The 229,573-nt window shown below is 72.7% G+C and carries 189 protein-coding genes, 1 tRNA gene, 3 pseudogenes and 1 riboswitch (2 of these 194 cut by a window edge); of the genes and pseudogenes, 75 read left to right on the top strand and 118 right to left on the bottom strand.

Annotation, left to right across the window (positions count from 1 at the left end):
* From yvcK to ACGF4C_RS05765, 5 genes are all read right to left on the bottom strand, one after another.
* On the bottom strand, window positions 1–430 hold the beginning of the coding sequence (gene yvcK, locus ACGF4C_RS05745) for a uridine diphosphate-N-acetylglucosamine-binding protein YvcK (protein ID WP_030411881.1). 632 nt of this gene lie to the left of the window's left edge; the window shows 430 of its 1,062 coding nt (coding positions 1–430); it begins with the start codon at window positions 428–430; its stop codon lies off the left edge, out of view.
* The gene (rapZ, locus tag ACGF4C_RS05750; RefSeq protein WP_362141394.1) at window positions 427–1,380 is read right to left on the bottom strand and encodes an RNase adapter RapZ; all 954 of its coding nucleotides are present in this window, start codon (window positions 1,378–1,380) and stop codon (window positions 427–429) included. Before rapZ ends, yvcK begins: the two co-directional genes overlap by 4 nt.
* Window positions 1,377–3,476, bottom strand: coding sequence for an excinuclease ABC subunit UvrC (gene uvrC, locus ACGF4C_RS05755; protein WP_393563567.1), 2,100 nt, complete (start codon window positions 3,474–3,476; stop codon window positions 1,377–1,379). The genes rapZ and uvrC overlap by 4 nt, the downstream gene beginning before the upstream one ends.
* 102 nt (window positions 3,477–3,578) lie before the next feature.
* Complete coding sequence (locus ACGF4C_RS05760; RefSeq protein WP_393563568.1) at window positions 3,579–4,457, bottom strand: hypothetical protein; 879 nt, start codon at window positions 4,455–4,457, stop codon at window positions 3,579–3,581.
* Window positions 4,458–4,460: 3 nt separating this feature from the next.
* The gene (locus ACGF4C_RS05765; protein ID WP_393563570.1) at window positions 4,461–5,108 is read right to left on the bottom strand and encodes a papain-like cysteine protease family protein; all 648 of its coding nucleotides are present in this window, start codon (window positions 5,106–5,108) and stop codon (window positions 4,461–4,463) included.
* 237 nt (window positions 5,109–5,345) lie between these two features.
* Between ACGF4C_RS05765 and ACGF4C_RS05770 the strand changes: the two genes are divergently transcribed.
* Window positions 5,346–6,284 (top strand): hypothetical protein, encoded by a 939-nt coding sequence (locus ACGF4C_RS05770; protein ID WP_393563572.1) that lies wholly within the window; start codon window positions 5,346–5,348, stop codon window positions 6,282–6,284.
* Between the two features lie 83 nt (window positions 6,285–6,367).
* Here the strand turns inward: ACGF4C_RS05770 and ACGF4C_RS05775 are convergent, their stop codons facing one another.
* A complete protein-coding gene (locus tag ACGF4C_RS05775; RefSeq protein ID WP_393563574.1) occupies window positions 6,368–6,790 on the bottom strand; it encodes a Rieske (2Fe-2S) protein in 423 nt (140 codons plus the stop codon).
* 433 nt (window positions 6,791–7,223) lie between these two features.
* Here ACGF4C_RS05775 and ACGF4C_RS05780 point away from each other — a divergent pair, with 433 nt between their 5' ends.
* Both ACGF4C_RS05780 and ACGF4C_RS05785 read left to right on the top strand, forming a co-directional pair.
* Complete coding sequence (locus ACGF4C_RS05780) at window positions 7,224–8,390, top strand: LacI family DNA-binding transcriptional regulator (protein ID WP_393563576.1); 1,167 nt, start codon at window positions 7,224–7,226, stop codon at window positions 8,388–8,390.
* Entirely contained in the window at window positions 8,387–9,403 is a 1,017-nt protein-coding gene (locus tag ACGF4C_RS05785; RefSeq protein ID WP_393563578.1) for a carbohydrate kinase, read from the top strand. Before ACGF4C_RS05780 ends, ACGF4C_RS05785 begins: the two co-directional genes overlap by 4 nt.
* A 120-nt stretch (window positions 9,404–9,523) precedes the next feature.
* Here the strand turns inward: ACGF4C_RS05785 and uvrA are convergent, their stop codons facing one another.
* Window positions 9,524–12,565, bottom strand: a complete 3,042-nt coding sequence (uvrA, locus tag ACGF4C_RS05790) for an excinuclease ABC subunit UvrA (protein ID WP_393563580.1) — start codon at window positions 12,563–12,565, stop codon at window positions 9,524–9,526.
* 284 nt (window positions 12,566–12,849) lie between these two features.
* Entirely contained in the window at window positions 12,850–13,623 is a 774-nt protein-coding gene (locus tag ACGF4C_RS05795) for a TetR/AcrR family transcriptional regulator (protein ID WP_393563582.1), read from the bottom strand.
* Window positions 13,624–13,694: 71 nt separating this feature from the next.
* On the opposite strand from ACGF4C_RS05795, the gene ACGF4C_RS05800 reads away from it, so the two are divergent.
* From ACGF4C_RS05800 to ACGF4C_RS05810, 3 genes are all read left to right on the top strand, one after another.
* On the top strand, window positions 13,695–15,275 hold the full coding sequence (locus ACGF4C_RS05800) for an FAD-dependent oxidoreductase (RefSeq protein WP_393563584.1): 1,581 nt from the start codon (window positions 13,695–13,697) through the stop codon (window positions 15,273–15,275).
* 134 nt (window positions 15,276–15,409) lie between these two features.
* Complete coding sequence (locus tag ACGF4C_RS05805) at window positions 15,410–16,153, top strand: maleylpyruvate isomerase family mycothiol-dependent enzyme (RefSeq protein WP_393563586.1); 744 nt, start codon at window positions 15,410–15,412, stop codon at window positions 16,151–16,153.
* Window positions 16,154–16,163: 10 nt separating this feature from the next.
* Window positions 16,164–16,820, top strand: coding sequence for an MBL fold metallo-hydrolase (locus ACGF4C_RS05810; protein WP_393563588.1), 657 nt, complete (start codon window positions 16,164–16,166; stop codon window positions 16,818–16,820).
* An 85-nt stretch (window positions 16,821–16,905) separates the two neighbouring features.
* Here the strand turns inward: ACGF4C_RS05810 and ACGF4C_RS05815 are convergent, their stop codons facing one another.
* The 4 genes from ACGF4C_RS05815 to uvrB all read right to left on the bottom strand — a co-directional run bounded on the left by ACGF4C_RS05815 (window position 16,906) and on the right by uvrB (window position 23,060).
* Window positions 16,906–17,892, bottom strand: coding sequence for a TerC family protein (locus tag ACGF4C_RS05815; RefSeq protein ID WP_393563590.1), 987 nt, complete (start codon window positions 17,890–17,892; stop codon window positions 16,906–16,908).
* A gap of 216 nt (window positions 17,893–18,108) precedes the next feature.
* Window positions 18,109–20,079: a TerD family protein gene (locus ACGF4C_RS05820; protein WP_393563592.1), complete on the bottom strand. Its 1,971-nt coding sequence runs from the start codon at window positions 20,077–20,079 to the stop codon at window positions 18,109–18,111.
* 104 nt (window positions 20,080–20,183) lie between these two features.
* Window positions 20,184–20,762, bottom strand: coding sequence for a TerD family protein (locus tag ACGF4C_RS05825; RefSeq protein WP_393563594.1), 579 nt, complete (start codon window positions 20,760–20,762; stop codon window positions 20,184–20,186).
* Between the two features lie 165 nt (window positions 20,763–20,927).
* Window positions 20,928–23,060, bottom strand: a complete 2,133-nt coding sequence (gene uvrB / locus ACGF4C_RS05830) for an excinuclease ABC subunit UvrB (protein ID WP_393563596.1) — start codon at window positions 23,058–23,060, stop codon at window positions 20,928–20,930.
* 535 nt (window positions 23,061–23,595) lie between these two features.
* On the opposite strand from uvrB, the gene ACGF4C_RS05835 reads away from it, so the two are divergent.
* From ACGF4C_RS05835 to ACGF4C_RS05845, 3 genes are all read left to right on the top strand, one after another.
* On the top strand, window positions 23,596–24,486 hold the full coding sequence (locus tag ACGF4C_RS05835) for a glycerophosphodiester phosphodiesterase (RefSeq protein ID WP_393563598.1): 891 nt from the start codon (window positions 23,596–23,598) through the stop codon (window positions 24,484–24,486).
* Window positions 24,487–24,576: 90 nt separating this feature from the next.
* Window positions 24,577–25,176: a methylated-DNA--[protein]-cysteine S-methyltransferase gene (locus ACGF4C_RS05840; protein WP_393563600.1), complete on the top strand. Its 600-nt coding sequence runs from the start codon at window positions 24,577–24,579 to the stop codon at window positions 25,174–25,176.
* A gap of 78 nt (window positions 25,177–25,254) precedes the next feature.
* The gene (locus ACGF4C_RS05845) at window positions 25,255–25,797 is read left to right on the top strand and encodes a DUF1697 domain-containing protein (RefSeq protein ID WP_393563602.1); all 543 of its coding nucleotides are present in this window, start codon (window positions 25,255–25,257) and stop codon (window positions 25,795–25,797) included.
* 21 nt (window positions 25,798–25,818) lie between these two features.
* Here ACGF4C_RS05845 and ACGF4C_RS05850 read toward each other — a convergent pair whose 3' ends face one another.
* Window positions 25,819–26,289 carry a type II toxin-antitoxin system PemK/MazF family toxin gene (locus ACGF4C_RS05850; protein WP_201802071.1) on the bottom strand — a complete coding sequence of 157 codons (471 nt, stop codon included), beginning with the start codon at window positions 26,287–26,289 and terminating at the stop codon, window positions 25,819–25,821.
* A 137-nt stretch (window positions 26,290–26,426) separates the two neighbouring features.
* Between ACGF4C_RS05850 and ACGF4C_RS05855 the strand changes: the two genes are divergently transcribed.
* The gene (locus ACGF4C_RS05855) at window positions 26,427–27,857 is read left to right on the top strand and encodes a WGR domain-containing protein (protein ID WP_393563604.1); all 1,431 of its coding nucleotides are present in this window, start codon (window positions 26,427–26,429) and stop codon (window positions 27,855–27,857) included.
* Window positions 27,858–27,886: 29 nt separating this feature from the next.
* Here ACGF4C_RS05855 and ACGF4C_RS05860 read toward each other — a convergent pair whose 3' ends face one another.
* The 4 genes from ACGF4C_RS05860 to ACGF4C_RS05875 all read right to left on the bottom strand — a co-directional run bounded on the left by ACGF4C_RS05860 (window position 27,887) and on the right by ACGF4C_RS05875 (window position 31,105).
* Window positions 27,887–28,525: a uridine kinase gene (locus ACGF4C_RS05860; protein WP_393563606.1), complete on the bottom strand. Its 639-nt coding sequence runs from the start codon at window positions 28,523–28,525 to the stop codon at window positions 27,887–27,889.
* A 41-nt stretch (window positions 28,526–28,566) separates the two neighbouring features.
* A complete protein-coding gene (locus ACGF4C_RS05865) occupies window positions 28,567–29,019 on the bottom strand; it encodes a hypothetical protein (RefSeq protein ID WP_393563608.1) in 453 nt (150 codons plus the stop codon).
* Window positions 29,020–29,062: 43 nt separating this feature from the next.
* Entirely contained in the window at window positions 29,063–30,001 is a 939-nt protein-coding gene (locus ACGF4C_RS05870) for an IclR family transcriptional regulator C-terminal domain-containing protein (RefSeq protein WP_393563610.1), read from the bottom strand.
* A gap of 159 nt (window positions 30,002–30,160) precedes the next feature.
* Window positions 30,161–31,105 carry a zinc-binding alcohol dehydrogenase family protein gene (locus tag ACGF4C_RS05875; protein WP_393563612.1) on the bottom strand — a complete coding sequence of 315 codons (945 nt, stop codon included), beginning with the start codon at window positions 31,103–31,105 and terminating at the stop codon, window positions 30,161–30,163.
* A gap of 723 nt (window positions 31,106–31,828) precedes the next feature.
* On the opposite strand from ACGF4C_RS05875, the gene ACGF4C_RS05880 reads away from it, so the two are divergent.
* Entirely contained in the window at window positions 31,829–33,409 is a 1,581-nt protein-coding gene (locus tag ACGF4C_RS05880) for an FAD-dependent monooxygenase (protein ID WP_393563614.1), read from the top strand.
* Between the two features lie 485 nt (window positions 33,410–33,894).
* Here ACGF4C_RS05880 and ACGF4C_RS05885 read toward each other — a convergent pair whose 3' ends face one another.
* The 3 genes from ACGF4C_RS05885 to ACGF4C_RS05895 are packed head-to-tail and all read right to left on the bottom strand — an operon-like array spanning window position 33,895 to window position 40,093.
* Window positions 33,895–35,808, bottom strand: coding sequence for a helicase-associated domain-containing protein (locus tag ACGF4C_RS05885; RefSeq protein ID WP_393563616.1), 1,914 nt, complete (start codon window positions 35,806–35,808; stop codon window positions 33,895–33,897).
* A 14-nt stretch (window positions 35,809–35,822) separates the two neighbouring features.
* Window positions 35,823–37,244: an SWIM zinc finger family protein gene (locus ACGF4C_RS05890; RefSeq protein ID WP_393563618.1), complete on the bottom strand. Its 1,422-nt coding sequence runs from the start codon at window positions 37,242–37,244 to the stop codon at window positions 35,823–35,825.
* Window positions 37,241–40,093 (bottom strand): DEAD/DEAH box helicase, encoded by a 2,853-nt coding sequence (locus ACGF4C_RS05895; protein WP_393563620.1) that lies wholly within the window; start codon window positions 40,091–40,093, stop codon window positions 37,241–37,243. Before ACGF4C_RS05895 ends, ACGF4C_RS05890 begins: the two co-directional genes overlap by 4 nt.
* 262 nt (window positions 40,094–40,355) lie before the next feature.
* Between ACGF4C_RS05895 and ACGF4C_RS05900 the strand changes: the two are divergent.
* A pseudogene (locus ACGF4C_RS05900) lies at window positions 40,356–41,936 on the top strand (UvrD-helicase domain-containing protein).
* Window positions 41,937–41,987: 51 nt separating this feature from the next.
* The gene (locus ACGF4C_RS05905; RefSeq protein WP_393563622.1) at window positions 41,988–42,302 is read left to right on the top strand and encodes a DUF6343 family protein; all 315 of its coding nucleotides are present in this window, start codon (window positions 41,988–41,990) and stop codon (window positions 42,300–42,302) included.
* Between the two features lie 94 nt (window positions 42,303–42,396).
* On the opposite strand, the gene ACGF4C_RS05910 is transcribed toward ACGF4C_RS05905, so the two are convergent.
* The 4 genes from ACGF4C_RS05910 to ACGF4C_RS05925 all read right to left on the bottom strand — a co-directional run bounded on the left by ACGF4C_RS05910 (window position 42,397) and on the right by ACGF4C_RS05925 (window position 45,608).
* Window positions 42,397–42,861, bottom strand: coding sequence for a tetratricopeptide repeat protein (locus tag ACGF4C_RS05910; protein WP_393563624.1), 465 nt, complete (start codon window positions 42,859–42,861; stop codon window positions 42,397–42,399).
* 185 nt (window positions 42,862–43,046) lie between these two features.
* Window positions 43,047–43,499: a cupin domain-containing protein gene (locus ACGF4C_RS05915; protein ID WP_393563626.1), complete on the bottom strand. Its 453-nt coding sequence runs from the start codon at window positions 43,497–43,499 to the stop codon at window positions 43,047–43,049.
* A gap of 435 nt (window positions 43,500–43,934) precedes the next feature.
* Window positions 43,935–44,525: a dephospho-CoA kinase gene (gene coaE, locus ACGF4C_RS05920; protein WP_393563628.1), complete on the bottom strand. Its 591-nt coding sequence runs from the start codon at window positions 44,523–44,525 to the stop codon at window positions 43,935–43,937.
* 129 nt (window positions 44,526–44,654) lie between these two features.
* Window positions 44,655–45,608, bottom strand: coding sequence for a PAC2 family protein (locus ACGF4C_RS05925; RefSeq protein WP_078865953.1), 954 nt, complete (start codon window positions 45,606–45,608; stop codon window positions 44,655–44,657).
* Between the two features lie 474 nt (window positions 45,609–46,082).
* On the opposite strand from ACGF4C_RS05925, the pseudogene ACGF4C_RS05930 reads away from it, so the two are divergent.
* Window positions 46,083–47,038 (top strand): annotated as a pseudogene (locus ACGF4C_RS05930) (nitrous oxide reductase family maturation protein NosD).
* A 155-nt stretch (window positions 47,039–47,193) separates the two neighbouring features.
* Here ACGF4C_RS05930 and rpsA read toward each other — a convergent pair.
* A complete protein-coding gene (gene rpsA, locus ACGF4C_RS05935; protein WP_030411844.1) occupies window positions 47,194–48,711 on the bottom strand; it encodes a 30S ribosomal protein S1 in 1,518 nt (505 codons plus the stop codon).
* A 374-nt stretch (window positions 48,712–49,085) separates the two neighbouring features.
* Between rpsA and ACGF4C_RS05940 the strand changes: the two genes are divergently transcribed.
* The gene (locus tag ACGF4C_RS05940; protein WP_393563630.1) at window positions 49,086–49,910 is read left to right on the top strand and encodes a class I SAM-dependent methyltransferase; all 825 of its coding nucleotides are present in this window, start codon (window positions 49,086–49,088) and stop codon (window positions 49,908–49,910) included.
* Between the two features lie 91 nt (window positions 49,911–50,001).
* Window positions 50,002–52,560: an ATP-dependent helicase HrpB gene (hrpB, locus tag ACGF4C_RS05945; RefSeq protein WP_393563632.1), complete on the top strand. Its 2,559-nt coding sequence runs from the start codon at window positions 50,002–50,004 to the stop codon at window positions 52,558–52,560.
* Here the strand turns inward: hrpB and ACGF4C_RS05950 are convergent.
* From ACGF4C_RS05950 to ACGF4C_RS05960, 3 genes are all read right to left on the bottom strand, one after another.
* Window positions 52,547–53,533 (bottom strand): DUF3068 domain-containing protein, encoded by a 987-nt coding sequence (locus ACGF4C_RS05950; protein ID WP_393563634.1) that lies wholly within the window; start codon window positions 53,531–53,533, stop codon window positions 52,547–52,549. The two genes, hrpB and ACGF4C_RS05950, sit on opposite strands and share 14 nt — an antisense overlap.
* Window positions 53,534–53,551: 18 nt before the next feature.
* Window positions 53,552–53,686: an SPW_0924 family protein gene (locus tag ACGF4C_RS05955; RefSeq protein ID WP_107052680.1), complete on the bottom strand. Its 135-nt coding sequence runs from the start codon at window positions 53,684–53,686 to the stop codon at window positions 53,552–53,554.
* A gap of 199 nt (window positions 53,687–53,885) precedes the next feature.
* Window positions 53,886–55,694 carry a lytic transglycosylase gene (locus ACGF4C_RS05960; RefSeq protein ID WP_393563636.1) on the bottom strand — a complete coding sequence of 603 codons (1,809 nt, stop codon included), beginning with the start codon at window positions 55,692–55,694 and terminating at the stop codon, window positions 53,886–53,888.
* A gap of 151 nt (window positions 55,695–55,845) precedes the next feature.
* Here ACGF4C_RS05960 and ACGF4C_RS05965 point away from each other — a divergent pair, with 151 nt between their 5' ends.
* Window positions 55,846–56,763 (top strand): DUF4184 family protein, encoded by a 918-nt coding sequence (locus ACGF4C_RS05965; RefSeq protein WP_393563637.1) that lies wholly within the window; start codon window positions 55,846–55,848, stop codon window positions 56,761–56,763.
* A gap of 82 nt (window positions 56,764–56,845) precedes the next feature.
* On the opposite strand, the gene polA is transcribed toward ACGF4C_RS05965, so the two are convergent.
* On the bottom strand, window positions 56,846–59,563 hold the full coding sequence (gene polA, locus ACGF4C_RS05970; protein ID WP_393563639.1) for a DNA polymerase I: 2,718 nt from the start codon (window positions 59,561–59,563) through the stop codon (window positions 56,846–56,848).
* Window positions 59,564–59,814: 251 nt separating this feature from the next.
* Here polA and ACGF4C_RS05975 point away from each other — a divergent pair, with 251 nt between their 5' ends.
* The 7 genes from ACGF4C_RS05975 to ACGF4C_RS06005 all read left to right on the top strand — a co-directional run bounded on the left by ACGF4C_RS05975 (window position 59,815) and on the right by ACGF4C_RS06005 (window position 68,958).
* Window positions 59,815–62,100 (top strand): FdhF/YdeP family oxidoreductase, encoded by a 2,286-nt coding sequence (locus ACGF4C_RS05975; RefSeq protein WP_393563641.1) that lies wholly within the window; start codon window positions 59,815–59,817, stop codon window positions 62,098–62,100.
* Window positions 62,101–62,232: 132 nt separating this feature from the next.
* A complete protein-coding gene (locus tag ACGF4C_RS05980) occupies window positions 62,233–62,706 on the top strand; it encodes a PaaI family thioesterase (RefSeq protein ID WP_393563642.1) in 474 nt (157 codons plus the stop codon).
* 478 nt (window positions 62,707–63,184) lie between these two features.
* Window positions 63,185–64,405: a branched-chain amino acid ABC transporter substrate-binding protein gene (locus ACGF4C_RS05985; protein ID WP_393563931.1), complete on the top strand. Its 1,221-nt coding sequence runs from the start codon at window positions 63,185–63,187 to the stop codon at window positions 64,403–64,405.
* Between the two features lie 134 nt (window positions 64,406–64,539).
* Window positions 64,540–65,469 (top strand): branched-chain amino acid ABC transporter permease, encoded by a 930-nt coding sequence (locus ACGF4C_RS05990; RefSeq protein ID WP_393563644.1) that lies wholly within the window; start codon window positions 64,540–64,542, stop codon window positions 65,467–65,469.
* Window positions 65,470–65,474: 5 nt separating this feature from the next.
* Complete coding sequence (locus tag ACGF4C_RS05995; RefSeq protein WP_393563646.1) at window positions 65,475–67,268, top strand: branched-chain amino acid ABC transporter permease; 1,794 nt, start codon at window positions 65,475–65,477, stop codon at window positions 67,266–67,268.
* A 5-nt stretch (window positions 67,269–67,273) separates the two neighbouring features.
* Entirely contained in the window at window positions 67,274–68,245 is a 972-nt protein-coding gene (locus ACGF4C_RS06000; protein ID WP_393563648.1) for an ABC transporter ATP-binding protein, read from the top strand.
* Window positions 68,242–68,958: an ABC transporter ATP-binding protein gene (locus tag ACGF4C_RS06005; protein ID WP_393563650.1), complete on the top strand. Its 717-nt coding sequence runs from the start codon at window positions 68,242–68,244 to the stop codon at window positions 68,956–68,958. The genes ACGF4C_RS06000 and ACGF4C_RS06005 overlap by 4 nt, the downstream gene beginning before the upstream one ends.
* 73 nt (window positions 68,959–69,031) lie before the next feature.
* On the opposite strand, the gene ACGF4C_RS06010 is transcribed toward ACGF4C_RS06005, so the two are convergent.
* Window positions 69,032–69,688, bottom strand: a complete 657-nt coding sequence (locus ACGF4C_RS06010) for an ANTAR domain-containing response regulator (RefSeq protein ID WP_030816052.1) — start codon at window positions 69,686–69,688, stop codon at window positions 69,032–69,034.
* Window positions 69,689–69,777: 89 nt separating this feature from the next.
* On the opposite strand from ACGF4C_RS06010, the gene ACGF4C_RS06015 reads away from it, so the two are divergent.
* Both ACGF4C_RS06015 and ACGF4C_RS06020 read left to right on the top strand, forming a co-directional pair.
* Window positions 69,778–69,861 (top strand) — tRNA-Leu (locus ACGF4C_RS06015).
* Window positions 69,862–69,946: 85 nt separating this feature from the next.
* Window positions 69,947–70,735 carry a helix-turn-helix domain-containing protein gene (locus ACGF4C_RS06020; RefSeq protein WP_393563652.1) on the top strand — a complete coding sequence of 263 codons (789 nt, stop codon included), beginning with the start codon at window positions 69,947–69,949 and terminating at the stop codon, window positions 70,733–70,735.
* A gap of 51 nt (window positions 70,736–70,786) precedes the next feature.
* Here ACGF4C_RS06020 and pyk read toward each other — a convergent pair whose 3' ends face one another.
* Entirely contained in the window at window positions 70,787–72,223 is a 1,437-nt protein-coding gene (gene pyk, locus ACGF4C_RS06025; RefSeq protein ID WP_393563654.1) for a pyruvate kinase, read from the bottom strand.
* Between the two features lie 145 nt (window positions 72,224–72,368).
* Window positions 72,369–73,064, bottom strand: a complete 696-nt coding sequence (locus tag ACGF4C_RS06030; protein ID WP_393563655.1) for an SIMPL domain-containing protein — start codon at window positions 73,062–73,064, stop codon at window positions 72,369–72,371.
* Between the two features lie 179 nt (window positions 73,065–73,243).
* Between ACGF4C_RS06030 and ACGF4C_RS06035 the strand changes: the two genes are divergently transcribed.
* Window positions 73,244–75,049: a bifunctional metallophosphatase/5'-nucleotidase gene (locus tag ACGF4C_RS06035; protein ID WP_393563657.1), complete on the top strand. Its 1,806-nt coding sequence runs from the start codon at window positions 73,244–73,246 to the stop codon at window positions 75,047–75,049.
* 85 nt (window positions 75,050–75,134) lie between these two features.
* Here ACGF4C_RS06035 and ACGF4C_RS06040 read toward each other — a convergent pair whose 3' ends face one another.
* The 4 genes from ACGF4C_RS06040 to ACGF4C_RS06055 form a co-directional block, all read right to left on the bottom strand.
* A complete protein-coding gene (locus ACGF4C_RS06040; protein ID WP_393563658.1) occupies window positions 75,135–76,562 on the bottom strand; it encodes a lysine N(6)-hydroxylase/L-ornithine N(5)-oxygenase family protein in 1,428 nt (475 codons plus the stop codon).
* The gene (locus ACGF4C_RS06045) at window positions 76,559–77,977 is read right to left on the bottom strand and encodes a pyridoxal phosphate-dependent decarboxylase family protein (RefSeq protein WP_393563659.1); all 1,419 of its coding nucleotides are present in this window, start codon (window positions 77,975–77,977) and stop codon (window positions 76,559–76,561) included. Before ACGF4C_RS06045 ends, ACGF4C_RS06040 begins: the two co-directional genes overlap by 4 nt.
* 633 nt (window positions 77,978–78,610) lie before the next feature.
* Window positions 78,611–81,289: an aminopeptidase N gene (gene pepN / locus ACGF4C_RS06050; protein WP_393563661.1), complete on the bottom strand. Its 2,679-nt coding sequence runs from the start codon at window positions 81,287–81,289 to the stop codon at window positions 78,611–78,613.
* Between the two features lie 71 nt (window positions 81,290–81,360).
* A complete protein-coding gene (locus ACGF4C_RS06055; RefSeq protein WP_393563663.1) occupies window positions 81,361–82,236 on the bottom strand; it encodes a helix-turn-helix domain-containing protein in 876 nt (291 codons plus the stop codon).
* A gap of 265 nt (window positions 82,237–82,501) precedes the next feature.
* On the opposite strand from ACGF4C_RS06055, the gene ACGF4C_RS06060 reads away from it, so the two are divergent.
* Complete coding sequence (locus ACGF4C_RS06060; RefSeq protein ID WP_393563933.1) at window positions 82,502–84,301, top strand: beta-galactosidase; 1,800 nt, start codon at window positions 82,502–82,504, stop codon at window positions 84,299–84,301.
* 53 nt (window positions 84,302–84,354) lie between these two features.
* Here the strand turns inward: ACGF4C_RS06060 and ACGF4C_RS06065 are convergent, their stop codons facing one another.
* The 3 genes from ACGF4C_RS06065 to ACGF4C_RS06075 form a co-directional block, all read right to left on the bottom strand.
* Window positions 84,355–87,435: an endo-alpha-N-acetylgalactosaminidase family protein gene (locus ACGF4C_RS06065; protein WP_393563665.1), complete on the bottom strand. Its 3,081-nt coding sequence runs from the start codon at window positions 87,433–87,435 to the stop codon at window positions 84,355–84,357.
* A 142-nt stretch (window positions 87,436–87,577) separates the two neighbouring features.
* Window positions 87,578–87,757 (bottom strand): hypothetical protein, encoded by a 180-nt coding sequence (locus ACGF4C_RS06070; protein WP_030413668.1) that lies wholly within the window; start codon window positions 87,755–87,757, stop codon window positions 87,578–87,580.
* A 213-nt stretch (window positions 87,758–87,970) separates the two neighbouring features.
* Entirely contained in the window at window positions 87,971–88,780 is an 810-nt protein-coding gene (locus ACGF4C_RS06075) for a S1 family peptidase (protein ID WP_393563667.1), read from the bottom strand.
* Between the two features lie 264 nt (window positions 88,781–89,044).
* On the opposite strand from ACGF4C_RS06075, the gene ACGF4C_RS06080 reads away from it, so the two are divergent.
* Window positions 89,045–89,947 carry a hypothetical protein gene (locus tag ACGF4C_RS06080; protein WP_393563669.1) on the top strand — a complete coding sequence of 301 codons (903 nt, stop codon included), beginning with the start codon at window positions 89,045–89,047 and terminating at the stop codon, window positions 89,945–89,947.
* A gap of 25 nt (window positions 89,948–89,972) precedes the next feature.
* Here the strand turns inward: ACGF4C_RS06080 and ACGF4C_RS06085 are convergent, their stop codons facing one another.
* Window positions 89,973–90,668, bottom strand: a complete 696-nt coding sequence (locus ACGF4C_RS06085; protein WP_393563670.1) for an alpha/beta fold hydrolase — start codon at window positions 90,666–90,668, stop codon at window positions 89,973–89,975.
* 166 nt (window positions 90,669–90,834) lie between these two features.
* Here ACGF4C_RS06085 and ACGF4C_RS06090 point away from each other — a divergent pair, with 166 nt between their 5' ends.
* Window positions 90,835–91,878 carry a LacI family DNA-binding transcriptional regulator gene (locus ACGF4C_RS06090; protein ID WP_393563672.1) on the top strand — a complete coding sequence of 348 codons (1,044 nt, stop codon included), beginning with the start codon at window positions 90,835–90,837 and terminating at the stop codon, window positions 91,876–91,878.
* Window positions 91,879–91,958: 80 nt separating this feature from the next.
* Here the strand turns inward: ACGF4C_RS06090 and ACGF4C_RS06095 are convergent, their stop codons facing one another.
* Window positions 91,959–92,693: an MBL fold metallo-hydrolase gene (locus ACGF4C_RS06095; RefSeq protein WP_393563674.1), complete on the bottom strand. Its 735-nt coding sequence runs from the start codon at window positions 92,691–92,693 to the stop codon at window positions 91,959–91,961.
* 154 nt (window positions 92,694–92,847) lie between these two features.
* Here ACGF4C_RS06095 and ACGF4C_RS06100 point away from each other — a divergent pair, with 154 nt between their 5' ends.
* Window positions 92,848–93,342 (top strand): hypothetical protein, encoded by a 495-nt coding sequence (locus ACGF4C_RS06100; protein WP_393563676.1) that lies wholly within the window; start codon window positions 92,848–92,850, stop codon window positions 93,340–93,342.
* Window positions 93,343–93,494: 152 nt separating this feature from the next.
* Window positions 93,495–93,962: pseudogene (locus ACGF4C_RS06105) on the top strand (PPOX class F420-dependent oxidoreductase); the annotation flags it as partial.
* 108 nt (window positions 93,963–94,070) lie between these two features.
* Here the strand turns inward: ACGF4C_RS06105 and ACGF4C_RS06110 are convergent.
* Window positions 94,071–94,832: an ArsR/SmtB family transcription factor gene (locus ACGF4C_RS06110; RefSeq protein ID WP_393563678.1), complete on the bottom strand. Its 762-nt coding sequence runs from the start codon at window positions 94,830–94,832 to the stop codon at window positions 94,071–94,073.
* A gap of 67 nt (window positions 94,833–94,899) precedes the next feature.
* On the opposite strand from ACGF4C_RS06110, the gene ACGF4C_RS06115 reads away from it, so the two are divergent.
* Window positions 94,900–95,472, top strand: coding sequence for a hypothetical protein (locus ACGF4C_RS06115; RefSeq protein WP_393563680.1), 573 nt, complete (start codon window positions 94,900–94,902; stop codon window positions 95,470–95,472).
* Between the two features lie 89 nt (window positions 95,473–95,561).
* On the opposite strand, the gene ACGF4C_RS06120 is transcribed toward ACGF4C_RS06115, so the two are convergent.
* The 4 genes from ACGF4C_RS06120 to ACGF4C_RS06135 all read right to left on the bottom strand — a co-directional run bounded on the left by ACGF4C_RS06120 (window position 95,562) and on the right by ACGF4C_RS06135 (window position 103,584).
* Window positions 95,562–96,038: a hypothetical protein gene (locus ACGF4C_RS06120; protein WP_393563682.1), complete on the bottom strand. Its 477-nt coding sequence runs from the start codon at window positions 96,036–96,038 to the stop codon at window positions 95,562–95,564.
* Between the two features lie 470 nt (window positions 96,039–96,508).
* Window positions 96,509–97,969, bottom strand: a complete 1,461-nt coding sequence (locus ACGF4C_RS06125; protein ID WP_393563684.1) for a glutamate synthase subunit beta — start codon at window positions 97,967–97,969, stop codon at window positions 96,509–96,511.
* On the bottom strand, window positions 97,962–102,563 hold the full coding sequence (gene gltB, locus ACGF4C_RS06130) for a glutamate synthase large subunit (protein WP_393563685.1): 4,602 nt from the start codon (window positions 102,561–102,563) through the stop codon (window positions 97,962–97,964). Before gltB ends, ACGF4C_RS06125 begins: the two co-directional genes overlap by 8 nt.
* 289 nt (window positions 102,564–102,852) lie before the next feature.
* Complete coding sequence (locus ACGF4C_RS06135) at window positions 102,853–103,584, bottom strand: VIT1/CCC1 transporter family protein (RefSeq protein WP_201802189.1); 732 nt, start codon at window positions 103,582–103,584, stop codon at window positions 102,853–102,855.
* Between the two features lie 299 nt (window positions 103,585–103,883).
* Between ACGF4C_RS06135 and ACGF4C_RS06140 the strand changes: the two genes are divergently transcribed.
* From ACGF4C_RS06140 to ACGF4C_RS06165, 6 genes are all read left to right on the top strand, one after another.
* The gene (locus tag ACGF4C_RS06140) at window positions 103,884–105,086 is read left to right on the top strand and encodes an ADP-ribosylglycohydrolase family protein (RefSeq protein ID WP_393563686.1); all 1,203 of its coding nucleotides are present in this window, start codon (window positions 103,884–103,886) and stop codon (window positions 105,084–105,086) included.
* On the top strand, window positions 105,083–106,375 hold the full coding sequence (locus tag ACGF4C_RS06145; RefSeq protein WP_393563687.1) for an ADP-ribosylglycohydrolase family protein: 1,293 nt from the start codon (window positions 105,083–105,085) through the stop codon (window positions 106,373–106,375). Before ACGF4C_RS06140 ends, ACGF4C_RS06145 begins: the two co-directional genes overlap by 4 nt.
* Window positions 106,376–106,452: 77 nt before the next feature.
* Window positions 106,453–107,676: an ADP-ribosylglycohydrolase family protein gene (locus tag ACGF4C_RS06150; RefSeq protein ID WP_393563935.1), complete on the top strand. Its 1,224-nt coding sequence runs from the start codon at window positions 106,453–106,455 to the stop codon at window positions 107,674–107,676.
* On the top strand, window positions 107,673–109,220 hold the full coding sequence (locus tag ACGF4C_RS06155) for an ADP-ribosylglycohydrolase family protein (RefSeq protein ID WP_393563688.1): 1,548 nt from the start codon (window positions 107,673–107,675) through the stop codon (window positions 109,218–109,220). Before ACGF4C_RS06150 ends, ACGF4C_RS06155 begins: the two co-directional genes overlap by 4 nt.
* Entirely contained in the window at window positions 109,217–110,476 is a 1,260-nt protein-coding gene (locus ACGF4C_RS06160) for a CaiB/BaiF CoA transferase family protein (protein WP_393563690.1), read from the top strand. The genes ACGF4C_RS06155 and ACGF4C_RS06160 overlap by 4 nt, the downstream gene beginning before the upstream one ends.
* Window positions 110,477–110,490: 14 nt before the next feature.
* Window positions 110,491–111,540 (top strand): HpcH/HpaI aldolase/citrate lyase family protein, encoded by a 1,050-nt coding sequence (locus tag ACGF4C_RS06165; RefSeq protein WP_393563936.1) that lies wholly within the window; start codon window positions 110,491–110,493, stop codon window positions 111,538–111,540.
* Between the two features lie 70 nt (window positions 111,541–111,610).
* On the opposite strand, the gene lgt is transcribed toward ACGF4C_RS06165, so the two are convergent.
* The 11 genes from lgt to hisI form a co-directional block, all read right to left on the bottom strand.
* Complete coding sequence (gene lgt / locus ACGF4C_RS06170; protein WP_393563692.1) at window positions 111,611–112,732, bottom strand: prolipoprotein diacylglyceryl transferase; 1,122 nt, start codon at window positions 112,730–112,732, stop codon at window positions 111,611–111,613.
* Between the two features lie 96 nt (window positions 112,733–112,828).
* Complete coding sequence (locus ACGF4C_RS06175; protein ID WP_393563693.1) at window positions 112,829–113,812, bottom strand: DsbA family protein; 984 nt, start codon at window positions 113,810–113,812, stop codon at window positions 112,829–112,831.
* 141 nt (window positions 113,813–113,953) lie between these two features.
* Entirely contained in the window at window positions 113,954–114,772 is an 819-nt protein-coding gene (gene trpA / locus ACGF4C_RS06180; protein WP_393563695.1) for a tryptophan synthase subunit alpha, read from the bottom strand.
* The gene (trpB, locus tag ACGF4C_RS06185) at window positions 114,772–116,064 is read right to left on the bottom strand and encodes a tryptophan synthase subunit beta (protein ID WP_393563696.1); all 1,293 of its coding nucleotides are present in this window, start codon (window positions 116,062–116,064) and stop codon (window positions 114,772–114,774) included. The genes trpA and trpB overlap by 1 nt, the downstream gene beginning before the upstream one ends.
* Window positions 116,065–116,174: 110 nt before the next feature.
* Window positions 116,175–116,354 (bottom strand): tryptophan biosynthesis modulator TrpM, encoded by a 180-nt coding sequence (trpM, locus tag ACGF4C_RS06190; RefSeq protein ID WP_030413644.1) that lies wholly within the window; start codon window positions 116,352–116,354, stop codon window positions 116,175–116,177.
* A 20-nt stretch (window positions 116,355–116,374) separates the two neighbouring features.
* Window positions 116,375–117,184, bottom strand: coding sequence for an indole-3-glycerol phosphate synthase TrpC (trpC, locus tag ACGF4C_RS06195; RefSeq protein ID WP_393563699.1), 810 nt, complete (start codon window positions 117,182–117,184; stop codon window positions 116,375–116,377).
* A gap of 151 nt (window positions 117,185–117,335) precedes the next feature.
* Window positions 117,336–117,782 carry a DUF2752 domain-containing protein gene (locus ACGF4C_RS06200; protein WP_393563701.1) on the bottom strand — a complete coding sequence of 149 codons (447 nt, stop codon included), beginning with the start codon at window positions 117,780–117,782 and terminating at the stop codon, window positions 117,336–117,338.
* 156 nt (window positions 117,783–117,938) lie between these two features.
* Complete coding sequence (locus ACGF4C_RS06205; protein WP_310728534.1) at window positions 117,939–118,181, bottom strand: HGxxPAAW family protein; 243 nt, start codon at window positions 118,179–118,181, stop codon at window positions 117,939–117,941.
* Between the two features lie 85 nt (window positions 118,182–118,266).
* Window positions 118,267–118,983, bottom strand: coding sequence for a TIGR02234 family membrane protein (locus tag ACGF4C_RS06210; protein WP_393563703.1), 717 nt, complete (start codon window positions 118,981–118,983; stop codon window positions 118,267–118,269).
* A 115-nt stretch (window positions 118,984–119,098) separates the two neighbouring features.
* Window positions 119,099–120,634, bottom strand: a complete 1,536-nt coding sequence (locus ACGF4C_RS06215) for an anthranilate synthase component I (RefSeq protein WP_393563705.1) — start codon at window positions 120,632–120,634, stop codon at window positions 119,099–119,101.
* A gap of 11 nt (window positions 120,635–120,645) precedes the next feature.
* Window positions 120,646–121,032, bottom strand: a complete 387-nt coding sequence (gene hisI / locus ACGF4C_RS06220; protein ID WP_030413638.1) for a phosphoribosyl-AMP cyclohydrolase — start codon at window positions 121,030–121,032, stop codon at window positions 120,646–120,648.
* Window positions 121,033–121,071: 39 nt separating this feature from the next.
* On the opposite strand from hisI, the gene ACGF4C_RS06225 reads away from it, so the two are divergent.
* A complete protein-coding gene (locus ACGF4C_RS06225) occupies window positions 121,072–121,221 on the top strand; it encodes a hypothetical protein (protein WP_201802020.1) in 150 nt (49 codons plus the stop codon).
* Window positions 121,222–121,316: 95 nt separating this feature from the next.
* On the opposite strand, the gene ACGF4C_RS06230 is transcribed toward ACGF4C_RS06225, so the two are convergent.
* A complete protein-coding gene (locus ACGF4C_RS06230) occupies window positions 121,317–121,949 on the bottom strand; it encodes a TIGR03085 family metal-binding protein (RefSeq protein ID WP_362141604.1) in 633 nt (210 codons plus the stop codon).
* A gap of 26 nt (window positions 121,950–121,975) precedes the next feature.
* The gene (locus ACGF4C_RS06235; RefSeq protein ID WP_393563708.1) at window positions 121,976–122,932 is read right to left on the bottom strand and encodes a LysR family transcriptional regulator; all 957 of its coding nucleotides are present in this window, start codon (window positions 122,930–122,932) and stop codon (window positions 121,976–121,978) included.
* A gap of 94 nt (window positions 122,933–123,026) precedes the next feature.
* Between ACGF4C_RS06235 and ACGF4C_RS06240 the strand changes: the two genes are divergently transcribed.
* The 3 genes from ACGF4C_RS06240 to ACGF4C_RS06250 are packed head-to-tail and all read left to right on the top strand — an operon-like array spanning window position 123,027 to window position 126,519.
* The gene (locus tag ACGF4C_RS06240) at window positions 123,027–123,827 is read left to right on the top strand and encodes a succinate dehydrogenase (RefSeq protein WP_393563709.1); all 801 of its coding nucleotides are present in this window, start codon (window positions 123,027–123,029) and stop codon (window positions 123,825–123,827) included.
* Window positions 123,828–123,829: 2 nt separating this feature from the next.
* Window positions 123,830–125,779, top strand: coding sequence for a fumarate reductase/succinate dehydrogenase flavoprotein subunit (locus tag ACGF4C_RS06245; protein ID WP_393563710.1), 1,950 nt, complete (start codon window positions 123,830–123,832; stop codon window positions 125,777–125,779).
* Window positions 125,776–126,519, top strand: coding sequence for a succinate dehydrogenase/fumarate reductase iron-sulfur subunit (locus tag ACGF4C_RS06250; protein WP_393563711.1), 744 nt, complete (start codon window positions 125,776–125,778; stop codon window positions 126,517–126,519). Before ACGF4C_RS06245 ends, ACGF4C_RS06250 begins: the two co-directional genes overlap by 4 nt.
* 34 nt (window positions 126,520–126,553) lie before the next feature.
* Here the strand turns inward: ACGF4C_RS06250 and hisF are convergent, their stop codons facing one another.
* Genes hisF through hisD form a run of 8 tightly spaced genes read right to left on the bottom strand, consistent with a single transcriptional unit; the run spans window position 126,554 to window position 132,361 of the window.
* A complete protein-coding gene (gene hisF, locus ACGF4C_RS06255) occupies window positions 126,554–127,318 on the bottom strand; it encodes an imidazole glycerol phosphate synthase subunit HisF (protein ID WP_030413632.1) in 765 nt (254 codons plus the stop codon).
* Window positions 127,315–127,752, bottom strand: a complete 438-nt coding sequence (locus ACGF4C_RS06260) for a RidA family protein (protein WP_310728524.1) — start codon at window positions 127,750–127,752, stop codon at window positions 127,315–127,317. Before ACGF4C_RS06260 ends, hisF begins: the two co-directional genes overlap by 4 nt.
* Window positions 127,749–128,474 carry a bifunctional 1-(5-phosphoribosyl)-5-((5-phosphoribosylamino)methylideneamino)imidazole-4-carboxamide isomerase/phosphoribosylanthranilate isomerase PriA gene (gene priA, locus ACGF4C_RS06265; protein WP_201802014.1) on the bottom strand — a complete coding sequence of 242 codons (726 nt, stop codon included), beginning with the start codon at window positions 128,472–128,474 and terminating at the stop codon, window positions 127,749–127,751. The genes ACGF4C_RS06260 and priA overlap by 4 nt, the downstream gene beginning before the upstream one ends.
* A gap of 5 nt (window positions 128,475–128,479) precedes the next feature.
* Entirely contained in the window at window positions 128,480–129,130 is a 651-nt protein-coding gene (hisH, locus tag ACGF4C_RS06270) for an imidazole glycerol phosphate synthase subunit HisH (RefSeq protein ID WP_393563713.1), read from the bottom strand.
* On the bottom strand, window positions 129,127–129,291 hold the full coding sequence (locus ACGF4C_RS06275; RefSeq protein ID WP_030413628.1) for a hypothetical protein: 165 nt from the start codon (window positions 129,289–129,291) through the stop codon (window positions 129,127–129,129). The genes hisH and ACGF4C_RS06275 overlap by 4 nt, the downstream gene beginning before the upstream one ends.
* Before the next feature lie 3 nt (window positions 129,292–129,294).
* Entirely contained in the window at window positions 129,295–129,888 is a 594-nt protein-coding gene (hisB, locus tag ACGF4C_RS06280; RefSeq protein ID WP_030413627.1) for an imidazoleglycerol-phosphate dehydratase HisB, read from the bottom strand.
* Window positions 129,885–131,009: a histidinol-phosphate transaminase gene (locus tag ACGF4C_RS06285; RefSeq protein WP_393563715.1), complete on the bottom strand. Its 1,125-nt coding sequence runs from the start codon at window positions 131,007–131,009 to the stop codon at window positions 129,885–129,887. Before ACGF4C_RS06285 ends, hisB begins: the two co-directional genes overlap by 4 nt.
* Before the next feature lie 26 nt (window positions 131,010–131,035).
* Window positions 131,036–132,361 carry a histidinol dehydrogenase gene (hisD, locus tag ACGF4C_RS06290; RefSeq protein WP_393563717.1) on the bottom strand — a complete coding sequence of 442 codons (1,326 nt, stop codon included), beginning with the start codon at window positions 132,359–132,361 and terminating at the stop codon, window positions 131,036–131,038.
* 307 nt (window positions 132,362–132,668) lie between these two features.
* Here hisD and ACGF4C_RS06295 point away from each other — a divergent pair, with 307 nt between their 5' ends.
* The 3 genes from ACGF4C_RS06295 to ybaK all read left to right on the top strand — a co-directional run bounded on the left by ACGF4C_RS06295 (window position 132,669) and on the right by ybaK (window position 136,107).
* Window positions 132,669–134,270 (top strand): oxidoreductase, encoded by a 1,602-nt coding sequence (locus ACGF4C_RS06295; protein WP_393563719.1) that lies wholly within the window; start codon window positions 132,669–132,671, stop codon window positions 134,268–134,270.
* Between the two features lie 535 nt (window positions 134,271–134,805).
* Window positions 134,806–135,546 (top strand): LON peptidase substrate-binding domain-containing protein, encoded by a 741-nt coding sequence (locus ACGF4C_RS06300; RefSeq protein ID WP_393563720.1) that lies wholly within the window; start codon window positions 134,806–134,808, stop codon window positions 135,544–135,546.
* 66 nt (window positions 135,547–135,612) lie between these two features.
* Window positions 135,613–136,107, top strand: a complete 495-nt coding sequence (ybaK, locus tag ACGF4C_RS06305) for a Cys-tRNA(Pro) deacylase (protein WP_393563721.1) — start codon at window positions 135,613–135,615, stop codon at window positions 136,105–136,107.
* A gap of 42 nt (window positions 136,108–136,149) precedes the next feature.
* On the opposite strand, the gene ACGF4C_RS06310 is transcribed toward ybaK, so the two are convergent.
* The 4 genes from ACGF4C_RS06310 to ACGF4C_RS06325 all read right to left on the bottom strand — a co-directional run bounded on the left by ACGF4C_RS06310 (window position 136,150) and on the right by ACGF4C_RS06325 (window position 140,183).
* Window positions 136,150–136,821, bottom strand: a complete 672-nt coding sequence (locus ACGF4C_RS06310; RefSeq protein ID WP_393563723.1) for an ABC transporter permease — start codon at window positions 136,819–136,821, stop codon at window positions 136,150–136,152.
* A 68-nt stretch (window positions 136,822–136,889) separates the two neighbouring features.
* Window positions 136,890–137,711 (bottom strand): ABC transporter permease, encoded by an 822-nt coding sequence (locus ACGF4C_RS06315; protein WP_393563725.1) that lies wholly within the window; start codon window positions 137,709–137,711, stop codon window positions 136,890–136,892.
* A gap of 94 nt (window positions 137,712–137,805) precedes the next feature.
* On the bottom strand, window positions 137,806–138,816 hold the full coding sequence (locus ACGF4C_RS06320; RefSeq protein WP_393563727.1) for an ABC transporter ATP-binding protein: 1,011 nt from the start codon (window positions 138,814–138,816) through the stop codon (window positions 137,806–137,808).
* Between the two features lie 74 nt (window positions 138,817–138,890).
* On the bottom strand, window positions 138,891–140,183 hold the full coding sequence (locus ACGF4C_RS06325) for an NYN domain-containing protein (RefSeq protein ID WP_393563729.1): 1,293 nt from the start codon (window positions 140,181–140,183) through the stop codon (window positions 138,891–138,893).
* Window positions 140,184–140,459: 276 nt separating this feature from the next.
* Here ACGF4C_RS06325 and ACGF4C_RS06330 point away from each other — a divergent pair, with 276 nt between their 5' ends.
* Window positions 140,460–140,627 carry a hypothetical protein gene (locus tag ACGF4C_RS06330; protein WP_362141579.1) on the top strand — a complete coding sequence of 56 codons (168 nt, stop codon included), beginning with the start codon at window positions 140,460–140,462 and terminating at the stop codon, window positions 140,625–140,627.
* Window positions 140,628–140,696: 69 nt separating this feature from the next.
* Here ACGF4C_RS06330 and dnaE read toward each other — a convergent pair whose 3' ends face one another.
* The gene (dnaE, locus tag ACGF4C_RS06335; RefSeq protein WP_393563731.1) at window positions 140,697–144,239 is read right to left on the bottom strand and encodes a DNA polymerase III subunit alpha; all 3,543 of its coding nucleotides are present in this window, start codon (window positions 144,237–144,239) and stop codon (window positions 140,697–140,699) included.
* Window positions 144,240–144,459: 220 nt separating this feature from the next.
* Here dnaE and ACGF4C_RS06340 point away from each other — a divergent pair, with 220 nt between their 5' ends.
* The 6 genes from ACGF4C_RS06340 to ACGF4C_RS06365 all read left to right on the top strand — a co-directional run bounded on the left by ACGF4C_RS06340 (window position 144,460) and on the right by ACGF4C_RS06365 (window position 151,114).
* Entirely contained in the window at window positions 144,460–145,824 is a 1,365-nt protein-coding gene (locus ACGF4C_RS06340; RefSeq protein WP_393563732.1) for a DUF2252 domain-containing protein, read from the top strand.
* 102 nt (window positions 145,825–145,926) lie between these two features.
* Window positions 145,927–146,586: a hypothetical protein gene (locus ACGF4C_RS06345; RefSeq protein WP_393563733.1), complete on the top strand. Its 660-nt coding sequence runs from the start codon at window positions 145,927–145,929 to the stop codon at window positions 146,584–146,586.
* 116 nt (window positions 146,587–146,702) lie between these two features.
* Window positions 146,703–147,569: a thioredoxin domain-containing protein gene (locus ACGF4C_RS06350; RefSeq protein WP_393563735.1), complete on the top strand. Its 867-nt coding sequence runs from the start codon at window positions 146,703–146,705 to the stop codon at window positions 147,567–147,569.
* Window positions 147,570–147,671: 102 nt separating this feature from the next.
* On the top strand, window positions 147,672–148,385 hold the full coding sequence (locus ACGF4C_RS06355) for a hypothetical protein (RefSeq protein WP_393563737.1): 714 nt from the start codon (window positions 147,672–147,674) through the stop codon (window positions 148,383–148,385).
* Window positions 148,386–148,428: 43 nt separating this feature from the next.
* Entirely contained in the window at window positions 148,429–149,379 is a 951-nt protein-coding gene (locus ACGF4C_RS06360; protein WP_393563739.1) for a thioredoxin domain-containing protein, read from the top strand.
* A gap of 91 nt (window positions 149,380–149,470) precedes the next feature.
* Window positions 149,471–151,114 (top strand): alkaline phosphatase D family protein, encoded by a 1,644-nt coding sequence (locus tag ACGF4C_RS06365; RefSeq protein WP_393563741.1) that lies wholly within the window; start codon window positions 149,471–149,473, stop codon window positions 151,112–151,114.
* Between the two features lie 46 nt (window positions 151,115–151,160).
* Here the strand turns inward: ACGF4C_RS06365 and ACGF4C_RS06370 are convergent, their stop codons facing one another.
* Window positions 151,161–151,766: a dienelactone hydrolase family protein gene (locus tag ACGF4C_RS06370; RefSeq protein ID WP_030415205.1), complete on the bottom strand. Its 606-nt coding sequence runs from the start codon at window positions 151,764–151,766 to the stop codon at window positions 151,161–151,163.
* 110 nt (window positions 151,767–151,876) lie between these two features.
* Between ACGF4C_RS06370 and ACGF4C_RS06375 the strand changes: the two genes are divergently transcribed.
* Window positions 151,877–152,947, top strand: a complete 1,071-nt coding sequence (locus ACGF4C_RS06375) for a mechanosensitive ion channel family protein (protein WP_393563938.1) — start codon at window positions 151,877–151,879, stop codon at window positions 152,945–152,947.
* Window positions 152,948–152,977: 30 nt separating this feature from the next.
* On the opposite strand, the gene ACGF4C_RS06380 is transcribed toward ACGF4C_RS06375, so the two are convergent.
* The 4 genes from ACGF4C_RS06380 to ACGF4C_RS06395 all read right to left on the bottom strand — a co-directional run bounded on the left by ACGF4C_RS06380 (window position 152,978) and on the right by ACGF4C_RS06395 (window position 157,172).
* A complete protein-coding gene (locus tag ACGF4C_RS06380; RefSeq protein WP_362141562.1) occupies window positions 152,978–154,570 on the bottom strand; it encodes a Na+/H+ antiporter in 1,593 nt (530 codons plus the stop codon).
* Between the two features lie 130 nt (window positions 154,571–154,700).
* Complete coding sequence (locus ACGF4C_RS06385) at window positions 154,701–155,642, bottom strand: RluA family pseudouridine synthase (RefSeq protein WP_030415208.1); 942 nt, start codon at window positions 155,640–155,642, stop codon at window positions 154,701–154,703.
* A 73-nt stretch (window positions 155,643–155,715) separates the two neighbouring features.
* The gene (lspA, locus tag ACGF4C_RS06390) at window positions 155,716–156,330 is read right to left on the bottom strand and encodes a signal peptidase II (protein ID WP_393563743.1); all 615 of its coding nucleotides are present in this window, start codon (window positions 156,328–156,330) and stop codon (window positions 155,716–155,718) included.
* A 128-nt stretch (window positions 156,331–156,458) separates the two neighbouring features.
* Window positions 156,459–157,172 carry a TraR/DksA family transcriptional regulator gene (locus tag ACGF4C_RS06395; protein WP_393563744.1) on the bottom strand — a complete coding sequence of 238 codons (714 nt, stop codon included), beginning with the start codon at window positions 157,170–157,172 and terminating at the stop codon, window positions 156,459–156,461.
* 595 nt (window positions 157,173–157,767) lie between these two features.
* Here ACGF4C_RS06395 and ileS point away from each other — a divergent pair.
* Window positions 157,768–160,929, top strand: coding sequence for an isoleucine--tRNA ligase (gene ileS, locus ACGF4C_RS06400; RefSeq protein ID WP_393563745.1), 3,162 nt, complete (start codon window positions 157,768–157,770; stop codon window positions 160,927–160,929).
* 232 nt (window positions 160,930–161,161) lie between these two features.
* Here ileS and ACGF4C_RS06405 read toward each other — a convergent pair whose 3' ends face one another.
* From ACGF4C_RS06405 to rsmH, 16 genes are all read right to left on the bottom strand, one after another.
* Window positions 161,162–162,268 carry a DivIVA domain-containing protein gene (locus ACGF4C_RS06405; protein ID WP_030807681.1) on the bottom strand — a complete coding sequence of 369 codons (1,107 nt, stop codon included), beginning with the start codon at window positions 162,266–162,268 and terminating at the stop codon, window positions 161,162–161,164.
* A gap of 49 nt (window positions 162,269–162,317) precedes the next feature.
* Window positions 162,318–162,611: a YggT family protein gene (locus tag ACGF4C_RS06410; RefSeq protein ID WP_030415214.1), complete on the bottom strand. Its 294-nt coding sequence runs from the start codon at window positions 162,609–162,611 to the stop codon at window positions 162,318–162,320.
* Window positions 162,612–162,677: 66 nt separating this feature from the next.
* Window positions 162,678–163,298 carry a cell division protein SepF gene (gene sepF / locus ACGF4C_RS06415; protein ID WP_030415215.1) on the bottom strand — a complete coding sequence of 207 codons (621 nt, stop codon included), beginning with the start codon at window positions 163,296–163,298 and terminating at the stop codon, window positions 162,678–162,680.
* A gap of 122 nt (window positions 163,299–163,420) precedes the next feature.
* Entirely contained in the window at window positions 163,421–164,143 is a 723-nt protein-coding gene (locus ACGF4C_RS06420; RefSeq protein ID WP_393563746.1) for a YggS family pyridoxal phosphate-dependent enzyme, read from the bottom strand.
* Complete coding sequence (gene pgeF, locus ACGF4C_RS06425) at window positions 164,140–164,886, bottom strand: peptidoglycan editing factor PgeF (RefSeq protein ID WP_393563748.1); 747 nt, start codon at window positions 164,884–164,886, stop codon at window positions 164,140–164,142. Before pgeF ends, ACGF4C_RS06420 begins: the two co-directional genes overlap by 4 nt.
* A gap of 14 nt (window positions 164,887–164,900) precedes the next feature.
* Window positions 164,901–166,157: a cell division protein FtsZ gene (gene ftsZ, locus ACGF4C_RS06430; RefSeq protein ID WP_393563750.1), complete on the bottom strand. Its 1,257-nt coding sequence runs from the start codon at window positions 166,155–166,157 to the stop codon at window positions 164,901–164,903.
* Window positions 166,158–166,439: 282 nt separating this feature from the next.
* Window positions 166,440–167,255, bottom strand: coding sequence for a cell division protein FtsQ/DivIB (locus ACGF4C_RS06435; protein WP_393563751.1), 816 nt, complete (start codon window positions 167,253–167,255; stop codon window positions 166,440–166,442).
* A gap of 22 nt (window positions 167,256–167,277) precedes the next feature.
* Entirely contained in the window at window positions 167,278–168,369 is a 1,092-nt protein-coding gene (gene murG / locus ACGF4C_RS06440; RefSeq protein ID WP_030415220.1) for an undecaprenyldiphospho-muramoylpentapeptide beta-N-acetylglucosaminyltransferase, read from the bottom strand.
* A gap of 6 nt (window positions 168,370–168,375) precedes the next feature.
* The gene (ftsW, locus tag ACGF4C_RS06445) at window positions 168,376–169,827 is read right to left on the bottom strand and encodes a putative lipid II flippase FtsW (RefSeq protein ID WP_393563753.1); all 1,452 of its coding nucleotides are present in this window, start codon (window positions 169,825–169,827) and stop codon (window positions 168,376–168,378) included.
* A gap of 58 nt (window positions 169,828–169,885) precedes the next feature.
* Window positions 169,886–171,307, bottom strand: coding sequence for a UDP-N-acetylmuramoyl-L-alanine--D-glutamate ligase (gene murD / locus ACGF4C_RS06450; protein WP_393563941.1), 1,422 nt, complete (start codon window positions 171,305–171,307; stop codon window positions 169,886–169,888).
* Window positions 171,308–171,348: 41 nt separating this feature from the next.
* The gene (gene mraY, locus ACGF4C_RS06455; protein ID WP_030417128.1) at window positions 171,349–172,413 is read right to left on the bottom strand and encodes a phospho-N-acetylmuramoyl-pentapeptide-transferase; all 1,065 of its coding nucleotides are present in this window, start codon (window positions 172,411–172,413) and stop codon (window positions 171,349–171,351) included.
* A 5-nt stretch (window positions 172,414–172,418) separates the two neighbouring features.
* Window positions 172,419–173,870: a UDP-N-acetylmuramoyl-tripeptide--D-alanyl-D-alanine ligase gene (gene murF / locus ACGF4C_RS06460; protein WP_362141539.1), complete on the bottom strand. Its 1,452-nt coding sequence runs from the start codon at window positions 173,868–173,870 to the stop codon at window positions 172,419–172,421.
* Window positions 173,871–173,932: 62 nt separating this feature from the next.
* Window positions 173,933–175,708, bottom strand: a complete 1,776-nt coding sequence (locus tag ACGF4C_RS06465) for a UDP-N-acetylmuramoyl-L-alanyl-D-glutamate--2,6-diaminopimelate ligase (protein ID WP_393563755.1) — start codon at window positions 175,706–175,708, stop codon at window positions 173,933–173,935.
* A gap of 18 nt (window positions 175,709–175,726) precedes the next feature.
* The gene (locus ACGF4C_RS06470) at window positions 175,727–177,730 is read right to left on the bottom strand and encodes a peptidoglycan D,D-transpeptidase FtsI family protein (protein ID WP_393563756.1); all 2,004 of its coding nucleotides are present in this window, start codon (window positions 177,728–177,730) and stop codon (window positions 175,727–175,729) included.
* Between the two features lie 7 nt (window positions 177,731–177,737).
* On the bottom strand, window positions 177,738–178,433 hold the full coding sequence (locus ACGF4C_RS06475; RefSeq protein ID WP_393563758.1) for a septum formation initiator family protein: 696 nt from the start codon (window positions 178,431–178,433) through the stop codon (window positions 177,738–177,740).
* Window positions 178,430–179,431 (bottom strand): 16S rRNA (cytosine(1402)-N(4))-methyltransferase RsmH, encoded by a 1,002-nt coding sequence (gene rsmH, locus ACGF4C_RS06480; RefSeq protein ID WP_393563759.1) that lies wholly within the window; start codon window positions 179,429–179,431, stop codon window positions 178,430–178,432. Before rsmH ends, ACGF4C_RS06475 begins: the two co-directional genes overlap by 4 nt.
* A 426-nt stretch (window positions 179,432–179,857) precedes the next feature.
* Here rsmH and ACGF4C_RS06485 point away from each other — a divergent pair, with 426 nt between their 5' ends.
* From ACGF4C_RS06485 to ACGF4C_RS06500, 4 genes are all read left to right on the top strand, one after another.
* Complete coding sequence (locus ACGF4C_RS06485) at window positions 179,858–180,418, top strand: carbonic anhydrase (RefSeq protein ID WP_030415506.1); 561 nt, start codon at window positions 179,858–179,860, stop codon at window positions 180,416–180,418.
* Window positions 180,419–180,661: 243 nt separating this feature from the next.
* On the top strand, window positions 180,662–181,681 hold the full coding sequence (locus tag ACGF4C_RS06490) for an AAA family ATPase (RefSeq protein ID WP_393563760.1): 1,020 nt from the start codon (window positions 180,662–180,664) through the stop codon (window positions 181,679–181,681).
* Entirely contained in the window at window positions 181,681–183,069 is a 1,389-nt protein-coding gene (locus tag ACGF4C_RS06495) for a DUF58 domain-containing protein (protein WP_393563761.1), read from the top strand. Before ACGF4C_RS06490 ends, ACGF4C_RS06495 begins: the two co-directional genes overlap by 1 nt.
* Window positions 183,070–183,160: 91 nt before the next feature.
* A complete protein-coding gene (locus tag ACGF4C_RS06500; protein ID WP_393563763.1) occupies window positions 183,161–185,611 on the top strand; it encodes a transglutaminaseTgpA domain-containing protein in 2,451 nt (816 codons plus the stop codon).
* Window positions 185,612–186,406: 795 nt separating this feature from the next.
* Here the strand turns inward: ACGF4C_RS06500 and ACGF4C_RS06505 are convergent.
* The 3 genes from ACGF4C_RS06505 to ACGF4C_RS06515 all read right to left on the bottom strand — a co-directional run bounded on the left by ACGF4C_RS06505 (window position 186,407) and on the right by ACGF4C_RS06515 (window position 188,580).
* The gene (locus ACGF4C_RS06505; protein WP_030415502.1) at window positions 186,407–186,802 is read right to left on the bottom strand and encodes a DUF3040 domain-containing protein; all 396 of its coding nucleotides are present in this window, start codon (window positions 186,800–186,802) and stop codon (window positions 186,407–186,409) included.
* A gap of 259 nt (window positions 186,803–187,061) precedes the next feature.
* Window positions 187,062–187,817, bottom strand: coding sequence for a methyltransferase (locus tag ACGF4C_RS06510; RefSeq protein WP_393563765.1), 756 nt, complete (start codon window positions 187,815–187,817; stop codon window positions 187,062–187,064).
* 247 nt (window positions 187,818–188,064) lie between these two features.
* Complete coding sequence (locus tag ACGF4C_RS06515) at window positions 188,065–188,580, bottom strand: SAV_6107 family HEPN domain-containing protein (protein WP_393563767.1); 516 nt, start codon at window positions 188,578–188,580, stop codon at window positions 188,065–188,067.
* Between the two features lie 250 nt (window positions 188,581–188,830).
* Between ACGF4C_RS06515 and ACGF4C_RS06520 the strand changes: the two genes are divergently transcribed.
* The 5 genes from ACGF4C_RS06520 to ACGF4C_RS06540 all read left to right on the top strand — a co-directional run bounded on the left by ACGF4C_RS06520 (window position 188,831) and on the right by ACGF4C_RS06540 (window position 195,189).
* Window positions 188,831–189,721, top strand: a complete 891-nt coding sequence (locus tag ACGF4C_RS06520; protein ID WP_393563768.1) for an ATP-binding cassette domain-containing protein — start codon at window positions 188,831–188,833, stop codon at window positions 189,719–189,721.
* Window positions 189,693–191,900, top strand: coding sequence for a YhgE/Pip family protein (locus ACGF4C_RS06525; RefSeq protein WP_393563770.1), 2,208 nt, complete (start codon window positions 189,693–189,695; stop codon window positions 191,898–191,900). Before ACGF4C_RS06520 ends, ACGF4C_RS06525 begins: the two co-directional genes overlap by 29 nt.
* A gap of 35 nt (window positions 191,901–191,935) precedes the next feature.
* Window positions 191,936–192,559 (top strand): TetR/AcrR family transcriptional regulator, encoded by a 624-nt coding sequence (locus ACGF4C_RS06530; RefSeq protein ID WP_030415497.1) that lies wholly within the window; start codon window positions 191,936–191,938, stop codon window positions 192,557–192,559.
* A 416-nt stretch (window positions 192,560–192,975) separates the two neighbouring features.
* Complete coding sequence (locus ACGF4C_RS06535; RefSeq protein ID WP_393563771.1) at window positions 192,976–193,596, top strand: DUF4126 domain-containing protein; 621 nt, start codon at window positions 192,976–192,978, stop codon at window positions 193,594–193,596.
* Window positions 193,597–193,665: 69 nt separating this feature from the next.
* On the top strand, window positions 193,666–195,189 hold the full coding sequence (locus ACGF4C_RS06540; protein WP_393563772.1) for a phytoene desaturase family protein: 1,524 nt from the start codon (window positions 193,666–193,668) through the stop codon (window positions 195,187–195,189).
* 107 nt (window positions 195,190–195,296) lie between these two features.
* Here ACGF4C_RS06540 and ACGF4C_RS06545 read toward each other — a convergent pair whose 3' ends face one another.
* The 5 genes from ACGF4C_RS06545 to ACGF4C_RS06565 form a co-directional block, all read right to left on the bottom strand.
* Window positions 195,297–196,541, bottom strand: coding sequence for a hypothetical protein (locus tag ACGF4C_RS06545; protein WP_393563774.1), 1,245 nt, complete (start codon window positions 196,539–196,541; stop codon window positions 195,297–195,299).
* Between the two features lie 36 nt (window positions 196,542–196,577).
* A complete protein-coding gene (metF, locus tag ACGF4C_RS06550) occupies window positions 196,578–197,495 on the bottom strand; it encodes a methylenetetrahydrofolate reductase [NAD(P)H] (RefSeq protein WP_310727685.1) in 918 nt (305 codons plus the stop codon).
* 109 nt (window positions 197,496–197,604) lie between these two features.
* Entirely contained in the window at window positions 197,605–198,255 is a 651-nt protein-coding gene (gene thiE, locus ACGF4C_RS06555) for a thiamine phosphate synthase (RefSeq protein ID WP_351538958.1), read from the bottom strand.
* A 128-nt stretch (window positions 198,256–198,383) separates the two neighbouring features.
* Window positions 198,384–198,749, bottom strand: a complete 366-nt coding sequence (locus ACGF4C_RS06560; protein WP_030807602.1) for an Rv2175c family DNA-binding protein — start codon at window positions 198,747–198,749, stop codon at window positions 198,384–198,386.
* A gap of 161 nt (window positions 198,750–198,910) precedes the next feature.
* Window positions 198,911–200,194 (bottom strand): NAD(P)/FAD-dependent oxidoreductase, encoded by a 1,284-nt coding sequence (locus ACGF4C_RS06565; RefSeq protein WP_393563777.1) that lies wholly within the window; start codon window positions 200,192–200,194, stop codon window positions 198,911–198,913.
* A gap of 155 nt (window positions 200,195–200,349) precedes the next feature.
* A riboswitch (TPP riboswitch) is annotated at window positions 200,350–200,462 on the top strand.
* Between ACGF4C_RS06565 and thiO the strand changes: the two genes are divergently transcribed.
* The 5 genes from thiO to ACGF4C_RS06590 all read left to right on the top strand — a co-directional run bounded on the left by thiO (window position 200,460) and on the right by ACGF4C_RS06590 (window position 206,359).
* A complete protein-coding gene (thiO, locus tag ACGF4C_RS06570) occupies window positions 200,460–201,671 on the top strand; it encodes a glycine oxidase ThiO (protein ID WP_393563779.1) in 1,212 nt (403 codons plus the stop codon). It overlaps the preceding riboswitch by 3 nt.
* Window positions 201,668–201,889 carry a sulfur carrier protein ThiS gene (gene thiS, locus ACGF4C_RS06575; RefSeq protein ID WP_261951989.1) on the top strand — a complete coding sequence of 74 codons (222 nt, stop codon included), beginning with the start codon at window positions 201,668–201,670 and terminating at the stop codon, window positions 201,887–201,889. Before thiO ends, thiS begins: the two co-directional genes overlap by 4 nt.
* 6 nt (window positions 201,890–201,895) lie before the next feature.
* The gene (locus ACGF4C_RS06580) at window positions 201,896–202,738 is read left to right on the top strand and encodes a thiazole synthase (RefSeq protein ID WP_393563782.1); all 843 of its coding nucleotides are present in this window, start codon (window positions 201,896–201,898) and stop codon (window positions 202,736–202,738) included.
* Window positions 202,739–203,441: 703 nt separating this feature from the next.
* A complete protein-coding gene (pknB, locus tag ACGF4C_RS06585; RefSeq protein WP_393563784.1) occupies window positions 203,442–205,409 on the top strand; it encodes a Stk1 family PASTA domain-containing Ser/Thr kinase in 1,968 nt (655 codons plus the stop codon).
* Between the two features lie 50 nt (window positions 205,410–205,459).
* Window positions 205,460–206,359 carry a deoxyribonuclease IV gene (locus ACGF4C_RS06590; protein WP_393563786.1) on the top strand — a complete coding sequence of 300 codons (900 nt, stop codon included), beginning with the start codon at window positions 205,460–205,462 and terminating at the stop codon, window positions 206,357–206,359.
* Window positions 206,360–206,389: 30 nt separating this feature from the next.
* Here ACGF4C_RS06590 and ACGF4C_RS06595 read toward each other — a convergent pair whose 3' ends face one another.
* Complete coding sequence (locus tag ACGF4C_RS06595; RefSeq protein ID WP_030415484.1) at window positions 206,390–207,013, bottom strand: sulfite oxidase-like oxidoreductase; 624 nt, start codon at window positions 207,011–207,013, stop codon at window positions 206,390–206,392.
* 156 nt (window positions 207,014–207,169) lie between these two features.
* On the opposite strand from ACGF4C_RS06595, the gene bfr reads away from it, so the two are divergent.
* Window positions 207,170–207,646, top strand: coding sequence for a bacterioferritin (gene bfr, locus ACGF4C_RS06600; RefSeq protein ID WP_030415483.1), 477 nt, complete (start codon window positions 207,170–207,172; stop codon window positions 207,644–207,646).
* Between the two features lie 3 nt (window positions 207,647–207,649).
* Here bfr and ACGF4C_RS06605 read toward each other — a convergent pair whose 3' ends face one another.
* Window positions 207,650–207,955 carry a (2Fe-2S)-binding protein gene (locus tag ACGF4C_RS06605; protein ID WP_362142513.1) on the bottom strand — a complete coding sequence of 102 codons (306 nt, stop codon included), beginning with the start codon at window positions 207,953–207,955 and terminating at the stop codon, window positions 207,650–207,652.
* A gap of 205 nt (window positions 207,956–208,160) precedes the next feature.
* Entirely contained in the window at window positions 208,161–209,510 is a 1,350-nt protein-coding gene (locus ACGF4C_RS06610) for a class II 3-deoxy-7-phosphoheptulonate synthase (RefSeq protein WP_393563790.1), read from the bottom strand.
* A 265-nt stretch (window positions 209,511–209,775) separates the two neighbouring features.
* Between ACGF4C_RS06610 and ACGF4C_RS06615 the strand changes: the two genes are divergently transcribed.
* Window positions 209,776–211,731, top strand: coding sequence for an anthranilate synthase family protein (locus ACGF4C_RS06615; protein ID WP_393563792.1), 1,956 nt, complete (start codon window positions 209,776–209,778; stop codon window positions 211,729–211,731).
* Here ACGF4C_RS06615 and ACGF4C_RS06620 read toward each other — a convergent pair.
* The 5 genes from ACGF4C_RS06620 to ACGF4C_RS06640 form a co-directional block, all read right to left on the bottom strand.
* Complete coding sequence (locus ACGF4C_RS06620) at window positions 211,697–212,713, bottom strand: 2-hydroxyacid dehydrogenase (RefSeq protein ID WP_393563794.1); 1,017 nt, start codon at window positions 212,711–212,713, stop codon at window positions 211,697–211,699. The two genes, ACGF4C_RS06615 and ACGF4C_RS06620, sit on opposite strands and share 35 nt — an antisense overlap.
* Before the next feature lie 110 nt (window positions 212,714–212,823).
* A complete protein-coding gene (locus ACGF4C_RS06625) occupies window positions 212,824–213,852 on the bottom strand; it encodes a 6-phosphofructokinase (RefSeq protein ID WP_393563796.1) in 1,029 nt (342 codons plus the stop codon).
* A gap of 212 nt (window positions 213,853–214,064) precedes the next feature.
* Window positions 214,065–214,736 carry a response regulator gene (locus ACGF4C_RS06630; RefSeq protein ID WP_393563798.1) on the bottom strand — a complete coding sequence of 224 codons (672 nt, stop codon included), beginning with the start codon at window positions 214,734–214,736 and terminating at the stop codon, window positions 214,065–214,067.
* A complete protein-coding gene (gene macS / locus ACGF4C_RS06635) occupies window positions 214,733–215,986 on the bottom strand; it encodes a MacS family sensor histidine kinase (RefSeq protein ID WP_393563943.1) in 1,254 nt (417 codons plus the stop codon). Before macS ends, ACGF4C_RS06630 begins: the two co-directional genes overlap by 4 nt.
* A gap of 101 nt (window positions 215,987–216,087) precedes the next feature.
* A complete protein-coding gene (locus ACGF4C_RS06640; RefSeq protein ID WP_393563944.1) occupies window positions 216,088–216,822 on the bottom strand; it encodes a lysophospholipid acyltransferase family protein in 735 nt (244 codons plus the stop codon).
* A 207-nt stretch (window positions 216,823–217,029) separates the two neighbouring features.
* On the opposite strand from ACGF4C_RS06640, the gene ACGF4C_RS06645 reads away from it, so the two are divergent.
* A complete protein-coding gene (locus ACGF4C_RS06645) occupies window positions 217,030–217,836 on the top strand; it encodes an alpha/beta hydrolase (protein ID WP_393563800.1) in 807 nt (268 codons plus the stop codon).
* Entirely contained in the window at window positions 217,823–218,362 is a 540-nt protein-coding gene (locus tag ACGF4C_RS06650; protein WP_393563802.1) for a hypothetical protein, read from the top strand. Before ACGF4C_RS06645 ends, ACGF4C_RS06650 begins: the two co-directional genes overlap by 14 nt.
* A gap of 1 nt (window position 218,363) precedes the next feature.
* On the opposite strand, the gene ACGF4C_RS06655 is transcribed toward ACGF4C_RS06650, so the two are convergent.
* The 6 genes from ACGF4C_RS06655 to ACGF4C_RS06680 form a co-directional block, all read right to left on the bottom strand.
* A complete protein-coding gene (locus tag ACGF4C_RS06655) occupies window positions 218,364–219,122 on the bottom strand; it encodes an endonuclease/exonuclease/phosphatase family protein (RefSeq protein ID WP_393563804.1) in 759 nt (252 codons plus the stop codon).
* A 5-nt stretch (window positions 219,123–219,127) separates the two neighbouring features.
* A complete protein-coding gene (locus ACGF4C_RS06660) occupies window positions 219,128–220,069 on the bottom strand; it encodes an ROK family glucokinase (RefSeq protein ID WP_393563807.1) in 942 nt (313 codons plus the stop codon).
* 56 nt (window positions 220,070–220,125) lie between these two features.
* Window positions 220,126–220,602: a DUF5304 domain-containing protein gene (locus tag ACGF4C_RS06665; protein ID WP_393563809.1), complete on the bottom strand. Its 477-nt coding sequence runs from the start codon at window positions 220,600–220,602 to the stop codon at window positions 220,126–220,128.
* Window positions 220,603–220,709: 107 nt separating this feature from the next.
* Window positions 220,710–221,912, bottom strand: a complete 1,203-nt coding sequence (locus ACGF4C_RS06670) for an ArsA family ATPase (protein ID WP_393563811.1) — start codon at window positions 221,910–221,912, stop codon at window positions 220,710–220,712.
* Between the two features lie 2 nt (window positions 221,913–221,914).
* On the bottom strand, window positions 221,915–222,415 hold the full coding sequence (locus ACGF4C_RS06675; protein WP_393563813.1) for an SRPBCC family protein: 501 nt from the start codon (window positions 222,413–222,415) through the stop codon (window positions 221,915–221,917).
* A 186-nt stretch (window positions 222,416–222,601) separates the two neighbouring features.
* The gene (locus ACGF4C_RS06680) at window positions 222,602–223,378 is read right to left on the bottom strand and encodes a metallophosphoesterase (protein ID WP_030415467.1); all 777 of its coding nucleotides are present in this window, start codon (window positions 223,376–223,378) and stop codon (window positions 222,602–222,604) included.
* A 283-nt stretch (window positions 223,379–223,661) separates the two neighbouring features.
* Between ACGF4C_RS06680 and ACGF4C_RS06685 the strand changes: the two genes are divergently transcribed.
* A complete protein-coding gene (locus tag ACGF4C_RS06685) occupies window positions 223,662–225,458 on the top strand; it encodes an AMP-dependent synthetase/ligase (protein ID WP_393563816.1) in 1,797 nt (598 codons plus the stop codon).
* Between the two features lie 88 nt (window positions 225,459–225,546).
* Here ACGF4C_RS06685 and ACGF4C_RS06690 read toward each other — a convergent pair whose 3' ends face one another.
* Window positions 225,547–226,689, bottom strand: coding sequence for a glycosyltransferase family 4 protein (locus ACGF4C_RS06690; RefSeq protein ID WP_393563818.1), 1,143 nt, complete (start codon window positions 226,687–226,689; stop codon window positions 225,547–225,549).
* Between the two features lie 128 nt (window positions 226,690–226,817).
* On the opposite strand from ACGF4C_RS06690, the gene ACGF4C_RS06695 reads away from it, so the two are divergent.
* A complete protein-coding gene (locus tag ACGF4C_RS06695) occupies window positions 226,818–228,110 on the top strand; it encodes a glycosyltransferase 87 family protein (protein ID WP_393563820.1) in 1,293 nt (430 codons plus the stop codon).
* On the opposite strand, the gene ACGF4C_RS06700 is transcribed toward ACGF4C_RS06695, so the two are convergent.
* Window positions 228,064–229,449 carry a hypothetical protein gene (locus ACGF4C_RS06700; protein ID WP_393563822.1) on the bottom strand — a complete coding sequence of 462 codons (1,386 nt, stop codon included), beginning with the start codon at window positions 229,447–229,449 and terminating at the stop codon, window positions 228,064–228,066. The genes ACGF4C_RS06695 and ACGF4C_RS06700 overlap by 47 nt on opposite strands.
* Window positions 229,450–229,501: 52 nt before the next feature.
* On the bottom strand, window positions 229,502–229,573 hold the 3' portion of the coding sequence (locus ACGF4C_RS06705; protein WP_393563824.1) for an NlpC/P60 family protein. It continues 975 nt past the right edge of the window; the window shows 72 of its 1,047 coding nt (coding positions 976–1,047); its start codon lies off the right edge, out of view; its stop codon occupies window positions 229,502–229,504.

Below are 229,573 nucleotides of genomic sequence, written 5' to 3' on the forward strand. Positions count from 1 at the left end.
GTGCGCCGAGCAGCTTGCCGACCAGGTCGAGCGCCTGGACGTGGTCACCGAGCTGCTCCCACAGGGCGACGATGAGGAGGTTGCCGACGGCGTGGTCGTGCAGCTCGCCCTCGCTCTGGAAGCGGTGCTGGATCACCCGGGCCCAGGTCTGGCCCCAGTCGTCGTCGCCGCACAGCGCGGCCAGCGCCTTGCGCAGGTCGCCGGGCGGCAGCACGCCGAGCTCGTCGCGGAGCCGGCCGCTGGAGCCGCCGTCGTCGGCGACCGTGACGACGGCCGTGAGGTCACCGGTGATGCGGCGCAGCGCGGCGAGGGAGGCGGACAGGCCCATGCCGCCGCCGAGCGCCACCACCTTGGGGGTGGCGCCCTTCGTCGCACGGCCGCTGGGGACGAATCGGCGGACCCGGCGCAGCCGTGGGGTGCGGCCGGTCACTCGCGCCCCATGTCGCGGTGGACGACGACGGTTTCCACTCCCTCGGAGACCAGCCTCCGGGCGAGCTTCTCGGACATCGCGACGCTGCGGTGCTTGCCGCCGGTGCAGCCCACGGCGATGGTCACATAGCGCTTGCCCTCGCGGCGGTAGCCCTCGGCGACGATCCGCAGCAGCTCGGCGTAGCCGTCCAGGAACTCCTTGGAGCCGGGCTGGCTGAAGACGTAGTGGGAGACCTCGTCGTTGAGGCCGGTGAAGGGGCGCAGCTCGGGGACCCAGTGCGGGTTGGGGATGAAGCGGCAGTCGATGACCATGTCGGCGTCGACGGGCAGGCCGTACTTGAAGCCGAAGGACATGACGGTGGCGCGGAGCTCGGGGACCTCTTCGCCGGCGAACTGGGCGTCCATCTTGGCGCGTAGCTCGTGGACGTTGAGGCTGGAGGTGTCGATGACCAGGTCGGCGTCGCCGCGCAGCTCGCGCAGCAGGTCGCGTTCGGCGGCGATGCCGTCGACGATGCGGCCGTCGCCCTGGAGGGGGTGCGGGCGGCGCACGGACTCGAAGCGGCGCACCAGGGCCTCGTCGGAGGATTCCAGGAAGACGATGCGGCGCTTGACGTTCTGCGCGTCGAGGGTGGCCAGGGACTCCTTGAGGTTGGCGAAGAAGCGGCGGCCGCGGACGTCGACGACGACGGCGATGCGGGCGACGTTGCCCTGGGAGCGGGCGCCGAGCTCGACCATCGGGGGGATCAGCTCGGGCGGGATGTTGTCGACGACGAACCAGCCGAGGTCCTCCAGGCACTTGGCGGCGGTGCTGCGGCCGGCCCCGGACATCCCGGAGATGATCACCAGCTCGGGGATCGCGGCGCTCTCGCCCTGGTCGGACTCGCGCATCGTGCCCGTACTCACCTGTGCACCGTCTCTCTCGGTTTCCTGCGTCTCGTGCTCTGTGCTCATGGTTCCTGCCCCCGTTCTGCCGACAACGCGGCCGGTGGGGCCCCGTCATCCTCAATGATCTCTCCTGTGGCGGTGTTCACCGCGGGAGCGGTCGGTGCCGCTCCGGCCAGCGCCGCGGCGACCGTCTCGGCGGTCTTGCGGCCGACCCCCGGGACCGCGCAGATCTCGTCGATCGTCGCGGCCCGCAGCTTCTTCAACGAGCCGAAGTGCTTGAGCAGTGCGTGCCGGCGGGTGTCGCCGAGGCCGGGCACGGCGTCGAGCGGTGAGGCCTTCAGCCGCTTGGTCCGCTTGCTGCGCTGGTAGGTGATCGCGAAGCGGTGTGCCTCGTCGCGGACGCGCTGGAGGAGGTAGAGGCCCTCGCTGCTGCGCGGCAGGACGACCGGGTCGTCCTCGCCGGGCAGCCAGACCTCCTCCAGGCGCTTGGCCAGGCCGCAGACGGCGACGTCGTCGATGCCGAGCTCGTCCATGGCCCGGCGGGCGGCCGCGACCTGCGGGGCGCCGCCGTCGACGACGACGAGCTGGGGTGGGTAGGCGAACCGCTTGGGGCGGCCGTCGTCGTCGAGCGGGCCGTCGGTGGCGGGGGCGGTGTCCTCGGCAATGTCCCCGGCGGTGACCTCGGGAGCTTCGGAGGCTTCGGAGGCTTCGGGGGCTTCGCCGTCCGGCTGCCCGGGTTCCTCGGTCCACTCCCCCGACTTCTGCTTCTCCTGGAGGTAGCGGCGGAAGCGGCGGCCGATGACCTCGTGCATGGACCGGACGTCGTCCTGCCCGGCGAACCCTCTGATCTGGAAGCGGCGGTATTCGCTCTTACGGGCCAGGCCGTCCTCGAAGACCACCATGGAGGCGACCACGTCCTCGCCCTGGAGGTGGGAGATGTCGAAGCACTCGATGCGCAGCGGGACCGAGTCCAGGCCGAGGGCCTCGGCGATCTCCTCCAGGGCGCGCGAGCGGGTGGTCAGGTCGGAGGCGCGCTTGGTCTTGTGCAGGGCGAGGGCCTGCTGGGCGTTGCGGCCGACCGTGGCCATCAGGTCCTTCTTGTCGCCGCGCTGCGGGATGCGCAGGGAGACCTGGGAGCCGCGGCGCTGGGTGAGCCACTGGGCGACCGGTTCGACGGGGTCGGGCAGGGCGGGGACCAGCACTTCCTTGGGCACGGCGTCGCCCTGTTCGTCGCCGTAGAGCTGCTGGAGGGCGTGTTCGACGAGGTCGCCGGTGGTGACCGCCTCGACCTTGTCGGTGACCCAGCCGCGCTGGCCGCGGACCCGGCCGCCGCGGACGTGGAAGATCTGGACGGCGGCTTCGAGTTCGTCCTCGGCGACGGCGATCAGGTCGGCGTCGGTGGCGTCGGCGAGGACGACGGCGCTCTTCTCCATGGCCCGCTTGAGGGCGCCTATGTCGTCGCGGAGCCGGGCGGCGCGTTCGTACTCCATCTCCTCGGCGGCGTCCTGCATCTGCCGTTCCAGGCGGCGGATGTAGGCGCCGGTGCGGCCGGCCATGAAGTCGCAGAATTCCTCGGCGAGTTCGCGGTGGTCGGCTTCGGAGATCCGGCCGACGCAGGGGGCGGAGCACTTGCCGATGTAGCCGAGCAGGCAGGGGCGGCCGATCTGGGCGGAGCGCTTGAAGACGCCTGCGGAGCAGGTGCGGACGGGGAAGACCCGCAGCATCAGGTCGACGGTCTCGCGGATGGCCCAGGCGTGGGCGTACGGGCCGAAGTAGCGCACGCCCTTCTTCTTGGCGCCGCGCATGACCTGGGCGCGGGGGAAGTCCTCGTTGAGGGTCACCGCGAGGTACGGATAGCTCTTGTCGTCGCGGTATTTGACGTTGAAGCGGGGGTCGAACTCCTTGATCCAGCTGTATTCGAGCTGGAGCGCCTCGACCTCGGTGGAGACGACGGTCCATTCCACCGAGGCGGCGGTGGTGACCATCGTGCGGGTGCGCGGGTGGAGGCCGGCCAGGTCCTGGAAGTAGTTGGCCAGGCGCTGGCGCAGGCTCTTGGCCTTGCCGACGTAGATGACCCTGCCGTGCTCGTCGCGGAATTTGTAGACCCCCGGCGAGTCGGGGATCTGTCCCGGCTTGGGTCGGTAGCTGCTGGGGTCTGCCATGAACCCCACCCTACTGACCGCCACCGACAATCACGGTGTCCGGACCGCGGCCGGGGTGCCTGCCCGCCATGGGGGCGGCGGGCAGGCGGTCGGGCGCCCCGGTCAGCGGTGGCGGCGCCGGCGCAGGGCGGTCGCGGTGGACAGGCCCAGGGCGAGCAGCGCGGCGGCGCCGGCCGCGGTGGTGGCGGCGGTCACCGGGAGGTCGCCGTCGGGCACGGCGGACGCCTGGGCGGGCTGACCGGCGGCCGGTTCCGCGGCGGGCGCGGCCCGGCCCGCGGCCTTCGGGCCGTAGCCGCCGGCCTCGCCCCGCTTGTCGTACGCGGAGCCGGGGAGCTTGTCGCCGTAGGCCTTCGCCACCCGCTTGCGGTAGGCGGCGACGGTGGTGCCGTGGGCGCCGACGGCCTTCCGGGCGTCCGCGTCCAGCGGCTCGATGCGGTCGCCGCGCTGGAGGTACCAGGCGTCGATCTGCGGCTCGTGGAAGACGGTGCCGGCCGCGTCCCGGGCGGCGCCGGCCGCGGTGTAGCGGGTCTCGTCGTCGCCGCTGGCGATGTTGACGACCTTCCAGGTGGCGCCGTGCCGCACGGTCCACACCGAGGCGGTCCGGCCGTCGGCGGCGACGGCCTTGCTGGCGAGGAACTCCAGGCGGGCGACGGGGGCGTGGGCGGTGCCGCGGACGAAGTCCGGGGAGAGGGCGTAGACCGGGACGGCGGCGCCCTCGATGTGCGGCCGTACGGTGCCGGGCGCCACGGCCCGGGCGCCGTCGCGCTTCTGCTCGGCGGCGAAGAAGCGGGCCAGGGTCTCCAGGGTCGTGGGGGCGGTGGCCGCGTCGTGGGCCGCGGTGAGGCTCGCCCGGGCCGGTGCCTGCGGCGCGGGGACGGGTGCGGCGACCGCGGTGTACGGCGCGAGGCCGATCAGGGCGGTGGCCAGCGCTCCGGTGGCGACGGCGCGGACGACGGTGGGGGCGGCGGTGCGCTGCGTCATGCCTCAGGCTCCTATCCGGTAGAGGGAGTGCGTCCAGGAGAAGGAGCTGCCGTTGACGTAGTAGTCGAAATCCCCCCAGTTGTAACGGTAGTTGGAGGGCCAGGGATCGCCCCAGTAGATCCAGTTGTTGTCGGTGTCGTAGCCGTAGACGACGTGCATGTGGCCGCCGCCGGAGGACCACTGGATGCGGGTCTCGATGGGCCGGTTGGCGTTGATCTCGTTCTGGACGGTGCTGTAGCGGAGCCAACCGGTCACGTAGGAGCCGGAGTTGATGCCCATCCAGTCGAATGCGTTCTGCACGTTGCCGAGGGTGGCCTGGTTGTTGGGGCAGGTGGTGCCCTGCTGCCGGTCGAAGGCGGCGTTGCAGAACTGGTTCTGGCTGTAGTTCCTGCCGTACCAGGTGGCGATGGTGTTGCCGGAGCCGGCCCAGCACCAGTTGGTCTTCTCCTGGGCCTGCATGGAGATGTTGAGGCGGTTGGCGGTCAGGGGGCGCGCGGGGGCGGCCGCGGTGGCGGCCGCGGCGGCGGGGTGCGACGGACGGGCGGGCGGGGTGGCCGCCGCGGTGGTCGCGGTGGAGGAGGCGGTCAGTACGGCGGCGGTGAGCGCCGCGGCCGACAGCCATCTCCGGCGGGACAGGGGTGCACGTGGCATGGCGTTCCTCCCGATGGGGGGTGAGGGGGAGAGGAGCGCATCCGGATGCTTGCGATGGAGCATCGGGTGTTGTCGCAGGCAGGTCAACACGCTTCAATGCGGGATGACATGGGGGTGTGGACGGACGGGCCCGGATGTGAACGACCGGTGCCCGGCGTACTGCAGTGAACAGGCACGGAGAGCACGCGGCGCGCAATCCGGATGTGAACGTTCACCCGCGCGCCGGAGGAAGAGGACATGGCACAGAACACTCCCCAGTCGGCCGAGCTGGCCCAGCTCCTGCGGACCGGTCCGTTCCATCTCGCCCTGCGCTCCGCGCTCACCGCCCGGGGGCTGGCCCTCACCCGGGTCCAGCACAAGCTCGCCCAGCGCGGCATCACCATCGGGGTGACCAGCCTGAGCTACTGGCAGCAGGGCGCCCGGCGGCCGCAGCGGCCCGAATCGCTGCGGGCGGTCCGCGCCCTGGAGGAGGTCCTGGAGCTGCCCGCGCAGTCCCTGCACCGGCTGCTGGTGCCACAGGGCGGTGCCCACCGGGAGGCCGAGCGGCCGGTGGCCCGCACGTACCGCTCGCTGGTGGCGCCCGCCGACGCGTTGCAGCGGCTGTTCGCCGAGCTGGAGGCGCCCGCGGACGGCGGGCTGCACACCGTCGGCCACCACGAACGGGTCCGCATCGGGCCGCAGCGCCAGCTGGTCGAGCGGGAGTCCCACCAGGTGGTCCGGGCCCACCGGGACGGCGTGGACCGCTATGTCGCCATTCACCGCGGCGAGGCGGGCTGCGAACCCACCCGGGTGCGGGTGCACGCCGGGGAGAACTGCCGGCTGGGCCGGGTGCGCGGGCACCCCGAGGCCGGTGTGGTGGTCGCCGAGCTGCTCTTCGACACCCGGCTGCGGGCCGGCGACACCCATGTCTTCGGCTACGTCTTCGAGGACGGCAGCGGCGGTCCCAGCACCGAGTACCTGCGCGGTTTCAGCTTCGCCGGCTGCCAGTACGTGCTGCAGGTGCGGTTCGACGAGGCGGCGCTGCCGGTGCGCTGCCGCCGCTTCGCCCAGGCCTCGGCGGGCGCCCCGCGCAGTGCCCAGCAGGAGCTGACGCTCAGCGGCCGGTACCACGCCGTCCACCTCGTCGAGCAGGGGGTGCGGCCCGGAATACTGGGGATCGGGTGGGATTGGGGATAAGAGCAGCATCGGGTGGGATGGGGGATAAGAGCAGCATCGGGTGGGAGTGGGGATAAAGGCAGCATCGGGGCCGGGGGGCGGCCTCAGCTCGCCGTGCTCGGGCCCGCGATCAGCTTGCCGTGCTCGGCCCTGACCGGGACCTCGGGCAGCGGCTCGGACGCCGGGCCCTGGACGACCTTGCCGGTGGTGACGTCGAAGCGGCTGCCGTGGCAGGGGCAGCTGCCCTCCTTCTTCTCGACGTCGGACAGGATGCAGCCGGCGTGGGTGCACTTCGCGCTGAAGCACTTGTACGTGCCCTTGGCGGGCTGGGAGACGACGAGCCGGTCCTCGCGGTAGAGCTTGGCGCCGCCGACCGGGACGTCGGCGGCGGGCCCCAGCTCCACGGGCTTGTCGGGGATCGCCGAGTCGTCCGAGCTGTTGGGCGTGCAGGCCGCCAGCCCGAAGCCGGCGGCCCCGGCGAGCGCGGCACCCCGAAGTACGGTCCGGCGGGCGGGGGGCTGGCTCATGACGGCTCCAGGGATCACACGTTCACACGGTTCAGAGGCGGACGGATCCCGACGATACCGGCACGGCTTCCTCCGCTTCCGGCCGGGCCGGACGGCCCAGCGGCAGCTCCTGCCCGGTCTCCTCCCACTCCTCTCCCGCTCCTCTCCCACTCCTCTCCCGCTCCTCCGGGCTGCGGCTCTTGGTCGCCGGCTGGTCCGCGGTCGCTCTCCCGCCGTTCTCCGGTCGCTCTCCCGCCGCTCTCCGGCCGCTCTCCGGCCGCTCTCCGGCCGCAGCCGCTGCGAGAGGGCCAGTGCCACGGCACGTAAACGCTTACGCAAGCGTTTACGTTTGGGGGCGATGCTCGTAGGGTGAGGGACTCGCGGGACGAGGCCACCGTACGGACGCGGCCGTGGGCGCCGCCCTGGCGCCGTACTCGCGGGGAGGACGAGCCGGATGACGACGATGGTGGATGTGGCACGGCGGGCGGGGGTCTCCGTCGCCACGGTTTCGCATGTGCTGAACGGGACCCGGCCGGTGCGCCCGGGCACCCGGGCGGCGGTGCTCGGCGCCATCGAGGAGCTCGGTTACACCCACAACACCCTGGCCCGCTCGCTGGTGACCGCCCGCACCCGGTCGATCGGCCTGGCGGTCTCGGCGATCAGCAATCCGTACTTCACCGAGATCCTCCAGGGCGTCGAGGCCGGTGCGCTGGAGGCCGGCTACAGCCTGCTGATCGCCGATCCGCACGACGATCCGCAGCACGAGCGCAAGGTCGTCCAGCTGCTGCACGAACGCCGGGTGGACGGCATGATCGTCGCGCCGTCCGCGGAGCCCGCGGAGATGGCCGCCTATCTGGCCCGGCGCGCGGTGCCCACCGTCTTCCTGGACCGGCTGGTCGGTGAGGAACACGACCAGGTGTGCGCGGAGAGCACCGGCCCGGTGCGGCAGCTCGTCGAGCACCTCGCCGACGTGGGGCACACCCGGATCGGCCTGGTGGCCGGGCTGCCGGGGCTGAGCACGACCACCGAGCGCGTCCAGGGCTACCGCGAGGGCCTGCGCTCGCGCGGCCTTCCCTTCTCGCCCGAACTCCTGGCCGGCGGCAACTCCGAGGCGGAGGGCGCCGAGGACGCCACCCGGCAGCTGCTCGCCGCGCCCGCACCGCCCACCGCGCTGATCACCGCCAACAACGCGATGACCATCGGCGCCCTCCGTGCGCTGCGCGACCTGGGCCTCGACGTGCCCCGCGACATCGCGCTGGCCTGCTTCGACGACTTCTCCTGGGCCGACCTCTTCAGCCCCCGGCTGACCGCGATCGCCCAGCCCAGCAAGGAGATCGGGGCCAGCGCGGTCCGGCTGCTGCTGGAGCGGCTGGCGGAGCCCGGCCGGCCGCCGCGCACCGTCCGTCTGCCCTGCACCTTCGTGCACCGTACGTCGTGCGGCTGCCCGGAAACCGGCCCGGCGACCGCACCCGGCCCGACGACCGCACCCTGTCCGGCCGCTACCCCGGCCGACCGGACCACTGCCCCGGCCGAACAGGCTGCTCACCAGGCCGAACAGGCCGCCCGCCCGGCCGTTCCGGCCGCTGCCCAGGCCGCCCAGGAAAGGAACCCCAGCTCGTGATCGTCGTCGCCGGCGAGGCGCTCATCGACCTCGTCCCCAGCTCTCAAGGCCCTTGTCTGGACGGCCAGTTGCCCGCACTGCTGCCGCGGCGCGGCGGTGGCCCGTACAACACCGCGGTCGCCCTGGGGCGGCTGGGCTCGCCCACCGCGTTCTGCTCCCGGGTCTCGACCGACAGCTTCGGTGAGGCCCTGCTGAACGGGCTGCGCAGCGGCGGGGTGGACACCTCGCTGGTGCAGCGCGGCGCCGAGCCCACCACTCTCGCGGTGGCGGACATCAGCCCGGACGGCTCGGCGGGCTACGGCTTCTACGCCGACGGCACCGCCGACCGGCTCTTCACCCTGCCGCCGGAGCTGCCCGCCGCGGTCCGCGCGCTCTCGCTGGGCACCTGCTCGCTGGTGCTGGAACCGGGGGCGAGCGCCTACGAGTCCCTGCTGCGGCGCGAGGCCGCGCGCGGCGTCTTCACCGCCCTCGACCCCAATGTCCGTCCGGGCCTGATCCCCGACCCGGACGCCTATCGCGCCCGCTTCCGCTCCTGGCTGCCGCATGTCGCCCTGCTGAAGCTGTCGGAGGAGGACGCACTGTGGCTGGCGGGGCGGGACGCCGCTGCGGACGGCGGGCCGGGCTCCGGTGCGGGCGGGGACGCGACGCAGACCGGTACGGACGGCGGCCGGTCGGCGGTCCTCGCGGCGGCCCGGGAGTGGCTGGCCGCGGGGCCCGGGGCGATCGTGCTCACCCATGGCGGCGCGGGGCTGACGGTGCTGACCCGGGACGGCCGCGAACTCACCGTCCCCGGTGAGCGCGTCACCGTCGTCGACACCATCGGCGCCGGCGACACCGTCAACGCGGCGCTGCTGCACCGGCTCGACGCCCATGACGCGCTCTCGTACGCCGCGCTCGCCGCCCTCGGGGACAAGGACTGGGAGGACATCCTCCGCTTCGCCGCCCGCGCGGCCGCCATCACCTGCTCCCGAGCGGGCGCGGAGCCGCCGTACGCGACGGAACTGGCGGCATAGCCAGCGGTCCAGCGGTCGGTCCAGCGTCGTTTCAGCGGTCGGTTCAGCGGTCGTTTGAGCGTTCGCGGTCCGCACCGGCCCGGCCGGGAACCGGATGGTCCTGGCCGGGCCGGTGAGGCGTCAGGACGCGGACCGGCGGGTGCGTGCCGCGGTCTTCTTCGCGGCGGTCTTCTTGGCGACGGTCTTCTTCGCCGCCGTGGCCGCGGTCTTCTTCGCCGCGGCCTTCTTGGCGGCCGGCTTCTTGGCGGGTGGGGTCTTCGCCGCGCCGGGGCCGGCCGAGCGCCCGCCGTTGCCGGCCGCGACCGTCACGGCGTCGCTGACCCGGTCACCGAGGATCTCCCGCAGGAACTTGCCGGTGTGGCTGGCCGGGACCGAGGCGATCTCCTCGGGCGTGCCCTCGGCGACGACCAGGCCGCCGCCGTTACCGCCCTCGGGGCCCATGTCGACGACCCAGTCCGCCGTCTTGATCACATCGAGGTTGTGCTCGATGACGATCACCGTGTTGCCCTTGTCGACCAGCCCGGACAGCACGTTGATCAGCTTGCTGATGTCGTCGAAGTGCAGACCGGTGGTCGGCTCGTCGAGGACGTAGACCGTGCTGCCCGTCGAGCGCTTCTGCAGCTCGCTGGCCAGCTTGACGCGCTGCGCCTCACCGCCCGAGAGCGTCGGCGCGGACTGCCCGAGGCGGACGTATCCGAGGCCGACCTCGTGGAGGGTCTTGAGGTGCCGGGCGATGGTGGGGACCGCCTCGAAGAAGCTCAGCGCCTCCTCGATGGGCATGTCCAGCACCTCGGCGATGGACTTGCCCTTGTAGTGGACCTCCAGCGTCTCGCGGTTGTAGCGCGCGCCGTGGCAGACCTCGCACGGCACGTACACGTCCGGGAGGAAGTTCATCTCGATCTTGATCGTGCCGTCGCCGGAGCAGTTCTCGCAGCGGCCGCCCTTGACGTTGAACGAGAAGCGTCCCGGCAGATAGCCCCGGACCTTGGCCTCCATCGTCTCCGCGAAGAGCTTGCGGACGTGGTCGAAGACACCGGTGTAGGTGGCCGGGTTGGAGCGCGGGGTCCGGCCGATCGGGGACTGGTCGACATGGACGACCTTGTCCACCAGGTCGTCCCCGGCGACCCGGGTGTGCCGGCCCGGTACCGACTTGGCGCCGTTCAGCTCACGCGCGAGGTGGGTGTAGAGGATGTCGTTGACCAGCGTCGACTTGCCGGAGCCGGAGACACCGGTGACGGCCGTGAACACGCCGAGCGGGAAGGAGACGTCGATGTCGCGGAGGTTGTTCTCCTTCGCGCCGTGCACCGTCAGCCGGCGGGCGGGGTCGGCGGGCCGGCGGATGTCCGGGGTCGCGATGGCCTTCTTGCCGGACAGGTACTGACCGGTGATCGACTCCTTGTTGGTCAGCAGCTGCTTCATGGGGCCGCTGTGCACCACGCGGCCGCCGTGCTCGCCCGCGCCGGGGCCGATGTCCACGACCCAGTCCGCGACCTTGATGGTGTCCTCGTCGTGCTCCACCACGATCAGGGTGTTGCCCATGTCGCGCAGCCGCACCAGGGTTTCGATCAGCCGGTGGTTGTCACGCTGGTGCAGACCGATGGACGGCTCGTCGAGGACGTAGAGCACGCCGACCAGGCCGGAGCCGATCTGGGTGGCGAGCCGGATGCGCTGGGCCTCACCGCCGGAGAGGGTGCCGGCCGCGCGGTTCAGCGAGAGGTAGTCCAGGCCGACGTCGACCAGGAACTTCAGCCGTTCGTTGACCTCCTTGAGCACCCGCTCGGCGATCTTCTTCTCACGGGCGTTGAGCGTCATCCCCCGCAGGAAGTCGGCGCAGTCGCTGATCGACATGGCCGCGACCTCGGCGATCGACTTCTCCTGGACCGTGACGGCGAGCACGATCGGCTTCAGCCGGGTGCCCTCACAGGTCGGGCAGGGCACCTCGCGCATATAGCCCTCGAAGCGCTCGCGACTGCTGTCGCTCTCGGCCTCGGAGTGCCGGCGCTTGACGAACGGCACCGCGCCCTCGAAGGGGGTGGTGTAGGCCCGCTGGCGGCCGTAGCGGTTGCGGTAGCGGACCTCGATCTGGGTCTTGTGGCCGTACAGCAGCGCCTTCTTGGCGCGGGCCGGCAGCCCGGCCCAGGGGATGTCCGTACGGAATCCGAGGGCGTCGGCGAGCGCGCCGACCAGGCGGCCGAAGTACTCCTTGGTGTGTCCGCCGGACCAGGGGTGGATGGCGCCCTCGTCGAGGGAGCGGTCCTCGTCGGGGACGATCAGCTCGGGGTCGACCTCCATGCGCGTCCCGATGCCGGTGCACTCGGGGCAGGCGCCGAAGGGCGAGTTGAAGGAGAAGGAGCGGGGTTCGAGCTCCTCGAAGGAGAGGTCGTCGTAGGCGCAGTACAGATGCTCGGAGTACATCCGCTCGCGCTGGGGGTCGTCCGGGTCGAGGTCGACGAAGTCGAGGATGACCATGCCGCCGGAGAGGCCGAGGGCGGTCTCGACGGAGTCGGTCAGCCGGCGCTTGGCGCTCTCCTTGACCGTGAGGCGGTCGACGACCACCTCGATGGTGTGCTTCTCCTGCTTCTTCAGCGTGGGCGGCTCGGCGAGCTGGATGGTCTCGCCGTCGACCCGGGCGCGGCTGTAGCCCTTGGTCTGGAGGTCGGAGAAGAGGTCGACGAACTCTCCCTTGCGCTGGCGCACCAGCGGGGAGAGCACCTGGAAGCGGCTGCCCTCGGGCAGCTCCAGCACCTTGTCGACGATGGCCTGCGGCGACTGCCGGGCGATCGGCCGGCCGCACTCGGGGCAGTGCGGTTTGCCGATGCGGGCGAAGAGGAGCCGGAGGTAGTCGTAGACCTCGGTGATCGTGCCGACCGTCGAGCGCGGGTTCCGCGACGTCGACTTCTGGTCGATCGACACCGCGGGGGACAGGCCCTCGATGAAGTCCACGTCGGGCTTGTCCATCTGCCCGAGGAACTGCCGGGCGTACGAGGACAGCGACTCGACATAACGCCGCTGCCCCTCGGCGAAGATCGTGTCGAAGGCGAGCGAGGACTTGCCCGAACCGGAGAGGCCCGTGAAGACGATGAGGGAGTCGCGGGGGAGATCGAGCGAGACGTTGCGGAGGTTGTGCTCGCGAGCGCCACGGACGATGAGACGGTCGGCCACGCCGGTCGGCACCTTTCTTGGAGAGGGGCGGGAGCCGCGGGCTTCTGCGTCCGCCGCTCGATGATGAGCAGAGGCGGCGGAACGGAGCGGGGCCCCCGCCCCAGGGTATGGGGCCCGCAGCGGCACTGTCTTTGGGATGCCACACACGAGCCTATAGCACGCGCATTCGATTTACGGGGGCCGGAAGCCCTCTTCACCCGAACGTGTGGCGGCCACACATCCTTCCCGACCCGCCGCACGCCCGTACGCTGCGGAAACGCCCGGGGCACGGCCCGGCCGGCCCGTCAAGCCGGCAACGCCCGTTCCAGCGCCTCGAAGGTACGCCGCAGCACCGCCGCCTGCTCCGCGGCCACCTCGCCGACCGGCTCCCCCGCGAGCTGACGGCCCACGGCCTCGGCGTACGCGGTCCGGATCCCGGCGACGATCAGCGCCGCGGCCAGCCGGGCGGAGTGGTCCGGCCGCCCGGCGTCGCCGCCCGCGGCCTCGGCGAGCAGTCCGGCGAGGGTGCCCTCCAGCTCCTCGACCGCCTCGCGGGCCCGGGCCCGCAGCGCCGGGGAGTCCAGCACCGTACGCCAGAAGTACTCGAACCCCTCCCCCACCCCGCACAGCGGATGCCGCTCGGCGAGCAGGTCGAGGACGAGCCGGCGCAGCGCGGCCAGCGGCGTCTCGTCCGGGCCGCGCTCCCGTACGGCGCGGACGATCAGCTCCTGACCCTCGGGGATGCGGTCGAGGAAGAGGTCCTCCTTGCGCGGGAAGTAGTTGAAGACGGTCATCGTGGAGACCTCGGCGGCGCGGGCCACCTCGGCGACGGTGACGTTGTCGAAGCCGCGCTCGATGAAGAGCAGGGTGGCCTCGCCGGAGATCCGCTGGCGGGTGCGGAGCTTCTTGCGCTCGCGCAGCGTCAGCCGCCCGTCCTCCGCCCCGAAGCCGGTCTCCGCCTGCCGGCCGCGGACCGCTTCGGGCCGGCGACCCGCACCGGCCGCGCCGCCACCCGTCGCGCTCCCGCCCTTCGGGTCCCGACCGGTCTGCGCGTCCGCACGCTGCTGCACATCCACCATGCCGGAAATCCTAGGCACCCCCTCCGACAATTTTGAGTCGCAAAAACTTTTTAGTGGCTACACTTCGCCGCATGACCTATGACGCAGACGTAGTCGTGGCAGGGGGCGGCCCGGTGGGGCTGATGCTCGCCTGCGAACTGGCACTGGCCGATGTCCCGGTCGTCGTCCTGGAGCGGCTGACCGAGGTGGACACGACGATCAAGGCGGGGGCGATCAACACCCCCAGCGCCGAGGCCTTCTACCGGCGCGGGCTGCTCCCGGAGCTGGCCGAGGTGCAGCGCGTCGCCCTCGGGAGGTTCAGCGCGTTCCTGAGCCAGCGGCAGGCCGCCGGCGCCTCCGTGGTGCAGCAACCGCCCAAGTTCGCCGGGCACTTCGCGGGCATCATGCTGCGCGGCGACCTGCTGGACGAGTCCGATCCGGACTTCGACGCCGCGGGGCCCGCCGCCGACGTCGGGCTGGTCCCCCAGGAGTCCCTGGAACGGCTGCTCGCCGCGCGCGCCGCCGAGTTGGGCGTCGAGGTGCGCCGCGGGGTGACGCTGACCGGCTTCGACGCCGGGGACGACGGGGTGCGGGTGCACACCTCGCAGGGCACGCTGCGCACCGGCTGGCTGGTGGGGTGCGACGGTGGCCGCAGCACGGTCCGCCGGCTCGCCGGATTCCCGTTCCCCGGTACGGCCCCGGGGATCACCGGCCGCCAGGCCCTGGTGGAGATGACCGGTACCGAGGCGCTGGGGGCCGGCTGGAACTGGACGGAGCACGGCACGTACGCGCACGGTCCGATGCCCGGCCGGTTCCTCACCGTCGAATTCGACGGGCCGCCCGCGGACCGGGAAGCTCCGGTCACCGCCCAGGAGTTGGAGGCGTCGCTGCGCCGCGTCTCCGGGGTGGACGAGGTGCGGGTCCACAAGGTGATCTCGGCGACCCGGTTCACGGACAACGCCCGCCAGGTGCCCGACTACCGGGCCGGACGGGTGCTGCTCGCCGGTGACGCGGCGCACGTCCACTCGCCGTTCGGCGGGCAGGGGCTGAACCTGGGCATCGGCGACGCGATGAACCTCGGCTGGAAGCTGGCCGCGACGGTGCATGGTTGGGCGCCCGAGGGGCTCCTCGACACCTACACGGCCGAGCGGCACCCGATAGGCGCCTGGGTACTGGACTGGACCCGTGCCCAGGTGGCACTGATGCGGCCCGAGTCGCATGCGGGGGCACTGCGCCGGATCGTCGCCGAACTGGCGGGCACGGTCACCGCCACCACCTTCTTCGCCAAGAAGATCTCCGGTGTCTGGCAGCGCTACGACCTGCCCGGCGACCATCCGCTCACCGGCCGCAGCGCACCCGACCTGGAACTCTCCGACGGCAGCCGGCTCGGGGACCATCTGCGGGACGGACAGGGGCTGTTGCTCGATCTCGCCGATGACGCGGAGCTGCGCAAGTGCGCCGCCGGATATGGCGGACGGGTGCGGCTGCTGACCACCGGCTGCTCACAGCGGCCCGGGCTGGCGGGCCTGCTGGTGCGGCCGGACGGCTGCACCGCCTGGGCCGCGGACGTCCCCGGGGCCGACGCCGACGCGGGCGGGACGACGGGTGCGCCGGACGGGCCGGCGGCCGCGCTCCGGCAGTGGTTCGGCTCGCCCGCCGACCTGACGGGCTGACGCGGCCGGCCACTGGGAGGGGCGGCGCGCCCATGGCCCGTACGGCCGCCGCGCGCCGCCCGTACCGCCCCGCGTACGCCCCGATCGGTGCCCGCCGACTCCCGAACTCGCCGGGGCGGCGCTAGCTTCGGAACATGACCGTCACCCCGCCCCACTTCGCGCACGATGTGGCCGCCGTTCGTGAGGCCACCGACCGGCTCCTGATCTCGCTGGGCAAGCTCGACGACGCGGCGATCGGGGAACCCTCGCTGCTCCCCGGATGGACCCGCGGCCACGTCCTCGCCCATCTGGCACGCAACGCGGACGCCCTGGTCAACCTCCTCACCTGGGCCCGGACGGACGTCCGTACGCCGATGTACGCCGGTGCCGAGGCCCGGGACGCCGACATCGAGCGGGACGCCGACCGTTCCCTGGAGGCGCATCTGACGGACCTCAAGGAGAGCGCCGCGCGGTTCGACGCGGCGGTGGACGCGCTGCCGGAGGCGCGCCGCGCCTTCGAGGTGGAGATGCGCAACGGGGTCGTGGAGCGCGCCGACCGGCTGCCGTTGCGCCGGCTGGCCGAGGTGGAGCTGCACCACCTGGACCTCGGCGTGGGCCACACCCTGGACCAGCTGTCGCCCGCGTTCATCGACGGCGAGCTGGCGTTCCTCACCACCATCAAGTTCGCCGGGCATCCGGACCTGCCCGCCCTGGAGATCCGCACCGACGACGGCCGCCACTGGCGCACCGGACGCGCGACCACCGGCGCGGGGGAGGAGGCCGCGCCCGTGGTGGTGAGCGGCTCCGCGACGGCCCTGGTCGGGTGGCTCACCGGGCGCGGTGACGGCACGGAACTCGACGGTCACGGCTCCGCACTGCCTGTCGTCCCCCCGCTCTAAAGTGGGTTTCATGGCCTACAGCGGAGCAGTGAAGGTCGGCGGACCGGCCGACGTGCACGAGCTGACCGACCTGATGATCTCGAAGGTCGCGGTCGGTCCGATGGACAACAACGCCTATGTGCTGCGGTGCCGGGCGACCGACGAGCAGTTGCTGATCGACGCCGCCGCGGATCCGCACACCATCCTGGCGCTGGTCGGCGAGAGCGGTCTGGCGTCCGTCGTGACCACGCACCGCCACGGCGACCACTGGGGTGCGCTGCGGGAGGTGGTCGGCGCGACGGGCGCGCGGACGTACGCGGGCCGTTACGACGCCGAGGGCATCCCCGTCCCCACGGACGTCCTGGTCGACGACGGCGACACGATCACCGTCGGCCGGGTCAGCCTGACGGCGCGCCATCTGGTCGGCCACACCCCGGGCAGCATCGCGCTCGTCTACGACGACCCGCACGGCCCCCCGCACCTGTTCACCGGCGACTGCCTGTTCCCCGGCGGCGTCGGCAACACCTGGGGCGACGCCGAGAAGTTCAGCAGTCTGATCGACGGTGTGGAGAGCAAGCTCTTCGGCGAACTCCCCGACGAGACCTGGGTCTACCCGGGCCACGGCAACGACACCACCCTGGGCGCGGAACGCCCGCATCTGGCCCAGTGGCGCGAGCGGGGCTGGTAGCGGGACCGAGGGGACTGACGGCGCCGAGTCGACCCGTCATCGGGTCGGGCGGAGACGGGCCGGGTGCCGGCCCGTCTCCGGAGGTTCAGGCCCCGATGCGCTCCTCGGCGTCCGCCGCCTCGGCCGCCGACTGCTTCTTGGAGGCGCGCAGGCTGGTGAGCGTGGTGACGACCAGCACGGCGCAGATGACGCCCAGGGAGACCGGAATGCTGATCTCCGGTACGGCCACTCCGGACTCGTGGAGCGCGTGCAGCACGAGCTTCACGCCGATGAAGCCGAGGATGACCGACAGGCCGTAGGAGAGGTGGACCAGCTTCTTGAGCAGTCCGCCGATGAGGAAGTACAGCTGCCGCAGGCCCATCAGGGCGAAGGCGTTGGCGGTGAAGACGATGTACGGGTCCTGGGTGAGGCCGAAGATCGCCGGGATGGAGTCCAGGGCGAAGAGGACGTCGGTGGTGCCGATCGCCAGCATGACGATCAGCATCGGGGTCATCAGCCGCTTGCCGTTCTCGACGACGAACAGCTTGGTGCCCTGGTAGCGGTCGGTGGACGGGAAGCGCCGCTCGACCATCTTCAGGAAGCGGTTCTCCTCGTACTCCTCGTCCTGCTCGTCGGCCCGCGCCTCCTGGATGAGCTTCCAGGCCGTCCAGATGAGGAACGCACCGAAGAGGTAGAAGACCCAGGAGAAGTTGGCGATGATCGCGGCGCCCGCGCCGATGAAGCCGGCCCGCAGCACCAGCGCGATCAGGACGCCCACCATCAGCACCCGCTGCTGGTAGATCGCCGGGACCGCGAACTTCCCCATGATCAGGACGAAGACGAAGAGGTTGTCGACGCTCAGGGACTTCTCGGTGATGAAGCCGGCGAAGAACTCACCGGCCGGTGCGGTCCCGCCGAAGACCAGCAGCCCGAGGCCGAACAGCGCGGCGAGGGCGATCCAGACGGCGGTCCAGATGCCGGCCTCCTTGAGGGAGACCTCGTGTGGTTTGCGGCCGCCGATGAAGAAGTCGGCGGCTATCAGGGCGCAGAGACCAAGGATGGTCAGCACCCACAGGGTCAGGGAAACGTCCACTGCTCCTCCGGCAGAGTCGTACGGCACTCACAGCGTCGTCGCTGCCGGAGGTCTCTTCCGCCCCGCGCCGCCCGAAGGGCACGGGACCGGCGTCCCGGGATCTCGTCACACTCACGATCCGTGATGACGGGTACGCCGCATCGGGAGTACTCCCCTCCGCACCAAGAAGAGTAAAGGACGACCAAGATTTAGCAAAGGAATGGGTAAAGGTCCTGGTCAGGGGGTTGGTGGCAGGGGTGGCCCGGCGGGTTCTGTGCGGGCGGCGGCACGGCGGGCCTCCGCGAGCCGGGTCAGCACCTGGCGCACCACCTGGCTGCCCTTCGGGGCGAGCGCCGGCTCGTACGTCCAGGCGTGGCCGACCCACGGATCGGCGAGGTGGGCGTCCGGCACCGGGGTGAGGCGCAGCAGCGAACGCCACAGCGGGTCCAGCACCGGGCCGAACTCCCGGGACTGGGCACGGTCGGCGACCATCATCAGATGGACCCCGGCCGCCGGGCCCTCGTCGGCCAGATAGCGGAGCATGGTCACCGCGCGGTCGTCGAAGCCGTGCGGGAAGTCATGGACGATCAGCAGCTGTTCGGCGGTGTCCAGATCGGGCGGGAGCGCGTCCGCGGCCCGGCTGCGCACCGCCATCTGGACCAGATCGACCCGCCTGATCAGCCCCTCCAGGACCGTGGCCACCCCCTGGGCACCCGGCACCGGAGGCCCCGGCAGGGCACCGGTCTCCACGAGCGGCGCGAGCGCCTGCCCCGCCGCCCCGCCGGGATCGATGACCTGCACGGCGAACTCCCCGGCGGGGTGGACGGCGAGCAGCCGGGCGGCGATCGCGACGGCGGCCTCCAGGGCGAGCCGTCGTACTTCCGCCGCGTCCGGCGGGCCGTCCGTCAGCGCGCTGCCCAGCTCGCGCCGGCCGAACTCGCGCTCCGGTCCGGGCTCCGCGGCGCGGGCTAGGGAGTCGGGTCCGCTGTCGATCCACAGCCCGCGCTCCAACGGGAGCCGGACGAGCATGGGGATGCGCAGGTCCAGCACCTCGGGGAGGTGCAGATCGCCCAGCCGCAGCGCCATCGGGCGCTCCAGGGGGACGTGGTGGCCCTGCCATACGGGGTTGTCCCAGCGGGCGAACGCGGGCGGCAGGGCGGGCTCGACGACCTCCGACTCGGCGGTCAGCTGCGCCAGGTCGCGGTCGAGGGCGGCGCGGGCCCGGGTCAGCAGGGTGGCGTGCCGGTCGCGGGCGGTGGCCCGGGCGACGTCGGCGGCCGTGCCGAGGCGGTTGCGCGGGTCGGCGAGGACCTCGTCGAGCTCCTGCGCCAGACGGGACGCGGCGAAGTCCGAGGCGCTGCGGTAGGCCGCGACCGAACGGGCCAGGTCCTCGAACATGCCCCAGATCTGGTTGTAGAGCCGCTCCTCCATGCTCCATCCGGCGGCGTCCCCGGCCACGGGTGGCGGAGGACCGTCCGCCGCGGGAGCACCGGAGGAGGAGGCGCCGGACGGGGCGGTGGCGGGCGGCGTGGGGCCGGGGGCGGGTGTGCTGCGGCGGTCGGGGTGGCGGTAGTCGACGGGGCCGCCGGCGGCCGGGGTGGCGGCCGCGGACGTGGCGACGGGGGCGGGTGCCTCTCGGGTCGGGGCCTCTCGGGCCGGGGCCGGTGCGGCCGCCGCCTCGATCTCGGCGGCGAGTCCGGCCGCCCGGGCCAGCCCCTGGTCGTGCAGCAGCGCGGCCAGGCCGTCGGCGTATCCCTGGCCCACCGCCCGTACCTTCCAGGCGCCCTGTCGGCGGTACAGCTCGACGGCGACGACGGCCGTCTCGGCGGTCAGTCCGGTGAGGGTGTAGCCGGCCAGGCCCGTGCCGTCGACGGCGGTGAGCCGTACGGACGGTGCGGGCGCCGCGCCGAAGGTGGCCGGCGCGCCGCTCCGGGCGGCGAGCGCGAGCAGCACGCTGACGCGGTGGACGGCCGCGGGCAGCGCGTCGAGGTCCACCGTGATGCGGTGCTCGGCGGCCGCCTGGCCGGGCACCTCGACGCCGGGCCGGCGGGGCGCACCCGGGTGGACCACGGCGTCGGCGCCCGGCAGCCCGCCCTGCTCGTCGCCGAGCGTCACCCCGGCCACGACGGGGACGCCCGCCACGATCCGGATCTCCACCCGGCTCCGGTCCAGTGGATGGTTCTGGCCCCGGACCAGCTCGGCCGTCATCGTTCTTCCCCCTGGTTGTCACTCGTCCCGGGCCCGCCCCGGGCGGCTGCCCGGGGCGCACGGCGGCGCGGCCCGGGTGCGCGCTGCCGTGGTGCTGCGGCGGTTTACAGGTGCGGGACGATCGCCGGGACCAGGTCCTGGAAGGTGCGGCCGACGGAGGGCTCGCCGATGGCGGTCATCTTCCAGCCGTCGCCGACGCGGTGCACCTTGGCCATGACCTGTGCGGTGTAGTCGCCGCCGCCCGTGAGGGTGTAGCGGGCCAGCTCCTGGCCGGTGGTCTCGTCGACCAGCCGGCAGAAGGCGTCCTCCACCTCGGTGAAGGTCTGCCCGGTGAAGGAGTTGACGGTGAAGACGATCTGGTCGATGTGGACCGGCAGCCGCGCCAGGTCGACCAGGATCGCCTCGTCGTCGCCGCCCTGGCCGGCGCCGCCGACCAGGTTGTCACCGGTGTGCCGGACCGCGCCGTCATCGCTGACCAGGTGCTGGAAGAAGACGACGTCGATCGGCTGCTTGCCGGCGAACAGCACCGCCGAGGCGTCGAGGTCGATCTCCTTGGTCCGCCGGCCGAACAGTCCGCGGCGCGGCGCCGAGCGCCACCCGAGCCCCATCCGGACCGCGGTCAGCGTCCCCCCGTCGGACTTCTGCAGGCTGATGCCCTGTCCCTTGGACAAATTGACCGACACGCGCCGTCCCCTCTCTGTACCGTCCCGCCCACGTCTCCGGCGGCAGCTTCGACCCTACGCACGACGACGGGCCCGGGGCGTCACGGGCCCGTGTTTGTGGCGTTTCTGCAACACCGGGGCGGGCGCGCCACCCGCCTTGGTGAGTGCGCCACCCGCCCGGCCCCCCTACTTCACGCCGGCCTCCCTCATCTGCCGCAGCTCCTTCTTGAGCTCGCCGACCTCGTCGCGCAGCCGGGCGGCGATCTCGAACTGCAGCTCGGCCGCGGCGGCCCGCATCCGCTCCGTCATCTCCTCGATGAGCTCGGCGAGTTCGGCCGCCGGACGGTCCGTCAGCGGTGCCTCCGCCTTGGCGCCCTTGCCCTTCGCCGCCTTGGCGCCGAGCGCCGGGACCGGGGCCTTGCCCTTGGTGTCCTTGGCGTCGCCCGCCTTGCGGTAGCCGCTGCCCAGCAGCTCCCGGGTGTCGATCTCCTCGCGGGCGATGGTGGCGACGATGTCACCGATCTTCTTGCGGAGCGGCTGCGGGTCGATGCCGCGCTCCTTGTTGTACGCCAGCTGCTTCTCCCGGCGGCGGTTGGTCTCCTCGATGGCCTTCTCCATCGCCGGGGTGACCTTGTCGGCGTACATGTGCACCTGGCCGGAGACGTTGCGCGCGGCGCGGCCGATGGTCTGGATCAGCGAGGTCCCGGAGCGCAGGAAGCCCTCCTTGTCGGCGTCCAGGATGGCCACCAGGGACACCTCGGGCAGGTCGAGGCCCTCCCGCAGCAGGTTGATGCCGACCAGGACGTCGAACTCGCCGGAGCGCAGCTCGCGCAGCAGCTCGACGCGCCGCAGGGTGTCGACGTCGCTGTGCAGGTAGCGCACCTGGATGCCGAGTTCCAGGAAGTAGTCGGTGAGGTCCTCGGCCATCTTCTTGGTGAGCGTGGTGACCAGGACGCGCTCGTCCTTCTCGGTGCGGGTGCGGATCTCGTGCACCAGGTCGTCGATCTGCCCGTCGGTGGGCTTGACCACGACCTCCGGGTCGACCAGGCCGGTGGGGCGGATGATCTGCTCCACGAAGCCGTCGCTCCGGGCCAGCTCGTACGGTCCCGGAGTCGCGGACAGGTAGACGGTCTGCCCGATGCGGTCCAGGAACTCCTCCCACTTCAGCGGCCGGTTGTCCAGGGCGGACGGCAGCCGGAAGCCGTGGTCGACGAGGGTGCGCTTGCGGGAGGCGTCGCCCTCGTACATGGCGCCGATCTGCGGGACGGTGACGTGCGACTCGTCGATGACCAGGAGGAAGTCCTCCGGGAAGTAGTCGATGAGGGTGTTGGGCGCCGAGCCGGGCTCGCGGCCGTCCATGTGCATGGAGTAGTTCTCGATGCCGGAGCAGGAGCCGATCTGGCGCATCATCTCGATGTCGTACGTCGTGCGCATCCGCAGCCGCTGGGCCTCCAGCAGCTTGCCCTGCTTCTCCAGGGTGGCGAGCCGGTCGGCCAGCTCGGCCTCGATGCCGGCGATGGCCCGCTCCATGCGCTCGGGACCGGCGATGTAGTGGCTGGCGGGGAAGATGTACAGCTGCTGGTCGTCGCTGATGACCTCGCCGGTGAGCGGGTGGAGGGTGGAGAGCGCCTCGATCTCGTCGCCGAACATCTCGATCCGGACGGCCAGCTCCTCGTAGACCGGGAAGATCTCGATGGTGTCGCCGCGGACCCGGAACGTGCCGCGGGTGAAGGCCAGGTCGTTGCGGCTGTACTGGATGTCGACGAAGCGGCGCAGCAGCTGGTCGCGGTCGATCTCGTCGCCGACCTTGAGCGGCACCATCCGGTCGACGTACTCCTGGGGCGTGCCCAGGCCGTAGATGCAGGACACCGAGGCGACCACGACGACGTCACGCCGGGTGAGCAGGGAGTTCGTCGCGGAGTGGCGCAGCCGTTCGACCTCCTCGTTGATGGAGGAGTCCTTCTCGATGTACGTATCGGACTGCGGGACGTACGCCTCGGGCTGGTAGTAGTCGTAGTAGGAGACGAAGTACTCGACGGCGTTGTTCGGCAGCAGCTCGCGGAACTCGTTGGCGAGCTGGGCCGCGAGGGTCTTGTTGGGCGCCATCACGAGGGTCGGGCGCTGCAGCTTCTCGATCATCCACGCGGTGGTCGCCGACTTGCCGGTACCGGTCGCGCCCAGCAGGACGACGTCCTTCTCACCCCCGCGGACGCGCTGCTCCAGCTCGGCGATGGCCGCCGGCTGGTCACCACTGGGCTGGTACGGGCTGACGACCTCGAAAGGTGCCACCGTGCGTTCGATCTTTGATACGGGCCGCATGGGATCCACCGTACGACCCGCCACTGACAATCGACGTGGCAATTGCTCCGACCTGCGATTTCGCCAGCGGACCCGGCGGGCGGGCGGGGCTGCCGGCGGGACGCGGGGCGGGCGGCGCCGGCCGGACGCGGCGGGCCGCCGGCGGGGCGTGCCCCGCTGATCACCGCCGGCCGGCCCGACGGCACCGCTCCATGATCGCCCGGGCCCCCGCGCGGGGCGGTCCCTGAGGCCCGCTTTTCTGTCCGTATGACCAAAACCGGTCAGAAGCGCGACGGGTGACGCATCATCGGCCAAGATGCGCGGACGCCCGGGCTCCGGCAAGTTGGACGGCGGCGGAAGCGTACGTCTGTTGCATGACAGATCCGGGCATCCTGCAATTGCGCGACGCTCCACACGGCACACCGGCCACGTCTCGTTCAGCGCCCGGCCACCGCACGACCGCCTCCCGCTACGGCCCGGCTGCGAGCCTCTCTCCGTCCCTCCGGTTCCCGTCCGTTCTCGTCAGCTCACCTCAACGACGTCACGAGGAGTCCGTATGCGTATTCGCCCCGTCGCCACCGTCGTCGCCGGTGCGCTCATGGGTCTGTCCGCGCTCGTCCTCTCCCCTGCCGCCGCCCAGGCCGCACCGCACCGGACCGCCCCGGTGACGGTCGCCCACCGCGGCGCCTCGTCGTACGCCCCCGAGAACACCCTGGCCTCCATCGACGAAGCCGCCCGGCTCGGCTTCGAATGGGTCGAGAACGACGTACAGCGCACCAAGGACGGTGAGCTGGTCATCCTCCATGACAACTCGCTCGCACGGACCACCAACGTCAAGAAGGTCTTCCCCGACCGCTCCCCCTGGAACGTCTCGGACTTCACCCTCAAGGAGATCGAGAAGCTGGACGCGGGCAGCTGGTTCGGAGCGAAGTTCGAGGGCGAGCGGGTGCCGACCCTGGAGGACTACATGGACGAGGTCGAGGAGAACGACCAGAACCTGCTGATGGAGCTGAAGTCCCCGGAGCTCTATCCGGGCATCGAGCTGCAGACACTCAGGGAGCTGCGCCGGGCCGGCTGGCTGGACAGGGAGCATGTTCGGCACCGGCTGATCATCCAGAGCTTCAACGCCGACGCCATCAAGACCGTGCACACCCTCCGCCCCGACGTCAGGACCGGCTTCCTCGGGAACCCGTCGGTGGCCGACCTGCCGAAGTACGCGAAGTACTGCGACCAGATCAATCCGGTCCACACGGCGGTCACCCCGCAGTACGTCGCCGCCGTGCACGGGCTTCGGGGGCCGCACCGGCGGGCGCTGGACCTGTACACCTGGACCGTCGACGACGCGGCCACCGCGGTGAAGGTCGCCGGTCTGGGCGTCGACGGGATCATCACGAACAAGCCGGACGTGGTGCGGGAGGCCGTGGAGGGCCCCGACCACTCCGACTGAGCGCCGCCGACCTGCGGGAACGACCCAGCGGGAGGCCGTCGCGGGGCCGTTTCCCGCCGCGTTGTCAGTGGGGCGTCCTACCCTGATCAGGTGACGAATTCCGAGCAGGTTCCAGGGCCGGCGGCGCGGGCGGACACGCCGTCGAAGACCGGGTCCGCCGCGCGGCGCGACTGGGCGTGGACCCGCCTTGCGACCCCCATCGGTCCGCTGCTGCTCGCCGCGACGCGGGACGGTCTGGTGCAGGTCGTCTTCCATGCCGACGAGCGGAGGGGCCGCCGGGCGCTGACCCGGCTGGAGCAGTTCTTCGGCGGGCCGCCGCTCGCGGAGATACCCCATCTGGCGACGGCCGCGGCCGAGCTCACCGCCTATTTCGCCGGGGAGCTGCGGACCTTCACCGTGCCCCTGGACTGGTCGCTGTCGTCCGGTTTCCACGCCCGGGTCCTGCAGGCCCTGGCCTCCGGTGTCCGCTACGGCGACGTGGTCGGCTACCAGGACCTCGCCGACCGGGTCGGGGAGCCGGGTGCCGCCCGCGCGGTGGGTGCGGCGATGGGTTCCAATCCGCTGCCGGTCGTCGTGCCCTGCCACCGTGTCGTCGCCAGTGACGGCGGGATCGGCGGCTTCGGCGGCGGTCTGGAGACCAAGCGGCAGCTGCTCGCGCTCGAAGGCGTGCTGCCCGCGCCGCTCTTCTGATCCTGTCACTCCGGTTCCGGCTCCCGGTTCCGGCCGTCGTCCGTCCTCACCGAGGCCGGCTCCCCGAAGGGCAGTGCCATGTCCCGTCAGATCGCCCTGCTCCGCGGCATCAACGTCGGAGGCCACAACTCCTTCCCCAAGGCCCGGCAGCGGGAGCTTGCGGAGTCGCTGGGCCTGAAGGACGTCACCGTGCTGCTGCAGACCGGCAACCTCGTCTTCGCCGATCCGGGCACCCCGCCCGGCGAGACGGCCCGGAGGATCGAGGACCGGATCGCCGCCGACCTCGGCCTCACGGTGCCGGTGGTCGTGCGGACCCGTGACGAGCTGGCCGCCGCGGTCGCCGCGAATCCGTTCCCGGCGGCCGAGGCGGAGCCCAAGAGCCTGCACCTGACGTTCCTGTCGGAGGTGCCGGCCGACACCTCGCGCCTGGAGGCGATCGACCAGGCGGCGTTCGCGCCCGACCGGTTCCGGCTGGCCGGACGCGAACTGTACTTGTGGTGCCCGGACGGCATCGGCCGCTCCAAGCTCGCCGCGCTGGTGAGCCGCGTCCCGCTCGGGGTGACGGCCACTGCCCGTAACTGGAACACCGTCACCAAGCTGCTGGCGCTGGCGGAGGCCTGACGCCGCCCGGGCCCCGGGCGTTCAGCGCCAGCCGTGGAACTCCCGCAGCCGGTTGGCGACGAGGTTGAAGCGGCCCCGGTCCAGGGCGCACGCCTCGCGCCGCATGCCCTCCGGGTGCACCCGCAGGACCCGGTCGAGCGCCACCCAGGAGTCGCGGCCCGCGCGGTCCCAGGGGCCTGCGCCGATGGCCACCCACTCCCGGTCGTTGCTGTGCCGCTTGCTGGACAGCTGGACCGCCAGCAGCGTGCCGCCGGTCTCCCGGGCGACGACCAGTACCGGCCGGTCCTTGCCCCGGCCGTCGTTCTCCTCGTAGGGCACCCAGGTCCAGACGATCTCGCCCGGGTCCGGGTCGCCGTCCGGGTCGGGCGCGTAGGTCATCCGGACGGTGCCGACGGAGCCCGGCCGGGCTTCCACGGTTGCGGTGGGTCCCTGGCTGCCGGGCAGCGCGTCGGCCGCGCCGGAGGGGTCTGATGCGGTGAAGGAAGAGGTCACGCCCCCACGCTAACCGCCGCCCTGAGCAGGGCTTTCAGCGGCCCCGGCGCACGCTCCACGGCCCGTTGTCAGTGGTCGGCCGTACGGTTTTTCACAGCGGGGGACGGCCGTCGGGGCCGCCCGGGGAGGGGAGCACCATGTCCGAGACCACGACGTATCTGGAACTGTCCCAAGAGGGCGGCGGCGCCCACAAGTTCTACGAGGTGACGGTGCGGGACACGGTCGTCTCGGTGCGCTACGGCCGGATCGGCGCGGCCGGCCAGCAGCAGACCTCGACGTTCCCGACGCGGGAGAAGGCACAGGCCGCGGCCGCGAAGAAGATCGGCGAGAAGGTCCGCAAGGGCTACGCCCCGGCCGTCCAGGGGCAGCGCAGCGCCCGCCCGGTGACACGCCGTCAGGTGTCCTCGGCGCCGTCCACGGCCCGCGCGGTCGCGCCGGTGCTGTGGCGGTTCCGCACGGGCGCCGCGGCGTTCGGCATCCACATCGACGAGGACCGCGCCTGGGTCGCCAACCAGAACGGCGATGTGCACGCCCTCGGCCACGACGGCGAGGTGCTGGCGCACTACCGGCTGCCGGCCGGCGTCAAGTGCCTGGTGGCGGACGACTTCTGGATCTACGCCGGCTGTGACGACGGCACGGTCTACGACCTCTCCTCGAAGCTCCCGTTCGCCGCCTACGACATCGCCCCCGACGTCGACATCTTCTGGCTGGACATCCGCGAGGGCATCCTGAACGTCGCGGACCGCAACGGCGGTCTGACGGTCATCGACCACGAGGACGAGTACCAGTGGTCGCGACGCAGTGCCGGCGAGCACGCTTGGATGGTGCGGCGGGACGAGCGCGCCGTCTACCACGGCCACCGCCGCGGCGTGACGGCCTATTCCGCCGACGGCAGCGGCGAGTTGTGGCACACGCCGACCCAGGGCGCGGTGCTGTTCGGCTGGCAGGAGGACGACTCGGTGTACGCCGGTACCGACCGGCGGGTGGTCCAGCGGCTGGCGAAGGACTCCGGGGCGCTGGAGGCGACGTATGCCTGCGACACGGTCGTCTACTCCTGCGCGACGGCACCGGACGGCCGCTACGTCTTCGCCGGCGACTCGGCCTCGTCGGTGTACTGCTTCGCCGCCGACGGCACCCGCCTGTGGAAGCTGGGCACGGGCGGGGGTTCGGCGCTGTCGATGCAGTATCTGGACGAGAAGCTCTACATGGTCACCACCGACGGATCGCTGGTGTGCGTGGACGCGAGCGAGGCGGCCGTCGCCGCCGCCCGGGCGGGCACGGTGCCGGTGGCCCGGGATGTGAAGTCGGCCGCCGCGCTGCCGACGTACACGCCGTCGGCCACGGTGCGGACGGTGGCGTCCGCGGCCGCCTCGGGGGTCGTGGTGGAGTGCGTGCAGGAGGGCGGCCGGCTGCGGGTCCATGTGGTCTCCGAGGGCTACGAGCCGTCCTGGAACGTCCAGTTCCCCCGTCACATACGCCGGCCCGGGGCGCGGTACGTCGTCGACGACCTGTCGGCGGCCGCGGGCGGGTTCTACCGCGTCCGCGGCGAGATCCGGCAGCTCGTCTGAGGCCGCCGGACCGTTCTGCGGCCGCCGGATCAGGCGGGTCCGCTCCAGGCCGGCCGGCGCGGGTCGTCGGTCCGCACGACGATGTCCGCGGCCTCCTCGGGCCGGGTCTCGGCCTCGTAGCGCGCGAAGGCGGGCAGCGTCCAGTGCTCGTGCTGCGGGGTACGGCGAGCGAGCGCGGCCGGCGACAGCGTGAGGTGGACGGTGAGATCGAAGGGGAACCAGTGACCGAGCAGGAGGGGACCGTGCAACAGCAGGACGCCGCCGGGCGGCAGCGTCACGTACGCGCTGCGGGTCGCCCGGTCGGCCACCGGGTCCCAGAGGTCCGGGAGGACGCGTCCGGTGCCGCCCGGGTCGAGCGGCTGGAACACCTCGCGCCACAGCGCCTGCCGGTCGAACCACTCGTCGTGGTAGGCGTCCGGGTCCTCCCGGCCGTATTCGAGGCGCAGCGAGGCGGGGCGCAGGAAGCCGAAGGCGCCGGCCTTGTGCACCGCCCGGCCGCGGAGCCGCAGTGCCTCGGCGAGCCGCCCGGCCAGCTCGCCGGGTGCGGCGGCGGGCGCTCCGTCGAGGGCGACTCTCCGCCAGGGGCTGCCGTCCTCGGCCTCCGTGGTGAGGATCCGCTCGGCGAGCGCGTCGGTGAGCCGTTCCCAGGTGATCGCTTCGAGCCGCACCCCGCCATTGTGCCGGGCGGCGGGGCGCGGCGCGCGGGGCGTCAGCCGGGGAGCGGTCCGCCGGGCGGGGCGTGGAAGGTGAGGTCTCCGGAGACGACGCCGGCCTGGATGACCGCGCCGTGCTGGACCCCGCCGCTGATGGTGTTGTGCACCTCCGGCACGGTTCCGCGGTCCGGTTCGGGCGCCACCTCATCGAGCAGGGCGCGGAGTTCGGCCGCGGCGGCCGGGTCCTCGCTGAGCAGCCGGCGCAGCCGCAGCCGCCAGGCCGTGGTCACGCCCGCCACCCCGTCCTGGTCGCCCTCCTCCTGCGCGGCGACGAGATCGGCGCGCGAGTCGTCCAGTTCGCCCTCCAGCGCGGCCTCGTCCCCGGCGCCCCGGCGGCGGGCGAGGAAGGCCGCCATGCGGCGCCGGACGGTCGCCCAGCCCTCCGTCGCCATCTGCTGTACGAGCGTGGTCGCCCCTGCCGTGGCGAGTGCCACCAACTCCGCTTCCATCGGTCCCCCTCGGGTGTCGGGTGTGGTTCGGTCCCGCCGCGGTTCAGGCCTGGCCCGCGTCCGGGCCGGCGGCGCCGTGGCGGCTGAGTTCGGCCGCCGCCTCCTTCGTCGCCTCGATGACGTTCTCGGGGGCCACCGGCATCACGGACTTGAGCTTGAGCAGCAGGACGGCCCCCATGATGGAGCCGTCCCACATGATGGGCGCGGCGCAGGAATTCCATCCGGCCATGCACTCCTCGTAGCCGAGCGCATGGCCGAGGTCGCGGACCTCCGCGAGGGAGGCCACCAGTGCGTCGTTGTCCCGGTAGACGCCCGGTCCGGCCTGGTCCGGTACGGGCTCGGCCAGGACCCGCTGCTGGAGCACCTCCGGCAGGTAGGCCAGGATCGTCCGCCCGGAGGCGCCGGTGCGCAGGGAGCGCGTCACGGACAGCACATCGCGCGGTGTCATGCCGAGTTCGGCCAGGTCGGAGTCGCCGACGGCCATGTCGACGCACTGCCGTTGGGCGCCGGAGAAGGGCGCCACCATGTAGAGGAAGGCCAGGCCGCCGTCGGTGGCACTCCGCAGTTCCTGCAGCACGGTCTGGGTGACGGTGCCGTCGAGGCGGTGGTCCAGCGCGGTGAAGGCGAGCTGGGCGGCGGAGGTGCACAGGCGGTACAGGCCGCGGTCGACCCGTTCGAAGATGCGCTGGTAGATGCCGGACTGCAGGATGCGGTAGACGACGGAGTCGTCCAGTCCGGTGAACTCGGCTATCTCGCCGGGGCCGTGGGCCGATCCGCCGAGTTCGGCGAAGGCGGTCTGGACGAGGAAGACCCGCTCGGCATGGCTGGATCCCGACGTCCGGCTGCCCCCCGAGTGCCCGTTCCTGGCCGTCCGGCGTCCGCTCTTGCGCCCCGGGGAGCCCGGCGCAGTGACGCCGGTGCCCGAAGCGGAGGCGGGCGCGGCCGAGGCCGGCGAACCCGGTGCTGTGGTGCTGTTGCCCATCGTGTGCTCTCTCCCCTGGCAGTGTTCCGCGCCCGAAGGCGCCCGGCGTGTCCGGTGGAAGCCGACGCCCCCGTCACCCGCGGCCGCACCCTCCGGCAGTCGGCGCCCGGAAGTGCTCCCGGAGCCGTTCTGCCCGCCCGCGGCCCCGGGTTGTCCGCATTATCGGGTGACGTCGAGGGCGAGTTTCCCGGTCGGTGTGCGGGCGGTGAGGTCGTGGTGCGCCCGGGCCGCCTCACCGAGCGGGTAGGCCGCGCCGGTGAGCGGCTCGAGGGTGCCGTCGGCGACGGCGTCGAACAGCGCCCGCATGGACGTCGGCAGTGCCGTACGGTCCGCGTAGAGCTGCGGCAGCCAGAAGCCGGAGACGGTCAGGGAGCGCTCCATCAGGTCCCGGGTCGGGACGTTCGCCAGGTCGCCGCCGGCGAAGCCGTAGACGGCGAGCCGGCCGCGCGGTGCGACGGCGGCGAGGGTACGGGTGAAGGTGGCGCCGCCGGTCATCTCCAGGGCGGCGTCGACGGGTCCGCCGGCGGCGTCCAGGATGCGCTCCGTCAGGTCGTCGGCGTGCGAGTCGATGACGGCCTCGGCGCCCAGTCCGGCGGCCAGTTCGCGCTTCTCGGGCGAGCCGGCGAGGCCGATGACCCTGGCCCCGGCGTGCGCGGCGAGCTGGACGGCCAGGGAGCCGACGCCCCCGGCCGCGGCCGGCACGACGAGGGTCTCGCCCTTGGTGATCCGCAGTACGGTGAACAGCAAGTGCCAGGCGCTGTTGCCCTGGAGGGCCAGTGCGACGGCCTGTTCGTCACTGATGGCGTCGGGCACGTCCCAGGTGACGCGGCGGTGCAGCAGGGTCCGTTCCGCGTAGCCCCCGCCGCGGCACAGCCCGACGACCCGGCGGCCGCCGTCCACGGTCCCCACGACCTCGTTGCCGGGTATGTACGGCAGCTCCACGGGAGCGAGGTAGGAGTCCCCCCGGACATGGACGTCCGCGTAATTGACACCGGCCAGGGTCACCTGGACCAGCGAGTGGCCGCCGCGGGGTGCGGGCTCGGGCACGTCCTCCAGCCGCAGCACGTCCGGACCGCCGAAATCTCGCATCACAATCGCGCGCACGACTCTCCCTCAAGTTCACAAGTGCGGTGCCCGCACAGGGTAGGCGGGGCGTCCGTTGTCGGGCGGATACCCGATCATTTCGCGCCAACCATGAGAGGTTCGGGCTGCCCTTGCCCTTCGTCTGGCGAGATTTTCCCGCCCGCTTTCTCGCGACGCGAGAAACCGCCAGTGCGGTTTCCACCCATTGCGCCGTTTTGCTTCGGATATACCCAGCGGTATGGCCGAGGTGGCTGCCTCGCATCCCTCGCTCAAACTCGGCTACCGGATGTGATCGCCGCCGCCTACGATCCCGAATTGTGTCCGCCGTTGACCACTGGTGACGGCCGCGTCCCCTGGGGCCGAGCACGCTCCGCGAGGCAGCGCTGCTCGCCCACCGCACCCGGTGATACGGGCGGGTGGCGGAGGGCCTGGCCGCCTGCAGGGCAGCGCGGGCACGGCCTGAGGGGGAATCATGATGGGGAAATCGGGGGGCGGCAGGCCGGCGTACGCGCCGGCCTGCCGGGACCCACAACGCGCACTGCCACTTCCACCGGCACCTCTCCGCCTGCTGCGGACCGCATCCGCGTCCTTGCCGCCCTCGCTGACGGCCACCGTCGCGGCTGCCACGGATGCCGTCCTCGCCGCCGCGCGCCGCCACTCCCGGCCGTACGCGGCACCGCTCTACCTGGACGCGTCCCGCCCCCGCCGGGGGACCGTGCGCCGCCGACGAGAACGGGACTGCCCATGAACGCCTCGAGCAGTACGCCCGGCACCGGGCTGCAGTTCACCCACCCCTACCTCGCCGTGGTGCTCGGCGGCGGCTTCACGGGCATGCTCGCCGCGGCGGCGCTGTCCGAGTACGCCGAGGTCATCGTCGTCGAGCGGGAGCGGCTGCCGCGGACCCCGGCGCTGCCGACCGACCTGCCGCACGCCCGGCACGCGCATCTCCTGGCCGCGGACGGTGCCCGGATGGTCGAGGACCTGGTGCCCGGCAGCGTCGAGCGCTGGCTGGCGGAGGGCGCCCGCCGGGTTCCGGTGCCGGCGGAGCTGGCCGGCCGTGCTCCGCTGGGCCGGTCGGACCGGCACTGTCCGCCGCATCTGATCGCCTGTTCCCGCGACCTGCTCGACCGGGTCGCCCGCCAACAGGTGTCCGCCCGCCCCGGGGTCGCCGTCATCGACGGCACCGAAGCGGAGGAGCTGACCGGCACCGCGGAACACGTCACCGGGGTCCGGGTCCGCGACACCACGACCGGCGAAACGTATCGGCTCGATGCCGACCTGGTCGTCGACGCCACCGGCCGCCACTCCACCAGCCGGGCGCGCCTCGCCGCCCTGGGACTGCCGCGGGTGGCCGAGGACCTCGCGGACTCCGCGACCGTCTCGGCGACCCGCATCTTCCGCGCCCCCGAGGGCAGCGACAACTTCCCGGTGCTGACGTCCCGTTCAGGCCTCGTCGCGCCGCCGCCCGGTCGTTCCGGTACCACCCGCAGCGTCGCCGGACGTGCCCTGCGGGTGCGGGCCGTCCCGGAGCGGACCGCGACGCTGGTGCCGATCGAGGGCGGCCGCTGGCTGGTCACGCTCACCGGCACCGGCGAGGACCGGCCGACCCAGCACGCCGGCCGGTTCGTGCCGTTCGCCCGGCGCGCGGGGGACCCCCGCATCGGCGACCTCATCGCCGAGGCCGAGCCGCTGAGCGAGGTGCGGCTGTCCCGCGACCCGGTCAACCGGCGACGCCGCTACGAACAACTGCCGTCCTGGCCCTCGGGATTCCTCGCGCTCGGCGGCGCGGTGGCCGCGCTCAGCCCGGATTTCGGCCAGGGCCTCTCGCTCGCCGCCCACGGCGCCGCCGCGCTGCGCGAGGCGCTGGGCCGGTACGGCCTGGACGATCCGGCGCTCGCCCGGAGGGTCCAGCGCACCATCGGGCGCCTCGTCGACGAGCTCTGGTCCGTGGCCACCGGTGTGCCCAGCCACTCCCCCGCCGCCGGCCGGACCACCGTCTGCCGCGCCTACCTCGACGTCATCACCGGCGGCCCGCGTCCGGCACCGTTCCTGCGCGGCCCGGCCGCTCTGGCCATGCTGCGGGACACGGCCCGGGCCCGTCCGGTCACCGGCGCCACCGACTGGGAGGCGCCCCCGCTGCCCGTCCCGCCCGCCGCGCCCACCGCCTCCGGCGCTCCGCCCGAGGTCTCACCGGCCACGGCCGCCGCACCGTCCGCGGTCACGGCCGCCCCCACCACCCGACGCCTCCCCCGCCCGCGCGGCTTCCGTCCGACGGCACTGCGCCGCACCGGCGGTACAGGGCACCGCAAACCGGCCGAGGGCTGACCCCGCGGCCGCCTGCCGGGACGTACCGCTGGGGCGTCGCGGATCGGGGTGGACGGCGGTCTACGGCGCCGGTGTCCAGGACCTCGGCCACGGCACGGACGGCCGGCGCGGGGAGTTGGGGGACGCGGTGTTCCGTCGCCGTGGAGGCCGGCGGGCAAGTGCGGTGGCTGGACCCGGGAAGCTGACCGGAGTGCTGGCCGGCCGGGCTCCGTTGGTGCCCGCGTTGTACCGCGGCCCCTACGAGGCGGGCGCGGTGATGGAGTTGGCCGAGGGCCGCGAGACGTTGTCCGGGCGCCCGGCGCACCTCCGGGAGGTGTGGTCGTCCGCCCGCTCCGGGACCGCTACCGTGCGGAGCCGGGCGCCCGGGCCGTGGTCAAGGTGGTCGGCGGCCGCCTGTCCGACGCGCAGGGGCGGCACGGAGTACGAGTTGCCGCCGCCCGGGCCGCTCTCGTGCGCCGTCCACCGCGGCCCGTTTCCGCCCCCGGTCAGGGCCGCCCGCTCAGGGTGGCCTCCTGTGGCTGTTCGTGTCCCAGGAGGCGCCGGGCGAGGTGGAGCGGGGCGTGCGGGTCGCGGGCCGGCGCGGGGGCCTGGCTGCGGTGCGAGGGGAGGCGTTCGACGGTGGTCGTGCCGGTGTCGGACTCCAGGGCCGGCGCGTAGCCCGCGGCACGCAGCGCGTCCAGGGTGGCGGTCGGCGGCCGGCCGCTGACCAGGACGGTCGGGGCGATGGCGCGCAGGGCGAGGTCGCGCAGTGCGCGGTGGCCGGCGAGTTCCCGGACGAGCGTTTCGTCGTCGGAGCGGATGCAGCAGGCCGCGGGCAGCACCTGCATCCGCCCGTGGGCGCGGGCGGCGTCCCGGACGAGGTAGTGGAGCGGCTGCGGCAGACCTCCGGTCGCCGAGGCCCCGGTGAGCTCCGTCAGGAGGGTGTCGGCGGAGTGTCCGGCGTCCAGCGCGCGGCGCACCGATGCCGGGGTGAAGCGCCAGGTCACGGCGTGTTCCTCGGACTCCCGGTCGGCGGCGGAGGCGAGCAGTCGGGCAAGCGCGGCGGACGGACGGCCGGGTACGACGGCGGTCAGATCGGCCTGGAAGTGGGCCTGTTCGAGCGGTGGCGGCAGCAGGTCCCCGAGCGGCTCGGCGAGGGCTTCCGGACCGTTGAGCAACGCCCGCCCGAGGGGGGTGAGGGTGCCGTGCGCGACGAGGCCGAGGTAGGCCGCTTCGTGGAGGGTGTGGACGGCACGTTCCTCGGCCATCGGCTGTCGCGTGACGGCGAGCGGGCGGTACCAGTCCGCCGCCCGGAGAAGGTCCGTCAACGGCCCGTCCACGGGCTCCGGTTGCTCCGAGGCTCCCGTGGACGGCAGGGGCGGCAGGGGTGCTCCGGCGCCGGCGGGCACGGTGGCCAGGGCGGCGAGGAGGGCGTGCCGGAGGGCGGGGGCGTGCCGGTCGCTGCCGCGGACGAGGGCGCTCGGGGCCTCTCCGAACGGCGTGTGGGTGGGGACGGCCCACAGGGCGGACCAGGCGGCGAGGACGGGGGCCAGGCGGGCGCCGGGCGGGTGCTCCAGCCAGTCGTCATAGGCGCCGGTGGGGAGCGCGGTGATGCCCGCCGGGGTGCGCGTGAGGGCGATCAGCTCGGCGGCCAGGGCGAGGTCGAGGAGCAGGCGGACGTGCGGTTCGGTGGCGCCGGCGGCCTTGGCCAGCCGTTTGATCTCCCGTACGGCCAACCCGCCCGACTTGCGGAGGGCGGCGGGCCGGGTGGCCAGAGAGGCCAGCAGGCGCTCCAGGGTGGCGGCGAAGGCGGCCGCGGCAGCCCGGGACTCGTCGTACGGCGAGGTCGCCGGGACCGGTGCGGCGGGCGTGCCGGGGTCGGCGCTCGGGTCCGGGGCGAGCCGTGGGGCATCGGGGCGGAACGGGCCGAGGTCGTGGGCGCCGAGGAGTTGGGGGACGCGCGGCGGGACGACGACGGCACCGTCTTCGGTGGGCGCGGCGAGGCCGTCGTCGTAGAGGGCGCGCAGGGCCGCCTCCGCGGCGGAACGTGCCGGTCCGGGCCGGTCGGCGCCGAGCGCGGCGAACACGTCCTGGGGCGGGACCGGTTCGCCTGCCAGGTGGGCGAAGGAGAGCCGGTGCGCCATCAGGGACTGGTAGTCGGCGCCGGGCGCGGGAGCGGTCCGTCCGGTGCGTTCCTGGCTGAGCCGGGCGGTGGTGGCGAGTACCTGGAGCCGGGGGTGGTCGAGGTGCAGCACCAGGTGGTGGAGGGTTTCGTAGGACCACAACGCGGTTGCCAGCCCGCGGAGTTCGGTGGGGGCGGGCCGGCGGGCGAGCGGCTCGGCGTGGCGGGTGAGGAGTGCGGCGAGCTGCTCGGGGGTGCGGCGGGCGAGGGCGCGGGTGAGTGTGTCGAGACCTTCCACGGCCTTGAGGTTAGTCATCGTGCGAGCAGGGTGGTGAGGGCGCCTACGGGGTCGGGGTCGGCGGGGCCGGCGGGCCACCAGTCCTCGGCGCCCGGTTCGGATTCGTACGGGTACCAGCGGTGGTCGTGGCCGAAGCGCAGCTGGATGCCGCGCGCCGGGTCGGTGAGGTGGTTGTGGTGGGGGCGGAGGGCCGGCAGGTCCGCGGCGCGGAGGGCGCTGCGGGCCCGGTCGAAGTCGCCGGCCGGAGGGTTCCAGGGGGTGTGGAGGAGGGACAGTCCTTCGGGTCCGCCCTGGCGCCAGGCGGCGACGGAGCGGGCCACGTCCGTGGGGGTTCGTCCGGTCGCCGCGGCGAGATCGCGGTAGAGGGTGCGGGTGGCGGAGGTCAGTCCGGCGGTGGGGTGGGCCGTGGCGGCGAGGCGAACGGCGTCCTCCCAGGGTGGGAGTTTTGGGAAGGGGCCGGTGGGGGCGGGGCGTCCGGCGGGGCCCGGGGCGGCGGTGATGCAGGCGTGGGCGCGGGCCGCGGCGTCGGCGGCGAGCAGTTCGAGGGTGGCGGGGTCGAAGGGCAGGCCGTCGCCCTCGGGGAGGGCATGCGGCCGGCCGGGCTGCGGCGGCGCGGGCAGGGGCGGCGGGAGGGCCGGCCGGTGGCGGTCGGCGAGGGCGGCGCGGGCGAGGACGGGGCGCGGCGCGGGCGTCCCCGGCGCGGCTGCGGCCGGGTCCTCGCCGGTGGCACCGGGGCGCCCGGAGGGCGCCGGCTCGGCGGCGTCACTGCTGGTGGGCGGCGGCGTGCCGTCCGGTGTCCGGGTGCGGGCCTCCCCGGCGGTGAGGGCGGTGTTACGGCGGGAGAGCGCGTCGAGGAGTTCACGCTCGCCGCGGCCGCGCATCAGCAGCAGCACGAACGGGTCGGCGTCCAGCAGCCTGGCCACCTGGAAGCAGAGCGCGGCGGCGTGTTTGCAGGGCCTGCCGTGGTCGGGGCAGGAGCAGCGGGGGACGAGGTCGCCCGGCCCGGGAAGGAGACCCACCTCGCCCTCGGCCAGGGTCCGCGGGAGCTTTTTGGCCAGCAGGGCGGCGAGCTGGTCCGGTTCCGCGGCGACGGCGTCCAGGAGGCCGTCCCATTGGTGGTCGCTGAGGGTGCGCAGGCGGATCTCGGCGCTGTAGGGGCGGGGCCTGCTGCCCCGTACGGTGGCGAGGATGCGGCCCGGGGTGACGTTGATGGTGTCGACGTGGCCGTCGCGGGCGTAGGTCCGCCCACGGGCGAGCCGGGCGCTGTCGAGCGCGGTGGTCTCCAGTGCGTCCAGCCAGGCGCTGCCCCACCAGGACTCGGCGAACAGGCCCCGGGCGCCGGGCCGGGGCGGCAGCGGCGGGAAGGTGCGCGTGCGGTCGGCGCGGGCCAGCCGGTCCGCGGCGGCGGCGCGCCCCGAGGGGCGACGGGGGATCATCCGGCCCTCCTCAGGGAGACGAGGTCGGCCAGCTCGGCATCGGAGAGCTCGGTGAGCGCGGTCTCCCCTCCGGAGAGCACGGCGTCGGCCAGCGCCCTCTTGGCGGCGAGGAGTTGGGCGATGCTGTCCTCCACGGTGCCTTCGGTGATCAGCCGGTGGACCTGCACGGGCTGGGTCTGGCCGATGCGGTAGGCACGGTCGGTGGCCTGCTCCTCCACCGCCGGGTTCCACCAGCGGTCGTAGTGGATCACATGTCCGGCGCGGGTCAGGTTCAGACCGGTGCCCGCCGCCTTCAAGGACAGCAGGAAGACCGGGGCGTGCCCTGACTGGAACCGGTCGACCATCTTCTCCCGTTCGGCGACGGGGGTGCCGCCGTGCAGCAGCTGGGCGGGGATGCCGCGGGCGGCCAGATGGCGTTCGAGGAGCCGGGCCATGCTCACGTACTGGGTGAAGACCAGGGTGGAGCCGCCTTCGGCGAGGATCGTCTCCAGGAGCTCGTCGAGGAGTTCGAGCTTCCCGGAGCGGGCGGCCAGGCCCGGGGCGGTCTCCTTGAGGTACTGCGCGGGGTGGTTGCAGATCTGCTTGAGGGCCGTGAGCAGCTTCATGACCAGGCCGCGGCGGGCGATGCCCTCGGCGGTCTCGATCCGGGCGAGGGTCTCGCGGACCACGGCCTGGTACAGGGCGGCCTGTTCGCGTCCGAGGGCGACCGGGTGGTCGGTCTCCGTCTTGGGCGGGAGCTCGGGGGCGATCCCCGGGTCGGACTTCTTGCGGCGCAGGACGAACGGGCGCACCAGTCTCGCCAACCGCTCGGCGGCCCCCGGATCCTGGCCGCCCTCGACCTCACGGGCGTGCAGGGCGCGGAACGTCTTCAGCGGGCCGAGCAGGCCGGGCGTGGTCCAGTCGAGGAGCGCCCACAGCTCGGAGAGGTTGTTCTCGACCGGCGTGCCCGTGAGCGCGATCCGGGCCGGCGCCTTGATGCCGCGCAGCGCCTTGGCCGTGGACGAGCGGGGGTTCTTCACATGCTGCGCCTCGTCGGCGACGACCCAGGCCCAGCGCCGGGCGGCCAGTTGGGCGGCGCTGCTGCGCATCGTGCCGTACGTCGTCAGCACGAAGCCGCCCGTCAGGCCCTCCAGGCTGCGGCCGGTGCCGTGGAAGCGCCGTACGGGCGTGCCGGGGGCGAAGCGTTCGATCTCGCGCTGCCAGTTGCCGAGGAGGGAGGCCGGACAGACCACCAGGACGGGGTCGGTGGGGCGCCGGTGCAGGTGGAGGGCGATGACGGTGATGGTCTTGCCCAGGCCCATGTCATCGGCCAGGCAGCCGCCGAGGCCGAGGGTGGTCATGGTGTCGAGCCAGGTCATGCCCCGTAGTTGATAGTCGCGGAGCGTCGCGCGCAGTCCGGACGGCTGGGGCAGGGGGCGCGCTTCGGCGGTGAGGCGGCCACGCAGTGCGGCGAGCGCCCCCAGAGGCACCACCTCGACCTGTTCCCCGTCCACCTCGGCGGTGCCGTTGAGCGTCGCGGCGAGGGCGTCGGCCGGCTCCAGATAGCCCAGTTCCCGCTTACGGGCCTTGCGCACGAGGCCGGGGTCCACCAGGACCCACTGGTCGCGCAGTCGGACGACGGGCCGGTGCGCCTCGGCGAGCTCGTCCATCTCGGCCTCGGTCAGCGGGAGTCCGTCCATCGCCAGCTGCCAGCGGAACTGCAGCAGTTGGCCGGTGTCGAAGAACCCGAAGCCGTCCGCGGCGGAGCCCGGTGCCGGGCGCAGCACCGCGGCCGCGGTCAGCCCGCGGGCCAGTTCCCTGGGCCAGTGGACGGCGATGCCCGCGGCGCCGAGCCGGGGCGCGGCATCCCCCAGCAGCTCGTACAACTCGTCCTCCCCGAGGGGGAGTACATCGGGAACCGGGCGCTCCAGGAGGCGGGTCAGCGGGGCCCAGACACGGGCGGCACGGCGTAGCGCGAGCAGGGTGTCGACGCGGGAGCGCGGACCGAAGTGGTCGGCTTCGCCGTCCCACAACTGCCGGGCGTCGGCGATCAGCGTCGGGTCCGTGAGGCTCTGCACCTGCAGCACCACCGCCGCACTCCCCTCGCCGCCCTCTTCGCCCTCCCCCGTGACGTCGAAGAGCCGGTCCGGCGCGAGATCGAGCCGCAGGGAGAGCCGCACCCCCGCATCGACACCGGCCGCGACCTCGGCGGCCCAGTCGCGCGCACCGGGGAGGCGCTGCGATGCGGACGCGGCGAAGGGGGCGCCGGCCACCAACTCGGCGGCCGGGGTACGGGGCAGCGCGTCCACCACCGCGTCCACATAGCGCCGCACCAGGTCCACGGGGTCCGGCAGGTGCAGCGGGCGGCTGCCGGGGAGGGGGACGGCGTAGGCCTCGGCGGGCATGGCGGCGGCGATCGCCCGGAGGTGCGCGATGTCGTCCGGGTCGAGCGGGCCGGCCCGCCAGGCATCGGTGTCCTCGGGTGTCAGCCCGGGCAGCAGCCGCCCGCGCGCGGCGAGATGCAGCGCGTGCAGGGTGGCAGCTCCCCAGCAGGCAGCGGCCGGGTCCGCGGCCGGATCGTGCCGGGCGCGGACCAGTAGGGGGACGGCCTCGGCCACCGGCAGCAGCACGGCCGGCACCGTACGCGCGCGGGCGCCGCTGCCATGGCGGCGGGCCACGGTCAGCTGCGTCACCTCCGCGGCCGTCTGCTGCGCACCGTCGTCGCGGGCATCGGTGCCGGGCTCCGGGAGCGGCCCGCCGTCGGGCCGCCAGAGCGCGATCCGTCCGGCGCGGGGCGGCTGCGCGGGCATGAAGACCGCGGCACAGCAGGCCGCGGCGGCGTACCCGCCGTCCTCCCACCGCTCGCTCATGCCGTCTCCTGACGTCCGAATCCTCCGGCTCCTGCCGTCTCCCGATGAAAGCAGACGGCACTGACAACGCCGACGGCGATGGGGACGGCGGGCGCTGGACGGCGGAGTTATCCACAGGCAGAAAAAAGTTCGTCGCGGATCCGCCGCGATCGGCTACAGTCAGTTACGTCGTCACTCTCAGTGATCGAGCAATGCCGAACGATGGCGATCGGCGGTCGGAACCTCCCGTCTCCGCCGCGCCCCCACAACGAAAGGCAGCCCAATGCAGAACACTCCGACTCCGACTCCCGAACAACGCGCCGCCGCCGAGGTCTTTCCGACGGGCGCCCACCTCGTCATCCAGGCCGGTGCCGGCACCGGCAAGACGACGACGCTGGCGATGCTCGCGCACTCCGCCCGACGGCAGGGCCGGCTCGGCCGCTATATCGCCTTCAACAGAGCCGTCGCCCGCCACGCCGCCCGGACCTTCCCGACCGAGGTCGCCTGCGGAACCGCCCACGCCCTCGCCTACACCGCCGTGGGCAGGCGCTACCAGTCCTGGATGAACGCCCCACGGCAAGCGGGCTGGCGCACCGGCGCAGCCCTGGGCATCGAGGACGGCATGTCCTGACGCATCGGTGCCCGCACGGTCACCCACAAGGCACTCTCCTATACGGCCCTGCGCACCGTCACCCGCTTCTGCCAGTCGGCCGACCGCGAGATCCGCGCCCGGCACGTCCCGCCCCTGCGCGGCGCCGAATCCCCACCGCTGCACGCCCACCTCGCCGAGGTCGTTCTGCCGTACGCCCGCAAGGCGTGGGCCGATCTGCAGCGCCCCGATCACGGCGTGGTCCGCTTCGAGCACGACCACTACCTCAAGATGTGGGCCCTGACCGAGCCCGTCATCCCGGCCGACTTCCTGCTCCTGGACGAGGCCCAGGACACCAACCCCGTCGTCGAGCAGGTCTTCACCGCACAGCGCGACCACGCCCAGCTGGTGCTGGTCGGGGACTCCGCCCAGGCCATCTACGGCTGGCGCGGTGCCCGCGACGTGATGACCGGCTTCGACGGCAGCCGGCTCACCCTCTCCCACTCCTTCCGCTTCGGACCGGCGCTGGCGGCCGAGGCCAACCGCTGGCTCGCGATCGTCGACGCACCGATCCGGCTCAGAGGCTCGCCGGACCGGAAGACGGAGCTGCGCCCGGTCCGCTCCCCCGAGGCCATTCTGTGCCGGACCAACGTGGGGGCGATGGTGGAGGTGATACGACAGCTGGAGGCGGACCGCCGGGTCGCCCTCGCGGGCGGCGGCGAGACCCTGAGCGCCCTGGCTCGCGCCGTGCACGACCTCGAAGCCGGCCGCCGGACCGGCCACCCGGAGCTGATGCTCTTCGAGACCTGGGCCGAGCTGCGCGAATACGCGGAGTTCGATCCGGCCGGACGGGACCTCCTGCCACTGGTGGAACTCGTCGACGAGCACGGCACCGACGCCGTGCTCCAGGACCTGGACCGGCTCTCGCCCGAGGACTCCGCCGAGGTGACGGTGTCCACGGCCCATCGGGCCAAGGGCCGCGAGTGGCCGAGCGTACGCATCGCGGACGACTTCACGGGCCCCGACGACCTCGACGAGTGCGACGAAACCGGCCGGCCGCTCCCCGGCCCCATCGACGTGGACGAGGCACGCCTGGCATACGTGGCCGTGACCCGCGCCCGCTCGCAGCTGGACATCGGCGGGCTGTCCTGGATCAACGGCCACCCGGCAGGCGATCCCCGCCCCACCGACAGTCCCCGCACCACCGACAGGACGACCACAGAGACGAAGACCTGCAAGGACACGAAGACCTGCCTAGGAGAGGAAGACCAGTGACTGACTCACGGATCAGGAGGATCCTGGAGGGTGAAGTGGGAGGTGATGCCGATGCGTACGGGAAATGAGCCCCTGCAGGCACGCAGCCCGCTGAAAATACGCTGCGGACTGGCGCTGTGGGGACTGCTGTGGGCCGTCGCCGGGGCCGTGGCCTTCGCCGACTTCGGGCGGCCGGAATGGGCGGCTGCGTGTGCCGCACTCGCCATGGTGGCGGCCGCGGACCTGTTCATGGTCATCCGCCATATCCGCCAGGGCCCGCACTACCAACCGGGCAAGGACGTACCCCCGTACGAGCCCGACCGGGGCCGGAACGACGCCTTCGGCATACGCAGCAACCCGAATCGCCGACGCGGAAGCAGGCCGTGACACGGCAGGCGGTGTGACGCGGCAGGCGGCGGTGGGCGGCGGTCGGTCGCAGGGAAGCGAGCGGTCGCAGAGGAGAGGTTGGCAGGGATCCTGCCTACTGCGGTCCCGCGTCGCCGTCCGGCCGGCCGGGAGCGTCCTTCGGAGCCCGGTCACCAGCAGCCCGGTCATCAGGCGCCCGGTCACCGTTGTCCGTGGCGTCCGGGGCGAAGCGGGCCGCCTGGATGAACTCCGGGCGGGGGTCCAGGGCCGCCGCCAGCCGGAAGTGGCGGAGCGCCTCGTCAGGACGGGCGGCACGCTCCAGGGTGCGGGCGAGCGCGAAGTGCGCGAAGGCGTTGTCGGGCTCACGTTCCAGCACGATCTGGAACTCCAGCTCCGCAGGCCGTAGTTGGGCGGCGAGGAAGAAGGCACGGGCGCGCAGCAGGCGGGCCGCGGTGTTCTCCGGATGCGCGGTGATGACCGAGTCCAGCAACCGGATCGCGCCGCGGGGGTCGCGGGCAGCCAGCAGCTGCTCCGCGGCACGGAAGTCGATGACATGTGTCTCGGGGCTGCTCTCGGGCACGGCCTACTCCTCTCCGTCGGTGCAGGCATGCGTCCGCCAGGGACCGTACGGCGTTACCAGGGGCCACAACAACCCTGCCGCCCACGGCATTCCCCGGTTCGGGCGGAGCCGAGTCAGCCCCTCGGGGACGCTCGGCGGGACCCGCCTCCTCCGCTCCACCCCATGGCCATGCCGCCAGAGGGCCGCTAGAGGCTGATGTGGTATGCCTTGCGGAGCGTCTCGTGGACGGTCCAGCGGGTGCGGTCGCCCTCGCGGAGGATGCAGGCGTCGCCGGGGCCCACCTCGAGGACCGAGCCGCCTTCGACCTCGATGGTGGCGCGTCCGCTGACGACAACGAACAGCTCATTGGCCTCGGTGTCGGTCACCACACCCGGCGTGATCTGCCAGATACCGCGGAGCTGCCGGCCGTCCGGAGACTCCCACAGCACCTTCCCCGTCACCTCGGGCGCACCGGAGACGATCTGCGCGGGGTCCAGCGGCTCCGGCTCCAGGTCGGCGTCCGCGATGCCGGGGATGTTCACGACGAAGGAGGGAGGCGTCGATTCGGCGGCGGAAGGCGAGGAGGCGGATTCGGCCACCAGGTGGGCCGCGGGCTCGTCGGCCGGGGCCGTGGCGTCAAGATCGGAAGCAGCACTCATGGCGGCGAGGGTACCGCCCACCCGTTCGAGCCCGGCAGCCACTCCCCCGCCGGGCCGGGACCAGGCCGCCAACGAGCCCGTACCCGCTCCCGTCCACCGGCCCGGCATCCGTCGGCTCAGCCGGCCCCGCACCCGCTCCCACCCACCGACGCGGGCATCCGTCGCCTCAGCCGGCCCCGCAACCGCTCCCACCCACCGACGCGGGCATCCGTCGCCTCAGCCGGCCCCGCACCCGCTCCCACCCACCCGCCCGATGCCGGTCCCCTCGGCCGACCCGGGACAGAATCCCGTCCACCGCCCGACGTCCGTCCCCCAGTGGGCCCCGCGCACCCGCTGCGCACCCGCTCCCGTCCGCAGCCGGCCCGGCAACCATCCCCCCGCCAGTCGGCGCCGCACTCATCTCCCCCGTGGGTCCGGACCGTGACTGTGGTGGCCTCAAGCGTTGCGCAGGCGTTCCCAAACCTTGCGAACCTGGGGTTCCAGGGCCTCCAAGGGGCCGTCGTTGTCGATGACGAGGTCGGCGATCGCGAGTCGCTGTTCGCGGGTGGCCTGGGCGGCCATCCGGGACTTCGCCTCGTCCTCCGCCATGCCGCGCAGCCGTACCAGGCGGTCCAGCTGGGTTTCGGGGGCTGCGTCGATCACCACCACCAGGTCGTAGAGCGGCGCCAGGCCGTTCTCCGTGAGGAGGGGGACGTCGTGCACGACCACCGCGTCCGGGCCCGCCGATGCCTCGAGTTCCGCCGATCGCGCACCCACCAGGGGGTGCACGATCGCGTTGAGCGCCTTGAGCTTCCCGGCGTCGGCGAACACGATGCCGCCCAGCTTGGGGCGGTCCAGCGTGCCGTCCGGTGCGAGGACGTCCTCCCCGAACTCCTCGACCACCGCCGCGAGTCCGGGCGTGCCCGGCTCGACGACCTCGCGTGCGATCTTGTCCGCGTCCACGATGACCGCGCCGTACGACGCCAGCAGTCGTGAAACCTCACTCTTGCCCGCGCCGATGCCGCCGGTCAGCCCCACCTTCACCATGGGCCCACGCTATACGGTGCCCGGAGCGGGCCGCTGCGCGGTACGCGACATCCGGAAGGGGCCTTGGGGAAGGCCGGGGAGGCCCCGGGGAGACCGGGCGAGGGCCCGGAGACGCGGCGGGGCGGGGCGTCAGGCGCCGGATCCGCCGCCGTCGCCCTCCCGTTCTGCCAGGAAGCGCTCGAATTCCCGGCCGATCTCGTCGGCCGAGGGCAGTTCCACGGGTTCCGCCACCAGGCTGCCGCGGGTCTCGGCACCGGCCACCGCGTCGTACTGGTGCTCCAGCCCGCTGACCAGCGCGACCAGCTCCTCGTCGCCCTCGGAGATCTGCCGCTCGATCTCCTCCTGGGTGCGCAGCGCCTCCGTACGCAACGCATGCGCCGGGCCGGGCAGCACCAGGCCGGTCGCCCCCGTCACGGCCTCCAGGACCGTCAGCGCGGCGTCCGGGTACGCGGAGCGGGCGATGTAGTGCGGCACATGCGCCGCCACGCCGAGCACATCGTGCCCCGCCTCCGCCAGGCGGTACTCGATCAGCGCCTCCGCGCTGCCCGGCACCTGGGCCTCGTCGAAGAAGCTGGCGTGCCCGGGCATCAGGTCGGTGCGGTTGCCGTGGGGGGTGATGCCGACCGGGCGGGTGTGCGGGACGCCCATGGGGATGCCGTGGAAGTTGACCGAGAGACGCACCCCGAGCCGCTCGACGATCTCCTTCACGGCGGCCGCGAAGCGCTCCCACTCGACGTCCGGCTCCGGGCCGGAGAGCAGCAGGAACGGCGCGTCGGTGGTGTCGCGCACCAGCTTCAGCTCGATGCTCGGCGTCTCGTAGGCGCTCCAGCGGTTGCGCTCGAAGGTGAGCAGCGGGCGGCGGGCGCGGTAGTCGATGAGGCGGTCGTGGTCGAAACGGGCCACGACCCGGTGCGGCAGGCCGTCCAGCAGCCGACGGACGATCTGGTCGCCGGTCTCACCGGCGTCGATGTACCCGTCGAAGTGGTACAGCAGCACCAATCCGGCGGAGTCCCTGGAGGCCAGCGCCTCGACCTCCGCGAGCCCGCTCGGCTCCCATTCGTACAAACCCTGGGGATCCAACACAGTGACCGCTCCTCCTCGTTCTCATGAACGGCAACGTGCGGTCGGCCGCCGGCATTCCCGCCCGTGGATATGACCCGGTCCCGTACCGGACAGTTCCCGCCACCACCGGACGCCACCGTTCCACGACAGGCCGTCCCCTGCCGTGGCCTGCCGTGGCCTGCCGTGGCCTGCTTCGGGATAACCCGACCCTCTCCCCCTCGCCATTCATGAATGTGACCCCAACTGCCCTGCCTTGCACGCAACTTGAGTCACCCTCTCCCCAGCCCGAAGCCTTGACGCACCCACCTCCCACCTCTACCGTCAGCCCCGCCAATCGAAGTTCACAAGGACATCCAATGTTCATATACCGGAAGGAAGTTGGAGCTCATGCAGTTACCGAGTGAGTGGCGCGCCGGTCCGCCCCCGAGGGACCTGCCGCCCCGGTGTTCGAGCGGCGCACGTGTCCGGGTCTTCGGCGGTACCGGCGCCGTACTGCTGAGCGCAGCCTCGTTGGTCCCGCTGGCCGCACCGGCCGCCGCCGGCCCGCTGGGTGGGCCCGGGCCTGCCGCGACCGTCCGCGTCGTCGAGGTCTCGACGGCCGGGGAGCTCAAGGACGCGCTCGCCGCCGCGCGGCCCGGGGACACCATTCGGCTGGCCGACGGCACCTACCGCGGCAACTTCCGGACCACCGCCGCCGGGACCGCCGCCTCCCGCATCACGCTGACCGGTTCGCCCCGGGCCGTGCTCACCGCGAGCGGCGGCTACGGGCTGTACGTGAACGGCGCCTCCTACTGGACCGTCAAGGGGATCACCGTCACCGGTGGCCAGAAGGGGATCGTGACGGACGCCGCGAGCGGGGTCGTCATCGATTCCGTCACCGTGCACGACCTGGACATGGAGGGCGTGCACTTCCGGAAGTCCAGCAAGGACGGCGTCATCAAGAACTCGACCATCCGGAACACCGGCAAGAACGGCAGCGGGATGGGCGAGGGCGTCTACGTCGGCAGTGGGGCGGCACCGACGACAACAGCGACAACGTGCAGATCCTCGGCAACACCATCGGCCCCGGTGTCGGCGGCGAGAACATCGACATCAAGGAGGGCACCACCGGCGCGAAGATCAGCGGCAACACCTTCGACGGGAGCGGGCTGACCGGAGCCCATTTCGACGACTCATGGGTCGACATCAAGGGCAACAAGGTGCTCGTCGAGAACAACACCGGCAGACACACCAGCAACAACGGCTACGAGACCCACAGCCAGCAGCCGGGCTGGGGCTGCGGCACGGTCTTCCGGGGCAACCGGTCCGATCTGAGCGGCGCCACCGGGTCCGGCCGCTACGGCTTCGACATCACCCACTACGACGCCTCCGACTGCCCGGTCACCATCGCGCGGGACAACACCGTCACCGGCGGCCGTGGCGTCGCCAATCCGGGCGTCCCCGTAGGCTGACGCGCCGGCTGATGTGCCGGATGCCGTGGCGGGCCCCCGGGCCGGCACCCCGAAACCGCGACGCCCCAACCCCAGACCTCACGACGGCACGGCGAAGGCCCGCTCCCCGAGGGGAACGGGCCTTCGTCGATCAGCTACTGCCTACCGGCGCGAGCTCAGCTCTGGCCGCCGGCCAGCTTCTCGCGGAGGGCGGCGAGCGCCTCGTCCGACGCCAGGGCGCCGGAGTTGTCCGCCGACTCCGAGGAGTACGAGCCGCCACCGGCGTTGCCGCCGCCGGCCTGGCCGCCACCCTGCGCCGCCGGCGCCGCAGCGCCCTCGGCCGCAGCCTGCTCGTCGGCCTCGCGGGACTTGATGACCTGGGCCTGGTGCTGCTCGAAGCGCTGCTGCGCCTCGGCGTACTGCTGCTCCCACGCCTCGCGCTGGGCCTCGTAGCCCTCGAGCCAGTCGTTGGTCTCCGGGTCGAAGCCCTCGGGGTAGATGTAGTTGCCCTGGTCGTCGTAGGACGCGGCCATGCCGTACAGGGTCGGGTCGAACTCGACCGCCGTCGGGTCGGCACCGAAGGACTCGTTGGCCTGCTTCAGCGAGAGGCTGATGCGACGACGCTCGAGGTCGATGTCGATGACCTTGACGAAGATCTCGTCGTTGACCTGGACGACCTGCTCCGGGATCTCGACGTGGCGCTCGGCCAGCTCGGAGATGTGGACCAGGCCCTCGATGCCCTCGTCGACGCGCACGAACGCACCGAAGGGAACGAGCTTGGTGACCTTACCCGGGACGACCTGACCGATCTGGTGGGTCCGGGCGAACTGCTGCCACGGGTCTTCCTGGGTCGCCTTGAGCGACAGGGAGACGCGCTCGCGGTCCATGTCGACGTCCAGGACCTCGACCGTGACCTCCTGGCCGACCTCGACGACCTCGGAGGGGTGGTCGATGTGCTTCCAGGACAGCTCGGAGACGTGGACGAGACCGTCGACGCCACCCAGGTCCACGAAGGCACCGAAGTTGACGATGGAGGAGACGACGCCGGAGCGCACCTGACCCTTCTGGAGGGTGGTGAGGAAGGTCTGGCGGACCTCGCTCTGGGTCTGCTCCAGCCAGGCGCGGCGGGACAGGACCACGTTGTTGCGGTTCTTGTCCAGCTCGATGATCTTGGCCTCGAGCTCCTTGCCCACGTAGGGCTGAAGGTCGCGGACGCGGCGCATCTCGACCAGGGAGGCCGGAAGGAAGCCACGGAGGCCGATGTCGAGGATGAGACCACCCTTGACGACCTCGATGACGGTACCGGTGACGATGCCGTCCTCTTCCTTGATCTTCTCGATGGTGCCCCAGGCACGCTCGTACTGGGCGCGCTTCTTCGAGAGGATCAGGCGGCCTTCCTTGTCCTCCTTCTGGAGGACGAGGGCCTCGATCTCGTCACCGACGGCGACGACCTCGTTGGGGTCGACGTCGTGCTTGATCGAGAGCTCGCGGCTCGGGATGACGCCTTCGGTCTTGTAACCAATGTCGAGCAGGACCTCGTCCCGGTCGACCTTCACGATGACGCCGTCGACGATGTCGCCGTCGTTGAAGTACTTGATCGTCTCGTCGATCGCGGCGAGGAAAGCTTCCTCGTTACCGATGTCGTTGACCGCAACCTGCGGGGTGGTGGCGGTGGTCTCGGTGCTGCTCGTCATGTGGGAAAGGGCTCCGGTACGGACATTGAAGTCGTAGGTACTGCTACGCCGAGAGCCCGTATCGCCTCTGCATAAGCCGGACAGTGTCAGAGACGTTTTCCGCGGAGGCTCGTGGATGCCAGAGCATCGGAGCCGCCCGAAACGCCTCAAAACCGAGGGGTGCATACAGATGCGAGCGCGGCCTGCTCCGTCTGAGGCGCGCAAGCCCGCAGCGCAACTTGTAGCATACGGGGGCAGCCGGACACGGTCAATGCGCGAACGCGCACACCCGGGGCAGAGCGCCCCAAAACCGGCACACGCGATGTTCCGCGAGGCCGAGTGGCCTCACAGTCCCTGCAGCAACAAGCAGAGCGAAGACTACGACGACGGGCGCGATGAACCAAGACCACGAGCCGGAGGCGACCCGCCGTGACGCCTCGGACACCGAGAGCAGCCGGGCCAATCGTGGCTGGTGGGACCGTAACGCGGACGAGTACCAGAGCGAGCACGGCGCGTTCCTGGGGGACGACCGGTTCGTGTGGGGTCCTGAGGGGCTGGACGAGGCGGAGGCGGCGCTGCTCGGGCCGGTCGCCGAGCTGAAGGGCCGCCGGATCCTGGAGATCGGGGCCGGCGCGGCGCAGTGCTCCCGCTGGCTGGCCGCGCAGGGCGCGCACCCGGTGGCGCTGGACCTCTCCCACCGGCAGCTCCAGCACGCACTGCGGATCGCCGATGCCGCGCCGGGGACGCCGGGGACCAGCGACCTGGTGGAGGCGGACGCCGGGGCGCTGCCCTTCCGCGACGGCAGTTTCGATCTCGCCTGTTCGGCGTACGGGGCGCTGCCGTTCGTCGCCGATCCCGTACAGGTGCTGCGCGAGGTGCGCCGGGTCCTGCGGCCGGGCGGGCGGTTCGTCTTCTCCGTCACCCACCCCATCCGCTGGGCCTTCCCGGACGAGCCGGGGCCCGAGGGGCTGTCGGTGGCGGCCTCGTATTTCGACCGCACCCCGTACGTCGAGCAGGACGGGACCGGGCGGGCGGTCTACGTGGAGCACCACCGGACGGTGGGCGACCGGGTGCGGGACGTGGTCGCGGCCGGTTTCCGGCTGCTGGACCTCGTCGAGCCGGAATGGCCGGAGTGGAACACCCAGGAGTGGGGCGGCTGGTCCCCGCTGCGCGGGCATCTGATCCCCGGCACGGCGATCTTCGTGTGCGAGGCGGCGTAGCGGCCCCTTCCGGCGGCCGGGACGGTGCGGCGGCCGGCAGCGTTGTCGGTGGCGGGCGGCGTTGTCGGTGACGGGCGGCAGACTGGGGGTTGTGATCGCCCGTGACGCCCTCTCCCAGCTGCCCGTACGGACCGCCCTGCCCGCGCTGCGCGCCGCCCTCGACGGGGCCGGCAGCGCGGTGCTGTGCGCCCCACCGGGCACCGGCAAGACGACGCTGGTGCCGCTGGACCTGGCCGGGCTGACCGGCGCCGGGCCGCGCCGACGGGTGCTGGTCGCCGAGCCGCGGCGGATCGCGGCCCGGGCCGCGGCGCGCCGGATGGCCTGGCTGCTGGGTGAGCAGGTGGGGGACCGGGTGGGGTTCACGGTGCGCGGTGAGCGGCGGGCCGGGCCGCGTACGGCCGTGGAGGTGGTGACGACCGGCGTGCTGCTGCAGCGGCTGCAGCGCGATCCGGAGCTGGCCGGGGTGGATGTCGTGGTGCTGGACGAGTGCCATGAGCGGCATCTGGACGCCGACACCTCCGCGGCGTTCCTGCTGGACGTGCGGGAGACGCTCCGCCCGGAGCTGCGGCTGGTGGCGGCGTCGGCGACGACGGACGCCGAGGGGTGGGCCGGGCTGCTGGGCGGGGCGTCGGGGCCGGCCCCGGTGGTGGCGGCGGCGGGCGTGTCGCATCCGGTGGAGACGGTGTGGGCACCCCCGGAGCGGCCGGTGCGTCCGGCGCACGGCCTGCGGGTCGATCCGGCGCTGCTGACACATGTGGCGGGCGTGGTGCGGCGGGCGCTGCGCGAGCGGGCCGGCGATGTGCTGTGTTTCCTGCCCGGTGTCGGGGAGATCGGGCGGGTCGCCGGGGAGCTGGCCGGGGTGGACGCGGAGGTGCTGCAGGTGCACGGCCGGGCGCCGGCCGAGGTGCAGGACGCCGTACTGACGGGCGGGGACGGCGTGCGCAGGGTGGTGCTGGCGACCTCGGTGGCGGAGTCCAGTCTGACCGTGCCGGGGGTGCGGGTGGTGGTCGACAGCGGGCTGGCGCGGGTGCCGCGGACGGACCACGCGCGGGGGCTGAGCGCGTTGACGACCGTACGGGCGTCCCGGGCGGCGGCCCGGCAGCGGGCGGGACGGGCCGGGCGGGAGGCGCCGGGCGTGGTCTACCGCTGTTGGGCACAGGGCGAGGACGGGCGGCTGCCGGCCTTCCCCGACCCGGAGATCAGGGTGGCCGATCTGACCGCGTTCGCGTTGCAGGCGGCGTGCTGGGGCGATCCGGACGCGAGCGGTCTGGCGCTGCTGGACGCGCCGCCGGCCGGCGCGCTGGCCGCGGCCCGGGAGGTGCTGACGGCGGTCGGCGCGGTGGACGCGGAGGGCCGGGCGACGCCGCGGGGGCTCCGGATGGCGCGGATGGGCGTGCATCCCCGGCTGGCGCGGGCGCTGCTGGACGGCTCCGCCGAGGTCGGGGTGCGGCGGGCGGCGGAGGTGGTCGCCCTGCTCAGCGAGGAGCCGCCGCGGGCGTACGGGGACGATCTGGCGGAGGCCTGGCGCACCGCGCGCCGGGGCGGGGACGGCTATGCCGCCAGGTGGCGGCAGGAGGCACGGCGGCTGGCGGCGGCGGTCGGTGAGCCCGGCGCGGCCGGGACCGGGGAGGCGCCCCGGGGTGACGGCGCGGGGCGGGGCGCGCCGGACGACGCGGTGGCGGGGCTGGTCGCCGCGCTGGCGTTCCCGGAGCGGGTGGCCCGGGCGCGCGGGGCCGGCGGCCATCTGATGGCGTCGGGCACCGGTGCCGAGCCGGGCGGGGAGGGTTCGCGGCTGCGGGACGCGCGGTGGCTGGCGGTCGCGGTGGCGGACCGGCCGGTGGCCGCGGCGTCGGCGCGGGTGCGGCTGGCGGCGGTGATCGACGAGGACACCGCGTGTGCGGCGGCGCGGGCGCTGTATTCCTCGGGTGAGGAGGTGCGCTGGTCGGACGGGGAGGTGGTGGCGCGGCGGGTGGAGCGGCTGGGGGCGATCGAGCTGGCGGTGCGGCCGCTGTCGGCGCCGGATCCGGAGCTGGTGCGGGAGGCGGTGGTGGCGGGGCTGCGCCGGGAAGGGCTCGGGCTGCTGCGGTGGCCGGCGGGCGCGGTGGCGGTGCGGCAGCGGATGGCGTTCCTGCACCGCGAGCTGGGCGCGCCGTGGCCGGACGTCTCGGACGCGGCGTTGCTCGCGCGGGTGGAGGACTGGCTGGGGGTCGAGCTGGGCCGGGCGCGGCGGCGGGCCGATCTGGAGCGGGTCGACACGGGGGCGGCGCTGGCCCGGCTGCTGCCCTGGGCGACCGGTGACGCGGCCCGTTTCGACGAGCTGGCTCCGGAGCGCATCGAGGTGCCGAGCGGTTCCCGGGTGCGGGTGGACTACGGCGGGGAGCAGCCGGTGCTGGCGGTGAAGCTGCAGGAGCTGTTCGGCCGGCAGGAGTCGCCGCGGATAGCCGGCGGGCGGGTGCCGGTGCTGGTGCATCTGCTCTCGCCGGCGGGGCGCCCGGCCGCCGTGACGGCCGATCTGGCGTCGTTCTGGCGGGACGGTTACCGCGCCGTGCGCGCGGAGTTGCGCGGCCGCTATCCCAAGCATCCCTGGCCGGAGGACCCTTCGGCGGCCGAGCCGACCCGGCACACCACCGCGCGGCTCAGGCGGGGCTGAGGGCGGGTTCCGCGTCCGTCTTCGGGGTGGCCGGGCGGCGGCTGCGGGCTTCGAGGTGGAGGCTCAGGGCGAGCAGTGCGGCGCCGAGGGCCAGGAATCCCCCGGGGAGGTAGCTGGTCAGGAGCAGGACGAGGGTGCGCTGGGAGGTCACCAGGGCGACGGTCGCGTCGACGTAGTCGGCGCGCATCCTGACGTGGCCGGCGAAGGCGGTGACCTTGCCGCCGCCGGGGAGGAGGTCGCCGCCGCGCAGCTCCTCCCGGTGGAGCTCCTCGCCGTTGACGGGGGCGCCGGTGACCGGCTCGACCCAGAACATCCGCTTGGTGGTGTACCAGCGGGTGGTGCCCATCTTCTCGACGGCCTTGGGGGTGATGCCCTTGACCGGCATCTTCTTGGGCAGCGGGACCTTGGTCCAGGGGATGGTCTGCTCGAAGTAGTAGACCTCAAGGCCGCGGAAGGTGCGGGTGCCCTTGTAGTGGATGGGGGCCGAGGTGCGGGTCTGGGCGTCGAAGTAGGTGTAGTCGCGTTTCTCGGTGAGGAACGGCCATTTGTACTCGATGCCGGTGCGGTGCACGGGGTCGCCGTCGACCATCTCGCCGGTGGCGTGCACGGGTTCCTGGGAGTGGGCGTCGAAGATGTAGCGCTCGGGGACCTCGGAGACCATCTTGCCGTCGGGTCCGGCGACGTAGGAGAGGGCGTCCCAGACGACGACGTCGCGGCCGGCGGTGCGCTCGATCCGGTCGGAGGCGGCGACGTCGCCCTTGAGGGTCTGGACGATGGTGACCTTGGGGACCGTCCTGGCCTTCATGGTGCCGTAGTCGATGAGGGTGGCGGGCCGGGCCTCCAGGACCATGTCCTGGTACTGGCCGGGCGGGATCTTGGCGAGCCGCGGGAAGGCGTACCACCGCAGCAGCGGGGCGAGTGCGGTGAAGAAGACGGCGAAGGCGAGCAGTACCAGGCTGGCGGTGCGGCGCATGGCGGGGGCGTCCCTCCCTCAGGGGTGTGCGGGGACGGTGGTGAGCAGCGGCTTGGGTGAGGTGGTGCCGCTGGGGGCGCCGACGGCCGTGACGGTGAGGACGAGGGCGAGGGCGGCGGCCAGTCCGGCCGCGGCGGCAATCAGGGCGCGCATGGTCGCCTCCCGGCACATCTGATACGGCGTCAGGGCGGGGGCACCGTAGCAACGGGCGGCCGAGATGAGAACAGCTGCCGCCCGAGCGCATGGAGCACCGCCGTCCTGCCCGGGACGGCGGGCAGGACGGCGGTGCGGGCCGGGCGGGTGTGCCGGGCCGGCCGGGTGCCGCGGCCGGGGTCGCCGGCCGCCGGGGCGGTCAGGAGGCGGCCGGGGCGGCGACCTTCAGCTTGACGGTGAGGACGGCGCCGTCGTCGGTGGTCAGCCGCAGCAGGAACGTCCCGGTGTGCGAGTCGGTGTAGATCTTCGGGAGTTTCAGCAGGCCGTCGGCGTCCGTGGTCAGCCCGGCGAGGGTACGGACCGGCTTGTCCTTGTTGTCGGCGGTGGCCTTCGGGTCCTTGAAGTAGGGGCCCCGGTCGTTCTCCACCGGCTTGTCGGGGTCGTCGGTGACCATGGTCGCGGTGACCGGCACGCCCGCCGCGATCTTGCCCTGGTAGGTCGCCTCGATCTCGACGGCGTCCTCGGCGAAGGCCTTCCCGGCGGTGGCGGTCAGCTCCTTGTCCGAGGTGCGGGTGAGGATGTCGGCCTTCGGCGCCGGCTTGGCCTGGACGGTGGCGTCGAAGGTGACGGCGGGCAGGGTGCGGCCGACGGCCGTCGCCCGGAGGCGGAAGTCGCCGGCCCGTTCGCCCGCGTGCAGGGTGGGCGCGGTGGCCAGGCCGTCCTTGCCGGTGGTGACGGTGGCGGTGGTGGCGTTGCCGGGGAAGCGGGCGTCGGTGCCGGCGGGGAGGGTGAAGCGGATCCGGGCGCCGGCGACGGGCTTGCCCGCGGCGTCCTTGGCGCGTACCTGGGGCGCGGTGGCGAAGTCGGTGCCGGCGGTGGCGGTCAGGTCCTGGTCGCCGACGCGGGCGAGGGCGGTGACGGGGCGGGGCTCGGCGGGTGCCGGGGTGCCGGGCCTGGGGGTGCCGGGGGTGGGCTTCGGGGTGGGGGTGCCCGGGGTGTGACCGGAACCGGAACCGCCGGGCCGGGCGGGCCCGTTGGGCTCCGGCCGGGGCTTGGCGGGCGTGCCGGAACCCTTGCCGTGGGACCGGCCCTGGCCGGTGCCGCCGCCGGGGTGGCCGCCCGCGTGCCCGGTTCCGTCACCGTTACCGGTCTTGTGGCTGCCACGGTGGTGTGCCGGGAGGACGCCGTGGCCGTCGGGCACCTCGTAGGTGCCCTTGCGGTAGAACGTGTACCAGGACAGCACGGTGCGCAGGTAGTCGGCGGAGTTGTTGTAGCCGAGGACGGCGCGGTCCAGGTCGCGGGGGTCCGACAGGTCGCGGCCGTCGGCGCAGAGGTAGCGGCCGGCGGCGAGCGCGGCGTCGTAGACGTTGTTGGGGTCCTTCTTGCCGTCACCGTTGCCGTCGGCGCCCCAACCGCCGTGCTGCGGGCCGCCCTCGGACCAGGTGGAGGGGATGAACTGCATCGGGCCGACGGCGCGGTCGTGGGTGGTGTCGCCGTCGTAGCGGCCGCCGTCGGTGTCGAGGATGCGGGCGAAGCCGTGGCCGTTGAGCTGCGGGCCGAGGATCGGCCGGAGGGTGGTGCCCTCGGCGTCGACCGCGCCGCCGCCGGCCTGGCCGGATTCGACCTTGCCGATACCGGCGAGCAGTTGCCAGGGCAGCCGGCAGCCGGGGTCCTCGGCGTCGAGGAGGGACTGCGCCTTCTTGTAGGCGGCCAGGACGGTGGCGGGGATGCCGGCCTGGGCGGGCCCGGTGATGACCCGGGTGCCGCCGTCGGGGTGGGAGTGGGAGGAACGGCGGGGCGGCGCCGGGCTGTTGTGCGGCGGCAGGTCGGAGTAGTACGTCGTGCCGCCGTCGATGGGGGTGTCGACCGGCGGGGAGGGTTCCTGTTCCTTGGCCGCCTTCGCGGTGGCGTCCGGCGACTGGGAGGCGGTCAGGGCGGCGAGGACGAACGCCGCCACGGCCGTCGAGGCCGCTCCCCTGCGAAACCGCCGCCGGAATGTGGCTGCCATACGTGGTCCCCTCCGCGTTGACGCACCGCGTTTTCTGACGCGGTGTCGCGCTCCCCGGCGCTCCAACTCAGGCGACACTACGACAACTCGGGCCCGGCATCTACCACCTCATCGGACACATAATGATCTGAATCGATCGAGGGGTACTGCCATGCCATTCACGCTCAGCCATGCCGCGGCCGTGCTGCCGGCCGTCCGGCGGACCGGTACGGCCCGCGGCCGGCTGGTCGCCTCGGCGCTGGTGGCGGGGTCGTTCGCGCCGGACATGACGTACTACGCGGACACGCTGGTGCCGGGCGGGATGGAGTTCGGCGCGGTCACCCATGCGCCGTCCGGGGTGCTGACGGTCGATGTACTGATCACCGCGGCGCTGGTCGGCGGCTGGCTGGTGGTGCGCGACCCGCTGCTGGCGCTGGTGCCGGCGGCCTTTCGGGGGCGGGTGGCGCTGTGCGTCCGGGGCCGCCCCTGGCGTGCACGCCGCCCCCGTGAACTCGCCGCGCCGGCCGGCTGGTTCGTGCTCTCCGCGGTGCTCGGCTCGCTGACCCATGTGGTGTGGGACGCCTTCACCCACCCGGGCCGCTGGGGGACACGGCTGGTGCCCGGCCTGGACCGGGTCGTGGGCGGGTGGCCGGTGCCGACGTATCTGCAGTACGGCACCTCGGCGCTGGCGATGACCGCGCTGGTGTGGTTCGGGTGGTCGGCGCTACGGGCCGCCGGGACCGCCGAACCCGCGGTCCGGGCCGCCGCCGCGGCCGCCGTGCCCGTGCTGTCCGTACGGCTGCGGCTGCTGCTCGTCCTCCCGCTGTCGGCGTGCGTCCTGGCCGGCGCGGTGCACCGCGTCCTGCGGGCGCACGACGACTACGGGGACAGGGCGGTGTGGTTCGACTATCTGCCGACCGCACTCTTCGGCGCGGGCGCCGGCCTCATCGCCGGGCTGCTGCTCCACGGCCTGGCGGTACGGCTGCTGGACCGGCGGGCGCGCGGCGGGCGGCCGGCCGATGGCCCGCTGCCCGCCGCGCGGACCGGTGCGGCGGCGGACCAGCGGGAGGCGGTGCGCGCCACAGACTGAGGCGCTCCGGGCGGCACCGGGGCCCCCGCCCGCAGCGGCTCCGGCCTGCCGCTTTCGGCCGGTGGGCCCCGCCGCGCTCCCGTCAGTGCGCCGCCGACTCCCAGTCCTTGCCCGAGCCGACCGAGACGTCCAGCGGGGCACTCAGCTCGACGGCGTCGGCCATCTCGCGGCGGACCAGCTCCTCGACCTGCTTGCGTTCGCCGGGGGCCACCTCGACGACGATTTCGTCATGGACCTGGAGCAGCATCCGGGACTTGAGCTCCGCGGCCCGCAGGGCGGTGTCGACCCGCAGCATCGCGATCTTGACGATGTCGGCGGCGGTGCCCTGGATCGGGGCGTTCAGCGCCATCCGCTCGGCCATCTCGCGGCGCTGGCGGTTGTCGCTGTTGAGGTCCGGCAGATAGCGGCGGCGACCGAGCATCGTCTCCGTGTAGCCGGTGGCGCGGGCCTCCTCCACGACGCGGCGGAGGTAGTCGCGCACCCCGCCGAACCGCTCGAAGTAGGTGTCCATCAGCTTGCGGGCCTCGTCGGGCTGGATGCCCAGCTGCTGGGAGAGGCCGAACGCCGACAGCCCGTACGCCAGGCCGTAGGACATCGCCTTGATCTTGCGGCGCATCTCCGGGTCGACCGCGGTCTTGTCGACCGAGAAGACCTGGGAGGCGACGGTGGTGTGCAGGTCCTCGCCGGAGGTGAACGCCTCGATCAGGCCCTCGTCCTCGGAGAGGTGGGCCATCACGCGGAGCTCGATCTGGCTGTAGTCGGCGGTGAGCAGCGACTCGAAGCCCTCGCCGACGACGAAGCCGCGGCGGATCGCCCGGCCCTCGTCCGTCCGCACCGGGATGTTCTGCAGGTTGGGGTCGGTGGACGACAGCCGGCCGGTGGCGGCGACGGTCTGGTTGAAGGTGGTGTGGATCCGGCCGTCCGCGCCGATGGTCTTGATCAGGCCCTCGACGGTCGTGCGCAGCTTGGCCTGCTCACGGTGGCGGAGCATGATCACCGGGAGTTCGTTGTCGGTCTGCGCGGCCAGCCAGGCCAGCGCGTCGGCATCGGTGGTGTAACCGGTCTTGGTCTTCTTGGTCTTCGGCAGGCCCAGCTCGCCGAAGAGGACCTCCTGGAGCTGCTTGGGCGAGCCGAGGTTGAACTCATGGCCCGCGGCGGCGTGCGCCTCCTTGACGGCCTGCGCGACCGCCCCGGCGAACTGCTGCTCCATCCGCTCCAGCCAGCCCCGGTCCGCGGCGATCCCGGCCCGCTCCATCCGGGCCAGCAGATCGCTGGTCGGCAGCTCCACATTGCGCAGCAGATCGGCCGCGCCGACCTCGGCGAGCTTCGCCTGGAACGCCGTCCCCAGGTCCAGGACCGTACGGGCCTGCGCCATCAGGGCGTCCGCCTCGGCCTGCTCGTCCGCGCCGAACGCCAGCTGGCCGTCGCCGGCCGCGGCCGGGGCGAGATCCCGGCCGAGGTACTCGATGGAGAGCGCGTCCAGCGCGAAGGAGCGGCGGCCGGGCTTGACCAGATAGGCGGCAAGCGCGGTGTCCATCGTGACGCCCTCGATGCGCCAGCCGTGCTCGCCGAAGACCCGCATCAGGCCCTTGGCGTTGTGCATCACCTTCGGGCGCTCGGGGTCGGCGCTCCAGGCGGCGAACGCCCGCTCGTCGGCCTCGTCCAGCTGCGCGGGGTCGAACCAGGCGGCCGGCCCCTGCGGGGTGGCGAGCGCCACCTCGGCCACGCTGCCGCTGCCCAGCGTCCAGACGTCGACGGTGGAGACGCCCAGCGGTCCGGTGGCGTGCTCGGCCAGCCACGGGGCGAGCTCGCCGGTGGCCAGGACCGTGCCGTCCACCTCGACGCCCGGGGCCGGCGCGGCCTCCTCGGCGGTCTCCACCGAGCCCGGGTCGACGGCGTGCAGCCGGTCGCGCAGGCCCTGGTTGCGGATCTCGAGGGCGTTGAGGAACACCTTGAGGGCCTCGCGGTCGTACGCCTCGCGGGTCAGCTCCTCGGGGCCGCACGGCAGCTTCACATCGCGCACCATCTCCGTCAGCACGCGGTTGCGCTTGACCGACTCCAGGTGGTCGCGGAGATTCTGACCGGCCTTGCCCTTGATCTCGTCGGCCCGCTCCACCAGTTCCGCGAACGAACCGAACTGGTTGATCCACTTCGTGGCGGTCTTCTCGCCGACGCCGGGGATGCCGGGGAGGTTGTCGGACGGGTCGCCGCGCAGCGCGGCGAAGTCCGGGTACTGGGCGGGGGTCAGGCCGTACTTCTCGAAGACCTTCTCCGGGGTGAACCGGGTCAGCTCCGAGACGCCCTTGGTGGGGTACAGCACCGTGACGTCGTCGGAGACCAGCTGGAAGGAGTCCCGGTCGCCGGTGACGATGGAGACGTGGAAGCCCTGGGCGACGGCCTGCTCGGTGAGCGTCGCGATGACGTCGTCGGCCTCGAAGCCGTCCACCGCGAAGCGCTTGACCCGCATCGTGTCGAGCAGCTCGCCGATCAGCTCGACCTGGCCCTTGAACTCGTCGGGGGTCTTGGAACGGTTCGCCTTGTACTCCGGGTATTCCTCGGAGCGCCAGGTCTTGCGCGAGACGTCGAAGGCGACCGCGAAATGCGTGGGCGCCTCGTCACGCAGGGTGTTCGCGAGCATCGACGCGAAGCCGTAGATCGCATTGGTCGGTTGACCGGTGACGGTGGTGAAATTCTCCACGGGCAGGGCGAAATACGCCCGGTATGCCATGGAATGCCCATCCATGAGGAGCAGGCGGGGACGACCACCCGCCGCCGCCTCGGTGCCGGTCGCTTCGCTCATCTTCGCTGCCTTTGCTGCCACGCCCCCGATCCTGCCACGGCCCACCGACAATCCCCGCCGCGACGGCCGCCGCCCCCGTCCCCGCACACCCCCTGCCGCCCCTCGCCGCAGCCCCCGCCGCCCTGCCCTCGCACCCCGCCCGCACTCCCCTACACCGCCCACCCCGGTCCGTGACAGGATCGGATGTGCACGACAACGATCCGCCGCGCCGGCGGAGCGAGCAAGAAGCTCACGGCTCACAGGAGAGCGCCATGGCAGGCAAGCCGCCCGCGTCCGACCCCGTCCAGGACGCGCCCCAGGTCAGCGCACCCCAGCACTCCGCCGTAGGAATGCCGGCGATCACCAACGCCCTCAAGATCTCCCAGCAGCAGATGGGCGTCCGCCGCACCGCCCTGACCCTGCTGCGCGTCAACCAGCCCAACGGCTTCGACTGCCCCGGCTGCGCCTGGCCCGAGCCCGACAAACCGCACACCGCCGAGTTCTGCGAGAACGGCGCCAAGGCCGTCGCCGAAGAGGCCACCCTGCGCCGCGTCACCCCGGACTTCTTCGCCGCCCACCCGGTCGCCGACCTCGCCACCCGCAGCGGCTACTGGCTCGGCCAGCAGGGCCGCCTCACCCACCCCATGTACCTGGACGAAGGCGCCGACCACTACGCCCCCGTCACCTGGGAGCGCGCCTTCGACATCATCGGCGAGGAACTGACCGCCCTCGACTCCCCCGACGAGGCCGTCTTCTACACCTCCGGCCGCACCAGCAACGAGGCCGCCTTCCTCTACCAGCTCTTCGCCCGCGAATTCGGCACCAACAACCTGCCCGACTGCTCCAACATGTGCCACGAGTCGTCCGGCTCGGCCCTCACCGAGACCATCGGCATCGGCAAGGGCAGCGTCCTGCTGGAGGACCTCTACAAGGCCGACCTGATCATCGTCGCCGGCCAGAACCCCGGCACCAACCACCCGCGCATGCTCACCGCCCTGGAGAAGGCCAAGGCCGGCGGCACCAGGATCATCTCGATCAACCCGCTGCCCGAAGCCGGCCTGGAACGCTTCAAGAACCCCCAGACCCCGCGCGGACTGGCCGGCGGCGGCACCGCCCTGACCGACCTCTTCCTCCAGGTACGCCTCGGCGGCGACCAGGCACTCTTCCGTGCCCTCAACCGCGGCATCCTCGCCACCGACGGCGCCCTCGATACGGACTTCATCCGCGAACACACCCACGGCTTCGAGGAGTTCGCGCAGGCGGCGCAGGCCGACGACGACTGGGACGCCACGCTCGCCGCCACCGGCCTGACCCGCGACGAGATCGAACGCGCCCTGGAGATGGTCCTCGCCTCCCGGCGCACCATCGTGTGCTGGGCGATGGGCCTGACCCAGCACAAGCACTCCGTCCCCACCATCCAGGAAGTCGTCAACTTCCTCCTCCTGCGCGGCAACATCGGCCGCCCCGGCGCCGGCGTCTGCCCCGTACGCGGCCACAGCAACGTCCAGGGCGACCGCACCATGGGCATCTTCGAACGGCCCGCCCCCGCGTTCCTCGACGCCCTGGAGAAGGAATTCGGCTTCGCGCCCCCGCGCGAACACGGCCTCGACGTCGTCCGCGCCATCCGCGCCCTGCGCGACGGACAGGCCAAGGTGTTCTTCGCCATGGGCGGCAACTTCGTCTCCGCCACCCCCGACACCGACGTCACCGAGGCCGCGATGCGCCGCGCCCGGCTCACCGTCCACGTCTCCACCAAACTCAACCGCTCGCACGCCATCACCGGCGCCCGCGCGCTGATCCTGCCCACCCTGGGACGCACCGAGCGCGACCGCCAGGACGGCGGCGAGCAGTTCGTGACCGTCGAGGACTCCATGGGCATGGTGCACGCCTCCCGCGGCCGCCTCGAACCGGCAAGCCCCCAGCTGCTGTCCGAGCCCGCCATCGTCGCCCGCCTCGCCCGCCGCGTCCTCGGCCCCGCCAGCGCCACCCCGTGGGAGGAGTTCGAGAAGGACTACGCCACGATCCGCGACCGCATCGCCCGCGTCATCCCCGGCTTCGACGACTTCAACACCAAGGTCGCCCGCCCCGGAGGCTTCGCCCTGCCGCACGCCCCCCGGGACAGCCGCCGCTTCCCCACCGCCACCGGCAAGGCCAACTTCACCGCCGCACCCGTGGAATACCCCACCGTCCCCGAAGGCCGGCTGCTGCTGCAGACCCTGCGCTCGCACGACCAGTACAACACCACCATCTACGGCCTCGACGACCGCTACCGCGGCATCAAGAACGGCCGCCGGGTGGTGCTCCTGCACCCCGACGACGCCCGCGCCCACGGCCTGGCCGACGGCGACTACACCGACCTGGTCAGCGAATGGACCGACGGCAGCGAACGCCGCGCCCCCGGCTTCCGCGTCGTGCACTACCCGACGGCCCGCGGCTGCGCCGCCGCCTACTACCCCGAGACCAACGTCCTCATCCCGCTCGACCACACCGCCGACACCAGCAACACCCCCGCGTCCAAGTCCGTGGTGATCCGCCTGGAGAAGACCCCCACCGACTGACCCCCACCACGGCGGCCGGCACCACACCGGCCGCCGCGAACACCCCACCCCGCGCTGAGCGCTCGCTCAGCGGCCTGATAGGAACGGGCACGGATCGACGACGATCACGGGCGAGCGAACGGAGCCGTAGGCATGGGTGAGCAGACCACCACCGAATTCCCGCAGGAGACCCTCGACCAGTGGGCCGGACTCGGCATCGACCTGCCCGCACTCTTCTCCGCCGGACACCTCGGCGAGCGGATGAGCGTCCAGGTCACCGAAGCCGGACCCGACCGCGTCGTGGGCACCATGCCCGTCGAGGGCAACACCCAGCCCTACGGCCTCCTGCACGGCGGCGCCTCGGCCGTACTGGCCGAAACCCTCGGCTCCGTCGGCTCCATGCTCCACGGCGGCCCCACCAAACTCGCCGTCGGCGTCGACCTCAACTGCACCCACCACCGCGGCGTCCGCTCCGGCCTCGTCACCGGCGTCGCCACCCCCGTACACCGCGGCCGCTCCACCGCCACCTACGAGATCGTCATCACCGACGAACACGGCAAGCGGGTCTGCACCGCCCGTCTGACCTGCATGCTGCGCGACGTCGACACCGACGCCTACCGAAGCTGACCGGATCAGGACGGCCCACGCCGCCCACCACCACGGCCCCGCCCCTTGCCCAGGGTGCGGGGCCGCACGCATTTCCGTAACGCTGCGTAACGCACACGCAATACCGCCTCAACCCGCACACCCCGGACCCCGTGCCACTACTGGCCCCGGCCCATCCCATCCGATAGCCGGACGCCCTCCGGCGGTCGCACCGCGCAACCACCCACGGAAGTGCGAGTTCACCTTCCGCGCCGCGTTCGCTCCACCTGTAAGGACCATGACGGCAAAACGCTCATCGCTGGTCATAACAAGAGCGTCACATCCTGGCCAGCGCCTCTGCCGACGCGACGAACACCGCTCTAGAGTCACCGCCAGTCACCGCGCCGCCGGGCGCGCTGCGAGCACGGACGCCGTACCAACCGTGCAGCCCGGCGCGCGAATCGGCCATGCGACAGCCGTGGCCGCGCCAGGGAAAGGACTGATCGTGCGTCACCGTTCCTTGCTCCTCATCACCACCGCAGTCACCACCGGCGCCCTCACGCTCTCCGCGTGCGGCTCTCGCGGCGACACCAACAAAGACGGCGACGGAAAAACCACCGTCGTCATCGGCCTCGACGCCCCCACCACCGGCGAACTCTCCGCACTCGGCCTGGGCATACGCAACTCCGCCCAGCTCGCCGTCGACATCGCCAACAAGAACAACGAAGTCAAGGGCGTCACCTTCAAACTCCAGGCCCTCGACGACAAGGCACTGCCCAACGTCGGCCAGCAGAACGCCACCAAACTCGCCGGCAACAAGGACGTCCTCGGCATCGTCGGCCCCCTCAACTCCGGTGTCGCCCAGTCCATGCAGCAGGTCTCCAAGCAGAACAACCTGACGCTGATCTCCCCGGCCAACACCACCCCCGACCTCACCCAGGGCCCGGACTGGAAGAAGAACAAGCGCGTCCGGCAATTCCCCACCTACTTCCGGACCGCCACCACCGACGAAGTACAAGGCGCCTTCGACGGCCAGTACGCCTGGGAAAAGGTCAAGGCCAAGAAGGCCTACGTCATCGACGACCAGAAAACCTACGGCGTCGGCCTCGCCTCCTCCTTCAAGGACCAGTTCGCGAAACTCGGCGGAAAGATCGTCGGCACCGAACACGTCAGCCCCGACGACCGCGACTTCAAAGCCGTCGTCTCCAAGGTCAAATCCGCCAAACCCGACCTGGTCTTCTACGGCGGCGAATACCCCGCCTCCGGCCCGCTCAGCCAGCAGCTCAAGGACGGCGGCGTCACCGTCCCCCTGATGGGCGGCGACGGCATGTACAGCGCCGACTACATCAAGCTGAACAAGAAGGCCCAGGGCGACTACGCCTCCTCCGTCGGCAAGCCCGTCGAAGAACTCCCCTCGGCCAAGAAATACATCGCCGACTACAAGGCAGCCGGATTCAAGGAGCCCTACGAGGCCTACGGCGGCTCCACCTACGACTCCACCTGGGCCCTCATCCAGGCCGTCAAGAGCGTCGTCGACGCCAACCAGGGCAAACTCCCCGAGGACGCCCGCAAGAAGGTCACCGACGCCATGAACAAGGTCACCTTCGACGGCGTCACCGGAAAGGTCGCCTTCGACAAATACGGCGACACCACCAACACCATGATCACCGCCTACCAGGTCGAAAAGGGCAACTGGGCCGCCCGCTTCAGCGCCCCGTTCAAGGAATTCGACAAGAGCTGACGCCACCGCACCACCACACCCCGGGCCGCGCCAGGACGCCACCAACGACCCTGGCGCGGCCCGCGGCACACCGGGACACCCGAAAACCCCCCGGAATTCCCACCCGTGCTTGATCACACCACGGAGGCCCTGCGGTGAGCGAACTGCCGCAACAGCTGGCCAACGGACTCATCCTCGGCGCGATGTACGGACTCATCGCGATCGGCTACACGATGGTCTACGGAATCGTCCAGCTCATCAACTTCGCCCACGGCGAGATATTCATGGTCGGCGGCTTCGGAGCGCTCAGCGTCTACCTCGCCCTCCCCACCGGCACCTCCCTCGCCCTCGCCCTGCCGGTCATGCTCCTCGGCGGCGTCGTCGTATCCGTCCTCGTCGGCATCGCGGCGGAACGCTTCGCCTACCGCCCCCTGCGCGGCGCCCCCCGCCTCGCCCCCCTCATCACCGCCATCGGCCTGTCCATCGCCCTCCAGCAAGCCATCTGGAAGTGGTACCCCGACGGCAAACAGGCCCGCGTCTTCCCGCAGTTCAAGGGCCACGCCCTCGACATCCTCGGCGCCACCGTCCAACGCGGCGACCTCTTCGTCCTCATCGCCGCCCCCCTCTGCATGATCGCCCTCGGCTTCTTCGTCGCCCGCACCCGCAGCGGCCGCGCCATGCAGGCCACCGCCCAGGACCCCGACACCGCCAAACTCATGGGCATCAACACCGACCGCATCATCGTCCTCGCCTTCGCCATCGGCGCCGCCTTCGCCGGCGTCGCCGCCGTCGCCTACGGACTGCGCACCGGCGAGGTCCAATTCCGCATGGGCTTCATCATGGGCCTCAAGGCCTTCACCGCAGCCGTCCTCGGCGGCATCGGCAACATCTACGGCGCCATGCTCGGCGGCGTCGTCCTCGGCATCGCCGAAGCCCTCGCCACCGCCTACGTCGAAGAGATCCCCGGCATGCAGCAATTCGGCGGCGGAGCCTGGAAGGACGTCTGGGCCTTCGTCCTCCTCATCCTCGTACTCCTCCTGCGGCCACAAGGCCTGCTGGGCGAACGCGTCGCGGATCGGGCGTGATACCGATGACCACCCACACCGCCACCACCCCCCGGGGCCTCCTCCCCCTCCCCGAACGCACCGCACGCCTCACCACCGCCGCCGGCGCCCTCGCCACCGCCGCCACCACCGGCCTCTCCTGGACCTGGAGCAGCGACTTCCCCGGCGACCTCACCTTCTACGGCTCCCCCGCCGGCCTCCAACTCGTCACCCTCACCGGCGGCCTCCTCACCCTCCTCCTCGCCGCCTCCACACTCGGCCTGCGCGGCCTGACCTGGCTCACCCCCGCCGGACGCAACGCCCCCACCCTCCTCGCCGCGCTCGCCACCTTCGCCGCGACCTGGTTCACCCTCGGCGCCATCGCCGTCCAACTCGGCGGCCTCGTCAACCTCGAACCCGGCGGCTTCGCAGCCGGCACCGCCGCACTCCTCACCCTCCTCGGCGCCCTCGCGCTACCCCCCGACCAACCCCCCACCACCCCACCCGCGAACCCCTGGCAACGCCTCACCACGCTCCTCACCGCCAGCCCCCTACGGCCCCGCAGCCGCCCCCTCCCCACCTGGGCCGAGATCCTCACCATCGCCGCCGCCTTCGCCGCCGGACTGATCGCCTTCACCTACGGCATCGACACCGACGACGGCGCCCCCTTCGTCGGCTACCTCCTCTTCATCGCCCTCGCCGTCCCCGCCCTCCACCGCGCCGGACTCATCGCACGCCTCACCGAACTCACCCACCGGCACCGCGGCGTCGCCCTCACCGCGGCCTTCCTCGCCGCCGCCAGTTTCCCCCTCACCCAGGACACCGACCAGTACACGATCATCGGCGCCAACATCCTGATCTTCGCCACCGTCGCCCTCGGCCTCAACGTCGTCGTCGGCCTCGCCGGCCTCCTCGATCTCGGATACGTCGCCTTCCTCGGCGTCGGCGCCTACGCCGCAGCACTCGTCTCCGGCTCCCCCGAATCCGCCCTCGGCCTCCACTTCCCCTTCTGGGCCGCCCTCCTCACCGGAGCCGCCGCCTCCCTCGTCTTCGGCGTCCTCATCGGCGCCCCCACCCTCCGGCTACGCGGCGACTACCTCGCCATCGTCACCCTCGGCTTCGGCGAGATCTTCCGCATCGCCATGCTCAACCTCAACGGCACCACCGGCCCCGACATCACCAACGGCGCCATGGGCATCCCCAACATCCCCAACCTCGAAATCTTCGGCTTCAACTTCGGCGAAACCCACGACATCCTCGGCATCCCCATCGCCACCTACGGCAACTACTACCTGCTGATGATCCTCGTGACCGCCCTCGTCGTCCTCGTCTTCCGCCGCGCCGCCGCCTCCCGCATCGGCCGCGCCTGGATCGCCATCCGCGAAGACGAAACCGCCGCCGTCGCCATGGGCATCAACAGCTTCCGGCTCCGCCTCCTCGCCTTCGCCCTCGGCGCCGCCCTCGCCGGCCTCGCCGGCACCGTCCACGCCCACGTCGTCACCACCGCCACCCCCGAACAATTCCAATTCGCCGGACCCCAACCCCCCAACTCCGCCTTCCTCCTCGCCGCCGTCATCCTCGGCGGCATGGGCACCCTCAGCGGCCCCCTCGTCGGCGCCGCGCTCCTCTTCCTCATCCCCGCCAAACTCGACTTCCTCCAGGACTACCAACTCCTCCTCTTCGGCATCGCCCTCGTCCTCCTCATGCGCTTCCGCCCCGAGGGCCTCATCCCCGACCGCCGCAAACAACTCGAATTCCACGAAACCGGTCAACTCGACGTGCCGGACCAACGCCTCCCCGACCCAGCCGCCACCACCGGCGTCACCAAGGCAAAGGCGTGACGACCATGACCACACCACCCACCCTCGCACCCGCCACTGACAACACCCCCACCGACGACGGCCCCGTCCTCCGCGCCGACGGCGTCACCATGCGCTTCGGCGGACTCACCGCCGTACGAGGAGTCGACCTCACCGTCCACCCCCGCGAGATCGTCGGCCTCATCGGCCCCAACGGCGCCGGGAAAACGACCTTCTTCAACTGCCTGACCGGCCTCTACATCCCCACCGAAGGCACCGTCTCCTACCGAGGCACCGTCCTCCCGCCCAAACCCCACCTCGTCACCAAGGCCGGCATCGCCCGCACCTTCCAGAACATCCGCCTCTTCGCCAACATGACCGTCCTGGAAAACGTCCTCGTCGGCCGCCACACCCGCACCAAAGAAGGACTCTGGTCCGCCCTCCTCCGCAGCCCCGGCTTCAAAAAAGCCGAGCGCACCAGCGAAGAACGCGCCACAGAACTCCTGGAATTCATCGGTCTCGCCCACAAACGCGACCACCTCGCGCGCAACCTCCCCTACGGCGAACAACGCAAACTGGAAATCGCCCGCGCCCTCGCCTCCGAACCCGGCCTGCTCCTCCTCGACGAACCCACCGCCGGAATGAACCCCCAGGAAACGCGGGCCACCGAAGAACTCGTCCTCGCCATCCGCGACAAAGGCATCGCCGTCCTCGTCATCGAGCACGACATGCGCTTCATCTTCAACCTCTGCGACCGCGTCGCCGTCCTCGTCCAAGGCGAAAAACTCGTCGAAGGCACCTCCGACACCGTCCAGGCCGACGAACGCGTCGTCGCCGCCTACCTCGGCGAACCCTTCGACGGCGCCCCCGGAGAAGCCGAGGCGGCCGAGGTCGCCGCCGCCGAAGCAGCGGCCGACGCAGTGGCCGGCGCAGTGGCCGATACGGCGGCAGACACAGCGGCAGACACGGCGGCCGACGCGCAGAACACCCCCGGCACCACCAAGGGAGAAGCCCCGTGACCGCACTGCTAGAGGTCGAAGACCTCCGGGTCGCCTACGGCAAGATCGAAGCCGTCAAAGGCATCTCCTTCACCGTCGAGAGCGGCCAGGTCGTCACCCTCATCGGCACCAACGGTGCCGGAAAGACGACCACCCTCCGCACGCTCTCCGGACTCCTCAGGCCCAGCTCCGGAAAGATCACCTTCGACGGAAAACCCCTCACCGGAGTCGCCGCCCACAAAATCGTCGCCCTCGGCCTCGCCCACTCCCCCGAAGGCCGCCACCTCTTCCCCCGCCTCACCATCGAGGAAAACCTGCAACTCGGCGCCTTCCTCCGCAAGGACAAGGACGGCATCGAAAAAGACATCCAGCGCGTCTACGAACTCTTCCCCATCCTCGGAGAACGCCGCAAACAAGCCTCCGGCACCCTCTCCGGCGGCGAACAGCAAATGCTCGCCATGGGCCGCGCCCTCATGTCCCGCCCCAAACTCCTCATGCTCGACGAACCCTCCATGGGCCTCTCCCCGATCATGATGAAGAAGATCATGGAAACCATCCGCGAACTCCGCGAACAAGGCACCACCATCCTCCTCGTCGAACAGAACGCCCAGGCCGCCCTGACCCTCGCCGACCACGCCCACGTCATGGAGATCGGCCGCATCGCCCTCTCCGGCACCGGCCAACACCTCCTCCACGACGAATCCGTCCGCAAGGCCTACCTCGGCGAGGACTGAGGCACACACGCGTGCGGCCCCGCACCGGTCACCACCGGTACGGGGCCGCACGCACACACGGCGCAGAGCCGGACTACTGCTCCTTCTTCTGCTGCTTCTTCTCCTCGGCGTCCTCGATGACCGCCTCCGCGACCTGCTGCATCGACAGCCGCCGGTCCATCGACGTCTTCTGGATCCACCGGAAAGCAGCCGGCTCGGTCAGCCCGTACTGCGTCTGCAGAATGCTCTTCGCCCGGTCCACCAGCTTGCGCGTCTCCAGCCGCTGCGTGAGGTCCGCGACCTCCTTCTCCAGCGTCTTCAGCTCGGTGAACCGGCTCACCGCCATCTCGATCGCCGGCACCACATCGCTCTTCGAGAACGGCTTCACCAGATACGCCATCGCGCCCGCGTCCCGCGCCCGCTCGACCAGCTCCCGCTGGGAGAACGCGGTCAGCATCAGCACCGGCGCGATGCTCTCCTCGGCGATCTTCTCGGCCGCCGAGATACCGTCCAGCACCGGCATCTTCACGTCCAGGATCACCAGATCGGGACGGTGCTCCCGGGCCAGCTCCACGGCGGTCTGCCCGTCCCCGGCCTCGCCGACGACGGTGTAGCCCTCCTCCTCCAGCATCTCTTTGAGATCGAGACGGATGAGGGCCTCGTCCTCCGCGATCACGACGCGCGTGGTCAGCGGCGGAACATGCGACTGATCGTCATCGGCGACGGGCTGCTCGGGCTCGGCGGCGCTCACGGGACTCCTCGGTGCGGTCAGGTGGTGCCATTGCAGCCTACCTAGAGGCGGTAACGGTGGCGCACACGGTAGGGTGTCTTGAGCACCTAGCCGGGTTGGCGGAACAGGCAGACGCTGATGTCTCAAACACATCTGCCCGAAAGGGCGTGCGGGTTCGAGTCCCGCACCCGGCACCTCTAGAGCAAGCGGATCTTCACCTTCGCGTGAATCGCACGCATTTTCACTCAGCGCTCACGGTTCATGACGCACAGTAGCCCCATGATTTTTCATGGCACAGACGTGCGACAGAAGGCCCTCATGCAGCTTCGAGCCGGGACGAGGAACGCGGATGTGGCCCGAGCTCTGGGCGTCCCGCTCGGCACCGTCAGCTACTGGCGCCACATGGATCGCGCCAAGCGCGGTGAGTGCCCCGGTGCTCACAATCCGAGGTGCCCGAGGTGCGACGGGCGTGATCTCGATCGAGCGGCCTACGCTTACCTGTTGGCCCTCTACCTCGGCGACGGGCACATCATCCAGTATTCGGAGCACCGCGTACCGAGCCTCATGATCGCGTGCGGCAACAGCTGGCCCGGGCTCATGAACGAATGTGAGGCCGCGATGCGGACGGTCTTCCCGGACAACTCCGTGTGCCGCGTCAGCAGGACCGGATGCCACAACGTGAAGGTCTACTCGAAGCACTTGTGGTGCATGTTCCCCCAGCACGGCGCGGGCAAGAAGCACGAGCGGCGGATCGCCCTGGAACCCTGGCAGCAGGAGATCGTGGACGAGCATCCCTGGGAATTCATCCGCGGCCTGATTCACTCCGACGGCTGCCGGATCACCAACTGGACGACGCGGATGGTCGGCGGCGAGCGCAAGCGCTACGAGTACCCGCGGTACTTCTTCACCAACAAGTCCGACGACATCCGCAAGCTCTGTTCCGACACCCTCACCAAGGTCGGCGTCGAGTGGACCGTGCTCGCGCGCGGAAGCGACCCGTTCAACATCTCCGTGGCCCGCAAAGCCTCCGTGGCCCTCATGGACCAACACATCGGGCCGAAGTACTGACAGGGACGGCAGTCAGGTACCTCGGCCCAGCGGGATCTTGTGCGGGTGGGGCTAGTTGGTGGCGTCGGACTCCCCGATGTGGTGGACGCGGACGAGGTTGGTGGAGCCGGGGACGCCGGGCGGGGAGCCGGCGGTGATGATGACCAGGTCGCCCTTCTGGCAGCGGCCGATCTTGAGGAGTTGCTCGTCGACCTGGGCGACCATCTCGTCCGTGGAGTTGACGGTGGGGCCGAGGAACGTCTCCACGCCCCAGCTGACGTTGAGCTGGGAGCGGGTGGCCGGGTCGGGGGTGAAGGCGAGGAGCGGGATGGGTGAGCGGTAGCGGGAGAGGCGGCGGACGGTGTCGCCGGACTGGGTGAAGGCGACGAGGAATTTGGCGCCGAGGAAGTCGCCCATGTCGGCGGCGGCGCGGGCGACGGCGCCGCCCTGGGTGCGGGGCTTGTTGGCCTCGGTGAGCGGCGGGAGGCCCTTGGCGAGGAGGTCTTCCTCGGCGGCCTCGACGATGCGGCTCATGGTCTTGACGGTTTCGGTGGGGTATTTGCCGACGCTGGTTTCGCCGGAGAGCATGACGGCGTCGGTGCCGTCGATGACGGCGTTGGCGACGTCGGAGGCTTCGGCGCGGGTGGGGCGGGAGTTGTCGATCATCGAGTCGAGCATCTGGGTGGCGACGATGACCGGCTTGGCGTTGCGCTTGGCGAGTTTGATGGCGCGCTTCTGGACGATGGGGACGGTTTCCAGGGGCATTTCGACGCCGAGGTCGCCGCGGGCGACCATGATGCCGTCGAAGGCGGCGACGATGTCGTCGATGTTGTCGACGGCCTGGGGCTTTTCGACCTTGGCGATGACGGGGAGGAAGCGGTCCTCCTCGCGCATGATGCGGTGGACGTCTTCGATGTCGCGGCCGCTGCGGACGAAGGAGAGGGCGATGATGTCGGCGCCGTAGCGCAGGGCCCAGCGGAGGTCGTCCTGGTCCTTTTCGGAGAGGGCGGGGACGGAGACGGCGACGCCGGGGAGGTTGAGGCCCTTGTGGTCGGAGACCATGCCGCCTTCGATGACGACGGTGCGGACCTGGGGGCCGTTGACTTCGGTGACCTGGAGGGTGACCTTGCCGTCGTCGACGAGGATGCGTTCGCCGGTGGTGACGTCGGCGGCGAGGCCGGGGTAGGTGGTGCCGCAGAGGTGGCGGTCGCCTTCGGTGCCGGGGTCGACGGTGATGGTGAACTCGTCGCCGCGTTCGAGAAGTACGGGCCCTTCGCGGAATCGGCCGAGGCGGATCTTCGGGCCTTGAAGGTCGGCGAGGATGCCGACGCTGCGGCGGGTTTCTTCGGACGCTTTGCGGACCCGGTCGAATCGCGCTTCGTGGTCGGCGTAGGTGCCGTGGCTGAGGTTGAAGCGGGCGATGTCCATTCCGGCTTCGACGAGGGCTTTGATCTGCTCGTACGAGTCGGTGGCGGGTCCCAGTGTGCAGACGATCTTTGCTCGGCGCATGTTTCGACCCTATGACTTACCCGGCGGTAGGGAACTGTAAGAAGGTGACTGCTCAACGAGCGCTTGGTGAAAGGCTGTTGACAAGTAATGGAATGCGCGCGAAGGCGCTCCGATGAGCGGAATTTCGCCCTCGCGCGGAGGCGTCTCAGAGTGCGGGACGGGTCATGGTGAAGCGTGCATTGACGCTGGCGTAGACGGTTTGGCGCTGCGGTTCGAGGTCGAGGGCGGGGGCGCTTTCCTGGGCGGGGGCGCCGCCGTAGCCGGCGAAGGCGCGCATGGCGGGGGCGGCGACGGGTGCGGCGTTCTCGGCGCCGAGGTCGGCGATTTCGAGGAGGGCGTCGAGGCGGGCGCCGAGGGCTTCGGCGTATTCGCGGGCGCGCTGGACGGCTTCGTGGACGGCTTGGGTGCGGGCGGCGCGGTGGGCGGGTGAGTCGGGGCGGAGGTCCCACCAGGGGCCGTCGACACGGGTGAGGTCGAGGTCGGCGAGGCGGGTGGTGAGTTCGCCGAGGGTGGTGAAGTCGGTGAGGGTGGCGGTGTGGGTGACGCGGCCGCGGTAGGCGCGGATGCGTTCGTGGCGGCCTTTGTCGGTGAGTTCGGGGGTGATGCTGAGGGCGCCGGTTTCGAGCTTTTCGAGGGCGTCGGGGTAGCTCTTGATGAGGGCGAGGGCTTGTTCGTTGCGGCGGGTGAGGTCGGTGAGGGCGGTGGTGCGGTCGGTGCCGCGGGCGGCGACGGTGACGGCGATGCGGGCGATTTCGGGGTCGACTTCGAGGGTGGCTTCGCCGCGTACGGCGAGGCGGGGGGTGTCGGGGGTGCCGTAGGGCAGGGGGCCGGGGTCGGTCATGGGGGGCTCCTCGTGCGGGGTGTGGGTGGGTGCGGTGCGCGCAGGGTTGCACATCGGGGTGGGGATCGGGGGTTGTCGGGCGTTTGGGGGGTGTTGCGGAGGGGGCGGCTGGGCCAGAATCTACGCGCGTTGCCGCGGGTTGTGGTGGCGCTTGTCCGCGTGGATGCAGGGGAGTTGGGATGTCGCTCGACCGTAGGAAGTTCGTGGGGAGTTCTGTGGTGTCGGGGGCCGGGGTGGCGCTCGCGGGGGCCGCGGTGCCGGCGGCCGCGGCGGGGCGGCCCGGGCGGGGTCCAGGTCACCGGCGGGAGCGGTATGCGTTCACGGTGATGGGGACGACGGATCTGCACGGGAACGTCTTCAACTGGGACTACACCACGGACGCGGAGTTCGATGACGCGGACCACAATGATGTGGGGCTGGCGAAGATTTCGACGCTGGTGTCGCGGGTGCGGCGGGAGAAGGGCCGGCACAACACACTGCTGATCGATGCGGGTGACACCATTCAGGGGACGCAACTGGCGTATTACTACGCGAAGGTGGATCCGATCACGGATCCGGGCGGCCCGGTGCATCCGATGGCGCGGGCGATGAATGCGATCGGATATGACGCGGCGGCGTTGGGGAATCACGAGTTCAATTACGGGATTCCGGTGCTGCGGAAGTTCGAGGAGAGTTGTGACTTTCCGCTGCTGGGGGCGAATGCGGTGGATGCGCGGACGTTGCGTCCGGCGTTCCGGCCGTATGTGCTGAAGCGGCTGCGGTCGCCGCACGGGCGGGTGGTGACGGTGGCGGTGCTGGGGTTGACGAATCCGGGGATCGCGCTGTGGGACAAGGCGCATGTGCAGGGGAAGCTGGCGTTTCCGGGGCTGGTGGAGCAGGCCGCGCACTGGGTGCCGAAGTTGCGGTCGATGGGTGCGGACGTGGTGTTCGTGGCGGCTCATTCGGGGACGAGCGGGACGTCGTCGTACGGGGATCAGTTGCCGTATGTGGAGAATGCGGCGGCGTTGGTGGCGGAGCGGGTGCCGGGGATCGACGCGATTCTGGTGGGGCATGCGCATGTGGAGATTCCCGAGCGGCGGGTGGTGAATGCGCAGACCGGCCGGGAGGTGGTGCTGTCGGAGCCGTTGAAGTGGGGGCAGCGGCTGACGCTTTTCGATGTGGTGGTCGAGTGGCGGCGGGGGTGTTGGGAGGTGGGGTCGGTCGGTTCGCGGGTCCTGAATACGAATGCGGTGGCGGAGGATTCACGGATCACCGGTCTGTTGCGGGCGGAGCACCGGAAGGTGGTGGCGTATGTGAACCGGGTGATCGGCCGGTCGAAGGCGGAGTTGTCGGCGGCCGAGGCTCCGGTGAAGGACGTGCCGGTGCTGGACTTCATTGCTTTTGTGCAGGCCGAGGTGGTGCGCAAGGCGTTGGCCGGGTCGGAGTTCGCGGGGTTGCCGGTGGTGTCTCAGGCGTCGTGTTTCTCGCGTGCGGCGCGGGTGCCGGAGGGGGATGTGACGATCCGGTCGATGGCGGCGTTGTATCCGTTCGACAACACGTTGGAGGCGCGGGTGTTGACGGGTGCGCAGCTGCGGGAGTACCTGGAGTTTTCCGCGCGGTATTACGTGCGGACGGCGGCAGGCGGTCCGGTGGATCCGGCGCGGATCACGAATGCGGACGGTATTCCGGATTACAACTATGACGCGGTGCGGGGGCTGTCGTACGAGATCGATATCGCGAAGCCGGCGGGTCAGCGTATCGGGAAGCTGTCCTGGGAGGGGAAGCCGGTGGCGGATGATGCGCGGTTCGTGCTGGCGGTGAACAATTACCGGGCGGGTGGGGGTGGCGGTTTTCCGCATGTGGCGGGGGCGCGGCAGGTGTGGTCGACGTCGGACGAGATCCGCAATTTGATCATCAATTGGGTGCAGGAGAAGAAGGAGATCGATCCGTCGGTGTTCGCTTCGGTGGACTGGCGGTTGGTGCGGGACGGCGTGCCGGTGTTCTAGCGGATGGCCGGCGCTTGAGGAATTGCCGGTCTTTCGGCGGCGGGTGGGGTGCGGCGGTGCCGGGGGCGCCGCCGCGCCTGTTTTGTCAGTGGCGGGGGACGAGGGTGCTGCCTTGGGTGGGGATGGTGCGGGTGTGGGGGGCGGGGGGTTGTGGGAGGCCGAAGGTGGTGAAGGCGGTGCGGGTGGGGAGGGGGTAGGGGGTGGTGTCGGTGAGGTCGTTGAGGATGGTGGCGCTGCGCCAGGCGGCGAGGCCGAGGTCGGGGGCACCGACGCCGTGGGTGTGGGTTTCGGCGTTCTGGACGTAGAGGGATCCGGTGACGGTGGGGTCGAGGACCATGCGGTGGTGGGCGTCGATGCGGGGGCGTTCGGCGGCGTCGCGGCGGATGTAGGGGTCGAGGGCGGCGAGCAGGGTGTCCATGCGGCGTTCGCGGTAGCCGGTGGCGAGGACGACGGCGTCGGTGGTGAGGCGGGAGCGGGTGCCTTGCTGGGTGTGGTCGAGGTGGAGTTCGACCTTGGTGGTGCCGACGCGGCCGGCGGTGCGTACGGAGACGCCGGGGGTGAGGGTGGCGTCGGGCCAGCCGCCGTGGAGGGTGCGGCGGTAGAGCTCGTCGTGGATGGCGGCGAGGGTGTCGTGGTCGATGGCCTTGTGGAGTTGCCACTGCGCGGGGACGAGGGTGTCGCGGACGCGTTCGGGGAGGCCGTGGAAGTAGCGGGTGTAGTCGGGGGTGAAGTGTTCGAGGCCGAGTTTGCTGTATTCCATGGGGGCGAAGGCGGGGGTGCGGGCGAGCCAGTGGAGGCCTTCGTGGCCGACGGGGCGGGCGCGGAGCTGGTCGAGGAAGATCTCGGCCCCTGATTGGCCGGCGCCGATGACGGTGAGGCGGTCGGCGGCGAGCAGGCGGTCGCGGTGGTCGAGGTAGTCGGCGGAGTGGATGACGGGGACGGCGGGGGCGTCGGCGAGGGGGCGGAGGGGGACGGGGACGTGGGGGGTGGTGCCGATGCCGAGGACGAGGTTGCGGGCGTGGGTGCGGCCGAGGGCTTCGGCTTCGCCGTCGGTGCCGAGTTGGGTGTAGTCGATTTCGAACGTTTCGCGTTCGGGGTTCCAGCGGACGGCGTCGATCTGGTGGCCGAAGTGGAGGGCGGGGAGGTTTTCGCTGACCCAGCGGCAGTAGGCGTCGTATTCGGCGCGGTGGATGTGGAAGCGCTCGGCGAAGTAGAAGGGGAAGAGGCGTTCGCGGGTTTTGAGGTAGTTGAGGAAGGTCCAGGGGCTGGCGGGGTCGGCGAGGGTGACGAGGTCGGCGAGGAAGGGGACTTGGAGGGTGGCGCCGTCGATGAGGAGGCCAGGGTGCCAGTGGAAGGCGGGGCGCTGGTCGTAGAAGGCGGTGCGGAGGTGGGTGAGGGGGTGGGCGAGGGCGGCGAGGGAGAGGTTGAAGGGGCCGATGCCGATGCCGGCGAGGTCGAGGGGCTCGTCGGGGGTGGCGGGGTGGGTGATGGGGGTTTCGGGGGTGCTGCTCATCGGGGGATGTGGCCTTCCACGAGTTTGAGGAGGGTGGTGAGGTCTCCGGTTCGGGTGTGGGGGTTGAGGAGGGTGGCCTTGAGCCAGAGGCCGGTGGGTGTGGTGGCGCGGCCGAGGACGGCCAGGCCGTCGGTGAGGAGGGTGCGGCGGATGGTGGCGAGGGTGGTGTCGTCGGCGCCTTTGGGGCGGAAGAGGACGGTGGTGAGGGTGGGGCGGGAGTGGAGTTCGTAGCGGGGGTGGTCCTCGATGAGGTCGGCGAGGGTCTGGGCGGCGGCGAGGGTGCGGTCGACGAGTTCGCCGAGGCCGTGGCGGCCCAGGGCCTTGAGGGTGACGGCGATCTTGAGGATGTCGGGGCGGCGGGTGGTGCGGAGGGAGCGGTGGAGGAGGTCGGGGAGGCCGGCTTCGGTGTCGTCGTCGGCGTTGAGGTAGTCGGCCTGGTGGGTGAGGGCGGCCAGCGCGCTGGGGTCGGGAACCGCGAGGAGGCCGGCGGCGACCGGTTGCCAGCCGAGTTTGTGCAGGTCGAGGGCGACGGTGTGGGCGCGGGCGAGGCCGGTGAGCGCGGTGCGGTGGGTGTCGCTGAAGAGGAGTGCGCCGCCGTAGGCCGCGTCGATGTGGAGGCGGGCGCCGTGGTGGTCGGCGAGGTCGGCGAGGTCGGTGAGGGGGTCGATGGCACCGGAGTTGGTGGTGCCGGCGGTGGCGGTGAGGAGGACCGGGCCGGTGTGTCCGGTGAGGTTGGCGAGGCAGGTGTGGACGGTGTCGGGGGTGAGGATGCCGTTGGGGGCGGGGAGGGTGAGGGGTTCGGGGAGGCCGAGGAGCCAGGCGGAACGGTGGATGGAGTGGTGGGCGTTGGCGCCGCAGACGATCTGGAGGGGGCCGGTGTGGGGGCGGCCGGGGGCGGGGGCGGCTTCGCGGGCGAGCAGGAGGGCGAGTTGGTTGGATTCGGTGCCGCCGGTGGTGATCAGCGCGTCGGGTTCGGTCGCCTGGGGGTAGACGAGCGCGGCGAGGGCGCGGCTGGTGAGGGTTTCGAGGGTGGAGGCGGCGGGGGCCTGGTCCCAGGAGTCGAGTGAGGGGTTGAGGGCGGCCGCGGCGAGGTCGGCGGCGGTGGCCAGGGCGAGTGGGGGGCAGTGCAGGTGGGCGGCGCAGTGCGGGTCGGCGGGGTCGGCGGCGCCGGCGGCGAGGGTGTGGACGAGGCTGCGCAGGGCGGCGTGCGGGCCGGTGCCGTGGTCGGGGAGGAGGGGGTGGCAGGCGTCGCGCACGGCGCGGGCGACGGTGTCGGGGCCGCCGGGCGGGAGGGGGCCGGCGCGGTCCTCGGCGCCGGTGGTGAGGGCTTCGAGGACGATGTCGAGCAGGGGGCGGAGTGCGCGGGGGCCGTGGGTGCCGCCTGCGAGGGCGGTGCCGGCAGGGGGCACAGACATGGGTGTGCTCTTCTGTCAGGGAGGGTTGGGGCGGTGTGCCTGCCCGGTCCGGGTGCGGACGAGCTGTTTAGGCGGCCCTAAGTTACTTTCCCTGTACGGCGCGTATCCACCGGTCGCGGTCATACCACCCGTAAGTGGTACGGGTGTACCGCAGGTGTTCGGGTGGTGGGGGCGGGGGTGGCGGGGGGCGCTCGGGCGGCCCGTGGGGCACGTGGCGGCGGCACGGGGGGCGGCGCTGAGGGTGGCGCTGACGGCGGGCGGTCGAACGGATCACGTAGGGGGGTGCCCCTAGGGGATGCGAGGGCCCCCCGCGGGTCCACAACGTGCGGGCAGGGGGCGGTATTCCCGGGGCGGAGCCGGAGGGAACCCCGGGGGCGGGGCCGGGACCCCGGCTCAAGAGGACGGGCGGGGGAGCTGGCGCGGGGCTCGTGAGGACGGGCGGGGCGGGGGGCTGGCGCGGGAAGGGCGGGCGCGGGGCGCGTCGGACGGGCGGGCCGGGCGCGGCGGCTGGCCGGGCGAGTTCGGCGCGGCGGTCGAACGGAACCCGTAGGGGGCGACCCGTAAGGGGTGCGTGGGCCCCCTGCGGAGCCACAACGCACCGTCAGGGGGCCGGTATTCCCGCAGGAGGAAGGGTCAGCGCGACATCCCGGTGGGGGGTCCGGTCGGGGGCACGGTCGGGGCTCCGGTGGAAGCTCCAGAAGGGGCGCCAGTGGTGCCTGCGCTGTTGGTGCCTGGGCCGTTGGTGCCTGCGCGGTTGGTGCCTGCGCCGTTGGTGCCTGCCGTGGTGGTGCGGACCCGCAGTGCGCGGCGGAGGTCGTCGAGTTGGTCGGTGAGTTTGCGGCGTAGGGCGGGGGTGGGGTTGCGGTCGGTGAGGCAGGTTTCGCCGAGGTGGAGGGTTTCTTCGTCGACGAAGGTGGCGGGGAAGGCGTAGCGGCCGGCGGCTTCGGCGAGGGCGGGGCCGCGGGCGGCGGCGAGGCCGGGGGCGTCGGTGAAGTAGCGGGCGACGTAGGGCCGGAGCAGGTCGTGGTGTTCGGGGGCCCAGAAGCCGGTGGCGGTGGCGGTGAAGAGGTAGTTGGAGAGGGCGGTGTCCTCGTCGGTGGTGAACAGGGCGTCCCAGGCGGCTTGTTTGGCGGCGGCGTCGGGGAGGGCGGCGCGGCAGCGGGCGGCGCCTTCGCGGCCGGTGGCGCTGGGGTCGCGGGCGAGTTCGGCGTCGATGGTGGCGTGGAGTTCGGCGACGGGTGCGGCGCCGAGGGTGGCGAGCCGGCCGAGGATGCGCCAGCGGAGTTCGGGGTCGAGGTGGGGGCCGCCGGGGACGCTGCCGTCGTCGAGCCAGTCCTGGATGCCTTCGGGGGTGGTGGCGCTGTCGATGAAGGCGCGGACGGCGGTGAGCCGGAGGCCGGCGGCGGTGCCGTGTTCGGGGCCCTCGGTGCGGCGGAGTATGTCGCGGCTGAGGGCGGTGAGGGTGGTCAGGGCGGTGTGCCGGGCGGTGGGGGTGAGGTAGCGGTCGGCGATCTGGGTGCGGGCGAAGGTGAGGACGCCCTGGAGGATGGCGAGGTCGGTTTCGTGCGGGAGGTGGGCGCGGGCGGCGTCGAGGTAGGCGGTGGGGGCGAGTTCGCCGTCGCGGACCATGTCGCGGGCGGCGTTCCAGACGACGGCGCGGGTGAGCGGGTCGGGCAGGCCCGAGAGAGCGGCGAGGGCGGTGTCCCAGGAGGCGGGGTCGAGGCGGACCTTGGCGTAGGTGAGGTCCTGGTCGTTGAGGAGGAGCAGGGCGGGGCGGCGGCCGGTGCCGGTGTGGGCGGGGTCGTCGGGGACGTCGAGGGTGAGGGGGGTGCGGGCGACGAGGCGGCCGGGGGTGTGCGGGTCGGGGTCGTAGAGGCCGACGGTGAGGCGGTGCGGGCGGGTGCCGTCCGGGCTGCCGGTCTGTTCGACGGTGAGGTTCCAGTGGCCGTCGGTGTCGCCGACGACGGGGGTGAGGGTGTCGACGCCGGTGGTGCGCAGCCAGCGGGCGGCCCAGGTGTGGACGTCGCGGTGGGTGGCGCGGGCGAGGGAGTCGATGAAGTCGGCCAGGGTGGCGTTGCCGAAGCGGTGGCGGGCGAAGTGGTCGTTGATGCCGGCGAGGAAGTCCTTCTCCCCCATCCAGGCGACGAGTTGGCGCAGGGCGGAGGCGCCCTTGGCGTAGGAGATGCCGTCGAAGTTGAGGAGGGCGGAGGCGGTGTCGGGGACGTCCTCGGGGGCGGGGGCGACGGGGTGGGTGGAGGGGCGCTGGTCGGCGTCGTAGCCCCAGCTCTTGCGGGCGATGGCGAAGTCGGTCCAGGTGTCGGTGAAGCGGGTGGCTTCGGAGAGGACCTGGTAGCCCATGTATTCGGCGAAGGACTCGTTGAGCCAGATGTCGTCCCACCATTGGAGGGTGACGAGGTCGCCGAACCACATGTGGGCCATTTCGTGGGAGATGACCATGCCGCGGGTCTGGCGTTCGGTGTCGGTGACGGCGGAGCGGTAGACGAATTCGTCGCGGAAGGTGACCAGGCCGGGGTTCTCCATGGCGCCGGCGTTGAATTCGGGGACGAAGGCCTGGTCGTAGGAGTCGAAGGGGTAGGGCTCCTCGAAGATCTGGTGGTAGCGGTCGAAGCAGCGGCGGGTGAGGTCGAGGATTTCCTCGGCGTCGGCGTCGAGGTGGGGGGCGAGGGAGCGGCGGCAGTGGATGCCGAAGGGGAGTCCGGCGTGTTCGGTGCGGACGGAGTGCCAGGGGCCGGCGGCTACGGCGACGAGGTAGGTGGAGATGAGGGGGGTGGGGGCGGCCTTCCAGTGGCCCTCCCCCAGGTGTTCGGTGATGCCGTTGGCGAGGACGGTCCAGTTGTCGGGGGCCCGGACGGTGAGGGCGAAGACGGCCTTGAGGTCGGGCTGGTCGAAGGCGGCGAAGACGCGCTGGACATCCTCCATGAACAGCTGGGTGTAGACGTAGGCCTCGCCGTCGGCGGGGTCGGTGAAGCGGTGCATGCCCTCGCCGGTGCGGGAGTAGCGCATGGTGGCGTGGACGTGGAGTTCGTGGGGGCCGGCGGTGAGGCCGGTGAGGGGGAGGCGGTTGTCGTCGAGGGTGGCCGGGTCGAGGGGCCGGCCGTCGAGGGTGGCGGTGTGCAGCTCGGCGGGGCGGAGTTCGACGAAGGTGTCACCGTCGGTGCGTGCGGTGAAGTGGATGACCGTACGGGAGCCGAATCGTTCGTCGCCCTGGGTGAGGTCGAGTGCGATGTCGTAGCGGTGGACGTCGATGTGGCGGGCTCGGGTCTGCGCCTCGTCGCGCTGCAGTTGGGGCATGGTTGCCATGCTGCCGTACGGTCGGTCGGCGGCGCACGGGGGTTTGCCCGCAGGTGGTGGGCGGGGTCGGGTCAGCCGACGAGGGGTGGGTTGTCGGGGTCGGGGATCTGGGTGGACCAGCCGCCGGGGACGCTTTTGACCTGGCGGTCGCGGAAGCGGACGGGGGCGGTGCCGACGCGGCGGGTGAAGAGGCGGCTGAAGTAGGCGGGGTCGTCGTAGCCGACGCGGCGGGCGACGGCGGCGACCGGGAGTTCGGTGCCGACGAGGAGTTCCTTGGCGCGGCCGAGGCGGATGCCGAGGAGGTAGTCCTTGGGGCTGCAGCCGGCGCCGCGGCGGACGGCGGTGCGGAGTTCGGTGGGGGTCATGCCGTGCCGGGCGGCGTGTTCGGCGACGGAGAGGGGGAGGAAGGCGTCGCGGGCGAGGGCGGCCAGGACGGGGTCGCCGTCGGCGTCGGTGTCGGCGCGGGCGCGGCGCAGGGCGACGAGGAGTTCGTGGACGGCGGCCGCGGTCTCGACGTCGAGGAGGGGGTTGCCGCGGCGGGCGGCGCGGGCAATCTTTCCGATGGCGGTGCGGGCGGGGCCGGTGTCGGCGAGGGGGACGACGGGGCGGTCGGGGTCGATGTAGCCGAGTTCGGTGTAGGCGGCGGTGGCGGGGCCGGTGAAGTCGACGAAGCTTTCGTCCCAGCCGGTGTCGGGGTCGGCGCCGTAGTGGTGGGTGACGCCGGGGAGGATCCAGAGGAGGGCGGGGGCGGTGAGGGTGCGGCGGTGGCCGTCGGGGGTGGTGTACCAGCCGCGGCCGGCGCGGATGACGATGGCGACGTGGTGGTCGAGGGTGCGGGGGCCGACCGGGGGGAGGGTGCCGTGCTGGAGGCCGACGCCCAGGCAGACCAGGCCGAGCCGGTGGTGGACCGGGCTGGGCGTGAAGTAGCGCATCCAGGTGTGGTACACGCCGGGTCTCCCGTCGCTTCGTACCGGGCAGTGTCTTCCGGGTCTTCCGGGTTTTCCGGGTCTCCCGGGTTTCCCGGGCTTTCCGGGTCGTTCGGGTCCGGTTGATCCGGGGACATGCCCTGACCGCTTCCGTCCAAACAACGCCGATCTTTGTCCATGGACCGGCGGGCCGCCAGAGGGCGAGGGTGATCGGTGAGGTGAGCGCGCCCGCGTGTGCCCGGCCGGCCCGGCCGGGTGGGTGCGGGCGGCCCGGGGAGGGGGCGTGGTGGCGCGGTTCGTGGTGGGTGAGCGGGATTTCGAGCTGGACGGGCGGCCGGTGCGGTTGCTGTCGGGGGCGCTGCACTACTTCCGGGTGCACGAGGCGCAGTGGGGGCACCGGTTGGCGATGCTGAAGGCGATGGGTCTGAACTGTGTGGAGACCTATGTGCCGTGGAATCTGCACGAGCCGCGGCCCGGGGAGTTCCGGGACGCCGATGCGCCGGGCCGGTTCCTGGACGCGGTGCGGGCGGCGGGGTTGTGGGCGATCGTCCGGCCGGGGCCGTACATCTGCGCGGAGTGGGAGAACGGCGGGCTGCCGGAGTGGCTGACGGGGCCGCTGGGGTCGCGGGTGCGGACGTGGGACGCGGTGTATCGGCGGGCGGTGGCGGGGTGGTTCGGGCGGTTGCTGCCGCAGATCGTGGCGCGGCAGTGCACGGTGGCGGGGCCGGACGGGCGGGGTGGTCCGGTGGTGATGGTGCAGGCGGAGAACGAGTACGGCTCGTACGGCAGTGATGCGCGCTATCTGGAGTGGATCGTGCGGCGGCTGCGGGAGCTCGGGGTGGAGGTGCCGCTGTTCACGTCGGACGGGCCGGAGGACCACATGCTGACGGGTGGTGCGGTGCCGGGGCTGCTGGCCACGGCGAATTTCGGCAGCGGGGCGCGGGAGGCGTTCGCCGCGCTGCGGCGGCACCGGCCGGCGGGGCCGTTGATGTGCATGGAGTTCTGGTGCGGGTGGTTCGCGCACTGGGGGCGGGTGGCGGAGCCGCGGAAGGCGGCGGACGCGGCCGGGGCGTTGCGGGAGATCTTGGAGTGCGGTGCCTCGGTGAATGTCTACATGGCGCACGGCGGGACGAGTTTCGGCGGGTGGGCGGGGGCGAACCGGGCGGGTGAGCTGCACGACGGGGCGTTGTTGCCGACGGTGACGTCGTACGACTACGGGGCGCCGGTGGACGAGCGGGGGCGGCCGACGGAGAAGTTCTGGCGGTTCCGGGAGGTGCTGGCCGAGTGGGCCGAGGGGCCGCTGCCGGCGGTGCCGGAGCCGGGGCCGGTGCTGTCGTCGGCGGCGGTGGTGGAGCTCGGGGAGTGGGCGCCGGTGGGGGCGGTGCTGGACGCGCTGGGCGGGGCCGAGGTGGTGGGCGGCGGTCCGGCGACGTTCGAGGAGCTGGGGGTGGACCGGGGGCTGGTCCGCTACCGGGTGGCGGTGCCGGGGCCGCGGGAGGGTCATGCGCTGCGGTTGCGGGGGTTGCGGGACCGGGCGGTGGTGTACGTCGACGGGGTGCGGCGGGCGGTGGTGGACGGCGAGGTCGCGGTGGTGGGGGGCGTGGCGGGGCCGGCGGCGGTGGAGGTGTGGGTGCAGTCGCTGGGGCGGGTCAACTACGGGCCGCGGCTGGGTGAGCCGAAGGGGATCACCGGCGGGCTGCTGCACGAGCGGCAGTTCCTGCACGGGGTGCGGTCGCGGGGGTTGCGGCTGGATGCGCTGGAGGAGCCGGGGGCGCTCGTGAAGGTGCCGTTCGGGCCGGTGGCGCGGGCGGCGGGCTCGGCCGGGCTGTACCGGGGGGTGGTGACGGTGGCCGGGCCGCCGGGGGACGCGGAGTTGACGCTGCCGGGCTGGGTGCACGGGTTCGTGTGGGTCAACGGGTTCTGCCTCGGCCGCTATCGGGCGGTGGGGCCGCAGCGTGCGCTGTACGTTCCGGGGCCGGTGCTGCGGGCGGGCCGTAACGAGGTGCTGGTGTGGGAGTGGGAGGGCGCCCCGGTCGCTGTGGGGGAAGGGGCCGGGGCGCCCGGTCTGGTACCCGCGGCGGGTTGAGGCGCCGCGGGAGGTGAGGCCGTGGGGGCGCACCGACCCGTCCCCACGGCCGACTACACCTCGCGCACCTCGAAAGAGTCCAGGACGAACTCCGCGGTTCCGTCGTCGCCGATTTTGTGCAGTCCGACCCATGCCTCGCCGGTGGCGGGCGCGGTGAATTCGTAGGTGTGGGTGGCGGGCCGGGTGGCGACGGGGAGGGGGGTGCGGGTCAGTTCGCGGGGTGCGGGGTCGTCGACGGCGGTGATCCAGGCGTACTGGCCGGCGCGTTCGTTCTCGTAGCGGAAGGTGACGCGGTAGCGGTGGCCGGGGGTGAAGCGGACGGTGTGCGGGACGGTGCGGTGGACCAGGCCGGTGTTCTCGCCGCGGGACTTGAGGGACTGGCCGCCGTCGATGACGTCGTCGATGGCCTTGCCGTTCCAGCCGGCCTGCGTGTAGGGCGCGTGCCGCTGGGCGATGTGGGTGCGGGGGTCGGTGCTGCCGCCGGCGTCGCCCTTGACGAAGACGCCCCAGCCCTGGGGGACGTGCTCGAAGTCCTCGTACACGAGGGTGCCCTGCTTGGTGGTGGGGGTGGCGGGGACGACGCGGACGTTGTCGAAGCGGACCCGGGCCGCTCCGGCCGCGGCGGTGAGGGCGAGGGTGGTGGGGCCGCCGCCTTCGGGGACGGTGAAGTGGGTGAAGAGGCGCTGGAAGCGGGTGCCGGACTTCCGGTCGGCGGCGACGTAGTTGCCGGCGGTGGAGGTGTCGGTCCAGTTGGCGGTGGTGAGGCCGTCGGCGGTGCGGATCTCCAGGGCGGCGCGGCGCCGTTCGCCGGGGGTGGCGCCGACCTCGACCTGGACGGAGGCCGCGTAGGTGCCGGGGGCGAGGCGGGTGAGGTTCTGGGCGACGCGGGCGGCCGGGCCGGCGCCGACGACGAGTTCGTGGTCGCCGCGTTCGCTGAGCCGGACGGTGGCCGGGCCGGTGGTCCGCCAGGCCTGGAGGGTGCCGGAGTGGAAGCCGGGGTCGGTCAGCGGGGTGCCTTCGCCCCAGTGGGGGTCGCCCTGGGCGGGTGCCGGGTCGCGGTGGACGACGTACGGCACGCCGGCCTCGGCGGTGAGGGTGATCCGGCCGCCGCGGACCGGCAGCCGGGTGTGCCGGGTGCGGCCCTGGTCGGTGAGCCGGTAGGCGTGCACGGTGGTGGCGGTGGACCAGCCGCGGGGCAGCGCCCAACTCGTGGTGCCGCCACGGGGGTTGTAGTGGTAGAGCTTGGCGGGGTCGGTGGCGCGGCGGGGTTCCCAGGGGAGCAGGTAGCTGCCGCCGTCGTAGACCAGCCGGCCGTCGGTGGTGATCCGGCGGGTGCCTGTGGTGTCGCTGACGGAGGTGTGGGTGGGGCCCTCGAAGGTGATCTCGTGGTCGGTCCAGGTCCTGATCGGGTAGGCCTGGAGGTATTTGGCGGGGAGGGCGTCGGTCCAGATGATCGTGTAGAAGGCGGACCAGTCGGTCTTGCCGACCCAGCCCTCGAAGTTGCCCATGCGGGGGTTGCCGAGGAGGGTGGGCCACTTGTCGGCGAAGACGTCCTTGTGGTGGTTGCGCAGGAAGCGGATCAGCCGGGAGTTGATGCCGCGGGAGGTGTCGGGCCCGTAGTCGGTCTCGTTGGCCCAGTGCGACCAGAGGGAGGACCGTTCCAGTCCGTGGCCCCATTCGGTGGCGATCTGCCAGCCCTGGTCGCGCAGGTGGCGCTGGAGGCGGTCGGAGTTCCAGCCGGATTCCCGGAAGACGTCGAGGTAGAGGGTGGTCAGGGCGGGGTCGGTCTCCTGGCGCAGCCGGGCGAAGCGGCGGGCGATGTTGCCGGTGACCAGGTCGCGGCGGGCGTCGATGCGGTAGGACTGGTCGAGCCAGTCCCACTGCTTGTCGTCCTTGTCGACGAGCTGCTCGGAGAAGGCGTGCGCGACGGGGTAGGACTCGGTGGCGTTGACGTGCACCGCGAAGTCGCTGTTCCACTTCTTTCCGGCGCGGAGCAGGGTGTTGAGGTCGGCGAGGCCGCCGGCCCGTTCGTTGTAGTTGCCGCCGTAGTCGGGGTGGGCGGAGTCGTGGCCTTCGGACTGGTAGCCCTTGAGGAGGGTGAACTGCCGTAGTCCGTCGGTGGCCAGGGCGATCCGTTTGACGTGGTCGAGGGTGGCGAGGAACGGGTTGGTGGCTTGGCTGGCGAAGTTGAACGGGATGTGCGGGACGACGCGGAGGTGCTGGTCGTCGGCGCCGAGCGGGATGACCATGATGTCGCGCAGGGCGATCGCGGCGTCCTGCCAGTCGGTGCGGCCGTCGCCGTTGCGGTCGCGGGTGACGATGACGGTCGCGTAGGGCAGCGGGTCGGTGGCACCGGTCGCCTGGCCGGCCGCGCGGTGGGTCCACTGGCCGGGGGTGAGCGTGGCCGCCACGAAGCCGTCGCCCTGTACGGTCTGCCGCCACAGCCGGCCGTTCTCCCAGGTGGTGGCGCCGGTGGGCCGGTCGTAGACGGTGTTGGTCTCGATGCCGGCGGCCAGCTGGTGGGTGGCGACGACGGCGTAGGCGCAGCCGGTGGGGGCGGGTTCGGCGGGGGTGTGGGCGGTGACCTCGACGAGGGTGTCGCCGCTCTTGGCCTTGTCGAGTTCGAGGCGGGCCGCGAGCAGGGTCGCGCCGGGCTGGTCGCTGCGCACGGAGAGCAGGGCGAGTCCGGGGATCTGGAGGGTGCCGATGCGCAGGGCGGGGGTGTCGGCGATGCGGGTGACCCGCCAGGTGGTCCGCCAGCCTTCGACGGTGATCTCGACGGTGACGGTGGTGCCGCCGTCGAAGGTGAGGGTGTAGGTGGCGCGGTCGGCGCGGGCCCGGTGGGTGACGCGGGGCGTGCGGGCCGTGCCGTCGACGAGGACCTCGGTGACCGGGGTGTCCTGGCCGTGCAGCACGGCTCCGGTGGCGCGGTCGGTGTAGGAGACGATGCGCGGGAAGGCGGTGTCGACGCGGACCTCCAGCGCGTCGGACCGCAGCACGGCCCCGGCGGTGCGGGGTGCGGCCGCGGCGGTGCGGGCGCCGAGCGGGAGGGCCCCGGCGACCGGGGCGAGCGCGGTGGCGGCGACGATCTTTCTGCGGCTGGGCCCGCGCGGGGCACCGGTCTGTTCGTTCACGCGCGCTCTCCTCCTCCGTGCGGCACTGCTGCGGGTGGCACTGCCTGTCGGCGGACAGCGTGCTGCGGGGGCGGGGCGTGCGCCTATGGACAAAGGAGGGGGAGGTGTTGGACAGATGTGGCGGCGGGCCGGTCCGGGGCGGCTAGCGCGGGGCGGCGGGTGGCGGGGCGGCGCCGGCGGGGCATTCGACGGGGCCGTGGTGGCCGCCGAGCAGGACGTAGGCCAAGGCGGCGGCGGAGGCGGCGAGGAGGACGGCGGCGAGGACGGTGGCGCGGCGGTCGCGGTCGGGGCCCGGGGGCCGGGTACGGCGGTCGCTGGTCATGCCGTTCACGCTAGGCAGCCGGGCGCCGGCCGGCCATGGGTCGTACGGTCATCGGCGGCGGCAGAAGCCCCGGCCGGCAGGTGAGCTTGGTCCCGGGCGGGACGGGACCAAGGTCCCGGCGGGCGGGGGCCGGGGTCCCGGGCATCCGGGCACGGCGAAGGGCCCGGGGAGCGGCACCCGGGCCCTTCGGTGCGTGGGTGGTGCGGGGCGGGGTCAGCCGCCGAGCTGGCCCGCGGCCTTCTTGATGTCCGCGGCGAAGGTGCTCACCTCGGAGTAGACGCCGGGCTTGCCGGGCCGTGCGCAGCCCTCGCCCCAGGAGACGATGCCGACCTGGAGCCACTTGCCGGCGTCGTCCTTGCGGAACATCGGGCCGCCGGAGTCGCCCTGGCAGGTGTCGACGCCGCCGGTGTCCAGCTTGCCGGCGCAGATCTCGTCGCCGGGCGTCAGCTGGTCGCCGTACGCCTTCTGGCAGGTGGCGTCGTCGACGAACGGGACGGTGGCCTTGAGGAGGTAGCGCTGCTGGTCGCCGCCCTCCTTGTCGGCGCCCCAGCCGGCGATGGTGAAGTCTCCGTTGTTGAGCTTGGTGTCCTCGGCGATCTTCAGGGTGGGCTGGTCGATCGGCTTGGCGAGCTTGATCAGCGCCCAGTCCTTGCCCTTGCCGTTGTAGCCGGGCGCCTGCAGCACCTTGGTGGAGTTGACCTTGACGGCGGCGGAGTCCTGGAGGTCGACCACGCCCCCGGTGGCGGTGATGGAGGTGTTGTCGCCGCTGCCGTCGACGCAGTGCGCCGCGGTCAGCACGATGTCCTTGGCGTAGAGGGCGCCGCCGCAGCCCATCGACAGCCGCACCATGAAGGGGAATTCGCCCTGGTCGGCCTTGGTGCCGCCGACGACCTTGGTGTGTACGGAGCCGGACGGGTCGGGTGCGGGGGCGGCGGTGGCGGTGCCGGGCTGGAGGCTGAAGGCCGCCAGGGCGACCGCGCCGGCGGCGGTGGTTCTCGTGAGGAGCTTCCGGTAGCTGCGCAACGGGCTTCCTTTCGTGGGGGGTTGCACGTCGCTGACGAGCCCATGCCAACACCGGAGCCGGAGGTGGCCGTCGAAGGATCAGCGTGGAGGACGACAGCCCGCCGCATGGCGTCCGGACCCAGTGGGGGATGAGTCCGAGGAGCGCCCTGTGATTATCCGGAGTGCCGGATCGGGGTGACAAGGGTGCGCATCCGGCCAACTCCCGTGGCAGCCACGCCCCGAGGGGCGTACCGGACATTCCCGGCGGCGCCGTACAGTGGCCGGATGACGACGGGTGAGCGCGGGATCGAGCACGGCTATCCCCATCTCGACACGGTCCGTTCGGCCCTCCACGCGCTGTTCACCCGGCTGTCGTACGACACGGTGAGCACCTTCGGCACCAGCGTGCTGCCGGTCGACGTGGCCTTCGACGACACCGAGGACCTGCATCTGGGGGCCCAGCGGATCGCCCGTGCCCTGGTGCGGCAGCTGCATCTGCCCGATGCGCGGATCGTGGTGAGCTTCCGGGAGATGGAGCACGCCGCGAACGTCGAACTGACCGCGGGCCCGGAGTACTTCATCGAGCTCAACGACCGCTTCCGCACCCACCGCAAGGACATCGGCGCCGCACTGGCCCACGAGGTGATGCACGTCTACCTGCACCGCCTGGACCTGTCGTTCCCCGGCACCCGCGACAACGAGATCCTCACCGACACCGCCACCACCTACCTCGGCGCGGGCTGGCTGCTGCTGGACGCCTACCGCGAGCACGGCCCGTTCTCGCAGAAGCTCGGCTATCTGACGCCGGAGGAGTTCGGCTACGTCCTCGCCAAGCGGGCCGCGTTCTTCGGCGAGGACCCGGCGCCGTGGTTCACCAGCCCGCAGGCGTACGACGCGTACACCGCGGGCGCGGCGCGGGCCCGGCAGGACCTGCAGCGGCCGCCGCTGGCCGCCGCCGGGTGGGCCGCCCGCATGCGCTACGCCAAGGACCGGCGGGCGGCCCGGGACCCGCGCCGCGCCGGCCGGGCGTCCGGGCCGGGTGGGGACGACTACGCCTTCGAGGGCCCGGCACCGCTGAAGGTGTCGTTCCCCTGCCCGGCCTGCCACCAGCGCCTGCGTCTGCCGGTACGGGGGCGCCTGACGGCCCGGTGCGGGCTGTGCAAGACCCTGCTGGACTGCGACACCTGACGCCTGACCAGCAAGCCGGAGTGGGCTAGACCCAGCCCTCCAGCCCCGTCAGGAAGCCCTCGAAGTCGTCGCGGTGGATGGTGTGCCCGGCACCGGGCACGGTACGGACCTCGAAACCGCGCCGGGTGAGTTCGGCGGCCGCCTCGTCGGTGAAGAGGAACCCCTCCCCCGCGATCTGCACCAGCGAGGGGACGACCGGCTTCTCCGGCGTGCGGTCCGTGCGGTGCTCGCGGGACAGGGCGTGCGCGGTCGCGGTGTCCCAGTCGGCGAGCGTGGCCAGTTCGATGTCCACGTCGGCGTCGGACCAGCGCGGGTTGAAGCCGCGCACCATCGCCCGGTCGGCGTTCTTGAACGGCAGGAACACCGCCGGGTCGACGGACTGCCCGGTGCGGCCCAGCGACCAGGCCGGATCGCAGTAGACCGCGCGCCGCGGCTGCAGCCGCTCCACGGCCAGGGAGAGCGCGAGGCCGCCCAGGGAGTGCCCGATGACGACCTCGGGCCCGGCGGGCAGGGTCTCCACGAGGTCCTCGGCGAAGACTTCGGCACCGTACTCCCCGCGCGGGCTGCGGCCGTGGCCGCGCAGGTCGACGGCGAGCACGCGGTAGCCCCGTTCGGCGAACGCCGGGCCGACCCGGTGCCAGGTGCGGTGGTCGGACATCATTCCGTGGACCAGCACCGCGGTCCGGCTGCCGGCGCCCCATTCGTGGGTGTACAGCTGCATGCCCGCACCTCTCTCCCGTACGTCCGCGCTCCGGTGGGCGGCGCCCCGGCCCGGCCGTCCCGCACCGTGGGCGCGCCCGGCCGACGTTACACGTGTCAGTGAGGGCGGAGAACCTGCCGCGCCCGGGCCCGCCGGGCAAAATCCCTGTGCGAGGATGCCCCGCAGGATGACTGACCCAGCCGGCCCCCGGGCCACCCCGACTCCCCCGACGAGCGCGGCCGTTGCCCGGCTCGCCGGGGTCTCGCGCGCGACGGTCTCCTACGTCCTGAACGGCCAGGCCGAAGGCCGGGTCGGGGCCCGCACCCAGGCCAGGGTCCGGGCCGCCGCCGAGGAACTGGGCTACGTCCCGCACGCCGCGGCCCGGACCCTGCGGGCCGGGCGGGGCAGCATCGTGCTGCTGGCCGCGCCCGCCGACACCGTCCCGGCCTTCGGCCCGCTCTTCACCCGGTTCCTGGCCGGGTTCCAGACCGCGCTGCACGGCCTCGGCTACACCGGTGTGCTGCACGGCGCGCCCGCCGCCTCGCCGATGGCGGCCGCCCGCGCCTGGGCCGAACTGCGGCCGGCCGCCGTACTGGCGCTGCACGGCCCGCCGCTGGACGCCCCCGCCGTCGAACTGCTGCACCGCGCGGGCACCGCCGCGGTCCTCACCCACGGGCCGTCCGCACCGCCCGGCGCCCATGCCCTGCTGCTGGACCAGCGGGAGGCCGGGCTGCGGGCGGGCGAGCACCTGCTGGCCGGGGGCCGGCGCCGGATCGGGGTGGTCCGGCCCGCCGATCCGGGGCTGGCGGACTTCGCCGGGGCGCGCCTGGCGGGCGTACGGGAGGCGGCCGCGGGGCGGCCCGGCGCCGAGGTGCATCCGCTCGACCTGGAACTGACCGAGGAGTCCGCGGCACGGCTGGCGGCCGACTGGTCCGGGCCGGGCCTGGACGGGGTGTTCGCCTACAACGACGAGTACGCGATGCTGCTGATGCGGGCCCTGCAGGACGCCGGGCACACCATCGGCACCGGGCCGGGAGAGATCGGTGTGGTCGGCGCGGACGATCTGCTGCTGGCCAGGCTGCTGCGTCCCCGACTGACCAGCGTCCGCGCCGAGATCACCCCGCCGGACCGGATCGCCGCCCTGGTCGCCGCCCTCATCCGCGACCCGGACCGGCCCCCCGCGGTCCACCGGGTGGGCACGTTCCGGGTCGAGGGGCGGGAGTCGGGGTGAGGGGCGGGGTGAGGGGCGGGGTGGGTGAGACTGCTGAGGCTCGGCCCGCCGGCTCCGGTGCGGCGCGGACCGTCCGCTGACTAGCTCCAGTCCGTCTCCGGGGTGGCCGCGGCCAGCACCGCCCGGGCGTTCTCCCGGATCGTCCCCCCGTGCGGCACGCACACCGTTCCGACGTCGTCGAGCGCGGCCAGCCGCCGGAAGGAGGCCACGGTCTGCTCCCGCGAGACGTTGAACGGCCCGAGTACCGCACGGTCGCCGTCGGGGGAAGCCCCGATGATGTCCCCGGGGAACAGCAGCCCGCTCGCGGGCAGGTGCAGGGCGATCCCGCCGGGCGTATGACCGGGGACCGCGAGCACCCGGACCGGCTCCGGCCAGCCGTCGAGGGTGTCGCCGTCGCGCAGTTCCCGGTCGACGGCGACATGCCGCAGCGGCGGGACGCCGGCGGCCGCGAAGTCGGCCATGATGCGCTCGTGCAGCGGGCGTTCGGCCGCGGTGAGGACGGCCGCGGGCTCGGCGGCGGTACCGCGGACGTACGGGGCGTCCGGCGCACCGGCCAGCACCTCGGCCCCGGTGGCCTCGACCAGGTCGGCGGCGGAACCCATGTGGTCCGCGTGGCAGTGGGTGAGCACGATCTGCCGCAGCCGGTCCGGGCGGCCGCCGAGCCGGGCGAGCGCGTCGAGAACGGCCGGCGCCGAACCGGGGACCCCGGTGTCGACCAGGGCGAACCCGTCGTCGGGGAGCGCGACGAGGTGGACGTGCCCGACGGGGAAGGCAAGTTGCCAGACGGTACGGCTGATACGGGTGAGTGGGTCCATGACCGGACGCTAACCGCGGGGGACGGCACCGGTCGCCGGGTTGCGCCGTGGGCGGATCAAGCCAACGGCGAACGCACGCGGCCGGGCCGTCGAAATCCGGCCGGAACCGGTCTTGCGTCCGCCACGTCCCATCCGTGAACCGAGGAGGCATGTCATGCGAGGAATCCCCCACTCCCGCACCCGTACGCTCACCGCCGTGCTCACGCTGGCGGTGTCCGGCGCCGTCGCCCTGTCCGGCTGCGGCAAGCAGCCGCAGCAGACGGTGAGCGGCGGCCCGCCGCTGAAGAAGGTGGACGCGTTCGAGGAGCGGGCCGCACAGATCGTGCGGGACTGGCCGAAGGTCTCGCCGGTGCACGGCCGGCAGCAGGCACTCCTGCCGCTGGTGAAGGCCCAGCGGCCCAAGGACGCCGGTACGGCCCGGGAGATCACCGTGACCGTCGGGCACAGCCCCTGCGACGCCCACTTCGGCGCGCGCAGCCACGAGTCGAAGGGGCTCGTGGTCGTCACCGGCTGGGGAAAGCGCAAGAGCTCCAAGGGCATGTGTACCGAGATGCTGGCCACCGACAAGGTGACGATACGGCTGAAGGACGCCCTCGGTGACCGCAAGGTCGTCGACGCGGCCACCGGCAAGCAACTCCTGAAGGGCTGACCGGAGAAGGGCCGAGGGCCGAGGGCTGAGGGGCCGATGATCCGACGGGCCGACGAGCCCAGCGAGGCCGATAGCCGGCGACGCTGACGGGCCGACAGGCACGGCGCTTCGGCGTTCGCCCTGGAGCGCACTCCAGGCCCTACCCTCGCCGTATGAGCCCTTCCCTCGCCACCACCACCCGTGTCGACCTGCCCGAGCTGCTGGAGTTCGTCCGCCCCCGGCACCGCGCGATCCTGCTCACCCGCCGCTCCGACGGCACCCCGCAGGCCTCGCCGCTGACCTGCGGGGTGGACGACTCCGGCCGGCTGGTCATCTCGACGTATCCGGAGCGGGCCAAGGTCCGCAACCTGCGCCGGGTGGCGTCGGCCAGCGTGCTGGTGCTGTCCGACGAGTGGAACGGTCCGTGGGTGCAGATCGACGGCGAGGCCGAGGTCATCGACGCGCCGGAGTCGGTCGAGCCGCTGGTCGAGTACTACCGCAACATCGCCGGTGAGCACCCGGACTGGGACGAGTACCGCGCGGCGATGCGCAAGCAGGGCAAGTCACTGATCCGGGTGACCCCGCTGCGCTGGGGCCCGATCGCCACCGGCGGTTTCCCGGCCCGCCTCATGGCCGGCGACGACCAGGAATCCGGCAGCCAGGAATCCGGCAGTCGGACACCCGACAGCCAGGCGTCCGCCGGCCAGGCGTCCGAGGACCGGGACTCCGACGACCGGGGCTGACCCCGGTCAGCCGCGCGGGGCGGGAAACGCGAGGGACGGGGAGAGGGCCTCCTCCGGGAGGCCGAGGCGGTCACGGAAGGCCGTACGGCCGGTTTCGGTGACGCTGAGGATGCGGGTCGTCGGGGACTTGACGATCCATCGGCGCTCCAGGGCGTGGCGGTAGAGGGTGGCACCGAGCGCGCCGGAGAGGTGCGGGCGCCGCACCGTCCAGTCGAGGCACGTACGGACATGGGCGCGGTGGGCGAGGGACGGGCCGGTGTCGGGGACGCCGAGGACGGTCAGCCAGTGGGCGCCGGCCGCGGTGAGGACCAGGCCGTACTCCCGTGCCAGCAGGCCGCGTTCGGTCATCACCTCGACGAGGGCGCAACCCAGGGCGCCGGCGATGTGGTCGTAGCAGGTACGGGCGTGGTGCAGGGCCCGGCGCTGGTTGGCCTCGGCCAGCGAGCGGATCGGGACGGGGCGGTAGGGGGCGAGTCCGGCGAGGTTCTCCAGGGTTTCCGCGGTGTCCGGGCCGGCCAGCCGGACGTAGCGCCGCCGTCCCTGGCGTTCTTCGGCGAGCAGCCCGCCGGCGACCAGGAGGTTGAGGTGCTCGGTGGTCGTGGAGGGTGCCACCGAGGCGTATTCGGCGAGTTCTCCGGCGGTCCAGGTGCCGCCGTCGAGCAGGGCCATGCAGATGGCGGCGCGGGTGCGGTCCGCGAGCAGCGCCGCGAGCGCGGCGAGATCGGGGGTCTCCGCGAGTTTTTCCTGATCGGCGTCCCATCGGTTCATGTACACAGAGTAACCTCTGATAACATTTCGGTGAGCACCGAATCATCCGGCTTCTATCCTCAACGGCATGAGAGGCGCGCTGGAGAAGAGCAGTTCGGTCACCCCGGCGCTGCTGTCCACGGAGAACGACGACGGAACCTTCGTCCTGGTCGAGCTGCGCATCCGGTGGGAGCTCGGCCCGGTCGTGAGCCTCTGGCTGCCGACCCGGGGGCGGACCGCCAGGAACCTCGCGGTACGCCCGGACGTCGTGTTCAATCTCCCGCCGGACGCAACGGGGACCGAAGAGGGATTGGGGGCGCTGCCGCCCTCGACGGACGCACCGTGGACGGAGCCGTCGGAGCTGGTGCGGCCGCCCCGGCTGGCGCACTGTCCGGTGCAGCTGGAGGCCCGCCGGGTCGGCGAGCGCACGGTGACCGACGGGGCATGGACCCAGATCGAGGCACAGGTGCTGCGGGTGCACGCGGACCCGCGGTGGGTGCTGCCGCTGAGCGACCGGCGGATCGACCTGGGGGCGTGGCATCCGCCGGTGCACGACTTCCGCCCGTCGGCCGCTCCCCCGGACCGGACCGTACCGGCCCCCGCCCGGGAGATGGCCCGCCAACTGGGCCGCCGCTACCCGGCCGAACGCGGCGGCTCGTAGGGGCCGGTGGGGCGGGCGGCCGGGGCCGGCGGGCGGGGCGGGAAGACCCTGCTGCCGGCCCTCCCCTTCCGGTGCGGCTCCGGTGCGGCTCAGTCGCCCGAGTAACCGAAGATTCCCAGGTGGGTGGGCTCATCGCCGGTGTACAGGACGACGTATATGCCGGTCCACCGCATGCGGCACTCGTCAAGGAGCGTCTCCACGTGGTCGGGCGGGAGGCGGAGGGCCGCATGGGCCTGGACGAGGACCTCCTCGAACCGGCTGGGCGTGGGGCGGTCGGTGCCGAAGTGATGTCTGATGCGGTCGGGCGCCAGCGGGCGCAGCGTCCCGTAGTCACGGATGTTGTGGCCCGACGGGGCGGCGGTGGTGTGGACGACGCGATCGATGTCCAGGATCGAGTGGGTCCCCTCCTCGCCCATGAACTCCTCGTCCTGCCACAGCTCTTCGAGGTCCCGGTACGTCTCGTCGTCGCCGAACAGCTCCTCGAAGACCTGCGCGTGCAGGGCCTGCAACGACTCCTCGACGGTGTTCTTGAACGGAGTGAGGTACTCCCAGCCACTGGCACCCATCGTCCTGCTCCTCCCGGTGCGGCACCTACAAGATCGGTGCCACCTTAGGGAGAGCCACTGACAACGGAAGCCGGGCCGGCGGGCCGGCGGGACCGCAGGGTGGGTGGCCAGGCCCGCAGAGGGGGGCGGGGCCGTAGAGGGGGGCGGGGCCCGTAGAGGGGGTCGGCGGGGCCCGTAGGGGTGGGTCGAACGGATCCCCTAAGGGTCGCGAGCGCCCCCTGTGGGGCCCTCAACGGCAAAGGGGGGCCTGAGTATTCCGGCGGGCGTGGAGATTCCCGCGGACGTGCGGGTTCCGGAAGGGTGCGGGTTCCGGAAGGTCTGCGGGTTCCGGAAGACCCGCGGCGCCTGCCCTCCGGTCGGGGAGAAAAGACAGGCGCCGCGGACGGGTCCGGGGCAGGCCCCGGATCCCGTGCCTCCGTACGACGTTGTACGGGACATTCAGGGGCGGTCGCGCACGGTGCGCGACCGGGTCAGACGGCCAGTGCGCGGTCCGTCGGCCTGATGGGGGCCGGCAGGGCGCTGGCTCCGGTCAGGAAGCGGTCCACACCGCGGGCGGCGGAGCGGCCCTCGGCGATGGCCCACACGATCAACGACTGGCCGCGGCCGGCGTCGCCGGCGACGAACACGCCGGGCACGTTGGTGGCGAAGTCGGCGTCGCGGGCGACGTTGCCGCGGGCGTCGAGCTCCAGGCCGAACTGCTCGACCAGGCCGTTCTGCTGGTCGGTGCCGGTGAAGCCCATGGCGAGGGTGACCAGTTGGGCGGGGATCTTGCGCTCCGTGCCCGGCTTCTGCTCCAGCTTGCCGTCGACGAACTCCACCTCGGCGAGGTGCAGCCACTGGACGTTGCCGTCCTCGTCGCCCTCGAAGTGGGTGGTGGAGACGGAGTAGACCCGCTCGCCGCCCTCCTCGTGCGCGGAGGTGACCTTGTAGAGCATGGGGAAGGTCGGCCACGGCTGGCCCGCGTTCCGCTCCTCGCCCGGCCGCGGCATGATCTCCAGCTGGGTGACGGAGGCCGCGCCCTGGCGGTGGGCGGTGCCGACGCAGTCCGCGCCGGTGTCGCCGCCGCCGATGACGACCACGTGCTTGCCCTCGGCGGTGATCGGGGCGACGGTCAGGTCGCCCTCCTGCACCTTGTTGGCGAGCGGGAGGTACTCCATCGCGAAGTGGATGCCCTTGAGGTCCCGGCCGGGCACCGGCAGGTCGCGGGAGGTGGTGGCGCCGGCGGCGATGACGACGGCGTCGTAGCGCTTGCGCAGCTTCTTCGCGTCGATGTCGCGGCCGATCTCCACCTCCGTGCGGAACTTGGTGCCCTCCGCGCGCATCTGCTCGATGCGGCGGTTGATGTGGCGCTTCTCCATCTTGAACTCGGGGATGCCGTAGCGGAGCAGGCCGCCGATGCGGTCCGCGCGCTCGTACACCGCGACGGTGTGGCCGGCCCGGGTCAGCTGCTGGGCGGCGGCGAGACCGGCCGGGCCGGAGCCGATGACGGCGACGGTCTTGCCGGAGAGGCGCTCGGGCGGCTGCGGGGTGACGTCGCCGTTGTCCCACGCCTTGTCGATGATGGAGACCTCGACGTTCTTGATGGTCACCGGCTGCTGGTTGATGCCCAGCACACAGGCGGCCTCACAGGGGGCGGGGCACAGACGGCCGGTGAACTCCGGGAAGTTGTTGGTCGCGTGCAGCCGCTCGCTGGCCTCGCTCCAGTCCCCGCGGTAGGCGTAGTCGTTCCACTCGGGGATGAGGTTGCCGAGCGGGCAGCCGTTGTGGCAGAAGGGGATGCCGCAGTCCATGCAGCGCGACGCCTGCTTACTGATGATCGGCAGCAGGGAGCCGGGCTGGTAGACCTCGTTCCAGTCCTTGACGCGCTCCTCGACGGGGCGGGTCTTGGCAGTCTCGCGCTCGTGGGTCAGGAAGCCCTTGGGGTCAGCCATTGGTCGCCGCCTCCATCATCTTCTCGTGGGTCTCGGACTCGGAGAGTCCGGCCTGCTCGGCGGCTTCCTTGGCGGCGAGCACTGCCTGGTACGTGGGCGGGATGACCTTGCTGAACCGCGGGGCCGCGGCATCCCAGTCGGCGAGGAGCTTCTCGGCGACGGTGGAGCCGGTCTCCTCCTGGTGGCGGCGCACCACGTCGTGCAGCCACTGCTTGTCGTTCTCGTCCAGCGGGTGCACCGCGCCGGCGAGTTCCTTGTTGACGTTGTTCCGGTCCAGGTCGATGACGTAGGCGAAGCCGCCGGACATGCCCGCCGCGAAGTTGCGGCCGGTCTCGCCCAGGACGACCGCGTTGCCGCCGGTCATGTACTCGCAGCCGTGGTCGCCGACGCCCTCGGAGACCACCGTGGCACCGGAGTTGCGGACGCAGAACCGCTCGCCGACCCGGCCGCGCAGGTACAGCTCGCCGCCGGTGGCGCCGTAGGCGAGGGTGTTGCCGGCGATGGTGGAGTACTCGGCGAGGTGGTCGGCACCGCGGTCCGGGCGGACGACGATCCGGCCGCCCGAGAGGCCCTTGCCGACGTAGTCGTTGGCGTCGCCCTCCAGGCGCAGCGTGACGCCGCGCGGCAGGAACGCGCCGAAGGACTGGCCGGCCGAGCCGGTGAAGGTGATGTCGATGGTGTCGTCGGGCAGGCCGGCGCCACCGAACTTCTTGGTCACCTCGTGGCCGAGCATGGTGCCGACGGTCCGGTTGATGTTGCGGATCGCGACCTGGGCCCGGACCGGCTGGGCGGCCTCGGCGGTGTCCGCGGCCAGCGCGTCGGCGGCGAGCTTGATCAGCTCGTTGTCGAGCGCCTTCTCCAGGCCGTGGTCCTGGACGGTGACCTGGTGGCGGACCGCGCCCTCGGACAGCTCGGGGACGTGCAGCAGCGGGGCGAGGTCGAGGCCCTGCGCCTTCCAGTGGTTGACGGCCTTGGTGGTGTCGAGGAGTTCGGCGTGGCCGATGGCCTCGTCGAGGCTGCGGAAGCCCAGCTCGGCCAGGAGCTCGCGGACCTCTTCGGCGATGAACTGGAAGAAGTTGACGACGTACTCGGCCTTGCCGTTGAACCGCTCGCGCAGCGTCGGGTTCTGGGTGGCGATGCCCACCGGGCAGGTGTCCAGGTGGCAGACGCGCATCATGACGCAGCCGGAGACGACCAGCGGTGCGGTGGCGAAGCCGTACTCCTCGGCGCCCAGCAGGGCGGCGATGACCACGTCGCGGCCGGTCTTGAGCTGGCCGTCGGTCTGCACGACGATGCGGTCGCGCAGGCCGTTGAGCAGCAGGGTCTGCTGGGTCTCGGCGAGGCCGAGCTCCCAGGGGCCGCCCGCGTGCTTGAGCGAGGTCAGCGGGGAGGCGCCGGTACCGCCGTCGTGGCCGGAGATGAGGACGACGTCCGCGTGGGCCTTGGACACACCGGCCGCGACCGTGCCGACACCGACCTCCGACACCAGCTTCACGTGGATACGTGCGGCCGGGTTGGCGTTCTTGAGGTCGTGGATCAGCTGGGCGAGGTCCTCGATGGAGTAGATGTCGTGGTGCGGCGGCGGGGAGATCAGGCCGACGCCGGGGGTGGAGTGCCGGGTCTTGGCGACCCAGGGGTAGACCTTGTGGCCGGGCAGCTGGCCGCCCTCGCCGGGCTTGGCGCCCTGGGCCATCTTGATCTGGATGTCGTCGGAGTTGACGAGGTATTCGCTGGTCACGCCGAAGCGGCCGGAGGCGACCTGCTTGATGGCGGAGCGGCGCGCCGGGTCGTAGAGGCGCTCGGGGTCCTCGCCGCCCTCACCGGTGTTGGACTTGCCGCCCAGCTGGTTCATGGCGATGGCGAGGGTCTCGTGCGCCTCCTGGGAGATGGAGCCGTACGACATGGCGCCGGTGGAGAAGCGCTTGACGATCTCGGAGGCGGACTCGACCTCGTCCAGGGGGATGGACGGGCGGTCGGACTTGAAGCCGAACAGGCCGCGGAGCGTCATCAGGCGCTCGGACTGCTCGTTGACCCGCTCGGTGTACTTCTTGAAGATGTCGTAGCGGCGGCTGCGGGTGGCGTGCTGCAGCCGGAAGACGGTGTCCGGGTCGAAGAGGTGCGGTTCGCCCTCGCGGCGCCACTGGTACTCGCCGCCGATCTCCAGCGCGCGGTGGGTGGCGGCGATGCCGGAGGCCGGGTAGGCCTTGGCGTGCCGTGCGGCGACTTCCTGGGCGATGACGTCCAGGCCGGCGCCGCCGATCTTGGTGGCGGTGCCGTGGAAGTACTGGGCGACGAACTCCTCGTCCAGGCCGATGGCCTCGAAGACCTGCGCGCCGCGGTAGGAGGCGACGGTGGAGATGCCCATCTTGGACATGACCTTCAGCACGCCCTTGCCGAGCGCCTTGATGAGGTTCTTGATGGCCGTCTCGGGCTCGACGTCCGGCAGGAAGGTGCCGGCGCGGACGAGGTCCTCGACGGATTCCATGGCCAGGTAGGGGTTGACCGCGGCGGCGCCGTAGCCGATGAGCAGGGCGACGTGGTGCACCTCGCGGACGTCGCCGGCCTCGACGAGCAGCCCGACCTGGGTGCGGGTCTTGGTGGCGATGAGGTGGTGGTGGACCGCGGCGGTCAGCAGCAGCGACGGGATCGGCGCGTGCTCGGCGTCGGAGTGCCGGTCGGAGAGCACGATCAGGCGGGCGCCGTCGGCGATGGCGGCGTCGGCCTCGGCGCGGATCTCCTCGATGCGGGCGGCCAGCGCTTCGCCGCCGCCGGAGACGCGGTAGAGGCCGGAGAGGGTCACGGCCTTCATGCCGGGCATGTCGCCGTCGGCGTTGATGTGGATGAGCTTGGCCAGCTCGTCGTTGTCGATGACCGGGAAGGGCAGGGTCACACTGCGGCAGGAGGCCGCGGTGGGCGTGAGGAGGTTGCCCTGGGGGCCGAGGGAGGAGATCAGCGAGGTGACGAGCTCCTCGCGGATGGCGTCCAGCGGCGGGTTGGTGACCTGCGCGAAGAGCTGGGTGAAGTAGTCGAAGAGCAGCCGGGGGCGCTCGGAGAGCGCGGCGATCGGCGAGTCGGTGCCCATGGAGCCGATCGGCTCGGCGCCGGCCTTGGCCATGGGGGCGAGCAGCACCCGCAGCTCTTCCTCGGTGTAGCCGAAGGTCTGCTGGCGGCGGGTGACCGAGGCGTGGGTGTGCACGATGTGCTCGCGCTCGGGCAGGTCGGCGAGCTCGATCAGACCGGAGTCCAGCCACTCCTGGTAGGGCTGCTCGGCGGCGAGCTGCGCCTTGATCTCGTCGTCCTCGATGATGCGGTGCTCGGCGGTGTCGACGAGGAACATCTTGCCGGGCTGCAGGCGGCCCTTGCGGACGACCTTGCCGGGGTCGATGTCGAGGACGCCGACCTCGGAGGAGAGCACGACCAGGCCGTCGTCGGTGACCCAGTAGCGGCCGGGGCGCAGGCCGTTGCGGTCGAGGACCGCGCCGACCTGGGTGCCGTCGGTGAAGGTGACGCAGGCGGGGCCGTCCCAGGGCTCCATCATCGTGGAGTGGTACTGGTAGAAGGCGCGCCGGGCCGGGTCCATGGAGGGGGAGTTCTCCCACGCCTCGGGGACCATCATCAGCACGGAGTGCGGCAGCGAGCGGCCGCCGAGGTGGAGCAGCTCCAGGACCTCGTCGAAGGAGGCGGAGTCGGAGGCGTCGGGGGTGCAGACCGGGAAGATCCGCTCCAGCTCCGACTCGCCGAAGAGCTTCGAGGCGAGCTGGGACTCGCGGGCGCGCATCCAGTTGCGGTTGCCCTGGACGGTGTTGATCTCGCCGTTGTGCGCGACGAAGCGGTACGGGTGCGCGAGCGGCCAGCTCGGGAAGGTGTTGGTGGAGAAGCGGGAGTGGACCAGGGCGATCGCGGTGGCGAAGCGGCGGTCGGACAGGTCCGGGAAGAAGGGCTCCAGCTGGCCGGTGGTCAGCATGCCCTTGTACACGATCGTGCGGGCGGACAGCGAGGGGAAGTAGACCCCGGCCTCGCGCTCGGCGCGCTTGCGCAGCGCGAAGGCCTTGCGGTCCAGGGCCAGGCCGGTGTTCTGCCCGTCGGCGACGAAGAGCTGGGAGAAGGCCGGCATGGTGGCGCGGGCGCCGTTCCCGAGCAGCTGCGGGGCGACCGGGACGACGCGCCAGCCGATGACGTCCAGGCCCTCTTCGCCGGCGATCGTCTCGATGCGGGAGACGGCGTCGGCGGCGGCCTGGGCGTCGGACGGCAGGAAGGCGATGCCGACGGCGTAGGCGCCGGCCTCGGGGAGCTCGAAGGTGACGTTCTCGCGCAGAAACGCGTCCGGGACCTGGAGCAGGATGCCGGCGCCGTCGCCCGAGTCGGGCTCGGAGCCGGTGGCACCGCGGTGCTCCAGGTTGGTCAGGACGGTGAGCGCCTGTTCGACCAGTGCGTGGCTGGCCTCGCCGGTGAGGGTGGCCACGAAGCCGACGCCGCAGGCGTCGTGCTCGTTGCGCGGGTCGTACATCCCCTGCTGGGCGGGGCGCCCGTCCATGGGCGACCAGGCGGCGTGGGCGCTGCTGGTGGTCGCGGAGTGCGTGGACGCGAAACGCATCGGCTCTCCCAACGTCGTCGTGGCATAGGCATTGCCGAGGGACGACGTTGGCCCTCCGCGAAATTTCGTGCAGGTTACAGGATGGCCCGCTTCCCGAGAACCGAAAAGAGGCTTCCAACATGCGGACACCGCAGGCGCGGTGGGTCGTGAACGCGGACGGAAGAGAGCCGTCCCACAGGGCGGCGTTCGGCGAGCGACATTGCCCGCGACGCCAGGGCCTTATGCCCGGTCGTCAACAAACCGAAACCGCGGGGTAACGGGTTAATTATGCAGTCACCCGTATGACACGTCACCCTACGACGGTTCCGAACAGTGCTCCCAGGAGGTACGTCACACCCGAGGCGGCGCCGCCGAGGGCGAGTTGGCGCAGTCCGCTGAACCACCACGAGCGGGCCGTCACCCGCGCCACGACGGCACCGCAGGCGAAGAGTCCGACCAGGGCGAGCAGCACCGCGGGCCAGATCGCGGAAGCCCCCAACAGGTAAGGAAGAACAGGCAGAAGCGCGCCCAGCGCAAAGGATCCAAAGGAAGAGATGGCGGCCACGGCCGGGGAAGGAAGGTCGGACGGGTCTATTCCCAATTCCTCGCGGGCGTGGATCTCCAGCGCCTGCTCGGGGTCGCGGGAAAGCTGTTCGGCGACCTTGCGGGCGAGCTCCGGCTCGACCCCACGGGACTCGTAGAGGGCCGCGAGCTCCTCCTGCTCGTCCTTGGGGTGCTTGCGCAGCTCGTCCCGTTCGACGTCCAGCTCGGCCTGCACCAGCTCGCGCTGCGAGGCGACCGAGGTGTACTCCCCCGCGGCCATCGAGAAGGCACCGGCGGCCAGCCCGGCGAGGCCGGTGATGATGATCGTCTGCTGGGACAGCGCACCGCCCGCGACACCGGTCATCAGGGCGAGGTTCGAGACCAGACCGTCCATCGCGCCGAAGACGGCGGGGCGCAGCCAGCCGCCGTTGACGTCGCGGTGCGTGTGGTTGTCGCGGTGCGCCACGTGCGTCGGCGCCGCGGCATCCATGATCTCCATGACGGACATATCGGGACCTGCTCCCTTCCGCGAGGTGTGGGCCGATGGCGGCACTTCCCCCTGCAACCCCTCGAAGTTATGCGGGGATCACCCTCCGCCGCTAGCAAGGAAGGCCGAACTTACCGCGCTGACCTGCGGTTTCTTCGAAAAGTCGGTGAGGGGAGGCCGGTCACGGGCGGTGAGCGGGCCGCGTGCGGGCCCGTTTCCGGCGCCGTACGGGCGTCCCGCCGGGGCGTCGACCGGGTGACCTCGCGGCCCGGCGCAGGAGAGCGGGGGCGCCGCGTGGCACGCATAGCACCATGAGCGCAGCGGACCCCCCGTCCCCGGAGCGGGGCGCCCCGGGCCCGGCCGGCGACGGCGTACGCGACCGGGCCCGCGGGGCGCTGCTCGGGCTCGCCGTGGGGGATGCGCTGGGCGCCCCCGCGGAGAACATGAAACCCTCACAGATCCGCCGCCGCTGGGGCCGGATCGAGGGCTACGTCGAGGACGACCCGGCCGGCACCGACGACACCGAGTACGCGATCTTCTCCGGGCTGCTGCTGGCCGCGCACGGCTCGGCGCTGACCGTCGCCGACGTCGAGGCGGCCTGGCACCAGTGGATCGCCGACCGGGACGAGGGGCCGTTCCGCGGCGCCGGCTTCAGCGAGCGCGGCACCCTGGAGAACCTGCGCCGCGGGCTGGCCGCCCCGATCTCCGCACAGCACCGGCACGCCTGGAGCGACGGGCTGGCGATGCGCGCCGCGCCGTTCGGGGTGTTCGCGGCCGGCCGGCCCGCCGAGGCCGCCCGGCTGGTCGCCATCGACGGCACGGTCAGCCATGACGGCGAGGGGATCTACGGGGGCCGGGCGGTGGCCGCCGGGGTGGCCGCCGCGATGGTCGCCCTCCCCCAGGAACCCTCGGGTTCCGGTCCCGGCGGGACCCCGCTCACCGATGTGGTGGTCGCCGCCGCGCTGTCCGTCGTCCCGGAGGACTCCTGGACCGCCCGCTCGCTGCGCCGGGCGGTGGGCGCGGCCCAGCGCTGCGGCCACGATCCGGGCATCACCCGGCTCGGCACGGAACGCGCGGTGCGCTCCGCCGTCGTGGTCGGCGGCTACCCCTGGACGGACCTGGCGCCGGAGGCCGTCGGGCTGGCCTTCGGGGCGTTCGCGGCGGCCCGCGGCGACTTCCGGGGCTCGGTGCTGACCGCGGTCAACATGGGCCGGGACGCCGACACCACGGCCGCGGTCGCCGGGGCCCTGGCCGGCGCACTGGGCGGGGCCGGCGCGATCCCCGAGGAGTGGGCCCGGGCCATCGGCCCGGCACGCGGCAGCTGCCTGCCGTCGATGGCGGGCTACCACGTCCTGGACATCGCCGAGCTGCTGGCACCGGGCGGGGCGGGCGGCGGCGGGGCGGAGGAGCGCCGGGCGGACGAGAGCCGGGCGGACGGGAGCCGGGCGGGCCGGAGCCCCGCGGCGGAGCCCGTTGCCGCGGACCGGGCCGCGGCCGGGGTGGGGACGGGATGAGCGGCCGGGCGGGCAACGGGGCCGGCCGGGCGGGCGCCGGCGGCCCCGTGGCGGCCGCGCGCAGCCGGATCGAGGGGCTGCTGCTCGGGCTGGCCGCGGGGGACGCCGCCGGATGGCCCGCGGCCCGGCACCGGGCGGCGCGGATGCCGGAGTGGACCCGGCGGCTCACCCGCGAGCTGGACACCTTCGCCGAACAGAACGCCACCACCACGCTGCCGGTGCCGATCGCCCTGAACCAGCCGCCCGAGCCGCTGCGGCTGGGCCCGTCCGACGACGCCGAGTGGGCGGCTTTCACCGCCGGGTCCGTACTGACCGCGGCCGGGGCGCTGCTCAGCGACCTGGGCCGCGACCGCCGGATGCGGGCCGCCCTCGACCTCGCCTGGAACGCGCTGGCGAGCGAGGTCGCCGCGGCCGCCGACCGGGCACCCGAGGTGGAGTCCGCCGTCCTGCCGCTGCGTGCCCGGATCTCCGTACGTGCCGGGCTCGGCAACCTCGCCGCCGGGCTGCGGCCGCCCGCCACCGGCCACGACAACCCGCACTTCTTCGACGACGCGGCGTGCGTCCGGGCCGCCGTCCTGGCCGTGGTGCACCCGGGCGACCCGGCCGCGGCGGCGGACCTGGCCGAGTACGACGCGCGCTACACCCAGGACGGCGACGGGGTGCACGGGGCCCGGGCGATGGCCGCCGCGGTGGCCGCCGCGCTCGGTGGCGCCCCGGCGTCCGGCGCGGTGGACACCGCGCTGGCCCAGCTGCCCGAGGGCACCGAGATCCGCCGCAACACCCTGCACGCGGTCCACCTCGCCCGGACCCACGCCGCCGACCGGCCCGGCCGCCCCGGTACCGCGTTCGCCCTGGTGCCGGTCCTGGAGCACGAGATCGTCGACCACGTCTACAGCTACGGCATCGCCGCCGCCGAGACCGTCCCGGTGGCCCTGGCGCTGGCGCTCGCCACCGACGGGCAGGTCGCCGAGGCGGTGCCGGCCGCCGCCTGCCTCTCCCGGGTCGCCGACTCCGCGCCCGCCCTCGCCGGGGCGCTGACCGGTGCGCTCGGCGGCGCCCCCGCGCTGCCCCGGACCTGGCGCGACGCCTGCCGGGTGCTGTCCGGCTGCGCACTGCCCCGGCTGGCCGGCACCGACCTCGTCGAACTGGCCGGCGCGCTGGCCCGGGCGGAGCTGACCGCCCCGGAAGGCCCCGCGGACACCGGCCCCGCGGCCCCGCCCGGAGCCGCCCCGGAGGCCGCTCCGGCCTTCTCCCCCACCCCCCTCGTGGAAGGACTCCTGCGCACATGACGCACACCAGCGACACCGCACCCGAGGCGCCGGGCGCACCCGGTCTCCTCGACATCGGGGCCACCCAGGTCCTGCCCGTGACCCCCGTCACGGCGGCCCCGCCCACGCCCGCCGCCCCACCGGCCCGGCCCGACACCCCCTCCCTGGAGGACCGGGCGATCGGCTGTCTGGTGGGCGCGGCGGTCGGGGATGCGCTCGGGGGGCCGGTCGAGGGCCGGACGCCGGAGGAGATCGTCAAGCGGTACGGCGGCCGGGTCACCGGCATCGTCGGCCCGTTCCACGACGACTGGCGCACCGCCCGCCCCCTCGCGCCGTACCACAAGGGCAACGGCCACGTCACCGACGACACCCTGATGACCCATGCGCTGGTCCGGGTCTACGAGTCGGTGCGCGACCACCTCGACGCCTACGACGTCGCCGACCACCTCGTCCCGGACCTGATCGGCACCCCCCGCTGGATCCCGGAGCTGGAGGCCGAGGCGCTGCCGCTGCAGCGGATCTTCCTCGCCGAGAAGTGGATCGTGGCCCGGCTGCACTACGGGCACGCCGATCCGCGCGAGGCCGGCGTCGGAAACATCGTCAACTGCGGTGCGGCGATGTACATGGCGCCGGTCGGCGTGGTCAACGCCGGTAATCCGGACCGGGCCTACGCCGAGGCGCTGGACATCGCCGGTGCGCACCAGTCCTCCTACGGGCGGGAGGCGGCCGGGGTGTTCGCCGCGGCGGTGGCCGCCGCGTTCGCGCCCGACGCCACCCCGTCCTCGGTCGTCGTGCAGGCCCTGCGGCTGGCGAAGGACGGCACCCGCGCCGCGATCGAGGCGGTCTGCGAGGCCGCCGCGACGCTGGACGACCACGAGTCGGCGGCGGCGGCGCTGCGGGCTGCGGTCGCCCCGTTCGACACCGTCGGCCCGGACTACCGCAACCCCTCGCTCGGCGCCCGCCGCCCCTCCCGGCTGCACGCGATCGAGGAACTCCCCGTGGCGCTGGGCATGTTGCTGGTCGGCGGCGGCGACTTCCGGTCCACCGTGCTGGGCTCGGTCAACTACGGACGGGACTGCGACTCGATCGCCACGATGAGCGGCGCGCTGGCCGGTGCGCTGCGCGGCGCCCCGGCGGTGCCGGAGGAGTGGAGCGCCGAGGTCGCCCGCGCCAGCCGCCTCGATCTGCAGGCCCCCGGCGCGGCGCTGGCGACCGTCGCCCGGGAGATCTTCACCCGCGACCGGGCCCGCGCCCGCACCCACGAGCAGGCGTTCACCGCGATCTCGGCCATCCCGGCGCTGACGGAGGCGGGCGTACGGTGACCGCGAAGGCGCCGGCCACCGCCCGCCGCTCCCCCGCCGCACCGCTCCGGCTGACCTGGGTGCAGCCCGAGGACCTGCTCGGGCACGAGCTGCGGCAGGCGGCCGAGGACGGCCGGGACGCGGCCGCGGTGGCCCGGATCGCGCGGCGCTGGCAGTCGGCGGGCGGGGCACCGGCACCGGAGCGGGCGGGCGCCTCGGACCGCCCCGCGGACCCGGCCCTGCGCGCCACCGCGACCGCCCTGCTCGACGAACTCGCCGCGCTGCCCAGCCCGTTGGCCGACGACGAGCCCACAGAACTGACGGCCATTCAGCGGTCCTGTCCTTCATGGCCGTTGGCGGCTGCCGGCCGGGTTGCCGAGAGGCCGGCCGCCGCCCGGCTGGAGGCCGCCTGGCTCGGGCGGGCGGCCGGCTGCCTGCTCGGCAAGCCCGTCGAGAAGCTGCCGCTGGAGGGCATCCGTGCGCTCGCCCGCGCGACCGGGAACTGGCCGCTGGCCTCGTACTTCACCGAAGAGGGGCTCGATCCGGCGGTGGCCGCGCGGTACCCGTGGAACCGCCGCAGCCGCGCCACCTCGCTCGCCGGGGTCCTCGACGGGATGCCCGAGGACGACGACCTCAACTACCCGCTGCTGAACCTGCTGCTCCTCGAACGGCACGGGCCGGACTTCACCACCGCCGATGTGGCGCGGCTGTGGCTGGACGAGCTGCCGGCCGGGCGGACCTTCACCGCCGAGCGGCTCGCCTACCGCAACCTGCTGGACGGCATCGAGCCGCCGCACACCGCGCGGCACCGCAACCCGTTCCGGGAGTGGATCGGCGCGCAGATCCGGGCGGACGTCTTCGGCTGGACCCGGCCCGGCGACGCGGCCGCCGCCGCGGCGCTGGCCTGGCGGGACGCCACGCTCAGCCACACCGCGGGCGGCGTCCACGCGGCGATGTTCACGGCCGCCGCGCTGGCCGCGGCCGGGACGGGCGGCACCGATGTGCACGACGCGCTGCGGGCCGGGCTCTCGGTGGTCCCGCCGCGGTCCCGGCTGGCCCGGGCGGTCCGCCGCGGGATCGCCCTGGCCTGCGAGGCGCCGGACCGGTCGCCGGCCGGATTCGCCGCCGTCGCCGACGAGTTGCACCGCACGTACGGCCACTACCACTGGGTGCACGCGGTACCGAACGCCGCGCTGCTGGCCGCCGCGCTGACCCATGCCGACGGGGACTTCGCCGGTTCGATCTGCCGGACGGTGTCCGGCGGCTGGGACACCGACTCCAACGGGGCGACCGCCGGTTCGCTGACCGGACTGCTCGCCGGCGCGCCGGACGCGCTGCCCGGCCGCTGGACCGCCCCGCTGCGCAACCGGCTCGCCACCGGCATCGGCGGGCTGGACGGCATCGGTTTCGACGCCCTCGCCCACCGCACCGCCGCGCTCGTCGTCCCGCCGGACGGAGTCCTGCCGCCGCCGGACCGAGTCGCGCCCCTGCCCGACGGAGTCTTGCCTGACCGAGTCTCCCGTGACCGCGTCTCTCCCGACCGACCGGAGGCAACCGCGCCATGACCGACCCGTCCCTGTCCGGGATGTCCCGGCCCGCGACCGGCGGGCCCGCGTCCCCGGCCGCCGACCCCTCCCCCGGCCCGCTCGACGGGCTGCGGGTGATCGACCTCGCCACGCTGTTCGCCGGGCCGCTCGCCGCCACCCTGCTCGGCGACTTCGGCGCCGAGGTGATCAAGGTCGAGCATCCGCACCGGCCCGACCCCGCGCGCGGCCACGGGCCCGCCAAGGACGGCGTCGGGCTGTGGTGGAAGCTGCTGGGCCGCAACAAGAAGGCCATGACGCTCGACCTCTCCCATCCGGGCGGCCGGGACGTGCTGCTGCGGCTGGCCGCCGGGGCGGACGTCGTCATCGAGAACTTCCGGCCCGGAACCCTGGAGAAATGGGGGCTGGGCTGGGCGGAGCTGTCCGCGGTCAACCCGCGGCTGGTGCTGGCCCGGGTCACCGGTTTCGGGCAGTTCGGCCCGTACGCCCGGCGGCCCGGGTTCGGCACCCTCGCCGAGGCGATGAGCGGGTTCGCGGCGATCACCGGGGAGCCGGACGGGCCGCCGACCCTGCCGCCGTTCGGCCTCGCCGACGGCATCGCGGCGCTCACCACGGCGTACGCCGTGATGGCCGCGCTGCACGGGCGGGCGGCCACCGGCCGCGGCCAGGTCATCGACCTGGCGCTGATCGAACCGCTGCTGACCGTCCTCGGCCCGCACCCGCTCTGGTACGACCAGCTCGGCCACGTCCAGCCGCGGACCGGCAACCGCTCCGCCAACGTCGCCCCGCGCAACACCTACCGCACCGCCGACGGCTCCTGGGTCGCGGTCTCCACCTCCGCCGAGTCGGTCGCGGAACGGGTGATGCGGCTGGTCGGCCGGCCGGAGGTGATCGACGAGCCGTGGTTCGCGACCGGCGCCGGCCGGGCCCGGCACGCCGACGAGCTGGACGCGGCGGTCGGCGACTGGATCGCCCGGCACGACCGGGACGAGGTGCTGGCCGCCTTCGAACTGGCCGAGGCGGCGGTCGCGCCCGTCTACGACGTGCGGGACGTGCTGGCGGACCCGCAGTACGCGGCGCTGGGCTCGATCACCGAGGTCCCGGACGACGAGCTCGGCCCCCTACGGATGCAGAACGTCCTCTTCCGGCTGTCCGAAACCCCGGGCGCCATCCGGTGGACCGGCCGCCCGCACGGCGCGGACACCGACGGGGTGCTGGCCGCCCTCGGCCTGGACGAAGGGGAGATCACCGGGCTTCGGGAGGCGGGCGCGCTGTGACCAAACCCGTGCCGATGCCCCAGGAGGCCCCCGCCGCCACGCCGCTGACCTGGCTCTATGTGCCCGGTGACCGGCCCGGGACGGTCGCCAAGGCGCTCGGCTGCGGGGCCGACGTGGTGGTGCTCGACCTGGAGGACGCGGTCGCCCCGGACCGCAAGGAGTACGCGCTGCGGGCCACCGCCGAGCTGCTGAGCGACCCGGCGCCGGGCCCGGCACCGGTGCACGTCCGCGTCAACGCGCTGGACGGTCCGCTCGCCGAGCGCGAGATCCGCACCCTCGCCGCGCTGCCGGGGCTGGCCGGGCTGCGGCTGCCCAAGGTGCAGGGGCCGGCCGACATCCGCCGGGCCGCGGGCTGGGCCACGACGGCCGCCGGGCCGCTCGGCGGGCCGGCCGGCGGACCGTTCGCGGAGCCGGTCGCCACCCCGCTGTCCGCACCCGCCCGCACCGGCCGGATCGCCGCCGGACGCACCGCCCGCGGTCCCCGCACCGGCCGTCCCGGCCCCGGCACGGTCACCGCCACCCTCACCCCCGCGGCCGGCCGGACCACCCGCGCACTGCCCGCCACCCCCGCGCTCTACGCCCTGCTGGAATCCGCCCTCGGCATCGAGCACGCCTTCGTCATCGCCACCGCCCACCCGGCACTGCGCGGGATCGCCCTCGGCGAGGCCGACCTGGCGGCGGAGCTGGGGGTACGGGACGAGGCGGGGCTGGCCTGGCCGCGCAGCCGGGCCGTGGTCGCCGCCCGGGCGGCCGGACTGGCGCCGCCGCCGCAGTCGGTCTACCCGGACGTGCACGACCTGGAGGGACTGGCCCGGTCCTGCGCTCGGGGCCGGGCGATGGGGTTCCTGGGCCGGGCGGCGATCCACCCGCGCCAGCTGCCGGTCATCGAAGCGGCCCACCTCCCCTCGCCGGAGGAGATCGAGGCGGCGGCGGAGATCGTCCGGGCGGCCGCCACGGAGGGCGGGGCCCAGGCGCTGGCGGACGGACGGTTCGTGGACGCGGCGGTGGTCGCCGGCGCCCGGCGGGTGCTGGCGCTGGCCGCGCGCGGACCACGCAGACAATGAGGCGGCCCGGGACACGGGGTCCCGGGCCGCCTCAGGCCTCGAAAATCGTCAGGTCCTCAGGACGTCTTCCTCAGGACTTCTTGCTGTCCGCGGCCTCGGCGGCCGGCTCGTCGGCGGCCGCTTCGTCGGCGGCCGCCGCCTCCGGCTTCCCGGCCGGCGCCTGCTCGGCCTTCGCCTCCTTCGCCGCCTTCGCCGTCTGCTCCGTCTTTTCCGTCTTCTTTTCCGTCTTCGCGGCGGGCTTCTCGACCGAGACCTTGTCCCGGTCCCCGTCGCCGTCCTCGTCCTCGGCTGCCGGGGAGGCGTCGTCGGCGGACTTGCCCTCCTCGTCCTTCTTGCCGGCCGCGGCGGCCTCCGCGGCCGCGCGCTCCTCCAGCGCACCGGGCTCGACGACCTCCTCGCGGCCGGGCGCCTTCTTGGCGGACACCACGAAGTAGACGACGGCCAGGACGAAGACGATCAGCGCGGTCCAGACGTTCAGCCGCAGGCCCAGGATGTGGTGCGCCTCGTCGACCCGCATGTACTCGATCCAGGCGCGGCCCGCGCAGTAGGCGGCGACGTACAGCGCGAAGGCCCGTCCGTGGCCGAGCCGGAAGCGCTTGTCGGCCCAGATCACCAGCGCCGCGACGCCGATGCACCACAGGCACTCGTAGAGGAAGGTCGGGTGGTACGTGCCCCCGACGCGTCCGATGGCCGGGTCGGAGCTGATCTTCAGCGCCCAGGGGACGTCGGTGGGCTTGCCGTAGAGCTCCTGGTTGAACCAGTTGCCCCAGCGGCCGATCGCCTGGCCCAGCGCCAGGCCGGGCGCCAGCGCGTCGGCGTAGGCCGGCAGCGGGATGCCACGGCGGCGGCAGCCGATCCAGGCACCGACCGCGCCGAGCGCCACCGCACCCCAGATGCCCAGACCGCCCTCCCACACCTTGAAGGCGTTGAGCGGGTGCCCGTCCTTGCCGAAGTACGGCTCGTACGTCGTGATGACGTGGTAGAGGCGGCCGCCGACCAGCCCGAAGGGCACGGCCCACACGGCGATGTCCGCGACCGTGCCGGAGCGGCCGCCGCGCTGGACCCAGCGTTTGTTGCCGAGCCAGACGCCCACGAAGACGCCGATGATGATGCAGAACGCGTAGCCGCGCAGCGGGATCGGGCCGAGGTGTACGACGCCGACCGACGGGCTGGGAATGAATGCGAGTTCCATGGCAGGGACGACGCTACCGCGCCGGGCCGGGTCGGCGACAACCCGCCCGGCTACGGCTCCGTAACGACCCCGCCGGTGCTCCGTGACGCTGTGTGGCTAGGAGGAGGGCGGGATCATCGCCCCGTGGGTGGCGTGCGTTCCGGTGCCGGGTGCGGCGCCGGCGCCCGTGCCGGGTGCGGCACTTGCGGCGGGCGAGGCGTGGTGGCCCCGGGACGCTCCGTGGCCCGACGAGGCGCCGTGCCCCGACGACCCGCTGTGGCCCGGCGAGGCGGGGGCGGACGGGGCGCCCGTACCCGGCTGCTTGCCCTTGGCGGCGTCCAGCACCATCTGCTTCAGGTCCGCCGGGGTCATCCGGCCCCCCTTGACCTTGGACAGGTCCTTGCCGTTGAGCAGGACGGTCGGGGTGCCGCGGTATCCCGAGCGGGTGAAGGCGTCGTTGGACCTGCGGACGAAGGCGTCGTATGTGCCGTCGTTGACGCATGCGGTGAAGGCGGGGGTGGTCAGGCCCTTGACCTTGCCGGCCAGCTGGAGGAGGACCTTCTTGTCGGCGAACCTGTCCTCCTGCTCGGGCGGCTGGTTCGCGTAGAGCACGTCGTGGTAGTCGCGGAACCGGCCGGCGTCCTGGGCGCACAGCGCGGCGTTGGCGGCGTTGAGGGAGCCCTTGCCGCCGGCGTTGCCGTCGATGATCGTCACGAGGTGGTACTCGCTCCTCAGCCGGCCCTGGTCCTGGAGTTCGTGGATCACCGGGCGGAAACCGGTCTCGAACTGCCGGCAGGCGGGGCAGCGGAAGTCCTCCCACACCGTGAGGGTGGCGGGGGCGTTCGGTGCGCCCACCGGGACGGCCGGTCTGTCGCCGCCGCTGGCCTGCTTGGGCAGGGCCGTCTCGTTGTCGGAGCTGCTGCCGCCGCTGCCGGACGACATCACCCAGGCGGTGATGCCGCCGGCGATCGCCAGCACCACCAGCACCGCCCCGGCGACGATCGCCTGCCGGCCGCGCCGGGCGCGGGCCTGCTCCTTCTCCCGCTGGGCCTGCAGCCGCTCGCGGGCGCTTCTCTTACCCTCTTCGTTCTTCTGGCTCACGCCCCTGACAAACGAAGCGGAGGGGTGCCGTCGCACCCCTCCGCACCGATGTTCGCCCTATCGAGGGACGGCGTTCCGTGCCGCCGTGGACGTCCGGCCGCCCGCCGTCCTGGCCGGCGGCCGTCCCTCCGGCCGGCGGTCTCAGAAGCGCTTGCGCACGCCCTCGGCCAGCTCGCCCGCCAGGGCGCGCACCCCGGCGAGACCGGCCTCTTCGTCGCCGTCGGCCTCCAGCAGTCGCTTGACGAACGCCGAGCCGACGATCACCCCGTCGGCGAACTGGGCGACCTCGGCGGCCTGGGTGGCGTTGGAGACGCCCAGCCCGACGCAGACCGGCAGCTCGGTGGTCGCGCGGGTGCGGCCCACCAGTTCCTGGGCCTCCAGGCCGACGGATTCGCGGGTGCCGGTCACGCCCATCAGCGAGGCGGCGTAGACGAAGCCGCTGCCGGCCGCGGTGATCTTGGCGAGGCGTTCGTCCCGGCTGCTCGGCGCGACCACGAAGACGGTGGCCAGCCCGTGCTGCTCGGCGGCCTTGCGCCACACCTCGGACTCCTCGACGGGCAGGTCCGGCAGGATGCAGCCGGCGCCGCCGGCCTCGGCCAGGTCGGCGGCGAACCGCTCGACGCCGTAGGCGTCGACGGGGTTCCAGTACGTCATGCACAGCACCGGCGCCCCGGTGGCGGCCTGCACCTCGCGGACCGTGCGGATGACGTCGACGATCTTCAAGCCGCCGCGCAGCGCGATGTCGTCGGCGGTCTGGATGACCGGGCCGTCCAGGACCGGGTCGCTGTGCGGCAGGCCGACCTCGACGATGTCGCAGCCGCCGTCCAGCATCTCGGTCATCGCGCGGATGCCGCCGTCGACGGTCGGGAAGCCGGCCGGGAGGTAGCCGACGAGCGCGGCGCGGTTCTCCGCCTTGGCCTGGGCCAGTACGGAATGGAGCAGTTCGAGGTTGCCCGCCATCACTTCTCCCCCTCGCCGGTCGGCTGGATCACGCCGTTGACCTCGGCGCTCTTGTGCTGCGTGCCCTCGTCGTCGTAGAGCCCGAAGTACCGCGCCGCGGTGTCCATGTCCTTGTCGCCGCGGCCGGAGAGGTTGACCAGCAACAGGCCGTCGGGGCCCAGCTCGCGGCCGACCTCCAGGGCGCCGGCCAGCGCGTGGGCGCTCTCGATGGCCGGGATGATGCCCTCGGTCTGCGACAGCAGCCGCAGTGCCTGCATCGCGGCGTCGTCGGTGACCGCGCGGTACTCGGCGCGGCCGACGTCCTTGAGGTAGGCGTGCTCGGGGCCGATGCCGGGGTAGTCGAGGCCGGCCGAGATGGAGTACGGCTCGGTGATCTGGCCGTCCTCGTCCTGCAGGACGTAGCTGCGCGAGCCGTGCAGGATGCCGGGGGTGCCCTCGGTGAGGGTGGCGGCGTGCTCGCCGGTCTCGACGCCGTGGCCGCCCGGCTCGCAGCCGATCAGCCGGACATCGGTGTCGGGCAGGAAGGCGTGGAACAGGCCGATGGCGTTGGAGCCGCCGCCGACGCAGGCGAGCGCGGCGTCCGGCAGGCGGCCGGCGCGCTCCAGGATCTGCCGGCGGGCCTCGACGCCGATGACGCGGTGGAAGTCGCGGACCAGGGCGGGGAAGGGGTGCGGGCCGGCGACCGTGCCGAAGAGGTAGTGGGTGCGGTCGACGTTGGCGACCCAGTCACGGAACGCCTCGTTGATGGCGTCCTTGAGGGTGCGGCTGCCGGACTTCACCGCGATGACCTCGGCGCCGAGCATCCGCATCCGGGCCACGTTCAGGGCCTGGCGCCGGGTGTCGACCTCGCCCATGTAGATGGTGCAGTCGAGGCCGAAGAGGGCGCAGGCGGTGGCGGTGGCGACGCCGTGCTGGCCGGCGCCGGTCTCGGCGATGACCCGGGTCTTGCCCATGCGCTTGGTGAGCAGCGCCTGGCCCAGCACGTTGTTGATCTTGTGCGAGCCGGTGTGGTTGAGGTCCTCGCGCTTGAGGAACACCCGGGCGCCACCGGCGTGTTCGGCGAACCGCGGCACCTCGGTGAGCGCGCTGGGGCGCCCGGTGTAGTTGACGAGCAGGTCGTCGAGTTCGCGGGCGAACGCGGGGTCGTTCTTGGCCTTGTCGTACTCGACGGCGACCTCGTCGACGGCGGCGACGAGGGCCTCCGGGATGAACTTGCCGCCGAACGCGCCGAAGTAGCCCTCGGCGCTGGGGACCTGACCCTCGGGGTCAGGAATGAAGAACTCGCTGGGCATGCGGAAACCTCACGGGTGAGTGTGTGGACTCTGAATCGCCGTGGGCGGGGGCAGTACGCGGCCGCGGGCCGTCATGGCCGGCCGTGGTCACGCGGCAAAGCCGCATGCCGCTACTGTCCCGCGCCCCTGTCGGGGCGCCATCGCATGCCGTTGATCTGGCCGGGCTCCGAGCCGATGTGGTACCTGACCCGGCGGCCGCGGACCCGGCGGGCCGGGGCCCGGCAGCCGCGGTGCCACGAGGGCAGCGCAGAGCGCTTGGCCTCGGGGCGGCGGGCGGCGGCGGTGGTCATGTCGGGGTGCTCCGGGGCCCTCAGGCCCGCCCGTGGCGGATCGCCGGGTGGGAGCCGGCGGCGACCAGGTCGGCCACCGCGGTCCTGGGGTCCTTGCCGGTGACCAGCGACTCGCCGACCAGCACCGCGTCCGCGCCGTCGTTGGCGTAGGCGATCAGGTCGTGCGGTCCGCGGACACCGGACTCGGCGATCTTGACGATGTGGTCCGGGATCTCGGGGGCGACCCGGGCGAAGTTGCCGCGGTCGACCTCCAGCGTCTTGAGGTTGCGGGCGTTGACGCCGATGATCCGGGCGCCGGCGTCCACCGCGCGGGCGACCTCTTCCTCGTCGTGCACCTCGACCAGCGGCGTCAGCCCGATCGACTCGGCCCGCTCGATCAGCGAGACCAGCGCCTCCTGCTCCAGCGCGGAGACGATCAGCAGGGCGAGGTCGGCACCGTAGGCGCGGGCCTCCCACAGCTGGTAGGCGGTGACGATGAAGTCCTTGCGCAGCACGGGGATGTCGACCCGGGCCCGGACGGCCTCCAGGTCGGCCAGCGAGCCGCCGAACTTGCGCTGCTCGGTCAGCACGGAGATCACCGCGGCGCCGCCGGCCTCGTAGTCCGCGGCCAGGCCGGCCGGGTCGGCGATCGCGGCCAGCGCGCCCTTGGAGGGGCTGGAGCGCTTGACCTCGCAGATGACCGTGACGCTCTCGCCCTTGAGTGCCGCGACACCGTCCATCGCGGGGCGCGCCTTACGGGCCCGCTCCTTGAGCTCGTCGAGGGAGGTGTGCGCCTGCCGCTCGGCCAGGTCGGCACGGACCCCGTCGATGATCTCGTCGAGCACACTCACGCGAGCGGCCTCCTTCTTGAGCGGGGGAGGTGGACAGTGGCCCGTGGGACGCACTGCCCCACCCGGCTCTCCGATGGTATCCGCCACACGGTGCAGGTCCCGCATCCGGTTGACCGTGGTCCCACAAGCTGGACACCTCCGCGCCGGCGGTTCATGGCGCCAGGCCACTGCCGAAGGGAAGGTTGCGGACCACCGTGAAGACCAGCAGCAGGCCGCCCAGCGCCCACCAGTGCACGGCGCGCGGGTGCGGTCCCGCCGTGCGGAGCCCGCGGGCCGCCCGGCCGCACCAGACGGCCCAGAAGGCCGCACCGGCGGCGCAGGCGGCCACCAGGAGGGCGTTGGCGGCCAGCGCGGCACTCAGGTCCGCGTGGACGAGGGCATGGACGCTGCGGAGCCCGCCGCAGGCCGGGCAGAGCACGCCGGTGAGGTGCAGAAGGGGGCACACGGGGTAGTGGCCGGGCCGGTTGGGGTCGACGGCGCCGACGTAGCCGAAGGCCGCGAGGGCGGCGGTCAGCGTGCCCAGCGGGGCCCGGAGCCGGCGGGGCAGTCCGGCCGCCGGCGGGGCTGGGGGCCGGGCGCCGGCCGCGCGATCGCTCACGTGCCGATTGTGCGCGGGTATGCGCGAATGCGCCGCTTCTCGGCCGCCGTACGGGGTGGACACGGACGGCGGGTACGGCACGGGGGTGCGTACGGGCCGGGAAGCGGCGCCTTCGGGGGCAGGGCGGTCCGGAGGATCACCCGGTGCGGGGCGGGCTCAGCCCTCCTGCGGCTGCGCCTGGGGGGCACGGGCCTTCGCGGCGCCCTTGGGCTCCTGGCCCAGGCCGGCCGCGCGCATCAGACCGCCCACCACGGCGCCGGCACCGATCAGCACCATGCCGGCCCAGAAGCCGGGCACGCTCCCCAGCACGATGAAGGCTCCGGCGACACAGAAGCCGATGAACGAGATGATGACGCCCGTCCAGGCTGCGGGGGTGTGTCCGTGGCCACTGCTCGACATGAGTGCTCCTCGTTGCTCTATCGCGCCGGGGTCCGGGCGCGGTGATCCTCGGCGTCCATTGTCACCGATGCCGGGCGGGGCCCCTTTACCGGGTGGGGTCCTCGCCGCGGTCCAGGGACTTCCAGATCTCCTCCGGGCGGTCCAGGTCCGGGGCCGCGGGGGCGCGGCGCGGGCCGCGGGCGCCGCCGGGCGTGCGCTCGTACCGGCCCGACATCGCAGGCCAGCGGCGCCCGTGGACCAGCGCCAGGACGCCGGCGACGAACAGCAGCAGACCGCCGGCCGCGGCCACCCAGGGCCAGCCGGTGTGCGTGACGTGATGCACATCGGCGCCGGTCAGGCCGACGGCGGTGGCGGCCTTCTCGCGCAGTGCGGAGGTGTCCGCGTTGCCGAGGACGGCGGCGACGACGATGCCGGTGCCGCTGAGCGCCAGCAGTGCGGCGACCGCGACGCGGCCGGCCCGGCGGACCGCGAAGACGGCGACCAGCGCGGCCAGGCCGACCACGGCCAGGGCGCCGGGGACGCCGGTGACGTCGGCGCCGGTGACCGTGCGCGGCAGTTCGCCCTGGGCCAGCACCGCGGAGCCGCGGGCCCAGGTGCGGCCGGAGGCCAGCAGGGCCAGGCCGGCGCCGGCCGCGCCGGCCAGCAGCGCGAGCGCGAGGCTGCGCCGGGCACCGCCGGCGGCCCGGGCCGGACCGGACGGGGTGCCGGCCGGGGGCGCGGTGGTCTCCGAAGGCGCGGTGTCCGGGGCCTCGGTGGCGTCCGAGGGCTCGGTGGTGGCGGGGTTCTGCGGTGCGGCACTCACGCGTACCACTATCGCGCACCGGCCGCGGGGGGCCGGTGCGCGGGGGTGGTACCTGGCGGGCGGGCAGGGCCTGTCCGATGGGTCGCGGACCCGGCCAGGACCCATCGGGCAGGCCCTAGCGGCCCAGGTGGTTGGCGGTGTGCACGGCGCGGAGCACCGCCGCCGCCTTGTTGCGGCACTCGGTGTCCTCGGCCACCGGGTCGGAGTCGGCGACCACGCCGGCGCCGGCCTGGACGTAGGCGGTGCCGTCCCGCAGCAGCGCCGTGCGGATCGCGATGGCGGTGTCGGAGTCGCCGGCGAAGTCGAGGTAGCCCACACAGCCGCCGTACAGGCCGCGTTTGGTCGGCTCCAGCTCCTCGATGATCTGCATGGCGCGCGGCTTGGGCGCGCCGGAGAGGGTGCCGGCCGGGAAGCAGGCGGTGAGCACGTCGAAGGCGGTGCGGCCCTCGGCGACCTGCCCGGTGACCGTCGAGACGATGTGCATCACGTGGCTGTAGCGCTCGATGGACATGAAGTCGACGACCTCGACGCTGCCCGGTGCGCAGACCCGGCCGAGGTCGTTGCGGCCCAGGTCGACCAGCATCAGGTGCTCGGCGCGCTCCTTGGGGTCGGCCAGCAGTTCGTCGGCGAGGGCCTGGTCCTCCTGGACGGACGCACCGCGCGGGCGGGTGCCGGCGATGGGGTGGACCATGGCCCGGCCGCCCTCGACCTTCACCAGTGCCTCGGGGCTGGAGCCCACCACGTCGAAGGCGCTGCCGTCGGCGGCCTCGAAGCGGAAGAGGTACATGTACGGGCTGGGGTTGGTGGCTCGCAGCACGCGGTAGACGTCCAACGCGCTTGCCGTACAAGGGGTTTCGAAGCGCTGGGAGGGCACCACCTGGAAGGCCTCGCCGGCCCGGATGCGCTCCTTGATGTCCTCGACGGCGTCCTGGTAGGCGGGGCCGCCCCATTCGGCGGTGTACGCGGGGACCTCGGACGGCGGCAGCGCGGCGGCGCCGGTCGGCGCGGGCCGGGCCAGGTCGTCGGCCATGGTGTCCAGGCGGGCCACCGCGTCGGCGTACGCCTCGTCGATGCCGGTGTCGAGGTCGTTGTGGTTGATCGCGTTGGCGATCAGCAGGACCGTGCCGTTCCAGTGGTCGAGGACGGCGAGGTCGGAGGTGAGCAGCATGGTCAGTTCGGGCAGCCGGAGGTCGTCGGCGGTGCTGTCGCCGATCTTCTCCAGGCGGCGCACGATGTCGTAGCCGAGGTAGCCGACCATGCCGCCGGTGAAGGGCGGCAGTCCCGCGCCCTCGATGAGGTCGCGCGGGGTGTGCAGGGTCTCGACGGTGGCGCGCAGGGCGGCCAGCGGGTCGCCGTCGGTGGGCACGCCGACCGGCGGGGTGCCGAGCCAGTGCGCCCGGCCGTCGCGGGTGGTGAGGGTGGCGGCGCTGCGGACGCCGATGAAGGAGTAGCGCGACCACGTGCGGCCGTTCTCGGCGGATTCCAGCAGGAAGGTGCCGGGGCGCTCGGCGGCGAGTTTTCGGTACAGCCCGACGGGTGTGTCGCCGTCCGCGAGCAGGCGCCGGGTGACGGGGATGACCCGCCGGTCCTTGGCGAGCGTACGGAAGGTGTCGAGGTCCGGATGGGCGGTGCCGGTGGTTCCCGTGGTCATGGCAGCGGAGCCTACTGGTCCCGGGGGTCCCCGGTCGTCAGTACATCGGCGTCGAAGCAGGTGCGGGCGCCGGTGTGGCAGGCGGCGCCGACCTGGTCGACCTGCACCAGGAGGGTGTCCGCGTCGCAGTCCAGGGCCACCGACTTGACGTGCTGGACGTGGCCGGAGGTGTCGCCCTTGACCCAGTACTCCTGGCGGCTGCGGGACCAGTACGTGCAGCGTCCGGTGGTCAGGGTGCGGTGCAGTGCCTCGTCGTCCATCCAGCCCATCATCAGCACCTCACCGGTGTCGTACTGCTGGGCGATGGCGGGCACCAGGCCGTCGGCGCCGCGCTTGAGGCGGGCGGCGATCGCGGGGTCCAGTGCGGAGTCGGCGAGGGGCGTGCGGCTGCTGCTCATGGCTCCATTGTGCCGTGCGGGCCCTGTCATCCTGCAGATATGCCCCCGCAACCGCCGCCGCCCGTACCACCGCCCCCGCCGCCGGAGCCGGACCGGGCCGCGCGGGTGGCGGTGCGGGTGCTGGCTGCGGTGTTCGCGGCGGCGGTGGTGGTGGCGGTGGTGGTCGTCCTGGTGCTGCTGCACCGCTGAGGGCACGGCCTCGTCCGGGCCGGCGCTCTCGCCGGCCCGGACGCCCCTGGATGCCCGGGCTTCGCGGACGCCCCTCGGATGCCGGGCTTCGCGGCTCAGATGCCGAGCTTCGCGGCCAGCAGCCGGTCGACCGCTTCCTTGTCGCCGTCCAGCTGCACGTCGGCCGCTTCCTGCCGGCCGAAGGCGAACAGGGTCAGCTCGCCCGGCTCGCCGACGACCGTGACGACCGGTGTGCCGCGGTGGGCGACCGCCGTGCGCCCGTCCGGGCGGCGCAGCACCAGCCCGACCGGCGACGTACGGCCCAGCACCCGGGCCATCCGCTCGATCCGGGTCCACAGCGCGTCCGCGAAGACGGGGTCCACCTCGCGCGGGGTCCACTCCGGGCGGGCGCGCCGGACGTCCTCGGCGTGGACGTAGAACTCGACGGTGTTGGAGGCCTCGTCGACCGGCTTGAGCGCGAACGGCGACAGCCGCGGCGGGCCGGTCCTGATCAGGTGGATCAGCTCGCCGTACGGTTTGGCCGCGAATTCCGCCTGCACCCGCTGCAGCCGGGCCGCGAGCGGTTTGACCAGCAGCCCGCCGGCGGCGTCGGCGCGCCGCTCGCGGACGACCAGGTGGGCGGCCAGGTCCCGGGTGGTCCAGTTCTCGCAGAGCGTCGGCGCCTCGGGCCCGGCGCTCTCCAACAGGTCGGCGAGGAGGAGTCGTTCACGCTTCGCATGGGTCGACATGGCCGCCAGCCTACGGCCGGTCGCGATCACCTGCCACGGCGCCGCGCGGCGGCGGGCGACGGGCCGGAACGCCCAGCGGGGCCCGGCGACGGCCCCAGGCCCAGGTGTTCCTTGAGGATGCGTTCCAGTTCGCGGGCGGCGCGGGGCGGGGAGACGTCGCCGCGGTGGGCGACGGAGACGACGCGGTGCATGCCGGGGGTGGCGAAGGCGGTGATGCGCAGGCCGGAGCGTTCGGCGACCATGCTGGGCACGACGGCGATGCCCAGGCCGGCGCGGACGAAGCCGAGGACCGCGTCCATCTCGCCGCCCTCGACGGTGAAGGTCGGCTCGAAGCCGGCCGCGCGGCATGCCGCGGTGGTGAATTCGCGCAGGTCGTAGCCGCGGCGGAACATGGCCAGCGGGCGGCCGCGGAGGTCCTCGACGCGGATCCTGGTGCGCCGGCCGGTCACCGGGGCGGGCCGGTCGGGGGCGGAGACCACGACCAGTTCCTCGCGCAGCAGCTCGGAGGTGGCCAGGGCGGGGGCCTGGACGGGCAGCGGGGTGATGATCAGGGCGAGGTCGAGTGCGCCGTCGGCCAGGGCACGTACCAGGTCCTGGGAGCCGTCCTCGGTGACGATCAGCTCGACGCCGGGGTAGGCCGCGTGGAAGGCGCTCAGGACGTCGGGGACGAGGCTGGCGCAGAGGCTGGGCGGGGCGCCGAGCCGCAGCCGGCCGCGGCGCAGCTGGGCGACCTCCTGGACCTCGCGGCGGGCGGTCTCGGCGTCGGCGAGGATCCGGCGGGCGAGCGGCAGCAGGGTCTCGCCGGCGTCGGTGAGGGTGATGTGGCCGCGGGCGCGGTGGAAGAGCTCGGCGCCCAGCTCCCGTTCCAGGGACCGGATCTGCTGGGACAGCGAGGGCTGGGCCACGTGTTCGCGCTCGGCGGCGCGGGTGAAGTGGCGGGTGTCGGCGACCGCGGTGAAGTAACGGAGCTGCTGCAGCTGCATGAGGCGACGGTAAGGCATCGATAGGTTCAGCCTATGGAGATGAGCCGGAGCATGTCTTGGACTGATGGCGGCCCGCTCCTTACGGTCGGGACCCATGGCACTGGGCATACGGACGGACCGACGGCCGTCGACGACGGGCGGCGCGCGACAGCGCCCGATGCGGGGCGGCGGTCGGGCGACGGGCGGGCGCACGATGTGGGACAGCACCGTCGGCAAGAAGACCGTGATGGCCGTGAGCGGGCTGATCATGCTGCTCTACCTGGTCGTCCACATGATCGGGAACCTGAAGATCTTCTTCGGGCCGGGCGAGTTCGACCACTACGCGCACTGGCTGCGGGTGGTCGGCGAGCCGTTCATGCACTACGGGTGGACGCTGTGGCTGGTCCGCGTCGTGCTGATCGTGGCCGTGGTCGCGCACGCCGTCTCCGCCTACCAGCTCAGCCGCCGCGACCTCAAGGCACGCCCCACGAAATATGCCCACCCGTCGCCCGGCCGCCACCCCTGGTGGAGGCGCTTCGCGCCGCACCTCCTTCTGCGCGCGAGCTACGCGACCCGCACCATGCGCTGGGGCGGGGTCATCCTCGGCCTGTTCCTCGTCTGGCACCTGCTCGACCTGACGACCGGGGCCGTGCACCCCGGCTTCCGGCCCGGCCACCCGTACCAGAACGTGGTGGACACCTTCTCCACCTGGTACGGCAATGTCATCTACCTCGTCGCGGTGCTGGCGCTGGGCCTGCACGTCCGGCACGGCTTCTGGAGCGCCGCGCAGAGCCTCGGCATCGGCAGCCGCACCCGTGACCGCCTGCTGAAGACCACCGCCAACGTCCTCGCGCTGGTACTGACGGTGGGCTTCGTCTCCGTACCCGTCGCCGTCATGACCGAAGTGGTGAGCTGACCATGTCTCCTTACGCCGACTACGCGACCGGGGAGCCGGTCGCCGACACAAGGGCGCCGGCCGGACCGGTCGCCGAGCGCTGGGACACCCGCCGCTTCGAGGCGAAGCTGGTCAACCCGGCCAACCGCCGCAAGCACACCGTCATCGTCGTCGGCACCGGGCTCGCCGGCGGTGCGGCCGGTGCCACGCTCGCCGAACAGGGCTACCACGTCGAGCAGTTCTGCTACCAGGACTCCCCGCGCCGCGCCCACTCCATCGCCGCGCAAGGAGGCATCAACGCGGCGAAGAACTACCGCAACGACGGCGACTCGGTCCACCGGCTCTTCTACGACACCGTCAAGGGCGGCGACTTCCGGGCCCGCGAGTCCAACGTCCACCGCCTCGCCCAGATCTCGGTCGAGATCATCGACCAGTGCGTGGCCCAGGGCGTGCCGTTCGCCCGCGAGTACGGCGGTCTGCTCGACACCCGCTCCTTCGGCGGGGTCCAGGTCTCCCGCACCTTCTACGCCCGCGGCCAGACGGGCCAGCAGCTGCTGCTCGGCGCCTACCAGGCGCTGTCCCGGCAGATCGCGGCCGGGAACGTGACGATGCACCCGCGCACCGAGATGCTGGATCTGATCGTCGTCGGCGGCCGGGCCCGGGGCATCGTGGCCCGTGACCTGATCACCGGCGCGATCGACACCTACTTCGCGGACGCGGTGGTGCTCGCCTCCGGCGGCTACGGCAACGTCTTCTACCTGTCGACGAACGCCATGAACTCCAACGCGACCGCGATCTGGCGGGCGCACCGGCGCGGCGCGTACTTCGCCAACCCCTGCTTCACGCAGATCCACCCGACCTGCATCCCGCGCACCGGCGACCACCAGTCGAAGCTGACGCTGATGAGTGAGTCGTTGCGCAACGACGGCCGGATCTGGGTGCCGAAGGCGAAGGGCGACACCCGGCCGCCCGCCGAGATCCCCGAGTCCGGGCGCGACTACTACCTGGAGCGCAGCTACCCGTCCTTCGGCAACCTCGTCCCCCGCGACATCGCCTCGCGCGCCGCGAAGAACGTCTGCGACGAGGGGCGGGGCGTGGGCCCCGGCGGGCAGGGCGTGTACCTGGACTTCGCCGACGCGATCGCACGGATGGGCCGGGGGGCCGTCGAGGCCAAGTACGGCAACCTCTTCGACATGTACCAGCGGATCACCGACGAGGATCCGTACGAGGTGCCGATGCGGATCTACCCCGCCGTGCACTACACGATGGGCGGGTTGTGGGTCGACTACGACCTGCAGACCACCGTCCCCGGCCTGTTCGCGATCGGTGAGGCCAACTTCTCCGACCACGGCGCCAACCGGCTCGGCGCCTCCGCCCTCATGCAGGGCCTGGCCGACGGCTACTTCGTGCTGCCCGCCACCATCAACGACTACCTGGCGCGGCATCCGCACGGGGACGAGATCGGCGCCGACCACCCGGTCGTCCAGGAAGTCCTCGCCGAGACCGAGGACCGCCTGCACCTCCTCCTGGCCGTCGACGGCGACCGCACGCCGGACTCGTTCCACCGCGAACTCGGCGAGCTGCTGTGGGAGTTCTGCGGCATGGCCCGTACGGATTCCGGTCTGCGCAAGGCGCTGGAGCGCATACCGCAGATCCGTGAGGAATTCTGGCGCCGCATCAAGGTGCCCGGCACCGGCGCGGAGTTCAACCAGTCCCTGGAGAAGGCCAACCGGATCGTCGACTACCTGGAGCTCGCCGAGCTGATGTGCCTCGACGCACTGCACCGGGCCGAGTCCTGCGGCGGCCACTTCCGCGAGGAGTCCCAGACGCCGGACGGCGAGGCCGCCCGCAAGGACGAGGAGTTCTCCTACGCGGCCGCCTGGGAGTTCACGGGTACGGGCGAGGCCCCGACCCTCCACAAGGAAGACCTGGTCTTCGAGTACGTCCACCCCACCCAGCGGAGCTACGCATGAGGCTCACCCTGCGCGTCTGGCGCCAGCGACACGCCGACGCCGACGGCGCCATGTCCACGTACGAGGTGGACGGCATCTCCTCCGACATGTCCTTCCTGGAGATGCTCGACACCCTCAACGAGGAGCTCATCCTCCGGGGCGAGGACCCGGTCGCCTTCGACCACGACTGCCGCGAGGGCATCTGCGGTGCCTGCTCGCTCGTCATCAACGGCGAGGCGCACGGGCCCGAGCGCACCACCACCTGCCAGCTGCACATGCGGTCCTTCCAGGACGGCGACACGATCGACATCGAACCGTGGCGGGCCTCCGCCTTCCCCGTCATCAAGGATCTCGTCGTCGACCGCTCGGCCTTCGACCGGATCATCCAGGCCGGCGGCTACATCACCGCACCCACCGGCTCCGCGCCGGAGGCCCACGCCACCCCCGTGCCCAAGCCGGACGCCGACTTCGCCTTCGAGCACGCCGAGTGCATCGGCTGCGGGGCGTGTGTCGCCGCGTGCCCGAACGGCGCGGCGATGCTCTTCACCTCCGCCAAGGTCAACCACCTGGGCGTCCTGCCGCAGGGCGCCCCGGAACGCGGGTCCCGGGTCCTGGACATGGTGGCGCAGATGGACGAGGAGGGCTTCGGCGGCTGCACACTGACCGGCGAGTGCGCCACCGCCTGCCCCAAGGGCATCCCGCTGTTCAGCATCACGAGGATGAACCGCGAGTTCGTCCGGGCGGTGCGCAAGGGGCGCTGACCGCCCCGGCCGCGGCGGGGCGGGGCACCTCAGGTCAGCGCACCGGGTGTCCCGCCTCGCGCAGGGTCTGCTTGACCTCGCTGATGCGGAGGTCGCCGAAGTGGAAGACCGAGGCGGCGAGGACCGCGTCGGCGCCGGCGGCGACGGCCGGGGGGAAGTGGGAGAGCTTGCCGGCGCCGCCGGAGGCGATGACCGGGACGGTGACGTGCTTGCGGACCGCCTCGATCATCTCGACGTCGTAGCCGTCCTTGGTGCCGTCGGCGTCCATGGAGTTCAACAGGATCTCGCCGGCGCCGAGTTCGGCGGCGCGGTGGGCCCATTCGACGGCGTCGATGCCGGTGCCGCGGCGGCCGCCGTGGGTGGTGACCTCGAAGCCGGACGGGGTGCCGGCGTCGGTGCGGCGGGCGTCGACCGACAGGACCAGGACCTGGCTGCCGAAGCGTTCGGCGATCTCGCGGATCACGTCGGGGCGGGCGATGGCGGCGGTGTTGACCCCGACCTTGTCCGCACCGGCCCGAAGCAGCTTGTCGACGTCCTCGGGGGTGCGGACGCCGCCGCCGACGGTGAGCGGGATGAAGACCTGTTCGGCGGTGCGGCGGACCACGTCGTAGGTGGTCTCGCGGTTGCCGGAGGAGGCGGTGATGTCGAGGAAGGTCAGCTCGTCGGCGCCCTCCTCACCGTAGATCTTGGCCATCTCGACGGGGTCGCCGGCGTCGCGGAGGTTCTGGAAGTTGACGCCCTTGACGACCCGGCCGTTGTCGACGTCCAGGCAAGGGATGACTCGGACCGCCAGGGTCATCGCGGTTCTCCTTCGGGGGCCCGGGGTGCGCCCCCCGGGGTTGCGCTGTCGCGGAATGCTTCGAGTTCGATCTGCACCAGTACCCGTGGATCGACGAAGCCGGAGACCACGAGCACGGTCGCGGCGGGCCGCACGGCGTCGAAGAGCTCCTTGTGGGCCCGGCCGACGGCGTCCACGTCGCGCACGTGGGTGAGGTACATGCGGGTGCGGATGACGGATTCGGCGCCCAGGCCGAATTCCCGCAGCGCGTCGAGGCCCTGCCGGAAGGCCGCGAGCGCCTGTTCGTACGGGTCCCCCTCACCGTGCAGCACCGTGCCGGTGAACGGCAGGGTGCCGGCGACGAGGACCCGGTCCCCGGCCGCGACGGCGCGTGCATGGCCGAAGGCCCCCTCCCAGGGGCTGTCGGACTGGACGCGCCGCACGGCCTCGCTCATCGGGACACCGCCTCCAGGGCTTCCTCCAGGGTGAACGCCTTGGCGTAGAGCGCCTTGCCGACGATCGCGCCCTCGACGCCCTCCGGTACCAGGCCCGCGATGGCCCGCAGGTCGTCGAGGGAGGAGACGCCGCCGGAGGCGACGACGGGGCGGTCGGTGGCGGCGCAGACGTTCCTCAGCAGCTCCAGGTTGGGGCCCTGGAGGGTGCCGTCCTTGTTGATGTCGGTGACGACGTACCGGGCACAGCCCTCGGAGTCCAGGCGGGCCAGCGTCTCGTAGAGGTCGCCGCCGTCGCGGGTCCAGCCGCGGCCGCGCAGCGTCGTCCCGCGGACGTCCAGGCCGACCGCGATCCGGTCGCCGTACTCGGCGATGATCTTGGCGACCCACTCGGGGTTCTCCAGCGCCGCGGTGCCGATGTTGACCCGGGTGCAGCCGGTGGCCAGCGCCGCGGCGAGCGAGGCGTCGTCGCGGATGCCGCCGGACAGCTCGACCTTGATGTCCATCGAGCGGGCCACCTCGGCGATCTGCGCGCGGTTGTCGCCGGTGCCGAAGGCCGCGTCGAGGTCGACCAGGTGCAGCCACTCGGCGCCGGCCCGCTGCCAGGTGAGGGCCGCCTCCAGCGGGTCGCCGTAGGAGGTCTCGGAGCCGGACTCGCCGTGCACGAGGCGGACGGCCTGGCCGTCGCGGACGTCGACGGCGGGCAGCAGTTCAAGCGTGTTCACAGCGTTCACAGCGTTTCGATCCAGTTGGTGAGGAGCTGGGCACCGGCGTCGCCGGACTTCTCGGGGTGGAACTGGGTGGCCCACAGCGGGCCGTTCTCGACCGCGGCCACGAACGGCTCGCCGTGCGTGGCCCAGGTGACCTTCGGTGCGGCGAGGTGCGGGTTGCCGATCTCCAGCTCCCAGTCGTGCACCGCGTAGGAGTGGACGAAGTAGTAGCGGGCGTCGGCGGGCAGCCCGGCGAACAGCCGCGAGCCCTCGGGGGCCTCGACGGTGTTCCAGCCCATGTGCGGGACGATGTCGGCCTTGAGCGGGCCGACCGTGCCCGGCCACTCGTCCAGGCCTTCGGTCTCCACGCCGTGCTCGATGCCGCGGCCGAAGAGCACCTGCATGCCGACGCAGATGCCCATGACCGGGCGGCCGCCGGCCAGCCGGCGCCCGACGATCCAGTCGCCGCGGGCCTCCTTCAGCCCGCGCATGCAGGCGGCGAACGCGCCCACACCGGGGACCAGCAGCCCCTCGGCGTTCATCGCCCGGTCGAAGTCCCGGGTGATCTCCACGTCCGCGCCGACATGCGCCAGCGCGCGTTCCGCGGAGCGGACGTTGCCGAAGCCGTAGTCGAGGACGACGACCTTCTTACGGGAGGACGGGGCGGTCAATTCCACACCTCCAGCCGCAGCACACCGGCGGCCAGGCACATCGCCGAGCCGACGGAGAGCAGCACGATCAGGCTCTTGGGCAGCTGCTGCTTCCAGAAGGAATAGACGCCGCCGAGGAGGAAGAGCCCGAGGAGGATGAAGACGGTCGACAAGCCGTTCACGGGTTAAAGGGCTCCCTTGGTCGAGGGGATGATCCCGGCCGCGCGCGGGTCGCGCTCGCTGGCGTAGCGCAGGGCCCGGGCCAGGGCCTTGAACTGGCACTCCACGATGTGGTGGGCGTTGCGCCCGTACGGGACGTGCACGTGCAGGGCGATCTGCGCCTGGGCCACGAAGGACTCCAGGATGTGCCGGGTCATCGTGGTGTCGTACTCGCCGATCATCGGCGCCATCTTCTCGGGCTCGGTGTGCACGAGGTACGGGCGGCCGGAGAGGTCGACGGTCACCTGGGCGAGGGACTCGTCCAGCGGCACCGTGCAGTTGCCGAAGCGGTAGATCCCCACCTTGTCGCCCAGCGCCTGCTTGAAGGCGGCGCCGAGCGCGAGGGCGGTGTCCTCGATGGTGTGGTGGGAGTCGATGTGCAGGTCGCCGTCGGTCTTCACGGTGAGGTCGAACAGACCGTGCCGGCCGAGCTGGTCGAGCATGTGGTCGTAGAAGCCGACTCCGGTGGCGATGTCGGTCCGCCCGGTGCCGTCGAGGTCTATCTCGACGAGGACCGAGGTCTCCTTGGTGGTGCGCTCCACGCGTCCTACGCGGTTCATGCCTGGGGCTCCTTCTTGAGTTCACGTACCGCGTCGAGGAACGCGTCGTTCTCCTCCGGGGTGCCGGCGGAGACCCGCAGCCACCCCGGTACGCCGTTGTCGCGGACCAGCACGCCGTGGTCGAGGATCCGCTGCCAGGCCGCGTGCGCGTCCTCGAACCGCCCGAACTGCACGAAGTTGGCGTCGGACGGGGTGACGTCGTAGCCGATCGCGCTCAGCTCGGTGACCAGCCGGTCCCGCTCCGACTTCAGCTGCTCGACGTACTTCAGCAGGGTGTCGGTGTGCTCCAGCGCGGCCAGCGCGGTGGCCTGGGTGACCGCCGAGAGGTGGTACGGCAGCCGTACGAGCTGGACGGCGTCCACCACCGCCGGGTCCGCGGCGAGGTAGCCGAGGCGCAGCCCGGCCGCGCCGAAGGCCTTCGACATCGTGCGGGAGACGACGAGGTTGGGCCGCCCGGCGAGCAGCGGCAGCAGCGAGTCGCCGTGGCTGAACTCGACGTACGCCTCGTCGACGATCACCATCGACGGCTTGGCCGCCTGCGCCGCCTCGAACAGCGCGAGGACGGTCTCGGGCGGGACCGCGTTGCCCGTGGGGTTGTTGGGGGTGGTGATGAAGACGACGTCCGGCTTGTGCTCGGCGATGGCCCGCTCGGCGGCGGCGAGGTCGATGGTGAAGTCCTCGTTCCGCGGACCGGAGATCCAGCCGGTGCCCGTGCCGCGCGCGATGAGCGAGTGCATCGAGTACGAGGGCTCGAAGCCGATCGCGGTGCGGCCCGGCCCGCCGAAGGTCTGCAGCAGCTGCTGGATGACCTCGTTGGAGCCGTTGGCGGCCCAGACGTTCTCGATGCCGAGCTCGTGGCCGCCGGTGCGGGTGAGGTACCGGGCCAGCTCGGTGCGCAGTTCGACCGCGTCCCGGTCCGGGTAGCGGTTGAGGTCGCGGGCGGCCTCGCGCACCCGCTCCGCGATCCGCTCGACCAGCGGCTCGGGCAGCGGGTAGGGGTTCTCGTTGGTGTTCAGCCGTACCGGGACGTCCAGCTGCGGGGCGCCGTAAGGGGACTTGCCGCGGAGTTCGTCGCGCACCGGGAGGTCGTCCAGGCCGGCCACTGCGGAGTTGCGGGTCATGGGTGGGGTGCCTTGCTTCGTTCGCGTCACTTGCCTTCGGGGACCTTCCAGCCGAACCGGGCCTTGACGGCCGCCCCGTGTGCGGGCAGGTCCTCCGCCTCGGCCAGCGTCACGACATGGTGCGCGACCTCGGCCAGCGCGTCCTTGGTGTAGTCGACGATGTGGATGCCGCGCAGGAACGACTGCACGGACAGCCCCGAGGAGTGGCAGGCGCAGCCGCCGGTGGGCAGCACGTGGTTGGAGCCCGCGCAGTAGTCGCCGAGCGAGACCGGCGCCCACGGGCCGACGAAGATCGCGCCGGCGTTTTGCACCCGCTGGGCGACGGCGGCGGCGTCCGCGGTCTGGATCTCCAGGTGCTCGGCGCCGTACGCGTCGACGACCCGCAGGCCCTCCTCGACGCCGTCCACCAGCACGATCGCGGACTGCTTGCCGGACAGCGCCGGGACGATCCGGTCGTCGACGTGCCGGGTCGCGGCGACCTGCGGCTCCAGCTCCTTCTCGACGGCCTCGGCGAGCTCGGTGGAGTCGGTGACGAGGACCGCGGCGGCCAGCGGGTCGTGCTCGGCCTGGCTGATCAGGTCGGCGGCGACGTGCGCGGCGTCGGCGGTGTCGTCGGCGAGGATGGCGATCTCGGTCGGGCCGGCCTCGGTGTCGATGCCGATGCGGCCGGTGAAGTAGCGCTTGGCGGCAGCGACCCAGATGTTGCCGGGGCCGGTGACCATGTTGGCCGGGGCGCAGGTCTCGGTGCCGTACGCGAACATCGCGACGGCCTGGGCGCCGCCGGCGGCGTACACCTCGTCGATGCCGAGCAGCGCGCAGGCGGCGAGGATCGTCGGGTGCGGCAGACCGCCGTGCTCCTTCTGCGGCGGGGACGCCAGCGCCGTCGAGGGGACGCCCGCCTCCTGTGCCGGGACGGCGTTCATGATCACGGACGACGGGTAGACCGAGCGGCCGCCGGGGGCGTACAGCCCGACCCGCTCGACCGGCACCCACTTCTCGGTGACCGTGCCGCCGGGGACGACCTGGGTGGTGTGCGGGGCGCGGCGCTGGGCGCGGTGCACGATGCGGGCGCGGCGGATGGACTCCTCCAGGCTCGCGCGCACGGCCGGGTCGAGCTCCTCCAGGGCACGGGTGAGCGCGGCGGCCGGCACCCGGACCTGGTCGAGGGTGACCCCGTCGAACTTCTCCGCGTAGTCGATCAGCGCCGCGTCGCCACGATGATGCACGTCCTCGCAGATCGGCCGCACCTTCTCCAGGGCGGCTTCCACGTCGAACTCGGCACGGGGCAGCAGGTCGCGCAGGGCGCCGCCCTCGGGAAGGGCGTCACCGCGCAGATCGATTCGGGAGATCACGTCCCCAGTGTCTCAGACCCGCTCCTGCGCCCGGCCGCCCGTATCACTGGGTGATACACAGCGGGGCGGGGGCCGGACGCACGGTGACAGCGCGCCGCGAAGTTGACCGGAGTTGGCCCTGACCACGCGTGTTCAACCGGTCACCGGACGGGCAAGGGCCACGTAGCGGCGTACGGGGAGACCTGCGGGAGCGGCTGCGGGACGCGCGCGGACCGGCGCACGGAATGCGTCCGAACAGGTTGCGACACGCGAAGGCGGCGGAGCAGGCACGCGCCGCGGCGGACCACGGAAGGGCAAGGGGGACACAGTGACGGAGACCAGGGACGGCGACGCGCCCGCCGACCTGCGGCTGACGTCGGCGGAGTGGAGCATGTGGCAGGCGTTCCGCAACGGCAGCACCTGCGATCTGCACATCGGGGACCCGATCCGCGACGACCCGCACGGCCAGCACCTGTGGGGCCCGGAACGCCGGGTGCGGGCCCGTGTGGTGGCGCTGCTGCTGCTCGACGGACCGCCGGCGCAGCCGGGCCGGGTCTCGGCGCTGAAGCTCACCGGCGCGTACATCACGGACACTCTCGACGTGGCGGGCGGCACGATCAAGCCATTCGTGGAGCTGCGGGACTGCCGCTTCGAGGCCGAGGTGGTGCTGCCGGAGAGCCGGTTCAGCACGCTGCGGATGGTGAACTGCGCGATCCCCCGGCTGGAGGCCGCCCGGCTGCACACCGAGGGCGATCTGCATCTGCCGCGGTGCGTCGTGCAGTCCGGCATCCGGCTCAGCGACGCCCACATCGGCACCGACCTCATGCTCAACCAGACCGTCGTCCACAAGGACCGCCAGGGCCGCTCCATCATGGCGGACGGCCTGACCGTCGCCCAGGACCTGCAGGCCGAGATGCTGGAGTCCTACGGCGAACTGTCGCTGCGCGGCGCCACCGTCGGGGTCTCGCTGAGCCTGCGCGGCAGCCACCTGAGCAACCCCTTCGGCCGCCGGGCGCTGAACGCCCCGCAGCTGACCGTCGAGCGCACCCTCTACCTGACCGCCGCGGGCCTGGCGAACTCCCCGTTCTCCAGCGGCGCCACTCCCCCGTACGGCATCACCAACACCCCGCCCCGCGGCACCCGTATGCAGCGCTTCGAGTGCGAGGGCGGGATGCGGCTGGACGACGGCCGGTTCGGCGACGCCGTCGACTTCGAACACGCCCGGTTCGTGATGGAGTCCGACCAGGAGCTGTCGCTGCGCCGGATCCAGACGCCGGAGCTGCGGTTCCTCGGCGAGCGGCCACAGCGCGGCCGGGTGATCCTCTCCGGCGCCCGGGTCGTCAACCTCGTCGACAAATCCGCGAGCTGGCCGGGCCTCGGCGGCCTGTGGATGGCCGGCTTCGCGTACGAGACGCTGATACCGCGCGGCCACTTCCCGCTGGCGCTGCGCCTCCAGTGGGTCGCCGCGGCCACCCCCGAATACGCGCCCGAGCCCTACGAGATGCTCGCCGCCTCGCTGCGCGCCAGCGGCGAGGACTCCGATGCCCGCGAGGTCCTGCTGGCCAAGCAGCGCCGCCGCCGCGAGACGCTGCCGCTGGCCGCGAAGGCGTGGGGCTTCCTCCAGGACTGGACCGTCGCCTACGGCTACCGCCCCGGCCGCGCCGCGGTCTGGATGGCCATCCTCTGGGCCATCGGCACGGCCTACTTCTCGATGACCCCGCCCCCACCCCTCAAGGTGGGCGAGGCACCTCCCTGGAACCCGTACCTCTACTCCCTCGACCTCCTCCTCCCCGTCATCGACCTCAACCAGGACACCGCCTGGAAACCAGGAGGAACCGCCCAGTGGGTCGCGGCGATCCTCATCATGGCGGGCTGGGTCCTGGCAACAACGGTGGCAGCGGGGGCGTCCCGCCTGCTGCGCAGGCAGTAGCCCCACGTACCTGGCCGTCCCGCCGCGGGGCTCGCTCTCCGTTGCGCTTGGCGGCGCCGCCCACGTACCCGCCTGTCCCGCCGCGGATGTTGTTCGCCGTTGCGCCTGCGGCGGGCTGGGTGGGTGTCGGGTGCGGTCCCGGCCCTCCAGACTTCGTCCTCCGGTCCAGCCCCTCCCGTAGTGGGAAGGGAAACGGCCGGTGGGGGTGCACGTTGGTCCTACGTAGTCCTACGCGCGGGTGGTGAACGTCACCACGCCCGCCCCCACGAAAACTCCCACCAACGGGAGGGGACAGACCGGAGGACGAAGTCTGTAGGGCTGTCACCGCACCCGACACACAAACGCCCGCCGCCAGGCGCAACGGCGAGCAACACCCGTGGCGGGACAGACGGGTACGTGCGGGGCGCCGCAAAGCGCGCAACGGCGAGCAACAACCGCGGCGGGACAGCCAGGTACGTGCGGGGCGCCGCAAAGCGCAACGGCGAGCAACCACCACGGCGGGAGAGCCAAAAACGTGGGCGGCTAGGCTAACGCCGTGACCTCGCTACCCCTCTTTCCGCTCAACTCGGTCCTGTTCCCGGGGCTCGTCCTGCCCCTGAACGTGTTCGAGGCGCGGTACCGGGCGATGATGCGCGATCTGGCCGTGCTGCCCGAGGACGAGCGCCGGTTCGCGGTGGTCGCGATCCGGGACGGACGCGAGGTCGCGCCCACCGCGCAGGGGCTGCCGGACGCCACGCTGCCGGACGAGAAGGGGCCCGCCGCGGGCTTCGGGGACGAGCCGATGCGGGCGTTCCACGCCGTGGGGTGCGTGGCGGATGCCGCGACCATCCGCGAGAAGTCGTCCGCCGCCGACACCGGCTACGAGGTCCTGGCGACCGGCACCACCCGCTTCCGGCTGCTGTCCGTGGACGCCTCCGGGCCGTATCTGACCGGCGAGGTGGAAGAGCTGGAGGAGAGCCCCGGGGACGGCGCGGGCGTGCTCGCGTCGGGTGTGGTGCGGGCCTTCCGTACGTATCAGAAGCGGCTGGCCTGGGCCAACGAGCGGACGCTGTCGAGCGGGCAGGACCTGCCGGCCGACCCGTCGGTGCTGTCGTACCTCGTCGCGGCGGCGGCCGTGCTGGACGTGCCGGCCAAGCAGCAGCTGCTGGAGGCGCCGGACACCGCGGCCCGGCTCGGGCAGGAGCTGAAACTCCTTCGTCAGGAGTCGGCGCTGCTCGGTAAGCTCCCGTCGCTGCCGGCGGTGGAGCTGACCCGGCAGCCGACCAGCCCCAACTGACGGCCGGCCGCGGCGGGACGCGTCGGCGGGCGGACCCGCCGCGAGACACCAAGAGGCACGAAGACGTTGGCGAAGAAGTCCAGGAAATCCGTCGGCACCCCGGCGACCGTCGCGCTCACCGCGGCCGGCGTCGCCTTCACCACCCACTCCTACGACCACGACCCGGCCACCGCCTCGTACGGCGAGGAGGCCGCCGAGGCGCTCGGCGTCGCGCCCGAGCAGGTCTTCAAGACGCTGCTGGCGGACGTCGACGGGACGCTCACGGTCGCCGTGGTGCCGGTGTCGGGGTCGCTCGACCTCAAGGCGCTGGCGGCCGCGGTGGGCGGCAAGCGGGCCGCGATGGCCGATCCGGCGGTGGCCGAGCGCACCACCGGGTACGTCGTGGGCGGGATCTCGCCGCTGGGCCAGCGCAAGCGGCTGCCCACCGTCGTGGACGCCTCGGCCGAGGGCCGGCCGACGGTGTGCGTGTCGGCGGGGCGGCGCGGGCTGGAGGTCGAGCTGTCGCCGCAGGATCTGGTGGCGCTCACCGGGGCGCGGCTGGCGCCGATCGCCCGGAGCTGAGGGAGGGCGTGGGAGGGGCGGCCGGGGTGCCGCCCCCCGTCGTCAGCCGTCGGCGGGCGGGTGGTGGCCGTGGTGGTCACCGGGCGCGGGCGCCGTGGACCAGTTGGGGGCCGGCAGTTCCGGGTCGCGGGGGCCGAAGAATCCGGTCAGTACGAGCTGGGTCACCATCGCGGCGAGCGGCCAGGCCAGCAGGGCGCCCTTGGCCTGGAGGCGGAGCGGGCCGTAGAAGGTGACGCCGGGGCCGACCTGCTTGGCGTGTGCGACGACGTCGGGGGTGGGGCCGAGCCACATGCCGGTGACCCAGCCGACGGCCGCGCCGAGGAGTCCGCCCACGGTGAGCGCCACGACCAGGGGGATGCCGCCGCGGCGGCGGAGGAGGAAGGTCACGGCGGCGCTGACCACGCCGAAGCCGAGGGACAGCAGCAGGAAGGTGCCGTCCGTGCCGATCGCCTCCTCGCCCTCGGTGTCCTTGAGGTAGACGTTGCGGGTGTCCGCGATCAGCGGGATGTGCGGGGCGAGCCAGTTCCACAGGACGCCGAGCAGTACGCCGCTGACCGTGACCACGAGGGCGATCAGCGCGGCCTCGCGCAGCTCGCGGCCGAGCGGGGGGTCGTCGGTGCCGGCGGTGGCACCCGGGCCGGCGGCGGGCGCGGCGTCGGGGTGCTGCGGCTCTTCGGGCGGCTGGTTGTCGGAGGGCGTCAGCGGTGCGGTCACCCCGTCATCGTGCCAGGTGGGGCTGGTGGGACGGGAAGCAGGACGCCCGTCGGGTGCCGGGGCGCCGGTCATCGGGTCGCCGCACGGCGGTAGGCCCAGGTGGCGACGGCCAGCGAGAGCACGCCGACGGCGGCGCAGACGCCGAGGTCGGCGCCGACCGCCGACCAGTCGGGGTGCGCGCCGAAGCTGCGGGCCAGCGCCTCCACGCCGTAGGTGGAGGGCAGCAGATCACGCGCCCAGCCGACCAGCTCGGGCATCCGGGCGGCCGGCAGCACGCCCAGCAGCAGCGCCGCCGACATGCCCAACTGGCCGCAGAGCGTGGCGAGTTCGGGGCGCGGGGCGAGCAGGCCGAGGGCCGCGCCGAGGCCGGCCAGCGCGGCGCCGGCGAGCGGCAGCACGGCGGCCAGCACCCAGAGGTGGGCCATCGGCAGCTGGAAGAGCAGACAGCCGGTGACCGCGGTGACCAGGGTGCCGGGCACGGTGAAGGACGCGTAGGCGGCGGCCGCGCCGAGCACCACGGCGGCCGGCGGCACCGGCAGCGTCGCGTAGTGGTCGAGGCCGCCGCCGGCCCGCAGCTGGCCGAAGTACTGGGCGAGGAGGTTCAGCGCCACGAAGGCGACGACCAGCACGCTGGAGCCGGCGACCACGTCCCGGGCCGGGTCACCGCCGTCGACGACCCCGCGCAGCAGGACCATGATCCCGATGGACTGGAAGGTGGCGACGAACAGCAGCGGTATCCGGGCGACCCGGGCGCGGGAGAGCTGGGCGCGGTAGACGGCGCCGAGCGCGGGCCCGAAGCGGGCGCGCGGCGCCAGCGGGGCGGCCGCTGCGGACGGGGCAGCGGTGCCGGACGTCGTCCCGGCCACCGCCTGCGCGGGAACCACACTCACCGTGTCCTCCAGCCTTCCTCGTGGTGTCCCCCTTGCGTCGTCGGTCCCCCGGCCCCTCCCCGGTGGGCAGTACGTCCGCCGGGCCCTGCGGCGTTCATGCCTTCACCAGTCCTTCGGCGCGTCCGCCGAGCGCCAGGTAGACGTCCTCCAGGCTCGGCGTGGCGAGCGTGAAGTCGTCCAGGGCGGCGAACGCGGGGCCGGCGGTGACCGCGGCGACCGCGGAGCGGGCCTGGTCGGCGGGGAGGCGGAGGGTCCAGCGGCGGCCGGAGGCGCGCGCGGCGGCTTCGAGGGCGGCGACCTCGGGCACGTCCAGCGGCGGGCGGTCGCGCCAGACCAGCTCCAGCCGGACCTCGTCGCTGACCATGTCCTTCAGTCCGCCGGGCGTGTCGCAGGCGATGACCCGGCCGCGGTCGATCACCGCGACCCGGTCCAGCACGCTCTCGGCCTCCAGCACGTTGTGGGTGACCAGCACGACCGTGGCGCCGCGCTCGGCCCGGCGGCGGTCCACCGCGGCCCATACGGCGCGCCGGGCGACCGGGTCCATGCCGGTGGTCGGCTCGTCCAGGACCAGCAGCGGCCGCTCACCGGTCAGCGCGGTGGCGAAGCAGGCCAGCCGGCGCTGGCCGCCGGAGAGCTTCTTCAGGGGGCGGGCCGCGAGGTCGGTGAGGCCCAGCTCGGCGAGGACCGCGTCCCGCTCGGCGCGTGCCTCGCGGGCGCCGAGGCCGCGCAGCCGGCCGGTGGTCTCCACGGCCAGCGCGACGGTCAGCTCGTCGAGGGCGGTGGACTCCTGGCCCAGGTAGCCGAGCAGCCGGGCGGCGCGTTCGGGGTGGCGCACCAGGTCGTGGCCGAGGACGTGGATGCTGCCGGCGTCCGGGCGGAGCAGGCCGGTCAGCTGGCGGACCAGGGTGGACTTGCCGGCGCCGTTGGGTCCGAGCAGCCCGAAGATCTCCCCGCGGCGTACGTCCAGGCTGATGCCGTCGTTGGCCCGTACGGCGGGGGCTGCTGCCGCCCCGCGGCGCCCGCGCGGTGCGGGGTAGGTCTTGACCAGCTCCCGCACGGCGATCACCGGCCCGCCGTGCTCCGGCCCTTCTGCGCCCGTCCTCACGAGCTATGAGGGTACGCGTCCCGGGCCCGCCACCGGTCCGCGGGGCACCGTGGCGGGGTGCCGGACGGCGGGGGTCAGTCCCCGACGGGGGCGTGTCCCGCGGCGGTGCGCAGGTCGACCTCGCGCCAGAAGCCGGCCCGGATCGCATAGCGGTCGTGCTCGTCGATCTGGTCGTCCTTGTGGGCGAGCAGGCCGAATCGGGCGGCGTAGCGCAGCAGTTCCCCGTCGATCCGGTGCGGGATGCGCGGGTACTCGGTCGACAGCTGCTGGAGGTGGACCGTATCGGAGAGCCGCTCGGTCCAGCGGCGGGCGAAGACCTGGCCGACCTCGAAGGGGTCGCCGCTGACCGCGGTGATGTCCTCCTCACGGTCGGCCCAGCGCTGTTCGGCGCTGGTCAGCTGGGCGAGGGTGGGCAGGCCGGCGGTCGCGTCCGGTTCGCCGACCGGGCCGCCGCGCTCGACCCAGCCCTTGTCGGACGACCAGCGCAGGGTGGCGCCGGCCGCGGCGGCCGGCTGCCCGGCGCTCTGGCCGGCCGCCCGGTCGCGGCCGAGGCCGGCCAGGTCCTTGGGGGTGGGCACGGCCCGGCTGCCGTTGCCGCCGGATTCGCCGGCGGCGGGCTGGTCGCCGTTGGCGCCGGCGGCCGGGCGGGCCACGCCGTTGGCGGAGGTGCGCGGGTGGCTGCCGTCGGCCTGGTCCGGCCCGGAGGACGAGGCGGCGGCCGCCGCGGCGGCGGCGACCGCGGACTCGGGCAGCGGCGCGGAGAGGATCGCGGCGATCTCGGGGCGCGGGGCGGGCGGGGGTGCGCAGGGGCCGCCGAGTTCCTTGGCGCGCACCGCGCGGGTGATCCAGGTGCGGTCCAGGACGCGGCGCTCGTCGGCCTCGGCGACCAGGTCCTCGGACTGGTTGTAGTCGCCGTCGGCGGCCTGGACGGCCCAGAGGTGGACGGCGACGCCGTGTTCCTTCGCGGACATCAGGCCGGGCAGCAGATCGCCGTCGCCGGTGACCAGGACGATGTCGGAGCAGGCGCGGTTACGGGCGAGTTCGGTCAGCTCGGCGTGCATGGCGGCGTCCACGCCCTTCTGCGCCCAGCGGCCGTCGCTGCGGGTCAGGGCGCCCAGCCGGACGGTGACCCGGGGCATCACGCGCAGCCGGCGGTGCTCGGGCTGCGGGACGCGGTCGGGGGCGCCGTCGAACCAGTAGATGCGCAGCAGCGGGCGTTCGGTGTCCGCCTCGGCGCGCTGGCGCAGGCCCTGGATGAGGGCGGCGTGATCGACGGTGATCCGGGAACGGGCGGGCTCTCCGGCGAGCAGGCTCGCGGCGGCGCCGAGCAAGTATCCGGCGTCCACCAGGACGACGCAGCGATCCACGTTCCACCCTCTTCCCTGAGGTGCTGAAAGTCCGGTCGCCCCCCGGCTCGGCCCGTGGCACGAGTTTTTCCTTCGGCTTTCCTTCGAGTCTGCCCGACCGTACGGGCGTTATCTGCCGGAACTGGATCATCGGCGTGGCGGATTCGGCGGGGATCTCGGGTACAGCGCGTGATCGTCCGCATTACAGAGGGTAATTGCCCGAAATGCAGGGTTCTGTCCGGCGTGTAAGTCTGGTCCCGGCCCCGATCCCAGATTCCCCCTCAGGAGGCAACGGTCATGGCCAAGGACAAGAAACAGGACCGCAGTCAGAAGGCCGCCGGCCCGGCGGAGCGCGGCCGGCAGGCGGCTCAGAAGTCGTCCATGGAGGCCCAGACGAAGTCGGTCACCGCCACCCCGGGGGATCTCGCCCGCAAGAACCGCGAGCGCCGGTTCGGCCACAACTGACGTGTAGGACAGACGAATTGAGGGGCGCGTCCACGGCGGGACGCGCCCCTCGGGTGCACCGGTGTCCGGTCAGCCGGCCAGGCAGGACGGGCCGAGCAGCACCTTGAGGTCGCCGAAGAGCGACGGGTCGGGGGTGACCCGGTGCCGGTCCAGCCGGAGCACCGTGGTCTTGCGGGCGCCCTGGAGCTTGATCCGCACCTCGGTGGAGCCGCGGTGGCTGCTGAGCACCTCACCGAGCTTCTCGACCATCGGCGGGGTGACCTTGACCGTCGGGATGGTGATGGTCACGGGGGCGTTGGTACCGGCCTCGGAGAGGTCGGGGACCATCATCTCCATGGCGACCAGCCGCGGGATGTCCTCGCGCTTGTCGAGGCGGCCCTTGACGAACACCACGGTGTCCTCGACGAGTTGGGTGGACACGAGTTGGTACGTCGCCGGGAAGAACATGCAGTCGATGGAGCCGGCGAGGTCCTCGACGGTGGCGATCGCCCAGGCGTTGCCCTGCTTGGTCATCTTGCGCTGGAGGCCGGAGATGATGCCGCCGATGGTGACGATCGAGCCGTCGGAGTAGTCGCCGCCGGTGAGCTGGGAGATGGCGGCGTCGGCCTTGTCGGACAGCACGTGCTCCAGGCCGAAGAGCGGGTGGTCGGAGACGTACAGACCGAGCATCTCGCGCTCCTGGGCGAGCAGATAGGTCTTGTCCCACTCGTCCTCGGAGAACTCCACGTCCAGCCCGAAACCGGGGCCGTCGTCGGTGGAGTCGTCGCCCATGCCGCCGAAGAGGTCGAACTGGCCCTCGGCCTCCTTGCGCTTGACCTGGACGACGTTGTCGATCATCGATTCGTAGTGCGCCGTCAGGCCCTTGCGGGTGTGGCCCAGCTCGTCGAAGGCACCGGCCTTGATCAGCGATTCGGTGGTGCGCTTGTTGCAGACCACCGCGTCGACCTTGTCGAGGTAGTCCGGGAACGAGGCGTACTTCCCCTTGGCCTTGCGGCAGCGGATGATCGAATCGACGACGTTCTGGCCGACGTTGCGGACCGCGGTGAGGCCGAAGAGGATGACGTCGTCGCCCTGGGCCGCGAAGTTGGCCTCGGACTCGTTGACGTTCGGCGGCAGCACCTTGATGCCCATGCGGCGGCACTCGTTCAGATAGACCGCCGACTTGTCCTTGTCGTCGCGCACGGACGTCAGCAGCGCGGACATGTACTCGGCCGGGTAGTTCGCCTTGAGGTACGCGGTCCAGTACGTGACCAGGCCGTACGCGGAGGAGTGCGCCTTGTTGAAGGCGTAGCCGGCGAACGGGACCAGGACGTCCCACAGTGCCTGGATCGCCTGGTCGGAGAAGCCGTTCTTCCGCGCGCCCTCCTGGAAGAGGACGAAGTTCTTCGCCAGCTCCTCGGGCTTCTTCTTGCCCATGACGCGGCGGAGGATGTCGGCCTCGCCGAGGGAGTACCCGGCGATGATCTGGGCGGCCTTCTGCACCTGCTCCTGGTAGACGATCAGGCCGTAGGTGAGGCCGAGGACCTCCTTGAGCGGCTCCTCCAGCTCCGGGTGGATCGGGGTGATCTCCTGGAGGCCGTTCTTGCGCAGCGCGTAGTTGGTGTGCGAGTCCATGCCCATCGGGCCCGGGCGGTACAGGGCCGAGACGGCGGAAATGTCCTCGAAGTTGTCGGGCTTCATCAGCCGGAGCAGCGACCGCATCGGGCCGCCGTCGAACTGGAAGACGCCGAGGGTGTCACCGCGGCAGAGCATCTCGTACGTCTTGGGGTCGTCCAGCGGGACGGAGAGCAGCTCCAGGTCGACGCCCTTGTTCTTCTTCACCATCTTGACGGCGTCGTCCATGATGGTGAGGTTGCGCAGGCCCAGGAAGTCCATCTTCAGCAGGCCGAGCGACTCGCACTGGGGGTAGTCCCACTGCGTGATCGTCACGCCGTCGGTGTGCCGCACCCAGATCGGGGCGTGGTCGACGATCGGCTCGCTGGACATGATCACGCCGGCCGCGTGCACACCCATCTGCCGGACCAGGCCCTCGACGCCCTTGGCGGTGTCGATGACCTTCTTCACGTCCGGTTCGTTCTCGTACATGCCGCGGATCTCGCCGGCTTCGTTGTACCGGGGGTGCGAGGGGTTGGTGATGCCGTCGAGGTCGATGCCCTTGCCGAGGACGTCGGCGGGCATGGCCTTGGTGAGGCGATCGCCCATGGCGTACGGGTAGCCGAGGACGCGGGCGGAGTCCTTGATGGCGTTCTTGGCCTTGATCTTGCCGTAGGTGCCGATCATGGCGACCTTGTCGGCGCCGTACTTCTCCGTGACGTACCTGATCACCTCGACGCGCCTGCGCTCGTCGAAGTCGATGTCGACATCGGGCATGGACACGCGCTCGGGGTTGAGGAACCGCTCGAAGATCAGCCCGTGCTCGATCGGGTCGAGGTCGGTGATGCCCAGGGCGTACGCCACGATCGAACCGGCCGCGGAACCACGGCCGGGGCCGACCGCGATGCCGTTGTTCTTGGCCCACATGATGAAGTCGGCGACCACGAGGAAGTAGCCCGGGAACCCCATCTGGATGATGACGTCCATCTCGTACTCGGCCTGCTTCTGGCGGTCCTCGGGGATGCCGCCCGGGAAGCGGCGGGCCATGCCGCGCCGGACCTCCTCCTGGAACCAGGTGACCTCGGTGAAGCCCTCCGGGATGTCGAACTTCGGCATCAGGTCGCGCTTCTCGAACATGCCGGTGGTGTCGATCTGGTCGGCGACCAGCCGGGTGTTGTCACATCCCTGCTGCCAGGCGTCCGAGGAGTCGATGGCGTACATCTCCTCGGTGGACTTGAGGTAGTAGCCGGTGCCGTCGAAGCGGAAGCGGTCCGGGTCGGAGAGGTTCTTGCCGGTCTGGATGCACAGCAGGGCGTCGTGCGCCGCGGACTCGTGGGCGTAGGTGTAGTGCGAGTCGTTGGTCACCAGGGGCGGGATGCCGAGTTCCTTGCCGATCTTCAGCAGGTCGTCGCGGACCCGGCGCTCGATCTCGATGCCGTGGTCCATCAGCTCCAGGAAATACCGGTCCTTGCCGAAGATGTCCTGGTACTCGGCGGCGGCCTTGCGGGCCTCCTCGTACTGCCCCAGCCGCAGCCGGGTCTGCAGTTCGCCCGACGGGCAGCCGGTGGACGCGATCAGGCCCTCGGACCACTGCGCGATGGTCTCCTTGTCCATCCGCGGCCACTTCTGCAGCCAGCCCTCCTGATACGCGTCCGAGGACAGCCGGAAGAGGTTGTGCAGACCGGTCTTGTCCGCCGCCCAGATGGTCTTGTGGGTGTAACCACCGGAACCGGAGACGTCGTCGCGCTTCTGGTGCGGCTGGCCCCACTGGATCTTGCGCTTGTTGCGCCGCGACTCGGGGGCGACGTACGCCTCGATGCCGATGATCGGCGTGACCCCGGCCTTCTGCGCGGAGTGGAAGAAGTCGTAGGCGCCGTGGAGGTTGCCGTGGTCGGACATCGCGATGTGCGACATGCCCATCTCGTTGGCCGCCTTGAACATGTCCGACAACCGCGCCGCACCGTCCAGCAGGGAGTACTGGGTGTGCACGTGCAGGTGCGTGAACGGCGGCTTGGCCACGGCGCGGGACCTCCGGGAGACAAGTGGGCGACTGGTGGGCTGGACGGTCTCGAAGTCTACGACTCCCCACTGACACTCGCGGGGCACTCGTGGGTAGCCTCGGCCGTTGTCCCGGCAGATGTCCCGGCAGACCCTCCCCCGGCCATGCCCGGGGGTGTCCCCCACACGGTCAGTTCCGGCTCTCCGCCCTTGTTTTCCGCACCTCAGGAGGCACCCAGCGATGCCGTCCCAGTACGCCCCGGCGCAGGACGCCGCGCAGCGCGGCGAGGAGATCCTCGCCGTTTTCGACACCGCCTTCGGAGAGCTGCTCGCCGCCGACCCCGCGGCATTCCGGGTGAAATTCCGGAAGATGGCCGCCTCCGCGTTCGCCTTCTACCGGGGCACGGCCTGCCTGTTCTACCGGGACCTGGCGGACGGCGCGGACCGCGGCCCGTACCTGGACGAGCGCACCGGCCGGGTGTGGATCCACGGCGATCTGCACGCCGAGAATTTCGGCACGTACATGGACGCCACCGGACGGCTGATCTTCAACGTCAACGACTTCGACGAGGCGTACGTCGGCCCGTTCACCTGGGACCTCAAGCGGTTCGCCGCCTCGGTCGCGCTGATCGGCTACGCCAAGGCGCTCAGTGACGAGCAGATCACCCACCTGGTGCGGATATACGCCGGTGCCTACCGGGAGCGGATCCACGCGCTGGCGTCCGGTGCGAAGAAGGCCGACCAGGACGCGGTGCCGCCCTTCAGCCTGGACACCGCCGAGGGCCCGCTGCTGGACGCGCTGCGCGACGCCCGGTCGCTGACCCGCTTCGCGCTGCTGGACTCGATGACCGAGATCCGCGACTTCGAGCGGCGGTTCGCCGCGGGCGGCGGCAGCGTCGAGCTGGACGCGGCGACCCGCTACAAGGTGCTCGCCGCGTTCGACGGCTATCTGGAGACGCTGCCGGAGTCGAGCCTGGGCCGGCCGGACTCCTACCGGGTCAAGGACGTGGTGGGCCGGCGCGGGATCGGCATCGGCTCGGCCGGTCTGCCGTCGTACAACATCCTCCTGGAGGGCAACAGCGACGCCCTGGAGAACGACGTCGTGATCTACATGAAGCAGGCGCAGACCCCGGCCGTCTCGCGGCACATCACCGACCCCGCGGTCCGCGGCTATTTCGAGCACGAGGGCCACCGCACGGTCATCTCCCAGCGCGCCCTGCAGGACCACGCCGACCCGTGGCTGGGCTGGACCCAGATCGAGGAGGACGGGCGCAGCACCGGTCAGCTGGTCGCCGAGATCTCGCCGTACGCGGTCGACCTGGACTGGTCGGACATCGACGACCCCGAGGAGATCGCCGCGGTCGTCGCCGATCTGGGCCGCGCGACGGCCACCATGCACGCCGCGGCGGACGACGAGAGCGGCCACTCGCTGGTCCCGTTCTCGACCGAGCGGGCCATCGACGCGGCGATCGCCGCCGACGAGGACGGCTTCGCCCCGCTGCTGGTGGACTTCGCGCACTCCTACGGCGCCCGGGCCCGCGCCGACCACCAGATCTTCGTCGACCTCTTCCGCAACGGCCGGATCCCGGGCCTGACGGAGGCGTAGCCGGCGGAGCGGACGGGCCCCGATCATGCCTGGCCGGGACCCGTCCCCTTGGCCGCTCCCCTTAGGCGCCGCTTATCCCCGCGCATGGCACACTCGGCAGCGATGGACATCTCGGCGGTACACCTGCGGGCACTGCGCGCGGCGCTCTTCACGGCGCTGTGCGTGACGCTGTCCGCGGGCTCCCACGTACTGCTGTCCCGGATGCCGCTCCCGCTCACCACCGTCGCCGCGCTCTGCGCCGCCGTCTTCGCGCTCGCCTACGCGCTGGCCGGCCGGGAGCGCGGCTACTGGCGGATCGCGGCGCTGCTGCTCCCCCTGGAACTCGCCGCCGACCTGGTCTTCAGCTTCGGTCAGCACACCTGCTACGGCGCGGCGGGCGGCCCGGTGGCCGGCCCGCTGCGCTCGCTCGGGGTGGACCTGCTCTGCGGCGGCGGGAGCGTGGGCGCCCCCTTCCTGCGGCTGACCGACGAGCCTGCCGTACCGGCCTCGGCCTGGCTGCTGCTGCTCGCGGCTCACCTGGCCGTCGGGCTGCTGGCGGCCGGCTGGCTGCGCCGCGGTGAGGCCGCGCTGGCCCAGCTGCTCGGCGCGGTCTGCGCGGTCGCGTTCCGCCCGCTGCTGATCGCGGTCGCGGTCATCGGCGCCACGGCCGTCCCGCGCCGCCCCGTCCCCGCCTCCGTACGGAGCGGGCCGCGGGCCCGCGCCGTCCCCCTGCTCGTGCACTGCGTCGTGCGCCGCGGGCCGCCCTGCGTGCTCGCCGCCTGAGGCCGGTTCTCCCCGGCCCGCGCGGCCGGCCGCGCCGTACGCGTACGCTCACCCGCGCCGCGTACGCCTCCCGCAGCACGCACACCCGTCCCACGGACCCCACGGAGCAGGAAGTCATGAGCAACCGCAACAGCCAGGCCAACAAGCAGGCAGCCCGCGAGCGACTGCGCGCCGAGCGCGAGCGGCAGGCGAAGAAGGACCGGATGCGCCGGCAGCTGATCGTCGGCGGCGCGATCGTCGGCGTGCTGGCCATAGCCGGCGGCATCGGGGTCGCGGTCGCCACCTCGGGGGGCGGCAGCTCCTCCGGGGGCGACGCCGCGGCCAGCGCGGGCGACAGCAAGGCCTGGGCGAAGGCCGCCAAGGCCAAGCTGGTCAAGCCCGCGCACACCACCGGCGCCAACGGCACGACCGTCGTCGTCGGCAAGCCGGACGCCAAGAACACCCTCGGCCTCTTCGAGGACCCGCGCTGCCCGGGCTGCTCGGCCTTCGAGCAGAACGTCGGCGCGACCGTCGAGAAGGACATCAAGGACGGCCGGTACAAGGCGGAGTACCACCTCGGCACGTTCCTCGACGCCAACCTCAAGGGCACCGGCTCCAAGAACGCGCTGTCCGCGCTGGGCGCCGCGCTCAACGTCAGCCCGGACGCCTTCCTGAAGTACAAGTACGCGCTGTACTCGAAGGAGTTCCACCCGGAGGAGACCGGGCCGGACAAGTTCGCCGACGACAGCTACCTGATCAAGGTCGCCGACACCATCCCGGCGCTGAAGGGCAACGCGGCGTTCCAGAAGGCCGTCAAGGCCGGGACGTACGACCGGTGGGCGCTGGAGATGTCCACCGAGTTCAACTCCCACAAGGACGTCACCAGCACCCCGACCCTGAAGGTCAACGACACCGTCATCGGCACGGACAGCCCGCAGGGGAAGGTGGCGCCGTCCACCGTCGCGGCCTTCAACTCGATGGTCGACAAGGAGCTCAAGCACTGACCTGACGGTCCGTGGTGTTTCCCGGCCGGCGTGCGGTCCGCACGCCGGCCGATGCCAAATCTTGACCCGGCCGGATGCCGTGCACATGGCAGACTCCCGACCGTGCAGGCGACGGGAGTGCGCCCGGGCGCCCGGCCGGCGGGTGCACCGGCGGTTCAGCTCAGGGTGGTGCGGGCGGCGCTGTTCACCGCCCTGTGCACCACGCTGTCCGCGGCCTCCCATGTGCTGCTCTCCCACGCCCCGTTGCCGCCCGCCGCGGTCGCCGCGATCTGCGCCGGGGTCTTCGCCGCGGCCTATCCGCTGACCGGCCGGGAGCGCGGCTACCGGGCCGTGGCCGGGCTGCTGGTGCCGCTGGAGCTGGCCGCCGACACCGTCTTCACCGCCGGGCAGCACACCTGTTACGGGCCGGCCGGCGGGCCGCTCGCCGGTGCGCTGCGCTCGGTGGGCGTCGATCTGCTGTGCCGGAGCGGCGAGTGGGGCACCCCGCTGGCGCGGCTGGCGGCCCACCCCGGCGGTCCGCTGCCGCCGGCCGTCCCGGCCGCCGCGCCCTGGCTGCTGCTGGCCGCCCACCTCACGGTCGGCCTGCTCGCCGCCGGCTGGCTGCACCGCGGGGACGCCGCCCTGGACGCGCTGCTGCGCGCCGCGGCGGCCGCCACCTTCCGCCCGCTGCTGACCGCGGCCGCGGTGACCGCGGCGGCACTGCTCCCGCCCCGCCGCCGGGTCCGTCCGCCGCACCCGCTGCCGCCGGCCCGTCCGCTCCCCCTCCTCGTGCACTGCGTCCGGCGCCGCGGCCCGCCCCGCCCGGCCGCCGTCTGACCTTCCGTACGCACCACCACACCACCTCCGAGGGGACCCCCACATGAGCAACCGCAACAGCCAGGGCAACAAGCAGGCGGCCCGCGAGCGGATCCGCGCCGAGCGGGAGCGGCAGAAGAAGAAGGAGCGGCTGCGCCGGCAGCTGATCGTGGCCGGCGCCGTGGTCGGCGTGCTCGCCGTGGCCGGCGGGATCGGCTTCGCCGTCGTCAAGGCCAACGAGCCGACCGGCTGGGAGGCCGCCAAGGAGGCCCGGCAGGTCGCCCCGGCGCACACCCAGGGCAAGGACCACACCGAGATCCTGATAGGCGACCCGAAGGCCAAGGAGACCATGGAGGTCTTCGAGGACGTCCGCTGTCCGGCGTGCGCGGCCTTCGAGCAGAGCAGCGGCTCGGCGCTCCTGAAGGACCTCCACGATGGCCGTTACAAGGTCCGCTTCACGATGTACACCTTCATCGACGGGATGCAGGGCGGCGAGGGCTCCAAGAACGCGCTGAGCGCGCTGGGCGCCGCGCTCGACGTCAGCCCCGAGGCGTTCTTGAAGTACAAGTCCGCGCTGTACTCGGGGAAGTACCACCCGGACGAGCGCGAGGACCTCTACGCCAAGGACTCCGAGCTGCTCAAGGTCGCGGCCGACGTTCCGGAGCTGAAGGGCAACAAGGCGTTCGAGACGGCGGTCAAGAAGGGCACCTACGACCGCTGGGCGATGGACATGACCGCGCTGTTCGGCCGCAAGGGCGTCAAGGGCACGCCGACGTTCATGCACGGCGACAAGAAGCTGGTGATGCCGCAGATCCCGCAGGACCCGCGGATGACGGAGGCGCAGTACAAGCGGCTGGCGAAGGCCGCCTTCGAGAAGATGATCGACAAGGAGTTCGGCCCGGCGAAGGGCACGGGCTCCGGGGCGGACACCGGCAAGAACTCCGGCGGCGATTCCGGCAAGAGCGGTGGAAAGGGTATCCGCGAGGGCGAAAAGGACCCCACGGGCTCCCGCTGAGCGGACGGCCGGCAACGGGAGGGCGAATTCCGGGTAATTCCCGTGCACCGCCCTCCCGTTGACGGTCTACCGGCCAGTAGGGTGATCGCCCGTGACCGATCACGACCAGATCTCGCGCCGCACCGCCGTCACGGCCGTCGCCGCCACCGCCGCCCTCTTGCCGCTCGCCGGTGCCACCACCGCCCACGCCCAACAGGGCCCGGGCCAGGGCTCGTTCTTCCAGCACGGGGTCGCTTCGGGGGACCCGCTGCCGGACGGCGTACTGCTGTGGACCCGCATCACCCCGGCCCCGTCGGCCACGCCGGGCTCCGGCCGCGGCCCGGCCACGGAGGTGGCCTGGGAGGTGTCCGCCGACAAGGGCTTCGGCACGGCCGTCGCCCGGGGGAAGGTGACCACCTCGGCGGCCCACGACCACACCGTCAAGGCGGACGTCCGCGGCCTGCGGCCGGCCACCACCTACTACTACCGCTTCACCGCCGGCGGGCAGCACTCCCCCGTCGGCCGCACCCGCACCGCCCCCGCGCACGACGCCGCGCCGGGCAACGTCCGCTTCGGCGTGGTCTCCTGCGCCAACTGGGAATCCGGGTACTTCTCGCCCTACCGGCACCTGGCGGCCCGCACCGAGCTGGACGCGGTGCTGCACCTCGGCGACTACCTCTACGAGTACAAGTCCGGCGAGTACCCGGACTTCAAGTACGTCGTGCGTCCGCACTCCCCCGCCCACGAACTGCTCACCCTCGCCGACTACCGCATCCGGCACGGCGTCCACAAGACCGACCCGGACGCGCTGGCGATGCACGCCACCCACCCGGTCATCGCCATCTGGGACGACCACGAGTTCGCCGACAACGCCTGGAAGGGCGGTGCGGTCAACCACCAGCCGGACACCGAGGGTTCCTGGTCCGCCCGGATGGCCGCGGCGAAGCAGGCGTACTTCGAGTGGATGCCGGTGCGGCCGTCCGTCGCCGGGACCACCTACCGCCGGCTGCGCTTCGGCAACCTCGCCGACCTTCACCTGCTGGACCTGCGGTCGTTCCGCGACCAGCAGGCGGCACCGGGCAGCGGCGCGGTCGACGACCCGGGCCGGACGATCACCGGGCGGGCCCAGCTGGACTGGCTCAAGTCCGGTCTCGAACGCTCCGACACCGCCTGGCGGCTGGTCGGCACCTCGGTGATGGTCTCCCAGGTCGCCTTCGGCTCCCTACCGGCGCATCTGCTCGGCCCGCTCGCCGAGATCCTCGGGATACCCAAGGAGGGCCTGGCGATCAACACCGACCAGTGGGACGGCTACACCGACGACCGGCGCGAACTGCTCAGCCACCTCAGCGACCGCGGGATCGACAACACCGTCTTCCTGACCGGCGACATCCACATGGCCTGGGCCAACGACGTCCCGCTGAAGGCGGCGACCTACCCCGCCACCGCGCCGGTGGCGACGGAGTTCGTGGTCACCTCCGTCACCTCCGACAACGTCGACGACTTCCTGCACGTCGCCCCGCACACCGTCTCGCTGGCCGGGGTCGCCGCCATCCGGGCCGCCAACCGGCACGTGAAGTGGCTGGACATGGACTCGCACGGCTACGGGGTCCTGGACGTCCAGGCCGAGCGCACGCAGATGGACTACTACGGCATCTCCGACAAGACCGACCCGAACGCGACCAGCAGCCTGCTGCGCTCCTACCGCACCCGGAGCGGCACCCAGCAGATCGAGCGGGCGGACCGGCCGGCGGGCTAGGACCGGGACGGCGGGCCAGGGGGTGGCTCCTCCTGGCCCGAGGTCCTCAGATTTCCGCCAGGAACCCCAGCGCCACCTTCCAGGCGCTCTCCGCCGCCTCCGCGTCGTAGTCCGGCAGATCGGGGTCGGTGAAGAGGTGGCCGGCGCCGGCGTAGCGGAAGACCTCCACGTCCGCGCCGGCCCGGCGCATCTGCAGGTACCAGGCGGTCAGCCAGTCGTGCGGCTCGAACGGATCGGGGTCGGCGACGTGCAGCTGCACCGGCAGCTCGTCGACGGCCGCGCCCTCGGCGATGTCCGAGGTGCCGTGCATCAGCAGCAGCCCGCGGGCCTTCTCGTCGCCCAGCGCGAGGTTCTGGGCGACCGCGCCGCCGAAGGAGAACCCGGCATAGACCAGACCGCGCTCGGAGTACGGGGCGACGGCCGTGATGGCGCGCTTGAGCAGCTCCTCCTTGCCGATCTCGTCCTTGATCAGGATGCCGTCCGGCACGGAGTCGGCGGTCCGCCCGTCGAACAGGTCGGGGACGATCACCTCGTGTCCCGCGGCGCGCAGCCGGTCCGCGGCCGCATGCACCGCGGGGCGCAGCCCGCACACCGAGTGGAACAGCACAATCGTCGAAACCCCGCTGGTCGCGGGCTCGCTGGTGGCCGGCACTGCATCACTTCCCTTGATCGGATCGCTCTCCTTCCATCCTGCCAGTTACGGTCGGCAGGACCGGGTACCCGCACAGACAGCGCATCCCAGCCGAGGAGGAATCCGTGTCCGTGGAGGACGTGCTGCGCCCCATCGCCGTCCTGGGCGGCTCCGTCGTCATCACGCTCGTCCTGGTCTGGCTCGCCGACCGGGCCCTGCGCCGGGTGGACGCCGCGCACCCCGAGACCCCCCTGTGGGGGCTGTTGCGGCGCTGCCGGATACCGCTGCAGGTGGCGCTCTGCGCGGCCCTGCTGCGCGGCGCGTACGACGAGACCGGGCTGACGGCCGTCGAGAACCACGAGGCGGGGATCGGCCAGACGCTCAGCCTGGTGCTGATCGCGGCCACCGCCTGGCTGGCCATCCGGGCCGCGGCGGCGATAGTGGAGTCGTCGTACTCCCGCTACGCGGCCACTGCCCGGGACGTGGCGCGGGTGCGGCGGGTGCGCACCCAGGTGACGCTGATCCAGCGGGTGGTGACGGCGGTGGTGACCGTCGTCGCGGCCGCCTCGATGCTGCTGACCTTCCCGGAGATGCGGACGGTCGGCACGTCCATGCTGGCGTCCGCCGGGCTGCTGGGCATCGTCGCCGGTATCGCCGCCCAGTCCACCCTCGGCAACCTCTTCGCCGGGCTGCAGATCGCCTTCGGCGACATGGTGCGGATCGGCGACACCGTCGTGGTGGACGGCGAATGGGGCACCGTCGAGGAGATCACGCTGACCTTCCTGACCGTGCGGACCTGGGACGAGCGGCGGATCACCATGCCGGTGTCGTACTTCACCGGCAAGCCGTTCGAGAACTGGTCGCGCGGCGGCGCCCAGATGACCGGCACGGTCTTCTTCCACCTCGACCACAGCGCGCCGGTGGAGAAGATGCGGCAGCACCTGCTGGAGGTCCTCCAGGAGTGCCCGGACTGGGACGGCCGGGCCTGGAGCCTGGTGGTCAGCGACACCACGCCGACCACGATCCTGGTGCGGGCGCTGGTCACCGCCCGGGACGCGGACGCGATCTGGTCCGTGCGCTGCGAGGTCCGCGAGCGGATGCTCGAATGGCTGCGGACCGAGCACGCCTACGCGCTGCCGCGGATCAGCACGGCACCGGCGGAGCTGGACGGACCGCCGGACGCGGGCCGCACGCGCGACTGACCCCGGGGGCCCCGTGGACCCACGGACGTCTCAGGGGGCGCCGCGCAGACTGCGCATGTCCAGGTGGCGCAGCACCCGGTCGACGATCTCCGGGTCGGCGCCCGGTTCGCTGCGCGCGGCCAGCACCTCGTGGCGGGCCGCCGAAAGCATCTCGCCCTGGATGCGCTGCACCTTCTTCAGCCGGCTGATCCGCTTCTCGAAGAGGTCGCGCCGCTCGTCGTCGACGATGTCCGGCGCGATCCGGGCGCCGATGTCGAAGGCCCGGCGGGAGAGCTGGTCGCTGACCTCGTCGGGCAGCTCCTCGACCTCCATGATCTCCTTCAGCCGCCGCTTGGACGCCTTGATCACCCGGACCGCCAGCTCCCGCTCCAGGGCGTCCACGGCATCGGTGTCGGCCCGCACCCGCAGCCTGCGCACGAGCCAGGGCAGCGTCAGACCCTGGACGAGGAGGGTGGCGAGGACCACCGCGAACGCGATGAAGAGGATGTCGTTCCGGGCCGGGAACGGCCCGCCGTCCACGCCGAACGGGATGGCCAGCGCCAGCGCCACCGAGGCCACCCCGCGCATCCCCGACCACCACATGATGAGCGTCTCGCGCCAGCTCATCGGGATGTCCTCGTCGTAGTCGCGGCGCTTGTGCATCCGCTTCGCCAGCCAGGCGGCGGGCAGCAGCCACAGCAGGCGGACGCCGACGACGACCGCCACGACCGCGGCACCGGCGCCGATCAGCTGGCCCCAGCGGTGTGCGGCGGCCCCGAAGATGTTGTGCAGCTCCAGGCCGATCAGCCCGAAGGCCACACCGGTGACGAGGGTGTCGACGACCTCCCAGAAGGTGTATCCGGCGAGCCGGCCCATCACGTCGTCCGGGTCGACCGCATACTCGGCGAGGAAGAGCGCGCAGGTCAGCACCGCCAGCACCCCGGAGCCGCGGAACTCCTCGGCGAGCACGTACGCCACGAACGGCACCAGCAGCGTCAGCCCGATCTGCAGCGTGGGGTCGCCGAGCAGGCCCATCAGCTTGTTGGTCACCCAGCCGATCGCCAGACCGACCGCTATGGCCACCACGGCGGACAGGACCAGCGAGCCGAGCGCGCCGGGCACCGAGAAGCTGCCGCTGACCACCGCGGCGAGCGCGACGTGGTAGAGCACGATCGCGGTGACGTCGTTGAAGAGGCCCTCGCCCTCCAGGATGGAGACCATCCGGCGGGGCAGCCCCAGTTTGCCGGCGACCGCGGTCGCGGCCACCGGGTCGGGCGGGGCGACCAGCGCGCCGAGCACCACCGCGGCGGCCACCGGCATCCCGGGCACCACCGCCTGGGCGACCGCGGCCACCGCGGCCGTGGTGGCGAAGACCAGCGCGACGGCGAGCAGGAAGATCGGCCGGAGGTTGGCGGTGAACTGCCGCCAGGACGTGCGCTGCACGGCCGCGTAGAGCAGCGGCGGCAGCACCACGGGCAGGATGAACTCGGGCGGTACCTCGACGTTGGGGACGAACGGCAGCAGCGCCAGGACGGCCCCGGCGAGGGTCATCAGCACCGGTGACGGCAGTCCCAGCCGGTCGCCGACCGGAACCATCACCACGGCTCCGAGCAGAAGGACGAACAGCAGAGCCAGCTGATCCACGGTGGCTACGCTCCGAAGCGGTCGGATTCGATCACTTTCCGACCAAGGGTGCCATGCCCGCCGTGGTTGACCGCCGTGCCGGCCCGCGCGGCGCCGCGTTCCGCCGGCCGCGCGCCGTCACCCGGCCCGGTCAGCTGCTCTCGTCCCGCACGGTGTCCAGGGCGTGCTGGAGGTCGTCCGGGTAGGCGGACGCGAACTCGACCCAGCTGCCGTCGGAGGGGTGCTCGAAGCCGAGGCGGACCGCGTGCAGCCACTGCCGGCCGACGCCCAGCCGCTTGGCGAGGGTGGGGTCCGCGCCGTAGGTGAGGTCACCGACGCAGGGGTGGCGGTGGGCGGCCATGTGCACCCGGATCTGGTGGGTGCGGCCGGTCTCCAGCTTGATGTCCAGCAGGCTGGCCGCGCGGAACGCCTCGATCAGGTCGTAGTGCGTGACCGACGGCTTGCCCTCGGCGGTGACCGCCCACTTGTAGTCGTGCTGCGGGTGCCGGCCGATGGGGGCGTCGATGGTGCCGCTCATGGGGTCCGGGTGGCCCTGGACCAGCGCGTGGTAGCGCTTGTCGGGGACGCGCTCCTTGAACTGCCGCTTGAGGGACGTGTACGCCCGCTCGGACTTGGCGACCACCATCAGGCCGGAGGTGCCGACGTCGAGGCGGTGCACGATGCCCTGGCGCTCGGCGGCACCGGAGGTGGAGATGCGGTAGCCGGCCGCGGCCAGGCCGCCGATGACGGTGGTGCCGGTCCAGCCGGGGCTGGGGTGCGCGGCCACGCCCACCGGCTTGACGATCACGACGATGTCGTCGTCGTCATGCACGATCTCCATGCCCTCGACGGGCTCGGGCACGATCTCCACGGGCGCCGCGGCCTGCGGCATCTCGACCTCCAGCCAGGCACCGCCGCGCACCCGCTCGGACTTCATCACCTCGGACCCGTCGACCCGGACCTTTCCGGAGGCGGCGAGTTCGGCCGCCTTCGTACGGGAGAAGCCGAACATCCGGGCCAGCGCGGCGTCGACGCGCTCGCCCTCCAGGCCGTCCGGTACGGGCAGGGTGCGGATCTCGGGAAGCGTGCTCACCCCACGAGTATGGCAGTCGCCCCACGGTGCCCTGCCCGGCGGCCGGGGGCCCGGCCCCCGACCCCTGGTGAGGTCAGTCCTTGTGGAGCGTCCCGTCGGGGTCCAGCCCCCGGAACGAGAGGATCACGATCAGGATGCCGCCGCAGACGATGGCGGAGTCGGCGAGGTTGAAGACGGCGAAGTGGGCGGGGGCGATGAAGTCGACCACGGCACCCTCGAAGACGCCCGGCGAGCGGAAGATCCGGTCGGTGAGGTTGCCGAAGGCGCCGCCGAGCAGCAGCCCGAGGGCGATGGCCCAGGGCAGGCTGTAGAGCTTGCGGGCGACCCGGGCGATGACCAGGATCACGGCCGCCGCGATGATCGTCAGGAAGATGGTCAGCGCCTCGCCGATGCTGAAGGCGGCGCCGCGGTTGCGGATCACACTGAACTGCAGCAGCGTGCCGATCACCTGGATCGGCTCGTGGTTCTCCAGCTTGGCCACGACCAGCAGCTTGCTTCCCAGGTCGAGCAGGTAGACCACGCACGCCACCAGCAGCAGCGCGGCGATCCGCCGCTTGCCGCGGCCGGCGCCCCGCTCCGCCTCCGCCGGTGCGTCCGCTGCGTCCCCCGCTGTGGAATCCACCGGGGAATCCGCTCCGGTACCCGGCTCGGGTTCCGGCGTGCCGGTGATGCGTTCCGCCTCTGCCACGTGTGAGTCCCTCAGCCCGTCGTGTCCGCCGCCAGGCCGTGCCTGGCTGAACCACGAGAGTACGGCACACACGTACGGGCGCGGGCGGTCCGGGGGCCGCCCGCGACGACCGGTCCGAGGGCGCCGGCTCAGCGGCGCTCCTGCTTCTGCTTGCACTCCACGCACAGCGTCGCCCGGGGGAATGCCTGCATCCGCGCCTTGCCGATGGGGTTGCCGCAGTTCTCGCACAGTCCGTAGGTGCCCGCGTCCAGCCGGCCGAGGGCCCGCTCGGTCTGGTGGAGCATCTCGCGGGCGTTGGAGGCGAGCGCGAGCTCGTGTTCACGGGTGATGTTCTTGCTGCCGGTGTCCGCCTCGTCGTCGCCGGCGCCGTCGCCGGAGTCGCGCATCAGCCCGGCGATGGCGTCCTCGGCGGTGGTGATCTCCAGCCGCAGCCGCCCGACCTCCTCCATCAGTTCCGACCGGGCCTCGGCGACCTCGGCGGCCGTCCAGGGGTCCTCGCCGGGCCGGACCGCGAGCTCGCCGGGCGCCGCGGCCGTCCGGGCCACGGGCACCGCGGAGTCGTTGCCGTGCTCCCCGGCCGTCGCGGCCGCCGTCTTCTTCGCCACCACCGTCTTGGCTCCCGTCTTCTTCGCGGGCACCGCGGCCTTCGTGGCCGGAGCCCGCTTCGCGGTCTTCGCGGCCGCCGTCTTCTTGGCCGTGGTCTTCGTGGCCGTCGTCTTCCGGGCGGCAGCCTTCTTCGGAGCGGCCTTCTTCGGAGTGCTGTTCTTCGGTGCGGGCTGCTTCGCGACGGCCTCGCCGGCAGGCGTCGTGCTCTTCTCCGCGGCGGTCTTCTTCGCCACCATGGCCGCGACCCCTTCACATATGTGACTTTTATTCGCGAATCGTGACGGGAACGATAAATCGCCACAGAGCACGCGGCAACGGGACGCACCGCCCCATCGGGTCCTGCCACCCGGCCCGGAAGTCCGGTCTGCCTCGGTTGTGCCCCGCTACCCGCCCGGTAATCCGCTTGGCCGCCCGGCACCCGGCCGCTGGCCATTCGGGTCACGGCCCGGTCGCGCGCCCCCGTTCCGCACCACCGCCGGCACTCCCTGCGGAACCCTGCGCCCGCCCCCGTACGCCCCCGCCGGAATTCCGGTCGGCCGCTGTCGGTGGCGCCCCGTACACTGGGCCCAGCGAGAGGCAGTGATGGGACGAGTAGCGCCGTACGCAGCCAGCAGCGACCCGGGGACGGTGGAAGCCCGGGGGCGTGCGCGGCGTGAAGATCACCCCGGAGCCGCCGGAAGAAAGCTCTGGAAAGGGCGAGTAGAACCGGCAGCGCGACCCCAATGAGGGGGCGGTGCGGCACGCACCGCCAAGGAGGGTGGTACCGCGGGAGCCAGGGCTCTCGTCCCTCCGGACGGAGAAGCAGCAGATGTCCGCCGGAGGAAGCCCCCGATGAGTGAGCAGCCCTTGTACCGCCAGGTACCCGCCCAGGTAGACCTGCCCGCCCTCGAGCACGCCGTGCTCGATTTCTGGCAGGAGCAGAAGGTCTTCGCCCGCACCCTCCAGCAGTCCGAGGGCCGGCCCGAGTGGGTCTTCTACGAGGGCCCCCCGACAGCCAACGGCATGCCCGGCGCGCACCACATCGAGGCCCGCGTCTTCAAGGACGTCTTCCCCCGGTTCCGCACGATGCAGGGCTACCACGTCGACCGCAAGGCCGGCTGGGACTGCCACGGCCTCCCGGTCGAGCTGGCCGTGGAGAAGGAGCTGGGCTTCAACGGCAAGAAGGACATCGAGGCGTACGGCATCGCCGAGTTCAACGCCAAGTGCCGCGAATCGGTGACCCGGCACACCGACGCCTTCGCCGAGCTCACCACGCGGATGGGCTACTGGACCGACCTCGACAACCCGTACCGCACCATGGACCCCGACTACATCGAGTCGGTGTGGTGGTCGCTGAAGCAGATCTTCACCAAGGGCCTGCTGGTCCAGGACCACCGCGTCGCCCCGTGGTGCCCGCGCTGCGGCACCGGCCTGTCGGACCACGAGCTGGCACAGGGCTACGAAACCGTCGTCGACCCCTCGGTCTACGTCCGCCTCCCGCTGACCTCCGGCCCGCTGGCCGGCGAGGCCGCGCTGCTGGTCTGGACGACGACCCCCTGGACCCTGGTCTCCAACGTCGCCGCCGCCGCGCACCCGGACGTCACCTACGTCGTCGCCACCGACGGCACGGAGAAGCTGGTCGTCGCCGAACCCCTGCTGGAGAAGGCGCTGGGCGAGGGCTGGGAGGCCACCGGGCAGTCCTTCACCGGCCGCGAGATGGAGCGCTGGTCCTACGAGCGCCCGTTCTCCCTGGTCGAGCTGGACGGCGCCAACTTCGTCGTCAACGCCGAGTACGTCACCACCGACGACGGCACGGGTCTGGTCCACCAGGCCCCGGCCTTCGGTGAGGACGACCTCAAGACCTGCAAGGCGTACGGCCTCCCGGTCGTCAACCCGGTCCGCCCCGACGGCACCTTCGAGGACGAACTCCCCCTGGTCGGCGGCCAGTTCTTCAAGAAGGCCGACGGCACGCTGGTGGCCGACCTGGACGCCCGCGGCCTGCTCTTCAAGCACATCGCCTACGAGCACAGCTACCCGCACTGCTGGCGCTGCCACACCGCACTGCTCTACTACGCCCAGCCGTCGTGGTACATCCGCACCACCGCCGTCAAGGACGCCCTCCTCCGGGAGAACGAGAACACCAGCTGGTTCCCCGAGTCGGTCAAGCACGGCCGGTTCGGCGACTGGCTGAGCAACAACATCGACTGGGCGCTGTCCCGCAACCGCTACTGGGGCACCCCGCTGCCCATCTGGCGCTGCGAGGACGACCACCTCACCTGCGTCGGCTCGCTCGCCGAGCTGACCGAGCTGACCGGCACCGACCAGTCGGGCCTGGACCCGCACCGCCCGTTCATCGACGCGATCACCTTCGGGTGCCCCGAGGAGGGCTGCGCCCACACCGCGGTCCGCGTCCCGGAGGTCATCGACGCCTGGTACGACTCCGGCTCGATGCCGTTCGCGCAGTGGGGCTACCCGTACCGCAACAAGGAGCTCTTCGAGAAGCGCTACCCGGCGCAGTTCATCTCGGAGGCCATCGACCAGACCCGCGGCTGGTTCTACACGCTGATGGCCGTCGGCACCCTGGTCTTCGACAAGTCGTCGTACGAGAACGTGGTCTGCCTCGGCCACATCCTCGCCGAGGACGGCCGGAAGATGTCCAAGCACCTGGGCAACATCCTCCAGCCGATCCCGCTCATGGACCAGCACGGCGCGGACGCGGTCCGCTGGTTCATGGCGGCCGGCGGTTCGCCGTGGGCCGCCCGCCGGGTGGGCCACAACACCATCCAGGAAGTCGTCCGCAAGACCCTGCTGACGTACTGGAACACCGTCGCCTTCCAGGCGCTGTACGCCCGGACGTCCCAGTGGGCGCCGTCCGCGTCCGACCCGGCCCCGGCCGAGCGGCCGCTGCTGGACCGCTGGCTGCTCGGTGAACTGAACACCCTCGTCGAGCAGGTCACCGACTCCCTGGAGTCCTTCGACACCCAGCGCGCCGGCAAGCTGCTGTCCGCCTTCGTCGACGACCTGTCCAACTGGTACGTCCGCCGCTCGCGCCGCCGCTTCTGGCAGGGCGACGCGGCCGCGCTGCGCACCCTCCACGAGGTCATCGAGACGGTCACCCGCCTGATGGCGCCGCTCACCCCGTTCATCACCGAGCGGGTCTGGCAGGACCTGGTCGCCCCGGTCACCCCGGACGCCCCGGACTCCGTCCACCTCTCCAGCTGGCCGGTCGCCGAGCAGTCGCTGATCGACCCGGCGCTCTCCGCCCAGATGGCGCTGGTCCGCCGGCTGGTCGAGCTGGGCCGGGCGACCCGCGCCGAGTCCGGTGTGAAGACCCGCCAGCCGCTGTCCCGCGCGCTGGTCGCGGCCCACGGCTTCGCCGGGCTGCCCGAGGACCTGCGCGCCCAGATCGCCGAGGAGCTGAACGTCAGCTCGCTGGCATCCCTCGCAGAATCTTCCTCTGGTCGAGGGGGCGGCGGCTCGCTCGTCGACACCACCGCGAAGGCCAACTTCCGTGCGCTGGGCAAGCGGTTCGGCAAGGGCGTCCAGGCGGTCGCCAAGGCCATCGCCGGCGCGGACGCCGCGGCGCTCTCGCTCGCGCTCCGGGAAGGCACGGCGAGCGTCGAGGTCGACGGCGAGACCGTCTCCCTCACCCCGGACGAGGTCATCATCACCGAAACCCCCCGCGAGGGCTGGTCGGTGGCCTCCGACGCGGGCGCCACGGTCGCCCTGGACCTGGAGATCACCCCCGAGCTGCGCCGGGCCGGTCTGGCCCGGGACGCGATCCGGCTGATCCAGGAGGCGCGGAAGAACAGCGGTCTGGACGTCGCCGACCGGATCGCGCTGCGCTGGGCGTCGTCCGAGGAGGAAGTCCGTACGGCCCTGGCCGAGCACGCCGGTCTGATCGCCGAGGAGGTCCTCGCCACGGACTTCGCCCCCGGCGAGCCGGACAGCGGCTACGGCCCGGCCTTCGCCGACGAGGCACTGGCACTGACGTTCCACCTCCGTAAGGCGTAATCCGCGAGGCCCGACCTCACCCAGAATGCCCCGGTGTGCACCACACCGGGGCATTCGCCATTTCCGTACAGGTATGGGCAGTTGAGACCGTTTTATCAACATGGACCCCGGTCGCCAACGCCCTGTCGGGGCGCGCCCCGTCAGGGCCCACCCACCGCACAAAAGGGCCGGGCCCCGAGGGAAGTCCCTCGGGGCCCGGCCCTGATTGCCGACGGTACGCCTCAGGCGGGCGTCAGTTGTCGTCCTCGTCGATGAGGAAGCCCCTCATCGGCGACGGGGTCTGCTGCATCGGCGACGGGCCCTGCGGCCGCACCGGAGCCATCGGCTGGGTCATCGCCGGCGACATCTGCTGCTGACCGCCGTAGGACGGACCACCGCTGGAACCGTTGCCCATCGAGTGGTTGCCGCCCATGGACTGGCCGCCACCCATGGTGTGGTTGCCGCCCATCGTGCCGGCACCGGCCGACGCCATCGACGGGGACGGCGGCAGCGAGGCGGCGGCCGGGGTCCGCGGCGGGGCGAGCGAGTCGTCCGCCTGGTTCTCCAGCTGACGCAGCTGGCTCTCCAGGTAGGACTTCAGCCGCGTGCGGTACTCGCGCTCGAAGCCGCGCAGGTCCTCGACCTTGCGCTCCAGCGTCGCGCGGGCCGACTCCAGCGAGCCCATCGCCACGCGGTGCTTCTCCTGCGCGTCCCGCTCCAGCGCGTCGGCCTTGGCGCGGGCGTCCCGCTCCAGGCCCTCGGCACGGCTGCGCGCCTCACCGACGATCTTGTTGGCCTCGGAACGGGCCTCCGCGATCGCCTGGTCGGCGGTCTGCTGCGCCAGCGACAGCACGCGCGCGGCACTGTCACCACCGGGACCGCCCTGCGGGCCGCCCTGCTGGAGCTGCTGCGGACCACCGGGGCCGCCCATCGGGCCACCCATCGGGCCGCCGGGGCCCATCGGACCGGGACCGTGCGGGCCCTGCGGGCCGTGGCCACCGGGACCAGGAGGCAGCTGCGGTGCACCACCGGGCAGTTGGGGCGGGCCACCCATCCCCTGCTGCTGCGGCGGGACCGGCTGCGGACCGGATATGGCGGCGGGCACGGGAGCCCCGGGACGCTGCTGCTGCTCCTGCTGCTGGTCCGGTCCCTTGCGCAGCCCCTGCTGCTGCTGGTTCTGCGCGGCGGCGCGGGTGGCGGCGGCCAGCTTGGCGCGCAGGTCCTCGTTCTCCCGCAGGAGCCGGGTCAGTTCGGCTTCGACCTCATCGAGGAAGGCATCGACCTCGTCCTCGTCATAGCCTTCTCGGAGGCGGACGGTCGTGAACTGCTTGTTCCGCACGTCCTCGGGGGTCAACGGCATCTCTACTTCACCTCAACGTAGTCGTCGGCAATCGGCAAGACCGTATCGTTCACACCAACAACACCGACCTCACGACGGTGATCAGGATGTAGACGATGATCATCAATACGAAGAAGGACAGGTCGAGCGCCACGCCCCCGAGACGCAGCGGCGGGATTACCCGCCGCAGAAGCTTGAGTGGCGGATCAGTGACAGTGTAGGCGGCCTCCAGAATGACCACCATCGCCTTGCCGGGTTGCCATGAACGGGCGAACTGGAAGACATAGTCCATCACCAGCCGGAAGATCAACACGATCAGGAAGCAGTACAGCGCGATATAGATCACCTGACCAGCGACACTCATCTCGCGCGTCCCTCTCCCCTTGCTTCTGTGTCGGCCCAACGGCCTCGGTGTGCCCGGTGTTGCGTCTCAGCTCTGGTTGAAGAACCCGCCCTCTGCGATACGGGCCTTGTCCTCCGCCGTGACATCGACGTTAGCAGGCGACAACAGGAACACCTTCTGCGTCACCCGCTCGATGCTGCCGTGAAGACCAAACACCAAACCGGCCGCAAAGTCGACAAGTCGCTTCGCATCGGTGTCATCCATCTCCGTGAGATTCATGATCACCGGAGTGCCCTCGCGGAAGTGTTCCCCGATGGTACGGGCTTCGTTGTAGGTCCGCGGGTGCAGCGTGGTGATGCGGTAGGGCTCCCGCTCGGACACAACCTTGGGCATGATCACCGGTGCGTTCTTCTCCAGATTCGGACGGTCGGGTGTGATGGATGACACGGGGGCGATTCGCGCGGGTCGTCCGTTTTCCGGGGCGAGCGGGGCGGGTTCGCGTTGCGCCGGGGGCGTCACGGCACGGACGGGTTCGTCCCGTTCCGGGCGTGTTTCGGCCTGCACTTGGTGCTGTTGCCGCCGTCCCCGGTCGGGTTCCGGGTCGAGCTCGGGCTCGAACTCGTCGTCGGGGTCGAACCCCCGGCCGTCGTACCCATCGTCCTCCACGAGGCCGAGGTAGACCGCCATCTTGCGCATCGCGCCGGCCATTCTCTGCGTCCTCCGCTCTGTGGTGGATCGGCTCCGTCACCAGGGCCTTGGATCCACGCGGCCTCCCCGCTTTCTGCGGAAATGACCATATTTTGTGCTGTGGTCCGACTTGCTTGGCGACGTTACCCGAGCCGTGGTCGGACTCCGAGTACCGCGGTACCGACGCGCACATGTGTCGCTCCGGCCGCCACGGCGTCCTCAAGGTCCGCGCTCATGCCTGCGGACACCATGTTGGCAGCAGGATGGGTGGCGCGCAGGTCGGTTGAGATTTCCATGAGCCGTTCGAACGCGGCCAGTTGGCGGCCGGCGTACGGCCCGGCCAGCGGCGCGACCGTCATCACGCCGTCCAGCCGCAGCCCTTCGGCTCCGGCGATCGCCTCCGCCAGCGCCGGGACGCCGTCCGGCGCCACACCGCCCCGCTCGCCCTGCTGACCGGACTCGGCGTCAAGTGCCACCTGGACAAGGCACCCCAGCTCGCGGCCCGCGCGGACCGCTTCCTTGGAGAGCGCGGTGACCAGTCGTGCCCGGTCGACCGACTGCACAATTCCGGCATAACTCGCCACGGACCGCACCTTGTTGGTCTGCAACTGACCGACGAAGTGCCAAGTAAGCGGCAAATCAGCACATTCGGCGGCCTTGGGTGCCGCCTCCTGGTCACGGTTCTCGGCGACCTGCCGCACGCCAAGTTCCGCCAGCAGCCGGGCGTCGCTCGCGGGGTAGGTCTTGGTGACGACGATCAGCGTCACCTCGTCCCGCGGCCGGCCGGCCTTGGCGCAGGCGGCGGAGATACGATCCTCCACCCGCGCCAGGTTGGTCGCCAGTTCCGTTCTACGGTCGTCCGTCACAGCTCGCCGTCCAGCCACACGTAACTCGCGAGCCGCCCGGTCGTGCGGTCGCGCCGATAGGAGAAGTGATCCGCGGATTCCCGCGTGCAGACGTCCGGGATGTGGGGATCGTCACGCACCGGCACGCCCGCCGCGGCGAGTTGGGCGCGAACGCCGGCGATGACGTCCACCGCCGGGGTGCCCCAGCTGGTCGTCGCGTGCGCTTCGGGCACCACCGCCGCGACCTCGGACCGCATCCGGTCGGGCACCTCGTAACAGCGTCCGCAGATCGCCGGGCCGGTGTACGCGAGGATCCGGGCCGGCTCCGCGCCCAGCTCGGTCATCGCCTCGACGGCCGCCGGTACGACACCGGCGACCAGGCCCGGCCGGCCGGCATGTGCCGCCCCGGTGACGCCCGCGACCGGGTCGGCGAGGAGTACCGGGGTGCAGTCGGCGGTCAGGACGGCGAGTGCGAGACCCCGGCGGGCCGACACCACCGCGTCCACGCACGGGACGTCGGCGTCGCGCCAGGGTCCGTCGACCACCGCCACGTCCCGGCCGTGGACCTGGTTCATCCAGACCACCGCGGCCGGGTCGAGACCGAGCGCACCGGCCGCGAGGGCGCGGTTGGTGCGGACGGCCTGCGGGTCGTCGCCGACCGCGCCCCCCAGGTTGAGCTGCTCATACGGAGCGGCGCTCACCCCGCCCCACCTGTCGGTGAAGGCGAAGTGCGCGCCGCTTTCGTGGTGCTGTTGCCCTATCACTTCGGTGCTTTACGTCACTTCAGGAAGTCGGGAACGTCGAGTTCCTCGGCCGCGCTGTCGGAGTACGACGGACGGGCCGGGGGAACCTGCGGCCCGCTCGACGGGGTGGCTGCGGACTCGCCCAGCGAGGACGCCGGCTCGGCGGCCGGTTCGCCACGGTCCGCCAGGGCTCCGGCGTCCCGCACCGGGACGGAGCCCAGGCCGCCGAACGACGAGGCCGGGGTGCGGGGCTCGGGCGGGGCGGCCGGACGGCTGGCGGCCGGGGCCGGCTCCTCGCGCTTCGGGGACGACAGTGCGGCCTGCTGGTCGCGGCGGGCCGGCGGCTGGCCACCGTCGAAGCCCGCGGCGATGACGGTGACCCGGACCTCGTCACCCAGCGCGTCGTCGATGACCGCACCGAAGATGATGTTGGCCTCCGGGTGGGCGGCCTCGCTGACCAGCTGGGCGGCCTCGTTGATCTCGAACAGGCCGAGGTCGGAGCCGCCGGAGATGGACAGCAGCACGCCGCGGGCACCGTCGATGGACGCCTCCAGGAGCGGCGAGGAGATCGCCATCTCCGCGGCGGCCACCGCGCGGTCGTCGCCGCGCGCCGAGCCGATGCCCATGAGGGCCGAGCCGGCCTCCGACATCACGGACTTGACGTCGGCGAAGTCGAGGTTGATCAGGCCGGGCGTGGTGATCAGGTCGGTGATGCCCTGGACACCCGACAGCAGCACCTGGTCCGCGGACTTGAACGCGTCGAGCACGCTCACCTGGCGGTCCGAGATGGACAGCAGCCGGTCGTTGGGGATCACGATGAGGGTGTCGACCTCTTCGCGCAGCTGGGCGATGCCGTCCTCGGCCTGGTTGGCGCGACGGCGGCCCTCGAAGGTGAACGGCCGGGTGACCACACCGATCGTCAGGGCGCCCAGCGAGCGGGCGATGTTGGCGACGACCGGTGCGCCGCCGGTGCCGGTGCCGCCGCCCTCGCCCGCGGTCACGAAGACCATGTCGGCCCCCTTGAGGACCTCCTCGATCTCCTCGCGGTGGTCCTCGGCCGCCTTGCGCCCCACGTCCGGGTTGGCGCCGGCGCCGAGGCCGCGGGTCATTTCGCGGCCGACGTCGAGCTTGACGTCGGCGTCGCTCATCAGCAGCGCCTGCGCATCGGTATTGATCGCGATGAACTCGACGCCCTTGAGCCCGACCTCGATCATCCGGTTGATGGCGTTCACGCCACCGCCGCCGATGCCGACGACCTTGATGACTGCGAGGTAGTTCTGCGGTGCTGCCACGTCGAAGGCCTCTCGCCTCGAGTTACGTGTCGTCGCCGCACTTGCGTGTGGACGCCGACTGATGCCGATGGGACGGTCCGTATCGCCGACCCGAACCCTAACGTTGAAGTTTAGGGTTACCTGTGCCTGTGTTCCTTGGTTCCATAGTCCCTTTGGAACGAGACACTAAGTCGACAAGGCGCGCCCGTTCAACGAACACGCCGAACCTCCCGTTTTTCTTTTCACCCTATGTGATCACCCATAGTCGTAGCCATCCAGGGTGCTGGCCTGCGACTTGGTACGTCAACTCCCGGACACCGCAGGGGCGCTGGGGACCGAGACATCGAAGTGCCGGGCGGTACGGGCCGCTTTCAGCAGCGCGACCAGCACCTTCGCCTTTTCGGCGCCCTGTTCGCGGCTGCCCCAGGCCACCGTGCGCCCGCCGGCCAGTTCGACGCTGATGGCGTCATATGACCGCACTCGGACCTTGCGTACGTCTTTGCGTACGACTGGGGGCAGATCCTGAGCGACCTCGACCGCGGCGCGCCGCAACCGGTCGGGACCGAACCGGCGCAGACTCGGGGAGTCGGAAACGGACATTTCCAGAAGGGGAACGCCCTTGGGGGCGGCGCTGACGGTGGCGAACCGGACGCCCTCGACGTCCACTTCGGCAAACTTTCCGCCCGTTTGCATCAGCAGTTCCGGGGTTCTTTCCGTCACTTCGAGACTGATGGTGTGCGGCCAGGACCGTTCCACGTCAACGCTCTTGATGCGCGGCAGCCGGGCCCGCAACCGGTGTTCGAGGGCGTCGGTGTCCACCGAGATCAGTGGGGAGTTCACCGGGGCGTGCGCCGCCGCGACGACCTCACGCGGGGTCAGGACGTCGGTCCCGGTGGCCCGGACGCGCTCCAGCCGCAGCCAGTCGGAGGCGTAGAGCGCCCAGACGCCGAACGCGCCGAGCAGCACCGCGAGGACCAGGATGATGATCAGACCGCGGCGGCCCGGCGCGCGACGGGGCAGGCGCACCCAGCGGAGTCTTCGCCCGCGCACCTCCGCGGAGGAGGGCGGGCCGGACGGTGACTTCTTCTCGCCGCGCCGGGCGGTCGTCGGTCCGGCCACGCTCCCTGCCTTCTCTCGTGCGCTACTTGCGGTGCTGCTCGATCGCCTCGTACACCATGCCGACCAGCAGCTCGTCGGCGTCCCGGCGGCCGAACTCGGAGGCCGCGCGGGACATCTCGTACAGCCGGTGCGGATCGGCCAGGACCGGGAGCACATTGCCCTGCACCCAGTCCGGGGTCAGCTGGGCGTCGTCGACCAGCAGGCCCCCGCCGGCGTTGACCAGCGGCTGGGCGTTCAGCCGCTGCTCGCCGTTGCCGATGGGCAGCGGGACGAACGCGGCCGGCAGCCCGACGGCGGACAACTCGGCGACGGTCATCGCGCCCGCACGGCAGAGCATCATGTCCGCCGCGGCGTACGCGAGATCCATCCGGTCCACGTACGGTACCGGGACATAGGGCGGCATCCCGGGCATGTTGTCCACATGCGGCAATTCGTTCTTCGGGCCGACCGCATGGAGCACCTGGATGCCGGCGCGCTGGAGGGCCGGCACGGCGGCCTGGATGACCTCGTTCAGCCGGCGGGCACCCTGGGAGCCACCGGACACCAGCAGGGTCGGCAGGTTGGGGTCGAGGCCGAAGGCGGCCCGCGCCTCGGGGCGGACCGCGGCCCGGTCGAGGGTGGCGATGGTGCGGCGCAGCGGGATGCCGACGTAGCGGGCGCCGCGCAGCTTGCTGTCGGGGGTGCTGACGGCGACGAATTTCGCGTACCGCGAACCGATCTTGTTGGCCAGGCCGGGGCGGGCGTTGGCCTCGTGGACGATGATCGGCACCCCGAGCCGCTTGGCGGCCAGATAGCCGGGCAGCGCCACGTAGCCGCCGAAGCCGACCACGCAGTCGGCCTTGGTGCGCTCCAGGATCTGCTCGGCGGCCTTGATCGTGCCGCGCAGCCGCCCGGGGACGGTGATCAGTTCGGGGGTGGGCTTGCGCGGCAGCGGTACGGCCGGGATGAGGCCCAGCTCATAGCCGCGCTCCGGGACGAGCCGGGTCTCCAGCCCCTTCTCCGTGCCGAGTGCCGTGATCCCCACGGTGGGGTCCTGCCTCCGCAGTGCGTCCGCGAGGGCGAGCGCGGGCTCGATGTGGCCGGCGGTCCCCCCACCGGCGAGTACGACATGCACCGAAATTCACCGCTCTCCGGACGGCCGCTTCTTGACGCGCCGTCTCATCGTCTTCCATCTCACCCCAGCCGGTTTCCTGCCGAAAACCGGCTTCCGCGTAGCCAGCGCGGCCAGTGCCGCCCGTGCGGCGGGCTCGTCACGCGCGAAGGCGATCAGCAGCCCGACGGCGAACATCGTCGGCAGCAGGGCGGAGCCTCCGTAGGAGAACAGCGGGAGCGGGACACCGGCGATCGGCAGCAGGCCGAGCACCGCACCGATGTTGACCACGGCCTGGGCCGTGATCCAGGTGGTCACGCCTCCCGCGGCGTACCGTACGAAGGGGTCCTCCGTGCGTCCGGCCACGCGGATACCCGCATAGCCTAGAGCCGCGAAGAGGGCGAGGACCGACAGCGTCCCCGCCAGACCCAGTTCCTCCCCGGTGATGGCGAAGATGAAGTCGGTGTGCGGTTCAGGGAGTTCACCCCATTTTTCCATACTTGCGCCGAGGCCGGAACCGAAGAATCCGCCGGAGGCCAGGGCGTAGATCCCGTGCACGGCCTGCCAGCACTGGTCACCGGGGCCCGGATCGGTCGCGCCGATGCAGGCCAGCCGGGACATCCGGTTGGCGCTGGTCTTGATCAGCAGCGCGCCGATCACCGTCGCGGTGCCCAGCACGCCGACGAACAGCCGGGTCGGCGCACCCGCCAGCCACAGCAGCCCGAACAGGATCGCCGTGAGAATGATCGCGGTGCCCATGTCGCCGCCGAGCATGATCAGGCCGAGCAGCAGGAACGCCACCGGGATCAGCGGCACCAGCAGGTGCTTCCACTGCACCAGCAGCTTCTTGTCGTGCTTGCGGGCCAGCAGGTCGGCGCCCCACAGGACCAGCGCGAGTTTGGCGAACTCGCTCGGTTGCATCTGGAAAGGGCCGCCGAGGTTGATCCAGTTCTGGTTGCCGTTGACCGCGACCCCTATGCCCGGAATCTGCACCAGGCACATCAGGAAGACCGAGACCGCGAGCAGCGGATAGGCCAGCGTACGGTGCAGCCGGACCGGCATACGGGTGGCGATCAGCAGCAGCCCGCCGCCGAGCACGGCCGCGAGCAGCTGTTTGCGGAAGAAATACGACGGGGCGAGACCGGACTGCAGCGCCTTGATCTGGGACGCCGAGTAGACCATCACCAGGCCCAGGACGGTGATCAGCAGACTGCCGCCGAGGATCAGGTAGTACGCGGTCAGCGGACGGTCCCAGGCGCGCTTCAACCGGTCCAGCAGCCGCCGCGGACCGCCGGCCGGTGGACGGCCGCCGCCGCGCGCCGGGCGCGCCGTTGCGGGCCGGCGGGGCGGGCGCGCGGGGCCGGATCCGCGTCCGCCGGCTCGCGCAGAGGCTCCCGCACGCGGTCCCGCGGACGATCCGCCGCCCGCTCTCGCAGAAGATCCCCCGCCCGCTCTCCCTGCGTCCGCCGATCGGGCCGTCATCCTCGTCCCCTCCAGGTGCGCTCGCCGCCGGCTGCCGGCGGCCACGGGGAGAAACGGTCTACTGGTCCCTCGCGGTCAGCTCGCGGACCGCATCGGCGAAGGCGTCGCCCCGCTTGTTGTAATTGACGAACATGTCCATCGAGGCACAGGCCGGGGCCAGCAGGACGGTGTCGCCGGGCTCGGCCAGACGGGTCGCTTCCCGGACGGCCTCGGGCATCGCCCCAGTGTCGGTCCGGTCGAGGTCGACGACCGGGACCTCGGGGGCGTGTCGCGCCAGGGCTTCGCGAATCAGCGCCCGATCGGCACCGATCAGCACCACGCCGCGCAGCCGGGCCGCCGCCGTCTTCACCAGCTCGTCGAAGGTCGCGCCCTTCGCGAGCCCGCCGGCGATCCACACGATGTGCTCGTACGCCGCCAGCGACGCCTCGGCGGCGTGCGTGTTGGTGGCCTTGGAATCGTCGATGTAGCGGACGCCGTCGATCTCCGCGATGTGCTGGATGCGGTGGGCCTCCGGGTGGAAGGCGCGCAGGCCGTCGCGCACCGCGGCCGGGGCGACGCCGTAGGCCCGGGCCAGCGCGGCGGCGGCGAGGGCGTTGGCGACGTTGTGCGGGGCGGCGGGGCCCGCGCCGGGGGCGATGTCGGAGACCTCGGCGAGCTCCTGGGCCTGCTTCTGCCGGTTCTCGACGAAGGCGCGGTCGACGAGGATGCCGTCGACGACGCCGAGTTCGGAGGGGCCGGGGGTGCCGAGGGTGAAGCCGATGGCGCGGCAGCCCTCCTCGACGTCGGCCTCGCGCACCAGGTCCTCGGTCGCCTTGTCGGCCACGTTGTAGACACAGGCGACGCGGTTGCCCTCGTAGATCCGGCCCTTGTCGGCGGCGTAGGCCGCCATCGAGCCGTGCCAGTCGAGGTGGTCGGGGGCGAGGTTGAGGACCGCGGCGGAGTGCGCGCGCAGCGACGGTGCCCAGTGCAGCTGGTAGCTGGAGAGCTCGACGGCGAGCACGTCGTAGGGGCGGGCGCCGTCCTTGCCCTGGTTCAGCACGACGTCGACGATCGGGGTGCCGATGTTGCCGACGGCCAGGGTATGCAGGCCCTCGGCCTCCAGGATGGCGGCGAGCATCCGGACGGTGGTGGTCTTGCCGTTCGTGCCGGTGACCGCGAGCCAGTCGGCCGCGTCCGGACCACGGAGCCGCCAGGCGATCTCCACGTCGCCGACGACGTCCACACCGGCCGCCGCGGCCGCCGCGAACAGCGGGCTGTCGGGCTTCCAGCCGGGCGAGGTGACGACCAGGCCGGTGCCCTCGGGCAGGGTCTCGCCGTCGCCGAGGCGGACGGCGATCCCGGCCGCCTCCAGTGCGCGCGCGGACTCCTGCTGCTTCTCGCCCGCGCCGCCGTCCACGACCGTGACGCGGGCGCCGAGGCCGGCCAGGGCGCGGGCGGCACTGATGCCGCTCACGCCGAGGCCGGCGACGGTGATGTCCATGCCGGCGAACCCCTCGGGGATCCGGTCCGGGTCGTGCGTGGTCACTTCGCTGCCTGCCAGCCGCCGTAGAAGATGCCGAGTCCCACGATGACGCACATGCCCTGGATGATCCAGAACCTGACCACCACAAGGACTTCGGACCACCCCTTGAGTTCGAAGTGGTGCTGTAGTGGCGCCATCCGGAAGACCCGCTTGCCGGTCATCTTGAAGGAGCCGACCTGGATGACCACGGACATGGTGATCAGGACGAAGAGACCGCCGAGCAGGGCGAGCAGCAGCTCCGTGCGGGAGCAGATGGCCAGACCCGCGAGCGCGCCGCCCAGGGCCAGCGAGCCGGTGTCGCCCATGAAGATCTTCGCGGGCGAGGTGTTCCACCACAGGAAGCCGAAGCAGGCGCCCATCAAGGCGGAGGCCACGACCGCCAGGTCGAGGGGGTCGCGGACCTCGTAACAGCCCGGTCCCGCGGTGATCTGGTTGGCGCAGGACTCCTGGTGCTGCCAGATGCCGATGAAGGTGTACGCGCCGAAGACCATCACCGAGGCGCCGGTGGCCAGGCCGTCGAGGCCGTCGGTGAGGTTCACGCCGTTGGACATCGCCAGGATCATGAACAGCGCCCAGATGACGAAGAGCACCGGGCCGATCTGCCAGCCGAAGTCCTGGGTGAAGGACAGCCGGTCCGAGGCCGGGGTCTGTCCGCGCAGGTCGGCGAACTGCAACGAGAGCACCGCGAAGGCGATGCCGACGATCAGCTGGCCGGCCATCTTCGCCTTGGCCCGCAGGCCCAGCGAACGCTGCTTGACGATCTTGATGTAGTCGTCGAGGAAGCCGACCAGGCCCATCCCCGCGAAGAGGAAGAGCACCAGCACGCCCGAGAACGTCGGGTCGCTGGAGGTGATCACCTTCGTGACGACGTAGGCGATGATCGTCGCCAGGATGAAGGAGATGCCGCCCATGGTGGGCGTCCCCTTCTTGCTGCCGTGGGTGCGCGGGCCGTCATCGCGGATGAACTGCCCGTACCCCTTCTTGGCCAGCAGTTTGATCAGCAGGGGGGTGCCGATCAGGGTCAGGAAGAGCCCGATCATTCCGGAGAAGAGGATCTGCTTCATCGAGTTCATCGGGTCGCGGCTCCACCCTCGGCGCCCGCGGCGCCCGACAACCCTGCGTCATCCAGCAGTGCTGCGGCCACCCGCTCCAGCCCCACCGACCTGGACGCCTTCACCAGCACGACGTCTCCCGGCCGCAGCTCGCTGCGCAACAGGTCGACCGCCGCCCGCGCGTCGGACACGTGCACCGACTCCTCACCCCACGAACCCTCGTTCTTGGCGCCCATGTCGAGCCAGGCCGCTTCCCTGCCGCCGACCGCCACGAGCTTGCTGACGTTGAGCCGGACGACCAGCCGCCCGACCGCGTCGTGTTCGGCGAGTGACTCCTCGCCGAGCTCGGCCATCTCACCGAGCACCGCCCACGTACGAGCACCCTTCGCCTTGGCGGCGGCGCCCATCGCGACCAGCGCACGCAGCGCCGCTCGCATGGACTCGGGGTTCGCGTTGTAGGCGTCGTTGACGACCGTCACGCCATCCGCGCGCTCGGTGACCTCCATGCGCCAGCGGGAGAGCGTGCCGGCTTCGGAGAGCGCGGTGGCGATCTCGTCTACGGGCATGCCCAACTCATGGGCGACGGCGGCCGCGGCGAGCGCGTTCGACACGTGGTGCTCACCGTACAGCCGCATGGTCACATCGCTGCACCCGGAGGGTGTGTGAAGCGTGAAGGCGGGCTGTCCGAGCTCCGTGAGCCGGACATTCTCGGCGCGTACGGCGGCGTCCTCGGCCTCGCCGAACAGCACCGTGCGGGCCTTGGTGCGGGCCGCCATGGCGCGCACGTAGGGGTCGTCGGCGTTGAGCACCGCGATCCCGCCGTCCTCGGCGGCCGGCAGCGCCTCGACGAGTTCGCCCTTTGCCTCCGCGATCTGCGCACGGCCGCCGAACTCGCCGATGTGCGCGGAGCCGACGTTGAGCACCACGCCGATCCGGGGCGGGGTCAGCGCGGCGAGGTAGCGGATGTGGCCGACGCCGCGGGCGCCCATCTCCAGCACGAGGTGACGGGTCGTCGCATCGGCACGCAGCGCGGTCAGCGGCAGCCCGATCTCGTTGTTGAGGTTGCCCTCGGGCCAGACGGTCGGGCCGTGCCGCTGCAGCAGCTGGGCGATCAGGTCCTTGGTGCTGGTCTTGCCGGCCGAGCCGGTCAGCCCCACGACGGTGGTGCCCAGCCGCTCGACGACGGCGCGGGCGAGTGCGCCGAGCGCGGCGGTGACGTCGTGCACGACGATCGCCGGGACGCCGAGCGGGCGGGCGGCCAGTACGGCCACCGCGCCGGCCTCGACGGCGCCGCGGGCGAAGTCATGGCCGTCGACGCGTTCCCCGGCGAAGGCCACGAACAGGCCGCCGGGGCGGACCGCCCGGGAGTCGGCGACGACCGGTCCGGTGACCTGGCGGTCGGCGTCCGGTATGTCGTACTGCTGCCCGCCGACGATGCTCGCGATCTCGGCGAGGGACAGGGAGATCACAGGTCACCCCCGGCGAGCGGCGGTCGGTGACGGCGAATCGGTTGTGCGCGCATGGCGGAGTGTCATCCCTGGTGTTTCGGGTGCGGTGACGTCAAGGAAGCCTCGATGGCCTCGCGCAGCACCTGACGGTCGTCGAAGGGGCGTACCACTCCGGCGATGTCCTGGCCCTGCTCATGGCCCTTGCCCGCGACGATCACGGTGTCGCCGGGCTCGGCGCGGGCGACGGCGGCGGCGATGGCGGCGGCCCGCTCTTCTTCCACCAGCACCGTGCCGCGTTCGTGGATCGGCACCTCCGCGGCGCCCGCCAGCATGGTGGCGAGGATCGCGAGCGGGTCCTCGCCCCGCGGGTTGTCGGAGGTCAGGACGGCCGTGTCGGCGAGGCGGGCGACCGCCGCGCCCATGGGGGCGCGCTTGTGCGGGTCGCGGTCGCCGCCGCAGCCGAGGACGGCGTGCAGCTTGCCGTCGGTGACCTTGCGCAGCGCGCGCAGGACCGACTCGACGGCGTCGGTCTTGTGGGCGTAGTCGACCACCGCCAGGTACGGCTGGCCGGCGTCGACGCGCTCCAGGCGGCCGGGGACGCCGGGCACCGCGGCGACGCCGTCGGCCGCGGTCTGCGGGTCGATGCCGGCGACGACCAGCGCGGTGATCGCGGCGAGCGCGTTGGCCACGTTGAACGGGCCGGCGATCGGGGAGGCGGCGCGGAGCGTCTGCCCGTCGGGGCCGTGCACGGTGAAGGTGGAGCCGAGTGCGCCGACCTCGACGTCGGAGGCGCGCCAGTCGGCGTCCGGGTGGCCCTCGGCGGAGAAGGTGGTGACCGGGACCTCGGATTCGCCCTCGGCCAGCCGCCGGCCGTATTCGTCGTCGAGGTTGACCACGCCGGCCCGGCTGCGGGCCTTGGTGAACAGCTGGGCCTTGGCCTGGAAGTAGTCCTCCATCCCGGAGTGGAACTCCATGTGCTCCGGGCTGAGGTTGTTGAAGATCGCGACGTCGAAGACGCAGCCGTCGACCCGGCCGAGGACCAGGGCGTGGCTGGAGACCTCCATGGCCAGGGCGCGGACGCCGCGCTCGCGCATCACGGCGAACAGCGCCTGCAGGTCGGTGGCCTCCGGGGTGGTGCGCTCGGACTTGATCCGCTCGTCGCCGATCCGGGTCTCCACGGTGCCGATCAGGCCGGTCAGCCCGCCGTCGGGGCGCTTCGCCGCGGCGGCCCGCAGTCCGCCCTCGATGAGGTACGCGGTGGTGGTCTTGCCGGAGGTGCCGGTGATGCCGATCTGGAGGAGGTCCTCGCCCGGCGCGCCGTAGATGGAGACGGCCAGGGCCCCCATCCGTGCGCGCGGGTTGTCGACGACGAGGACCGGCAGGCCGGTGGCGGCCGCGCGGTCGGCGCCGGACGGGTCGGTCAGGATCGCCGCGGCGCCGAGGTCGGCGGCCTGGGCGACGAAGTCGGCACCGTGCAGCCGGGCGCCGGGCAGGGCGGCGTAGACGTCGCCGGGGCGGACCGCCCGGGAGTCGTGCGTGATGCCGGTGACACCGACGAACTGCGCGGCGTCAGCCGCTCCGGTGGAGCCGGTGCTTGCACCGGGCTGCTCGGGTGCGAGCGCGGGGGTGCCCAGCTGCTCGGCGAGGTCCGCCAGGGGGGTGGGGCGGACGTGGTCAGGGCGCGGCGCTCCCGGGTACGTACCGGGACCACCCTTCTGAGCGTGCGGGGCGTTCGGGGACTGATCAGCTTGTGACACGGCGGTGAGCGTACCGGGCCGATCGGGCCCGGGGCGAAGTGAGGGCCGTGTGGGGGCGCGGTCGGCGGGCTCGGGGAGGCCGTCAGGGGTGATGGTCGTCACGGCGGGATTGCCTCGATTTCATTGGCCTGGCCTGAAGGTGACCGGCAGGCGCGGGGGCTCGGCGCCGGTCGGCGGTACCTGGAGGGTCTTCAGCGCGAAGGCCATGACCTGCTGGTAGATCGGGCCGCAGACCTGGCCGCCGAAGTAGCTGCCCCTGGTGGGATTCTGCACGGCGCAATAGACCGTGATGCGCGGTTTGTCCGCGGGGGCGAATCCGGCGAAGGACGCGGTGTAGCCGTGGTAGCGGCCGGTTTTGGGGTCCACCCGGTTGGAGGTGCCGGTCTTGCCGCCGACCCGGTAGCCGTCGATCTTCGCCTTCGCGCCGGTGCCCTCCTCGTCGTCGACCACCGACTCCAGCATGGTGGCGAGGGTGCGGGCCGTCTTCTGGCTGACCACCCGGGTCTTCGCGGGCCTGGGCGCCGGGACGAAGCGGCCGTCGGGCCCGGTGCTGCCGCGGACGAGCGTGGGGGCGATCCGCTCGCCGCCGTTGGCGATGGTGGAGTAGACCGAGGCGGCCTGTACGGCGTTGAGGGACAGTCCCTGGCCGAAGGGGATCGTGTACTGCTGTGAGGTGTTCCAGGCCTGCGGCTTGGCCAGGATGCCGTCGGTCTCGCCCGGGAAGTCCAGCCCGGTCGGCCGGCCGATGCCGAATTTGCGCAGGTAGGAGTAGAGGACCCGGTTCGCCTCGGGCTGGGTCCGGCCGAGCTGGCCGGCCGCGAGGATGGTGCCGATGTTGCTGGACTTGGCGAGCACGCCGTTGAGCGTGAGGTGCCAGGTCTCGTGGTCGACGTCGTCGGCGAAGAGCCGGTCGCCGCGGTGCAGCCGGTTCGGGACGGTGACCCGGGTGGACGGGGTGGCCACGCCCTCCTCCAGTACGGCGGCCATCGACATCAGCTTGCTGGTGGAGCCCGGTTCGAACGCGTCGGACAGCGCGGCGTTGCCGAGCGCCTCCGGCTCCGCCTTGGTGATGTCGTTGGGGTCGAAGGCGGGGGCGTTGGCCAGGGCCAGGATCTCGCCGGTGCGGGTGTCCTGGACGACGACGTAGCCGCGGTCGGCGCCGGACTTCGCCACCTGTTTGGTGATGGCCTGCTGAGCCGCCCACTGGATGTCGCGGTCGAGGGTGAGCTCCATGTCGGCGCCGGGGACGGCGGGGTGCTCCTGGGTGGCGGCGGTGGGCACCCGGCGGCCGCCGGACTGGGCGTAGACGAGCTTGCCGTCCTTGCCGGCGAGCTGCGACTCCAGGCGGGCCTCCAGGCCGCCGCCGCCCTTGCCGACGCTGTTGACGAAGCCCAGGACGCCGGAGGCGAGGTCCTTGTTGGGGTAGACGCGCCTGCTGTGCTTGTCGGCGAAGATCCCGACCAGCACGTCGGGGCGGGGCGCGCTCTTGGGGGCGGCGGCCGCCCGGGCGTCGAGGGTCCTGCGGAGGTCCTTGATCCGCTTCCACACCTGGGGGGTCTGCTGCCGGGCGAGCAGCACGTAGCGGGAGCCGGGCCGGTCGAGCTTCTCGGTGAGCGCGGCCTTGTCGACGTGCAGGATCGGCGCGAGCAGCGCGGCGGCCTGCTGCGGGGCGTCGCGGATCTTGGTCTTGGCGGGCGCCAGCAGACTGGGGTCGGCGGTGATGTCGTACGCGTCCACGGAGGTGGCCAGCGCCACACCGTTGCGGTCGGTGAGGTCGCCCCGCTCGGCGGCCAGCTTCACCGGGACGTAGCGGTTCTCGTTGGCCCGGGCGGCGTACGCCCCGGCGTCCACGGCCTGCACCTGGAAGAGCCGTACGACGAAGACCAGCATGATCAGCGTCAGTCCGAGGGAGACCAGGCGGAGCCGGGGGCGCGGGCTGCCGAGGCGGAGCGCCTGGGGGCCGGAGCCGGGCCGGGCCGGGCCGGAGCGGCGGGCGGCCGGGCGGGGCGCGCCGGGCCGCGGCGCGGGGCGCCGGGCGGCGGGCGGGCGGCCGGTGCGGTCCTGGGGCTGACCGCCGCGCCGGGCGGGGCGCGGAACCCGGCGGGGGTCCCTGGGCTCGCTCATACCGCGGTCACCTGCCGGGGGTCGTCGGGGCGGGGGCGGGCGCGGAGCCGGAGGTGCGGGCGGTGGGGGCGGCGGCCCGGGCGGGGACGCGCGCGGGGCCGGAGGCCGGGGACGCGGCGGGGGCCGGGGCCGGGTGGCCCGGGGTGGCGCCCGCGCCCGGGGTGCTCTGCGGGCCGAGCGTCCCGGAGCCGGCCGGGACCGGCGGCTCGACGGACGGCGCGACGACCGCTGTGGTCGCAGGGAGGCGCGGGGCGGCCGGCCCGCGCGTCGTGGTGCCCAGAAGGGCGGACGCGGACGGCTCGGCCGAGGTGCTCAGCGGCGCGCCGTCGGCACCGGCCACGCCGGGCTTGCCGCGGACCGTGCCGTCCGGGAGCAGGAACGCCGGAGCGCCGCCGGGCACCATCCCGAGCCGACGGGCACGCCGCTCCAGGGCGCCCGGTGCGGAGTAGCCGTCCACCTCCTGCTGCAGCGCCTGCTGCTCGTCGGTCAGCTCGTCGGTCTTCTTCTCCAGCCGGCTCAGCTCGAACGACCCTTGGTTGAGCGCGGAGTTGAGCAGCAGCAGGGTGATCAGCCCGGATCCGAGGAGGACCACGATGAGGAGGACGAACGGGGTGCGCGCGGCGGTGCCGGGGGCGGCCGGGGCGGCCGGGAACAGCGCGGAGAGCCGTTTCTGCGCGCTGCGCGGCCGCCCCTGGCCTCTCACGGGGTGCCCACCGAGTGGTGGGTGTTCCTGCCGTTCCTGCCGTCCCCGACGTGTCCGCGGATGCGCTCCGCGCCGCGCAGCCGGGCGGGGGCGGCCCGGCGGTTCTCCGCGATCTCCTCCTCCGTGGGGAGTTCGGCACCGCGGGTGAGCAGCTTCAGCCGGGGCTGGTACTGCTCCGGGACGACCGGCAGGCCGGGCGGTGCGGTGCTGGTGGCGCCGGCCGCGAAGACCTGCTTGACCAGCCGGTCCTCCAGGGAGTGGTACGAGAGCACGGCGATCCGGCCGCCGACCGCGAGCGCGTCCACGGCGGCCGGGACGGCCCGCTCCACGCAGGCGAGTTCGCCGTTGACCTCGATGCGCAGGGCCTGGAACGTGCGCTTGGCGGGGTTGCCGCCGGTGCGCTTGGCGGCCTGCGGGAGCGCGTCCCGGATCAGGTCGACCAGCCGCGCGCTGTTCGTGAACGGTTCCTTGGCGCGCTCGCGGACGATGGCCGAGACGATGCGCTTGGCCTGCTTCTCCTCGCCGTAGGTGCGCAGGATCCGCACCAGCTCCCCGGGCGGGTAGGTGTTGAGGACCTCCGCCGCGCTGATGCCGGTCGTCTGGTCCATCCGCATGTCCAGCGGGGCGTCCTGGGCGTACGCGAAGCCGCGGTCGGCCTCGTCGAGCTGCATGGAGGAGACGCCGAGGTCGAAGAGCACGCCCTGGACCCGGGGGACGCCGAGCCGGTCGAGCACCTCGGGGAGCTCGTCGTAGACGGCGTGCACCAGGGTGGCGCGGTCGCCGTAGGGGGCGAGCCGTTCACCGGCGAGCTTCAGGGCGGCCGGGTCGCGGTCGAGGGCGATCAGCCGGACCGCCGGGAAGGCCGTGAGCAGCGCCTCGCTGTGCCCTCCGAGGCCGAGGGTGCAGTCGACGACGACCGCACCGGGCTCGGCGAGCGCAGGGGCGAGCATGTCCAGGCACCGCTGGAGCATGACGGGTACGTGGCGGGTATTACTCATGCGCCTTCCGATGGGGTGGGCGGCAGGTGGGTCCCCGGCCGCTGGCTGGGGGATGCCGCACGTACCGCTTGGTCCCCGCCCGCTCTGAAGGGGAAGTGGCCCTCCGGCGACGGGGAAGTGACGTCGGAAGTCCATGGGAGCGGGAGGAGGCCGAGCCGTACGTACGATGCGCGCACGCGAGGAATTCGGTATCCAAGGAGAGCGTCACGCCTCCCACTTCGCGCCACTTTAGTCCACCGGCTGCCCCGGTCAATCAACTGGTTCCGCGCGTCCCGCGACGGGTTCGCCGGGGCGTTCCCGGCGGCCTTTTCACCCGTGTGGGGGCTGCCCGGGCGGGGCTGTGGATTACCTCACAACGGGTGATGTTGCCCCCTATGCCCGGCCTCCCACGGGGCCGGAACGGCCCGTGACTATTACGGTGAATGCATGCCCATACCTGCATCGCAGCCGTCGTCCCCGTCCCTCGACAGTGCCGCCGTGCGCTCCGGCGGCACGGTCACCGACCGCCTGGTCGAGGCCAACCAGCGCTATGCCGCCGCCTTCACCGATCCCGGCATGGACGCCCGGCCCGTCCTCAAGGTCGCCGTGGTGGCCTGCATGGACGCCCGTATCGACCTGCACGCCGCGCTCGGCCTGGAGCTCGGCGACTGCCACACCATCCGCAACGCCGGTGGTGTGGTCACCGACGACATCATCCGCTCCCTGACCATCAGCCAGCGGGCGCTCGGCACCCGCTCCGTCGTCCTCATCCACCACACCGGATGCGGTCTGCTCAATCTGACCGAGGACTTCCGCCACGAGCTCGCGGCGGAGGTCGGCCAGCGCCCGACATGGGCGGTCGAGGCGTTCAAGGACCTCGACGAGGACGTCCGGCAGTCCATGCAGCGGGTGCGCACCTCGCCCTTCCTGCTGCACACCGACGACGTGCGCGGCTTCGTCTTCGACGTCAAGACGGGTCTGCTGCGGGAGATCGACCCCCAGGACTGACCGTCCGGAGCGCGGGCCGGCCCGGTTTTCCGGGTCGGCCCGCGCCGGAATCGCCGGGTTCGCCCGGAACGCCGGGGCCTGAGGTGTTGAGTTATCCACAGGTCATGACGCCGGAGCGCGCGGGCGGCAAGAATGCGTAGGTGACGTCGTGCCGGCGGTGGCCGGGCCCGGCGCGCATTTTCGGGGTGGGCCGGTTCCGCACAAGGGGGTGTCGGCCCGTGGCACAGGGCCGAGGAGGGCCGAGTGACGACGTATGACGAACGAGCGAGCCTCACCGATCTGACCACCACCGCGGAGCGGGTTCACCGGTCGGTGGAAGGCGTGATCGAGGGCAAGCCGGAGGTCGTACGGCTCGCGCTGACGGTGCTCCTGGCCGAGGGCCATCTGCTCATCGAGGACGTGCCCGGCGTCGGCAAGACCATGCTGGCCAAGGCGCTCGCCCGCTCCATCGACTGCTCGGTGCGGCGTATCCAGTTCACGCCCGATCTGCTGCCCTCCGACATCACCGGCGTCAGCATCTTCGACCAGCAGCAGCGCGACTTCGAGTTCAAGCCCGGCGCGATCTTCTCCCAGATCGTGATCGGCGACGAGATCAACCGCGCCTCCCCCAAGACCCAGTCCGCGCTCCTGGAGTCCATGGAGGAGCGCCAGGTCACGATGGACGGGCAGACCTACGAACTCCCCAGCCCCTTCATGGTCGTGGCCACCCAGAACCCGGTCGAGATGGAGGGCACCTACCCGCTGCCCGAGGCCCAGCGCGACCGCTTCATGGCCCGGGTGTCGATCGGCTACCCCAGCCCGGCCGCCGAGCTCCAGATGCTGGACGTGCACGGCGGCGCCTCCCCGCTCGACGACCTCCAGCCGGTGGCGCACGCCCACGAGATCCTCAAGCTGATCGACGCGGTCCGCGAGGTCCATGTCGCCGAGGCCGTCCGGCGGTACGCCGTCGACCTGGTGTCCGCCACCCGCCACCACCCCGAGCTGCGGCTCGGTGCCTCACCGCGGGCGACGCTGCATCTGGTGCGCGCGGCCAAGGCCGCCGCGGCCCTCGCGGGGCGGGAGTACGCCCTGCCGGACGACGTCCAGTCGCTGGCGGTCGCGGTGCTGGCGCACCGTCTGCTGCCCACCGCCCAGGCGCAGTTGAGCCGCAGATCGGCCGAGCAGACCGTGGTGGAGATCCTCCAGCGCGTCCCCGTTCCCGAGCCGTCCGCGCAGCCGTGGCGGACGCACGGCCGGCAGCCGCCCGGGGTCCGGGGGTTGTGATGAGTGGAGGGGGGAGCGAGGGGACGCCGGAGCCGGGCGGGCTGCGGGCGGCCCTCGGGGGGATGACGACACGGGGCCGGTCGTTCCTGGCCGCCGGGGTGGCCGCCGCGGTGTGCTCGTATCTGCTCGGGCAGCCGGACCTGCTGCGGGTCGGGCTGCTCCTCATCGCCCTGCCGCTGGTGTGCGTCCTGGTCCTGCACCGCACCCGCTACCGCGTCGCGGGCAGCCGCACCCTCTCGCCCGCCCGGGTGCCGGCCGGCGCCGAGTCCCGGGTCCGGCTGCTGATGGAGAACGTCTCCCGGCTGCCGACCGGCGTGCTGATGCTGCAGGACCGGGTGCCGTACGTCCTCGGGCCACGGCCGCGCTTCGTCCTGGACCGGGTGGAGGCCGGCGGCCGCCGGGAGGTCACCTACCGCGTCCGCTCGGACCTGCGCGGCCGCTATCCGCTCGGGCCGCTGCAGCTGCGGCTGTCCGACCCGTTCGGGATGTGCGAGCTGACCCGCTCCTTCCAGACCTTCGACACCCTGATGGTGGTGCCGCGGGTCGAGCCGCTGCCGGCCGTCCGGCTGGCCGGCGAGGCCGCGGGGTACGGCGACGGACGGCACCGCTCGCTGGCCCTGGCCGGCGAGGACGACATCATCCCGCGCGGCTACCGCCACGGCGACGACCTGCGGCGGATCCACTGGCGGTCCACCGCGCGCCACGGCGAGCTGATGGTCCGCAGGGAGGAGCAGCCGCAGAAGGCGCGCTGCACGGTCCTGCTGGACACCCGCGACCTCGCCCACCCCGGAGCCGGACCGGACTCGGCCTTCGAATGGGCGGTGTCGGCCGCCGCCTCCACGGCGGTGCATCTGCTGGAGCACGGCTTCGCGGTCCGGCTGCTGACCGACACCGGCAGCTCGGTCCCGGGCCCGGACGGCGCCGGTGGTTTCCCGGGGGGCGTCGGCTCCGCCGACACCGCCGGCCTGATGCTGGACACCCTCGCCGTGGTCGAGCACTCCGAGGAGGAGGGACTGTCGGCGGCGTACGAGGTACTGCGCGGCGGCAGCGAGGGGCTGCTGATCGCCTTCCTCGGCGACCTGGACACCGAACAGGCGGCGATCGCCGGGCAGATGCGCCGGCGCTGCGGGACGGCGATCGCGTTCGTCCTGGACGGCGACGCCTGGAGCCGGGGTCCCGGCGGCATCCGGTTCGCCACCGGCCAGGTGCCGCTCGACGAACGGCTGCGGCTGCTGCGGCGGGCGGGCTGGACGGCGCTGCCGGTGACGCCGGGCGACGCGCTCGCCGATCTGTGGCGGGCCGCCGCCGACCAGGCCGGGACGGCACCGGACCACCTGGAGCCGGGGCCGGACGGCGCCGCTGAGACGGTGACGGGGGGACGGCCATGAACGGGAGCGGGCGGCCGGTGCGGAAGCACCACGCGTACGGGGATGGATACGGTGACGGCCTCGCCGGCCTCGCGCGAGGGGAGGCGGACGGATGAGCGGCCGGGCACGACTCGCGCTGTGTGCCGCGCTGGCCACCCTGGGTGCCGCCGGTGCGCTACTGCCGCTGGTGGATCCGGTCAGCTGGATCTTCCAGGCGGCGACCCTGCTGGCGATCATGACCGGGGTGGGCGCGCTGGCCCGCCGGGTCCCGCTCGCCGGACCGCTGACGATCGCCGCCCAGCTGCTGGTCCTGGTCCTGCTGCTGACCGTGCTCTTCGTACCGGCCGACGCCGTGCTCGGCCTGCTGCCGGGCCCGGACGCGGTCACCGCGTTCGGCCGGCTGCTGCGGAGCGGCGTCCAGGACGTCGGCCGGTACGCCATCCCCGCCCCGGTCACCCCCGGCATCCGGCTGCTGCTGGTCGCCGGGGTGCTGCTGATCGGCCTGATCGTGGACGCCCTGGCGGTGACGTACCGCAGTGCCGCGCCCGCGGGCCTGCCGCTGCTCGCGCTCTACTCGGTCGCGGCGGGGCTGGCCCAGGGCGGTGCGGGCTGGCTGTGGTTCCTGATCGCGGCGGCGGGCTATCTGCTGCTCCTGCTGGCCGAGGGCCGCGACCGGCTCTCCCAGTGGGGCCGGGTCTTCGGCGCCGCGGTTCCGGGCCGGCCGGGCGGCGGGCCGGGTTCCGCGGCCGGCGGACCGGCCACCGCGCCGGTCCGTACGGGCCGGCGGATCGGCGCCCTGGTCCTCGGCATCGCCCTCGTGGTGCCCGCCGCGCTGCCCTCCCTCGGCGGCGGACTGCTCGGCCCGACCGGCAGCGGCCCGGGCCGCGGCGGCGGGGGCGGCACGATCTCCGCGGTCAACCCGCTGGTGTCGCTGCAGGACAGTCTCAACCAGCCCGAGGACCGCGAGGTCCTCAACTACCGCACCACCGCCGCCGATACCCGCGATCTGTATCTGCGGATCGTCGCCCTCGACCAGTTCGACGGCACGACCTGGAAGCCGTCCGAGCGCACGGTCACGGACGTGCCCGAACGGCTGCCGGAGCCACCCGGCCTCAGTTCCGCGGTCGGGCGCGAGCGGATCAACACCTCCATCTCGACCGCCGGGTGGTACGCGCAGAACTGGCTTCCGCTCCCCTATCCCGCGTCCCGGGTGGACATCTCCGGCCGCTGGCGCTTCGAGCCACAGGGCCGCACGCTGGTCGGCGACCGCGGGCAGAACACCCGCGATCTGCAGTACCAGGTCGAGAGCCTCCAGGTGCGGCCCACCTCCCAGCAGCTGGCCACCGCCCCGGCACCGCCCGGCGAGCTGCTGCGCGAGTACACCAAGGTGCCCGCCTCGCTCCCCCCGGTCGTCCGGTCCACCGCCCGCCAGGTCACCCGGGGCGCCCCGACCGCCTACGCCAAGGCCGTCAAGCTCCAGGACTGGTTCGCGCTGTACGGCGGCTTCACGTACAACACCGAGGTCCGGGCCGGCAGCGGCGCCGAGGCGATAGCCCGGTTCCTGCGGCAGAAGGAGGGCTTCTGCGTCCACTTCTCGTTCTCGATGGCGGCGATGGCCCGCACGCTGGGCATCCCGGCCCGGGTCGCGGTCGGCTTCACCCCGGGGACGAAGCAGCCCGACGGCACGACCTCGGTCAGCCTCAAGGACGCGCACGCGTGGCCCGAGCTGTATTTCCAGGGCATCGGCTGGACCCGTTTCGAGCCCACGCCGAGCCGCGGCAGCATCCCGGACTACGCCTATCCCGACACCTCGGGCAGCACCGAGCCGGGCCGCCCGGACCCCGCGCCGGCCCGGCCCGCACCGCCCACACAGGGCCCGTCGGCGACGCCCTCGTGCGGCCCGGGTGAGCATCCGGCCGACAGCGGAGCGGACTGTCCGGCATTGCCTGCGCAGTCCGGCGCCCGCCCGTCGGACGGTGGCCCGTCCCCCTGGGCGGTGGCCGCTCTCGGTCTGGTCGCGCTGCTCGTTCTGCTGCTGCCGCTGGTCCCGTTGCTGTGGCGGCTGCGGCTGCGCTCCCGGCGACTGACGCCCGGCGGCCCGGACGGGAGCGGGGCGACGGACGCCGGCGGGGCGGCGGCCGTGCTGGCGGCCTGGCAGGAGCTGCTGGACACCGCCTGGGACTTCGGGATCGTCCCGGACGAGTCGCTGACCCCGCGCAGGGCGGCCGCCCGGATCGTTCGCGTCGGGGAATTGCCACCGGAGCCCGCTGCCGCCGCGCACCGGGTCGCGGAGGCGGTCGAGCAGATCCTTTACGCCCCCCGCCCCCGGCCGGTCGCCGGACCGGCCGGCGACGTCCAGCAGGTGCTGACCGGATTGCGGGCCGGTGCGCCCCGTGCTCTGCGACTGCGGGCCCTGTTCGCCCCGCGCTCGGCCGCCCGCCTCCGCCGCGCCGGCACAGCCCGCTGGGCGACCCTGCGCCTCCGCTGCCGTACGAGCCCCCCGGTGACCGCACTACGGCGAGCGACGTCCACGCTCCGGCGGGGGCGGCGACAGCGGGCGTAGGCGCAGGGCCAAGGGCCCAGGGCGCGGGGGCGGTTTCCGGGCCTCGGGGGCGGGTCCGGGGCGTGGGGTGGGCCCAGGGCGCGGAGGGCGTCCGTCGGGAGGGCGCGGGGCGCGTCCGCTGGGCGGGCCCGGCGGCGGCGTGCAACGGTCGCCCCGGGGGCGTCCGGGACGTGGGGCGCTTCCGGGACATGGGGCGGGCCCAGCGCGCGGGCGTCCGTCGGGCGGGCCCGGCGGCGGCGTGCGACGGTCCGTGTCGTCCGGCAGGGTCAGGGGCAGCTGAGGGTGCCCGCTGGGGGCAGGGGTACTCGGCAGCGCCAGGGACGCTCGGCAGGACCGCAACGGCCGGCGGGACCTCGGCGCCCGGCAGGGTCAGGGGCTGAGGGGTGCCCGGTGGGGGCAGGGGTGCTCGGCGGGGCCAAGGGCGCTCGGCAGGGCCGCGACGGCCGGCGGCGCCGCGACGCCCGGCGCACGCCGCACGCCGCACGGCGAGAACGCGACGCCCGGCCATAGCCGTGACCGCCGGCAGGCTAGGTAGGGGGCCAGTACGGCCGGTACGGCCACGGCGCCCGGCCCCGCTGGCCACGTACCCAGCCGGCCCGGCGCCGCCGTACCGCCCGCCGGCACGGCGCAGTCGGCAGCACAGCCGGCCTGCCTCGGAAGGACGTGCCGGCGGCAGTGAAAACTTGCCGGCGGCAGCAGAACGTGCTGTGGCCGCCCGAAAGGATCGGGCGGCCACAGCACGGAATATCGGGGACGCGGCGACGGCGCGTCAGGGGGAGGACGTTCAGAGCGGGGTCAGTGGCCCTGCTGCTCGTCGCGGCGGCGCTGCCAGCGGTCCTCGATGCGGTTCATCATCGAGCGCCGCGGCCGGGCCTGACGCCGCGCCGGGCCCTCGGCGCCGGCGCGCTGTTCACCGGGCTTGGGCGCCTTGCGCCACCCGGTGACCGCCAACACGGCGCAACCGAGCATCACGAGGAATCCGACCACGCTGATCCAGATCTGCTGCGCGACCATGCCGGCCATGAGCAGGGCGATACCCACCAGGAAGCCCGCGACCGCTTGGTAGACCCGTCGCCGGGTGTACGTACGCAGCCCGCTTCCCTCAAGCGCTGTCGCGAACTTGGGATCTTCGGCGTACAGCGCTCGCTCCATTTGCTCGAGCATGCGCTGCTCGTGCTCCGAGAGCGGCACGGAGTCCTCCTACTCGTCGGTCGCGGGGGGCGACCGGGGTGCGACCCTTTCAGGATAGGCAGGGAATCGCCCCCGTGAAACCCGCCCCTCGACGCCAGTTCACTGTCCGGGCCGCCGTGGCGGCCGGGGGTGATGCTGCCTGCATTCCCCACCCGCCTGTCCGTCATGCCGGAACGTCGTACACCGATCATACGGGGCCAAGGGGCTGATCGGGTGGCCTGTGGCCGACCGCACGCAGCCGCCGGGCCCGCTCCCCGGATCAGTCGCGCTCGGCGAGGACGTGCAGCTGGGTCGCGACGGCGTGGAACGCGGGCTGCTCGGCGGCGGCCGCCTCCAGCTTCAGCAGGGCCTCCATGGCACCCGGCTCGGTGTCGACAAGCACGCCCGGGACCAGGTCGGCGAAGACCCGGACCCCGTGCACCGCACCGACCTGCAGGCCGGTGGCGGAGACCAGGCCGGTGAGCTGTTCGGCGGTGAACCGGCGGGGCACCGGGTCGCCCTCGCCCCAGCGGCCGGCCGGGTCGGTGAGGGCCTGGTGGGCCTCGGTGAAGTGGCCGGCCAGGGCGCGGGCGAGCACGGCACCGCCGAGGCCGGCCGCGAGCAGGCTGAGGGTGCCGGCCGGGCGCAGCGCGTCGACGGCGTTGCGGATGCCCTCGGCCGGGTCGTCGACGTACTCCAGCACGCCGTGGCAGAGCACGGTGTCGTAGCCACCGCGCTCGACCACGTCGAACAGGCCGTGGGCGTCGCCCTGGACGGCCCGGATCCGGTCGGCGACGCCGGCCTCCGCGGCCCGGCGCTCCAAGGCGAAGAGGGCGTTGGGGCTGGGGTCGACGACCGTGACGCGGTGGCCGAGGCGGGCGACCGGCACGGCGAAGTTGCCGGTGCCGCCGCCGGTGTCGAGGACGTCCAGGGCGTCGCGCCCGGCCGCCTTGACCCGGCGCTCCAGGGCGTCCTTCAGGACGTCCCAGACCACGGCGGTACGAAGGGATGCGCGCGGGCGCAGCGGGTCAGACACGGCGGGTGGCTCCTCGGCGGGGGCATGAACATCCAGTCGTCCACCACCCTATTCCGTCCCGCGCCGTCCGCCGTCCTCGGAGCCCCGCGGAGCGGGTGAGGGCCTGATCACCCGCCCCGCCGGGGCCTCGCGGACCGTCCGTGACGCTCCCCCTCGGAGCCCCGGGGCCCGACGCCGGCGACGCGCTCACTCCGCCGGTGCGGACCCCGGGCTTCCCTTTGCCGGGCCCGCTCATTGCGGGGCCCGCTCACCCCGCCCGCTGGGGCGGCAGCGGCGGCTGGAGGAGCAGCATCCGTTCGACCAGGCGCAGGAACATGGCGACGTCCCGCAGGAGGTCGTCAGCGTCCCGGCTGCTGGCCGCGCCGGCTATCCCGGCCTCGGCCCGGGCCCGGCGGGCGGCGCCGGAGGCGAACAGGGCGCTCCACTCGGTGAGTTCGGGCGCGACCTCGGGGAGGAGGTCCCAGGCGCTGCGGATGCTTTCCCGGCGGCCGCGCCGCGGAGCGGCACCCGGCCTGCGGCGTAGGGTGGGCTCCGGACGGGCGCGCACGGCGAGGACGGCGGCTGCGGTGCGCAGCGCGGCCAGATGGGCGGTGGCGAACCGCTCGTTGGGGGCTTGTAGGGTCCGCGCTTCTTCGAGGCCCTGCTGGGCCTGGGCGAGCAGGGCCAGGGCGGCGGGTGGTGCGGCCGCCCGGCGCAGGACGGGGTGGACATCGCTCGGGGGACCGTACGCAGCGGAACTGGCCCCGGTGGGACGAGCTGCCATGACGAACCTCCTGTCGTCACATGCCGGTTCGGGGCCGAACGCTGATTCGGCCCGTCTGACCCCATCGTGCGGCACACCACTGACAATCGGCCCTGACCTGCACATTCGCCGGCCGGACGGCGGATTTCGCGCGGAGTGGGGCAAGCGCGGGCGATTCCCGGCCCGAACCGTTTCACCGGACCCCCTTGCGGAAGGCGGGGTGGGATGCGGCATACTTTTTGCACTGACCAGTCAGTACAAGGAGGGGATCGTGGACAGCACCCCGCACGGGGCGGCGGTCACGGCCGAGCGGTTCGGGGTCAAGGGCCCCCGCGGCTGGGCGTTCCGGAACGTCGACATCACGGCCGGCCCCGGTTCGCTGATCGCCGTACAGGGCCCGTCCGGCTCGGGCCGTACGTGTCTGCTGCTCGCGCTCACCGGCCGGATGAAGTCCGCCGAGGGCACCGCCGGGATCGGCGGGCTGGCGCTGCCCAAGAAGAAGGCCGCGGTCCGGTCGGTCACCGCACTCGCGCATGTGCCCGGGATCGCCGATCTCGAACCTGCCCTGACCGTAGGCGAGCACCTGCGCGAACGCGCCCTGTTGCAGGGCCGGTTCGGCGGTTCGCTGCGTGCCCTGCTGCGGCCGCGCCGGGAGCGCCGGGCCGAGGCCCGCGCCCTGGTGGACGACGCGCTGGCGGCGGCCGGGCTCGACCTCGCGGCACTGCCCAAGGGGATCCGCACGTCGGTGCGCGACCTGGAGCGGCTGGAGGCGCTGCGGCTCTCCGTGGCGCTCGCGATGATCGGCCGGCCCCGGCTGCTGGCCGTCGACGACACCGACCTGAAGTTGTCCGACGAGGAGCGCACCGCCGCCTGGGAGATGCTGCGCGGCATCGCCGCGGCCGGCACGACCGTCCTCGCGGTGTGCAGCGAGCCGCCCGGGGACGGCGCGGACGTGGTGCTGGTCCGGACCGGCAACCGCCCGGAGCGGACCGGCGGGCCGGACGCCGCAGACGCGCGGGACACGGGCGCGGAGCCCCCCGCGCAGGGGCCCGAGGAGCCGGCCGCCGGGGACGGCGACGGAGACGGCGAGGCCGAGGACGACGACGCGAAGGACGACGAGGAGGGGGCGGCCGATGCGCTCGCCGAAGCTGGCCGCGCTTGAACTGAAGCGGTTCGGGAGGGGGAAGCTGCCGCGCGCCGCTCTGGCCGCGCTGCTGCTCCTGCCGCTGTTGTACGGCGCGCTCTACCTGTGGTCCTTCTGGGACCCGTACGGGCGGCTGGAAAAGATACCGGTCGCGCTGGTCAACGAGGACAAGGGCGCCGAGGCCGGCGGGAAGCACCTCTCCGCGGGCGACAGCATCGTCGACGGCCTCGCGGACAGCCACACCTTCGACTGGCACCCGGTGGGCGCCGCGGAGGCCGCCCGGGGCGTGGAGGACGGCACGTACTACCTGTCGCTGTCCATCCCGAAGGACTTCAGCCGGCGGATCGCCTCCAGTTCGGGCGACCACCCGGAGACCGGCGCCCTCAAGGTGCGCACGAACGACGCGAACAACTACATCGTCGGGCAGATCTCCCGGACGGTGTTCTCCGAGGTGCGCGCGGCGGCCTCGAAGAAGGCGTCCCGCACGTTCCTGGACAAGATCTTCGTCTCGTTCTCGACCCTGCACGACAAGACCCAGGAGGCCGCGGACGGCGCGGGCCGCCTCCGGGACGGCATCGGGCAGGCCGAGGACGGCGCCGGCAAGCTGGCCGACGGTCTGGGCAGCGCCAAGAACGGCAGCGGCAGGCTCGTCACCGGCCTCGGGGACCTGAACGCGGGCGCCGGGCGGCTCTCCCGGGGGAGCGGCGACCTCGCCCGCGGCGCCGGTACGGCCGCCGACGGCTCGCGCCAACTGGCCGACGGCGCCGGGCAGGTGGCCGACGGGACGCAGCAACTGGCCGACACCGTCAACGGCGTCGTCGGCAAGGTGGGGCCGTTCGTCCGGGCGCACGGCAAGGAGATCGGCGAGGCCGCCCGGCTCGTCGCGGACGGCTCGCAGGCGGTCCACGACCACCTGGACAAGCTGCCCGCTGCGGCCGCCACGGGGGCCAAGCTCTCCCGGGGCATCTCCGACCACCTCGCGACCTACTACCGGCTGCGCTGTGAGAGCGGGGTCACCCTCGACACCTCCTGCGCCGAACTGAAGCGGATCAAGGACCAGGCGGCCACCGCGGCGGACAAGGCCGAGGAGGTCAGCGGCTACGTCCACGACCAGAAGAACCTCGACCGGCTGGGCCGGGACCTGGACACCCTGCACTCCCTGGCGAGCGAGCTGGCGCAGCGCGGCCCCACCCTGGGCGCCGACATGGACGCCGCGGTCAAGAAGATCAACGACCTCAACGACGGTGCGCACAAGGTGTCCGCGGGCGCCCGCAAGCTGGCCGCGGGCAATGCGCGGCTGGCCGCCGGCGCGGACCGGCTGAACGACGGCGCGCACCAGCTGCACGACGGCACGGGCCGGGCCGCGGCCGGGATGCAGGACCTCGACTCCGGGGTGGGCAAGCTCAAGGACGGCGCACAAACCCTGGACGGCGGCATGTTCAAGCTCTCCGACGGCTCGCAGAAGCTGGCCGGCGGGCTGCACGACGGGGCGAAGCGGATCCCCGACTACGGCAAGAAGGCACGCGACGCCCGCACCCTGGTGATGTCCGACCCGGTGCAGCTGGCCTCCGGCGCCGCCCACAAGGCGCCCAACTACGGCACCGGTTTCGCGCCGTACTTCATCCCGCTGTCGCTGTGGGTCGGCGCCATGGTGGCGTACATGCTGATCCAGCCGCTCAACAGGCGGGCGCTGGCGATGGGCGCCTCCTCCTGGCGGGTGGCGGTCTCCGGCTGGCTGCCGGTGGTCGGCGTGGGCGTACTGCAGACCGCGGCCCTGATGTCCGTACTGCACTTCGGGCTCGGCCTGCAGATGGCCAGGGCGGCCGGCACGCTCGGGTTCCTGGCGCTGGTCACGGCCTGTTTCTCGGCGATCGTGCAGTGGCTGAACGCACAGTTCGGGCCGGCCGGCCGGATCCTGGTGCTGGCGCTCCTGATGCTCCAGCTGACCTCGGCCGGCGGCACGTACCCGGTGCAGACCAGCCCCGGCTTCTTCGGCGCCATCCACCCGTATCTGCCGATGAGTTACATCGTGGAGGGGCTGCGCCGGCTCATCACCGGGGGCGACCTCGGGCCCGTATGGCAGGGCAGTGCGGTACTGGCGGCCTTCACCGTCGGCGCGCTCCTGCTGACCTCGCTGACCGCCCGTGGCCGCCAGGTGGTCCGGATGAAGGACCTCCACCCGGAGCTGAGCCTGTGAGCACGCACACCCCGGAGAGCGGCACAATCCCTGCCATGGACAGCTCCAACACACGCCGCGACGCCACCCGGCGCAAGCTCTTCGAAGCCGCGGTCACACTCATCGCCGAACAGGGCTTCTCCTCCACCACGGTGGACGAGATCGCCGAACGGGCGGGGGTCGCGAAGGGCACGGTCTACTACAACTTCGCGAGCAAGAACGTTCTCTTCGAGGAGCTGCTGCGGCACGGCATAGAGCTGCTGGCGACCTCCTTGCAGGCGGCCGCCGACGAGGTCACCGACCGGGGCGGCAGCCGGATCGACGCACTCGACGCGATGATCCGGGCCGGCCTGGACTTCATCTCCCGCTACCCGGCGCTCACCCAGCTCTACGTCGCCGAGCTGTGGCGCACCAACCGCGCCTGGCAGTCGACGCTGATGGTGGTGCGGGAGCGGGCCATCACGGTCGTGGAGAACGTGCTGCGCGAGGCGGTCGACCAGGAGGAGCTGAGCGAGGAGATCGACATTCCGCTGACCGCCTCGGCACTGTTCGGGATGGTCCTGGTGGCGGCCCTGGACTGGCAGTCGTACCAGCCGGACCGGTCGATCGACGATGTGCACGCCGCGTTGTCGCGGCTGCTCCAGGGCCGGGTCAGCGGCCGTTCCGCGGAAGGCCGGTGATCACCGGCCACCACAACAGCGGGTAGCTGCGGACCGACCGCAGAAATGGACGAGTGCGCGCCGTATTGGTCAGGTACGGCGCGCACCCCTTTGTGTTCCCCCGCGGGCCCGCACCGGAGAGTGCGCCGCCCTGGCACGGATCGTTCCCCCTCCGATCCGACCAGGGCGGCGTTTCCCCCGTGCTCCCCCGTGGAGCCCCCGTACTCCCCCGTCGTTCCCCCGTCTCCCCCGTCACGTCCGGGAGCCGCGCCGCTCCGCCGCCCCGTGTCGGCGGTGCGGCGCCGCTTCCCTTCCGTGGCCCCCACTCTTCCGTCCGGGCGGCCGCCGGCCCATCCGCGTACCTACTCATCTGGCCGTCTGAGTACGGATACTCAAAACTGAGCACCGGGCCCCACGGGCGGCCTACGATCTGCGGCGTGTCCGTACTTCCCTTGGTTTTCACCAGTGGCTGGGCGAGCGGGATCAACGCCTACGCCGTCGTCCTGCTCCTCGGCCTGCTCGGCACGGCCGGCGTCACCGACGACGTGCCCGCCGCGCTGCAGCGCCCCGACGTGCTGATCGTGGCCGGAGTGCTCTTCCTGGTCGAGGCGATCGCCGACAAGGTCCCCTACCTCGACTCGGTCTGGGACGCGGTGCACACGGTCGTCCGGCCGGTCGCGGGCGGCGTGGTGGCGGCGCTGCTGGCCGGGCACGACGGGTCGCTGCCCCAGCTGGCGGCGGGCGCGGTGGGCGGCTCCACGGCGCTGCTGAGCCACTTGGTCAAGGCGGGCGCCCGGATCGCGGTGAACACCTCGCCGGAGCCGGCCAGCAACATCGTGCTGAGCCTGCTGGAGGACCTGGGCGTGGCCGGGATCGTGGTCCTCGCGGTGTTCCATCCGCTGATCGCGGGGTCCATCGCGGCACTGCTGCTGCTCACGGGCATCGTGGTGGTGGTCCTCCTGTGGTCGCGGATCCGCCGGTACCTGCGCCGGCGGCGGGCCCGGCGCGAGGAGAAGCGGCTGGCCGCGGCGGGCGCCGGGGTGCCGCCGGCGGGCTGAGCGGGCCGCCGGCCGCGGCCGCACCCGCCCGTTCCGGCGTTGTCGGTGGCGGCGGATAAGGTCGCAGGCATGGCACGGATTGCGGTGATCGGCGCCGGGATGGGCGCGATGGCGGCCGCTGCCCGGCTGGCCGTCGCGGGCCACCGGGTGGCGGTGTTCGAGCGTGCCGCGACGCACGGCGGCGCGGTGCGGCAGCTGGCACGGGACGGTTTCACCTTCGACACGGGACCGGGCCTGCTGCATCTGCCCGCGGTCTACCGCGACCTGTTCCTCAAAACCGGCCGCGAGCCGCTGGAGAGCTGCCTGGAGCTGTCCCAGGTCGATCCCGCGAGCCGCCATGTCTTCGCCGACGGTACGGCGGTGTCGCTGCCCAACGCCTCGCGGGCCGGGGTCCTCGCGGCGCTGGACGAGGCGCTGGGCGCGGGGGCCGGTGAGCGCTGGAGCGAGCTGGTGGGCCGCGCCCGCGAGGCCTGGGACGCCGCCCGCCGGCCGCTTCTGGAGGAGCCGCTGTGGCAGGACTGGCGGGTGCTGGGGCGCGATCCGTATCCGGCGGTGCGCCGGCGCGGGCTGTTCGGCCGGCGCGACAAGGGGCCGACGACGGCCACCCTCGCCGAGATCGCCCACCGCGAGCTGGCCGATCCCCGGTTGGTCGCCCTGCTGGAGAGCCATGCGCTGGCGTACGGCCTGGACCCGCGCCGGGCCCCGGCGAGCGCCGCGGTGCTGCCGTACATGGAGCAGACCTTCGGCAGCTGGTACCCCCACGGCGGTGTGCGGGCACTGGCCGACGCGCTGTACGAGCGCTGTCTGGCCCGCAAGGTGGAGTTCACCTTCGGTGCGGAGGTGACCGGGATCGCCGAGAAGGACGGCCGGGTGGCGGGCGTCGAGCTGGCCGACGGCCGGCTGGAGGAGGCCGCCTTCGTGGTCGCGGGCCTCGATCCGGCCCGGTTGCCCGGGCTGCTGGGCGGTCGCGAGCCGTACGGCGCGGACGAGGTGCGGCCGCGCCCCGGACCGGCGGACCGCGCCCCGGGGCGGCTGACGGTCTGTCTGGCGCTGCGCGGGCCCCGCGAGGCGGGCGCGGTACACCGCACGGTGGTCCATGCCCCGGACCGTGCCGCGGAGTTGGCGGGCGTGTTCGGGGACGGTGGCGGGGGCCCGCGGACGCCCTGTGCGCGGCCGACGGTGACGGTGCTGCGCCCGGACGACCCCACGACGCGGCCCGACGGGGAGCACGAGGCGGTGACGCTGTCCGCGACGGTCGCGCCGCACGGCCCTGGGGACCGGCTCGACGGTGCGGCCGTCGAGGAGGTGGCCGACCGGCTGACGGCGGTGGCCGAGGCCGCGGTGCCGGGGCTGCGCGAGCGGGTGCTGTGGCGTGAGGTGCTGCCGCCGGCGGACGGGGAGGCGATACCGGCCCCCGCGCTGCCGGGCCAGGAGGGCCGCTTCCTGCGGCCCGGGAACCGCACCCGGATACCGGGGCTGTACGCGGTCGGCGGCTGGTCACACCCGGGCGGCGGTCTGGCGCACGCCGGGATGTCCGGGGCGCTCGTCGCGGGCCTGATCGTGCACGGCGACGACTGGCACGGCTCCACGTAGGGCCGGGCCGGGGCGGTCGGGGGTCGTCAGGGGCGGTCGGAGCGACCCGGGGACGTCAGGGGCGGGCCGCAGCGGGCCGGGACGAGCCTTCGGCTCTCGGCCCCTGCTCAGTAGCGGTACGGCCGGCCGTCGTAGTCCTGCTGCTGATACGGCGGGTAGGGCTGCTGCTCGGGCGGGAGTTCGTCACCGCGCTGCTGCGGGACCCAGACCCCGCCGGGTGGCGGCTCGCCGTAGCCCTGGCCGGGGTTCGCTCCCGCCGGCTGGCCCTGGCCGTCGTACTGCTGCCCGCCGTAGGACGCCTGGCCGTAGGGGTCGGGCTGCGCGTAGGGGTCGGGCTGGGCGTAGGGGTCGTAGGGCGCGGCGTACTGCTGGCCGCCGTAGGGGTCGGAGTAGCCGGGCTGGCCGGAGCCGTCGCCGTAGGCCGCGTACGGGTCGCCGTAGGGGTCCTGGCCGGCCGCGGGCGCGCCGTAACTGCCGCCGTAGCCATAGCCGTTGGCGTCCCCGGTGCCGCTGCCTGCGGTGCCGTCCGCGGTGGCGCCGTACGCGTCGTAGCCGCCGAAGTCGCCGTAATCGCTGCTCTGCGGGGCTCGGGCGTCCGGGCTGTAGATGCCGTACTGGCCGGTCTCCTCGGGCATCGGCTGCGGCGCGTAGACGGTGGTGGCGTCGAAGGCCTGGGTGGCGAACACGCTCCGGTCCTGCGGGTCCTGGTACGGGTCCGGACCGCCGTAGCCGCCCGCGCCGTACCCGCCGGTCGCGTAGTCGTAGGAGCCCTGACCGGCGACGGAGTCCTGGCCGGCGTAGGACTCCTGACCCGAGTAGGAGTCCTGACCCGCATAGGCATCCTGGCCGGCGGCGTACGGGTCCTGGCTGTCGTAGCCGTCCTGCCCGGGGAAGCCGGGGCTCTGGAAGCCCCCGGTGCTCTCGAAGGTGTCCGGGCCCCCGTCCGCGCCCCGCCCGGGGCCGGCCTGCGGACCGTCGGCCGGGCCGCCACCGGGACCGTCGGCGGGCGGCACCGCCTCGACGTCGGAGACCTGCAGGGACGGCTCCGCGGCGGGCGGGCCGGACCGGCGGCCGCGGCGCCGCCGGCTCTCACCGGGCTTGCCGCCCAGCGCCCAGCCCTCGGTGAAGCCGCGTTTGAAGGAGAGCGTCACATTGGTCTGGCCGGTGGCGAACGCGATCAGACCGACCCCGATCACGATCACCGAGGGGATGATGACGCCGATGACGACGCCGAGGAAGCCGACGAAGGCGAGCAGCCGCCAGCGCAGCCGGGCCTTGTACTGGAGCAGCACCTCGCCAAGCAGCCACAGGGCGACCAGACCGAACGCGATGTAGAGGATCGTCCAGCCCATATACGCCCCTCTTCCGCCGCTCGCCGGCCACCGTGATCAGGGCCGCTGATGCAGCCCCAGATTCTCGTAGATTTCCAGAGTCGCCGTGGAGTGGTTGAGGGTAATGAAGTGCAACCCGGGCACGTCCTCGGCCATCAAGCGCGAACACACCTCGGTCGCGTACTCGATCCCAATGGAGCGTACCGCCGCCGGGTCGTCCTTGACGGCCAGGATGCGCTCGGCCAGTTCGGGCGGGAACGCGGCATTGCTGAGCTGCGCGAACCGCTCGATCTGACGGACGTTCGTGACCGGCATGATCTCCGGGATGATGGGTGTCTGGCAACCCGCCGCCGCGACCCGGTCGCGGAGCCGGAAGTAGTCCTCCGGGTAGAAGAACATCTGGGTGATGGCGAAGTCCGCCCCGGCCCGGCACTTGGCGACGAAGTGGGTCACGTCGGTGTCCCAGTCCGTCGAGCGCGGGTGCATCTCGGGGAAGGCGGCGACGCCGACGCAGAAGTCGCCGGACTCCTTGATCAGCCGGACCAGGTCGGCGGCGTAGGAGACGCCGTCCGGGTGCTTGATCCACTCGCCCATGGGGTCACCGGGCGGGTCGCCGCGCAGCGCGAGCATGTTGCGGATCCCGGCGTCGGCGTACTGGCCGATGATGTTGCGCAGGTCGGCGAGGGAGTGGTTGACCGCGGTCAGATGGGCCACCGGGGTGAGGGTGGTGTCCGTGGCGATGCGCTCCGTGGCGCGCACCGTGCCGTCACGGGAGGTGCCGCCGGCGCCGTACGTGACGGAGACGAAGGTCGGGGAGACGGCCTCGATCCGGCGAATGGCGTTCCACAGGGTCCGCTCACCCTTCTCGGTCTTCGGGGCGGCGAACTCGAAGGAGTAGGACTGCTTGCCGGAAGCGAGCAGCTCGCGCACGGTCCGTGCGCGATCAGTCCTGGTGGAAGCTGTACCTAGGGCCATACGGGCAGGTTAACCAGCAGCCGGTCACACACCAACCGTCATCGGCGTTATGCCTGGTTGGTCCGGTTCATGTCCAGTGGGTGGACATTTTGCGGCCCGCCGGGGCCCGTCAGGCGTCCCAGGTCCGGATGCGCTTGGCCAGTGCGGCGGCCGCCGCGCCCGGATCGTCGGCCTCCGTGATCGCGCGGACCACCACCACCCGGCGGGCGCCGGCCGTCAGCACCTCGTCGAGGTTGCCGGCGTCGATCCCGCCGATCGCGAACCAGGGGCGCTCAGGGGCGCGCGCGGCGGTGTACCGGACCAGGTCCAGGCCGGGGGCGTGCCGGCCCGGCTTGGTGGGGGTCGGCCAGCAGGGGCCGGTGCAGAAGTAGTCCACGCCCGCTTCGGTGAGCGCGGCGTCCACCTCGGCCTCGGCGTGCGTGGAGCGGCCTATCAGGACGTCCGGGCCGAGCAGGGCGCGGGCGGCCGGGACGGGCAGGTCACCCTGGCCGAGGTGCAGCACATCGCTGCCGGCGGCGTGCGCCACGTCCGCCCGGTCGTTCACGGCCAGCAGCTTGCCGTGCCGCCGGCAGGCGTCCGCGAAGACCTCCAGGTGCCGCAGCTCCTCGCCGGCCTCCATGCCCTTGTCGCGCAGCTGGACGATGTCGACCCCCGAGGCGAGCACCGCGTCCAGGAACTGCGGGAGGTCGCCCTGCTTCCGGCGGGCGTCCGTGCAGAGATAGAGCCGGGCGTCGGACAGGGCCTGTCGTGCGGTGCTCATGGGCGGCTTCCCCCCAGGTCAGGGGCGTACGGACCGGGTCTTCCGGTCCGTACGCCCCGAAAGGTGGTTACGGATCGAGGTGGCTGCGGAGGCCGCCGCGGCTGCCGGGGGCGACCACGGCGGCGGCGTCAGACGGCGAGGGCCTGGGCCCGGCGCTTGACCTCCGTGCCGCGATTCTCGCGCAGCGCCTGCGCCGGGGTGCCGGGCAGGCTCTCATCCTCGGTGAACAGCCACTCCAGCATCTCCTCGTCGGTGAAGCCGTCGTCCTTGAGGAGGGTGAGGGTACCGACGAGGCCCTTGACCACCTTGTCGTCCTTGATGAAATCGGCGGGCACCTGGAGCACCCGGTTCTCACCGCGGCGCACCGCGATCAGCTGGCCCTCCTTGACCAGCTGCCGGACCCGGGTCACCTCGACGCCGAGTTGTTCGGCGATGTCGGGGAGGGTGAGCCAGGCGGGGACGAGTCCATCGATCTTTGCGTCAATCTCGGTCACAGGACAAGCCTGCCACCTCGCACTGACAGCCGGTAGCCGGGCATCCCCGTCAGGGCCTTTCCGGCACACCGGAGAGTGACGACGCGCCCTCGGCGCGCCCGCCGGTGCGCCTGCGGTACCCCTGGGCCCCCGATGCCCCCGATGCCCCGGCCGCCCGCCGGCTACAGCGCCGCGGCCTTCAGCGGTACCGCCGCGTTCGCCGCCCGCTCCCGGTCCAGCGCCACACCCCGCTCGATGAGCTTGCGCCCCTGGGCGAGGTCCCGCGGCCGCCCCACGGCGAGCAGGGCGACCAGCCGGCCCGCCAGGCTCCCGCCGGCCGGCGTCCCGCCCGGCCCCCCGGCGCCGCGCAGCCAGAGCACCGACCAGGCCGCGCCGGAGGGATCGCCGCGCCACACCAGCTCGTCGGAGTCCACGTGGTGGCCCACGTACTGCACGAACCGGCCGAACTGCTCGGACCAGAAGTACGGGACGGGGTCGTAGACCAAGCCCTCCGATCCCGCGCGGGCGATGTTCTCGGCGACCGTACGGGGGCCCTGGAGGGCGTTGTCCCAGTGGTGGACCAGCAGGCGGGTGCCGTATCGGGTGGAGGGGAAGGAGGCACAGTCGCCGACCGCGTAGACATCGGGGGCGGAGGTGCGCAGCCGTTCGTCGGTGAGGACCGAGCCGTCCTCGACCGAGACCTCGACGCCCGAGCCGGCGAGCCAGGCGGTGGCGGGGCGGGCGCCGATGCCGACGACCACCGCGTCGGCGGGCAGCACCGTGCCGTCGGCGAGGGTGACCGCCCCGGAGGTCACGGCGGCGACCCGGGCGCCGAGCCGCAGCTCGGCGCCGGCGTCCGCGTACCAGCCGGTCATGTGGGCGGCGACCTCGGCGGGCAGCGCACCGGCCAGCGGGCGGTCGGCGGCCTCGACGACGGTGACCGCACAGCCCGCCTCCCGGGCCGCGGTCGCGAACTCGGCGCCGATCCAGCCGGCCCCGACGACCACGATCTCGTGCTGGGCGGCGAGCACCGGCCGCAGCCGTTCGGCGTCGTCGAGGGTGCGCAGCAGGTGGACGCCGGGCAGCCCCTCGCTGCCGGGCAGCGTGATCGGGTCGGCACCGGTGGCGATCACCGCGTGGTCGTACGGCACCCGGCCCGCATCCGTCTCGACCACGCGCTCCTCCGGGACCAGGGCGGTGACCCGGCGGCCGAGGTGGAGGTCGATGTTCAGTCCGGCGAAGTCGACGTCGAAGGCGGAGCCGTCGGCCTTGCCCAGCAGGACCGCCTTGGAGAGCGGGGGGCGGTCGTAGGGCTGGTGCGGCTCGTCGCCGATCAGCGTGATCGTGCCGGGCCAGCCCTGTTCCCGCAGGGCGACCGCGGTCTGCACGCCCGCGATTCCGGCGCCGACGATCACCACGCGCGGCGTGCGGTCAGGGGCCTGGGAGGACTTGCTCTGCTCGCTCACCCGATCACTCTAGGACGGGCGGCGACGCGGCTCGCAGCAGCGCGCAAGGAGATCTCTGACACACCGTCACGGACCGCCGCCCGGGGTCCTGGGGTCACCGGAGCGGCCCCGCGCTCCCTTACGGCCCGTCGCGGCCCCGTATTAGGGTGACGGATGCACGCACTCGCGGGAGCCCGGGCGTACCGGGCTGAGAGGGAGGCTGGCCGGCCTCCGACCGTACGAACCTGATCCGGGTCATGCCGGCGAAGGGAGGGGCTGGACGCCCATGCATCCACCTGCCACAGGAACCACCGCACACCCCGATGTGCTCGTCATCGGGGGCGGCATCATCGGGCTGGTCACCGCTTGGCGGGCGGCCGGCCGCGGGCTGACCGTCGCCGTGGCCGATCCCGCACCGGGCGGCGGCGCGGCACACGTCGCGGCCGGAATGCTGGCCGCGGTCACCGAGCTCCACTACGGCGAGCAGACCCTGCTGGGCCTCAACCTCGCCTCGGCCCGCCGCTATCCGCGGTTCGTCGAGGAGCTGGAGGAGGCCGGCGGGCAGCCGACCGGCTACCGGCGGTGCGGCACCCTGGCGGTCGCCCTGGACGCCGACGACCGGGCCCACCTGCGCGAACTGCACGCCCTGCAGATCCGTTCGGGGCTGGACTCCCAGTGGCTCACCGGCCGGGAGTGCCGCCGCCTGGAGCCGATGCTGGCCCCCGGCGTACGCGGCGGGCTACGGGTCGACGGCGACCACCAGGTCGATCCGCGCCGGCTGGCCCATGCGCTGCTGGTGGCCTGCGAGCGCGCCGGGGTGGTCTTCCACCGCACTCGCGCGCAGCGGCTGACGGTCGACGCCGGGCGGGCCACCGGGGCCCAACTCGCCGACGGGACACGGCTGTCGGCCGGCCAGACCGTACTGGCGGCGGGCAGCTTCAGCGGCCGGCTGGCCGGGGTGCCCGAGGAGGTGCGGCCGCCGGTGCGGCCGGTCAAGGGCCAGGTGCTGCGGCTGCGGCTGCCGGACATGCCGGCCGGCTCCCCCGCCTTCCTGTCGCGCACCGTACGGGCCGTCGTCCGCGGCAATCCGCTCTATCTGGTGCCGCGGGAGAGCGGCGAACTGGTCGTCGGCGCCACCAGCGAGGAGCTGGGCTGGGACACCACGGTCACCGCCGGCGGCGTCTACGAGCTGCTGCGCGACGCGCACGAGCTGGTGCCCGGCATCACCGAGCTGCCGCTCGTGGAGAGCTGCGCCGGGCTGCGCCCCGGCTCCCCCGACAACGCCCCGCTGCTCGGCCCGACCGAGCTGCCCGGCCTGCACCTGGCCACCGGACACTTCCGCAACGGTGTGCTGCTGACGCCGGTCACCGGTGACGTGATGGCCGAACTGCTGGCCACCGGGAGCCTCCCCGACGAGGCCCGCCCCTTCAGCCCCGCGCGCTTCGCCACCACCTCGAAGGCCGCGCGCCCCCGCCTCCTCCAGGAGCAGCCCGTATGAGCGCCCCCGCCCCCACCGTCTCGGTGTCCGTCAACGGCGAACCCCGCGAGATCCCCGGCGGACTCACCCTCGACCGGCTCGTCGCGACCCTGTCCTCGGCGCCGTCCGGGGTGGCCGCCGCGGTCAACGAGGTCGTGGTGCCGCGCACGCAGTGGCCCGCCACCCCCCTCGGCGACGGCGACCGGGTCGAGGTCCTCACCGCGGTCCAGGGAGGCTGACCCGCCATGGCCGAAACCGACCTCGCCGCCGGGACGCGCGTCCCCCCGCCCACCGACGTCGCCGACCCCCTGACCATCGCCGACACCACCTTCACCGCCCGCCTGATCATGGGCACCGGCGGCGCACCCAGCCTCGACGTCCTGGAGCGGGCACTGCTCGCCTCCGGTACGGAGCTGACCACGGTCGCCATGCGGCGGCTGGACCCGACCGTGCAGGGCTCGGTGGTGTCCGTCCTGAACCGGCACGGAATCCGGGTGCTGCCCAATACGGCGGGCTGCTTCACCGCGGGCGAGGCGGTGCTCACCGCCCGGCTCGCCCGGGAGGCGCTCGGTACCGACTGGGTCAAGCTGGAGGTCGTCGCGGACGAGCGCACCCTGCTGCCCGACCCGATCGAGCTGCTGGACGCCGCGGAGACCCTGGTGGACGACGGCTTCACGGTGCTGCCCTACACGAACGACGATCCGGTGCTGGCCCGCAAGCTGGAGGACGTGGGCTGCGCCGCGATCATGCCGCTGGGCTCACCGATCGGCTCCGGCCTGGGCATCCGCAACCCGCACAACTTCCAGCTGATCACCGAGCGGGCCGGTGTCCCCGTCATCCTGGACGCCGGCGCCGGCACGGCCTCCGACGCGGCCCTCGCGATGGAACTGGGCTGCGCGGCGGTCATGCTGGCCTCCGCGGTGACCCGCGCCCAAGAACCCGTCCTCATGGCACACGCGATGCGCCACGCGGTGGCGGCGGGCCGCCTGGCGCATCGCGCGGGCCGCATCCCACAACGGCACTTCGCGGTCGCGTCCTCCCCTGGGGAGGGAATGGCCACGCTGGACCCTGAGCGGCCGGCGTTCTGACCCTTCCGCTGCGCTTTGCGGTGCCGCCCACGTACCTGGCCGTCCCGCCGCGGGGCTTGCTCGCCGTTGCGCGCTTTGCGGCGCCCCGCACGTACTCGTCTTTCCCGCCGCAGGTGGTCTCGCCGTTGCGCCTGCGGCGGGCTGGGTGGTTGTTGGGTGCGGTGCCAGCCCTACAGACTTCGTCCTCCGGTCTGTCCCCTCCCGTTGGGGGAGTGGGAAGAGGGCGGTGGGGGTGGGCGTTGGGGGTACAAGGGGGCCTGCGGACCCGTAGGGGTGGGTCGAACAGAACCCGTAAGGGTCGCGAGGGCCCCCTGCGGGGCCACAACTCGGCAGGCGAGGGGCCGTATTCCCGCTGGCCGGCGACGTCAGGTGTAGGCACCCGCAACGCGCGCCCCCACTCACCCGCACACTCCCCCAATCGGGAGGGGACGGGCCGGAGGGGCCGGTTGTGTGGACGTAAAGCGTCAGCAGTCCACACAACCGGCCCCGGAGGCCCGTCACCGCACCCAACACCAACCCAGCCCGCCGCAGGCGCAACGGCGAGCAAGCCCCGCGGCGGGACAGACGGCTACGTACGCGGCGCCGCAAAGCGCAACGGCGAGCAACCCCCACGGCGGGAAAGCCAGCTACGTGGGAGGCACCGCAAAGCGCAGCGCCCCGCGGCGGGACAGACGGGTACGTGGGGCGAATACACTCGGCTGCCGTGGATATGACGCTCCAAGATCCCCTCGTGGGTCAGCTGCTCGACGGCCGCTATCGCGTCCAGGCGCGCATCGCCGCAGGGGGGATGGCCACGGTCTACCGGGCCGTGGACACCCGCCTCGACCGGGTGCTCGCGCTGAAGGTGATGCATCCGGGCCTCGCCGAGGACGGTGCGTTCGTCGAGCGCTTCATCCGGGAGGCGAAGTCCGTCGCGCGGCTGTCGCACCCGAACGTGGTGGGCGTCTTCGACCAGGGCACCGACGGTACGTACGTCTATCTGGCGATGGAGTACGTCGCCGGCTGCACCCTGCGCGACGTGCTGCGCGAGCGCGGCGCCCTGCAGCCGCGGGCCGCGCTGGACATCCTGGAGCCGATCCTGGCCGCGCTGGGGGCCGCGCACCGCGCCGGGCTCGTGCACCGTGACATGAAGCCGGAGAACGTCCTCATCGGCGACGACGGGCGGGTCAAGGTCGCCGACTTCGGACTGGTGCGGGCGGTGGACACCCACACCACCGCCTCGACGGGCTCGGTACTGGGGACGGTCTCCTACCTGGCGCCCGAGCAGCTGGAGCACGGCACCGCGGACGCCCGGGTCGACGTCTACGCGTGCGGCGTGGTGCTCTACGAGATGCTCACCGGCGCCAAGCCGCACACCGGCGGCTCCGTGGCGCAGGTGATCTACCAGCACCTGCACGAGGACGTCACGCCGCCGTCCGAGCGGGTGCCGGGGCTCGCCGGGCAGCTGGACGAGCTGGTCGCGCTGGCCACGGTCCGTGATCCGCAGGCGCGCCCGCAGGACGCGGTGGCGCTGCTGTCGCGGGCCCGGGCGGCCCGGGCGGCGCTGACCGACGAGCAGCTGGACGTGGTCCCGCCGGGCGCCAAGGAGGTGCCGGCGGACTCGGACGCGGAGGCCACGGACGTGATACCCCGGCCCGATGGCGTACAGCTGCCGCTGCCGGGTGCGGACGAGGCGGCGCTGAACCGCACCAGCCGGCTGGAAGTGCCCCCGGTGCCGGAGGAGCGGACGGCTCGGCTGCGTCCGGCCCCGGCCGCGGTGCCCGCCGCGGCCGGCGGGCTGCTGCAGCGGCGCCGGCTGGCCACGATCATCGCGGCCGTGCTGCTGGTCCTCGGCGTGGGCACGGGCGTCTGGTACATCAATTCCGGCCAGTTCACCACCGTTCCCCCGGTGCTGGACATGACGCAGGCCAAGGCCGCCAAGACGCTGCGGGACGCGGGGCTGGGCGTCAAGGTCGTGCGCGGCTTCAGCCCCAATGTGGAGCGCGGGCACGTGATGAAGACCGACCCGGCGACCGGCGGGCGGATCCGCGGTACGGGGACGGTCACGATCACCGTCTCCCGCGGCCCGAATCACGTCACGGTGCCCGACCTGTCCGGCACTCCCATCGCGGACGCCAAGCGGAAGCTGCGCGACCTCGGGCTGCGGCCGGGCACCGTGACCCGGGCGTTCGACAAGGACGTCGCCAACGGCTCGGTGATCCGCACGGACCCGGCCGCGGGCAGCGAGCGGCGTCCCGACACGGCGGTGGGGCTGACCGTCAGCCGGGGCGCGCAGATCGACATGCCGGACGTGACCGGCAGCGAGCGGGCGGACGCCGAGGCCGCGCTGCAGGCCAAGGGGCTGCATGTGAAGTTCGCCGCGGAGCCGGTGTTCTCGCCGCAGGACAAGGGCACGGTCGCCCGGCAGGACCCGGCGCAGGGGAAGCCGATCGGCACCGGCGAGACGGTCACCCTCACGCTCTCCAAGGGCCCGGAGATGGTCCCGGTGCCCGACGTGACCGGGAAGAACGTCGAGGACGCCAAGAAGGAGCTGACCGCGCTCGGCTTCCAGGTCGAGGTGAAGAAGCCGTTCCTGTTCCCGCAGGACGAGGTGGACACCCAGTCCGTCGACCCGGGCGAGAAGGCACCGAAGGGCAGCACGATCACGATCAAGCTGAAGGGCGCCCTGTAGCGGGGCCCCTCGGGACGGGGGGGCCGTCCGGCGCCTGGCACCCTTGGAGGGTGAGTGAAACCCCCTCCCCCCAGGACGCCGTACGGTCCGCCCGGGCCCGTAATCCGGTCGGCGGCCATGTGCCGGTGGCCGGCGGGCTGGCCAGGACAGGCATCACCTACGCCCGCGAGATGGGCGCCGAGGCCGTGCAGGTCTTCGTGGCCAATCCGCGCGGCTGGGCGACGCCGCCCGGCAACCCCGAGCAGGACGAGGCGTTCCGGGCGGCCTGCGCGCTTGGGGGCCTGCCGGTGTACGTCCATGCGCCGTACCTGATCAACTTCGGTTCGCACACCGAGGCCACCGTGGAGCGGTCGGTGGAGTCGCTGCGTCACTCGCTGCGGCGCGGCCGGGACATCGGCGCGCTCGGGGTGGTCGTGCACACCGGGTCGGCGACCGGCGGGCGGCCGCGGGCGGAGGCGCTGGCGCAGGTCAGGGCGCGGTTGCTGCCGCTGCTGGACGAGCTGACGCACCCCGACGACCCGGATCTGCTGCTGGAGTCGACCGCGGGGCAGGGCGCGTCGCTGTGTTCCCGGACCTGGGACTTCGGGCCGTACTTCGAGGCGCTGGACGCCCATCCGAAGCTCGGGGTGTGCCTGGACACCTGCCACATCTTCGCGGCGGGGCACGACCTGACCGGGCCGGACGGGATGCATCAGACCCTGGACCTGTTGGTCGACACGGTGGGCGAGGGGCGGCTGAAGCTGATCCACGCCAATGACTCCAAGGACGTGGTGGGCGCCCACAAGGACCGGCACGCGAACATCGGTGCCGGGCACATCGGCGAGGACGCGTTCCGGGCGTTGATGACGCACCCGGCCACCGAGGGCGTCCCGCTGGTCATCGAGACGCCGGGCGGCAAGGAGGGGCACGCGGGGGACGTCGAGCGGCTGAAGAAGCTCCGGGACGGCTGAGGCGCGACCCGGTGAGGCCCCCGGCCGGGGTCAGAGCTCGGGGCCGTCCCCGGGCTCCTCCTGGTAGGAGTAGCGCTGCTCCTGCCAGGGGTCGCCCAGGTTGTGGTAGCCGCGCTCCTCCCAGAAGCCGCGGCGGTCGGCCCGCATGTACTCGATGCCGCGGACCCATTTGGGGCCCTTCCAGGCGTAGAGGTGCGGCACGATCAGCCGGACCGGGAATCCGTGCTCGGCGGTGAGCAGTTCCCCCGAGCGGTGTGTGGCGAAAATGCAGTTCTCGGCGGCGAAATCGGCCAGCCGGAGATTCGAGCTGAAGCCGTATTCGGCCCACACCATCACATGGGTGACATCGGGCGCGGGCGGTGCGAGATCAAGAATGGTCTTGGTGAGCACCCCGCCCCATTCGGCGCCCAGCATGCTGAATTTCGTCACGCAGTGCATGTCGGAGACGACCGTGGCATACGGCAGCGCCGTGAATTCCTCGTGCGACCAGCAGTGTTTCGCGTCGTCCGCGGTGGCGCCGAACGCGCGGAACTCCCAGCGTTCGGGGCGGAACTTCGGGACCGGGCCGTAATGCGTCACCGGCCAGCCCCGCTGGAGCCGCTGCCCCGGAGGAAGCTGCGGATGCTCCTCTTCGCGGCTTTCCGGCTGACCCATGCCCTCCATGTTGTCAGACCGGAAGGGGTGCCGATGACCAGGGAGGGAGAGAATCGGGCAACTCGTACTAAGCGTGTACTTACTGGACGGTCCGCCGAGGGCGGTGCGAGGATGCGCGGCACCTGCCCAGTTCTCGCGTGGAAGGAGCCCGCAGCCATGCAGGGCGACCCCGAGGTCATCGAATTCCTCAACGAGCAGCTGACCGCCGAGCTGACCGCCATCAACCAGTACTTCCTGCACGCCAAGATGCAGGAGAACTTCGGCTGGACCAAGCTCGCGAAGTACACCCGCGCCGAATCGTTCGACGAGATGAAGCACGCGGAGGTGCTGACCGACCGGATTCTCTTCCTCGACGGGCTGCCGAATTACCAGCGGCTGTTCCACGTACGGGTCGGCCAGACCGTCACCGAGATGTTCCAGGCGGACCGGCAGATCGAGGTCGAGGCGATCGACCGGCTCAAGCGCGGTATCGAGCTGATGCGCAGCAAGGGCGACATCACCTCGGCGAACATCTTCGAGGACATCCTCGCGGACGAGGAGCACCACATCGACTACCTCGACACCCAGCTGGAGCTGGTGGAGAAGCTCGGGGAGGCGCTGTACATCGCCCAGGTGATCGAGCAGCCGAGCTGACGGCTACGCGGCCTCCGGGAGCGCCGCGGGCCCCGCGGCGTCCTCCTCCGCGTCCGCCGGCGACAGCCCGTCCGCCGGCGACAGCCCGGACGCTGCCCGCCCGTCCGCCAGCGGGTCGGCGCCGTTCTCGATGAGCTCCCGGCGCGGGCAGGCGCCCCGCCCGAGCAGCGCCTGGATGCGGCGTACGCAGTTGCCGCAGTCGGTGCCGGCCTTGCAGGCGGAGGCAATCTGGCGGGGCGTGCAGGCGCCCGTGGCCGCGTGCGCGCGGACCTGCTGCTCGGTGACCCCGAAGCAAGAGCAGACGTACAACGCGGTGTCTCCTCCGTGAGGGGCGGGCTCGGGACGGTTCCGGCGACTGGTCGGCGGAAGGACCTCCTCGACCGGTCCAGCCGATCTTGAGTGAGGTTACCCTTACCTTACCCGGCAGGTGCTGGCTCCACAACGCCCGGCGGGCCCCTGGCAACGCAGTGGGGCGCGGATCACAGATCCGCGCCCCACTCACGTTCACCGGCGATCACTGATCGCGGTACATCTCCGCCACCAGGAAGGCCAGGTCCAGCGACTGGCTGCGGTTGAGCCGCGGGTCGCAGGCGGTCTCGTAGCGCTGGTGCAGGTCGTCGACGAAGATCTCGTCGCCGCCGCCCACGCACTCGGTGACGTCGTCGCCGGTCAGCTCGACGTGGATGCCGCCCGGGTGCGTGCCGAGGCCCTTGTGGACCTCGAAGAAGCCCTTGACCTCGTCCAGCACGTCGTCGAAGCGCCGGGTCTTGTGCCCGGAGGCCGCCTCGAAGGTGTTGCCGTGCATCGGGTCGCAGATCCAGGCGACCTGCGCGCCGGAGGCGGTGACCTTGTCGACCAGCTCGGGGAGCTTGTCGCGGATCTTGTCCGCGCCCATGCGGGTGATGAAAGTCAGCCGGCCCGGCTCACGCTCCGGGTCGAGGCGCTCGATGAGGGTGAGCGCGTCCTCCGCGGTGGTCGTCGGGCCCAGCTTGACGCCGATCGGGTTGCGGACGCGGGAAGCGAACTCGATGTGCGCGTGGTCCAGCTGCCGGGTGCGCTCGCCGATCCAGAGCATGTGCCCGGAGACGTCGTAGAGCTTGCCGGTGCGCGAGTCCACCCGGGTCAGCGCCGACTCGTAGTCGAGCACCAGCGCCTCGTGGGAGGAGTAGAACTCCACCGTCCGGAACTCCTCCGGGTCCACCCCGCAGGCGTTCATGAAGTTCATCGCCCGGTCGATCTCGCGGGCCAGCGCCTCGTAGCGCTGCCCCGAGGGCGAGGACTTCACGAAGTCCTGGTTCCAGGCGTGCACCTGGCGCAGGTCGGCGTAGCCGCCGGTGGTGAAGGCGCGCACGAGGTTCAGGGTCGCCGCGGAGGCGTGGTACATCCGCTTCAGCCGCTGCGGGTCCGGGATGCGGGCCGCCTCGGTGAACTCGAAGCCGTTGACGGAGTCGCCGCGGTACGTCGGCAGGGTCACGCCGTCACGGGTCTCGGTGGGCTTGGAGCGCGGCTTGCTGTACTGGCCGGCGATCCGGCCGACCTTGACCACCGGCACCGAGCCGGCGTAGGTCAGGACGGCGCCCATCTGCAGGAGGGTCTTGAGCTTGTTGCGGATGTGCTCGGCGGAGACGGCGTCGAAGGCCTCCGCGCAGTCGCCGCCCTGGAGCAGGAACGCCTCACCACGGGCGACGGCTCCCAGGCGCTCACGCAGCTGGTCGCACTCGCCCGCGAAGACGAGCGGCGGATAGGACTCGAGCTCCGCGATCACATCGCGCAGAGCCTCTTGGTCCGGCCAGTCGGGCTGCTGCGCCGCGGGAAGGTGTCGCCAGGTGTTGCCACCGGCGTGGGTTTCAGCGTTCACGGTCACATGCCCCACATTACGGGGTCCGGTGGGGGTGTCCGTCCGGCATCCGGACTGTGAGACGCACGGCACCCGGACGGTCCGGTAGGGTGCGCCGCATGTGTACGCGACCGATGCCGACCATGAACTGGTGGTGGACCGCTCTTCCGGCGGCCCACTGATTCGCGCGCACATCCCACACTCCGCGAAGGCCGCCCGAGGGCGGCCTTCGGCGTTTCCGGCGGTCGTCCCCCTCTTCCCCGGCCCTCCGGCCCACCCGGAAGGAACCGCCATGCACCGCGCCCGACCCGACGTCCACCCCGATGCCGCCGCGCTCGTCCGGCGGCTGCTCGACCCCGCCGGCCCCCCGTTCGCCCTGCTGCGCCGCCGCTCCCCCGGCCGGGAGGCGGGAGACACCGTCGAGGTGCTGATCGGCGAGGTCACCGAGGTCGCGCGGCTGGCGGACATCCCACTGGGTGGGACGGCGCCCGGCGCGCCGGTGACCGACGCGCTCGCGCTGGTCCCGTTCCGGCAGATCCGCGAGCGCGGCTTCCACGCCCATGACGACGGCACCCCGCTGGCCGTGCTGCGCCCCCGGGAGACCTGCGAGCTGCCGCTGGCGGAGGTGCTGGCGGCGCTGCCGGCGCACGACGTACGGGTGACGGACGGGGCGTTCGACGTGTCCGACGAGCGGTACGCGGAGATCGTCGAGCGGGTGGTGCGGGAGGAGATCGGCACCGGCGAGGGCGCGAACTTCGTCATCCGCCGGACGTTCGAGGGCTCGATCGCGGACTTCTCGGCGGCCGACGCGCTGGCGCTGTTCCGGCGGCTGCTGGCCGGCGAGCGCGGCGCGTACTGGACGTACGTCGTGCACCGCCCCGGTGTGCGCACGCTGGTCGGGGCCAGCCCTGAGGTGCATGTCCGGATGACCGGCGGGACCGTCGTGATGAATCCGATCAGCGGGACCTACCGGTACCCGGCCGGCGGGCCCACCGCGGAGAGCCTGCTGGCGTTCCTCGGCGACCGCAAGGAGGTCGAGGAGCTGTCCATGGTGGTGGACGAGGAGCTCAAGATGATGTGCACGGTCGGCGACCGGGGCGGGGTGGTGATCGGGCCCCGGCTGAGGGAGATGGCGCATCTCGCGCACACCGAGTACGAGCTGCGCGGCCGGTCCACCCTCGATGTGCGCGAGGTGCTGAAGGAGACGATGTTCGCGGCGACGGTCACCGGGTCGCCGGTGCAGAACGCCTGCCGGGTCATCGAGCGGCACGAGCCGGTCGGCCCGGACGGGCGGGGGCGCGGCTACTACGCGGGTGCGCTGGCGCTGATCGGCCGGGACGCGGGCGGAGCGCAGACGCTGGACTCGCCGATCCTGATCCGGACCGCGGACATCACCGCCGGGGGCCGGCTGCGGGTGCCGGTCGGCGCCACGCTGGTGCGTGCCTCCGACCCGGAGAGCGAGGTCGCCGAGACGCATGCGAAGGCGGCGGGCGTGCTGACCGCGCTCGGCGTACGCCCGGCACCGGCGGGCCCGGCGGACGGCGGGCGGCCGCCGCGGCTGGCCGACGACCCGCGGGTGCGCGCCGCCCTGGACGCCCGCCGGGCGGACCTGGCGCCGTTCTGGCTGCGGATGCGGACCACCGCGCCGACCGCCGAGCTGAGCGGGCACGCGCTGGTGATCGACGCGGAGGACACCTTCACCGCGATGCTGGCGCATCTGCTGCGGACGTCGGGGCTGACGGTGACGGTGCGCCGGTTCGACGAGCCGGGGCTGCGCGCGGCGGCCCTGACGCACGCGGGCCCGGTCGTGCTGGGCCCGGGGCCGGGCGATCCGTCGGACACGGCGGATCCGAAGATGCGTTTCCTGCGGTCGCTGACCGCGGAGCTGGTCGCCGGGCACAAGCACGGGTTGTTGGGGGTGTGCCTGGGCCATGAACTGCTCGCCGCGGAGCTGGGGTTGGAGATCGTCCGCAAGGAGGTGCCCTTCCAGGGGGCGCAGGAGCGGATCGACTTCTTCGGGCGGCCCGAGACGGTCGGTTTCTACAACACCTTCACGGCCCGCTGCGACGACCGCACGGAGGCCGAACTGGCCATGCACCGCGTGGAGTTGAGCCGGGACGCGGAGTCCGGTGAGGTGCATGCGCTGCGCGGTCCGGGCTTCGCGGGGGTGCAGTTCCACCCGGAGTCGGTGCTGACCCTGGACGGGGCCGCGGTCACCGCGCAGCTGCTGGCAGCTGTCCTCGTGTGACCAGCATGTTCTCGTTGGTGCGGTGGGCGAGGTAGTCCTCGACGTTGGTCACGGTGGCCCCGGTGATCTGGCCCACCGCATCCTCGGTGAAGTACGCCTGGTGCGAGGTGACCAGCACATTGGCGAAGGTCATCAGGCGGGCGAGGGTGTCGTCGTCGATGACGTCCAGGGACCGGTCGTAGTAGAAGAGCCCGGACTCCTCCTCGTAGACGTCCAGCGCGACGCCGGTGAGCCGGCCGGCCTTGAGCGTGCGGACCAGGGCACGGGTGTCGACCAGGCCGCCGCGGCTGGTGTTGACCAGGATGGCGTCGTCCTTCATGAGGGCCAGCGCGGCGGCGTCGACGAGGTGCCGGGTCTCGTGCGTCAGCGGGAGGTGCAGGGAGATCAGGTCGGCCTCGGCGAACAGCCGCTCGCGCGGGACGTACGTCATGCCCAGCGCCGTGCAGTGCGGGTTCTCGACGAGGTCCCGGCCCAGCAGCTCCATGCCGAAGCCGTGGGCGATCCGGGTGAACGCCTCGCCGATCCGGCCGGTGCCGAGCACGCCGGCGGTCCGGCCGCGCAGGTCGCGGCCCATCAGACCGTTGAGCCGGAAGTCGAAGTTGCGGGTCCGCCGGGCGGCCCGCACGATCTTGCGGTCGACGGCCAGCGCCAGCGCCCAGGCGAATTCCGCCACCGCGTACGGGGAGTAGTGGGAGACCCGGCCGATGCTCATCCCGAGATCGGCCGCGGCCTCCAGATCGATGTTGTTGAAGCCCGTGGAGCGCTGGGCGACCATCTTCGTCCCGCCGGCCGCGAGGGTCTGCAGCACGTCGGCGCCCAGGTCGGCGTTGACGTCGGAGCTGACGACCTCGTAGCCGTGGGCGATCGGGGCGGTGTCGCGGTTGAGGACCACGTCCAGGCTGCGGACCTGGTGGCGGCCGGCGAAGGCGCGCTCCAGAAACGGCCGCTCGTCCGCCTGCACGCCGAAGGCGACGATCTCCACGTTCCCTCCCGCCGGTACGTGCTCACCAGGAGCAATGGGCCGGATATGTCGTGTATGGCGAATATACGGCCCCTCGCCCGGCGGTGCCGCCCGGAGCGGCGGCGCCCTGGTCAGCCGAAGAAGACCCCGGCCTCGGCGTAGAGCGCGGGGTCGACGGTCTTCAGCTTGGCGGTCGCCTCGGAGATCGGCACCCGGACGATGTCGGTGCCGCGCAGCGCGACCATCGTGCCGAAGTCGCCGTCGTGCACCGCCTCGATGGCGTGCAGGCCGAAACGGGTGGCCAGCCAGCGGTCGAAGGCGCTGGGCGTACCGCCGCGCTGGGTGTGGCCGAGGACGGTGGTCCGGGCCTCCTTGCCGGTGCGCGCTTCGATCTCCTTGGCCAGCCACTCCCCCACGCCGGAGAGCCGGACGTGGCCGAAGGAGTCCTGGGAGTCGTCCTTGAGCACCATCTGGCCGTCCTTGGGCATCGCGCCCTCGGCGACCACCACGATCGGGGCGTAGCGGACCTTGAAGCGGGACTCGATCCACCCGCAGACCTGATCGACGTCGAAGCGCTGCTCGGGGATGAGGATGACGTTGGCGCCGCCGGCGAGGCCGGAGTGCAGCGCGATCCAGCCGGCGTGCCGGCCCATGACCTCGACGACCAGGACCCGCATGTGCGATTCGGCGGTGGTGTGCAGCCGGTCGATGGCCTCGGTGGCGACGCCGACGGCGGTGTCGAAGCCGAAGGTGTAGTCCGTGGCCGAGAGGTCGTTGTCGATGGTTTTGGGGACGCCGACGCAGGGGACGCCGAACTCGCCGGACAGCCGGGTCGCCACGCCCAGGGTGTCCTCGCCGCCGATCGCGATCAGCGCCTCGACCTCCTGCTTGGCGAGGGTCTCCTTGATCCGGCGGACGCCGTCCGCCGCCTTGAAGGGGTTGGTCCGTGAGGAGCCGAGGATGGTGCCGCCGCGGGGCAGGGTGCCGCGTACCGCGGGGATGTCCAGCGGCACCGTGTCGTTCTCCAGCGGCCCGCGCCAGCCGTCCCGGAAGCCGAGGAAGTCGTAGCCGTATTCCTGGGTGCCCTTGCGGACGATTGCCCTGATCACCGCGTTCAGTCCGGGGCAGTCGCCGCCGCCGGTCAGTACTCCGACCCGCATCGCTGCAATCACCTACATCCCGTCAGTGGCCGCGCACGGCCGTGGTTGAGCTGACGCCGGTCACGCTAATGGTGATCTGGGTCACTCCGGGATGCCGGAAGCGGCGATTCCGGTGATTGTTGGGGGAGTTGACGCCCCGTCTTCACCCGTACGAGCGGATCGATCATGTCCGGCCGCCGTCTCCCCCTCCGGGAAGCCGGCCCGGGCGCGGCTCAGTCCTCGTCCAGGCCGCGCTCTATCGCGTACCGCACCAGCTCGACGCGGTTGTGCAACTGCAGCTTGCCGAGGGTGTTCTGGACGTGGTTCTGCACCGTGCGGTGCGAGATGACCAGCCGCTCGGCGATCTGCTTGTACGAGAGGCCCTTGGCGACCAGGCGCAGCACCTCGGTCTCCCGCTCGGTCAGCCGCGGGGCGCCCGGCTCGTCGGCGGTCGCCGGCGCCGGCTCGGTGGCCAGCCTGCGGTACTCGCCGAGCACCAGGCCCGCGAGGCCCGGGGTGAAGACCGCGTCCCCGGCGGCCGTGCGCCGCACCGCGTCCAGCAGCTCCTCGGTGCTCGCCGACTTCAGCAGATAGCCGGTCGCACCGGACTTGACCGCCTCCAGCACATCGGCGTGCTCACCGCTCGCCGACAGCACCAGCACCCGCAGCGCCGGATTGGCGCCGACCAGCTCCTTGCAGACCCGTACGCCGGGCAGGCCCGGCAGATTGAGGTCCAGCACCAGCACGTCCGGCGAGGCGGCCTGCGCCCGGCGGACCGCCTGGAGGCCGTCACCGGCCGTCGCCACCACCTCGAACCCGGCCTCGGCCAGGTCCCGCGCGACCGCGTCGCGCCACATCGGGTGGTCGTCGACCACCATCACCTTCAGGCCCGTCTGCTCCGTCATGCCCGGGTCTTCCCCCGCCTTCCGCCCTCGGGCGCCGTGCCCTTGGGGACCGTCAACTCCACTTCCGTGCCCTGGCCGGGGACCGAGACCCATTCCGCGGTGCCGCCGAGGTCCCGCAGCCGGCCGCGGATCGACAGCGCCACCCCCAGGCGGCCCTCGCGCTCGGCGTCCGCGAGGCGGCCCTCGGGGATGCCGGGGCCGTCGTCGCGGACCGTCACGATCACCGCGTGCGGTTCGTCCTCCACCAGGATCCATGCCTGGGCGCCGTCCCCCGCATGGACCCGCACATTGTCCAACGCGGCACTGACAGCGGCCGCGAGCTCCGCCGCCGCGGCGGCCGGCAGCTCGACCGGGGCGCCCGGCTCGGAGAAGGTCACCCCGGCACCCGCGTACGGCGCGAGCAGCGCCCGGACGTCACAGGGCCCGCCGGCGGCCGGCGGCGGGGGCGGCACGGGCACCGCGGCCGGCGTCGGCGCCAGGACCGGGGCGGCCGGCCGCAACACCGGGCCGCCGGAGACCAGGGTGCGCAGCGCGACCTCCTGCTCGCCCGCCATCCGGCCCAGCTCCGCCGCCTCGCCGCCGATCGCGGCACCGCGCCGCTGCACCATCGCCAGGACCTGCAGCACGCTGTCGTGGATGTCGCGGGCCAGCCGCTCCCGTTCGCGGGTGGCGGCCTCGACCTGCAGGGCCCGGGCGAGGGTCCGCTCACTGGCCCGGGCGACCTCGACGACGTAGCCGAGGCCGACGCTCGCCACCCACACCAGGATCACGTTGTGGATGGTGTCGCGGGCCAGCACCTCGCGTTCGACGAGGTTGGCGGCCGCCACGGCGCTGGAGGCCACCGCGGCCCAGCGCCAGCCGCCCTTGATCGCGAAGCCGAGGACGGCGCCGGCCGCCCAGATGGAGGGCAGGGTGGGCGAGCCGCCCATGATGCGCGCGTGGCTGTCGACCACCGTCGTGAGCAGGATGCCGCCCACCGCGAAGCTCAGGTCGGTGATGAGGAAACGGCGGGTACAGCGCTCCGGCGAGGTCGTCCGCCGCCAGGTCAGCGCCATCCAGACGGTGAGCGCGCCCAGGTAGGCGACGGCCACCAGCGGGTGCTCGTACTTGCGGTACGACATCGCGTCGAGCACCAGGACGTAGAGCAGGGTGAGGATCCGGTAGCCGGTGAGCGCACGCCACAGCGGCAGCTCGACGGACATCCGCAGCACCTTCGGAGGGCGCTTGCCGTGGCGCCGGGCGGCGGCCATGCCGCCGGTCACCGTCCGTATGTCCGCATCCGTCATTGCCGGCCCCCACCCCTCACCGGGCGCACCCGCGCCCGGCCTCGGCCCTGCCCGTCCTTGTCGGCCTATTCGGCGGCGGCCTTCTTGGCCTGCTCCGCCTCGGCCTTCTTCTTCGCCTCCGCGGCCTTCGCCGCGTCCGCGATCTGCCGCTTGGCGGCGGTCGCGTAGATGTCCACGTACTCCTGGCCGGAGAGCTTCATGATCTCGTACATGACCTGGTCGGTGACCGACCGCAGGATGAAGCGGTCGCCCTCCATGCCCTGGTAGCGGGTGAAGTCCAGCGGCTTGCCGATACGGATCCCCGGCCGGATCATCTTCGGCACGACCTTGCCCGGAGGCTGCACCTTCTCGGTGTCGATCATCGCCACGGGGATGACCGGCGCGCCGGTGGCCAGCGCCACCCGGGCCAGACCGCCCGGCTTGCCGCGGTAGAGCCGGCCGTCCGGGGAGCGGGTGCCCTCCGGGTAGATGCCGAACAGCTCACCGCGCCGGAGGACCTCCATGCCGCTCTTGATCGCCGCCTCGCCCGCGCCGCGGGCGCCCGAGCGGTCCACCGGCAGCTGGCCCACGCCCTTGAAGAACGCGGCGGTCAGCTTGCCCTTGACGCCCGGGGAGGTGAAGTACTCCGACTTCGCGATGAAGGTGACCTTGCGGTCGAGCACCGCGGGCAGGAAGAACGAGTCCGAGAAGGACAGGTGGTTGCTCGCGAGGATCGCCGGACCCTCGGCGGGAACGTTCTCGATGCCTTCCACCCAGGGCCTGAAGGCAAGCTTCAGCGACCCGCCGAGGGAAAACTTCATTGCGCCGTAGATCAACCGACTGCCTCCTGTGTGTGACGCAAAGACCTTAACCTGCCCGGGTGGCACGCTCGCCCCGACCGGGCGTTCAAGGCCTCCTGGGAGTCCGGCGGTCCGGCCGGGCCGCGCGCCGTCGGACCTATCCGCCCGCCGTCACTTTGCGTACCCTGAGGTAACTCGCCAGGTCCCCTTATCGAACGGAGTCCCCCGGTGCCGCTCCTTCCCGGAGCCGAGCCGTTCCGCCGCGACGGCGGAGAGGTCGGCGTCCTTGTGTGCCACGGCTTCACCGGCTCCCCCCAGTCCCTGCGCCCCTGGGCCGAATATCTGGCCGACCGGGGGCTGACCGTCTCCCTTCCACTGCTGCCCGGTCACGGCACCCGCTGGCAGGACCTGCAGATCACGACCTGGCAGGACTGGTACGCCGAGGTCGACCGCGAACTGCGGGCGCTGACCGAGCGCTGCTCGAAGGTCTTCGTCTGCGGCCTGTCGATGGGCGGCGCGCTGGCGCTCCGGCTGGCCGCCAAACACGGCGCCGCGGTCAGCGGGGTGGTCGTGGTCAACCCGGCCAACAAGGTCCATGATGCCGCGGCGCCGCTGCTTGTGGTGCTGCGCCATCTGGTCCGCACGACCAAGGGCGTGTCCAACGACATCGCCAAGCCCGGCGCCGAGGAGCTGGCCTACGCCCGGGTGCCGCTGCACGCCGCGTACTCACTGCGCCGGTTCTTCCAGCTGGTGGACTCCGAACTCCCCTCCGTCACCCAGCCGTTGCTGGTGATGACCAGCCCGCAGGACCACATCGTCCCGCCGGTGGACTCCGAGCGGATCCTCGCCCGGGTCTCCTCGACGGACGTCCGGCAGACCCTGCTGGAGCGCAGCTACCACGTCGCCCCGCTCGACCACGACGCGGAGAAGATCTTCGAGGACACCTTCGCCTTCGTCTCCCGGCTCGCCCCCCAGGCGGGGGCGGACGCCGTGGACGCGGCCCGGAAGGGGACGGCGGCCAGTGGCGGAGCGTAGCCCCCGCGACCCCCGGGACCCGCTGGACGAGGAAGCCGCCTGGGCGGAGATCGTCGCGGGCTACGGCGACCAGCCGTCGTTCCCCGCGGACGAGGACGCGCCCGCCAAGCGGCCCGACGAGGACGGCGGGGCGAAGGACCGCAAGGGCGGGCCCGGCGACCCGGGCAAGGCCGGCGCCGACCGCCCGGGCAGCTTCGTGGTCTACGCACCGGGCGTCGGCCCGCGGGACTGGAACGCCGCCGAACCGTCCGACGACGACTTCGACGAGACCGACGAGGGCCACTTCACCCCGCCCGAGCCGCCGCCGCTGCCGAAGGCCGACACCACCACCAAGTTCGCCTGGCTCGCGGTGGTCGGCGGCCCGCTGCTGCTGATCGCCCTGGTGGTCCTCGAGCAGCCGGTGACGTGGTGGAGCACGGTCCTGGGCATCGGCGGCTTCCTCGGCGGCTTCGCCACGCTCGTGGCCCGGATGAAGAACGACGACGAGGACGACGACCAGCTGCCGGGCGGCGGCGCGGTGGTGTGAGTCAGTCCCCGGCCGGCACCCGCAGGGCGGCCAGCACCGGCAGATGATCCGAGGCGGCCAGCAGGTCCGCCGCGCGGACGCCGGGGAGCCCGTGCGGCACCCCGCAGCCCAGCACCTCGACGCCGTCCGTGGTGAGGACGGCGTCGATGCGCTGCACCGGCTCGTGGGGCGTGGAGGTGAACTCCCCGCCCCACGGCTCGGCCGCCCAGGCGTCCGTGAGCCGGTCCGCCAGCCGCCGGAAGCTGCGGCCCTCCGGCCGGTCGTTGAGATCGCCGCCGACGACCGCGTGCCGGGTCCCGAGGGCGGCCAGCCGCTCCAGCAGCAGCCCGGCCTGCTCGTACCGCTCCCGGTCGGCGAGGCTGAGGTGAGCGCTGACCACGCCGAACCGGGCCCCGCCGATCCGGACCACGGCGGTGGCCAGACCGCGCTGGTGCAGGCCGGGGGTGCGGGGCAGCAGGACGTCCTCGGTGCGCTCCACATGGGCGCGGAGGGTGGAGAGGATCATCGGGCCCGCGGTCGTCCCGCCGCCGGTGACGTACACCAGGCCGGCCGAGCGGGCCAGCCGCTCGGCGGCCTTGCGCCAGCGGAAGAACCGCGGCGCCTCCTGGATGAGCACGAGATCGGGGGCGCAGGCCCGGATGACCCTGGCCAGCGCCGCCCGATCGTCGCGCATCGAGCGGATGTTGTAGCTGAGCACGCGGACCCGTACGGCGCCCTCCTCGGTGCCGGACGCCGGGAGTCCGCGGTGCTCGGCCACCACCGCGGTCAGCCCTGGCGCGCCAGGTCGGCCGCCCCCACCAGTCCGGCCTTGCCGCCCAGCTGGGCGGCGAGGACCTGGGCGTGCGGCCGGTACTGGTTGCCGACCAGCCAGCGGCGGAAGGACTTCCGGATCGGTTCGAGGACCAGCTCGCCCTCGTCCGAGACGCCGCCGCCCACGATGAAGGCCGACGGGTCGAACAGCGAGGCCAGGTCGGCGAGACCGGCGCCGGCCCAGCGGGCCAGCTCCCGGAACGAGTCGATGGCGACCGGGTCGCCCTGGCGGGCGGCCTGGCTGACGTGCCGGCCCTCGATGCCCTCGGCGGTGCCGTCGCCGAGCGACAGCAGGATCTGGGCGTTCTCAGGGGTGGCGAAGGCGCGCTGCCTGGCGTAGCGCAGCAGGGCGCGGCCGGAGGCGTACTGCTCCCAGCAGCCCTGGCTGCCGCAGCCGCACAGCAGGCCGTCCGGCACGACCCGGATGTGGCCGAACTCCGCGGCGACGCCGAAGCGGCCGCGGCGCAGCTTGTTGCCGATGATGATGCCGCCGCCGAGGCCCGTGCCGAGCGTGATGCAGATGACGTCGCTGTGGCCCTGGCCGGCACCGAAGCGGTACTCGCCCCAGGCGGCGGCGTTGGCGTCGTTCTCGACGACGACGGGGAGGCCGACGCGCTGTTCGACCTTGTCCTTGAGTGGTTCGTGGCGCCAGTCGATGTTCGGTGCGAACAGGACCGTGGCGCGCTTCTCGTCGACGTAGCCGGCGGCCCCGATGCCCACTGCCTCGATGTGGTGGCCGGCACCTACCGTGCGGACCGCGTCCGCGATGGCCTCGGTCAGGGCATCGGTGGCCTGGGGGGTCGGTACCTTGCACGTCTCAAGGATCGAACCCTCTTCGTCGACCACGCCGGCCGCGATCTTCGTGCCGCCGATGTCGACGCCGATGGTGAGTCCCATGTGTCCCTCAGTTTTTCGCTCGAACCCCGCCGGGACCCACCGTACCGGAGCCCGGGTCAGTCGAGATCGATTCGCTCCGTGCCGGTGGGGCCGTCGTCGTCCCGCGGGTCGTCGGCACGGCCGGTGCCGGGCCGTTCGGTGGGGTCGTCGCGGGTCCAGCGGCGCTCGCTGCGCTCGACGGCGGAGCGATAGGCGGCGACGATCTCGGAGCCGGCCGCGGCGAGGTGGTCGAAGACGTCGGGGTTGCGCTCGATGACCGGTTCGACGGCGGCCCGGGCCTGCTTGAACAGCTGGCTCACGGCGCTCTGCGCGGCCGTCCCGCCGAGCGCGCCGGGCAGCTGGATGCCGGCGAGCTTGTCGGTGACCGCCTCGGCGAGCTTGCGCAGTTCCTCGGCGGCGCTGCCCGGCTGGGGGCCGTACTCGGACCGGCGGCGGGCCTTCTCCGCGGCGAGGTCCTCGGCGCAGGCGGCCTCCCAGGCGTCGGCGTCGGGCCCGGCCGGGCGGTCGGCGGGGCGCTCGGTGGCTTCGCTCATGATGAACTCCGTGGACTGCGGCAGGGCGGTACGGCGAGTCGGGACGGGTGCACGCGGGGGCGGGTTCCTGGCCCACCCCCGACGTTACCCGAACGGTGGTACCGCGTTCAGTCGCTCTTGGGCCACAGGTCGGGATCCGGGGTGAAGCGGATCTCCAGGACGCCGTCGCGGAGGCCGGCACCGGAGACGGAGCAGCGGCGGAGCGCGGAGGGCAGGGTGCGGATCCGGCGGAAGCGGCCGACCGTCACCACGATCTCGTCGCCGCGGCGCACCAGTCCGAGGCCCCGGCGCTCGGCACCGGGCAGCGGTACCCGCCAGGCCAGGATGCCGTCGGTGGCGAGCCGGTCCTCGACGGTCCACGGGTCGCGGCGGTCGGCCGCCGCGGGGCCCGGGACGCCGATCCCGCCGTCCGGTCCGCCGATCAACTCGTCGAGCTCGGCGACGCCCTGGGGGTCGCGGCCCAGGTGCGGCACCTCGTGGACGGGGACGTCGGGGAACTCCTCGCGCAGCGCCTTGAGGGCGGTCTGCTGGCTGCCGGAGAGCGCGGCGAGGAAGGGGTCGGCGGAGCCGGTGGGCAGCAGCCGGTTGACGACCACGCCGTCGGTGCGGCGGCCGTGCAGGGCCAGGCCGGCGCGGATGGTGCGCAGGTTGGCGGCGGCGACCGGGCCGGCCTCGGTGACCAGGCGGACGGAGGTGCCGGGGTCGTCGATGGCCTGCTGGACGGCGGCGAGTTCGGTCTCCCAGCGGCCGGCGGCGTCGTACAGCTTCTGGGCCGGCATGGGGACGCCGGCGAGCTGGGCGAGGACCGGGCGCAGCGCGCGGGCGGCCTGGCGCTCGGGCGGCAGCAGCCGGCGGAGGTAGCGGCGGACCTGGGCGGGGAGCGCCAGCAGCCGGATCGTTTCGGCCGCCGAGGGCATGTCGACGACGATCAGGTCCCAGTCGTCCGAGGCGTGTTCGGCGCGCAGCGCCTGGAGCAGGGCGAAGTCCTCGGCGCCGGGGAGTTCGGTCAGTTCGTCCTCGTCGAGGGGCGCGGCGCCCAGCAGGTCGAGGGCGGCGCCGGCGCGCTCCTGGAAGGCGAGGAATTCCTGGCGGAAGCGGTCGCCGGGGTCGATGCGCCGGGCGTGCAGGCCGGGCGCTATCGGGGTGGGCCGCTCGGCGCCGAGGGGGGTGCCGAGCACCGCTTCGCAGGCGCTGGGTTCGGTGGTGAGCAGCAGGGCCCGGGCGCCCTGGCGGGCGCCGGCCAGGGCGGTCGCGGCGGCGAGCGTGGTGCGGCCCGCGCCGCCGGGGCCGGTGACGAGGACGGTGCGCACGCTCAGAGCTTCTTGGCCTCGTCGGCGGGCGCGGCCTCGTCGGCGGGCGCCGGGCCGGCGTCGGGGCGGCTCTCGACGCGCCGCTTCAGCCCTTCCAGGGCACGCTCGATGATGACCTTCTCGGCCTTGCGCTTGATCATGCCGAGCATCGGGATCTTGACGTCGACGGTGAGCTGGTACGTGACCTCGGTGACGGTGCCGTCCTTCAGTGCGGCGAGGCGGTAGGAACCGTCCAGGGCGCGCAGCATCTGGGACTTGACCAGGGACCAGCTGACCTCGTCGGCGCCGGTCCAGGTGTAGGCGAGGGTGTGGTCGTCCTTGATCGCGCCGGCGTCGAGCAGCAGGCGGACCTGTACGGCGCGGCCCTCGTCGTCCGTGGCGAGCACCTCCGCCTCCTTGACCTCTCCGGTCCACTCCGGGTAGCGGTCAAAGTCGGCGATCACTCCCATCACTTCGGCGGGCGCCGCCTCGATCGTGATGCTAGAGCTGGTGTGTTCGGCCATCGCCGTGACTCCTCCATGCCGATTCATGCCGGTCCGCCGACGCTCACGCGGTGTCCGCAAGGTGCTGTCTCTGCTGCTGAAGGCTACCGCGCGGGGAAACGGGAGCGGACGCAGCCATACGCAGCCATACGCAGCCCTACGCGGGCCGTACGCAGACCGGACACAGCGGACCGTGCCCGTCCGGGCTCACCACGTCAGGACGTACGGCCTGCCGGTGGCGTTGAAATGGCCGACATTGACGCATTCGGTGTCGCCGATGCGCATCCGGCGGGCGAGCGGCTGGTGGACGTGGCCGAAGAGGGAGTAGCGGGGGCGGGTGGTGCGGATGGCGTCCAACAGGGCGCTGCTGCCGCGTTCGAAGCGGCGGGCGACGGTGTCGTAGCAGAGCTCGGGGACGTCCGGCGGGATGTGGGTGCACAGCACGTCCACCTCGCCGACCGCTTCGATCTTGGCGGCGTACTCCTCGTCGCTGATCTCGTACGGGGTCCGCATGGGGGTGGTGAGGCCGCCGCCGACGAAACCGAAGACCCGGCCGCCGATCTCCACCCGCTGCCCGTCGAGGACGGTGGTGCCGGGTCCGGCGTATTCGGGCCACAGGCGCGGCATGTCGACGTTGCCGTAGGTGGCGTACGTGGGGGTCGGGAAGGCCGCGAAGAGTTCGGCGTACTGCTTGCGGACCGCGCCCTCGATGACCGCCTCGCGGCTGTGGCCGGCGGCGTCGAGTCCGGCCCAGAGCCGGCGGCCCAGCTCGCGGGCCTCGTCGAAGCGGCGGGCGGTGCGGAGTTCGACGAGGGTGTCGGCGTGCGCGACGCCGAAGAGGTCGGGGAAGATGCCGCGCGAGTGGTCGGCGTAATCGAGGAAGAGCACCAGGTCGCCGAGGCAGACCAGGGCATCGGCGCCGTTCCCGGCCGCCGCCAGGTCCCGGCTGTTGCCGTGAACGTCACTGACCACATGCACACGCATGGCGTCACCCTAGATCGCCCGCCGGGCGACGGGGAGGGCCCCCTCCGGTTCACCGGGGCCGCGGTTACTTTCGGGTCACCGACCCGCTGGTCTAGTCTGCGCGGAACAGTCCCCATGGCGTGTCCGCAGGCGTGTGACGCATCAAACATCTGGCCGTGACCCCCTATCCCAAAAGCAATACCGGTGGGTAACGTCCGGGCAGTCCAATCCCCCAGCTTGATCATGGACCGCCGCCGGTGTGCACACAGCGTCGTGGCGCCGGCGCTTTTGAGGAGCAGCAGTCTTGCGCGAGTTCAGCCTTCCGGCCCTGTACGAGGTCCCCGCGGACGGCAATCTGACGGATCTCATCCGCCGAAATGCCGCGCAGCACCCGGATGTTGCCGTCATGGGGCGCAAGGTGAACGGCGGGTGGCAGGACGTCACCGCCGCCACCTTCCTCGCCGAGGTCCGCGCCGCCGCCAAGGGCCTGATGGCGTCCGGCATCCGGCCCGGCGACCGGGTGGGGCTGATGTCGCGCACCCGTTACGAGTGGACGCTGCTGGACTTCGCCATCTGGAGCGCCGGCGCGATCACCGTGCCCGTGTACGAGACCAGTTCCGCCGAGCAGATCCAGTGGATCCTCGGCGACTCGGGCGCGGTGGCCTGTCTGGTGGAGACGCCCACCCACGAGGCGACCGTCGAATCGGTCCGTGACCGGCTGCCCGAGCTGGAGAACATCTGGCAGATCGAGCGGGACGCCATCGCCCGGCTGCGGGCCGCCGGCGCCGGGATCAGCGACGACGAGGTGGACGCCCGCAGCGCCCTCGCCGACGCGGACGCGCCCGCCACCATCGTCTACACCTCCGGTACCACCGGCCGCCCCAAGGGCTGTGTGCTCAGCCACCGCAGCTTCTTCGCCGAGTGCGGCAACGTCGTCGAGCGGCTGCGCCCGCTCTTCCGCACCGGTGACTCCTCGGTCCTGCTCTTCCTGCCCATCGCCCATGTCTTCGGGCGCCTGGTGCAGGTCGCCTCCGTGATGGCCCCGATCAAGCTGGGCCACGCCCCCGACATCAAGAACCTCACCGAGGACCTCGCCTCCTTCCGGCCGACGCTGGTGCTGGGCGTGCCGCGGGTCTTCGAGAAGGTCTACAACTCGGCGCGGGCCAAGGCGCAGGCCGACGGCAAGGGCAAGATCTTCGACAAGGCGGCGGACACCGCGATCGCCTACAGCCGGGCGCTGGACACCCCCGACGGCCCGCCGCTCGGCCTGAAGCTCAAGTACAAGGTCTTCGACCGGCTGGTCTACGGCAAGCTGCGCGCCGTGCTCGGCGGCCGGGCCACCCACGCGATCTCCGGCGGCGCGCCGCTCGGCGAGCGGCTGGGCCACTTCTACCGCGGCATCGGCTTCACCGCCCTGGAGGGCTACGGCCTGACGGAGTCGTGCGCGGCCACCGCGTTCAACCCGTGGGACCGCCAGAAGATCGGCACCGTCGGCCAGCCGCTGCCCGGTTCGGTGGTCCGGATCGCCGACGACGGCGAGGTCCTGCTGCACGGTGAGCACCTCTTCACCGAGTACTGGAACAACCCCACGGCCACCGGAGAGGCGCTGTCCGACGGCTGGTTCCACACCGGTGACCTCGGCACCCTCGACGAGGACGGCTATCTGGCCATCACCGGCCGCAAGAAGGAGATCCTGGTCACCGCGGGCGGCAAGAACGTCGCGCCGGCCGTCATCGAGGACCGCATCCGGGCGCACGCCCTGATCGCCGAGTGCATGGTCGTCGGCGACGGCCGGCCGTTCATCGGCGCGCTGATCACCCTCGATGAGGAGTTCCTGCCGCGCTGGGCCCAGGAGCACGGCCGCCCGGCCGGCAGCACCCCGGCCGAACTGGCCACCGACCCGGAGCTGCTCGCCGCGGTCCAGCGGGCCGTCGACGACGGCAACGCGGCCGTCTCGCAGGCCGAGTCGGTGCGCAAGTTCCGTATCCTGCCGACCCAGTTCACCGAGGAGTCGGGCCATGTCACGCCGTCGCTGAAGCTGAAGCGGAACGTGGTCGCCAAGGACTTCGCGGAGGAGATCGAGGCGATCTACCGGGGCTGACGACATCCCTGGTGAGCATGGCCGGAATCCGCCGCCGTGGCTGTGTGCCGCGGCGGCGGTTCGCGTAGGGGCGCCCCTACGGCCCCGGCTACAGCAGCTCCTTGAGCCGTTCCGCGAGCAGGTCCCAGCGCCACTTCTCCTCCACCCAGGCGCGCCCGCGCTCGCCCATGGTGCGGCGCAGGGCGGGGTCTTTGAGGAGGGTGACCAGGCGCTCCGCAGTGGGGGTCGGGGAGCCGCCGGGCACCACCCAGCCGGTCTCGCCGTCCAGCACCGCGTCCGGCGCACCGCCGGAGTCGCCCGCCACCACGGGCAGCCCGGTGGCCGAGGCCTCCAGATAGACGATGCCCAGCCCCTCGACGTCGAGGCCGCCGCGGCGGGTGCGGCAGGGCATCGCGAAGACGTCACCGGCGCCGAAGTGGGCCGGCAGCTCCTCCCACGGCACCGCGCCGGTGAAGCGCACGGATTCCGCCACGCCCTTCTCCCGCGCCAGCGCGCGCAGTTCCTTCTCGTACGGGCCGCCGCCGACGATCAGCAGCACGGCGTCCGGGACGGCGGCAAGGACCGCCGGCATCGCCTCGATGAGGGTGTCCTGGCCCTTGCGGGGCACGAGCCGGGAGACGCAGACCACGACCGGGCGGCCGGCCAGTCCGAGCCGGGCCCGCACCTCCTCGCCGCCCGAGCCGGGGTGGAAGGTCTTCTCGTCGACGCCGGGCGGGAGTTGGACCATCCGGGACGCGGCCGCCGGGGACAGCGCGGCGGCGATCCGGGAGCGGGTGTACTCGCCGAGGTAGGTGAGGGTGTCGGTGCCCTCGCCGATCCGCCGCAGCAGCTGCCGGGCACCGGGCAGCTGCGCCCAGCCCGCCTCGTGGCCGTGCGTGGTCGCCACGATCCGCCGCGCGCCGGCCTCGCGGAGCGCGGGCGCCATCAGGCCGAGCGGTGCCGCGGCACCGAACCAGACGGAGGAACAGCCGTGTTCGCGCAGCAGGCCGACGGCCCGCCGGGTCACCCTCGGGGTGGGCAGCAGCATCGTCGTACGGTCCCGGACCACCGGGAACGGCTGGTCGGCGTCGAACGCGGCGGTGGCCGCGATGCCCTCCGCGCTCCGCTTCCAGGTCGAGGCGTAGACGACCACCTGGGTGGGGTCCAGCCGCAGCGCCATGCTGTGCAGGAAGGCCTGGATGCCGCCGGGCCGGGGCGGGAAGTCGTTCGTGACGATCAGGGTCTTGTGCACGAGGCCCGAGGCTACCCGCCGACGGGCGCACGGTGGCCGGGAGGCCCGCCACGCCCGTGCCGCGGCGACGCCGCGTGACCGGCCGCCGACGGCATGATGCAGACGACGGCGGACAGGCGGAGGTGGCGATGGACGGCGCCGGCGGGGCGCGCGGGAGGTGGCTCGCGGTCGTGGCCTGGGTGGTGACCCGGGCCGTGCTGCTGCTCTGCGTGCTGAAGGTGCTGGTGCTGCCGGGCCCGGACGTCACCACCGACGTCTCGGTGATCTACCACGGCTGGGCCGAGGTGCTGCGGACCGGCACCTTCCCGCTGGACGACGTGACCTGGCAGTACCCGCCGGCCGCCGCCCTGGCGGTGCTCTCCCCCGGCCTGCTGCCGTTCCTCGACTACGCCCCGGCGTTCTCCCTGCTGGTCCTGGTCGCGGACGCGGCGACGCTGGCACTGTTCCTGCGGGCCGGGCGACGGCCCGGCCACCGGGCGGCCGGGGCGTGGGCGTGGACCGCGGGCGTCGCCCTGCTGGGCCCGACCGGGTACGCCCGCTACGACCTGATGGTCACCGCGGTCGCGGTCGCGGCGCTGCTCTCGGCGGCCCGCCGGCCCCGGGTGGCGGGTGCGCTGATCGCGTTCGGGACGCTGCTGAAGGTGTGGCCGGCGCTGCTGCTGACCGGGGCGGCGCTGCGCGGCCGCCGGGCGCGGGCCCTGTGGCGGAGCGCGGCCGGCACGGGGGCCGGGCTCACCCTGTTCTTCGTGGTGGCCGCACCGGGCGCGACGGCGTTCCTGACGTTCCAGCGCGACCGCGGTACGGAGGTCGAGTCGCTCGGCGGGCTGGTGTTCCACCTCGCCCGCCACTACGGCTGGGACGGCCGGGTGCTGCTGAACTACGGCTCGGTGGAGTTCCTCGGGCCCGGCGTCCCGCTCGTCAGCACCGCCGCGGTGATGCTGAGCGGGGCGGCGCTGGGCTGGCTGGTGCTGTGGCGGACCCGGGCGCGGCGGTTCACCCGGGCGACGCCCGCCGACGCGGCCTTCACCGCCACCCTGCTGTTCACCACCACCAGCCGGGTGATCAGCCCGCAGTACCTGCTGTGGCTGGTGGGGCTGGCCGCGGTGTGCCTGGCCGTCCGCGGCAGCCGGCAGACGCCGGCGGCGGTGCTGGTGCTGCTCGCCACCGGGGTCACGCTGCTGGAGTTCCCGGTCCACTTCGCCGACGTCGTGGCGAGCAGCCCTCTCGGCATCACGCTGCTGGCGGTGCGCAACGGGCTGCTGGTCGCCGCGTCGCTGCTGGCCTGCCGCCGGCTGTGGACCGCCACCGGCGCCGGCCGGCGGAAGACCCGAAGCGGCGGCTCCGGCCTGCGCCGGGCGCCCGCGCCGCGCACTGTCACCGCCCCAGCAGCCGCTTCACATAGGCCCGCCACTGCCGGGTGAACTCCCCCAGCCCGATGCCCAGTTGGGTGCGCAGGGCCCGGTCGGTCAGCTCGCTGCGGCCGGCCGCCGGGCGGTGCCCGGGACCGGTGGCCGGGGGCCCCGGACGGGCGGCGGCTCCGGCGGTGGCCACCTCGATCGGTGCGTCGCCGGTCGCCGCCGAGTTGTGCAGCGCGCTGCGGCCCGCCGCCTTGTAGAACGCCAGCAGCTTGGCCTCGCCCCACTTCTCGGCGATCATGCGGCAGGCCAGCCAGCTGCCCTCGTACGCCGTCGCCAGCCGGTCGGCGCCGGCCCGGAAGCCGAAGTCGGCGTCGGTCGGGAGCCGGCCGGGCGGCTTGCCGGCCCGCACCGCGCGGGTCAGCTCGGGCGCGGCGGTGGCGGGCTTGCGGTGCAGCCCGCGGTAGGCGACCCAGTCGGCGAAGCCCTCGGACAACCACAGCGGGGTGGCCGCCGTGGTGACCGTACGGGTGGCGACATGGGTGGTCTCGTGGGTGAGGACGACCTTGCGGCCCAGGTCGTTGAGCTCCTCGTAGGCGTCGGGGTTGACGATCACCCGGTCCGCCGGCGCGTTGGTGGTGACGCCCGCCTCGCCGGTGGTGACCGCCGCGATGCCGGTGTAGCCGGACGGGTCGTCGCTGCCCATGAGCTGCGCCATCCGCTCGACCGAGTCCGGCGCCTCCACCACGACCTTCTCGGCCCACCGGCCCTTCCAGGCGTCGGAGACCGCGGGCACCGCCCGGTCCACCCGGCGCGCCAGGTCCGCCAGCCGCGCCGGGTGGGAGGCGCCGCCCAGCACCACGCCGTACCGCCCCCGGACGACCCGTACCGGGCCCTGGTCCCACAGCTGCCGGTTGCCGCTGCGGCCGGCCGGTGCGCCGTCGCGGTCGGAGGAGATCAGCCAGCGGCCGTCCCGCTCGGTGAGGGTGAGGTACTGGACGGCGTTGACCGGCGCGGTGTCGTAGCCCTTGAGGCGGTAGCGCAGCCGGACCTTGGCGGCCAGCCGCTCACCGCCGTCACCGGGCGGCAGCGGGAAGGCGTCGGTGGCGTCGAGGTCGTAGTGCCAGTCGGCCACCGGGACGCCGGCGAGGTTGCCGAACACGGCGCGCTGGCGGGCGCGGAAGGCGGTGGCCCGCGGGTCCACGTCGGCCAGGAAGCCGGCCTCGTCGCGCTGCTCGACGGCGTGCGCCCGGCTGTCGAGCATCCGCTGGACGTCCGGGAAGCGGGCCGACGACGAGGGCCCGGGGGCGCAGCCGGCCAGCGGGGCGAGCAGCGCGAGTCCGCTCAGGGCGGCGCAGGCCGCCGCCCCGGCCCGTACCGGCCGTTTCGCCCGCTGGTCCGACATGCGGACGATCGTAGAGCGGGCCCGGCCGGGGCAAAAACGCAGGGCGCGGCGCTCAGGGCCGGGTGACGGCCGAGATCGGCATCATCCCGACCGGGTCGTAGCGCACCCGGGCGCCCGGATAGGG

Origin of the sequence: Streptomyces sp. NPDC048197 (assembly GCF_043202395.1) — a bacterium.
Taxonomy (GTDB): Bacteria; Actinomycetota; Actinomycetes; order Streptomycetales; family Streptomycetaceae; genus Streptomyces; species Streptomyces siderophoricus.

What these genes read in the sequence shown, in the direction of transcription:
- rapZ (WP_362141394.1), bottom strand. Translation starts at nt 1,380, where the DNA reads ATGAGCACAGAGCACGAGACGCAGGAAACCGAGAGAGACGGTGCACAG.
- uvrC (WP_393563567.1), bottom strand. Translation starts at nt 3,476, where the DNA reads ATGGCAGACCCCAGCAGCTACCGACCCAAGCCGGGACAGATCCCCGAC.
- ACGF4C_RS05760 (WP_393563568.1), bottom strand. Translation starts at nt 4,457, where the DNA reads ATGACGCAGCGCACCGCCGCCCCCACCGTCGTCCGCGCCGTCGCCACC.
- ACGF4C_RS05765 (WP_393563570.1), bottom strand. Translation starts at nt 5,108, where the DNA reads ATGCCACGTGCACCCCTGTCCCGCCGGAGATGGCTGTCGGCCGCGGCG.
- ACGF4C_RS05770 (WP_393563572.1), top strand. Translation starts at nt 5,346, where the DNA reads ATGGCACAGAACACTCCCCAGTCGGCCGAGCTGGCCCAGCTCCTGCGG.
- ACGF4C_RS05775 (WP_393563574.1), bottom strand. Translation starts at nt 6,790, where the DNA reads ATGAGCCAGCCCCCCGCCCGCCGGACCGTACTTCGGGGTGCCGCGCTC.
- ACGF4C_RS05780 (WP_393563576.1), top strand. Translation starts at nt 7,224, where the DNA reads ATGACGACGATGGTGGATGTGGCACGGCGGGCGGGGGTCTCCGTCGCC.
- ACGF4C_RS05795 (WP_393563582.1), bottom strand. Translation starts at nt 13,623, where the DNA reads ATGGTGGATGTGCAGCAGCGTGCGGACGCGCAGACCGGTCGGGACCCG.
- ACGF4C_RS05800 (WP_393563584.1), top strand. Translation starts at nt 13,695, where the DNA reads ATGACCTATGACGCAGACGTAGTCGTGGCAGGGGGCGGCCCGGTGGGG.
- ACGF4C_RS05805 (WP_393563586.1), top strand. Translation starts at nt 15,410, where the DNA reads ATGACCGTCACCCCGCCCCACTTCGCGCACGATGTGGCCGCCGTTCGT.
- ACGF4C_RS05810 (WP_393563588.1), top strand. Translation starts at nt 16,164, where the DNA reads ATGGCCTACAGCGGAGCAGTGAAGGTCGGCGGACCGGCCGACGTGCAC.
- ACGF4C_RS05820 (WP_393563592.1), bottom strand. Translation starts at nt 20,079, where the DNA reads ATGACGGCCGAGCTGGTCCGGGGCCAGAACCATCCACTGGACCGGAGC.
- uvrB (WP_393563596.1), bottom strand. Translation starts at nt 23,060, where the DNA reads ATGCGGCCCGTATCAAAGATCGAACGCACGGTGGCACCTTTCGAGGTC.
- ACGF4C_RS05835 (WP_393563598.1), top strand. Translation starts at nt 23,596, where the DNA reads ATGCGTATTCGCCCCGTCGCCACCGTCGTCGCCGGTGCGCTCATGGGT.
- ACGF4C_RS05845 (WP_393563602.1), top strand. Translation starts at nt 25,255, where the DNA reads ATGTCCCGTCAGATCGCCCTGCTCCGCGGCATCAACGTCGGAGGCCAC.
- ACGF4C_RS05855 (WP_393563604.1), top strand. Translation starts at nt 26,427, where the DNA reads ATGTCCGAGACCACGACGTATCTGGAACTGTCCCAAGAGGGCGGCGGC.
- ACGF4C_RS05865 (WP_393563608.1), bottom strand. Translation starts at nt 29,019, where the DNA reads ATGGAAGCGGAGTTGGTGGCACTCGCCACGGCAGGGGCGACCACGCTC.
- ACGF4C_RS05870 (WP_393563610.1), bottom strand. Translation starts at nt 30,001, where the DNA reads ATGGGCAACAGCACCACAGCACCGGGTTCGCCGGCCTCGGCCGCGCCC.
- ACGF4C_RS05880 (WP_393563614.1), top strand. Translation starts at nt 31,829, where the DNA reads ATGAACGCCTCGAGCAGTACGCCCGGCACCGGGCTGCAGTTCACCCAC.
- ACGF4C_RS05890 (WP_393563618.1), bottom strand. Translation starts at nt 37,244, where the DNA reads ATGATCCCCCGTCGCCCCTCGGGGCGCGCCGCCGCCGCGGACCGGCTG.
- ACGF4C_RS05895 (WP_393563620.1), bottom strand. Translation starts at nt 40,093, where the DNA reads ATGAGCGAGCGGTGGGAGGACGGCGGGTACGCCGCCGCGGCCTGCTGT.
- ACGF4C_RS05905 (WP_393563622.1), top strand. Translation starts at nt 41,988, where the DNA reads ATGCGTACGGGAAATGAGCCCCTGCAGGCACGCAGCCCGCTGAAAATA.
- ACGF4C_RS05915 (WP_393563626.1), bottom strand. Translation starts at nt 43,499, where the DNA reads ATGAGTGCTGCTTCCGATCTTGACGCCACGGCCCCGGCCGACGAGCCC.
- coaE (WP_393563628.1), bottom strand. Translation starts at nt 44,525, where the DNA reads ATGGTGAAGGTGGGGCTGACCGGCGGCATCGGCGCGGGCAAGAGTGAG.
- rpsA (WP_030411844.1), bottom strand. Translation starts at nt 48,711, where the DNA reads ATGACGAGCAGCACCGAGACCACCGCCACCACCCCGCAGGTTGCGGTC.
- ACGF4C_RS05940 (WP_393563630.1), top strand. Translation starts at nt 49,086, where the DNA reads ATGAACCAAGACCACGAGCCGGAGGCGACCCGCCGTGACGCCTCGGAC.
- ACGF4C_RS05950 (WP_393563634.1), bottom strand. Translation starts at nt 53,533, where the DNA reads ATGCGCCGCACCGCCAGCCTGGTACTGCTCGCCTTCGCCGTCTTCTTC.
- ACGF4C_RS05955 (WP_107052680.1), bottom strand. Translation starts at nt 53,686, where the DNA reads ATGCGCGCCCTGATTGCCGCCGCGGCCGGACTGGCCGCCGCCCTCGCC.
- ACGF4C_RS05960 (WP_393563636.1), bottom strand. Translation starts at nt 55,694, where the DNA reads ATGGCAGCCACATTCCGGCGGCGGTTTCGCAGGGGAGCGGCCTCGACG.
- ACGF4C_RS05965 (WP_393563637.1), top strand. Translation starts at nt 55,846, where the DNA reads ATGCCATTCACGCTCAGCCATGCCGCGGCCGTGCTGCCGGCCGTCCGG.
- polA (WP_393563639.1), bottom strand. Translation starts at nt 59,563, where the DNA reads ATGAGCGAAGCGACCGGCACCGAGGCGGCGGCGGGTGGTCGTCCCCGC.
- ACGF4C_RS05975 (WP_393563641.1), top strand. Translation starts at nt 59,815, where the DNA reads ATGGCAGGCAAGCCGCCCGCGTCCGACCCCGTCCAGGACGCGCCCCAG.
- ACGF4C_RS05980 (WP_393563642.1), top strand. Translation starts at nt 62,233, where the DNA reads ATGGGTGAGCAGACCACCACCGAATTCCCGCAGGAGACCCTCGACCAG.
- ACGF4C_RS05995 (WP_393563646.1), top strand. Translation starts at nt 65,475, where the DNA reads ATGACCACCCACACCGCCACCACCCCCCGGGGCCTCCTCCCCCTCCCC.
- ACGF4C_RS06000 (WP_393563648.1), top strand. Translation starts at nt 67,274, where the DNA reads ATGACCACACCACCCACCCTCGCACCCGCCACTGACAACACCCCCACC.
- ACGF4C_RS06020 (WP_393563652.1), top strand. Translation starts at nt 69,947, where the DNA reads ATGATTTTTCATGGCACAGACGTGCGACAGAAGGCCCTCATGCAGCTT.
- pyk (WP_393563654.1), bottom strand. Translation starts at nt 72,223, where the DNA reads ATGCGCCGAGCAAAGATCGTCTGCACACTGGGACCCGCCACCGACTCG.
- ACGF4C_RS06030 (WP_393563655.1), bottom strand. Translation starts at nt 73,064, where the DNA reads ATGACCGACCCCGGCCCCCTGCCCTACGGCACCCCCGACACCCCCCGC.
- ACGF4C_RS06035 (WP_393563657.1), top strand. Translation starts at nt 73,244, where the DNA reads ATGTCGCTCGACCGTAGGAAGTTCGTGGGGAGTTCTGTGGTGTCGGGG.
- ACGF4C_RS06040 (WP_393563658.1), bottom strand. Translation starts at nt 76,562, where the DNA reads ATGAGCAGCACCCCCGAAACCCCCATCACCCACCCCGCCACCCCCGAC.
- ACGF4C_RS06045 (WP_393563659.1), bottom strand. Translation starts at nt 77,977, where the DNA reads ATGTCTGTGCCCCCTGCCGGCACCGCCCTCGCAGGCGGCACCCACGGC.
- pepN (WP_393563661.1), bottom strand. Translation starts at nt 81,289, where the DNA reads ATGCCCCAACTGCAGCGCGACGAGGCGCAGACCCGAGCCCGCCACATC.
- ACGF4C_RS06070 (WP_030413668.1), bottom strand. Translation starts at nt 87,757, where the DNA reads ATGACCAGCGACCGCCGTACCCGGCCCCCGGGCCCCGACCGCGACCGC.
- ACGF4C_RS06080 (WP_393563669.1), top strand. Translation starts at nt 89,045, where the DNA reads ATGACGACGGGTGAGCGCGGGATCGAGCACGGCTATCCCCATCTCGAC.
- ACGF4C_RS06085 (WP_393563670.1), bottom strand. Translation starts at nt 90,668, where the DNA reads ATGCAGCTGTACACCCACGAATGGGGCGCCGGCAGCCGGACCGCGGTG.
- ACGF4C_RS06090 (WP_393563672.1), top strand. Translation starts at nt 90,835, where the DNA reads ATGACTGACCCAGCCGGCCCCCGGGCCACCCCGACTCCCCCGACGAGC.
- ACGF4C_RS06095 (WP_393563674.1), bottom strand. Translation starts at nt 92,693, where the DNA reads ATGGACCCACTCACCCGTATCAGCCGTACCGTCTGGCAACTTGCCTTC.
- ACGF4C_RS06100 (WP_393563676.1), top strand. Translation starts at nt 92,848, where the DNA reads ATGCGAGGAATCCCCCACTCCCGCACCCGTACGCTCACCGCCGTGCTC.
- ACGF4C_RS06110 (WP_393563678.1), bottom strand. Translation starts at nt 94,832, where the DNA reads ATGAACCGATGGGACGCCGATCAGGAAAAACTCGCGGAGACCCCCGAT.
- ACGF4C_RS06115 (WP_393563680.1), top strand. Translation starts at nt 94,900, where the DNA reads ATGAGAGGCGCGCTGGAGAAGAGCAGTTCGGTCACCCCGGCGCTGCTG.
- ACGF4C_RS06120 (WP_393563682.1), bottom strand. Translation starts at nt 96,038, where the DNA reads ATGGGTGCCAGTGGCTGGGAGTACCTCACTCCGTTCAAGAACACCGTC.
- ACGF4C_RS06125 (WP_393563684.1), bottom strand. Translation starts at nt 97,969, where the DNA reads ATGGCTGACCCCAAGGGCTTCCTGACCCACGAGCGCGAGACTGCCAAG.
- gltB (WP_393563685.1), bottom strand. Translation starts at nt 102,563, where the DNA reads ATGCGTTTCGCGTCCACGCACTCCGCGACCACCAGCAGCGCCCACGCC.
- ACGF4C_RS06135 (WP_201802189.1), bottom strand. Translation starts at nt 103,584, where the DNA reads ATGGAGATCATGGATGCCGCGGCGCCGACGCACGTGGCGCACCGCGAC.
- ACGF4C_RS06140 (WP_393563686.1), top strand. Translation starts at nt 103,884, where the DNA reads ATGAGCGCAGCGGACCCCCCGTCCCCGGAGCGGGGCGCCCCGGGCCCG.
- ACGF4C_RS06145 (WP_393563687.1), top strand. Translation starts at nt 105,083, where the DNA reads ATGAGCGGCCGGGCGGGCAACGGGGCCGGCCGGGCGGGCGCCGGCGGC.
- ACGF4C_RS06160 (WP_393563690.1), top strand. Translation starts at nt 109,217, where the DNA reads ATGACCGACCCGTCCCTGTCCGGGATGTCCCGGCCCGCGACCGGCGGG.
- ACGF4C_RS06165 (WP_393563936.1), top strand. Translation starts at nt 110,491, where the DNA reads ATGCCCCAGGAGGCCCCCGCCGCCACGCCGCTGACCTGGCTCTATGTG.
- lgt (WP_393563692.1), bottom strand. Translation starts at nt 112,732, where the DNA reads ATGGAACTCGCATTCATTCCCAGCCCGTCGGTCGGCGTCGTACACCTC.
- trpA (WP_393563695.1), bottom strand. Translation starts at nt 114,772, where the DNA reads ATGGCGGGCAACCTCGAACTGCTCCATTCCGTACTGGCCCAGGCCAAG.
- trpB (WP_393563696.1), bottom strand. Translation starts at nt 116,064, where the DNA reads ATGCCCAGCGAGTTCTTCATTCCTGACCCCGAGGGTCAGGTCCCCAGC.
- trpM (WP_030413644.1), bottom strand. Translation starts at nt 116,354, where the DNA reads ATGACCACCGCCGCCGCCCGCCGCCCCGAGGCCAAGCGCTCTGCGCTG.
- ACGF4C_RS06205 (WP_310728534.1), bottom strand. Translation starts at nt 118,181, where the DNA reads ATGTCGAGCAGTGGCCACGGACACACCCCCGCAGCCTGGACGGGCGTC.
- ACGF4C_RS06215 (WP_393563705.1), bottom strand. Translation starts at nt 120,634, where the DNA reads ATGACCACGGGAACCACCGGCACCGCCCATCCGGACCTCGACACCTTC.
- hisI (WP_030413638.1), bottom strand. Translation starts at nt 121,032, where the DNA reads ATGAGCAGCAGCCGCACGCCCCTCGCCGACTCCGCACTGGACCCCGCG.
- ACGF4C_RS06225 (WP_201802020.1), top strand. Translation starts at nt 121,072, where the DNA reads ATGCCCCCGCAACCGCCGCCGCCCGTACCACCGCCCCCGCCGCCGGAG.
- ACGF4C_RS06230 (WP_362141604.1), bottom strand. Translation starts at nt 121,949, where the DNA reads ATGTCGACCCATGCGAAGCGTGAACGACTCCTCCTCGCCGACCTGTTG.
- ACGF4C_RS06235 (WP_393563708.1), bottom strand. Translation starts at nt 122,932, where the DNA reads ATGCAGCTGCAGCAGCTCCGTTACTTCACCGCGGTCGCCGACACCCGC.
- ACGF4C_RS06240 (WP_393563709.1), top strand. Translation starts at nt 123,027, where the DNA reads ATGGCACTGGGCATACGGACGGACCGACGGCCGTCGACGACGGGCGGC.
- ACGF4C_RS06245 (WP_393563710.1), top strand. Translation starts at nt 123,830, where the DNA reads ATGTCTCCTTACGCCGACTACGCGACCGGGGAGCCGGTCGCCGACACA.
- ACGF4C_RS06250 (WP_393563711.1), top strand. Translation starts at nt 125,776, where the DNA reads ATGAGGCTCACCCTGCGCGTCTGGCGCCAGCGACACGCCGACGCCGAC.
- hisF (WP_030413632.1), bottom strand. Translation starts at nt 127,318, where the DNA reads ATGACCCTGGCGGTCCGAGTCATCCCTTGCCTGGACGTCGACAACGGC.
- ACGF4C_RS06260 (WP_310728524.1), bottom strand. Translation starts at nt 127,752, where the DNA reads ATGAGCGAGGCCGTGCGGCGCGTCCAGTCCGACAGCCCCTGGGAGGGG.
- hisB (WP_030413627.1), bottom strand. Translation starts at nt 129,888, where the DNA reads ATGAACCGCGTAGGACGCGTGGAGCGCACCACCAAGGAGACCTCGGTC.
- ACGF4C_RS06285 (WP_393563715.1), bottom strand. Translation starts at nt 131,009, where the DNA reads ATGACCCGCAACTCCGCAGTGGCCGGCCTGGACGACCTCCCGGTGCGC.
- ACGF4C_RS06330 (WP_362141579.1), top strand. Translation starts at nt 140,460, where the DNA reads ATGGCCAAGGACAAGAAACAGGACCGCAGTCAGAAGGCCGCCGGCCCG.
- ACGF4C_RS06340 (WP_393563732.1), top strand. Translation starts at nt 144,460, where the DNA reads ATGCCGTCCCAGTACGCCCCGGCGCAGGACGCCGCGCAGCGCGGCGAG.
- ACGF4C_RS06345 (WP_393563733.1), top strand. Translation starts at nt 145,927, where the DNA reads ATGGACATCTCGGCGGTACACCTGCGGGCACTGCGCGCGGCGCTCTTC.
- ACGF4C_RS06350 (WP_393563735.1), top strand. Translation starts at nt 146,703, where the DNA reads ATGAGCAACCGCAACAGCCAGGCCAACAAGCAGGCAGCCCGCGAGCGA.
- ACGF4C_RS06360 (WP_393563739.1), top strand. Translation starts at nt 148,429, where the DNA reads ATGAGCAACCGCAACAGCCAGGGCAACAAGCAGGCGGCCCGCGAGCGG.
- ACGF4C_RS06395 (WP_393563744.1), bottom strand. Translation starts at nt 157,172, where the DNA reads ATGGTGGCGAAGAAGACCGCCGCGGAGAAGAGCACGACGCCTGCCGGC.
- ileS (WP_393563745.1), top strand. Translation starts at nt 157,768, where the DNA reads ATGAGTGAGCAGCCCTTGTACCGCCAGGTACCCGCCCAGGTAGACCTG.
- ACGF4C_RS06405 (WP_030807681.1), bottom strand. Translation starts at nt 162,268, where the DNA reads ATGCCGTTGACCCCCGAGGACGTGCGGAACAAGCAGTTCACGACCGTC.
- ACGF4C_RS06410 (WP_030415214.1), bottom strand. Translation starts at nt 162,611, where the DNA reads ATGAGTGTCGCTGGTCAGGTGATCTATATCGCGCTGTACTGCTTCCTG.
- sepF (WP_030415215.1), bottom strand. Translation starts at nt 163,298, where the DNA reads ATGGCCGGCGCGATGCGCAAGATGGCGGTCTACCTCGGCCTCGTGGAG.
- ftsW (WP_393563753.1), bottom strand. Translation starts at nt 169,827, where the DNA reads ATGACGGCCCGATCGGCGGACGCAGGGAGAGCGGGCGGGGGATCTTCT.
- murD (WP_393563941.1), bottom strand. Translation starts at nt 171,307, where the DNA reads ATGGACATCACCGTCGCCGGCCTCGGCGTGAGCGGCATCAGTGCCGCC.
- mraY (WP_030417128.1), bottom strand. Translation starts at nt 172,413, where the DNA reads ATGAAGCAGATCCTCTTCTCCGGAATGATCGGGCTCTTCCTGACCCTG.
- ACGF4C_RS06470 (WP_393563756.1), bottom strand. Translation starts at nt 177,730, where the DNA reads ATGAGCGAGCCCAGGGACCCCCGCCGGGTTCCGCGCCCCGCCCGGCGC.
- rsmH (WP_393563759.1), bottom strand. Translation starts at nt 179,431, where the DNA reads ATGAGTAATACCCGCCACGTACCCGTCATGCTCCAGCGGTGCCTGGAC.
- ACGF4C_RS06485 (WP_030415506.1), top strand. Translation starts at nt 179,858, where the DNA reads ATGCCCATACCTGCATCGCAGCCGTCGTCCCCGTCCCTCGACAGTGCC.
- ACGF4C_RS06495 (WP_393563761.1), top strand. Translation starts at nt 181,681, where the DNA reads ATGAGTGGAGGGGGGAGCGAGGGGACGCCGGAGCCGGGCGGGCTGCGG.
- ACGF4C_RS06500 (WP_393563763.1), top strand. Translation starts at nt 183,161, where the DNA reads ATGAGCGGCCGGGCACGACTCGCGCTGTGTGCCGCGCTGGCCACCCTG.
- ACGF4C_RS06515 (WP_393563767.1), bottom strand. Translation starts at nt 188,580, where the DNA reads ATGGCAGCTCGTCCCACCGGGGCCAGTTCCGCTGCGTACGGTCCCCCG.
- ACGF4C_RS06525 (WP_393563770.1), top strand. Translation starts at nt 189,693, where the DNA reads ATGCGCTCGCCGAAGCTGGCCGCGCTTGAACTGAAGCGGTTCGGGAGG.
- ACGF4C_RS06530 (WP_030415497.1), top strand. Translation starts at nt 191,936, where the DNA reads ATGGACAGCTCCAACACACGCCGCGACGCCACCCGGCGCAAGCTCTTC.
- ACGF4C_RS06540 (WP_393563772.1), top strand. Translation starts at nt 193,666, where the DNA reads ATGGCACGGATTGCGGTGATCGGCGCCGGGATGGGCGCGATGGCGGCC.
- ACGF4C_RS06545 (WP_393563774.1), bottom strand. Translation starts at nt 196,541, where the DNA reads ATGGGCTGGACGATCCTCTACATCGCGTTCGGTCTGGTCGCCCTGTGG.
- metF (WP_310727685.1), bottom strand. Translation starts at nt 197,495, where the DNA reads ATGGCCCTAGGTACAGCTTCCACCAGGACTGATCGCGCACGGACCGTG.
- thiE (WP_351538958.1), bottom strand. Translation starts at nt 198,255, where the DNA reads ATGAGCACCGCACGACAGGCCCTGTCCGACGCCCGGCTCTATCTCTGC.
- thiO (WP_393563779.1), top strand. Translation starts at nt 200,460, where the DNA reads ATGCATCCACCTGCCACAGGAACCACCGCACACCCCGATGTGCTCGTC.
- thiS (WP_261951989.1), top strand. Translation starts at nt 201,668, where the DNA reads ATGAGCGCCCCCGCCCCCACCGTCTCGGTGTCCGTCAACGGCGAACCC.
- ACGF4C_RS06580 (WP_393563782.1), top strand. Translation starts at nt 201,896, where the DNA reads ATGGCCGAAACCGACCTCGCCGCCGGGACGCGCGTCCCCCCGCCCACC.
- ACGF4C_RS06595 (WP_030415484.1), bottom strand. Translation starts at nt 207,013, where the DNA reads ATGGGTCAGCCGGAAAGCCGCGAAGAGGAGCATCCGCAGCTTCCTCCG.
- bfr (WP_030415483.1), top strand. Translation starts at nt 207,170, where the DNA reads ATGCAGGGCGACCCCGAGGTCATCGAATTCCTCAACGAGCAGCTGACC.
- ACGF4C_RS06615 (WP_393563792.1), top strand. Translation starts at nt 209,776, where the DNA reads ATGCACCGCGCCCGACCCGACGTCCACCCCGATGCCGCCGCGCTCGTC.
- ACGF4C_RS06625 (WP_393563796.1), bottom strand. Translation starts at nt 213,852, where the DNA reads ATGCGGGTCGGAGTACTGACCGGCGGCGGCGACTGCCCCGGACTGAAC.
- ACGF4C_RS06630 (WP_393563798.1), bottom strand. Translation starts at nt 214,736, where the DNA reads ATGACGGAGCAGACGGGCCTGAAGGTGATGGTGGTCGACGACCACCCG.
- macS (WP_393563943.1), bottom strand. Translation starts at nt 215,986, where the DNA reads ATGGCCGCCGCCCGGCGCCACGGCAAGCGCCCTCCGAAGGTGCTGCGG.
- ACGF4C_RS06640 (WP_393563944.1), bottom strand. Translation starts at nt 216,822, where the DNA reads ATGAAGTTTTCCCTCGGCGGGTCGCTGAAGCTTGCCTTCAGGCCCTGG.
- ACGF4C_RS06660 (WP_393563807.1), bottom strand. Translation starts at nt 220,069, where the DNA reads ATGGGACTCACCATCGGCGTCGACATCGGCGGCACGAAGATCGCGGCC.
- ACGF4C_RS06665 (WP_393563809.1), bottom strand. Translation starts at nt 220,602, where the DNA reads ATGAGCGAAGCCACCGAGCGCCCCGCCGACCGCCCGGCCGGGCCCGAC.
- ACGF4C_RS06675 (WP_393563813.1), bottom strand. Translation starts at nt 222,415, where the DNA reads ATGGCCGAACACACCAGCTCTAGCATCACGATCGAGGCGGCGCCCGCC.
- ACGF4C_RS06680 (WP_030415467.1), bottom strand. Translation starts at nt 223,378, where the DNA reads ATGCGTGTGCATGTGGTCAGTGACGTTCACGGCAACAGCCGGGACCTG.
- ACGF4C_RS06695 (WP_393563820.1), top strand. Translation starts at nt 226,818, where the DNA reads ATGGACGGCGCCGGCGGGGCGCGCGGGAGGTGGCTCGCGGTCGTGGCC.
- ACGF4C_RS06700 (WP_393563822.1), bottom strand. Translation starts at nt 229,449, where the DNA reads ATGTCGGACCAGCGGGCGAAACGGCCGGTACGGGCCGGGGCGGCGGCC.